Annotated in this window: 150 protein-coding genes, 4 tRNA genes and 2 pseudogenes (1 of these 156 cut by a window edge); 94 read left to right on the forward strand and 62 right to left on the reverse strand. The window is 63.1% G+C overall.

The window, feature by feature from the left end; genetic code table 11:
- The 7 genes from hutH to FJ951_RS15045 form a co-directional block, all read left to right on the forward strand.
- Window positions 1-1,180: the 3' portion of a histidine ammonia-lyase gene (hutH, locus tag FJ951_RS15015; RefSeq protein ID WP_140515619.1), read on the forward strand. The gene continues 356 nt to the left of window position 1, outside the view; the window shows 1,180 of its 1,536 coding nt (coding positions 357-1,536); its start codon lies beyond the left edge, outside the window; it ends in the stop codon at window positions 1,178-1,180.
- A 70-nt stretch (window positions 1,181-1,250) separates the two neighbouring features.
- Window positions 1,251-2,066, forward strand: coding sequence for an N-formylglutamate deformylase (hutG, locus tag FJ951_RS15020; protein ID WP_140515621.1), 816 nt, complete (start codon window positions 1,251-1,253; stop codon window positions 2,064-2,066).
- Between the two features lie 36 nt (window positions 2,067-2,102).
- A complete protein-coding gene (gene hutU / locus FJ951_RS15025) occupies window positions 2,103-3,773 on the forward strand; it encodes a urocanate hydratase (protein ID WP_140515623.1) in 1,671 nt (556 codons plus the stop codon).
- Between the two features lie 11 nt (window positions 3,774-3,784).
- Window positions 3,785-4,372, forward strand: a complete 588-nt coding sequence (locus tag FJ951_RS15030; protein WP_140515625.1) for a HutD family protein — start codon at window positions 3,785-3,787, stop codon at window positions 4,370-4,372.
- A 266-nt stretch (window positions 4,373-4,638) separates the two neighbouring features.
- Complete coding sequence (locus FJ951_RS15035) at window positions 4,639-13,215, forward strand: glucoamylase family protein (RefSeq protein WP_140515627.1); 8,577 nt, start codon at window positions 4,639-4,641, stop codon at window positions 13,213-13,215.
- A 354-nt stretch (window positions 13,216-13,569) separates the two neighbouring features.
- Window positions 13,570-15,342 (forward strand): glucan ABC transporter ATP-binding protein/ permease, encoded by a 1,773-nt coding sequence (locus tag FJ951_RS15040; RefSeq protein WP_140515629.1) that lies wholly within the window; start codon window positions 13,570-13,572, stop codon window positions 15,340-15,342.
- 166 nt (window positions 15,343-15,508) lie between these two features.
- Entirely contained in the window at window positions 15,509-16,273 is a 765-nt protein-coding gene (locus FJ951_RS15045) for a heme ABC transporter permease (protein ID WP_140494131.1), read from the forward strand.
- Window positions 16,274-16,297: 24 nt separating this feature from the next.
- On the opposite strand, the gene FJ951_RS15050 is transcribed toward FJ951_RS15045, so the two are convergent.
- Window positions 16,298-17,356, reverse strand: a complete 1,059-nt coding sequence (locus FJ951_RS15050) for a D-TA family PLP-dependent enzyme (protein ID WP_181171754.1) — start codon at window positions 17,354-17,356, stop codon at window positions 16,298-16,300.
- A 185-nt stretch (window positions 17,357-17,541) separates the two neighbouring features.
- Between FJ951_RS15050 and FJ951_RS15055 the strand changes: the two genes are divergently transcribed.
- Window positions 17,542-18,228 carry a D-lyxose/D-mannose family sugar isomerase gene (locus tag FJ951_RS15055; protein WP_140515633.1) on the forward strand — a complete coding sequence of 229 codons (687 nt, stop codon included), beginning with the start codon at window positions 17,542-17,544 and terminating at the stop codon, window positions 18,226-18,228.
- Window positions 18,229-18,322: 94 nt separating this feature from the next.
- Here the strand turns inward: FJ951_RS15055 and FJ951_RS15060 are convergent, their stop codons facing one another.
- Both FJ951_RS15060 and FJ951_RS15065 read right to left on the reverse strand, forming a co-directional pair.
- Window positions 18,323-19,327, reverse strand: a complete 1,005-nt coding sequence (locus tag FJ951_RS15060) for a L,D-transpeptidase (protein ID WP_140515814.1) — start codon at window positions 19,325-19,327, stop codon at window positions 18,323-18,325.
- A gap of 350 nt (window positions 19,328-19,677) precedes the next feature.
- Window positions 19,678-20,172, reverse strand: coding sequence for a hypothetical protein (locus FJ951_RS15065; RefSeq protein ID WP_246671728.1), 495 nt, complete (start codon window positions 20,170-20,172; stop codon window positions 19,678-19,680).
- Between the two features lie 245 nt (window positions 20,173-20,417).
- Between FJ951_RS15065 and FJ951_RS15070 the strand changes: the two genes are divergently transcribed.
- A complete protein-coding gene (locus FJ951_RS15070) occupies window positions 20,418-21,581 on the forward strand; it encodes a helix-turn-helix domain-containing protein (protein ID WP_140515635.1) in 1,164 nt (387 codons plus the stop codon).
- A gap of 38 nt (window positions 21,582-21,619) precedes the next feature.
- On the opposite strand, the gene FJ951_RS15075 is transcribed toward FJ951_RS15070, so the two are convergent.
- Window positions 21,620-21,693: transfer RNA gene (locus FJ951_RS15075), tRNA-Gln, on the reverse strand.
- 123 nt (window positions 21,694-21,816) lie between these two features.
- Window positions 21,817-22,749, reverse strand: a complete 933-nt coding sequence (locus tag FJ951_RS15080) for a lysylphosphatidylglycerol synthase domain-containing protein (RefSeq protein ID WP_140515637.1) — start codon at window positions 22,747-22,749, stop codon at window positions 21,817-21,819.
- 426 nt (window positions 22,750-23,175) lie between these two features.
- Here FJ951_RS15080 and FJ951_RS15085 point away from each other — a divergent pair, with 426 nt between their 5' ends.
- Both FJ951_RS15085 and FJ951_RS15095 read left to right on the forward strand, forming a co-directional pair.
- A complete protein-coding gene (locus FJ951_RS15085; RefSeq protein WP_140515639.1) occupies window positions 23,176-24,525 on the forward strand; it encodes a Ppx/GppA phosphatase family protein in 1,350 nt (449 codons plus the stop codon).
- A gap of 343 nt (window positions 24,526-24,868) precedes the next feature.
- Entirely contained in the window at window positions 24,869-25,666 is a 798-nt protein-coding gene (locus FJ951_RS15095; RefSeq protein WP_140494122.1) for an RlmE family RNA methyltransferase, read from the forward strand.
- A gap of 6 nt (window positions 25,667-25,672) precedes the next feature.
- On the opposite strand, the gene FJ951_RS15100 is transcribed toward FJ951_RS15095, so the two are convergent.
- The gene (locus FJ951_RS15100) at window positions 25,673-27,094 is read right to left on the reverse strand and encodes an MFS transporter (protein WP_140515641.1); all 1,422 of its coding nucleotides are present in this window, start codon (window positions 27,092-27,094) and stop codon (window positions 25,673-25,675) included.
- A 209-nt stretch (window positions 27,095-27,303) separates the two neighbouring features.
- Between FJ951_RS15100 and FJ951_RS15105 the strand changes: the two genes are divergently transcribed.
- From FJ951_RS15105 to FJ951_RS15125, 5 genes are all read left to right on the forward strand, one after another.
- Window positions 27,304-27,549, forward strand: coding sequence for a type II toxin-antitoxin system prevent-host-death family antitoxin (locus tag FJ951_RS15105; protein ID WP_140515643.1), 246 nt, complete (start codon window positions 27,304-27,306; stop codon window positions 27,547-27,549).
- Window positions 27,546-27,995, forward strand: coding sequence for a PIN domain-containing protein (locus FJ951_RS15110; RefSeq protein WP_140515645.1), 450 nt, complete (start codon window positions 27,546-27,548; stop codon window positions 27,993-27,995). Before FJ951_RS15105 ends, FJ951_RS15110 begins: the two co-directional genes overlap by 4 nt.
- Window positions 27,996-28,132: 137 nt before the next feature.
- On the forward strand, window positions 28,133-29,635 hold the full coding sequence (guaB, locus tag FJ951_RS15115) for an IMP dehydrogenase (RefSeq protein ID WP_140494114.1): 1,503 nt from the start codon (window positions 28,133-28,135) through the stop codon (window positions 29,633-29,635).
- A gap of 106 nt (window positions 29,636-29,741) precedes the next feature.
- Window positions 29,742-30,215 carry a hypothetical protein gene (locus FJ951_RS15120; protein ID WP_348642798.1) on the forward strand — a complete coding sequence of 158 codons (474 nt, stop codon included), beginning with the start codon at window positions 29,742-29,744 and terminating at the stop codon, window positions 30,213-30,215.
- Window positions 30,216-30,244: 29 nt separating this feature from the next.
- Complete coding sequence (locus FJ951_RS15125) at window positions 30,245-30,664, forward strand: MAPEG family protein (protein ID WP_140494110.1); 420 nt, start codon at window positions 30,245-30,247, stop codon at window positions 30,662-30,664.
- 30 nt (window positions 30,665-30,694) lie between these two features.
- On the opposite strand, the gene rnd is transcribed toward FJ951_RS15125, so the two are convergent.
- The 3 genes from rnd to FJ951_RS15140 form a co-directional block, all read right to left on the reverse strand.
- On the reverse strand, window positions 30,695-31,846 hold the full coding sequence (gene rnd, locus FJ951_RS15130) for a ribonuclease D (RefSeq protein WP_140494108.1): 1,152 nt from the start codon (window positions 31,844-31,846) through the stop codon (window positions 30,695-30,697).
- Window positions 31,847-31,921: 75 nt separating this feature from the next.
- Window positions 31,922-33,166, reverse strand: a complete 1,245-nt coding sequence (locus FJ951_RS15135; RefSeq protein WP_140494106.1) for an MFS transporter — start codon at window positions 33,164-33,166, stop codon at window positions 31,922-31,924.
- 99 nt (window positions 33,167-33,265) lie between these two features.
- Window positions 33,266-34,270, reverse strand: coding sequence for a DMT family transporter (locus tag FJ951_RS15140; RefSeq protein WP_318012625.1), 1,005 nt, complete (start codon window positions 34,268-34,270; stop codon window positions 33,266-33,268).
- Between FJ951_RS15140 and FJ951_RS15145 the strand changes: the two genes are divergently transcribed.
- Both FJ951_RS15145 and aspS read left to right on the forward strand, forming a co-directional pair.
- A complete protein-coding gene (locus FJ951_RS15145) occupies window positions 34,270-35,136 on the forward strand; it encodes a LysR substrate-binding domain-containing protein (protein ID WP_140515649.1) in 867 nt (288 codons plus the stop codon). The two genes, FJ951_RS15140 and FJ951_RS15145, sit on opposite strands and share 1 nt — an antisense overlap.
- A 179-nt stretch (window positions 35,137-35,315) precedes the next feature.
- Window positions 35,316-37,106, forward strand: coding sequence for an aspartate--tRNA ligase (aspS, locus tag FJ951_RS15150; protein WP_181172245.1), 1,791 nt, complete (start codon window positions 35,316-35,318; stop codon window positions 37,104-37,106).
- A gap of 123 nt (window positions 37,107-37,229) precedes the next feature.
- Here the strand turns inward: aspS and FJ951_RS15155 are convergent, their stop codons facing one another.
- Window positions 37,230-38,420 (reverse strand): hypothetical protein, encoded by a 1,191-nt coding sequence (locus FJ951_RS15155; RefSeq protein WP_140515653.1) that lies wholly within the window; start codon window positions 38,418-38,420, stop codon window positions 37,230-37,232.
- Window positions 38,421-38,732: 312 nt separating this feature from the next.
- On the opposite strand from FJ951_RS15155, the gene parC reads away from it, so the two are divergent.
- Both parC and FJ951_RS15165 read left to right on the forward strand, forming a co-directional pair.
- A complete protein-coding gene (parC, locus tag FJ951_RS15160) occupies window positions 38,733-40,985 on the forward strand; it encodes a DNA topoisomerase IV subunit A (RefSeq protein WP_140515655.1) in 2,253 nt (750 codons plus the stop codon).
- Window positions 40,986-41,229: 244 nt separating this feature from the next.
- Window positions 41,230-42,429: an AI-2E family transporter gene (locus tag FJ951_RS15165; RefSeq protein ID WP_140515657.1), complete on the forward strand. Its 1,200-nt coding sequence runs from the start codon at window positions 41,230-41,232 to the stop codon at window positions 42,427-42,429.
- Here FJ951_RS15165 and FJ951_RS15170 read toward each other — a convergent pair.
- The 3 genes from FJ951_RS15170 to FJ951_RS15180 all read right to left on the reverse strand — a co-directional run bounded on the left by FJ951_RS15170 (window position 42,417) and on the right by FJ951_RS15180 (window position 44,813).
- The gene (locus tag FJ951_RS15170) at window positions 42,417-43,313 is read right to left on the reverse strand and encodes a DMT family transporter (RefSeq protein WP_140515659.1); all 897 of its coding nucleotides are present in this window, start codon (window positions 43,311-43,313) and stop codon (window positions 42,417-42,419) included. The two genes, FJ951_RS15165 and FJ951_RS15170, sit on opposite strands and share 13 nt — an antisense overlap.
- A 126-nt stretch (window positions 43,314-43,439) precedes the next feature.
- On the reverse strand, window positions 43,440-44,204 hold the full coding sequence (locus FJ951_RS15175; protein WP_140494092.1) for an arginyltransferase: 765 nt from the start codon (window positions 44,202-44,204) through the stop codon (window positions 43,440-43,442).
- A gap of 138 nt (window positions 44,205-44,342) precedes the next feature.
- Window positions 44,343-44,813, reverse strand: a complete 471-nt coding sequence (locus FJ951_RS15180) for an RDD family protein (protein ID WP_140494090.1) — start codon at window positions 44,811-44,813, stop codon at window positions 44,343-44,345.
- Window positions 44,814-45,014: 201 nt separating this feature from the next.
- On the opposite strand from FJ951_RS15180, the gene sthA reads away from it, so the two are divergent.
- Window positions 45,015-46,403, forward strand: a complete 1,389-nt coding sequence (sthA, locus tag FJ951_RS15185; protein ID WP_140515661.1) for a Si-specific NAD(P)(+) transhydrogenase — start codon at window positions 45,015-45,017, stop codon at window positions 46,401-46,403.
- Between the two features lie 24 nt (window positions 46,404-46,427).
- Here sthA and FJ951_RS15190 read toward each other — a convergent pair whose 3' ends face one another.
- Window positions 46,428-47,618: a TCR/Tet family MFS transporter gene (locus tag FJ951_RS15190; protein ID WP_140515663.1), complete on the reverse strand. Its 1,191-nt coding sequence runs from the start codon at window positions 47,616-47,618 to the stop codon at window positions 46,428-46,430.
- 80 nt (window positions 47,619-47,698) lie between these two features.
- On the opposite strand from FJ951_RS15190, the gene FJ951_RS15195 reads away from it, so the two are divergent.
- Complete coding sequence (locus tag FJ951_RS15195) at window positions 47,699-48,319, forward strand: TetR/AcrR family transcriptional regulator C-terminal domain-containing protein (protein ID WP_140515665.1); 621 nt, start codon at window positions 47,699-47,701, stop codon at window positions 48,317-48,319.
- Between the two features lie 24 nt (window positions 48,320-48,343).
- Here the strand turns inward: FJ951_RS15195 and FJ951_RS15200 are convergent, their stop codons facing one another.
- The gene (locus tag FJ951_RS15200) at window positions 48,344-49,003 is read right to left on the reverse strand and encodes an alpha/beta hydrolase (RefSeq protein WP_140515667.1); all 660 of its coding nucleotides are present in this window, start codon (window positions 49,001-49,003) and stop codon (window positions 48,344-48,346) included.
- 201 nt (window positions 49,004-49,204) lie between these two features.
- On the opposite strand from FJ951_RS15200, the gene FJ951_RS15205 reads away from it, so the two are divergent.
- Complete coding sequence (locus tag FJ951_RS15205; protein ID WP_140515669.1) at window positions 49,205-50,383, forward strand: OpgC family protein; 1,179 nt, start codon at window positions 49,205-49,207, stop codon at window positions 50,381-50,383.
- Window positions 50,384-50,401: 18 nt separating this feature from the next.
- Here FJ951_RS15205 and FJ951_RS15210 read toward each other — a convergent pair whose 3' ends face one another.
- Window positions 50,402-51,478, reverse strand: a complete 1,077-nt coding sequence (locus FJ951_RS15210; protein WP_140515671.1) for a substrate-binding domain-containing protein — start codon at window positions 51,476-51,478, stop codon at window positions 50,402-50,404.
- A gap of 164 nt (window positions 51,479-51,642) precedes the next feature.
- On the opposite strand from FJ951_RS15210, the gene FJ951_RS15215 reads away from it, so the two are divergent.
- Window positions 51,643-51,786 carry a hypothetical protein gene (locus tag FJ951_RS15215; RefSeq protein WP_140494076.1) on the forward strand — a complete coding sequence of 48 codons (144 nt, stop codon included), beginning with the start codon at window positions 51,643-51,645 and terminating at the stop codon, window positions 51,784-51,786.
- Between the two features lie 73 nt (window positions 51,787-51,859).
- A complete protein-coding gene (locus FJ951_RS28460) occupies window positions 51,860-52,000 on the forward strand; it encodes a hypothetical protein (protein WP_181167406.1) in 141 nt (46 codons plus the stop codon).
- Between the two features lie 15 nt (window positions 52,001-52,015).
- On the opposite strand, the gene FJ951_RS15220 is transcribed toward FJ951_RS28460, so the two are convergent.
- Window positions 52,016-52,381, reverse strand: coding sequence for a DUF423 domain-containing protein (locus FJ951_RS15220; protein WP_140515673.1), 366 nt, complete (start codon window positions 52,379-52,381; stop codon window positions 52,016-52,018).
- 36 nt (window positions 52,382-52,417) lie between these two features.
- Window positions 52,418-53,671, reverse strand: a complete 1,254-nt coding sequence (locus FJ951_RS15225; protein ID WP_140515675.1) for a multidrug efflux MFS transporter — start codon at window positions 53,669-53,671, stop codon at window positions 52,418-52,420.
- A 118-nt stretch (window positions 53,672-53,789) separates the two neighbouring features.
- Between FJ951_RS15225 and FJ951_RS15230 the strand changes: the two genes are divergently transcribed.
- Both FJ951_RS15230 and FJ951_RS15235 read left to right on the forward strand, forming a co-directional pair.
- The gene (locus FJ951_RS15230) at window positions 53,790-54,455 is read left to right on the forward strand and encodes a GntR family transcriptional regulator (protein ID WP_140515677.1); all 666 of its coding nucleotides are present in this window, start codon (window positions 53,790-53,792) and stop codon (window positions 54,453-54,455) included.
- A 130-nt stretch (window positions 54,456-54,585) separates the two neighbouring features.
- Complete coding sequence (locus FJ951_RS15235) at window positions 54,586-54,819, forward strand: DUF982 domain-containing protein (RefSeq protein ID WP_246670991.1); 234 nt, start codon at window positions 54,586-54,588, stop codon at window positions 54,817-54,819.
- A 27-nt stretch (window positions 54,820-54,846) separates the two neighbouring features.
- On the opposite strand, the gene FJ951_RS15240 is transcribed toward FJ951_RS15235, so the two are convergent.
- The gene (locus FJ951_RS15240) at window positions 54,847-54,993 is read right to left on the reverse strand and encodes a hypothetical protein (protein WP_140494066.1); all 147 of its coding nucleotides are present in this window, start codon (window positions 54,991-54,993) and stop codon (window positions 54,847-54,849) included.
- 80 nt (window positions 54,994-55,073) lie between these two features.
- Complete coding sequence (locus tag FJ951_RS15245; protein WP_140515679.1) at window positions 55,074-56,117, reverse strand: aldo/keto reductase; 1,044 nt, start codon at window positions 56,115-56,117, stop codon at window positions 55,074-55,076.
- 240 nt (window positions 56,118-56,357) lie between these two features.
- Here FJ951_RS15245 and ppk2 point away from each other — a divergent pair, with 240 nt between their 5' ends.
- The gene (gene ppk2 / locus FJ951_RS15250; RefSeq protein ID WP_140515681.1) at window positions 56,358-57,278 is read left to right on the forward strand and encodes a polyphosphate kinase 2; all 921 of its coding nucleotides are present in this window, start codon (window positions 56,358-56,360) and stop codon (window positions 57,276-57,278) included.
- Window positions 57,279-57,368: 90 nt separating this feature from the next.
- Here the strand turns inward: ppk2 and FJ951_RS15255 are convergent, their stop codons facing one another.
- From FJ951_RS15255 to FJ951_RS15265, 3 genes are all read right to left on the reverse strand, one after another.
- Window positions 57,369-58,016 (reverse strand): dihydrofolate reductase family protein, encoded by a 648-nt coding sequence (locus FJ951_RS15255; RefSeq protein WP_140515683.1) that lies wholly within the window; start codon window positions 58,014-58,016, stop codon window positions 57,369-57,371.
- Between the two features lie 243 nt (window positions 58,017-58,259).
- Window positions 58,260-59,291, reverse strand: coding sequence for a porphobilinogen synthase (hemB, locus tag FJ951_RS15260; RefSeq protein ID WP_140515685.1), 1,032 nt, complete (start codon window positions 59,289-59,291; stop codon window positions 58,260-58,262).
- A gap of 88 nt (window positions 59,292-59,379) precedes the next feature.
- The gene (locus FJ951_RS15265) at window positions 59,380-60,210 is read right to left on the reverse strand and encodes a DUF2066 domain-containing protein (protein ID WP_140515687.1); all 831 of its coding nucleotides are present in this window, start codon (window positions 60,208-60,210) and stop codon (window positions 59,380-59,382) included.
- A 220-nt stretch (window positions 60,211-60,430) separates the two neighbouring features.
- Here FJ951_RS15265 and FJ951_RS15270 point away from each other — a divergent pair, with 220 nt between their 5' ends.
- The 13 genes from FJ951_RS15270 to FJ951_RS15330 all read left to right on the forward strand — a co-directional run bounded on the left by FJ951_RS15270 (window position 60,431) and on the right by FJ951_RS15330 (window position 73,029).
- Complete coding sequence (locus tag FJ951_RS15270; protein WP_140515689.1) at window positions 60,431-61,474, forward strand: enoyl-CoA hydratase/isomerase family protein; 1,044 nt, start codon at window positions 60,431-60,433, stop codon at window positions 61,472-61,474.
- Entirely contained in the window at window positions 61,471-61,893 is a 423-nt protein-coding gene (locus FJ951_RS15275) for a DUF6163 family protein (protein ID WP_140515691.1), read from the forward strand. Before FJ951_RS15270 ends, FJ951_RS15275 begins: the two co-directional genes overlap by 4 nt.
- Window positions 61,894-62,130: 237 nt before the next feature.
- Window positions 62,131-62,646, forward strand: a complete 516-nt coding sequence (locus FJ951_RS15280) for a winged helix DNA-binding protein (RefSeq protein WP_013896002.1) — start codon at window positions 62,131-62,133, stop codon at window positions 62,644-62,646.
- Window positions 62,647-62,995: 349 nt separating this feature from the next.
- Window positions 62,996-64,249 carry a murein L,D-transpeptidase gene (locus FJ951_RS15285; protein ID WP_140494050.1) on the forward strand — a complete coding sequence of 418 codons (1,254 nt, stop codon included), beginning with the start codon at window positions 62,996-62,998 and terminating at the stop codon, window positions 64,247-64,249.
- A gap of 163 nt (window positions 64,250-64,412) precedes the next feature.
- The gene (locus tag FJ951_RS15290) at window positions 64,413-66,053 is read left to right on the forward strand and encodes a Na+/H+ antiporter (protein ID WP_140515693.1); all 1,641 of its coding nucleotides are present in this window, start codon (window positions 64,413-64,415) and stop codon (window positions 66,051-66,053) included.
- A 181-nt stretch (window positions 66,054-66,234) separates the two neighbouring features.
- The gene (gene glyA, locus FJ951_RS15295; RefSeq protein WP_140494046.1) at window positions 66,235-67,548 is read left to right on the forward strand and encodes a serine hydroxymethyltransferase; all 1,314 of its coding nucleotides are present in this window, start codon (window positions 66,235-66,237) and stop codon (window positions 67,546-67,548) included.
- An 81-nt stretch (window positions 67,549-67,629) separates the two neighbouring features.
- Window positions 67,630-68,214: a hypothetical protein gene (locus FJ951_RS15300; RefSeq protein WP_140494043.1), complete on the forward strand. Its 585-nt coding sequence runs from the start codon at window positions 67,630-67,632 to the stop codon at window positions 68,212-68,214.
- A 139-nt stretch (window positions 68,215-68,353) separates the two neighbouring features.
- Window positions 68,354-68,833: a transcriptional regulator NrdR gene (gene nrdR, locus FJ951_RS15305; RefSeq protein WP_010915593.1), complete on the forward strand. Its 480-nt coding sequence runs from the start codon at window positions 68,354-68,356 to the stop codon at window positions 68,831-68,833.
- Window positions 68,830-69,960: a bifunctional diaminohydroxyphosphoribosylaminopyrimidine deaminase/5-amino-6-(5-phosphoribosylamino)uracil reductase RibD gene (ribD, locus tag FJ951_RS15310; protein WP_181165168.1), complete on the forward strand. Its 1,131-nt coding sequence runs from the start codon at window positions 68,830-68,832 to the stop codon at window positions 69,958-69,960. Before nrdR ends, ribD begins: the two co-directional genes overlap by 4 nt.
- Window positions 69,961-69,971: 11 nt before the next feature.
- Complete coding sequence (locus FJ951_RS15315) at window positions 69,972-70,589, forward strand: riboflavin synthase (RefSeq protein WP_140515697.1); 618 nt, start codon at window positions 69,972-69,974, stop codon at window positions 70,587-70,589.
- 237 nt (window positions 70,590-70,826) lie between these two features.
- Window positions 70,827-71,321 carry a 6,7-dimethyl-8-ribityllumazine synthase gene (ribH, locus tag FJ951_RS15320; RefSeq protein WP_140515699.1) on the forward strand — a complete coding sequence of 165 codons (495 nt, stop codon included), beginning with the start codon at window positions 70,827-70,829 and terminating at the stop codon, window positions 71,319-71,321.
- The gene (gene nusB / locus FJ951_RS15325) at window positions 71,318-71,818 is read left to right on the forward strand and encodes a transcription antitermination factor NusB (protein ID WP_140494035.1); all 501 of its coding nucleotides are present in this window, start codon (window positions 71,318-71,320) and stop codon (window positions 71,816-71,818) included. Before ribH ends, nusB begins: the two co-directional genes overlap by 4 nt.
- Window positions 71,815-73,029, forward strand: coding sequence for an MFS transporter (locus tag FJ951_RS15330; protein ID WP_140494033.1), 1,215 nt, complete (start codon window positions 71,815-71,817; stop codon window positions 73,027-73,029). Before nusB ends, FJ951_RS15330 begins: the two co-directional genes overlap by 4 nt.
- A gap of 14 nt (window positions 73,030-73,043) precedes the next feature.
- Here the strand turns inward: FJ951_RS15330 and FJ951_RS15335 are convergent, their stop codons facing one another.
- Entirely contained in the window at window positions 73,044-73,616 is a 573-nt protein-coding gene (locus tag FJ951_RS15335) for an NADPH-dependent FMN reductase (protein WP_140494031.1), read from the reverse strand.
- Window positions 73,617-73,821: 205 nt separating this feature from the next.
- Between FJ951_RS15335 and FJ951_RS15340 the strand changes: the two genes are divergently transcribed.
- The 4 genes from FJ951_RS15340 to FJ951_RS15360 all read left to right on the forward strand — a co-directional run bounded on the left by FJ951_RS15340 (window position 73,822) and on the right by FJ951_RS15360 (window position 77,894).
- On the forward strand, window positions 73,822-74,733 hold the full coding sequence (locus FJ951_RS15340; RefSeq protein WP_140515701.1) for an ABC transporter substrate-binding protein: 912 nt from the start codon (window positions 73,822-73,824) through the stop codon (window positions 74,731-74,733).
- A 316-nt stretch (window positions 74,734-75,049) separates the two neighbouring features.
- Window positions 75,050-76,213, forward strand: coding sequence for an ABC transporter permease (locus FJ951_RS15350; RefSeq protein WP_140515703.1), 1,164 nt, complete (start codon window positions 75,050-75,052; stop codon window positions 76,211-76,213).
- Window positions 76,210-77,148, forward strand: coding sequence for an ABC transporter ATP-binding protein (locus tag FJ951_RS15355; RefSeq protein WP_140515705.1), 939 nt, complete (start codon window positions 76,210-76,212; stop codon window positions 77,146-77,148). Before FJ951_RS15350 ends, FJ951_RS15355 begins: the two co-directional genes overlap by 4 nt.
- Complete coding sequence (locus FJ951_RS15360) at window positions 77,145-77,894, forward strand: ABC transporter permease (RefSeq protein ID WP_140494023.1); 750 nt, start codon at window positions 77,145-77,147, stop codon at window positions 77,892-77,894. The genes FJ951_RS15355 and FJ951_RS15360 overlap by 4 nt, the downstream gene beginning before the upstream one ends.
- Window positions 77,895-77,919: 25 nt before the next feature.
- Here the strand turns inward: FJ951_RS15360 and FJ951_RS15365 are convergent, their stop codons facing one another.
- Window positions 77,920-78,261, reverse strand: a complete 342-nt coding sequence (locus FJ951_RS15365; RefSeq protein ID WP_224519177.1) for a hypothetical protein — start codon at window positions 78,259-78,261, stop codon at window positions 77,920-77,922.
- On the opposite strand from FJ951_RS15365, the gene FJ951_RS15370 reads away from it, so the two are divergent.
- Together FJ951_RS15370 and FJ951_RS15375 are read left to right on the forward strand one after the other, a co-directional pair.
- Window positions 78,233-78,733 carry a DUF2165 domain-containing protein gene (locus tag FJ951_RS15370; RefSeq protein WP_140515707.1) on the forward strand — a complete coding sequence of 167 codons (501 nt, stop codon included), beginning with the start codon at window positions 78,233-78,235 and terminating at the stop codon, window positions 78,731-78,733. The two genes, FJ951_RS15365 and FJ951_RS15370, sit on opposite strands and share 29 nt — an antisense overlap.
- 230 nt (window positions 78,734-78,963) lie before the next feature.
- Window positions 78,964-81,105, forward strand: coding sequence for a sodium-translocating pyrophosphatase (locus tag FJ951_RS15375; RefSeq protein WP_140494017.1), 2,142 nt, complete (start codon window positions 78,964-78,966; stop codon window positions 81,103-81,105).
- 246 nt (window positions 81,106-81,351) lie between these two features.
- Here the strand turns inward: FJ951_RS15375 and FJ951_RS15380 are convergent, their stop codons facing one another.
- The gene (locus tag FJ951_RS15380) at window positions 81,352-81,867 is read right to left on the reverse strand and encodes an outer membrane protein assembly factor BamE (protein ID WP_140494015.1); all 516 of its coding nucleotides are present in this window, start codon (window positions 81,865-81,867) and stop codon (window positions 81,352-81,354) included.
- 114 nt (window positions 81,868-81,981) lie between these two features.
- Between FJ951_RS15380 and FJ951_RS15385 the strand changes: the two genes are divergently transcribed.
- From FJ951_RS15385 to FJ951_RS15415, 7 genes are all read left to right on the forward strand, one after another.
- Entirely contained in the window at window positions 81,982-82,530 is a 549-nt protein-coding gene (locus tag FJ951_RS15385; RefSeq protein WP_140494013.1) for a ubiquinol-cytochrome C chaperone family protein, read from the forward strand.
- Window positions 82,527-83,075 (forward strand): DUF177 domain-containing protein, encoded by a 549-nt coding sequence (locus FJ951_RS15390; protein WP_140515709.1) that lies wholly within the window; start codon window positions 82,527-82,529, stop codon window positions 83,073-83,075. Before FJ951_RS15385 ends, FJ951_RS15390 begins: the two co-directional genes overlap by 4 nt.
- A 119-nt stretch (window positions 83,076-83,194) precedes the next feature.
- Window positions 83,195-84,265 (forward strand): phosphate acyltransferase PlsX, encoded by a 1,071-nt coding sequence (gene plsX / locus FJ951_RS15395; RefSeq protein WP_140494009.1) that lies wholly within the window; start codon window positions 83,195-83,197, stop codon window positions 84,263-84,265.
- A gap of 9 nt (window positions 84,266-84,274) precedes the next feature.
- Window positions 84,275-85,246 carry a beta-ketoacyl-ACP synthase III gene (locus FJ951_RS15400; RefSeq protein WP_140494008.1) on the forward strand — a complete coding sequence of 324 codons (972 nt, stop codon included), beginning with the start codon at window positions 84,275-84,277 and terminating at the stop codon, window positions 85,244-85,246.
- A 100-nt stretch (window positions 85,247-85,346) separates the two neighbouring features.
- Complete coding sequence (locus FJ951_RS15405) at window positions 85,347-85,670, forward strand: integration host factor subunit alpha (RefSeq protein ID WP_140494007.1); 324 nt, start codon at window positions 85,347-85,349, stop codon at window positions 85,668-85,670.
- 223 nt (window positions 85,671-85,893) lie between these two features.
- On the forward strand, window positions 85,894-86,433 hold the full coding sequence (locus tag FJ951_RS15410; protein WP_140515711.1) for a MerR family transcriptional regulator: 540 nt from the start codon (window positions 85,894-85,896) through the stop codon (window positions 86,431-86,433).
- Window positions 86,434-86,533: 100 nt separating this feature from the next.
- On the forward strand, window positions 86,534-86,836 hold the full coding sequence (locus tag FJ951_RS15415) for a hypothetical protein (RefSeq protein WP_140515713.1): 303 nt from the start codon (window positions 86,534-86,536) through the stop codon (window positions 86,834-86,836).
- A 282-nt stretch (window positions 86,837-87,118) separates the two neighbouring features.
- Here the strand turns inward: FJ951_RS15415 and FJ951_RS15420 are convergent, their stop codons facing one another.
- Window positions 87,119-87,304: a hypothetical protein gene (locus tag FJ951_RS15420; RefSeq protein WP_140494001.1), complete on the reverse strand. Its 186-nt coding sequence runs from the start codon at window positions 87,302-87,304 to the stop codon at window positions 87,119-87,121.
- 220 nt (window positions 87,305-87,524) lie between these two features.
- Complete coding sequence (locus tag FJ951_RS15425) at window positions 87,525-88,136, reverse strand: hypothetical protein (protein ID WP_140515715.1); 612 nt, start codon at window positions 88,134-88,136, stop codon at window positions 87,525-87,527.
- Window positions 88,137-88,421: 285 nt separating this feature from the next.
- On the opposite strand from FJ951_RS15425, the gene FJ951_RS15430 reads away from it, so the two are divergent.
- Both FJ951_RS15430 and FJ951_RS15435 read left to right on the forward strand, forming a co-directional pair.
- The gene (locus FJ951_RS15430) at window positions 88,422-88,706 is read left to right on the forward strand and encodes a helix-turn-helix transcriptional regulator (RefSeq protein WP_140493999.1); all 285 of its coding nucleotides are present in this window, start codon (window positions 88,422-88,424) and stop codon (window positions 88,704-88,706) included.
- Window positions 88,707-88,844: 138 nt separating this feature from the next.
- Window positions 88,845-89,306: a YbaK/EbsC family protein gene (locus FJ951_RS15435; protein ID WP_140515717.1), complete on the forward strand. Its 462-nt coding sequence runs from the start codon at window positions 88,845-88,847 to the stop codon at window positions 89,304-89,306.
- 46 nt (window positions 89,307-89,352) lie between these two features.
- Here FJ951_RS15435 and FJ951_RS15440 read toward each other — a convergent pair.
- The 5 genes from FJ951_RS15440 to FJ951_RS15460 all read right to left on the reverse strand — a co-directional run bounded on the left by FJ951_RS15440 (window position 89,353) and on the right by FJ951_RS15460 (window position 94,084).
- Window positions 89,353-89,429: transfer RNA gene (locus FJ951_RS15440), tRNA-Pro, on the reverse strand.
- A gap of 36 nt (window positions 89,430-89,465) precedes the next feature.
- Window positions 89,466-90,755 (reverse strand): O-antigen ligase family protein, encoded by a 1,290-nt coding sequence (locus FJ951_RS15445; RefSeq protein WP_140515719.1) that lies wholly within the window; start codon window positions 90,753-90,755, stop codon window positions 89,466-89,468.
- Window positions 90,752-92,287 carry an undecaprenyl-phosphate glucose phosphotransferase gene (locus tag FJ951_RS15450; RefSeq protein ID WP_140493986.1) on the reverse strand — a complete coding sequence of 512 codons (1,536 nt, stop codon included), beginning with the start codon at window positions 92,285-92,287 and terminating at the stop codon, window positions 90,752-90,754. Before FJ951_RS15450 ends, FJ951_RS15445 begins: the two co-directional genes overlap by 4 nt.
- A gap of 93 nt (window positions 92,288-92,380) precedes the next feature.
- The gene (locus FJ951_RS15455; protein WP_140515721.1) at window positions 92,381-93,511 is read right to left on the reverse strand and encodes a glycosyltransferase family 4 protein; all 1,131 of its coding nucleotides are present in this window, start codon (window positions 93,509-93,511) and stop codon (window positions 92,381-92,383) included.
- A gap of 9 nt (window positions 93,512-93,520) precedes the next feature.
- Window positions 93,521-94,084: a polysaccharide biosynthesis/export family protein gene (locus FJ951_RS15460; protein WP_140493982.1), complete on the reverse strand. Its 564-nt coding sequence runs from the start codon at window positions 94,082-94,084 to the stop codon at window positions 93,521-93,523.
- A 253-nt stretch (window positions 94,085-94,337) separates the two neighbouring features.
- On the opposite strand from FJ951_RS15460, the gene FJ951_RS15465 reads away from it, so the two are divergent.
- A complete protein-coding gene (locus FJ951_RS15465) occupies window positions 94,338-96,587 on the forward strand; it encodes an exopolysaccharide transport family protein (protein WP_140515722.1) in 2,250 nt (749 codons plus the stop codon).
- A 46-nt stretch (window positions 96,588-96,633) separates the two neighbouring features.
- Here the strand turns inward: FJ951_RS15465 and FJ951_RS15470 are convergent, their stop codons facing one another.
- Window positions 96,634-97,860 carry a GNAT family N-acetyltransferase gene (locus tag FJ951_RS15470; protein ID WP_140515724.1) on the reverse strand — a complete coding sequence of 409 codons (1,227 nt, stop codon included), beginning with the start codon at window positions 97,858-97,860 and terminating at the stop codon, window positions 96,634-96,636.
- Window positions 97,861-97,948: 88 nt separating this feature from the next.
- Between FJ951_RS15470 and FJ951_RS15475 the strand changes: the two genes are divergently transcribed.
- Window positions 97,949-99,007: a polysaccharide deacetylase family protein gene (locus FJ951_RS15475; RefSeq protein WP_140515726.1), complete on the forward strand. Its 1,059-nt coding sequence runs from the start codon at window positions 97,949-97,951 to the stop codon at window positions 99,005-99,007.
- A gap of 17 nt (window positions 99,008-99,024) precedes the next feature.
- Here the strand turns inward: FJ951_RS15475 and FJ951_RS15480 are convergent, their stop codons facing one another.
- Window positions 99,025-99,240, reverse strand: a complete 216-nt coding sequence (locus tag FJ951_RS15480) for a DUF2842 domain-containing protein (protein ID WP_140515728.1) — start codon at window positions 99,238-99,240, stop codon at window positions 99,025-99,027.
- A gap of 184 nt (window positions 99,241-99,424) precedes the next feature.
- Here FJ951_RS15480 and FJ951_RS15485 point away from each other — a divergent pair, with 184 nt between their 5' ends.
- On the forward strand, window positions 99,425-100,513 hold the full coding sequence (locus FJ951_RS15485; RefSeq protein WP_140515730.1) for a COX15/CtaA family protein: 1,089 nt from the start codon (window positions 99,425-99,427) through the stop codon (window positions 100,511-100,513).
- Between the two features lie 82 nt (window positions 100,514-100,595).
- On the opposite strand, the gene FJ951_RS15490 is transcribed toward FJ951_RS15485, so the two are convergent.
- The 3 genes from FJ951_RS15490 to speB are packed head-to-tail and all read right to left on the reverse strand — an operon-like array spanning window position 100,596 to window position 103,399.
- The gene (locus tag FJ951_RS15490; RefSeq protein ID WP_210239458.1) at window positions 100,596-101,438 is read right to left on the reverse strand and encodes an aminoglycoside phosphotransferase family protein; all 843 of its coding nucleotides are present in this window, start codon (window positions 101,436-101,438) and stop codon (window positions 100,596-100,598) included.
- A complete protein-coding gene (argC, locus tag FJ951_RS15495) occupies window positions 101,435-102,361 on the reverse strand; it encodes an N-acetyl-gamma-glutamyl-phosphate reductase (protein ID WP_140515734.1) in 927 nt (308 codons plus the stop codon). The genes FJ951_RS15490 and argC overlap by 4 nt, the downstream gene beginning before the upstream one ends.
- A 30-nt stretch (window positions 102,362-102,391) precedes the next feature.
- Window positions 102,392-103,399, reverse strand: coding sequence for an agmatinase (gene speB, locus FJ951_RS15500; protein ID WP_140515736.1), 1,008 nt, complete (start codon window positions 103,397-103,399; stop codon window positions 102,392-102,394).
- A gap of 123 nt (window positions 103,400-103,522) precedes the next feature.
- Between speB and FJ951_RS15505 the strand changes: the two genes are divergently transcribed.
- From FJ951_RS15505 to FJ951_RS15515, 3 genes are all read left to right on the forward strand, one after another.
- On the forward strand, window positions 103,523-104,731 hold the full coding sequence (locus tag FJ951_RS15505) for an acyltransferase (RefSeq protein WP_140515738.1): 1,209 nt from the start codon (window positions 103,523-103,525) through the stop codon (window positions 104,729-104,731).
- 96 nt (window positions 104,732-104,827) lie between these two features.
- Entirely contained in the window at window positions 104,828-105,886 is a 1,059-nt protein-coding gene (locus tag FJ951_RS15510) for a glycerophosphodiester phosphodiesterase family protein (RefSeq protein WP_140515740.1), read from the forward strand.
- Window positions 105,887-105,967: 81 nt separating this feature from the next.
- Window positions 105,968-107,356: an MFS transporter gene (locus tag FJ951_RS15515; RefSeq protein WP_246671729.1), complete on the forward strand. Its 1,389-nt coding sequence runs from the start codon at window positions 105,968-105,970 to the stop codon at window positions 107,354-107,356.
- A 60-nt stretch (window positions 107,357-107,416) separates the two neighbouring features.
- On the opposite strand, the gene rpsI is transcribed toward FJ951_RS15515, so the two are convergent.
- The 4 genes from rpsI to FJ951_RS15535 form a co-directional block, all read right to left on the reverse strand.
- Entirely contained in the window at window positions 107,417-107,899 is a 483-nt protein-coding gene (gene rpsI, locus FJ951_RS15520) for a 30S ribosomal protein S9 (RefSeq protein WP_140493960.1), read from the reverse strand.
- A gap of 1 nt (window position 107,900) precedes the next feature.
- Window positions 107,901-108,365: a 50S ribosomal protein L13 gene (gene rplM / locus FJ951_RS15525; RefSeq protein ID WP_010915638.1), complete on the reverse strand. Its 465-nt coding sequence runs from the start codon at window positions 108,363-108,365 to the stop codon at window positions 107,901-107,903.
- Window positions 108,366-108,638: 273 nt separating this feature from the next.
- A complete protein-coding gene (locus FJ951_RS15530) occupies window positions 108,639-109,211 on the reverse strand; it encodes a LysE family translocator (RefSeq protein WP_246671730.1) in 573 nt (190 codons plus the stop codon).
- A 137-nt stretch (window positions 109,212-109,348) separates the two neighbouring features.
- Window positions 109,349-109,795, reverse strand: coding sequence for a PaaI family thioesterase (locus FJ951_RS15535; protein ID WP_140493956.1), 447 nt, complete (start codon window positions 109,793-109,795; stop codon window positions 109,349-109,351).
- Window positions 109,796-109,947: 152 nt separating this feature from the next.
- Between FJ951_RS15535 and FJ951_RS15540 the strand changes: the two genes are divergently transcribed.
- The 6 genes from FJ951_RS15540 to FJ951_RS15565 all read left to right on the forward strand — a co-directional run bounded on the left by FJ951_RS15540 (window position 109,948) and on the right by FJ951_RS15565 (window position 114,375).
- Window positions 109,948-110,769 (forward strand): enoyl-CoA hydratase, encoded by an 822-nt coding sequence (locus FJ951_RS15540; protein ID WP_140493954.1) that lies wholly within the window; start codon window positions 109,948-109,950, stop codon window positions 110,767-110,769.
- Window positions 110,770-110,780: 11 nt separating this feature from the next.
- The gene (locus FJ951_RS15545) at window positions 110,781-111,203 is read left to right on the forward strand and encodes a VOC family protein (RefSeq protein WP_140515744.1); all 423 of its coding nucleotides are present in this window, start codon (window positions 110,781-110,783) and stop codon (window positions 111,201-111,203) included.
- Window positions 111,203-111,985, forward strand: a complete 783-nt coding sequence (locus FJ951_RS15550; RefSeq protein WP_140515746.1) for an AAA family ATPase — start codon at window positions 111,203-111,205, stop codon at window positions 111,983-111,985. The genes FJ951_RS15545 and FJ951_RS15550 overlap by 1 nt, the downstream gene beginning before the upstream one ends.
- Window positions 111,982-112,503 carry a CoA-binding protein gene (locus FJ951_RS15555; RefSeq protein ID WP_140493949.1) on the forward strand — a complete coding sequence of 174 codons (522 nt, stop codon included), beginning with the start codon at window positions 111,982-111,984 and terminating at the stop codon, window positions 112,501-112,503. The genes FJ951_RS15550 and FJ951_RS15555 overlap by 4 nt, the downstream gene beginning before the upstream one ends.
- Before the next feature lie 158 nt (window positions 112,504-112,661).
- The gene (locus FJ951_RS15560; protein WP_140493947.1) at window positions 112,662-113,942 is read left to right on the forward strand and encodes an O-acetylhomoserine aminocarboxypropyltransferase; all 1,281 of its coding nucleotides are present in this window, start codon (window positions 112,662-112,664) and stop codon (window positions 113,940-113,942) included.
- Window positions 113,943-114,024: 82 nt separating this feature from the next.
- Window positions 114,025-114,375 (forward strand): cupin domain-containing protein, encoded by a 351-nt coding sequence (locus FJ951_RS15565; RefSeq protein WP_181165167.1) that lies wholly within the window; start codon window positions 114,025-114,027, stop codon window positions 114,373-114,375.
- A 35-nt stretch (window positions 114,376-114,410) separates the two neighbouring features.
- Here FJ951_RS15565 and FJ951_RS15570 read toward each other — a convergent pair whose 3' ends face one another.
- The gene (locus FJ951_RS15570; RefSeq protein ID WP_140515750.1) at window positions 114,411-115,661 is read right to left on the reverse strand and encodes a cytochrome P450; all 1,251 of its coding nucleotides are present in this window, start codon (window positions 115,659-115,661) and stop codon (window positions 114,411-114,413) included.
- A 104-nt stretch (window positions 115,662-115,765) separates the two neighbouring features.
- Here FJ951_RS15570 and FJ951_RS15575 point away from each other — a divergent pair, with 104 nt between their 5' ends.
- Window positions 115,766-116,869 carry an FAD-binding oxidoreductase gene (locus tag FJ951_RS15575; RefSeq protein WP_140515752.1) on the forward strand — a complete coding sequence of 368 codons (1,104 nt, stop codon included), beginning with the start codon at window positions 115,766-115,768 and terminating at the stop codon, window positions 116,867-116,869.
- Between the two features lie 2 nt (window positions 116,870-116,871).
- Here the strand turns inward: FJ951_RS15575 and FJ951_RS15580 are convergent, their stop codons facing one another.
- Window positions 116,872-117,462, reverse strand: coding sequence for a hypothetical protein (locus FJ951_RS15580; protein WP_140493941.1), 591 nt, complete (start codon window positions 117,460-117,462; stop codon window positions 116,872-116,874).
- 335 nt (window positions 117,463-117,797) lie between these two features.
- Between FJ951_RS15580 and clpP the strand changes: the two genes are divergently transcribed.
- The 4 genes from clpP (at window position 117,798) to FJ951_RS15600 (ending at window position 123,150) form a co-directional block, all read left to right on the forward strand.
- A complete protein-coding gene (gene clpP / locus FJ951_RS15585; RefSeq protein WP_027028064.1) occupies window positions 117,798-118,427 on the forward strand; it encodes an ATP-dependent Clp endopeptidase proteolytic subunit ClpP in 630 nt (209 codons plus the stop codon).
- Window positions 118,428-118,722: 295 nt separating this feature from the next.
- Complete coding sequence (gene clpX / locus FJ951_RS15590) at window positions 118,723-119,997, forward strand: ATP-dependent Clp protease ATP-binding subunit ClpX (protein ID WP_140493939.1); 1,275 nt, start codon at window positions 118,723-118,725, stop codon at window positions 119,995-119,997.
- Window positions 119,998-120,269: 272 nt separating this feature from the next.
- Window positions 120,270-122,681, forward strand: a complete 2,412-nt coding sequence (gene lon, locus FJ951_RS15595; RefSeq protein WP_140493937.1) for an endopeptidase La — start codon at window positions 120,270-120,272, stop codon at window positions 122,679-122,681.
- A 196-nt stretch (window positions 122,682-122,877) separates the two neighbouring features.
- Entirely contained in the window at window positions 122,878-123,150 is a 273-nt protein-coding gene (locus FJ951_RS15600; RefSeq protein ID WP_006201846.1) for an HU family DNA-binding protein, read from the forward strand.
- A gap of 93 nt (window positions 123,151-123,243) precedes the next feature.
- Here FJ951_RS15600 and FJ951_RS15605 read toward each other — a convergent pair whose 3' ends face one another.
- A complete protein-coding gene (locus FJ951_RS15605) occupies window positions 123,244-124,266 on the reverse strand; it encodes an aldo/keto reductase (RefSeq protein ID WP_140515754.1) in 1,023 nt (340 codons plus the stop codon).
- A gap of 208 nt (window positions 124,267-124,474) precedes the next feature.
- Here FJ951_RS15605 and FJ951_RS15610 point away from each other — a divergent pair, with 208 nt between their 5' ends.
- Both FJ951_RS15610 and FJ951_RS15615 read left to right on the forward strand, forming a co-directional pair.
- A complete protein-coding gene (locus FJ951_RS15610; protein ID WP_140515824.1) occupies window positions 124,475-125,020 on the forward strand; it encodes an SIS domain-containing protein in 546 nt (181 codons plus the stop codon).
- Between the two features lie 4 nt (window positions 125,021-125,024).
- Window positions 125,025-125,768, forward strand: a complete 744-nt coding sequence (locus FJ951_RS15615) for a creatininase family protein (RefSeq protein ID WP_140515756.1) — start codon at window positions 125,025-125,027, stop codon at window positions 125,766-125,768.
- A gap of 45 nt (window positions 125,769-125,813) precedes the next feature.
- On the opposite strand, the gene FJ951_RS15620 is transcribed toward FJ951_RS15615, so the two are convergent.
- The 3 genes from FJ951_RS15620 to FJ951_RS15630 form a co-directional block, all read right to left on the reverse strand.
- The gene (locus FJ951_RS15620; protein WP_140515758.1) at window positions 125,814-126,731 is read right to left on the reverse strand and encodes a carbohydrate ABC transporter permease; all 918 of its coding nucleotides are present in this window, start codon (window positions 126,729-126,731) and stop codon (window positions 125,814-125,816) included.
- A 13-nt stretch (window positions 126,732-126,744) separates the two neighbouring features.
- Window positions 126,745-127,866, reverse strand: coding sequence for a sugar ABC transporter permease (locus FJ951_RS15625; protein ID WP_140515760.1), 1,122 nt, complete (start codon window positions 127,864-127,866; stop codon window positions 126,745-126,747).
- A 94-nt stretch (window positions 127,867-127,960) separates the two neighbouring features.
- Window positions 127,961-129,625, reverse strand: coding sequence for a sugar ABC transporter substrate-binding protein (locus FJ951_RS15630; RefSeq protein ID WP_140493924.1), 1,665 nt, complete (start codon window positions 129,623-129,625; stop codon window positions 127,961-127,963).
- Between the two features lie 288 nt (window positions 129,626-129,913).
- On the opposite strand from FJ951_RS15630, the gene ugpC reads away from it, so the two are divergent.
- The 3 genes from ugpC to rbsK are packed head-to-tail and all read left to right on the forward strand — an operon-like array spanning window position 129,914 to window position 132,377.
- Entirely contained in the window at window positions 129,914-130,963 is a 1,050-nt protein-coding gene (gene ugpC / locus FJ951_RS15635) for a sn-glycerol-3-phosphate ABC transporter ATP-binding protein UgpC (protein WP_140515762.1), read from the forward strand.
- 27 nt (window positions 130,964-130,990) lie between these two features.
- The gene (locus FJ951_RS15640) at window positions 130,991-131,443 is read left to right on the forward strand and encodes an RbsD/FucU family protein (RefSeq protein ID WP_140515764.1); all 453 of its coding nucleotides are present in this window, start codon (window positions 130,991-130,993) and stop codon (window positions 131,441-131,443) included.
- Window positions 131,444-131,447: 4 nt separating this feature from the next.
- Window positions 131,448-132,377 carry a ribokinase gene (gene rbsK / locus FJ951_RS15645; protein WP_140515766.1) on the forward strand — a complete coding sequence of 310 codons (930 nt, stop codon included), beginning with the start codon at window positions 131,448-131,450 and terminating at the stop codon, window positions 132,375-132,377.
- A gap of 25 nt (window positions 132,378-132,402) precedes the next feature.
- Here the strand turns inward: rbsK and FJ951_RS15650 are convergent.
- A tRNA-Val gene (locus FJ951_RS15650) sits at window positions 132,403-132,478 on the reverse strand.
- Window positions 132,479-132,694: 216 nt separating this feature from the next.
- On the opposite strand from FJ951_RS15650, the gene FJ951_RS15655 reads away from it, so the two are divergent.
- Window positions 132,695-132,771: transfer RNA gene (locus FJ951_RS15655), tRNA-Asp, on the forward strand.
- A gap of 407 nt (window positions 132,772-133,178) precedes the next feature.
- A complete protein-coding gene (locus FJ951_RS15660) occupies window positions 133,179-134,513 on the forward strand; it encodes a hypothetical protein (RefSeq protein WP_140515768.1) in 1,335 nt (444 codons plus the stop codon).
- Between the two features lie 1,555 nt (window positions 134,514-136,068).
- Here FJ951_RS15660 and FJ951_RS15665 read toward each other — a convergent pair.
- The 6 genes from FJ951_RS15665 to FJ951_RS15690 all read right to left on the reverse strand — a co-directional run bounded on the left by FJ951_RS15665 (window position 136,069) and on the right by FJ951_RS15690 (window position 141,320).
- Window positions 136,069-136,272: a CsbD family protein gene (locus tag FJ951_RS15665; RefSeq protein WP_140493912.1), complete on the reverse strand. Its 204-nt coding sequence runs from the start codon at window positions 136,270-136,272 to the stop codon at window positions 136,069-136,071.
- A gap of 157 nt (window positions 136,273-136,429) precedes the next feature.
- Window positions 136,430-137,215 (reverse strand): SDR family oxidoreductase, encoded by a 786-nt coding sequence (locus FJ951_RS15670; protein ID WP_140515770.1) that lies wholly within the window; start codon window positions 137,213-137,215, stop codon window positions 136,430-136,432.
- Entirely contained in the window at window positions 137,212-138,207 is a 996-nt protein-coding gene (locus tag FJ951_RS15675) for an ABC transporter permease (RefSeq protein WP_140515772.1), read from the reverse strand. Before FJ951_RS15675 ends, FJ951_RS15670 begins: the two co-directional genes overlap by 4 nt.
- A 105-nt stretch (window positions 138,208-138,312) precedes the next feature.
- Window positions 138,313-139,353, reverse strand: coding sequence for a sugar ABC transporter substrate-binding protein (locus FJ951_RS15680; protein WP_140515774.1), 1,041 nt, complete (start codon window positions 139,351-139,353; stop codon window positions 138,313-138,315).
- 39 nt (window positions 139,354-139,392) lie between these two features.
- The gene (locus FJ951_RS15685; RefSeq protein ID WP_140493903.1) at window positions 139,393-140,157 is read right to left on the reverse strand and encodes an ATP-binding cassette domain-containing protein; all 765 of its coding nucleotides are present in this window, start codon (window positions 140,155-140,157) and stop codon (window positions 139,393-139,395) included.
- Complete coding sequence (locus FJ951_RS15690) at window positions 140,157-141,320, reverse strand: ROK family transcriptional regulator (RefSeq protein WP_140515776.1); 1,164 nt, start codon at window positions 141,318-141,320, stop codon at window positions 140,157-140,159. The genes FJ951_RS15685 and FJ951_RS15690 overlap by 1 nt, the downstream gene beginning before the upstream one ends.
- A 166-nt stretch (window positions 141,321-141,486) precedes the next feature.
- Between FJ951_RS15690 and FJ951_RS28465 the strand changes: the two genes are divergently transcribed.
- The gene (locus FJ951_RS28465; protein WP_181165117.1) at window positions 141,487-141,636 is read left to right on the forward strand and encodes a hypothetical protein; all 150 of its coding nucleotides are present in this window, start codon (window positions 141,487-141,489) and stop codon (window positions 141,634-141,636) included.
- Between the two features lie 36 nt (window positions 141,637-141,672).
- Here FJ951_RS28465 and FJ951_RS15695 read toward each other — a convergent pair whose 3' ends face one another.
- Together FJ951_RS15695 and FJ951_RS15700 are read right to left on the reverse strand one after the other, a co-directional pair.
- On the reverse strand, window positions 141,673-142,977 hold the full coding sequence (locus FJ951_RS15695) for a M23 family metallopeptidase (RefSeq protein WP_140515778.1): 1,305 nt from the start codon (window positions 142,975-142,977) through the stop codon (window positions 141,673-141,675).
- Window positions 142,978-143,136: 159 nt separating this feature from the next.
- Window positions 143,137-143,604: a peroxiredoxin gene (locus tag FJ951_RS15700; RefSeq protein ID WP_140515780.1), complete on the reverse strand. Its 468-nt coding sequence runs from the start codon at window positions 143,602-143,604 to the stop codon at window positions 143,137-143,139.
- 95 nt (window positions 143,605-143,699) lie between these two features.
- Here FJ951_RS15700 and FJ951_RS15705 point away from each other — a divergent pair, with 95 nt between their 5' ends.
- The gene (locus tag FJ951_RS15705) at window positions 143,700-147,089 is read left to right on the forward strand and encodes a DUF3971 domain-containing protein (protein WP_140515782.1); all 3,390 of its coding nucleotides are present in this window, start codon (window positions 143,700-143,702) and stop codon (window positions 147,087-147,089) included.
- Between the two features lie 7 nt (window positions 147,090-147,096).
- Here FJ951_RS15705 and tyrS read toward each other — a convergent pair whose 3' ends face one another.
- On the reverse strand, window positions 147,097-148,350 hold the full coding sequence (gene tyrS / locus FJ951_RS15710) for a tyrosine--tRNA ligase (protein WP_140515784.1): 1,254 nt from the start codon (window positions 148,348-148,350) through the stop codon (window positions 147,097-147,099).
- Window positions 148,351-148,649: 299 nt separating this feature from the next.
- Here tyrS and FJ951_RS15715 point away from each other — a divergent pair, with 299 nt between their 5' ends.
- The 4 genes from FJ951_RS15715 (at window position 148,650) to FJ951_RS15730 (ending at window position 152,261) form a co-directional block, all read left to right on the forward strand.
- Window positions 148,650-149,384, forward strand: a complete 735-nt coding sequence (locus FJ951_RS15715) for a glycosyltransferase family 2 protein (RefSeq protein ID WP_140515786.1) — start codon at window positions 148,650-148,652, stop codon at window positions 149,382-149,384.
- Window positions 149,377-149,709, forward strand: coding sequence for a lipid-A-disaccharide synthase N-terminal domain-containing protein (locus tag FJ951_RS15720; protein ID WP_140493889.1), 333 nt, complete (start codon window positions 149,377-149,379; stop codon window positions 149,707-149,709). Before FJ951_RS15715 ends, FJ951_RS15720 begins: the two co-directional genes overlap by 8 nt.
- 43 nt (window positions 149,710-149,752) lie before the next feature.
- Complete coding sequence (locus FJ951_RS15725; RefSeq protein WP_181167381.1) at window positions 149,753-151,402, forward strand: glycosyltransferase family 39 protein; 1,650 nt, start codon at window positions 149,753-149,755, stop codon at window positions 151,400-151,402.
- Between the two features lie 190 nt (window positions 151,403-151,592).
- A complete protein-coding gene (locus FJ951_RS15730) occupies window positions 151,593-152,261 on the forward strand; it encodes a phosphatase PAP2 family protein (protein ID WP_246671731.1) in 669 nt (222 codons plus the stop codon).
- 17 nt (window positions 152,262-152,278) lie between these two features.
- On the opposite strand, the gene FJ951_RS15735 is transcribed toward FJ951_RS15730, so the two are convergent.
- A complete protein-coding gene (locus tag FJ951_RS15735) occupies window positions 152,279-152,929 on the reverse strand; it encodes an FMN-binding negative transcriptional regulator (RefSeq protein WP_140515790.1) in 651 nt (216 codons plus the stop codon).
- Between the two features lie 16 nt (window positions 152,930-152,945).
- The gene (locus FJ951_RS15740; protein ID WP_140493883.1) at window positions 152,946-153,620 is read right to left on the reverse strand and encodes an alpha/beta hydrolase; all 675 of its coding nucleotides are present in this window, start codon (window positions 153,618-153,620) and stop codon (window positions 152,946-152,948) included.
- A gap of 241 nt (window positions 153,621-153,861) precedes the next feature.
- Here FJ951_RS15740 and FJ951_RS15745 point away from each other — a divergent pair, with 241 nt between their 5' ends.
- The 7 genes from FJ951_RS15745 (at window position 153,862) to sufA (ending at window position 161,103) form a co-directional block, all read left to right on the forward strand.
- Window positions 153,862-155,025: a cysteine desulfurase family protein gene (locus tag FJ951_RS15745; protein ID WP_140515792.1), complete on the forward strand. Its 1,164-nt coding sequence runs from the start codon at window positions 153,862-153,864 to the stop codon at window positions 155,023-155,025.
- A 185-nt stretch (window positions 155,026-155,210) separates the two neighbouring features.
- Window positions 155,211-156,728, forward strand: a complete 1,518-nt coding sequence (gene sufB, locus FJ951_RS15750; RefSeq protein WP_140493879.1) for a Fe-S cluster assembly protein SufB — start codon at window positions 155,211-155,213, stop codon at window positions 156,726-156,728.
- Between the two features lie 26 nt (window positions 156,729-156,754).
- Window positions 156,755-157,510 (forward strand): Fe-S cluster assembly ATPase SufC, encoded by a 756-nt coding sequence (gene sufC, locus FJ951_RS15755; protein WP_140515794.1) that lies wholly within the window; start codon window positions 156,755-156,757, stop codon window positions 157,508-157,510.
- A 25-nt stretch (window positions 157,511-157,535) separates the two neighbouring features.
- Window positions 157,536-158,804 (forward strand): Fe-S cluster assembly protein SufD, encoded by a 1,269-nt coding sequence (gene sufD / locus FJ951_RS15760; RefSeq protein ID WP_140515796.1) that lies wholly within the window; start codon window positions 157,536-157,538, stop codon window positions 158,802-158,804.
- Window positions 158,805-158,987: 183 nt separating this feature from the next.
- On the forward strand, window positions 158,988-160,223 hold the full coding sequence (locus FJ951_RS15765; protein ID WP_140494998.1) for a cysteine desulfurase: 1,236 nt from the start codon (window positions 158,988-158,990) through the stop codon (window positions 160,221-160,223).
- Window positions 160,224-160,228: 5 nt separating this feature from the next.
- A complete protein-coding gene (locus tag FJ951_RS15770; RefSeq protein ID WP_140493873.1) occupies window positions 160,229-160,621 on the forward strand; it encodes an SUF system Fe-S cluster assembly protein in 393 nt (130 codons plus the stop codon).
- 101 nt (window positions 160,622-160,722) lie between these two features.
- A complete protein-coding gene (gene sufA, locus FJ951_RS15775; RefSeq protein ID WP_006206001.1) occupies window positions 160,723-161,103 on the forward strand; it encodes a Fe-S cluster assembly scaffold SufA in 381 nt (126 codons plus the stop codon).
- A 161-nt stretch (window positions 161,104-161,264) separates the two neighbouring features.
- On the opposite strand, the gene FJ951_RS15780 is transcribed toward sufA, so the two are convergent.
- Window positions 161,265-161,762: a GFA family protein gene (locus FJ951_RS15780; RefSeq protein WP_140493869.1), complete on the reverse strand. Its 498-nt coding sequence runs from the start codon at window positions 161,760-161,762 to the stop codon at window positions 161,265-161,267.
- A 92-nt stretch (window positions 161,763-161,854) separates the two neighbouring features.
- Here FJ951_RS15780 and FJ951_RS15785 point away from each other — a divergent pair.
- Window positions 161,855-162,148 (forward strand): annotated as a pseudogene (locus FJ951_RS15785) (TfoX/Sxy family protein); the annotation flags it as partial.
- Here FJ951_RS15785 and FJ951_RS28800 read toward each other — a convergent pair.
- Window positions 162,139-162,217: pseudogene (locus FJ951_RS28800) on the reverse strand (30S ribosomal protein S4); the annotation flags it as partial. The pseudogenes FJ951_RS15785 and FJ951_RS28800 sit on opposite strands and share 10 nt — an antisense overlap.

The following is a 162,217-nucleotide window of genomic DNA, read 5'->3' on the forward strand; positions in this document are numbered from 1 at the left end:
CGAGCTGCTGGAAGCGATGCTGGCCAACGATGTCATCCCGGTGGTGCCGGCGCAAGGTTCGGTCGGCGCCTCCGGCGACCTCGCGCCGCTGTCACACATGACGGCCGTGATGATCGGCGTCGGCGAATGCTTCACGCCGCATGGCCGCTTCCCGGCCAAGGTCGCCTTCGTCTCGCATGGGCTGGAGCCTGTCATCCTTGGCGCCAAGGAAGGGCTGGCGCTGCTTAACGGCACGCAGTTCTCGACCGCCTACGCGCTGGCGGGCTTGTTCGAGGCCGAAGTTCTCTACCAGTCGGCACTGGTCGCGGGTGCACTGTCCACCGACGCCGCCAGGGGCTCGGACGCCCCCTTCGATCCGCGCATCCATCTCTTGAGGAAGCATCGCGGCCAGATCGAGACGGCGAATGCGCTGCGCAGTCTGATGGCCGGCAGCGCCATCCGCGAATCCCACCGCGTCGGCGACGAGCGCGTGCAGGATCCCTATTGCCTGCGCTGCCAGCCGCAGGTGATGGGGGCCGCTCTGGACGTGTTGCGCAAGGCGGCCGACACGCTCGGCACGGAAGCCAATGGCGTCACCGACAATCCCTTGATCTTCGCCGAGGACGACACCGCCTTGTCGGGCGGCAATTTCCATGCCGAGCCGGTGGCTTTCGCTGCCGACATGATCGCACTCGCCGTCTGCGAGATCGGCTCGCTGTCGGAGCGCCGCATCGCCATGCTGGTCGACCCTGCGCTGTCGGGCATGCCCGCCTTTTTGACGCCGAAGCCCGGCCTGAATTCCGGCTTCATGATCCCGCAGGTGACGGCGGCAGCGCTGGTTTCCGAAAACAAGCAGAAGGCCTATCCAGCAAGCGTCGATTCGATCCCGACCTCGGCCAACCAGGAGGATCACGTCTCGATGGCCGCACATGGTGCGCGCCGGCTGATCGGCATGGTCGAGAACGCCACGGCCGTCATCGGCATCGAGTTGCTGGCCGCGACCCAGGGCTGCGATTTCCACGCGCCGCTCGCTTCCAGCACCGCACTCGAAGCGGTGCGCAAATTGGTCAGGGCGGAGGTGCCGCATCTCGACAACGACCGGCATTTCCATCCCGACATGGAGAAAGCCATCGCCATGGTGCGCAGCGGTGCAGCGATGAAGGCGGCGAGCGCGGTGGCGCTGCCGGGAATTGCCTCATGAGAATGCTTGGCATGGTAGGTTACGTTCCTTCTCATCCCAGCCGTAGAGCTCCAACCTGCGGAGGCCTCGCATGACACCTCCTTGGCTGACGGTAAAACAAGGCACCGCGCCGCTGCTGGTTTCCATGCCGCACACCGGCATCGATCTCGCCGGTCTCGACAACCGGCTGGTCTCGAGCTGGCTTGGCCAGCGCGACTGCGACTGGTGGATCGACAAGCTCTATGATTTCGCCGCAGGTCTTGGCGCCACCGTCGTGCACACCGCCATCTCGCGCACCGTCATCGACGTCAATCGCGATCCGTCAGGCGCCTCGCTCTACCCTGGTCAGGCGACGACCGGGCTGTGCCCGACCGAAACCTTCGACGGCGATCCGCTCTACCGTACAGGCGAGGAACCGGGGCCGTCGGAAATCGACGAGCGCCGCCGAAAATTCTTCATGCCCTATCATGCCGCGCTCCAGGCCGAGGTCGACCGGCTGCGCGGATTGCATGGCAAAATCGTCCTCTATGACTGCCACTCGATCCGCTCTGTGCTGCCGCGCCTGTTCGATGGCACGCTGCCGGTCTTCAATCTCGGCACCAATGACGGCAAGAGCACGGATCCGGCGCTGCAGGAAAAGGTCGCCGGGATCCTGGCCGAGACCGGCGAGACCTTCGTGGTCAATGGCCGCTTCAAGGGCGGGTGGATCACGCGCCATTTCGGCCAGCCGCAAAACGGCGTCCATGCGCTGCAGATGGAACTGTCCAACCGCGGCTACATGCGAGAGCCCGAAGGCAAGGGCGCGCCCGACAACTGGCCGGTGCCTTACGACGCCGCCTTCGCCGCGCCGATCCGCGCCACGCTGACATCCATCCTCGAGACCGCGATTTCGTGGGTCGAGAGCTGACGCCTCGCCGCACTCATCTGAAAGGGAAGTGACGACATGACCGATCCTCGCCACAACATCCGCGAAGTGCGCAGCCCCCGCGGCGACAAGCTCAATGCCAGGTATTGGACGACCGAAGCGCCGCTGCGCATGCTGATGAACAATCTCGATCCCGATGTCGCCGAAAATCCCAACGAACTGGTCGTCTATGGCGGCATCGGCCGGGCGGCGCGCACCTGGAACGATTTCGACCGCATCGCCGCTTCGCTGAAGACGCTTGGCGAGGACGAGACGCTGCTGGTGCAGTCCGGCAAGCCGGTCGGCGTCTTCCGCACTCATCCCGACGCGCCGCGCGTTTTGATCGCCAACTCCAATCTGGTGCCGCATTGGGCGACCTGGGAGAAATTCAACGAGCTCGATAGGAAAGGCCTGATGATGTACGGCCAGATGACGGCCGGCTCGTGGATCTATATCGGCACGCAAGGCATCGTGCAGGGCACCTACGAGACCTTCGTCGAAGCCGGACGCCAGCACTATGGCGGCGATCTCAGGGGCAAATGGATCCTGACTGGCGGCCTCGGCGGCATGGGGGGCGCCCAGCCTCTCGCGGCCGTCATGGCCGGCGCCTGCTGCCTGGCCGTCGAATGCGATCCCGACCGCATCGATTTCCGGCTGCGCACCCGCTATGTCGACGAGCGGGCTGATACGCTTGATGAGGCGCTGGAGAAGATCGCGCGCTGGACCAGGGCAGGCGAGGCGAAATCGGTCGGCCTGGTCGGCAACACCGCCGATATCGTGCCGGAACTGGTGCGGCGCGGCGTGCGCCCCGACATGGTCACAGACCAGACTTCGGCGCACGATCCGTTGAACGGCTATCTGCCCAAGGGCTGGACGCTGGCCGAGTGGCGCGAGAAGCGCACGTCCGACCCGAAAGCAGTCGAGAAAGCCGCCCGCGCCTCGATGCGCGAGCATGTCGAGGCGATGGTGGCCTTCTGGAACGCCGGCGTGCCGACGCTCGACTACGGCAACAACATCCGCCAGGTCGCCAAGGAAGAAGGCTTCGAGAACGCCTTTGCCTTCCCAGGCTTCGTGCCGGCCTATATCCGGCCGCTGTTCTGCCGCGGCATCGGCCCCTTCCGCTGGGCGGCCCTTTCCGGCGATCCGGAGGACATCTACAAGACCGACGCCAAGGTGCGCGAACTGACGCTCGGCAACACGCATCTGCACAATTGGCTGGACATGGCGCGCGAGCGCATCGCTTTCCAGGGCTTGCCGGCGCGCATCTGCTGGGTCGGCCTCGGCGACCGCCACCGGCTGGGCCTGGCCTTCAACGAGATGGTCGCCAGAGGCGAACTCAAGGCGCCTGTCGTCATTGGCCGCGACCATCTCGATTCCGGCTCGGTCGCGTCGCCAAACCGCGAGACGGAGGCGATGAAGGACGGCTCGGACGCGGTGTCCGACTGGCCGCTGCTCAACGCCTTGCTCAACACGGCGTCGGGCGCCACCTGGGTGTCGCTGCACCATGGCGGCGGTGTCGGCATGGGCTTTTCCCAGCATGCCGGCATGGTCATCGTCGCCGACGGTACGGCTGAGGCCGCCAGGCGCCTGGAGCGGGTGCTGTGGAATGATCCGGCGACCGGCGTCATGAGGCACGCCGACGCCGGCTACGACATCGCCATCGATTGCGCCAGGGAGCATCAGCTCAATTTGCCCGGCATTCTGGGCTAACGGGCCGGCCGATGCGCGTCCTGCGGGCAGCCGGATACAAATCGATGCCGTGGAAGAACGGCGGCGGCGTGACGACGGAAATCGCCGTCTCGCCGGCCGATGCCGGGCTCGACACCTTCGATTGGCGTGTCTCGATGGCCCGCGTCGAAGGCAGCGGGCCGTTCTCCAGCTTTGCCGGCATTGACCGCACCCTGTCGGTATTGGAAGGCGAGGGGATCATTCTTGATGTCGCCGGCGAGCCGCCGGCGTGCCTGACCGCCGCTTCAGCGCCGTTTTCCTTTCCAGCCGACCGGCCGACCAGTGCCGAACTGATCGCCGGTCCGATCACCGATCTCAACGTGATGACCCGGCGTGGCCGCATGAGGCATTCCGTCGAACGCCTCGTAATGTCGAACCCTTTGGAAATCGGGATTGAAAGCAGAGCGACCCTCGTCCTGTGCCTGGGTGGGGAAGTCTTGGTTTCCGCCGCAGAGCCTATTCGCCTTAGCCACCTCGACGCACTCCTGACTGCCTCAGCCACAGCTGGCCTGCGCATCAAGCCCATCGACCACCCGACAGTATTCGTGGTCCGGATCGATGGCATTCGACCCAACGATTAACGCTTGTTTCCAAACATGATCGTGATGCCGGCGAAATATAGGGTAAGCTCCAGCCGGGATCACGAAAAAGCCTGAATCCTTTCCGTCGATCGGTCTCGGCGGGAGTGACGGGCGTTCGTCTTTGAAACTGTCGAAAGACGATGCCTTGTCGTGGTGCGGAAACAATTTTCGGCAAAAGCTGGGCATGCAACCAATTGCATTTGAATCGGTTTTAGGGCCATTGCCGTGGCGGTGACGCCGCTGAGTGCCCGCTTACGGAATTTTCAATGAATATTCAGACGAATCCAGCACAAATCGAAAAGACTAGCGCGAGCTTCCCGCCCATCACGGAAGAACCGATAAGATCCATTTTCCTGCCGGAGGAACGCCTTCGGCTGCTCGGTGAAAGCCTGGCCAAGGGCGATCTCGCGGATCTGTTCGGCCTGACACCGTTCGATTTCCAGGCCCGCATCCGCGACAGCGCCAAGAAGATCCTCGAGGTCTACCGTTCGACCAACGCCGCGCAGGCGAGGGGCGAGACCATCACGCCCGCGGCGCAATGGCTGCTCGACAACAACTATCTGGTCGAGGAAACCATTTTCCAGGTCAAGCGCGACCTGCCGCGCCGCTTCTATCGTCAACTGCCGACGCTGAAGCTGCCGGACGGCGGCGGCGTGCCGCGCGCGCTGGCGCTGGCCTGGACTTATGTGGCGCATTCCGACAGTTCCGTCTCCGCGACCATGTTCAAGGCCATCGTCCAGGGCTTCCAGTCGGTCGAGCCGCTGAAGATCGGCGAACTCTGGGCGCTGCCGTCGCTGTTGCGCTTCGTTCTGATCGAAAATCTTCGCCGCCTTGCGGTCAGGGTCAACCGCACCCGGCAGATGCGCCAGATCGCCAATGATGTCGCGGACAAGGTGCTGGCGACCGACGATACCCGCGACCGGCAAGCGATCCTGGCCAATTTCAGCGCGCACGCCCAGGACACCACCTTTGCCACGCAACTGCTCTACCGCTTGCGCGACGGCTCGCAGAATGCAGGCAAGGCGCTGGAGTGGCTGGAAGGCGAACTCGAGAAGACCGGCTCGGACGCCGAGGAAATCATCATTTCCGAGCATCATACGCTGTCCAGCGGCAATGTGACGACCGGCAACATCATACGCGGCCTGCGTCTCATCAACGATATCGACTGGACGGTGTGGTTCGAGGGCGTCAGCCGTATCGACACGGTGCTGCGCGAGCGCACCGACTTCGCCGCGCTCGATTTCTTCTCGCGTGACCAGTACCGGACCGCGATCGAAGAGCTGGCCCGCCGCTCGAATCTGTCGGAATATCGCGTCGCCGAAAAGGCGATCGAACTGGCCGGCCAGATCACCAACGAAATTGCATCCGCCGCCGACGGCGCAGATGGCCTTGCGGCTCCTTTAGCGCACACGGATGTCGGTTTTTTCCTTGTCGGGCCACGCCGGCTGGAGCTGGAAAAGGCGATCGGCTACCGACCGACCGTCAGTCAGACCGTCAAGCGCACCTTTGCCAAGACCGGATGGCTGGGCATCGTCCTGCCGGTCTTTGCGCTGACCGTGCTGCTGCTGGTGGTTTCCGGCAATGCCCTTGCCAATCTCGGCCTGTCTGTGCCTTCGATCGTCTTGATGCTAGCGCTGTTTGCCGTGCCGGCCAGCGAAGGCGCGCTCGCTTTCTTCAATACCGTTGTCTCGCTGTTCCTCAAGCCGACGCGCCTTATCGGCTATGACTACAGGCACGGCGTGCCGTCCGAGGCACGCACGCTGGTGGTGGTGCCGTCGCTGATCGGCTCGCGCGACGATGTCGAGGAAAACATCCGCAACATCGAGGTGCATTACCTCGCCAATCTGGCGGACGAGATCCACTTCGCCCTGCTGTCGGACTGGCCCGACAGCAAGACCGAGATCGACGCAGCCGACACCGAGATTCTCGAATTCGCCCGTGACGAGATCGCCCGCCTCAACGCCCGCTATCCCGCCGAAGGCGCGCCGCGCTTCTATCTCCTGCACCGGCGCCGGCTCTATAATGCCGCGCAGGGATGCTGGATGGGCTGGGAGCGCAAGCGCGGCAAGCTGCACGAGCTTGACCTGCTGCTGCGCGGCGACAGCGACACCACCTTCCTGCCGCTCGATGTGCCGCTGCCGGAAAAAGTCGTTCACGTAATGACGCTCGACGCCGACACGCGCACCACCCGCGACGCGGTCGCTACGCTTGTCGGCAAGCTTTGCCACCCGCTCAACCGACCGCATTTCGATGCCACCAGGCGCGTCGTCACCTCGGGCTACACGATCCTGCAGCCACGTATCACCGCTTCGCTGACCAGCGGCGACGAGGCATCGTTCTTCCAACGGGTCTTCTCGGCCAATCGCGGCCTCGATCCTTATGTCTTTGCGGTGTCCGACCTGTACCAGGACGTCTTCGGCGACGGCTCCTTCACCGGCAAGGGCCTCTACCACGTCGATGCCTTCGAGGCCGCGTTACAGGGCCGCATCGAGGAAAACACCATCCTCAGCCACGATCTGCTCGAAGGCGCGCTGGCGCGTTCGGCGCTCGTCACCGACGTCGAACTGGTCGAGGATTACCCGACCCGCTACTCGGTCGATGCCTCGCGCCACCACCGCTGGGCACGCGGCGACTGGCAGCTCCTGGGCTTCATCCTCGATCCGCGCTCCGGCGTGCCGGCGCTGTCGCGTTGGAAGATGGTCGACAATCTGCGCCGCTCGCTGACGCCGATCTTCTGGGTGATGGCGGCGATCGCCGGCTGGACGCTGCTGCCCTTCACGCAGGCAGCACAATGGCAGGCATTGCTGATCCTCAGCCTGTTCATGGCGCCCACTTTCGACGTCGTCAACGCCATACTGCCCAAGAGCGGTGACCAGACGCCGCGCGGCCATTTCTCCGCGCTGGCGCGCGACGTGGCCTTCGGCACCGCCATGGTGGCATTGAAGATCGTGCTGATGGCGCATAACGCCTGGATGATGGGCGACGCCATCGTGCGCACGCTCTACCGGCTGTTCGTCTCCCGGCAGAACCTGCTGGAATGGCGCACCGCCTCGCAGGCGCACAAGGCCGGCGACAACGATGTCGGCTCCTACTACGGCATGATGTACGGCGCCGTGATCGTCGGCTTCGTCGGCCTCGCCATTCCGGTGCTGGCCGATTCCACCGGCGCCTTCGTCGCCTTTTTCTTCGCTCTGTTCTGGATCGGCTCCCCGGCGATCGCAAGCTGGATCAGCCGCTCGGCCGAGACCGAGGACCGGCTGCGCATCTCGCAGGCCGACATCCATGCGCTGCGCACCGTGGCGCGCCGCACCTGGCACTATTTCGAAACCTTCGTCACGGCGGAGCATCATCACCTGCCGCCGGACAATTTCCAGGAGAGCCCGGCGCCGGTGGTCGCGCCGCGCACCTCCCCGACCAATATCGGCGTCTATCTCCTGTCGGTCGTCTCGGCTCGCGATTTCGGCTGGATCAGCCTGTCCGACGCCATCACCCGCATCGATGCCACCATGACGACCATCGAGAGCATGCCGCGCAACCGCGGCCATCTCTTCAACTGGTACGACACCACCACACTGAAGCCGCTCTATCCGCTCTACATCTCGGCTGTCGACAGCGGCAATCTCGCCGGCCATCTGGTGGCGGTGGCGGCGGCCTGCGCCGAATGGGCCGAGGCGCCGTCCGTTCATCTCCAGGGCGATTTCGAGGGCATCCTCGACACAGTGACCATCCTCGGCGAGAGCCTGGATGAGCTGCCCGACGACCGCCGTCAGCTGCGGCCGCTGCGCCAGCGCCTTGCCGACCGCCTCGACGGCATGCGGCGCGCCGTCGACACCATCAAGGCGCAGCCGGAAATGGCCTCGATCCGCACCATCAATTTGGCTGTGCTGGCCGGCGAGATCCGCAAGCTCGCCACCGCCATCCACACCGAGGCGGCATCGCCACAGAGCGATGTCATCGTCGACTGGGCGGCCAGGCTCGAAGCGACCTGCGAGGCGCATGTCCACGACGCCCACAGCGACGACAACGCGGTCGAGGCGCTGCGGGCCAAGCTGCTCACCCTGCGCGAGCGCACGCGCCGCTTCGCCTTCGAGATGGAGTTCTCGTTCCTGATGCGGCCGGAGCGCAAGCTGCTGTCGATCGGCTACCGGGTCGAGGAGCACCAGCTCGACGAGAGCTGCTACGATCTTCTGGCCTCCGAGGCGCGGCTGACCAGCCTGTTCGCCATCGCAAAGGGCGACCTGCCGACTGAGCACTGGTTCCGGCTTGGCCGGCCGATCGTCGAGATCGGCTTCCAGGGCGCGCTGATGTCCTGGTCCGGCTCGATGTTCGAGTATCTGATGCCGCCGCTGGTGATGAAGGAACCGCAAGGTTCGATTCTCAACCAGACCAGCAAGCTGATCATCAAGCGCCAGATCCAGTATGGCCGTCAGAAGAATGTGCCCTGGGGCATTTCGGAAGCGGCCTACAATGCCCGCGACCGCGAGCTGACCTACCAGTACACCAATTTCGGCGTGCCCGGTCTCGGGCTGAAGCGCGGTCTTGGCCAGAACACCGTGATCGCGCCTTACGCCACCGTGCTGGCCGCGCAGTTCAACCCGCGTGAAGCGGTGCAGAACCTCGCGCGCCTGCGGGAACTCGGCGCGCTTGGCCGCCATGGTTACTACGACGCCGTCGATTTCACGCCGCAGCGCGTGCCGGAAGGCACCGATCACGTCGTCGTACAGAACTACATGGCCCACCATTCCGGCATGTCGATCGCGGCGGTCGCCGACGCCATTTTCGAGGGTCGCCTGCGCGACCGTTTCCACAGCGATCCGGTCATCGAGTCGGCCGAACTTCTGCTCCAGGAGAGGGCGCCGCGCGACATCCCGACCGCGACCGTCAGGACCGAGGCGGACGAACGGGCGAAGGACGAGACCGAAACCGAGAGTCCCGACACCCGCATCGTGCTCGATCCTGTGCGGGCGCTGCGTTCGACCAACGTGATGTCGAACGGCCGCTATTCGGTGATGGTCACCGCGACAGGCTCCGGCTACAGCCGGTGGGGCGACCTGTCCGTCACGCGCTGGCAGCCGGATCCGACCGAGGACCGGCTTGGCTCCTACATCTTCTTGCGCGACGCAGGCAGCGGCGACTGGTGGTCGGCGACGGCGGAGCCGAAGCGCGCGGCCGAGGAGCGCACCCAGACGCTGTTCTCCGACGACAAGGCGAGCTTCGTCAAACTGGTCGGCACGCTGCGCTCCGAGGTCGAATGCATCGTCATCTCGGAAGGCAATGGCGAAGGCCGCCGCGTGACGCTGTTCAACGAGGGACCGACCGACCGTCACATCGAAGTGACCTCCTTCGCCGAGCTGGTGCTGGGCCTGGAGGTATCCGACAATGCCCATCCCGCCTTCTCGAAAATGTTCGTGGAGACCGAAATTGCCCCCAACAATGGGGCGATCTTCGCCACGCGGCGCAAGCGCGAGACCAGCGAGCCAGACGTGACGATGGTGCATTTCGTCACCGACCCGTCCGGTCCGGCGCGCGACGCCGAAGCCGAGACCGACAGGCGCGCCTTTATCGGCCGTGGCCGCACCATCGTCGACGCTGCGGCTTTCGATCCGGGCGCCCGGCTTGGCGGCCATTCCGGCTTTACCCTCGATCCGGTCGCTTCGCTGCGCCGCCAGGTGCGCGTGCCCGCCAACAAGAAGATATCGCTGACCTTCTGGACCGTCGTCGGTTCCAACCGCGCGGAGCTGGAGGAGGCCATTGCCCGGCTCGACCACCCGGAGAGCTTTGCCCGCCAGGCCATGCTCGCCTGGACGCGCAGCCAGGTGCAGACCCGGCATCTCGGCCTCAGCCTGGCCGACGCCGCCAACGTACAGAAGCTGGCGCGCTACCTGATCTATCCGGATCCATTCCTGCGCCTGCCGGCAGAATCCATCGCTTCGGGACTGGGCAAGCAGTCGAGCCTGTGGCCGACCAGCATCTCGGGCGATTTCCCGATCTTCCTGGTCAGGATCGGCGACGTCGCCGATCTCGAAATCGTCGCGCAGGCACTGCGTTTCCAGGAATACATGCGCACCCGTGGCATGATGATCGATTTCGTCGTCGTCAACGAACAGGCCTCCTCCTATGTGCAGGACCTGCAGCGGGCGGTCGAATCCCTATGCGAGAACAGCCGTTTGCGCGGCAAGGAGCTCGGACCGCGCCAGCACATATTCGCCGTGCGCCGCGACCTGATGGACGAGACCACCTACAAGACGCTGCTTGCGGTTGCCCGCGTGGTTCTGCACACGCGCAACGGCACCATCTTCGATCAGATCGAGCGGGCCGAAGTGGCGGCCTTGCAGGCGCGCGATGCCCAGCAGCCGGCGGCATTGCCTGAATTGGCGTCTATGACACATTCCTTTGGCTCGCAGGCCCTGGCGGCGGACGGGCACGGGCTCAGCCAATGGAACGGGTTCGGTGGTTTCGAGGGCGACGGGCGGCATTATGTCGTGCGCCTGGCCGGCCGCAGCACCACGCCCCAGCCCTGGATCAATGTTATTTCCAACGCCTCGTTCGGCTTCCACGTCTCCGCCGAAGGCGCTGCCTTCACCTGGAGCCGCAACAGCCGCGACTACCAGCTGACGCCGTGGTCGAACGATCCGGTTTCGAACCGGCCCGGTGAGGGCATCTATATCTATGATCACGCCAGTGGCCGGGCATTCTCGCCGCTCGCCGCCGTGGTGCGCGATCCGTCGATGACTTACGAGACGTGGCACGGCCAAGGGTTCTCCACCTTCCGGTCGAAGCGCGGCTCATTGTCGATGGACCTCACCCATGTCGTCGACCCGGTCGACCCGGTGAAGATTTCCCGCCTGCGCATCCAGAATGCCGGCCCGACGCCGGCCAGGCTGCGCGTCTATGCCTATGCCGAATGGGTGCTGGGCGGACATCGCTCGCGCACGGCGGCGACCATCGTTCCGTCGCGCGATGCCGCCACCGGCGCCTTGCTGGCACAGAACCCCTACGGGCTCGATTTCGGGGAGCGCGTCGCCTTCCTCGCCGCCGATGACGGCGTGCATTCGGTGACAGCAGACCGGACTGAATTCCTGGGCCGGCACGGCACCAGCGAGTTTCCGCAGGCGGTGCTGAGCGGCGCGGGACTGTCAGGCCGCGTGGAGGCCGGCGACGATCCCTGCGCTGCAATCGCCCGCGACATCGATGTTCCGGCCGGCGGCGACGTCACGCTGTTCTGGCTGCTCGGGGACGCTGGCTCGGCCGCGGAAGCGAGCGCCCTGGTGCGCAAGCATCGGGGTAGGGATTTCGACCAGCGTCTGGCCGACAACGAGCGCGAGTGGCGCGGCTTCCTCGACACCATCCAGGTCGAAACGCCGGACAAGGCGCTCGACGCCATGGTCAACCACTGGCTGCCCTACCAAAGCCTCGCCTGCCGCATCCGCGCCCGCTCTGCCTTCTATCAGGCCAGCGGCGCCTTCGGCTTCCGCGACCAGTTGCAGGACACGCTGGCTCTGCTGGCGCACGATCCCAAACTGGCGCGAGACCAGATCCTCAACGCGGCGCGTCGGCAGTTCCCTGAAGGCGACGTGCAGCATTGGTGGCTGCCGCGCACCGGGGCGGGCGTGCGTACGCTGATCTCCGACGACGTAGTCTGGCTCGCCCATGCCACCGCGCGCTACCTGCTGGTGACGGGTGACGCCACCATCCTGAAGGAGCAGCTGCCCTTCATCGATGGACAGCCGCTCGGCGAGGGCGAGCACGATGCTTTCTTCACGCCCGAAATTTCGAAAAAGACGGCGTCCCTCTACGAGCATTGCGCGCGTGCGCTCGATCTTGCCATTACGCGCAGCAGTCCCGCCGGGCTGCCGCTGATCCTCGGCGGCGACTGGAACGACGGCATGAACCGCGTCGGCGAGCAAGGCAAGGGCGAGAGCGTCTGGCTCGGATGGTTCCTGCTGCGGACGCTGGGCGACTTCGCCGCCGTGGCCAAGACCGAGGGTGATGCCAAGCACGCGCAGGCCTGGGCAAAGCATGCCGACGCGCTGAAACGCGCGCTGGAGAGCACGGCGTGGGACGGCGAATGGTATCGGCGCGGCAGTTTTGACGATGGCACGCCGCTCGGTTCGCGCTCATCCCAGGAGTGCAGGATCGACTCCATCGCCCAGTCCTGGAGCGTGCTCTCGGGCGAGGGCGATCCGGCGCGTTCGACGACGGCGATGCAGCAGGCGACCAAGCTGCTCGTCGACGACGAACTCAAGATCCTCAAGCTGTTCACGCCGCCCTTTTCGAAGACGAAGAAGGACCCGGGATACATCAAGAGCTACCCGCCGGGCGTTCGCGAGAATGGCGGCCAGTATACTCATGCCGCCACCTGGTTCGTCATCGCGCTGGCCGAAATGGGGCTGAACGACGAAGCCTATCGCTGCTTCTCGATGCTGAACCCGGTCAACCACGCATTGGACGAGGCCTCGGCAGAGCGCTACCGCGTCGAGCCCTACGTGGTTGCGGCCGATATCTACGCCGGCGACGGCAATGCCAGCGACAACAAGGGCGGCCGCGGTGGCTGGACGTGGTACACGGGCTCGGCGGGCTGGCTGTACCGGGCGGCGGTCGAAGGCATTCTCGGCATCGAGCGGCGTGGAAAGCAGATCACGTTTAGGCCGAAACTGCCCAGCCATTGGGATGGCTACGCCGCCACGCTCAAAATGCTGGGGGCCGAAGTCACGGTGCGTGTCGTCCGCGACAAAAAGACCAAGTCGATCTCGCTTGAAGTTGATGGTTCGAAGACGAAATCCGCGTCTTTCCAACCGAAGGCTGGTAGCAAGGTCGAAGTTGTCGTGAAGATACCGTCATAAAATCAACAGCTTCAACCCTGTCCCGCGCATCCTCCGGAATGCGCGGGATAGTCTTTTGTCTATTTGCAGATCTCCGCTTGGGCAGCCGGCGGATCCGGTCGGGCCATGCCGGGCAAGATCGCCGTGATTAAAAATGTGGCAGCGCTCAGCGGCTGCCATGATTTTGCCGCAAGGCTGACATTTCACCTTTTATCTCAACCCGTTAGGTGATCACGTGAGATTTCGCATCGTCGTCATCTTTTGTTCGCTAAACGGGAACGGAAGGGATAGACGGGCATTGTTTTGCGACGCGTTAACCGATACGTGTCAAGAAATGGTGCGGTGCACAATAAATGTTTTGGCGGAGTAGCTGAAGTGTCCCTTCTGCAAATCTACTGGCGAGCGCTCGGTTATTTGGCAGCTGACAGGAAACGCGTGGCGCTGATCTGCTCAGCCAATGTCGCGCTGGCCATCATCGCCATCCTGGAGCCGATCATGTTCGGTCGCGTGATCGACGCGATTTCCGCACACGGCTCCGTCTTTTCGACGCTCGCCCTCTGGGCCGGCCTCGGCGCCTTCAACATCATCGCGTTCGTTCTTGTGGCGCGCGGCGCCGACCGCTTCGCCCACGCCCGGCGCAGCGAAGTGCTCTGCGACTCCTTCGAGCGCGTCATCACCATGCCGCTCGCCTGGCATCATCAGCGCGGCACGTCCAATTCCCTGCACACGCTGCTGCGTGCCGTGGAGACCTTGTTTAGTCTCTGGCTCGAATTCATGCGCCAGCATCTGTCCACGGCCGTCGCGTTGTTCCTGCTGATCCCGACCGCGCTCAGCATGGACGTGCGCATGTCGATGGTGCTGCTGGCTCTCGGCGTGCTCTATGTCGGCATCGGCCGGCTGGTGATGAAGCGGACCAAGGCAGGCCAGGCCGCCGTGGAGCGCCACTATCACACCGTATTCGCCCATGTGACGGACTCGGTCAGCAACGTCGCCGTTTTGCAGAGCTACAACCGCCTCGGCCATGAGGCCGATACGCTGCGCCGCTACGTCAAGAACCTGCTCGATGCGCAGAACCCTGTGCTCGACTGGTGGGCCATGGCCAATGCGCTGCATCGCCTGTCGTCGACGATTTCGATGATGGTGGTGCTTTTGATCGGCGCCTATCTGGTCACCCACGGCCAGCTGCGCATCGGCGACGTCATCGCCTTCACCGGTTTTGCAACGCTGCTGATCGCACGTCTCGACCAGATGTCGGCATTCGCCAACCAGATTTCGGAGGCCCGCGCCAAGCTCGAGGATTTCTACCATCTCGAGGACTCGGCGGCCGACGCCGCCGAACCGGACGGGCTGCGCGATCTCACTAACGTCACCGGCCATGTCCGCTTCGAGAATGTCGGCTTCGAATTCGCCAATTCGGGGCAGGGCATCCACGACGTCTCCTTCGAGGTCCAGGCGGGCCAGACCGTAGCCATCGTTGGGCCGACCGGCGCCGGCAAGACCACGCTCATCAATCTGTTGCAGCGCGTCTTCTCGCCGTCCACCGGCCGTATCCTGATCGACGGCATCGACACCCGCACCGTGACTCGCAAGTCGCTGCGCCATTCGATCGCCACCGTGTTCCAGGATGCGGGCCTGCTCAACCGCTCGATCGAGGAAAACATCCGCGTCGGCCGCTCCGATGCGACCAACGACGAGATCCATGCCGCCGCCAACGCGGCTGCCGCACAGGACTTCATCCTGGCCAAGAGCAATGGCTACGACACGGTAGTCGGCGAACGCGGCGGCCAGTTGTCTGGCGGCGAGCGCCAGCGCATCGCCATTGCCCGCGCCGTGTTGAAGGATGCTCCGATCCTGGTGCTGGATGAGGCGACCAGCGCCCTCGACGTCGAGACAGAAGACCGCGTCAAGGAAGCGATCGACGAATTGCGCCGCGACCGCACCACCTTCATCATCGCCCACCGCCTGACTACCGTCCGCGACGCCGATCTGGTCGTGTTCATGGACAAGGGCAGGGTGGTCGAAATGGGTGGCTTCGCCGAGCTGTCGCTGCGCAACGGCCGTTTCGCCAGCCTGCTGCGCGCCGGCGGCCTGCTCAACGACGAAGAGGTCCGCCGCCTCAGCCGCTCGATACAGGGCGAGGCCGCCTGAGCGGGTTCTTTTACCTCCCCCCGTGGGAGGTCGGACCGAAGGTCCGGTCGGGGAGCGCCGCCGTCCTCACCCCGCTGCTTCGCAGCAACCCCCCCAAGGGGAGGTGACAAGGCCTGCGACACTCCCTCGATTGCCCCAGACGCATAGCCGGGCTATTTAAAGCGGCATGAGCGACAGCACTTCACGCCTGAGCGGCTGGACCGATCTTGCCAACCCGACACGGTTCGTGGCGCTTGCCGACCGGGTGGTGCCGTGGCTCGCGACGATTGCGGCGCTGACCCTTGCCGCCGGCCTCTATATGAGCTTCACCGCGCCCGAGGACTTCCAGCAAGGTATCACCGTCCGCATCATGTACATCCATGTGCCTTTCGCCTGGTTGGCCATGATGTGCTACATGCTGATGGCGCTCTCGGCGCTCGGCACATTGGTCTGGCGCCATCCGCTGGCCGATGTCGCACTGAAATCGGCGGCCCCCATAGGTGCCGTCTTCACCGCGCTGGCGCTGGTCACCGGTTCGATCTGGGGCAAGCCGATGTGGGGCACCTGGTGGGTGTGGGACGCGCGGCTGACTTCGGTTTTCGTGCTGTTCCTGATGTATCTCGGCATCATCGCGCTGACCCGCGCGCTCGATGATGCCGGCCGCGCCGCCTGGGCCGCCGCCATCATCACGCTGGTCGGCTTCATCAACATCCCGATCATAAAATTCTCGGTCGATTGGTGGAACACGCTGCATCAGCCGGCCTCGGTGTTCCGCATGGGCGGATCGACCATCGACCCCTCGATGCTATGGCCGCTGCTGGTGATGGCCATCGGCTTCACGGTGCTGTTCTTCGCGCTGCACCTGATGGCGATGCGTACCGAAATCCACCGGCGGCGGGTGATTGCGATGCGCAGGGTCGCGGCCCGGCAGGCTGAGCGTCAGCCGGCTTGAATCACCCGCGCCTGGCCAAAGAAGTCATCCCATCCGCCCACGTGCGGCCACCGGCAGGGTTTCCAGCACCGTCTCGCCGTCGATCAAATTGACCTCATTGAACAGGTTGGTGACGACGCAGCAATGGTCGGGCACCACGCGCACGCGCTCGCCGATGCGAAGCTTGCCATCGCCTGAGAGCGTGACCGTGCCGTGTTCCTCGCTCAGGCCCGTCACCCGCGCTCCCGCAACGCCGAGCAACTCGCCGAAATCGGCGAGCCCCAGCGTATCGCTCGACAGCGCCTTGCTGCCGGCGTCGAGGATGGCACGCGTCCGCGTCGGATGGCTGACCACGGTCGACAGCACGCTCAGCGCGCAATCGTCGAGGCTGCCGACGCCCTTGGCGACCTGGTAGCGGTCGAGATAGATGTAGGTGCCGGGGCGGTATTCCGTGACGACGCTGTCTTCGCCCGAGCGCCACATGTCGGGCGTGCCGCCGCTGGAGATGCGCGCGCAGGCGAGACCGCAGGCGGCCAGCGCCTGCCTGGCGCCGGCGAGCCAGGCCTCGGCCTCCGCCGCACGGCCCGCGGCCGGATAGGTCATCAGCCCGCCGAAGACGAGGCCCTTGGCCGTGTCGATCTGTCTTGCCAGCCCAACCGCTTCACCAGCCGTCTGCACGCCGCAACGCCCCATGCCGGTGTCGCATTCGACCAGGACCGGCAGGGGATTGCCGGCATCGGTGAAGGTGGCGGCCAGCCCGTCGATCGTCTCCACGCTGTCCGCCGTCACCGACAGGGTTACGCGCATGTGCAGCGCCTTCAGCCGCTCCAGCTTGGCGCGGCCAAGAATGTTGTAGGGGAGAAAAATGTCGGTCAGCCCGGCATCGGCCATCACCTCGGCCTCCCCGATCTTCTGGCAGGTGATGCCGACCGCGCCCGCCGCCACCTGCTTCTTCGCCCAATAGGGCAGCTTATGCGTCTTGATGTGCGGCCTGAGCTTCAACCCGTGGCGGTCGGCATGCGCTTGCGCGCGGGCAATATTGGCTTCGGCGCGCGCTGCGTCGATCAGGATCGATGGCGTATCGAGGTCGTGAATGGTCGGCATCATCTGTCACCCTGTGGAATCCGCAGCGGTTATGGCCTTGAAACCGCCTTATGTCACGCGGCCAGCCGAGCGGACCCGTGGTTCCATGCGGCCACGCCGCAAGCCGGGGCGGGCAATACGGATCGACACCGCATCGGCGTTGGGCTATGCGACTTATCGGAAAAGTCGACACGAGGACCACGATCATGAAACGCTCCGCCATCAACGACATCATCCGCGAAGCCGACGCTTTCATCCGATCGTTCGGCTACATCATGCCGCCCTTCGCCTACTGGTCGCCGGAAGAGATGAAGGCGCGCCAGATCGATTCTTCGGCCATCTTCACCTCGCGGCTCGGCTGGGACATCACCGATTACGGCCAGGAAAAATTCAAGGAGCTCGGCCTGTTCCTGTTCACAGTGCGCAACGGCCGCTACGAGGATATGAAGAAGGGCATGGGCATGCTCTATGCCGAGAAGATCATGATCTCGCGCAAGGACCAGTTGTCGCCGATGCACCGCCACAACATCAAAGCCGAGGACATCATCAACCGTGGCGGCGGCAAGCTGGTGCTGGAACTGTTCATGCACGATCGCGACGGCGGCATCGATCCCAAGGCCGAGGTGTCGGTGCCTGTCGACGGCACCATCCACCGGTTGCCGGCGGGCGGGCTGCTGAAGCTTGATCCGGGCCAGAGCGTCACGCTGCTGCCCGGCGTCTGGCATGCCTTCTGGGCCGAAGGCAAGGACGTACTGATCGGCGAGGTGTCGACCGTCAATGACGATCTCACCGACAATGTATTTCGCGAGCCGATCGGTCGCTTCTCCAACATCGACGAGGACGTCGCCCCGCTGCACCTGCTGGTGTCCGACTATGAGAAGTGGCTGGGGTAACTTCGCAGTAAACTGAGGCGCCGGCCGGCTAACGGCCAAGGCCGGCAGCGCCTCAATGGCAGCAGCCAAGTGAAAGTGAGTCCCCCGGTTGCCTCTACGGCGATCCCTGGTCGATCGATCCCACCGCTTCGCCGGTGAAGATGACCTTCGTGCCCTCGTGCACTTCGGAGGCGAGATCTTCGGCGTCCCAATTGGTCAGCCTGATGCAGCCATGCGAGAAGGTTTTCCCGATCTTGCTCGGGTCCGGAGTCCCGTGAATGCCGTAACTTTCGATGGACAAATCAATCCACACCGATCCCACCGGATTGTTTGGCCCGGCGGCGATCGTGAAGGGGCGCTTGGTCCTGACCCCCTTGAAGGCGAAGTCGGGATCGTAGTGATAGGTCGGGTTGTGCACCACGCGTTTGACCTCTGCCTGGCCGCTCGGCGCCGGCTTCTCCTGGCTGCCGATCGAGGCGGGGTACACCGCAAGCACTTTGCCGGACGGGTCGAGCAGGCGAAGCTGGCGCGCGCCCTTGTCGACCTCGACCTCAGCAACACCCGCGGGCGGATCGCCTCGGGTGACGGCAGGCACCAGCACCTTTTGCCCGGCCTTCCTGAAGCCGACGCCAGGGTTGAGCCGTTGAAGCAACTGTTGGCTGACGTGGAAGCGCTCCGCTATTTTTTCCGCCGCGTTGTGGTAGCCGAGCCTGCGCAAGCGGGCCATTTTCTCCATGCGCGCCGGAATTCGCCTGGTAAACGGTCCGCGCACATCCTTGCGCGTCAGCTCGTACGTCTCGAGCGCCGGGCTCGGGGAGGTCGCGACCAGCTTGTCCCAGGTCTGGCGGGTGAGCTTACCATCGGCGGGCAGCCCGTTGGCCGCCTGAAACGCCCGGACCGCCTTGGCGAAGTTCTCTGCTGCGCGGCCGTCGATCAGGCCCGGCGAGAAGCGCGCGCGATCCAGAAGGATCTGTGCCTTCAGCACGGTCGCACTGACGCCTTTTGCTTCGCTGTCGTCGAATTGCACGTTGTTGACGGCTGCGACGTCCAGCTTTGCCGCCGCCGATACGTCACATGCCATGGCGAGCACGACAGCCGCGACGAGAAGGAGCCTGGTCATCGACGTCACACTCCTGCATGAGCACCTGCTTCTATGACGTTGCAGGGCCGATCTGGTTCCATTCCCCCCTGCATTTGAGCCGCGATCACCGACCGCCAGTATGAGGAATACGGATCGGGACGTCCGGCGGTCGCGCGGATGCATGTGATGATAGACTTAACGGCAAGAACTCGGCGCCGGCTGCACGCTCGTCCTGCACAGGCATGACGAGCTGATTGGTACATCCGTCTTGGCCAACCTTGCTTGCAGCGCCGGCAACGCCTCGCTTCGCCGCGCCGTGTCAGGCATTCCACCAGCCCGTGCAGCGCCTATGGCAACGCCGGGCTCACACGCACCGGTGTCGAACGCCATTAACTGCCAGGCCTGGCCTTGCTTTGTTTGCGGGCATAGACGACGCATGCGTCGACGGCGCTGACACACAGCCCATCGCGGCGGTTTGGAAGGTTGTTATCGCCCGCATAGGCGACCTCAGCCACACGGCCATCGACGATGCGAACCTGTGTGTTGCAATAACCTCCCGGAGCGACATTCAACGACCCGCCGACGGAAGGGATGGGGCCTACCGCGAAGGTAGGAAGCACGACATTGACATTGCCCCGCTGCACCGCGCGCTCGTAGCTCCAGATTTGCCCCGATGCTCCTTCGTCGGCGGTGGCGGTGGGGAATCCCGCACACATTCGCAGATCCGCTTCGCTGAGGCCGACCATTTCCTTTTGGGCGGCAGCCGTTGTGGGATCCTCTTTCGCAAGCTTGGACGTATCGTCGGGAACGACGCAGGACCAGAGCGCGCCCGTGCCGGTGAGAAGAAACAGGATAGCCGGTAGTCGAATCCCGCGAGACGCCAAAACCGCTCTCCGATCTGCTGGATTGTTCGCCCGCCCTTCACCGAGGTAAGAGGCCGCCCCGATATTTCAACCCGTGATGATCGGGCTGCCTGTTCGATCGCGAGACGGCGGATCAGGCTGGTTGGTCTGGTGCGGACGGTGGGATGCCCTTCCCGAGAGATGGGTGACAGTTCATTCCGGATAGATGGGTTACACTTTCGGCCCTTTGCAAGGAGAGCAAGGTGCCTTGGAAGGAGTGTAACGTCATGGAAGAGCGGCTGAAGTTCGTCGCCCGGCTGCTGGACGGTGAGAAGATGGCCGTGCTTTGCCGAGAGTTCGATATCTCGCGCAAGACCGGCTACAAGATCCTCGCGCGCTACAACGGTAGCGGCCTGGAGGGGCTGACGGATCGATCGCGTCGGCCCTATCGCCACGCCAATCAGCTTCCGTTTCAAATCGAGAAGCTGATTGTGCGCCTCAAGCAAGACAAGCCGACATGGGGCACGCCGAAGATACGCGAGCGGCTGGCCCGGCTGTATCCGGATGTGCACCGGCCGGCGATCTCGACGGTGCACGCCGTGCTCGATCGCCACGGCCTGGTCGAGCACCGCAAGCGCAGGCGAAACCGGGCGACGGGGACATCGCTTTCAAACGGCTGTCGCCCCAACGATCTGTGGTGTGCCGACTACAAGGGCGAGTTCATGCTCGCCGATCGGCGCTATTGCTATCCGTTGACGATCACCGACTTTGCCAGCCGCTATCTCATCGCCTGCGAGGCGCTCTCGACCACCAAGGAAGCCTATGCCTTCACCGTGTTCGAAAGCGTTTTCAAAGAGTTCGGCCTCCCCAGCGCGATCAGGACCGACAATGGCGTTCCCTTCGCCAGCCCCAATGCGCTGTTCAACCTCAGCAAGCTGTCGGTCTGGTGGCTGCGCCTGGGCATCGACATCGAGCGCATCAAGCCGGGCTGCCCGCAGCAGAACGGGCGTCATGAGCGCATGCACCTCACCCTGAAGAAGGAAACCACCAAACCGGCTGGTGCCAATTTCCTTCAACAGCAGGCCAGGTTCGATGACTTCATCGATGAGTTCAACTCAGAACGCCCGCACCAGGCGCTCGACATGGACTACCCGGCGGAGCGCTACGCGCCCTCAACGCGTCCCTATGCCGGCCTACCAGACCTCGACTATCCGTTTCACGACAAGGCCGTCACCGTCACCACCTGCGGCCGCATCTGCTATAACAGAAAGAAGATCAACCTCAGCCTTGTCTTTGCCGGCCAGATCGTCGGCATCAAACAGGTCGAGGACCATATCTGGCTGGCTAGCTTCATGGACTACGATTTGGGATATTTCGATGATGAGACATGCAGGCTCGAACCACTCCAAAACCCCTTCGGGCCAAAAGTGTTACCCATGTCTCCGGTATAAACCGTAACCTATGTGTCCGGAACGGACCCGAGTGAAGCTGGCTGGGGAACCTGGATTCGAACCAGGACTAACGGAGTCAGAGTCCGTGGGTCTACCGTTAACCTATTCCCCAGCAGGCGAGGTCATGAACCGCGCGGGCCGAGCGGGCGAACCGCTGTGAGCGCTGCCTTGTAGCCGCCAGCAGAAAATAGTCAAGCCTGCCGGTGTTTCAATTGTGATGTTTCGGCGCGGCTTTTCAATTGCCTGTCCGCCCGAACTGCGAGCGCTCGAAATAGAGCACGATGCCCAGGCCCAGAAACAGCGGGACGATGAGATAAAACAGCCGGAATACCAGCAGGGCCGCCAGCACGCCCACGGGGTCCATGTCGGAGAGCCCGGCCAGGAACACCACCTCGAACACGCCCAGCCCACCCGGCGCGTGCGAGATCTGCGCGATCGAGAAGGAGACGAGGAACACGCCGAGCACCACGAAATAGCCGGGGTTATGGGTCCCGGGGAGGGCAAAGAAGATGATCGCGGCTGCCGCCAGGAGTTCGATCGGGCCGATCAGCAATTGTCGCGCCACGATCGGCAGGGCCGGATAGTGAATCTGAAAGCTGCCGATCTTCAGCGGCCGCAGATGCAGCCAGCTGCCGAAGATATAGGCGGCGACGACGGCAAGCATGACGATGCCCGCAGCCCGCGACAGGCCGTGATGGGCTATGCCGGAGAAGCGGTCGATGATCTGCGGTTCGAGCACCAGAACGAGGCCGGAGGCAAGTACCGTCGACAGCACGAAGGTAATCCAGCAGATCGCCACCAGCACGCCGACGTCCTGTCCGCTCAATCCCCTCGTGCCATAGGCGCGATAACGGATGACGGCGCCCGAAAACACCGAGCCGCCGATATTATGCGACAGCGCGTAGGTGGTGAAGGAGCACAGCGTCACGAACAGCCACGACACGCGTTTGCCGATATGCAGGAGCGCGATGTGGTCGTAGCCGGCGAGCGAGGCATAGGCGACAACCGAGCTCAGCCCCGCGAGGATCCAGCCGCGTGCCGGGATCGCCGCAATACCGTCCCAGACATCGTCCAGCGAAATGCCGCGCAATTCGTGCCAGAGCAGCAGGAGCGAGAAAATCACCGCCCCGATGCCGACGACCGGCCAGAAATAGCGTCTCCAGTTCATTGCCTGACTGCCATGCGTTGCGGGCCCGTTGCCTTCGCTGTCATTGCGGGAAAGCGGTCGGCGATTCCGATCGCTTTGCCCCCTCTATTTCAGAGATGCCTCATCGAAGCCGGCTATTCAACCGCCGGCCCTTGCCGCCATGGCAAGCCGCAATCGTTATCGTCGTCGAGAGGCGGAAAATCGACAGCCGAGCGGGAATATCGGCCCGGCCATGCGACCGTCTCCGCATGCATTTGTGCTGAAAGTCGCTGTTTACCCCCACTTTGCGTAAGACGCGGCAGCAGGCGGATTGCGGACAGCCGGCAAAATTCGTGCCATGCGGCACTTGGTGATCCGGGCCGGCGCTGCTAGTCTGGCGGCAACTTGAAACAAAGAAGCGCCTGCTGCGTCCGTTCGCCGGTTCGCGCGGCGCCGGAAGGAACGACAGTGGAAGACCGCGACACCGGCGCCGGCGCGCCGGAGGTGGGCGCGTCCAGCGCTTCCCCGGGGCCGGCAGGCCCGGGGACCGCCAAATGGCAGCAACGCCGCCCGACGGAGCCACGCTCCGCCGACGGGCAGGCGAGCGACGCGAACCACCATCAAAAGGGCAAGGCCAAGAAAAGGCGCAAACGCCGGCGCGGGCGCAAGGTTTTTGCGCGCGACGATATCCGTCCCGCGGCGAACGGGGCGCCGACGGCACGCGCCGCCGCGGCTGGCGCGGCGCTTGCAGGCATAGCCACACCGCCCATCGCGGTGGCTCGGCCCGAATCGGGGGCTCGTCGGCCGCCGATGCCAGAATTGCCGGTCTTCGCCGCGCTCGATCTCGGCACCAACAATTGCCGGCTGCTGGTCGCCGTGCCGGCGCGTCATGGCCAGTTTCGCGTCATCGACGCCTTTTCGCGCATCGTGCGACTGGGCGAGGGGCTCACGACCAGCGGCCGCCTCGGCCAACCGGCGATGGACCGCGCGGTCGAGGCCCTGAAGGTCTGCGGCGAGAAACTGCGCAACCGCAAGATCAGGAAGGCGCGGCTGATCGCCACCGAGGCCTGCCGCTCGGCGGCGAACGGCGTCGAGTTCCTGGAGCGCGTCGAGCGCGAGGCCGGCCTCAAGCTCGAAATTATCGACCGACAGACCGAAGCCCGGCTCGCGGTGTCCGGCTGCGGTTCGCTGGTCGAGCGCGACACGCAGGGCGTCGTGCTGTTCGACATCGGCGGCGGCTCCTCCGAAATCGCGCTGATCGATCTCACCGGCCGCCGCTCACCGCGACTCGCCAACCATATCGTGTCGTGGACGTCGCTGCCGGTCGGCGTCGTCTCGCTGGCCGAGCGTTTCGGCGGCCGCACGGTGACGCGCGAGATTTTTGGCGCCATGGTCGACGACGTCGCCGCCCGGCTCGCCGCCTTCGATGGCCGCGATCGGCTTAGCCACCTCAAGGCCAGCCCGAAATTTCATCTGCTGGGCACTTCCGGAACGGTGACGACGCTGGCCGGCGTCCATCTCGATCTCGAGCGCTACGACCGCCGCCGCGTCGACGGCCTGTGGATGGACAGGGACAGCGTCGACCGCATGGTGGAAAAACTTGTCGGCTGGGATTTCCAGCAGCGTGTCGCCAATCCCTGCATCGGCGCGGACCGCGCCGACCTGGTGCTGGCCGGCTGCGCCATCCTGGAAGCGATCCGCGCCGTGTGGCCGTCGGAGCGGCTGCGCGTTGCCGACCGCGGCCTGCGCGAGGGCATATTGAGCGAGCTGATGGCCGATGACGGCGTCTGGCGCAACGATGGGCGCGGCAGAACATGATCCCGAACCGCAGGACCGCATCAGCGAAAAGTGGCGACCGGTTTTCGCGAACAAACGGTTCCGTTTGTCCAGAAGTCACGCTCGGGCAACCAGGCGGAAGCGTTGCTCCGGTGAACAGTCGACCCCCACTCCGTCGAGCCTCGCTCGACACCTCTCCCCCGATCGACGGGGGAGAGGAATGGCGCGAGCTAGCCAATCTTGGCGCCCTTCCTCTCCCTCCGGAGGGGGGAGAGGTGGCGCTGCGGAGCAGCGACGGAGTGGGGGAAGCCGTTTGCCAAACGCGCTGCCGCCGAAAAACGGCCACAACCCGGCAAGCGAGAAAACTCAGACAAGAAGTCAACCAATGACCAAGAAACCGGAAAAGCCGGGCTCGGCCGGCATTCGCGTGCTGAAGACGCGGATCAAGAAGAAAAGCGGGCTGAAGGAATCGTCGCGCCGCTGGCTGCAGCGCCACATCAACGATCCCTACGTCCAGCGCTCCAAGGCTGACGGCTACCGCTCGCGCGCGGCCTACAAGCTGATCGAGATCGACGACAAGCACCATCTGCTGAAACCCGGCATGAAGGTGATCGACCTCGGTGCGGCCCCCGGCGGCTGGTGCCAGGTCGCGGCCGCGCGGACCAAATCGACCGCGGAAAATCCGCATGTCGTAGGCATCGACTATCTCGAGATGGATGCGGTGCCCGGCGCGCCGGTGCTGTTGATGGATTTCCTCGATCCCGAGGCGCCGCGGAAGCTGGCCGAGGCGCTTGGCGGCGATCCCGATGTCGTGCTGTCCGACATGGCGGCGCCCACCACCGGCCACAAGCGGACCGACCACATCCGCACCATGCATCTGTGCGAGGTGGCCGCCGATTTCGCGCTGTCGGTGCTGAAGCCGGGCGGCCACTTCCTGGCCAAGACGTTCCAGGGCGGCGCCGAAAACGAGCTGCTCTCGATGCTGAAGAAGAATTTCCGGTCCGTCCACCACGTCAAGCCGCCTGCGTCGCGCGATGAGTCGGTGGAGCTGTATCTACTGGCGAAGGATTTCAAAGGGCGAGAATCCGGTCCGCCATCAGGCGGATCGGAACGTCCAGTGGATGTCTCGAAGAACTTGAGCGCACGGAGCCATGGCGAAGGGCCGGCGGACGGCGACGGCTGAACCGTCTCACTCCCCCGGCGACCTCAGCGGTTCCAGCGGCTTGGGCATGGTCAGGCGGCCGTGGCCCGATACGGCGTTGCCGGCATCGGGCGCCAGCCGCATGAACGACAGCGATGCGGCGGCGGAAATTGCCGCGACGATGAAGAAGGCGGTATGGAAGTCCGGCAATGTCAACGGGCCGCCGTGGATACCCGTCGATACTTCCAGGATGCCGCCGGCAACCGCCACGCCCAGCGCGATCGACAGTTGCTGGAACACGGCGGCGATCGGTGTTGCCTTGCTCGTGTCCTCGGCTGAAACCTCGGCGTAGGCGAGGGCGTTGATGCCGGTAAAGAACATCGAGCGGATGAAGCCGCCCACCAGCAGCATGGCCAGCATCAAGAGATAGGGCGTATCGGGCGTGAACAGGCCGTTGACGGCGATCGACGCGGCGGCCACCAGCGAGCCGACGATCAGCACGCGACGAAAGCCGACGACGCGGAAGATCAGCGCTGTGACGAATTTCATGCCGATGGCGCCGATCGCGGAGACGAAGGTAATCATGCCGGACTGGAACGGCGTCAGCCCGAAACCGATCTGGAACATCAGCGGCAGCAGGAACGGCACGGCGCCGATGCCGATGCGGAAAAGTCCGCCGCCAAGCACGGAGGAGCGGAATACCTGGTTGCGGAACAAGTCGAGCGCCAGCAGGGGGTTCCTGGCACGGCGCGCATGCATGAGGTAGAGAGCGCCCGACACCAGCCCGACGCCCACGGTGATGAAGCCGGTCGCCGGCGGCAGATAGGGCAAGCTGATCACTGACAGGCCGAACACGACGCCGGACGCCGCCAGCCCGCTCAGCACGAAGCCGACGAAATCGAGCGGCGGCGTCTCCATCGATTCGGTTTCCGGCAGGAAGCGGGTGGCCAGCCAGATGCCGATCAGGCCGATCGGCACATTGATCAGGAAGATCCAGTGCCAGGTGAAGTAGGTGGTGATGAAGCCGCCGATCGGCGGTCCGACCAGCGGGCCCACCAATGCCGGCACGGTCAGCCAGGACATCGCCGCGACAAGTTCGCTCTTGGGCGTGGCGCGCACCAGCACCAGGCGCCCGACCGGCGTCATCATGGCGCCGCCTATGCCTTGCAGGAAACGCGACACCACGAAGGCCGGCAGCGAGCCCGAAACGGCGCAGGCGACCGAACCGACGATGAACACCGCGATCGCGGCGCGGAAAACGTTCTTGGCGCCGAAGCGATCCGCCATCCAGCCGCTGATGGGAATGAAGATCGCCAGCGACACAAGATAGGAGGTCAACGCCAGCTTGAGCGCGATCGGGCTGGTGTGGATGTCGAGGGCGATCGCCGGCAGCGATGTGGCGATGACGGTCGAATCCATGTTTTCCATGAAAAGAGCGACCGCCAATATGAGCGGAATGGTTCGGTTCAAAGGAACGCGTCCGGGCTTGATTCCAGATGTTGCCGACCGGGAGTTTGCCGGCAGGCAGGGCGGTTATCACGGCTGGACACCAATGTCGTGTTAAATTGCTGTCACTTTTATGCGACCGCAACCTCCGGTGGCGGCTGCGATACGCGATTGCTTGCAAAAAGCGGACACTATCCCTATTGTAGTGAAAATAACTACAGGACGTTATGATCATGGAAGAGGCCGTTTCGGCAGCCGATGCCAATCGCAGATTTTCTCGCATCCTGCGTGAGGTACGCGAGGGCCAGAGCTACGTCGTGACAAGCCATGGTCGGCCGGTGGCACGGATCGTGCCTGCGGAGAGGCACGAGGGTGTGGCCTCCCGCTCGCGCGCGGCATTGCTGTCGCGACTCGAACGGCAGCCGGTTGCCGATGCAGGACGCTGGACCCGCGATGAGCTCTACGGGGATGACCTGTGAGGGTCGCGCTCGACACCAACATTCTTGCCTACGCAGAGGGCGTTAACAACGTAGACAAACGCGACCACGTTCTCGAACTGCTGCGCAAGGTTCCACAAGACGCTGCCATTGTTCCGGTTCAGGTGCTGGGTGAACTGTTCAATGTCCTCGTCCGCAAAGCCGGAAGGTCGCGCCAGGAGGCTCGGGATGCGCTGCTTAGCTGGCGCGACGCGTTCCCGGTTGCTGGGACGACGCCGGAGGTGATGACGATGGCTGTCGATCTTGCGGCGGACCATCGCTTCGGCATCTGGGATGCCGTCATTCTTTCGGCTGCATCCCAAACGGGTTGCCGGCTGCTTCTGTCGGAAGACCTGCAGGACGGCTTCACCTGGGGCGGTGTAACCGTCGTCAACCCCTTTGCATCGCCGCGTCACGCTTTGCTGGATGCTTTCCTTGGTTCGCAATAGAAGCTGAAGCGTCCGCAACGATCGGCTTTTCTTCCGTGCCGGGACGTGGTACCAGCCACCGCCAATCCTGAAAGGGAAGAAGAGAGTCGCGCTGTCCATCCCGGTCCAGCGCTTTTCCCGCATTCAAAGGGCTGGCCATGGCAAAAATCATCGAAACGTCCACCGGCGCGCTGGCGCTGACCTTTGACGACGTGCTTTTGCAGCCCGGCCATTCCGAAGTCATGCCCGGCCAGACCGACATCCGCACGCGGATTGCCGGCGACATCGACCTCAACGTGCCGATCCTGTCGGCGGCCATGGATACCGTCACGGAGGCAAGGCTTGCCATCGCCATGGCGCAGGCCGGCGGCATCGGCGTCATCCACCGCAATTTCTCGCCGGCCGAGCAGGCCGAGCAGGTGCGGCAGGTGAAGAAATTCGAATCCGGCATGGTGGTCAACCCGGTCACCATCGGTCCCGACGCGACGCTGGCCGACGCGTTGTCGCTGATGCGCACCTACTCGATCTCGGGTATTCCGGTTGTCGAGAATGGCGGCTCCGGCGGGCACAAGAGCGGACGGCTGGTCGGCATCCTGACCAATCGCGACGTGCGCTTCGCCTCCGATCCGGCGCAGAAAGTCTATGAATTGATGACCCGTGAGAACCTGATCACGGTCAAGGAGAATGTCGACCAGGACGAGGCCAAGCGGCTTCTGCATCAGCACCGCATCGAAAAGCTCGTCGTCGTCGACAAGCAGGGCAATTGCGTCGGCCTGATCACCGTCAAGGACATCGAGAAATCGCAGCTCAACCCGCACGCCACCAAGGACGCGCAGGGGCGTCTGCGCGCCGCGGCCGCCACCAGCGTCGGCGACGACGGTTTCGAGCGCGCCGAGCGCCTGATCGAGGCGGGCGTCGACCTTCTGGTCATCGACACCGCGCACGGCCATTCGCAGCGTGTCCTCGATGCCGTCACGCGGGCGAAAAAACTCTCCAATTCGGTGCGCATCCTGGCCGGCAACGTCGCCACCGCCGAGGGCACCCAGGCGCTGATCGATGCCGGCGCCGATGCCGTCAAGGTCGGCATCGGCCCCGGCTCCATCTGCACCACCCGCATCGTCGCCGGCGTCGGCGTGCCGCAGCTGTCGGCCATCATGTCGGCGGTGGAAACTGCGCACAAATCGGGCGCCTCGGTGATCGCCGATGGCGGCATCAAATATTCCGGCGATCTGGCCAAGGCGCTTGCCGCCGGCGCCAGTGCCGCCATGATCGGCTCGCTGCTTGCCGGCACCGACGAAAGCCCGGGCGAGGTCTATCTGCACCAGGGCCGCTCCTTCAAGGCCTATCGCGGCATGGGTTCGGTCGGCGCCATGGCGCGCGGCTCGGCCGACCGATACTTCCAGGCGGAGGTTCGCGACACGCTGAAACTGGTGCCGGAAGGCATCGAGGGGCAGGTCCCCTACAAAGGACCTGTGTCTGGCGTGCTGCACCAGCTTGCAGGCGGCCTGAAAGCCGCTATGGGTTATGTTGGTGGCCGCGACCTTGCCGATTTCCGCGAACGCGCCACCTTTGTGCGCATATCCAACGCCGGACTTCGTGAAAGCCACGCCCATGACGTCACGATCACCCGCGAAAGCCCCAACTATCCCGGCGGAGCCTGATCGGCCCGACCAGTACACGTTCTGGCGCAATTTGGCCGCGACCATCTTGCGGCTATCGCGCCACGCTGCCGCCCTTTGCACCGCATCGGTGGCGGTTTTCATCGCCATGACGCTCATGGAGTTCTTCTATTTCCGCCAGTTAAGCGGCGGTTTGCCGTCGCTCGACATGCGCGTTTTTGGCTTCACGCCGGACGAAGGCATGGCCTGGCTGACGGCGCTCGGCCGGCGCGGCGGCGAGATCATCCTGGTCTGGCACTATCTGACCTTCGATCTCCTGTTCCCCACGCTGTTGTCGGTGACGCTGGTCAGCCTGATCCTGGCAACGGGAAGGCGGTTGAGGAATTTCCGCGTGCTTCCGGGCCAGATACAATCGATTTTCGCACTGATCCTGGTGCTGCCCTACACGATCGCCAACTACGCCCAGAACATCGCCGTGGCTCGCCTTCTGTCGGATTTCCTGTCGGCCAATCCCGATTCCCTGGCTCTCGCCTCGGCGCTGATCGTCACCAAATTCGCGCTGCTCGCAATTCCGGTGATCGTCATCGCCGTCTTCTGGCTGGCGGGTCAGAAACAGAATTGATCTGACCCGGCACCGGGCGGGGAGGGTTCATGAACCAGACATCGATTTTCTGGCCTGTTCTGGCGCACGTGTTGCTGGTCTACATCGTCTATGGCGCCATGGCCCGGCGCAGGTATGTCGCCATCCAATCGGGCGAAGCCAAAGTCAGCCAGTACAAGGCGCGCTCGACCGAGCCGGCCTCCTGCGTGACAGTTGCCAGCAATCTCAGCAACCAGTTCGAACTGCCGGTGCTTTTCTATGTGCTGTGCCTGATGTTGCACCTGACCAACGGCGTCAACTATCTGACCTTGGCCCTGATGTGGATCTTTGTCGCGACCCGCTATTTTCATGCCTGGGTTCACCTGACCAGCAACAATCTGCTCCTGCGCAGCCGGTCTTTCTCCCTGGGGGCAGTGATTCTTTTGCTGGGCTGGATCTGGCTCGCGCTGCACCTGCTCCGGGTGGTTTGAGCAGTACTCCCCTTCGTTGGGGCGCTCCGCCTACAAATCGAACACCGCTATTTTGCGCTTGTCGAACTTGATGCCGATCTCGCCGCGCACCAGCTTCAGCGCCGCCTCGCCGAAAACGGCGCGGCGCCAGCCCTGCAGCGCCGGCACGTCGGCGGCTTCGCCTTCGGCAGCGATGCGGTCGATGTCGTCGCTGGAAGCCAGGACCTTCGATGCGACGCCTTGCTTTTCGGCCACGATCCTGAGCAGCACCTTCAACAGCTCCGCGGCGGCGCTCGATCCCTCGGGCGGCTGAAAACTCTTTGGCAGCTTCGGCAATTGCTCCTTGGGCAGAGCTAGTGCGGTGTTGACCGCGCCAAGCAGCGCCGCCGCGGTCGAGGAGCGCTCCCAGCCCTTCGGTATCGTGCGCAGCTTGGCCAGCGCGGCCGCGTCGCGCGGCGCCTGCTGCGCCACCTCGTAGATGGCGTCGTCCTTGAGCACGCGGCCGCGGGGTACGTCGCGTTCGCGCGCCTCGCGCTCGCGCCATGCCGCCACGGCCTGCACGATCGCCAGCTCCTGCGGCTTGCGCAGCCGCATCTTCAGCCGCTTCCAGGCATCCTCGGGGTGCGGATCGTAGGTTTCGCGCGAGGTCAGGACGTCCATCTCCTCGTTCAGCCAGTGGGCGCGGTTCTCCCGCTCCAGTTCGGCGCTGAGATGCTGGTAGACCTCGATAAGGTGGGTGACGTCGGCAAGCGCATAGTCGAGCTGCTTTTCGGACAGCGGCCGGTGGCGCCAGTCGGTGAAGCGCGAGGACTTGTCGAGCCGCGCGCCGGTCACGCGCTGCACGAGCTGATCGTAGGAAACGCTGTCGCCGAACCCGCAGACCATCGCCGCAACCTGGGTATCGAACACCGGATGGGGAACGAGATCGCCCAGATGGACGATGATTTCGATGTCCTGCCGCGCGGCATGGAAGACTTTGACGACAGATTCATTGGCCATCAGCCTGAAAAACGGCTTCAGGTCGATGTCTGGCGACAGCGGATCGATCAGCGCCGTTATTCCGGGCGCCGCCATCTGGATCAGGCACAGGATCGGCCAGAAGGTCGTTTCCCGGATGAATTCGGTGTCGACGGTGACGAAATCCGATTTTTCGAAAGCGGCGAGAACGGTCTCGAGTTCTTTTTGGGTGGTGATGACGTGCATCAAATCGCTTTTGGCAGGAGTAGGGTCTTCCTAGATTTCAGCCGGGAAGGCTTTCGTCAAGCGTTGGCGCTCGCATCACGGCCCGTCCGGCCCGTCCGGATCGCCGTTTCTTCTCGCCAGCCGGGCGAAAACCGTCGAGGTGCGCAACAGCGCGGTGAAGCGGCTGCGCTTGCCAGCCGGCACGCCCGATCGTGCCCGCATCCGATAGAGGATGACGGCGATGAAGATTGCATAGACCAGCGCGCTGAACACGAACAGCGCGCTTGGGCCAAAATACTGCATCGCCGTCGATGCGGCGAAAGGGCCGCCAATGGCGCCGAAGGAATAAAACAGCATCAAGGCGGCGTTGATCAGAACGAACTCGCCCGCGCCGGCGCGGTCGTTGGAGTGCGCCGCCGACAGCGAGTAGAGCGGCATGGCGAAACAGCCGAAGATGAAGATGATGAGGAAGTTGAGAAACGGGTCGGCTCCCGCCACGAACGCAAGCGCCAGCGCTGCCAGCATGGCGCAGCATGTCGTCGCCAGCAGCACCGAGCGCCGGTCCCAGCGATCGGAAAGATAGCCCAGCGGGTATTGGATGAGTGCGCCGCCGAAGATACCGACGCTGACGAAGGTGACGACATCGGCGACAGACATGCCGATCTGCTCGGCATAGACCGGCGACAGCGTGCGGAACGCGCTGTTGGTGACGCCGACGGCGATGCAGCCGAAACAGCCGAGCGGCGAGATGCGCCAGACCCGCGCCAGGTCGAGCTTGACGTCTTCCGGCGGCGTCGGGTTGGAGCGATCGCCCAGCGATACCGGCACCAGCGACAGCGTGATCATCATCGACATGATGGCGAATATGGCGAAGCCGCCCGCTCCGAAGATCGGGATGAGGAACTGCGCGCCGGTGACCGAGCCGATGTCGACCATGCGGTAGATGGCAAGCACGCGGGCGCGGTCCTTGTTGCTGACCCCGGAGTTGAGCCAGGCCTCCATCACCGTGAACAGGCCGGCGAAGCAGAAACCGCCGGCAAAACGCACCGCGCACCACATCACCGGGTCGATGACCAGAACCAGGAGCAATGTGCCGGCCGAGGCGGCCGCGGCCAGCGCCGAGAAGGTCCTGACATGGCCGACCGCCTTCAGGATGCGGGTGACGGCCAGGCAGCCGAGCAGGAAGCCGGCGAAATAGAACGTGCCCATCAGGCCGATGTCGGAAGCCGAAAAACCTTCCTGCGCGCCGCGCAGCGCGATCAGCGTGCTTTGCAGCCCATTGCCGCCGAGCAGGATGCCTGCGGCGATGAGGAGCGGGATCAGCGGACGGATGGAGGACATTAAGAGGCGATCACATGTCTGTGATCCCTTCTTGAACCATCGCTTCCGTCAATACCAGCGGCAATTCCCCGCGCCAACAGGATGTGTCCGCCTTTCCGTTCAAGGAAGTCGGCGCCTGCCTCCTCGACGTCCCACGGCGAACCGCCCGGCTGCTCCCGACGCGATGGCTATTCCCGCGAGGACAGCGATGAGCCCGACAATTAGGTTTGCATTGATTTGCTCACCGAGAAAGACGGCGCCGAAGATCGATGCCGTCACGGGGTTCACGGCAACTGAAACGGCAACCAGCGTTGGCGGCGCACGTTCAAGCGCGAACGCCCAGAGGAAGAAGATCAGGGCGCCGCAAATTACGGCCAGGTATCCGCTGGCAACCCATTGCGACGCCTCAAGCGCGGCAAGTCGCGTCAGGCCTCCAGTCAAAGTCGACAGCGCCAACAGGCAGGCCGTGCCGACGGCCATGCCAAACGCGGCGAATGATGTCGGCGCGCAGCGGGTGAGAAAAGGTCGCGACCAGACATTGTAGAGCGCCATGCAGAATGCCGCCGCGATCATCAGGAGGTCTCCGCGCCAGGCGCCCTGGGGAGCTGTCGTCAGGCTGCTGCCAAGCGCGACAGCCACTCCGGCCATCGCGACCAGGACGCCGACGATCTTGCGCGTCGTCGGCGGTTCGATCCCTAGAACCGCGCCTGCGAGCATTGTGAGCACAGGCAGCGTCGAAAGCGCCAGAGCTCCTCGCGCCGCCGTCGTGTAGACAAGGGCTCCGTTGAAGAGCACCGGGAATAGGCCGAAGAACAGCAGGCCCAATGCGGCGGCGCCCGGCCAATCGCTTTTCGCAGGCCACTTGTCCCGCCGCAGAAGCGCTACGGCGGCGAGCACTAGAAAACCACCCCCGAACCGGATCGCGCCGATGGTGAGCGGATCCAGCGAACGCGCGAGATAGCGCGTTGCACCGACAGCGGTGCCGCCAAAGGCGCTGGAGAGAATCGCCGCGAGCACGCCTCCAGTTTCCATCGCTTCCCCTCTGCCAGTTCGGAGTCCAGCGGTATCGGGCAAACCGGGTAAAAGGAATCGAATAAATGCAATGAGCTTGATAAGCTTGCGCAATGAGCAGTCGGAGTCTCGATCCGGAATTGTTGCGGACTTTCGTCGTCGTTGCCGAGCGGCTCTCTTTCACGCGAGCCGCCGAGCAGCTCAATCGAACGCAAGCCACCGTCAGCTTGCAGGTGAAGCGCCTTGAAGAGCGCCTCGACATTTCGCTGTTCCGTCGATCGACGGCCCATGTCGAGCTTACGGCCGCCGGCGAGGGGTTTCTGATCGACGCACGCCGCATTCTTGCACTTAACGAGCAGGCGATTGCCCGTGTCTCCAACCAACGGGTAGCGGGACGCATCCGGATAGGCGTCATGGAGGACTACGGCACCAAGATCCTGCCACGCCTCCTCGCCGATATCGCCGTGCGATTTCCGCTCATGCAGGTCGAAATGGAGATCGGTCTCACGGCGCGGCTGCTGAAACGGCTCGGCTCATCATTTGACGCGGTCATCGTCATGCATCCGGAAGGTGTGGCCGAGGGCGATCTGATATGCCGCGAAAGAGCGATATGGGCGGCGGCGAGGACCCACTCTGTCGAAGAACTCGATCCGCTGCCCGTCGCGTTGTCGGACCCCGATTGCTTGTTTCGCGCATGGGCGATTGACGCGCTCGACAGAGCGGGCCGGCCGTGGCGACTGGCCTATGTCAGCCCGAGCCTTGCCGCGACGGAGGCGATCGTCGAGCAGGGCCTTGCGGTTACCGTGGTCAAGGGCAGCATGCTCGCGCCCGGCCTGCGCGATGTCCATCCTGGCCCTTATGTGCCGCCGCTGCCCGGGGCGGAGATCCGCCTTCATCGGGCCACAACGTCTTCCGCAAGCGCCGCATTGGTCGTCGATCACCTCGCGCATCGCCTGCGGCTGTCAAGCCTTGGTTCATAGGGCGACCTGCGCGCCGGCGAATGCTCCGAAAGAACCCGTCAACCCGGGTTCGTTGCCCTGGCCCTCCGCCCACTCGCCTTGACAAACCGGGCCTCCCATGCGCTTTTCGCGCAAATTTTTCAGGCCGGGCCGCGATGCTTCGGCCGGCAACCCAACATCCCGGACTTTTGCCCATGACAATGCACCGTTACCGCAGCCATACCTGTGCCCAGTTGAGAAAGAGCGACGTCGGCGCTTCCGTTCGCCTGTCGGGCTGGGTGCATCGCGTGCGCGACCATGGCGGCCTGCTGTTCATCGACCTGCGCGACCACTATGGCCTGACCCAAATCGTCGCCGATCCCGATTCGCCGGCCTTCAAGATCGCCGAAACAGTGCGCGGCGAATGGGTGATCCGCGTCGACGGCGAGGTCAAGGCGCGCCTGCCTGAAACCACCAATGCCAACCTGCCGACCGGCGAGATCGAGATTTTCGCGCGCGAGATCGAAGTGCTTTCGGCGGCCAAGGAATTGCCGCTGCCGGTCTTCGGCGAGCCGGACTATCCCGAGGACATCAGGCTGAAATACCGCTTCCTCGACCTGCGCCGCGAGACGCTGCACAGGAACATCGTGGCGCGCACGAAGATCATCGCCGAGATGCGCAAGCGCATGGGCGAGGTCGGCTTCACCGAATTCTCGACGCCGATCCTCACCGCATCGTCGCCCGAAGGCGCGCGCGACTTCCTGGTGCCGTCGCGCATTCACCCCGGCACTTTCTATGCGCTGCCGCAGGCGCCGCAGCAATACAAGCAGCTGATCATGGTCTCGGGTTTCGATCGTTATTTCCAGATCGCGCCCTGCTTCCGCGACGAGGATCCGCGCGCCGACCGCCTGCCCGGCGAATTCTACCAGCTCGACCTCGAAATGAGCTTTGTCGAGCAGGATGACGTGCTCTCCACCATGGCGCCGGTGATGACATCGGTCTTCGAGGCCTTTGCCAACGGCAAGCCCGTCACGAAGGACTGGCCGCGCATCCCCTATGATGTTGCGATGCGCAAATACGGTACCGACAAGCCGGATCTGCGCAACCCGATCGAGATGCAGGCGGTCTCCGACCATTTTCGTGATTCCGGCTTCAAGGTCTTCGCCAACATCCTGGCCAACGATCCCAAGGCCGAGGTCTGGGCCATTCCGGCCAGGACCGGCGGCAGCCGTGCCTTCTGCGACCGCATGAACAGCTGGGCGCAAGGCGAGGGGCAGCCCGGATTGGGCTACATCTTCTGGCGCAAGGAAGGCGAGAAAATCGAAGGCGCGGGTCCGCTTGCCAAGAACATCGGCGAGGAGCGCACCGAGGCGATCCGTCTTCAACTGGGCCTTGCCGATGGCGACGCCGCCTTCTTCGTCGCCGGCGATCCCAAGAAATTCGTCTCCTTCGCGGGCGCTGCGCGCACCCGCGCCGGCGAGGAACTGAACCTTGTCGACCGCGACCGTTTCGAGCTGTGCTGGATCGTCGACTTTCCGTTCTTCGAGTGGAACGAGGACGAGAAGAAGATCGATTTCGCCCACAATCCGTTTTCGATGCCGCAGGGCGGCATCGACGCCCTCAACAACCAGGAGCCGCTCGGCATCAAGGCGTTCCAGTACGACGCCGTGTGCAACGGCTTCGAGATCGCCTCGGGCGGCATCCGCAACCATTTGCCCGAAACCATGGTCAAGGCCTTCGAGATGGTCGGACTGGATCGCCAGACCGTCGAGGAGCGCTTTGGCGGCCTTTACCGTGCGTTTCAGTACGGCGCCCCGCCGCACGGCGGAGCGGCATTCGGCATCGACCGCGTCGTGATGTTGCTGGTGGGCGCCAAGAACCTGCGCGAGATCACCATGTTCCCGATGAACCAGCAGGCTTACGACCTGTTGATGAATGCGCCGTCGGAAGCCACGCCGCAGCAGCTTCGCGACTTGTCGCTGCGTGTCGCACCGATCAAGAAAGAGGCATGATGGCGCTTCGGACGGCGCTTTAAAGAAGCCTCCGAAGTGACTCGTTCGATTGAGAATCGCAGGCAAAAGCCCGGCATCGCTGCCGGGCTTTTCGTATCTTGAAGCAAGTCGAGGTCGCTTCGATCAGTCTTCGTTGGCTTTGACGGTGACGCCGAGCGTCTTCGGCAGGTCGGTCGGATTGGACATGGCGCCCGCCATGATCAGTGCGAACGGCACCGACGCCGGCGGCTTAGCCGAGATTTCGAGGCTCTTCGGATCGTCGAGATATTTGCCGACCGCCGCCGTTACCTGCGCCGTCAGCTCGGGATTGTTGAGCTGCGCCATGCCGAACGGCACGATCGCCTTGGCCTGATTGGCGATATCCTTGCCCGACATGCCTTGCTGCTTGCCGACATAGTCCAGCACCTTGCCCGTCAGCGAATCGTCGTCGAAACGGATCGAGGCGCTGTTGAAGGAAAGCTGCTGCAACAGGCCGAGCATGGCCATGCCTTGCGCCGAGTTGTCGGCCCCTTCGGGCTGCGCGGCCATCTTCTTCTGCATTTCCTGCAGCGACTTGATGAAGTCGAGCGTGTAGCCGCCGAGATCGAAGGTCATGCCGAGCGTGCCGGCATTCTCGACCGAAATGTTGTATTTCGACAGCTCCATCTTGCCGTCAGTGGGCTGCCAGGTGCCGGCCATCTCGAAATTGCCCGCAATGTTCTGGTAGCCGAGTGCGTTGATGACTTCCTTCGACTTGGGATCCTCGACCAGCGTCAGGTCGGCATTGAACTTCTCGGTGGTGCCGGTGAATTTCATCGCTTGGCCGTCGGCCGGCGGCGTGATTTCGATGGCAAGCCCGTCCATCGAGAAAGCGGTCTTGTCGGCGATCTTGACCCTCATGTTCGAGAGTTCGGCGGACTTGTACATCATCAGCGAGCCCAGCGGGCCGCTGGCGCCGCTGGCCGGAACCATCATGTCGTGGATGACGAGGGGGCTTAAATTGAGGGTGACGCCGTCTTTGCTATGTTCGAATGCCGAGGTCGACACGGTTGCGATATCATAGCCGCCATTGGCTTCGGTCACGCCTTCGAGTTTGACGTCGCCGATCGCAAGGGCCTCTTTTTCCGCGCCCGGTTTGATGGATACGCCCTGCAACACCATGCTGGCGTTGTCGCCGGTCACGCCGGTCCAGGAGATGTTGACACCCTGCGCGGCAAGTGCCGCCTTCAGCCGGTCGGCGACCGCGGTGTCCTGGGCGAGCGCCGCGTTCAGCGGCAGTGTGAGCAACAAGGTCGAAAAGGCGAATTTCCTGAGAGTCGAGCGTTTGATTGTCATCGCGAATGCCCCTGCGAGTGTCCTGAAAATTATTTTTCAATTTTTGGCGCCATCACCCTTCAGTGACGAACTGGACGGGAAAAAGGCGCATCCCGCCACAATGGTCAAAAATCGCGGCGAAAGGCAAACTCGATCCGAACATGCTGGAGACCGGGCCGCCGAGCGTCGTCGCGCTTCGCAATAGAGACGGCATGTAACAGATTGATGTTGGCTGGCGGGCTTGCCTGCGGCTTCGTGTTGCAGGGCAGGGCATGCACCCACTTCAAGGCTTGCCCTCTTGCCGCGAATCACCCGCTCGGCTAGTTCCAGCCCATGGGAAAAAGGCTTTTGCCGCCTGACAATGGTGGCGGCGATCATATCGAACCGGTCGACCTGAAGAAGGCGCTGGAAGAGCGCTATCTTGCCTATGCGCTGTCGACCATCATGCACCGGGCGCTGCCCGATGTCCGCGACGGGCTGAAGCCGGTCCATCGCCGCATCATGCATGCCATGCGCCTGCTGCGCCTCAACCCCGACCAGGGCTTCGCCAAATGCGCCCGTATCGTCGGCGAGGTGATGGGCAAGTTCCACCCGCATGGCGACCAGTCGATCTACGACGCGCTGGTGCGATTGGCGCAGGATTTTTCGATGCGCTACCCCTTGGTCGACGGCCAGGGCAATTTCGGCAACATCGACGGCGATAACGCCGCCGCCATGCGCTACACCGAAGCGCGCATGACCGATGTGGCGACCGAGCTGCTCGCGGGCATCACCGAGGATGCCGTCGACTACCGGCCGACCTACAATGAGGAGGACGAGGAGCCGGTGGTGCTCCCGGGCGCCTTCCCCAACCTGCTGGCCAACGGCTCGTCCGGCATCGCGGTCGGCATGGCGACATCGATCCCGCCGCACAACGCGGCCGAACTTTGTGACGCCGCCCTTCACCTGATCGAGCATCGGGACGCGCCGGTGGCCAAGCTGATGGATTTCGTCCAGGGCCCGGATTTCCCGACCGGCGGCATCATCGTCGACAGCCGAGCCTCCATCCTCGAAGCCTATGAAAGCGGCCGCGGCGGCTTTCGCGTGCGGGCAAAATGGAGCCAGGAAGACCAGGGCAGGGGCACCTGGAGCATCGTCGTCGCCGAAATCCCCTATGGCGTGCAGAAGGCGCGGCTGATCGAGAAGATCGCCGAGCTCCTGATGGCGCGCAAATTGCCGCTGCTCGAGGACATCAGGGACGAGAGCGCCGAGGACATCCGCGTCGTGCTGGTGCCCAAGAGCCGTTCCGTCGATCCCGGCATCCTGATGGAATCGCTGTTCAAGCTCACCGAGCTTGAAAGCCGTTTCCCGCTCAACATGAACGTGCTGTCGCGCGGCAAGGTGCCCAATGTCCTGTCGCTGAAGGGCGTGCTGCAGGAATGGCTCGAGCATCGCCGCGACGTGCTGATCCGCCGCTCGAAACATCGCCTCGGCGAGATCGAAAGACGGCTGGAGATCCTTGCCGGCTACCTGATCGCCTATCTCAATATCGACGAGGTGATCAAGATCATCCGCGAGGAGGATGAGCCCAAGCAGGTCATGATGGCCCGCTGGTCGCTCACCGACACCCAGGCCGAAGCCATTCTCAACATGCGCCTGCGCGCCCTGCGCAAGCTGGAAGAATTCGAGATCCGCAAGGAATTCGACGGCCTCACTGCCGAAAAGAAGCAGATCGAGGCGCTGCTTGCGTCCGAAGCCAAGCAATGGGGGACGATCAAGTGGGAGGTTGCGAGCCTGCGGGACAAATTCGGCCCCGAGACCGAGCTCGGTAAGCGCCGCACCCAGTTCGCCGATGCGCCCGAGCATGACCTGACCGACATCGCACATGCCATGATCGAGCGCGAGCCGGTCACCGTGGTGGTTTCGGAAAAGGGCTGGCTGCGTGCGATGAAGGGTCATCTGACCGATCATTCGCAGCTTGCGTTCAAGGAAGGCGACAGCCTGAAACTCGCCTTCCATGCGCAGACGACCGACAAGATCCTGGTGTTCACCACCGGCGGCAAATTTTACACCATCGGCGCCGATCGGCTGCCGGGCGGGCGCGGCCATGGCGAGCCGATCCGCATCATCGTTGACATGGACAATGACCAGGACATCGTCACCGCCTTCGTTCACGATCCGAAGCGCAAGCTGCTGCTGGTCTCGCATGACGCCAACGGTTTCATCGTGCCGGAGGAAGAGGTCGTCGCCAACACCCGCAAGGGCAAGCAGGTGATGAACGTCAAGGCGCCCGACGAAGCCAAGCGCTGCGTGCCGGTCGGCGGCGATCATCTGGCTATCGTCGGCGAGAACCGAAAGATGCTGGTGTTTCCGCTGTCCGACATTCCGGAAATGAGCCGCGGCAAGGGCGTGCGGCTGCAGAAATACAAGGATGGCGGGCTTCTTGATCTCAAGCCATTTACGCTGGAGACCGGTCTTTCCTGGCAGGATTCGGCCGACCGCACCTTTACAAGGTCGCGCGAGGAATTGGCCGAATGGATCGGCGCCCGCGCGTCGGCTGGCCGCATGGTGCCGAAGGGTTTCCCGAGGACCGGGAAATTTGGGTAATCTCCCCCCTCGAGGGGGAGATGCCGCCGAAGGCGACAGAGGGGGTCGGTTCGACTGGACGCAACCTCATTGCTTTGAACAAAGAATGCTAGCGCCTTACGCGCGGCTACCCCCTCTGGCCTGCCGGCCATCTCCCCCTCGAGGGGGGAGATCCGCAGCTTCACCATCACCTTTTGAACTATCATCACGATTGCTGCACTATATCAGAGCATAAGCCGCGGGATGGCCGGGGAGAGACGAGCGTTTGAAGGAAGCGAAAATCCAGAAACCGGGGCAGCGCCTGTTCGGTCTGTCGACGCCGCTCAGAGCCGCCGTCATCCCACCGCTCTCGGCGGCGCGCTGGCTGCTGGTGCTGATCGTTGCCGCCGGCGTCTATTTCTTCCACGGCTTCTTGTTCCCGGTGCTGGCCGCGCTGGTCATCGCCTTCGCAAGCTGGCCGCTTTACCGGCGGCTTTTGGCCGGTGTCGGCGGCAACCGCACCATCGCCGCCACCTTCGCCATATTGTTCATCCTTGCCTTCCTGGTCATACCGATCGCGCTCGCGGGCACCTACGCCATCAACGAGGTGCGCGAATGGGTCGGCTGGGCGATCGAGACCAACCGGCACGGCGCCCCGACACCGCACTGGATCGCCACGCTGCCTATCGTAGGAGAATGGCTGAACCAGCAATGGACGACCAATCTCGGCCATCCCGGCGGCATCGGCGAACTGATCCAACTGGTCAGCGGCGCCAATATCGGCAGCATCTATCGCGGCGTCCTTGCCGCTGGCGGCAGCGCCTTCGGCCTGCTTTTGACGCTTCTGTTCATGATGATCGCGCTGTTCTTCGCCTATCGCGACGGCGAGCATTTCGCCGGCCAGGTCGATCGCCTGGGCGAGCGCATCCTGCCGACGAGGTGGGAGCGCATCTCACGCGTCGTGCCGGCGACCATTTCCTCGACCGTGACCGGCATGACCGTCATCGCCATCGGCGAGGGATTGGTGCTCGGCATCGCCTACTGGCTGGCCGGCGTGCCGTCGCCCGTGACGCTTGGCGCGCTCACCGGGGTCATGGCGCTGATTCCCGGCGGGGCACCGCTGTCCTTCACGCTGGTTTCGATCTATCTCGCTGCCAGCGGCTCACCGGTGGCCGGCCTGGCTTTGTTCATCTGGGGGACGGTCGAACTGTTCATCGTCGACAAGACCTTGCGACCGAAGCTCGTCGGCGGGCCGATAAAACTGCCCTTCCTGCCGACCTTTTTCGGCCTGATCGGCGGCGTCAAGACGATGGGCTTTCTCGGCCTGTTCATCGGCCCGGTGCTGATGGCACTGCTGGTGGCGATCTGGCGCGAATGGCTGCGCGAGGTGGAAATGATGGACGAGATGCCTGCTTCCCCTGAACAGGAAGGCTCGCCGTCGCTGATCGAGATCGACGGCGAGGCGAAGAAGATTCAGGCCGGATGACGCACCGCAAGGGCGGCGCGGCGCCTGCGTCCGTCATGCAACTGCCACACCGAATGGACCACCAATGTGACGATCAGGATCGCGCCGCCGATCAGGCTGTTGCGTGACGGCGTTTCGGAGAAGATCAGCCATACCCACACCGGTGCCAGCACGGTCTCCAGAAGGTAGAACATCGCCACTTCCGGTCCGGAGATGTATTTGGGACCGGCCGCCAGGCAGAAGAACGAAATCGGCATGATCACGGCGCCGTTAAAGATGATCCACCAGGGCGCGCTCACATGGACGCCTTCACCTGACACCATGAAGGCCGCCAGCACGAGCGACGGAACCACCCCGACGAGCGCCGTGAAGCCCATGTCCTTGCCGCTGGCCCGCGAAATGGTGATGGCCACGGAAATGAAGAAGGCCGAACACAACGCCATGAAATTGCCGAACAGGTGTCCGGTGCCGACGGATCCGCCGACGATTACCAGCACGCCGAGGATCATGACCAGCATCGCCGCGAGCGTCACCGCCCGCGGCTTTTCGCGGAGAAACAACCAGGACAAGAGCGCGGCGAACACCGTGTTGAAGGCCAGGATGAACACCAGGTCGGCGGTCGAGGTGTAGAAGACGGCGGTGACGAAGGTGATCGAGGTCAGCCCGTAGCATATCGCGGCCGCCAGTCCCGACCAGCCTGGAATGAGCTGAGGCGCGTTTCGGCTGAGCGCCCGCCAGACAGCCCAGATGATCATTGCGGCGATGAAGGTGGCGGCCCCGCGCAAGAGCAGGATCGTCCATGCGCCGCCATCGGCGAGGCGGATCAGCGGAATGTCGAGGGTCAGCGTCAGGCCGCCAATGGCGGTTATCAGAAGGCCCTTCTGGTGGTCGCTGTGGGACGTCATTTGCAAACTTTCGTAATGAAATACAGATGGGACAGCCGATCGGCGCAATGACGCACTCTCCCGCCAAGCGGCTGAAAGACCAGCATCCCCTGCGTTGAAACAGTTAAACGTGGATCTTGGAAAAACTCAGCGTGAGACCGCTTCGTTGGTGTAGCGCTCCCAGCCCTTCGGGCCGAGATGCTCCTGCGGCATGAAGCGCATCTTATAATTCATCTTGCGCGAGCCGTTGACCCAGTATCCCAGGTAGACATGGGGCAGCCCCATCGCCCTGGCGCGAGCGATGTGATCGAGGATCATGAACGTGCCGAGAGACCGCTCCTCGAAGTCGGGATTGAAGTAGGAATACACCATCGACAGGCCGTCGGCCATCTTGTCGGTGAGCGCCACCGCGATCAGCTCGCCCTGTCCCTTGCCGGTGATGAAAGTATCGGGCCCGCGCCGGCGATATTCGATGACCTTGGTGTCGACATGGGTGTCCTCGACCATCATGGCGTAGTCCAGAACCGTCATGTCCGACATGCCGCCGCGGCGGTGGCGGGCATCGAGATAGCTGCGGAACAGCGAATATTGTTCGGTCGAGGGCTCGGCATTGTGCATGGCGCCGACGAGATCGGAATTGTGCTGCAGCACGCGCTTCATGTTGCGGCTGGCGACGAATTCCTGCGCCAGGATGCGCACGGAGACGCAGGCGCGGCAGGTTTCGCAGGCCGGCCTGTACGCGATGTTCTGGGAGCGGCGGAACCCGCCTTGGGTCAGGAGATCATTCATCTCTGACGCCTTGTCGCCGACCAGATGCGTGAACACCTTGCGCTCGAACTGGCCGTCGAGATAGGGGCACGGCGACGGCGCGGTCAGGAAGAACTGCGGCGACTGGGTCGGGTGCTGCGTCATCGAGTCTCGGAAACACTCCTTCGAATCGCTCTACCTTTGGCGCGGAAAGCGAAAAATTCAACAGGATTGTGAAGGCGTGGCCATGCGGACGCCTTCACATTTGTGCCGACGCCGCGGCGATGCTTGCGAAAATGCGCCTCAGCGGCCGGTGCGGCTGACCACCGTGCCGAGCAGCAGGTCGTGCAGCGTGCGCTTGCGATCGGAAAACAGCGTCACCAGCAGCACCAGCGGCGACAGGATGACGTTGCCGGCCCAGAACAGCACCGAATGGACCACTGCCGTGAGCCCGTCGATCGGCCTGCCGTCGAGCCGATCGAGCCGGATGCCCATCATCTTCATGCCCGTGGTCGCCTGGTCGGCGCTGCCAAGCGTGTTCCAGATGTAGAGAATCGCGACGGCCGGGACCAGGACGCCAAACAGCATCCAGCCAAGGCCGAGGGTCAAAAGTCCGAGGAAGAACACCAGGATGGCGACAGGGATGGTGAGCAGCGCGACAATGACATAGTCGATCATGACCGCCAGGACACGCCGCGTGCGTACCCCTTCATAGGCCCTCACGTCGTCGAGCCTGGTATTGATGATTTCACCGTCGAGAACGCGAGCGTTCATGTCATTTCCTCGTAACAGGGGCCTGCTTAGCCTGCGCCCCACCTGCTGGGAAAATGGTAAAGGCTGATGGCGGAATCAAGATCGAGCCTTTCCCGGTGCGCAAGGCGGGGGAAGCGGCCGGCGGGCCGGTTGAATTCGCGCCTGACATGGCGTTAGCTTGTTGCGGCGCACCAAAAGCGCCAAGGGGCAGGGACGGGCAGGATGGATTACGACATGCTGGTCATTGGCAGCGGCCCTTCCGGCCGTCGTGCCGCTGTACAATCGGCCAAACTCGGCAAATCGGTACTGGTCGTCGACAGGGGGCGGCGCCTGGGCGGCGTTTCCGTGCACACGGGCACCATTCCGTCGAAGACGCTGCGCGAAACCGTGCTCAATCTCTCGGGCTGGCGTGAGCGCGGCTTCTATGGGCGCGGCTATCGGGTTAAGCAGGACATCTCGGTCGGAGACTTGGTCGAGCGCCTGCACAAGACGCTCGACCACGAGGTCGAGGTGCTGCAGCACCAGTTCATGCGCAACACGGTCAAGAGCTCCCGCGCCGCGGTGAAATTTCTCGGGCCCAACAGGGTCAGCCTGACATCGGACAATGGCGACTACAGCGAGGTCGGCTTCGCCAATGCGCTGATCGCCGTCGGCACCAGGCCGCACCGGCCGGGCGACGTGCCGTTCGACAAGAGCCGCGTGTTCGACAGTGACGAAATGCTCGAGCTCGACCGCTTGCCGCGCACGCTGACGGTCATCGGCGCCGGGGTCATCGGCGTCGAATACGCGACGATCTTTTCGGCACTCGACGTGCCGGTGACGCTGGTCGAGCCGCGCAACACGATCCTCGATTTCGTCGACCGTGAGATCGTCGACGACTTCATCCACCAGATGCGCGACCGCGGCATGACCATCCGGCTGGGAAGCGCCGTGAAGGAGATTGCCTCCAGGCCCGACCATGCAGAGGTCACGCTGGCCGACGGGCGCACCATACGTTCCGAGATCGTGCTCTACGCCGCGGGCCGCACCGGCAATGTCGGTAGCCTCGGCCTCGATGCGGTCGGCATCGAGGCTGACTCCAGGGGACGCATCAAGGTCGATCCGCACACCTTCCAGACCAGCGTGCCCAACATTTACGCCGCCGGCGACGTGATCGGCTTTCCGAGCCTGGCCTCCACCTCGATGGAGCAGGGCCGGGTAGCCGCGTGCCATGCTTTCGGCGTGACCTTGCCGCCGCCGCCGGAAGCCTTTCCTTATGGCATTTACGCGGTGCCCGAGATCTCCACCGTCGGCCAATCCGAGGAACAGGTGCGCGAGAGCGGCGCCGCCTACGAGGTTGGCGTGGCCCGTTTCCGCGAGACCTCGCGGGGCCACATCATGGGCGTCAACACCGGCTTCCTGAAGCTTCTGTTCTCGATCGAGACACGCCGCTTGCTCGGCGCACATATCGTCGGCGAGGGCGCCACCGAACTGATTCACATCGGCCAGGCGGTGATCAATCTGGGTGGCACGGTCGACTTCTTTGTCAACAATACATTCAACTATCCCACGCTGGCCGAGGCCTATAAGATCGCCGGGCTGGACGCCTGGAACAGGATGGGGCAGGGATAACCCTGTCGCCGGCCACTATTATCCTCACTCCGCCGCCTCCCGTTTGGCCGTGGGCGATCCGGTTGCGAGCAGCAGGGGCAGGCAGAGGACATAGAGGGTCGCGCCCGCGACCCACACCATGCCTGGGAAGACCATTCGAGTGCGAAAATAGAGCATGGCGATGACGAGTGGTCCGAGCACCGAGACCAGGCTCGTCATGCTGGTGAGCACACCTTGCAATCGCCCCTGGTGATCTGCCGCGACACGTGACGTCAGCAACGATTGCAGCGCCGGGGCTCCGATGCCGCCGAGACAGAAAAGCGGCAACAGCGCGAACGCCATCCAGCCTTGCCAGGCCAGCGCGATCGACACATAGGCCGTGCTGTCGGCAAGGATGGCGACCATGAGCGCTCGCCTTTCGCCCCAGCGCTCGGCGATCGGTCCGGCGACGAAACCCTGGGCTCCGGCATGGAAGAGGCCGAACAATGCCAGCGAGATGCCCACAGTGAAAAGGCTCCAGCGGAATTTGTCCTGCACGTAGAGAACCCAGACGGTGCCGCCGACTTCGCCGACAAGGCCGAGCACGGCAAAGGCGCCGAGCAGCGGCAGGAGGGCCGGAAAAGTCAGGGCCCAACGCAGCGGCGCCAGCGGGTTGAACGACAGCGGCTCGCCTGTGCCGCCGACCCGCTCCGGCTCCGGCAGCAGAAGGAAGGCCAGCACCAGATTGATGCCGGTGAACCCTGTCGCCGCCAGGAACGGCGCGCGCAGCCAGACATCGCCGAGCAGGCCGCCGAGCGCCGGACCGGCGATGAACCCGACGCCAAAAGCGGCGCTCAGATGGCCGAAGGCGCGGGCGCGCCGCTCTTCGCTGCTGATGTCGACCATATAGGCGGAGGCCACCGCCATGCTGGCGCCCGTTAGGCCGGCGATCAGTCGGCCGACGAACAGCAGCGGCAGCGACGGCGCGAAGGTCATGAACAGATAATCCAGCATCGACCCGGCAAGCGACAGAAGCAGCACCGGCCGGCGGCCGTAGCGGTCGGACAACGCGCCGAGCAGGGGCGAAAACAGCACCTGCATGGCGGCATAGGCGGCGAGGAACGCGCCGAAAATCCAGCCAATGTCCTCGACATGGCTAACCTCGCGCAACAGCCCCGGCAGCACCGGCATGATCAGCCCGATGCCGGCCGCGTCCAGCGCCATTGCCGTCAGCACGACGAGATAGGCCCTTTTCATCGAGATGCTTCTTTCCTAAAGTTTATCGGTGATAAGGTAGCGTTTATCACCGATAAATTGGCTGGGCAAGCGAGGTGCATATGAAGCTGGACAAGGCGCTGATCGTGGCGCAGGCGCTCGAGCTGTTGAACGACGTCGGCATCGATGCGCTCTCGACCCGGCTGCTGGCGCAGCGGCTCAAGGTCCAGCAGCCGGCACTCTACTGGCATTTCAGGAACAAGCGCGCCCTGCTCGACGCAATGAACGAGGAGATCCTGCGGCGCGGCCATGGACATCAGGTACCGCTGCCGGGCGAGAGCTGGCAGGAATTCGTACGCAACAACGCCCGCAGCTTCCGCGGCGCCTTGATGGCCTATCGCGACGGTGCGCGCGTCCATGCCGGTACCGAGGCCGATCCGGGCGATCTCGAACATGTCGAACGGTTGCTCACTTTTCTGCGCGAGGCCGGCATGCCTTCCGTCATGGCCATGCGGTTGCTGATGATCGTCGGGCGCTACACGGTGGGCTGCGTCCTCGAGGAACAGGCAGAATATCCGGCCAGCCCGGGTCGAGGTGCAGCGCTCGATGCCAAGGCAAGCGGTTACCCGCTGCTCAGCCAGGCCCTGGCCGATTATCGTGCGGGCGGTCACGAGGCGCTGTTCGAAAGCGGCCTCGACTTGCTGATTGCCGGGGCGCAGGCCGGCATCGCTGAAGGAGGCTGAGCGCGGCGATCCGCGTCTTGCCCGTCAGGCGGCAGGAGCGGGCGGGGCAAGCCATTGCCGCACGATCGCGGCATCGGGGTCGCCGATTTCATGGCCCGAAGCGACGATACGCGCGTCGACCTCGGCGCCGCGCTGGCTGAGCAGCGTTACCAGGGCCGGCGCGAAGGGTCCGTAGGTCAGGTCGGCGGCGCCGGCGACAATCAGCGCCTTGATGCCGGTCAGATCGGTTGCCGGCGTCTCGTCCAGCACCGGCATCGGCCGCAGCAGTGCCGCCCGTCCGACAAGGCCGGGATGGAGCAGCATCAAGCTGGAAACCAGATTGGCGCCGTTGGAATAGCCGAGGAAAGCCGCGCGCTTCGGATCGATCCGGTGCCGCTTCATGGCCTCGGCCATGAAGCGTGCGAAAGCGGCCGTCTCGCGGCGGATGCTGGCCTGCTCGAAGCTGGTCGGCGTGATCCGCTCGAACCAGCGGAAGCCGTCGTCCTGGACGATGCGGCCACGCACGGCGACCAGGCAGGCATGCGGTGCGATCTGCCTCGCCAGCGGCACCAGGGTCGTCTCGTCGACACCTGATCCATGCAGCAGGAACAGGCATTCGTCGCTGGCCCCGCCGGATCCGAAGAAGCGATAGGGAAAGGCCAGATCCAGCCGCGGCAGGCTGTTTTCGACGCTTGTATCGCTCATGCCGTATCCTTTTGATTACATTTCGTTTCACTCAATTTGCCGGCTTCAAAACGCAATATTTTCATGCTCCGCGAAAGTTGATTGAACCGGGCGCATTTCAGTCCGTTTCTGCGCCGATATACTCCATCGCGGAGGAATCGAAGCGGTGCGCCGGGGGTCGCATTGCTGGGCATGAACAACCAGCTTTGAGGCCTTTTGTCGATGACCACCCCAGTTCCAACCGAGCGCGATACGCGCATCGATGTGCTGCGTGCGCTCGCGCTGCTGACGATCTTCGTCGACCATGTGCCGGGCACGGCTTTTGAGACCCTGACCTACAAGAATTTCGGCTTTTCGGATGCGGCCGAGGCTTTCGTGCTGATATCGGGCATTTCGGTCGCGCTTGCCTATGGCACGAAGTTCCGCCCGGGAGGCCGGCTGCTCGCGACGCTGAAAATGTGGCGGCGGGCAGGCGTGCTCTATATCGCCCATATCGTCACCACGATGGCGGTGATGGCATTGTTCTGTGCCGCGGCGGTGTTCGGCCGGCGGCCGGAACTGCTGAAGCTGATCAACATCGAACCGCTGATGAAGGACACGCCCGAGGTGCTGGTCGGCATCGTCACGCTCGGCCACCAACTCGGCTACAACAACATCCTGCCGGTCTACGCGGTGCTGCTTTTGCTGGCGCCGGCCTTCTTGCTGTTCATCAGCTACAGGCCGCTTGCAGCGCTGACAGTGTCCGGCTTGCTATGGCTTGTTGCCGGCATCTGGCAGATCGCCCCGCCGAACTATCCCGAGCCCGGCCTCTGGTTCCTCAACCCGCTGTCTTGGCAATTCCTGTTCAATATCGGCCTTGCCGCCATGCTGCATGTCAGGCGCGGCGGCGTCATTCCAGCCAACCGCTGGCTGATCGGTGCCGCCGCGGCCTATGTGCTGGCCGCGTTGGCATGGGTGCATAGTCCGCTTTGGGGCCAGGTGACCTGGTTCGACCTGCCGGTGGTGCTGACCGGCTTCGACAAGACATTCCTGTCGCTCCCGCGGCTGCTGCACATCCTGGCGGTCAGCTATCTGGTGGTGGCACTGCCTGCGGTCTCGAACCTGTTCCGCACCGGCCCCGACCATCCGCTGGCGATACTCGGCAAGCGTTCGCTTCCGGTGTTCATCGCCGGCACGCTGATCGCCATGGTTGCCCAGGTGATGAAACTGATCAATCCCGGCGGCCTCGCTTATGACAGCCTGTTGCTCGCCGCCGGCATTGCCATGCAGTTCGCGCTCGCTTTCTATCTCGAATGGTTGTCGACCATCGGCGGTTCGGGGAAAGCCAGGACGACGCAAAAGGACGCCAAGCCCGTCCAGCCGTCTTTCGGTATCTCGGCCGTAGCAAGAGCCAACCGCTGAGGGTCAGCGAGCCCGGTTTCAGCGGCGCGGTGGAGCCGAGGAGGCGCGCACGATCAGTTCGACCGGCAGCAACTGCCGGCTGACCTTGCCGTCGCTTTCCAGGATTGCCTTGACGGCAAGCCGGCCCATCTCGGCGATCGGCTGTGCGACCGTGGTCAACGGTGGCTCGGACAACTCTGCTTCGGGAACGCCGTCGAAACCGATGACCGAAACATCATCGGGGACATTCAGCCCGCGCGCGCTCAGCCATTCAAGCGTTGCCAAGGCCATCCTGTCCGACATCGCCAGGATGGCCGTGGGTGGTTCGCCGGAAGCAAAGATCGTTTCCAGCCCCGCCTTTGTGGTGGCGGCATCGTTGGCGGTTTCGTAGACGGGCACTTTGGATGTATCGATGCCAACCCGCGAAAGCTCCCGGAAGTAGCCGGTGAGGCGATCGCGTGTCCCCGCATAGGCCGCGGCGCGAAGCTCCTCGGGCGAAATGATGCCTGTCCTGCCGTCGGCGAAAGGCAGCGCCAGCACGGCAAAGCGGCGATGCCCGAGTTCCGTCAGATGGCGCGCCGCCAGGCTGGCGCCGGCGATGTTGTCGACGCCGATCGCCGCGACGGATCCATCCTCCGAATCCAGGTCCAGCGCCACGAAGGGCAGTTTGCGCTCGCGGGCCAATTCGACAAGGCGCGAGCCGCCTTCGATACAGAAGACGATGAAGCCGTCGACCAGGGCGCTCTGGATATTCCAGGCAAGCTGTTCGTTGTTGGCGGCCGAGACTAACGAGATACCGGCCCCGGTCGCATCGCAGGCCTGCGAGATACCGGCCATCATCACGCGCGCGAAGGGATCCTCGAAGAAATAGGAAAGGGGCTCTGCGGTGGCCACGCCGATGGCGTTGACCTTGCCGGCCCGCAGCAGGCGGCCCTTGGGATCGGGGCCGGCATAGCCCATCGCCTCGGCCGCCGCACGGACCCGTTCGCGGACTTCTTCGCGCACGATCTCAGGGCGGCTGAAGACATTGGAGGCGGTACCATGCGAAACACCGGCCGCCTTGGCGATGTCGGCCAGCCGGACGGGTCGTCGATTGCCTGCGGTGAGTGACGCCATTTGCGCGTGCCTCCTGATATGCATTTAGCACGTTCCCGACTTGCATCTAGCACTTTCGTTGGATCGATTCAAATTTTGCTTGACCGGCGGCTTCCATAGGCCTATCTTTGAATCGATCCAACTAAGATCTGCCTGCTGGATTAAACCTGGATGGGAGGTGCGCCATGCATCCTGTTAACTATCTGTTCGAAGACATCTACCGCAACGACTGGAGCATCGGGTCGGCCGCCAACAAGTCCAAGCGCCGCGGCGGAACAAGCCCGTGGATTCGCGATCTGCGCTTCCTGGTGGCGCGCAAGCGGAGCTGACTGGCGTGAATTTTTTGCGTCGGCCTATTGGATCGATTCAATTCAAATCAAGAGGAGAAGAGCCATGCATCCCATGAAGCATCTGTTCGACGACATTTATCGCAATTATTGGGGCATCGGCACGGCCGCGGAGCGGCCAGAGGCGCCGCGCCGCGCGACGCTCTCGGCGCGCAACCGCGATCTTTGGATCCGACTTGAACGTCGCCGGGATTGAAACCGGCCGCGCATCTCAGGGTCGCCGACGCACCACGGCGGAGACAGCTATGGTCAGCCAGCCTGCGATGAGCAGGGTGCCTCCGATCGGCGCCGACATCGGAAACAGCCTCGATCCGAGAAAATCGCGGGCGAGAAGATCGCCCGTGAAAAGCACGAGCCCGACGAGCAGCACCATGCTGGCTATCCGCAGCGGGCGATTCGCGTCGAGGAGACCGACGGCCAGAAACGCCGGTGCGTGCATCAGCAGGAACGATGCCGCCGTACCGGTGAAGGCGCCGCCGAGATGTGCGGCGGCCGCCGACAGCGCCACGCCCGCCGCGCCCACGATGCCGGCGGCGAGCACAAGCAGACGGCTGCCGGTCGTTTCGGCCAGGTTCATGTCGACGCTCCTTCGGTTGATTGGCTGGGCAGCTTGTCAGGGCTTGCTCGCTTCCATCAACATATGCCGCGTCCGCCGCGCCTGGACAATCCAGTTGTAGACCGCGCCGAGCGCCATCAGCACCGACGTGCCGAGAAACACCGCCCGCATGCCGAAATGGCCGCCGACGAAACCGCCGGCAAGCGGTCCGGCGACTTGGCCGACATATTGGGCCGAGATCGAAAGGCCGAGCACGTTGCCGCCGACGCCGTCGGGAATGTTGTGGCGGATGACGCTGGTGATGCAAGGCAGCAAACCGCCGAGCGCCAGGCCCATCAGGAAGCGCAGCCCGATCAGTTGCCAGCCGTCGGTGACGAAGGCCTGCGGAATGAGCAGCAGTGCCGACACGGCCAGCGCGCCGACGACGACGTTCCAATGACCGACGCGGTCGGCGAGCCTGCCAAGCCACGACGCCGACAGGATGGCGCCGAGGGCGGCCGCCGACATCACCACGCCGGCAACGAGCGTCACCCGGCTCTGGTCCTCGATCAGCTGCTGCACATAGACGGTGATGATCGGCTCGATCGACATGGTGGCGAAGGCCAGCAGCATGCCGGTCGTCAGCATGGCCACGACCGGACGCTTGTCGGCAATTTGCGACCAGCCGCTCTTCGGCTTTGCCGCCGTCGCGGCTTTGCTTGCTTGCGGGCGCTGGTTCTCCTTGATCAGGAATGTCGTCGCCAGAAAGGCAAGGAAGATGACGCCGCCGGACAACAGAAAGGTCGCGCGGATGCCGATTACCGGCGGCAGCGCGCCGCCGAGCAGGGGGCCGACCAGCGAACCTGCCGTGATGCCAGCGGACAAGACACCGAGCGCCCAGCCGGAGCGGTCCTTCGGCGTCTGCATGGCCACCAATATGGTCGAGCCGGAGGAATAGCCGCCGGCAAAGCCGATCAGCAGGCGCAGCAGCACCAATTGCCAGACCGTCTCGACCATTCCGGTCAGCGACATGCAGATCGCCATGCCGAAGGAGGCGCGCACCAGCATCAGCTTGCGGCCGTAGCGGTCGCCGAGCCGTCCCCATAACGGCGCAACGAGCGCCGCCGCGAAGAAGGTCGCCCCATAGGCGATGCCCGACCATTGCACGATCGCCGCATGGCCCTCGACGCCCAGTTGCTCGACATAGAGCGGCAGGAACGGCAAGAGCAGGGTCATGGCGATGAGCGTGCTGAACGAACCCGCGAAGCAGACGGCGAGATTGCGCCGCCAGTGGATATTGTAGCCGCCCTGTTCCGTATCGTTCTGCGTCATGCCGTGCCTGCGTGTGCCAGGGATTGTTGTGGATACCATTTTGGGATACCAAGTCGGTATCCGTCATGGACCCACAGCCCGACCGCTGTCAATGCGGGCACGTGAAAAGGCAACAACGATGTCGCAGATGCACAACGTCGAACGGCAGCTCCGCGAGATGATCCTTGGACTTGAGATCGGCCCGGGTGAGAAACTCACCGAGCGCTGGATCGAAAGCCGCTTCGGCGCCTCGCGCACGCCGGTCAGGGCTGCGCTGCTGCGGCTCGAAACCGAAGGGCTGGTCGGCAGGGACGGGCGCGGCTGGACGGTCTCGCCCATCAACCTGGCCGAACTCGAGCAGATCGCGGTCTACCGCGAAGCGGTCGAGGTCGCGGCCTTGCGGCTGACATGCGGGCTTGCCGACAGAAGTGCCGTCGATGTCATCGAGGCTATGCTCGTCTCCTGCGACGACGACACTCCGCGCGAGGAATGGCATCGCGTCGGCATGGATTTCCACATCGAGCTGGCGCGACTGTCCGGCAATGAATTCCTGTTTCGGGCCGTCCGCGACGCGATGACCAGGCTTTCGCGCGCCCGTTGGCTGGAGGTACGCGATGGAGCGGCCCTTGGCCGCGCGTGGGCCGAACATCACGCCGTCCTGGCCGCCGTGCGGAGCGGCGATGCACAGGAAGCCGCGCGCTTGCTCTCGCAGCATATCGTGGGCAGTCGCGACCGTCTGTTGACGTCGCTGGCCAATGATCGCCGCGGCCTTCGCGCCAGGGGATTTGCCGTCGTGGCGGCATAATGCGGCCTGCAGGGCAGGCCACTCGCCGCCGAAAAAAGGACCACCGGCCCCGAGCCCCACTTTCGGCCTCGCTTCGCGGACGCCGATGGCGTAGGACCGGGCGATGGAAAACAACCGATTTGAAGTACCCGTGACCGTCAAATCAGTCACGGCGGGAAGTACACAGCTCTTACGCTCGGCCCGCGAGGCTTCCGACTATCTCATGAACAGCTGGCCCGGCAAGCGCACCCCCAAGCATCGCGCGGCGCTGCAGGCCTGCCACGATGCGCTGGCCGGCGACAAGCCGGCCATGAACGCAAGGCGCGCCTTTATCGCGGCGGCGCGTGAAGTGGACGTCTTCGTCAGCGACAAGGCGCCGGCCTGATCCAGGCCGGATTGCCGCCGCGCGCCGTCATTCCTCTGTTTCAATCTCGGCGTCAGTCTCGGGTTTCTGACGCTCCCGCGCCGCAGCCTTGGCCGCCAGCTTTTCGGCCTTCTTGGCCGCCTTCTGGCGATCGCGTTCTTTGCGTTCCTGATCGTAATTTGGTGCTCGTGCCATAGCGGCTCCTTTTTTGCTGTTCTTGTGGGCTGACTACGCGTCGTTCGCCTTCCGACGTCTCGGAGCCGGCACCAGGGTTCCTATAAGCTGCTTCGGTCGATCACAAGGTCGGCGGCGCCGAAACGCTCCTTTGCCGTCAGCTGCTGATGCCAATAGGGATAGAGCAGGGGCGGGCGGCTGACCGCGTCGAGGCGATCACGTTCCTCGCCGGCCAGCGTCAGGCTGGCCGCCGCGATATTGTCCCTGAACTGGGCCTCGTTGCGCCCGCCGATCACAAGCGAGCTGATAGCCGGCCGGCCAAGCAGCCAGGCAAGCGCCACCTGTGCGGCGGACACACCGCGGGCCTTACCGATTTCGACCAGCACATCGACGATCCGCCACAGCCGGTCCTCGTCGCGGATTGGCGGTTCGGACCAGCCGGCGACCTGGCGCGCGGTCGGGCTGTCACGGTGATACTTGCCCGACAGCAGGCCTCCCGCCAGTGGGCTCCACACCAGCACGCCCAATCCCTGGTCGACCGAGATCGGCAGCAGCTCGTATTCGGCTTCGCGTGCTTCGAGCGTGTAGTGGATCTGCTGGGTGACGAAGCGCGGCTGATGGCGGGTGTCACTGATGGAGAGCGCCTTCATCACCTGCCAGCCGGAATAGTTGGAGCAGCCGATATAGCGGATCTTCCCCTGGCCGACCAGCGTGTCGAGCGCGGCGATGGTCTCTTCGAGTGGCGTCACGCCGTCCCATTCGTGCAGGAAATAGATATCGATGACGTCGGTCTTGAGCCGCTTAAGGCTTTTCTCGCATTCGCGGATCAAATGATGGCGCGACAGGCCTTCGTCATTGGGACCGTCGCCGATGCGCATGCGCGCCTTGGAGGCGATCAGCACGTCGTTCCTGCGCTTGCCGCCGAGTGCCTCGCCGATGATCTCCTCCGACAGGCCGTCCGAATAGACATTGGCCGTGTCGATGAGATTGATGCCGGCATCAATGCACAGATCGATCATGCGCTTCGCCTCGGCGAGATCGCTGTTGCCCACAGCCGCGAACGGGCCGGCGCCGCCAAAGGTCATGGTGCCCATCGTCAGCGCCGAAACCTTCAGGCCGGAACGGCCGAGAGTGCGGTATTCCATGTCAGTCCTCGCGATTGAGAAGAATGGCCCGATCAGGTTGCTGGATTTGTAGGACAATCCGTGCGGCTTGTCGCCCTCCGGCCCCAGCACACCGATGAGCGGCCGTGGCGTGCCCCTGCAATAAAACCGTCATTGCCGGCCTATACTCAGTCGATCAGGGCGTTGCGCGCCGCCGTCAGGACGCGACCAGTGCGCCCGGTCGTTGCCGGAGGCGGCAGCTTGCAGATGGAGGAACACCAGATGAATGAATCCATACCCAAGTCCGGCGCCCGGGACTGGCTGGAAGCCGAACTCGCCGACACGCTCGACGAGGACTATGAACTGGAGATGTCGGAACCAGCGCTGTCGCTGGAGATCGCCAGGATCTACAAGAACGCGCATCCGCCTTCTATCGACCGCATGCAGTATTTTCGCGACCTGATCGGGCTGCAATCCGAGCTGATCAAGCTGCAATCCTGGGTCGCCTACCACAAGAAGAAGCTTGTGGTGATCTTCGAAGGCCGCGATTCGGCTGGCAAGGGCGGCGTCATCAAGCGCATCACCCAGCGGCTCAACCCGCGCATCTGCCGCGTCGTGGCGCTTCCGGCACCGACCGAGCGAGAGACGTCGCAATGGTATTTCCAGCGTTATGTGCCGCACCTGCCGGCCGGCGGCGAGATCGTTCTGTTCGACCGCTCCTGGTACAACCGCTCCGGCGTCGAGCGGGTGATGGGTTTCGCCGGGGCCGATCAGGTGGAGGAATTCTTCCGTGACGTGCCGGAGTTCGAGCGCATGCTGGTCCGTTCGGGCATCACGCTGGTCAAATACTGGTTCTCGATCACCGACGAGGAACAACAGATGCGCTTCCTGATGCGCATCCACGATCCGATGAAGCAGTGGAAGCTGTCGCCGATGGACCTGCAGTCGCGGGTGCGCTGGGAACAGTACACCAAGGCCAAGGAAGAGACCTTCGCCCGTACCAACATTCCGGAGGCGCCCTGGTTCATCGTCGAGGGCAACGACAAGAAGCGCGCCCGGCTGAACTGCATCGACCACCTCTTGCAGCAGGTTCCCTACGAAGAGGTGCCGCACGAGGAGATCAAGCTGCCCGAGCGCGTCTTCAATCCCGAATACGAGCGCCAGGTGCTGCCGAGCGAGCTCTACGTGCCCGAGAAGTATTGAACGAGAGTTTGTCCTTCTCCCCGTATAGTGACGGGGAGAAAGGATCTGCACCAAGGGTTGCCAATTCCCACTGTCGCAGACAACTAATTCCTAAGTCCGCTTGATGACGACATGCGTGGCAAGCGGCGTCGCTACTTGTTCGCTGCACGCGTAGCCGAGCTTCGGCATATCAATCCCGGCGAAGAGGTGCTCGCCGGAGCCGAGCAGCACCGGCGAGATCGCCAGATGCATCTCGTCGATGAGCCTCTCCTGAATATATTGCCGGACGGTGGCGACGCCGCCGCCGACCCGCACATCGCTGCCATTAGCCGCTGCCCTTGCCTGCTCGAGCGCCAAATGGATGCCATCCGTAACAAAGTAAAAGGTCGTGCCGCCTTCCATGACGATGGGCTCGCGCGCATGGTGGGTCAGCACGAAGACCGGCACATGATAGGGCGGGTTGTCGCCCCACCAGCCCTTCCAGTTTTCGTCGGCCCATTCGCCGCGGATCGGCCCGAACATGTTGCGGCCGAGGATCCAGGCGCCGACATTCTCGAAGCTGCGCGCCGCGAACGCCTCGTTGATATCGGTTGTGCCGCCATCGTCTCCGAGCACCATTTTGCGGAAGGTGCGGGTACCGATCATCCATTTGTGCAGGGCTTCCCCACCGACGCCGAGCGGGTTTTTCAAATCCTGGTCGGGACCGGCGCCGTAACCGTCGAGCGACAAGGTGAATGCGTTGACGCGAAGTCTGGACATGGAAAGCCTCCTCAGACCAGTTGTATTTTGCAAGCAGTTACTTTCTAGCAAACCGATTGCAAATTGCAAGTAGTATTTTCCGCGATCGAAAAGATGCATATCCGTACTTCGCCTATGCGATGTCCAGAGTGTTGCCTGATGGTTGGTTCGGATGCCAAAATGGCGGCTGCCGAGACAGCCGCTATACCGGCTCATTTGCCGGTGGGTCCATGAAGAGCATATGGTTTGAAGGCGCTGGGGAAACTATGCTCTCAGCATCTCCGCCACCTCAGGGGCGAAATAGGTCAAAATGCCGTCGCAGCCGGCGCGTTTGAAGGCAAGAAGCGATTCCAGCATGACCTTTTCGCCGTCGATCCAGCCATTGGCGCCCGCCGCCTTGATCATCGAATATTCGCCCGACACCTGGTAGGCGAAGGTCGGCATCGCAAATTCGTCCTTCAGCCTGCGGATGATATCGAGATAGGGCAGGCCGGGCTTGACCATCAGCATGTCCGCGCCTTCGGCCAGGTCCTGCTCGGCTTCGCGCACCGCTTCGTCGGAATTGGCGTGGTCGATGTAATAGGTCTTCTTGTCGCCCTTGAGCAGGCCGGCCGTGCCGACCGCCTCGCGGTACGGCCCGTAGAAGGCGGAGGCGAATTTCGTCGCATAGGACATGATCGCCACGTCCTGAAAACCGTTTGCGTCGAGCGCGTCGCGGATCGCTCCGATGCGGCCGTCCATCATGTCGGACGGCGCGATGATGTCGGCGCCGGCCGCTGCTTGTATGACGGCCGCCGCGGTCACCTGTTCCACCGTCTCGTCATTGACGATGAGACCGTCGCGCAGAATGCCGTCATGACCATGGCTGGTGAACGGGTCGAGCGCGGCGTCGGTGATGACGCCGATCTCAGGCACCGCGTCCTTGATCGCGCGCGTGGCGCGGTTGATGACGTTGTCGGGATCGAGGATATGCGAGCCGGTCTCGTCGCGCAGCGAAATGTCCACATTGGGAAAGGTGGCAAGCGCGGGGATGCCGAGCTTCGCCGCGCGTTCGGCCTCCTTGACGGCAAGGTCGATCGACAGGCGGAAGACGCCCGGCATGGCGGCGATCGGCTCGCGCACTTGTCTGCCGTCGACGACGAAGATCGGCCAGATCAGGTCGTCGACGGAAAGCTTGTTCTCCTGCACCAGGCGCCGCGACCAGTCGGCCTTGCGCATGCGTCGCAAGCGGCGGCTGCCGGTGATGTCGTCGACGCTGCGCGCGCCGGCAGGTTTTGCGGGGGTGAATCTGTTCATCGCCAAAACTCTCGTTTGGCCGGCTTTTATCACGCACTCGTGGTGCTGACCAATGCGACACGTTTGTGCCAGCAATCCGGTCGGGTCCTTATTCGGGTTTCCCGTTGCCCGAAAGGATCTGCGCCGCACCGCGCATGCCGACACGGAACGCCTCGTCGAAGCCGACGCCGCGCACTTGCCAGGCGTAGGTCTTGCCGGCCTTCGCCAGCCGCCAGTCGGCGATCCAGCCCAACTCCTTGTCGCTCCAGACGATGCTGCCGGAAAGCGCCTGGTCGGCGCCGGCCGTTTTCGCAACCCTGTCCAGCTTCGCCATGTCGGCGTCGCGCATGATCCTGTCGTCCAGCCCCGCCTTCGACAGCAGCGCTGCCGTTGGGAAGGTTACCTGCATGGCGATCGGCGCGGCGGCATTGCCGAACGACTCGCGCATCAGCACGCCGCGCTCGTCATCGGCATCGAGCGCGAAATGCCTGACGCCGCGCTCGGTCGACAAGAACACCGCCAGCCGTGGCCTTTCGGTCAGCCATGGCCTGCTGCCGAGCGAAGCCAGCACCGGATCGATCATCGCCGGGCTGTACTGGCAGTAAAGATTGTGAGGCCGATCATACGTGCCCTGATCGTCATGGTTTGGAATGCCTTCCATGCGATCGCGGTAGCGAAAGCCCGCCACGAAGCTGCCGGCCTTGTCGCGCAGCGCCGCCATCTCCGGTTTCGCCGGCAGACGCTGGTCGCCGGAAACCCGGACCAGAACCGCGTCGAGGCAACGTTTGAAGCCGGCCTGACGGTTCTTCTCGTACCGACCGTTGACGATGGTCTGTGACTGATAAAGATCAGCGAGGCTTGCCGCCAGGGTCGGTTGCAAAGCCAGGCAAATGATGATCAGCCCGATCGTCATCGGCACGAGGCGCGCAAATCCAGCCATGAGCAACACCCCGTTGGAAACCCGCTACAGCTGCGCAGTCGCCGTGCGGTTCCCGGCGTTGCGGCCACAACGGCTCTTTTAGCACTAGGCTCCGGCACGAGCCAAGACGCGCTGCCGGCATGCCGGCCAAGACGCGCTGCCGGCATGCCGGCATTGACGCGGCCATGGGCCACGCTTTAGCACTTCAGTCCCGGCGGAGCGGGGGAGGGATTCTTTCACGATGGATTTTGGCGGAGGCGACGAGATCCGCTTCGAACATCTGGGCCGGGCCGGCATCGTCACGTTGACGCGGCCGCGGGCACTCAATGCGGTCACGCACGGGATGGTCAACGCGCTCGCCAAGGCATTGCACGCTTGGGAGCGGGACTGGAGCGTCGATGTCGTCGTCGTCAAGGCCGAGGGCAGGGCGTTTTCGGCCGGCGGCGACATTCTCCACATCTACGAGGCCGGCCGGGCCGGCAAGCCGCCCGTCGAGTTCTTCACCGACGAGTATCGGCTGAATGCCCAAATCGCGCGTTTCAAAAAACCTTATGTGGCGCTGATCGACGGCATCGTCATGGGTGGCGGCGTCGGCATCTCCTTTCATGGATCGCATCGGGTGATGACGGAAAATGCGCAGTTCGCCATGCCGGAGGTGGGAATCGGCTTTTTCCCGGATGTCGGCGCCAGCCATCTGCTGCCCGATCTTGGCGGTTCCTTCGGCATGTACCTGGCGCTGACCGGCAATCGTATCCGCTATGGCGACGCGTTGTGGTCCGGGCTGGCCACGCATACGATCAAGGCGCAGGACCAGGCTGGCTTTCTCGACCAGCTCGCCGCCACCGGCGATCCCGAATCGGTGCTGCGCGGCTTCTTCATCCCGGCGAAGCGCGAGACGGACAGGCAGGTGCTGGAGGCGATCGCCCACCACTTCGCGCAGGCGTCGCTTGCCGATATCATCGGCAGCCTGGAGCAGGCGGCAGGGAGCGATGAGTTTGCGGCAAGGACGCTGGCGACGATCCTGACGCGCTCGCCGACCAGCCTTCGTGTCGCCTGGCGCCAGATCACTGCCGGCCTGACGCTGCCGATGGATCAATGCATGAAGATGGAGTTCCGCATCCTCAACCGGATGCTCGCGGGCCACGATTTCTACGAAGGCATACGCGCCACCATCATCGAAAAGGGTTCCAAGCCGCAATGGCTGCCGGCAACCCTCGATGCGGTCGACGACGCGGATGTCGATGCCTATTTTGCCTCGCTCGGTGAACGGGAACTCGCGCTATGAGTGAGGTGACGTCCAGACGCGTCGTGCTTCAGCCTTCAGGGGTGGAGGTTATCTTCGCCTGGTTCCAGCGAATCATATCAGGATACTGCCTGCTGTTCGGTATCCTGTACTGGATCAGGCTTATCGGCTTCTATCCCGGCTCGCTGTGGCGCTTCGACCTGATGCCGGTCCACTGGCAGGTGACAGCGGTGATGCTCGCCGTGTTTTTTCCCTTTGCCGCAGCCGGCCTATGGATGCTGGCTTCCTGGGGGCCGGTGATCTGGTTCATCTGCGCCGCGACGGAGATCGTCATGTATGCCGGCTTTCCCGAACTCTTCGGCCGCCGCCCGCTCATCGTCGTCTCGCATGCGGGGGTGGCGCTGCTCTATGTCGTTTTCCGCCTCGTCATCTATCTGCAGAAGCGGACGCCCCGGACCTGAAGCCGGCACGCGCCGCCGGCGATCCGGCGGATCGGATTTCGCCCTGAAATCATTGGCTAAATCTTTAGGTTAATTATCCTTGCTCGAGTGACCGTTCGTTAAGCGTCTTGCGAAACCTATTACCGGTAAGCTCTTGTTAGCCTTGGCGTTTAAGTCGAATTTTATGAGTATTCGATAGTGTCGCGATCAAGGTGAAAAACAAAAAATCACCAGGGCGACAAACGAGAGGCAAAGACAATGATCAATTCGCGTCCGGCGGCAAAGACCGCCAACGTTTCCGACGATCGCCGCGAGGCAATCCGTTCCCTTTACATGGAATCGCTCCAACTGGTCGAGCGCCTGCACCGCCGTCTGCTCGACGTGATCAAGGACGAGTTCGACCGCAATGGCCGTTCCGACATCAACGCCATCCAGGCGCTGCTGCTCTTCAACATCGGCAATTCGGAGCTGACTGCCGGCGAGTTGCGCTCGCGGGGCTACTATCTCGGCTCGAACGTCTCCTACAATCTCAAGAAGCTTGTCGATCTCGGCTTCATCAACCACCAGCGCTCGCGCATCGACCGTCGTTCGGTCCGCGTCTCGCTGACGCCGAAGGGCAACGAGGTGGCGGACGTGGTCGCCGGTCTCTATGAGCGCCATGTCGGCTCGATCGAGCAGGTCGGCGGCATCAACACCGACGAATTCAAGCAGATGAACCGCGCCCTCCAGCGCCTCGACCGCTTCTGGAACGACACCATCGCTTACCGGATGTAAGCCACATCCCCAATCAGAAGCCGCGCCACAGAAGCGCGGCCGCAACAGCGACCTCCAGTCAGGGCCGGTGCCGAAAAGCATCGGTCTTTTCTTTTCGTTGCGCTGGCCGAAGCAAATTGCGGGCCAAGGCCACGTTGCCGCCATATTCCAATGGAACCGAAGATGGCAGTGATGCTGTGGTGAAGACCATGAGTTCACCAGCAGCCGCGTAGCCTTGCGCGTTTTCACACCGAGGTGATGCGGACCATGGTTGGCTAATTGTTAAGATTGCCAATTTTAGAGTGCGGGCGAGATCGCCCGATGATCAACGCAGCAAGTGTTCGAACTGCTACAAATGTCTGGAACGTCCATGAGAACCAGCCGCCGTTTCTTCCTTTCCGGAGCCTCCGCGCTCGCAGCCGCCGTTGTTGCCGGCCGCGCCAGCGCGCAGGATGTGATCGGGGACATCCTGAAGTCCTCGGCGCGCGGCAACTGGGACGATCAGTTCGACGCCCGCGCCAGCGCAGGCGGCAAGGTGGCCTCGACGCTGCCGATCTTCAGCCCGCAGACCGTCGCCTTCACCGAGCAGGCTGTGGCGCAGTACCAGAACATTGTCGGGCAGGGCGGCTGGGTCGAGGTTCCCGCGACCAAGAAACTGCAGCTCGGCGTCGACGATCCCGATGTCGTGCCGCTGCGCAAGCGCCTGATGGTCGCCGGCGACCTGTCGCAGAGCGCCGGCATCTCGACGGCCTTCGATTCCTATGTCGACTCGGCGGTCAAGCGCTTCCAATTGCGCCACGGCCTGCCGGCCGACGGAGCGCTGGGCAAATATACCTACGCGGCGATGAACGTTTCGGCGCAGATCCGGCTCGGCCAGTTGCAAACCAATCTCCAGCGATTGAAGGAGAAGGCGGGCACGCTTGGCAGCCGTTATGTGCTGGTCGATATTCCGGCAGCGCAGGTCGAGGCGGTCGAGAACGATCGCGTCGTGCTTCGCCATACCGCGATCGTCGGCAAGATCGATCGCCAGACACCGATCGTCAATTCCAAGATCAACGAGATCATCGTCAATCCATATTGGAACGCGCCGGTGTCGATCGTGCGTAAGGACATCATCCCATTGATGCGCAAGGACCCCGATTATCTCAAGAACAGCCATATTCGCCTGTTTGCGCCAGATGGCAGCGAAGTCGATCCGATGAATGTGGACTGGTCGACCGACGACGCGGCCAAGTACCGTTTCCGCCAGGATCCCGGTTCGGACAACGCCATGGCGTCGGTGAAGATCAATTTCCCGAGCCCGGACGGCGTCTACATGCACGATACGCCGCAGCAGAGCCTGTTCGGCAAGATGATGCGCTTCGATTCCTCGGGTTGCGTACGCGTGCAGAACGTGCGCGACCTCGTCACTTGGATCCTGCGCGACACGCCCGGCTGGGACCGTCAGCATTTCGAGGCTGCGATCAAGACCGGCGAAAACACGCCGGTCCAGGTCACCAACCCGGTGCCGGTGCATTTCCTCTATCTCTCGGCCTGGTCGACGGGCCCCGGCGTCGTCCAGTTCCGCGACGACATATATGGCCTCGACGGAAACAACGAGCTGCAGATCACTTCGTCGCTCTAAGCAATTGATTATTCAGGGAAAAGGCCGCTCTTGAGCGGCCTTTTCTGTCGTCGCCGCCAGGCCGTTCACACCGCCGCTGACCTCCAACTCTGCGTAGGCGCGCTCCGGCTGGACGAAGCGCGGGCGATTGCGCATGGTCGGCAAAACTGCCGGAAATCGGACCATGCAAGTTGCCGTCTTCATCCTCGTAGTGCTCGTCCTGGTGGCGCTTTCCGGTGCATTGGTGCGGCTGGTGCGGCTGCCGCTGCCGGTGCTGCAGATCGCCATGGGTGCTGCGCTGGCCTGGCCGGCGCGCGGGCTGCATGTCGAGATCGATCCGGAACTGTTCCTGCTCGTATTCATTCCGCCGCTTCTGTTCGCCGATGCCTTTGCTGCGCCCAAGCGCGAGCTTGTCGCCTTGCGTGGCCCCATCCTCGACCTTGCCATCGGACTGGTCTTCTTCACCATCGTCGGATTTGGCTACGCCTTGCATTGGCTGGTGCCCAGCATCCCGCTCGTCGTCGCTTTCGCGCTCGCCGCGGTGCTGTCGCCGACTGACGCGGTGGCGGTGTCTTCCATAGTCGACAGGAACATCGTTCCGGCGCGGCTGATGCATATATTGGAAGGCGAGTCGCTGCTCAACGACGCCTCGGGCCTAGTCATGTTCCGCTTTGCCGTGGCGGCGGCATTGACCGGCAGCTTTTCCTTCGCCGCGGCCTCGCTGAGCTTTCTCTATGCCGTGGCTGCCGGCATCCTCGCCGGCATGGCGGCGCTGTTCGTTGCCGCCAAGGCGCTGCAACTGCTCAACCGCATCGGCGGCGTGCCGGCGGAGGCGCAGGTTCTGGTCATGATCCTGGTGCCTTTCGTCTCCTATCTCGGCGCCGAGCATATCGGCGCCTCGGGCATCCTGGCGGCGGTCACCGCCGGCCTGTTGACCGGAGTTTCCGGCATGTTCCGCTTTCTCGGTGTCTCGGCGCGCATGCAGACGATGTCGCTGTGGTCGACGCTGTCCTTCGTCTTCAACGGCGCGCTCTTCATCCTGCTTGGCCTGCAATTTCCCGATATCATCCGTAAGGTGCCGCCGGAGTTGTCCAGCCGGCACTGGATCATCGAGCCGGTGCTGACAGTCCTGCTGCTGACCCTTTGCCTGATCGGCCTGCGTTTCCTGTGGATATGGATCGGCGACATGGCGGGCGCCATGGCGGCGCGGCTCGGCAAGCGAAAGGCCGAGCCGTTCGGCCTGCGCGTGCGGCTCGCCGGATCGGTCGCCGGCGTGCGCGGAGCGATCACGTTGGCCGGTATCCTGTCGCTGCCGCTCACCTTGCAGGACGGCTCGCCGTTCCCGGCCCGCGACGTGGTGATCTTCCTCGCCGCCGGGGTCATCATCTGCTCGCTGGCCATCGCCAGCCTCGCGCTGCCGAAGATCGCTCGCGGGCTGGTCGAACCGGGCGAGGACCCGGCAGCGGCCGAGGAGCGCCGGGCGCGGGTCGGCGCAGCCAATGCGGCGATCGCCAGGATCGAGAGCATCGCCAATGAGGCAGGCGAGGGCGGGGCCGTCGAGGCACGGCTCGCCGTTGCCGACAGCATCGTCGCCGGCTACCGGCGCCGCATCGCCGCCTCCGACGAGGCCGACGAAGCGCGTGCCGAGGCGCGTGAGGCGAGCCGTCTGGAGCTTGAACTCAGGGCGGCCGGCATAGAAGCCGAGCGCGCCGCGCTACGCGCCATGTTTCTCAGCCGCGAGATCAATGACCATACGATGCGGGCGCTGTTTTCCGAGATCACCTTGACCGAGGCTCTTCTGAAGCAGCGGCGCGACAGGAAATAACGGTTCGCCGCTCTGCTTGCCGCAATCGGGCCAGCAAATTTCGCGCCGCAAACGTGGCGAGGCGAAAACAACTGTGTTAATGGCGCGGCGAACCCAATCCTGTCACACAAAAATGTGCAGGGGTTTGGGACAACGGCATGCGCAAGACAAAACCGACCTCCGGACCTAAGGAATTCAGGCCATGGCAACAGCAGCGGCAGCGTCGAACAAATTCGAATCCTTCTTCGAAACCACGCTGGAAGATGCCGATCCGGAAATTTTCGGCGCGATCCGCAACGAACTCGGACGCCAGCGCCACGAGATCGAACTGATCGCGTCTGAGAACATCGTCTCGCGCGCCGTGCTCGAAGCGCAGGGTTCGATCATGACCAACAAATACGCCGAGGGTTATCCGGGCAAGCGCTACTATGGCGGCTGCCAGTTCGTGGATGTCGCCGAGGAGCTGGCGATCGAGCGCGCGAAAAAACTATTCGGCTGCAACTTCGCCAATGTGCAGCCCAATTCCGGCAGCCAGATGAACCAGGCGGTGTTCCTGGCTCTCTTGCAGCCGGGGGACACCTTCATGGGCCTCGACCTCAATTCCGGCGGGCATTTGACGCACGGCTCGCCAGTCAACATGAGCGGCAAATGGTTCAAGGTCGTGTCCTACGGCGTGCGTAAGGACGACCACCTGCTCGACATGGACGCCATCGAGAAGACGGCGCATGAGACGAAGCCGAAGCTGATCCTGGCCGGCGGCACCGCCTATTCGCGCATCTGGGACTGGAAGCGCTTTCGCGAGATCGCCGATGCGGTCGGCGCCTACCTCATGGTTGATATGGCCCACATCGCCGGCCTCGTCGCCGGCGGCGTGCATCCCTCGCCGCTGCCGCATGCCCATGTGGTGACGACCACCACGCACAAGTCGCTGCGCGGCCCGCGCGGCGGCATGATCCTGTGCAACGACGAGGAGATCGCCAAGAAGATGAACTCGGCGGTGTTCCCCGGCCTGCAGGGCGGACCGCTGATGCATGTCATCGCCGCCAAGGCGGTTGCCTTCGGCGAGGCGCTGAAGCCGAGCTTCAAGCTCTATGCCGAGAGCGTCGCCGCCAACGCCAAGGCGCTGGCGTCCAGCCTACAGGAGACTGGCCTCGACATCGTGTCGGGCGGCACCGACAACCACCTGATGCTGGTCGACCTGCGCCCCAAGAATGCCACCGGCAAGCGCGCCGAGGCAGCGCTTGGGCGCGCCAACATCACTTGCAACAAGAACGGCATCCCCTTCGACCCGGAAAAGCCCTTCGTCACCTCCGGCGTGCGGCTCGGCACGCCCGCCGGCACAACGCGCGGCTTCGGCCAGGCCGAGTTCCGCGAAATAGGCAAGCTGATCGCCGAGGTGCTGGATGGCCTCAAGGCCGCCAATTCCGATGAGGGCAATGCCTCGGTCGAGGCCGCGGTCAAGGCCAAGGTCGTGGCGCTGACCGATCGATTCCCGCTCTACCCTTATCTCGGTTGACCTCGCGCCACGCGTCATCTCTTATCCGCCAGCGGCGCGCCGACCCCCGATCGGTCGACGCGCCGAACTGGAGACCAGACGATGCGTAATTTCCGTCCCGCCATCCTTGGCGCCCATGGCTTGCTGGCCGTTTCCCTGACATTGCCCGGGACTGCCCTTGCGCAGACCGCCCCTGAAGTGCCCGCCACCGCTACCTTCGGCAGATGGACAACCATCGTCGATACGCTCGACACCGGGCAGGATGCGCGCAAGACCTGCGCCGCTTCGACTGCCTTTTTCGATGCCAGCGGCAATTCGGGCACGCTGACGCTGTCGATCTCGAACGGCGACGCCATGCCGCCGGACGCCTACCCGGCCATCATGCTTATTGTCGACAACCGGAACCTGCCCACTGGCAAGAAGATCGCCGCGACTTTTGGTGATCCTGGCGTCAAGGTTTCCGCCACCGTCTATTCGAACGATGCCGTGAACGGCCGTCCCAGCTGGACGGTCGACAACCAGCCCAAGACCAGTCTCGCGCTCTTGCGAGCCATGCGCAAAGTCACCTCGCTCGATGTCGCTTTCGGCAAAGAGGCTTTCGCCAGCATTCCGATGGACGGCTTCACCAAGGCCTACCGCAACCTCGGCACATCATGCGGCTTTCCGACCAAGGACGTTGCACCCTAGCCAAGCGCGCGAAGGCGGGTGCTGGCAATCTGCCTCGCGGCTCGCTATCTCTGACGCGAAAGGATCTGCGTGCCTTGCCATCGTGGCAAAAGGCTCTAAGCCTTTTCGCCTCACCAGATTCGTGAACCCAAGGCTCTCAATGCGCTGTCCCTATTGCCAGTCCGAAGATACGCAGGTGAAGGATTCGCGCCCCGCCGAGGATGGCGCGGCGATCCGCAGGCGTCGCGTCTGCCCCGATTGCGGCGGCCGTTTCACCACCTTCGAGCGCGTGCAGTTGCGCGACCTCGTCGTGGTCAAGAAGTCGGGGCGAAAAGTGCCTTTCGACCGCGACAAGCTCTTGCGCTCCGTCGAGATCGCGGTGCGCAAGCGCAATGTCGATCCCGAGCGCATCGATCGTGCCGTGACCGGCATCGTGCGCCAGCTGGAAAGCTCCGGCGAGACCGAAGTGGCCTCGGGCGAGGTTGGGCGGCTGGTCATGGAAGCGCTGAAGTCGCTCGACGACGTCGCCTACGTCCGCTTCGCCTCGGTCTACCGCAATTTCCGCGAGGCCAAGGATTTCCATGAGCTGCTGGGGGAATTGAAAGGCGACGAGGACAAGAGCGAAGAGGACGCTGGCTGAGCATGGCGGAACACAGCGAGGCCGGACAGGCAGCCCTTGACCGCCGTTTCATGGCAGCCGCACTCAGACTGTCGCGCAGGAATGCGGGCCGGACCTCAACCAATCCTTCCGTTGGTACACTCATCGTGCGCGACGATGGCTTGGGCCCGATGATTGTCGGCACCGGCGTCACCGCTGTCGGCGGCCGCCCGCATGCCGAGACCGAGGCGCTCGCCGAAGCGGGCGAACTGGCGCGCGGCGCCACCGCCTACGTCACGCTGGAGCCTTGCGCGCATCACGGACGCACGCCGCCTTGCGCCAACGCTCTGGTCAATGCCGGCATCGCGCGCGTCGTTGGCGCCGCCAGCGACCCCGATCCGCGCGTGTCAGGCCAAGGCTACGCGATCCTGCGCACCGCGGGCGTCGATGTTGTGGAGAATGTCCTGGCGGCGGAGGCCGCCGAGCAGATGGCCGGCTATCTCATTCGATCGCTTAGGAAACGGCCGGAAGTGACTCTCAAGCTAGCGCTTTCCAGCGACGGCAAGATCGGCATGGAAGGTGTTGGGCAGGTGTCGATCACAGGCGACATTGCGCGCCGTGAAGTCTATCTAATGCGCGCCGAAGCCGATGCCATCCTGATCGGCATTGGCACGGCGCTGGAGGACGACCCGGCGCTGACGGTGCGCTTGCCGGGATTGGAGAACCGGTCGCCGGCGCGCATTGTGCTCGACAGGCAGATCAGGCTGCCTGAGACTTCGAAACTGGTGTCCGGTGTCGACAGGGTGCCGCTCTACGTCGCGGCTTGCCTGGAAGCCGATCCTCTGCGGCGGGCAACGCTCGAACGCGCCGGCGTGCGTTTCATCGGCACCGAGACGCATGAAGGCGGCGTGGCGCTGCCGGAACTGCTCGAGGATCTTGCTGCGCTCGGTATGGCCAGCGTGCTGGTCGAAGGTGGAGCCAAGGTGGCCAGCGCCTTCCTGTCGGAAGGCCTGGTTGACCGCATCGTGCTGTTCCGAGGACCGGAGGCGATTGGCAAGGGGGGCATTGCATCGCCCATCGATGCCAACCATGTCCCGGCGGGATTTCGCAAACTGCGCGAGATGCGGTTCGGCGAGGACAGCTACGCCGAGTGGATAAGAGACTTTTAGGATCAACACCGATGTTTACCGGCATTGTTACCGACATAGGCACCGTCGCGGCCGTCAAGCCGCTGCGGGAAGGCGTGGGATTGCGTATCGACACCGCCTATGATCCCGAAACCATCGCCATCGGCGCCTCGATATCATGCGGCGGCGTTTGCCTTACCGTGACGGCCTTGCCCGACAGCGGCTCGAACGCGCGCTGGTTCGAAGTCGAGGCCTGGGAGGAGGCGCTCCGGCTGACGACGGCGATGGGCTGGAAATCGGGCACGCGGATCAATCTGGAGCGGGCGTTGAAGATCGGCGACGAGCTTGGCGGCCACATCGTGTCGGGCCATGTCGACGGTACGGCCGAGATCGTCGAGCGCAAGGATGAAGGCGACGCCGTTCGCTTCACGCTGGAAGCGCCGCGCGGGCTGGCGAAGTTCATCGCGCCGAAAGGCTCCGTCGCGCTCGACGGTACCTCGCTCACCGTCAACAAGGTGGAAGGCACCCGCTTCGACGTGCTTCTGATCCACCATTCGCTGACCGTCACCACCTGGGGTGAGCGCCAGGTCGGCGACCGCGTCAATCTCGAGATAGACACCATGGCCCGCTATGCGGCCCGCCTGGCGGAAGCGGCGAAAGAGGGGCTTTGAGCATCGCCGAGCTGTTCATGAGGAACTAGCGGTGATGGAAAACAGGAATTCCAAAGTGCAAGCGCGGCTGGGGTGGCCGATGTAGATGCTGGCCGAGTAGTGGCCCACGCCATTGTTGCCTGGGCTCAAAGCCTCGCTACAGACTGTCCGATCTCGGTACCCCGTCCCAATGAGGCAATCTTGTGCTTGCGATCAATCCGGCTTCGGCCTAAGTCACCGGCGATCCCGGAGACATTTATGGCTGGCACATCCCAACACGGCAAAGCGTTCATTCGCCCGAAGAAGAAGGCCCACCTTCTCGTTATCGAGGCACGCTTCCACGACGATCTTGCCGACGCGCTGCTCGAAGGCGCGACGAGCGCGCTTGACGAAGCGGGTGCGACCTACGACGTCGTCACCGTTCCAGGTTCGCTCGAAATTCCCGCCGTCATTACCTTCGCGCTGGACGGCGCGGCGGAAGGCGGCATGAACTATGACGGCTTCGTCGCGCTTGGCACCGTCGTCCGCGGGGACACCTATCACTTCGATATCGTCGCCAATGAATCCAGCCGCGCACTGATGGACCTGTCCGTGCAGGACTCGGTCTGTATCGGCAACGGCATCCTGACCACGGAAAACGACACGCAGGCCTGGACGCGAGCCAAGCGTTCGGAGGGCGACAAGGGTGGCTTTGCCGCGCGCGCGGCGCTGACCATGATCGCGCTCAAGGAACGACTGGGAGCGCGATCGTGAGCGACCCCGCTTCGCCCGGACAGCCCACGGTGCGCCACGCCAACAAGCGCGGCGCGGCGCGGCTTGCCGCCGTGCAGGCCCTCTATCAGATGGATGTCGCCGGCAGCGGCGTCTTCGAGATCACTGCCGAATACGAAGCGTTTCGCCTTGGCAAGGAAGTCGATGGCGCGCTTTACCGCGAGGCGGATGCCCAATGGTTCCGCGCCATCCTCACCGGTGTCGTCGAGGACCAGAAAACCATCGATCCGGTTATCCGCCAGGCGCTGACCGATGACTGGCCGCTGTCGCGCCTCGATTCGACACTGCGCGCAATCCTGCGCGCCGGTGTCTACGAACTGATGAAGCGCGAAGACGTGCCGGTGGCGGTGATCGTTTCCGAATACGTCGATATCGCCAAGGCTTTCTACGAGGAAGACGAGCCGAAGCTGGTCAACGCCGTGCTCGATCGCGTCTCCCGTCGGGTGCGTGGCGAGGGACGCGGCAAGGACGCTTCATGACGGCGGTCGCCATCGAGGCGGCCAGGGAGGCGCGGCGCACCGCGTTGATCCTCGCCGCCTCGCAGGCGATCATTGGTTCGGCAGCGCCCATCGCCATCTCCATGGGCGCGCTTGCCGGTCAATATCTGCTCGGCCCGGACAAGTCGCTGGCGACGGCGCCGATCACCGGCTTCAATCTCGGCGTGGCACTCGGTGCGCTGCCGGCGGCGGCCATCATCCGCGCCATGGGCCAGCGCGGCGGCTTCATGACCGGTACGATCGTCACCGCGCTTGGCGGTCTGGTCGCGACGCTGGCACTCTTCCATGGCAGTTTTTGGCTGTTTGCCTTCGGCCTGACGGTGATCGGTGTCGGTGGCGCCTTCGTCCAGCAGTTCCGCTTTGCCGCCGCCGACAATGCGCCGCCGCAGTTCAAGGCGCGCGCCATCTCCTTCGTGCTGGCGGGCGGCATCATCACCGCCATTCTCGGACCGCAGATCGTCATCTTCACCCGCGAGTTGTTCGCACCGGTGATGTTTGCCGGTTCGTTCGCATCCATCCTGGTGCTAGCCGCCGTCGGCGCGGCGATCCTGTCATTGCTGCGCCTGCCGGCGAGGGCCGCCGCCGGCGGAACGGAAATTGCCGGCAGCGATGCCCGGCCCTTGGCCGAGATCGTCACGCAGCCGCGTTTCGTCGCGGCACTCTTCTGCGCGGTCGGCAGCTATGCCCTGATGAGCTTCGTCATGACCGGCGCGCCGCTCGCCATGGTCGGCTGCGGCCTGTCGGAGGACGATGCGACGCTCGGCATTTCGTGGCATGTCATGGCAATGTTCGGGCCGAGCTTCTTCACCGGATCGCTGATCCATCGCTTCGGTGCTGAACGCATTGTCGCGGTCGGCCTCCTGCTGCTGATCGGCTGTGCGGTCGTCGCGCTGTCCGGCTTGGCGCTATGGCAATTCTGGACGGCGCTGATCCTGCTCGGCCTCGGCTGGAATTTCGGCTTCATCGGCGCCACGGCCATGGTCGCGGCAAGCTACCGGCCTTCCGAAAAGGGCAAGGTGCAGGGGTTCCACGACTTCGTCCTGTTCGGCTCCGTGGCCTGCGCCTCGCTGATGTCGGGCATGGTCTACAATGCCTGGGGCTGGACCATGCTGAACTGGATGATCTTTCCCGTCACCGTGCTATGCTTCGTCGCGCTCGGCGCGCTGAGGATTGCGAGCTTGCGTCTGGCTTGACGCCCAATTTGAATTTATGCGTCCGGCGGCAGAACCTGAAGCACTCGCGCTATGAACATGTGAAACTCAGCCATGTAGTTGCGCAGGAAGTCCTCAGTGGATTCGACCGTCACCTCGCCGTCGTCGGTGATCAGCCCCGGCGTGAACTGTATGTAGGCTTCAGGCGCGTTCATCTGGGGCGAATTGCAGAAACTCAGAACGCTTCGAAGGCTTTGTTGGGCAACGGCGGTCGCGATGGCGCCCGGCGATGTTCCGATGACAGCCGACGGTTTGCGCGCGAACGAATTCTTGCCGTAGGGCCGACTGGCCCAGTCGATTGCGTTCTTCAATCCACCAGGGATCGAGCGGTTGTACTCCGGGGTGACGAACAATACAGCCTGGACGGAGGCGATCGCCTTTTTGAAATCCCGGGCTGCCGGTGGGAAGTCGGCGTCATAGTCGTAGCTGTACAGTGGCAGATCCTTGAAGGCGATTTCGGTCATGTCGAGTTCGGGAGGGGCAAGTTGAACGAGCGCCTTCGCGAGCTTGCGGTTGATGGATTCCCGGGCAAGACTGCCGATGAGGTAACCGACTTTGTGTATGGCCATGACACGCTCTCCGTGTTTGCCACCCGCACCCTCACCGCATTATCCGCCAGATGGCAGCAGATCGCCAGCGTCGCGTCGCAATTGGCCTTCCGAACAAAAATATTGCGTCTGTACCACTTGTTATGAAACCGTGTGCCCCGACGAGACGTTGGAGCCGTGCTCATATGCGGCACCGAATTCCGGTTCACAGCAAGGGATTTTCACAATGTTTTCAATCAAGCTTCTGGCTGGCGCGGCGCTCGCGCTCGGCATCACGGCGGCATCGGCGAATGCTCAGGTGGTTGTTTCCTCAAAGATCGACACCGAGGGCGGCGTGCTAGGCAATATCATCCAGCTCGTCCTCAACGCCAACAACATCAAGACCACTGACCGCATCCAGCTCGGCGGCACGCCGGTGGTGCGCAAGGCGATCACCGCCGGCGAGATCGACATCTATCCCGAATACACCGGCAATGCCGCCTTCTTCTTCGAGAAGACCGACGACCCGGTTTGGAAGGACGCCGCCAAGGCCTATGAGACGGCCAAGAAGCTCGATTACGACGCCAACAAGATCGTCTGGCTGTCGCCGTCGCCGGCCAACAACACCTGGGCGATCGCACTGCGCAAGGAGGTGGCCGAAACCAATAAGCTCGCCACCCTGTCCGACTTCGGCAAATATGTCGCCGGCGGCGGCAAGGTGGTGCTCGCGGCCTCGGCCGAGTTCGTCAATTCAGCCGCGGCCCTGCCGGCGTTCCAGACCACCTACGGCTTCACGTTGAAGCCTGACCAGTTGATCACGCTCTCCGGCGGCGACACGGCCGCGACCATCGCGGCGGCAGCCAACCAGACCAATGGCGCCAACGCCGCCATGGTCTACGGCACTGACGGCGGCATCGCGCCCTCCGGGCTGGTCGTGCTCGATGACGACAAGGGCGTGCAGCCGGTCTACCAGCCGGCGCCGATCATCCGCGAGGCGGTGCTGAAGGAGCATCCCGAGATCGAGACGTTGTTGAAGCCGGTCTTCGCCAAGCTCGACCTCATCACGCTGCAGGAACTCAACGGCCGCGTCCAGGTCGGCGGAGAGCCGGTCAAGGGTGTGGCGGAAGACTTTTTGAAGAAGAATGGGTTCTTGAAGTAGTCAGCGCTTAGCTGACCGTGATGCTGGTGCGAGGCGCCCCCCTCTGGAAGCTGCCGATCTCCCCCCTTGCGGGGGAGATGTCCGGCAGGACAGAGGGGGGTGCTGTCCCGCCGACCTCTCAACTCGTCACAGCTGCGCGCTCGGACAGGACCGTTTTCGAACAAGCCGACGCTCGAAAGTTGGCGATCCTTCACACCCCCCTCTGGCCTGCCGGCCATCTCCCCCGCAAGGGGGGAGATCGGAAATCGCGTCGGCTTTCGCCAGTCGCCAGCCAACTGTGTACCTCGTGGCAGATTTCCCCCTTTGAGGGGCAGCCATGACCCTCCGCTTCGACAAGCTCGGCGTGGTCATCGCTGCGATCGCTGCCTATGCGGCTTTCGTAGCACCCTTCGCCACGTTCCGCGCCAATCGCATCGTGCCCGGCCAGGCGCGCTCGATCGTAGAGGCACTTCCGGCAATGGCCGGCCCGCTGCTTTTGGCCATCGTTGTCGCAGCCGCGCTTGTCGCGCTGCTGAAAACGCCGCTCGTCCTGCGCCTTGCCGCCAGCGTGATCACGCTGGCGGCTCTCGCGCTGTTGATCGGCGTCACCGGGACATTCCTGACCCCGGCAGGCAATACCTTCGCGCGCGTTTCGCCGGCCTCCGGGTTTTGGCTGCTGATCTTTGCCTTTACCCTCCTGCTGGCCGACGTGCTGACGAGAATGAACCTGTCTCCCTGGTCACGTGTCGGCGTGCTTGTCGTTGCCGCGCTCGCCATCGGGCTGCTGCTGATAACGGGATCCTGGGACAGCCTTTCGATCCTCAAGGAATATTTCAACCGTGCCGACAGTTTCTGGGCCGAGGGCGCCAAACATGTCACGCTGGCGCTTGGTTCGCTGGCGGCGGCGGTGATACTGGGCCTGCCGCTTGGCATCCTGTGCCATCGCGTCGAGCGCCTGCGCGCCGGCGTGCTCAACGTGCTCAACATCGTCCAGACCATTCCCTCGATTGCGCTGTTCGGCCTGCTGATCGCACCGCTCGGCTGGGTGGCGGCGCATGTGCCGGGAGCGGCCGCGCTCGGTATCCGCGGCATCGGAACGGCACCTGCGTTCGTGGCGCTGTTCCTCTATTCGCTGCTGCCGGTCGTCGCCAATACCGTGGTCGGCCTTGCCGGTGTGCCGCGTGCCGCCAATGACGCGGCGCGCGGCATGGGCATGACGGATCGCCAATGCCTGTTCGGCGTCGAGTTTCCGCTGGCCTTCCCAGTGATCCTCACCGGTATCCGCATCGTGCTTGTGCAGAACATCGGCCTCGCCACCATCGCCGCCCTGATCGGCGGCGGCGGCTTCGGCGTGTTCGTGTTCCAGGGCGTCGGCCAGACCGCGATGGACCTGGTGCTGCTTGGCGCCGTGCCGACGGTTGCGCTCGCCTTCGCTGCTGCCATCATTCTCGACGCGGTGATCGAAATGACCTCAACCAAGCGCAGGGCGGACCCCGCATGATCGAGATCGAAGGCATTACCAAGCGCTACGATGCGACCACGGTGGTCGATGAAGTCTCGATGATCATAGAGCCCCGCACCCTTTGCGTCATCGTCGGCACCTCGGGCTCCGGCAAGACGACGCTGCTTCGCATGATCAACCGGCTGGTCGAGCCGACTTCCGGCGTCATCAAGCTCGACGGCGCCGACAACCGCTCGGTGCCCGGCTACGAGCTGCGGCGCAGCATCGGCTACGCCATCCAGGGCCACGGCCTGTTCCCGCACCGAACGGTGGCGCAGAACATAGCCACCGTGCCGGTGCTGCTTGGCTGGGACAAGGATCGCATCAAGGCGCGCGTCGACGAACTGATGACGCTCTATCAGCTCGACCCGCAGGCCTACGGCCCGCGCTACCCGCACGAGCTCTCCGGCGGCCAGCAGCAGCGCGTCGGCGTCGCCCGCGCGCTCGCGGCCGAACCCAACGTGCTGTTGATGGACGAGCCGTTCGGCGCGCTTGACCCCATAATCCGCACCAAGGCGCAGGAAGACCTTCTTGCGATCCAGAGGCGCTTCGGCACCACCATCATCCTCGTCACCCACGACATGGAAGAGGCCGTGCATATGGGCGACAAGATCGCCGTCATGGATGCCGGCAAGCTGGTACAATATGCCAGGCCGGCGGAGATCCTGGCGAGGCCGGCCAGCGGCTTCGTCGAGACCCTGGTGGGCGCCAGCGAAAAACCGTTCCGGCTGCTGTCGCTCGGCCGCGTGCGCGACGCAGTCGAAAAGGGCGCGGCGGAAGGTGAGGCGATTCCTGGCGACGCCAGCCAGCGCGACGCGCTGGCCGAACTTCTCTGGTCCGGCCGCCCGGCGCTGCCGGTCAAGGATGCCGACGGCAAGCCGCTCGGTCGCGTTACCGTCGACGGCTTGGTGAAGCGTGCGGCGAGGCCGGCATGAAAGCCTGGCTGCCGTTGCTGCTCAGGCTTGCGCTGGTGGTGCTGCTGGTCGCTTTCGTCACCAGTCCCGGCTGGTTCGAGCCGCTGCTCAAGCCGCTGACCGAGAACGGCGCGCCGGTGATCTACAATCAGGGCAGCTTGCTGACGCTGATGCTGCTGCACCTGCGCACCGTGCTGATCGCCACGCTCGCCGCCACCATCGTGGCGGTCGCGCTCGCCATCCTGGTCACCAGGCCTGCCGGCGCCGAATTCCTGCCGCTGTCACGCAGCCTGGTCAATATCGGTCAGACTTTCCCGCCGGTGGCGGTGCTGGCGCTTGCCGTGCCGGCGGTCGGGTTCGGCGAGAAGCCGACGCTGATCGCATTGTTCCTCTATGGTCTGCTGCCGATCTTCGAGAACGCGCTGACCGGCCTGACGACGTTGCCCGGCAATGTCATGGAAGCGGCGCGCGGTGCCGGCATGACCGGTTGGCAAAGGCTGCTGAAGGTCGAATTGCCGCTCAGCGCGCCGGTCATCCTCGGCGGCATAAGGCTGTCGGTGGTTATCAGCCTGGCCACCGCCACCATCGGCTCGACGGTTGCAGCGAAGACATTGGGCGAGGTGATCATTGCCGGGCTCTTGTCCAACAATCTCGCTTTCATCTTGCAGGGCGGCCTGATCGTCGCCGCCTTGGCCGTGCTGATCTATGATGGGTTGTCGGCGGTCGAACGCTATGCCGCGCGGCGCATGGGGCGCCAGGCCGAGTAGGCTTCTGTCCCGGTGCTCCGATCTTTCAACGTCCACTTGAACGGGCAGGGTGGTCGAGCGTCAGTTCGAGTTCGATGCCTTGCTCTTTGCAGATCCAGCGGCGGCAGATGACGGCAAAGTCGTGTTGTGTGCCGGCTTTCACGAGCGAGACAAGATCACCCACGGCGCAATCGCTGCCGAGCTGGAGCGCCTCGATGGGTTCGGCGATGACTTGCTTGCCGGCATAATGTCTTGCGCTGGCCGTGAGCGTAATCAACACCCGCCTGCCAGTTGCGCGATCTTCGGGACTCGGCGATTGATTGGGCCGATGCCCCGATCCTTCAGCAGGAGTTCTTGCCATGACCTTGCGCTTCTCCAAGATCGTCATGTGTCTCTGTCTGGCGGCTTTCGCCTTTCTTGTCGCTTTCGGCAACGTCACCGATTACGGCTCAAACTTCGCCTTTGTCCAGCACGTGCTGAGCATGGACACGACCTTTCCCGGGAACGCGCTGATGTATCGCTCGATCACCGACCCCTCGCTATGGACGACGGGCTACTGGCTCATCATCGCCGGCGAGGCGCTGACCTGTCTGCTCTACCTGATCGCGGCCTGGAACCTGTGGCAAGCGCGCAATGCCAGCGGAGAGGTTTTCAACGATGCCAAGAAATTCGCCGTTATCGCCGCGACGATGGGATTCCTGATCTGGTATCTTGGATTTATGGTGGTGGGCGGCGAGTGGTTCGCCATGTGGCAATCGAGCATCTGGAACGGCCAGCAGAAGGCATTCATGTTCTACATGACCATGCTGGCGGTGCTGATCTTCGTCATCCAGCCAGACGGTGATCTGCGCCAAACCTGAGTGCTGATCCGTGATTTCAATCGATATAAAGCAGCAGCGGCATGGCGACACCTGCCGCCGTCTGGCTCTTTTGGGCGAAAGCCGGGCAAAAACCGAACAATATCTTGACGTTCGCGGCCCTGTTTCGCATACACCGCTGCGAAGAGGGGGATTCCGCGCACGGGATTCCGTCTTTGTCTCAACGGCCCAGGGAGGGGTTCTTTTGGGCCAGCAATCGAGGAAAACCCGGCATGACCATAATTTCCGCCGTCATCGCCTGCGGCCTGCTTTCTGTCCTTTACGCCATCTGGGCGACACGTTCGGTCCTCGCGTCGGACCAGGGCAATGCACGCATGCAGGAAATCTCCGCCGCCATCCGTGAGGGCGCGCAAGCCTATCTGGCGCGCCAGTACACCACCATCGCCGTCGTCGGCGTGGTCGTGCTGCTGCTCGCCTGGTGGCTGCTGTCCATCACCGCCGCGATCGGCTTCCTGATCGGGGCCGTGCTTTCGGGCGCGGCCGGCTTCATCGGCATGCATGTTTCGGTGCGGGCCAATGTTCGCACGGCACAGGCCGCTTCCAACAGCCTTGCCGCCGGCCTCGACATCGCATTCAAGTCGGGCGCCATCACCGGCATGCTTGTTGCCGGCCTTGCCCTGCTTGGCGTGTCGATCTACTACCTGATCCTCACCCATTTCATGGGGCTTCAGCCCAATGACCGTATCGTCATCGACTCGCTGGTTTCGCTCGGCTTCGGCGCCTCGCTGATCTCGATCTTCGCCCGTCTCGGCGGCGGCATCTTCACCAAGGGTGCCGATGTCGGCGGCGATCTGGTCGGCAAGGTCGAAGCTGGTATTCCCGAGGATGATCCGCGCAACCCCGCCACCATTGCCGACAATGTCGGTGACAATGTCGGCGACTGCGCCGGTATGGCGGCCGACCTGTTCGAGACCTATGCGGTGACAGTCGTCGCCACCATGGTGCTGGGCGCCATCTTCTTTGGCGGCACCGCGGTTCTGAGTGCCGCGATGCTCTATCCGCTCGCTATCTGCGGCGCCTGCATCCTGACCTCGATCGTCGGTACTTTCTTCGTCAAGCTCGGCTCCAACGGTTCGATCATGGGCGCGCTCTACAAGGGGCTGATCGTCACCGGCCTGTTGTCCATCGTGGGCTTGGGCGTCGCCACCTCGGCCACGCTTGGCTGGGGCGAGGTCGGCACTGTCGCCGGCATGGTCATCACCGGCAAGAACCTGTTCATCTGCGGCCTGATCGGCCTCGTGGTGACCGGTCTCATCGTCGTGATCACCGAGTACTACACCGGCACCAACAAGCGTCCGGTCAACTCGATCGCCCAGGCGTCGGTGACCGGGCACGGCACCAACGTCATCCAGGGCCTTGCGGTCTCTCTGGAATCGACGGCACTGCCGGCCATCGTCATCGTCGGCGGCATCATCTCGACCTATCAGCTCGCCGGCCTTTACGGCACGGCGATCGCCGTCACCACCATGCTCGGCCTTGCCGGCATGATCGTCGCGCTCGATGCCTTTGGCCCGGTCACCGACAATGCCGGCGGCATCGCCGAAATGGCCGGCCTGCCCAAGGAAGTGCGCCACTCCACCGACGCGCTCGACGCGGTCGGCAACACCACCAAGGCGGTGACCAAGGGCTATGCCATCGGTTCGGCGGGCCTCGGCGCACTGGTGCTGTTCGCGGCCTATTCGAACGACCTGAAATTCTTTGCCGCCAATGGCGACAAATATCCCTACTTCCAGGGCATGGGCGAGGTCTCCTTCGATCTTTCCAACCCCTACGTCGTCGCCGGCCTGATCTTCGGCGGCTTGATCCCGTATCTGTTCGGTGGCATCGCCATGACGGCCGTCGGCCGCGCGGCGGGCGCCATCGTCGAGGAGGTGCGCAAGCAGTTCCGTGACGACCCGGGCATCATGGCCGGCACGTCCAAGCCGAACTATGCGCGCGCGGTAGATCTTCTGACCAAGGCGGCGATCCGGGAAATGATCATCCCGTCGCTGCTGCCGGTGTTGGCGCCGCTCGTCGTCTATTTCGGCGTGCTGCTGATCTCGGGCTCGAAAGCGTCGGCCTTTGCGGCTCTCGGCGCCTCTCTGCTCGGCGTCATCGTCAACGGCTTGTTCGTCGCCATCTCGATGACTTCGGGCGGCGGCGCCTGGGACAACGCCAAGAAGTCGTTCGAGGACGGATTCACCGACAAGGACGGCATCAAGCACCTGAAGGGTTCCGAGGCGCACAAGGCCTCGGTGACCGGCGATACGGTCGGCGATCCCTACAAGGACACGGCCGGCCCGGCGGTCAACCCGGCGATCAAGATCACCAATATCGTGGCGCTCCTGCTGCTGGCGGTGCTGGCGCACGGCTGAGCGGCAAAGCTCGACATTGAAAACACCCGCGGGGAGCAATCCCCGCGGGTTTTTATTTGACGGCGGTTTTGGAAGGCGGAAAACGAATTTCAACGGCTGCGTCCGCGTCCTGCCGTCGCTGTCTGCCCATCGCCGACGAGCCGGCCTCTCCCGCCCCATGATAACAAAAACCCGTGGGATCGCTCCCACGGGTTTTTGGTCGCCTGAGATGGTGCTGCCATCCCCAAGGGGAAGGCGGGTCTGAGATCAGGGAGTGCCGCCGCCGGGAATGCCGGGCGCCAGCTTGCTGGCGCCGTTGATGATCTGGCTGAGGAAGTTCTGGTCCTTGCCGCCAGTCGGCGTGGTGCGCGAGATGAAGTCGAAGATCTTGCCGTCCTTCAGGCCGTAATTGGCGATCTGGGTGACCCGCCCATCGGCCCCGAAATAAACCGCCAGCACATGCTGATCGATCAGCCGGGGCTTGTCGAAGGCGACATAGCGCTTGCGAGTCTGCGAGATGTAGTAAAAGGCTTCATTGTCGAAGGTCGCCGTCGTCGAGGGCGTGCCGAGCGCGAGCAGCACCTGCTCGCGGCTTGAGCCGACCGGCACCGAATCGATCGCCTGCTGATCGATGACATACCCCTGCGTCAGCGTTTCGCTGGGGTTCAGATCACCGATCATCTTGGAACTGTTGCAGGCCGAAAGCGCCGCAATGATGGCCAGCAGCGAGATCGCGCCAGCGGGCCTGGAAGAGAAGGTCGACTTGAAATTCAGCGCGCGCAACAACAATTCTCCACTATATCGCCGCAACTTGCGCTGGGCCGCAAAACCGGTAAACCAGCTTGCTTGCCGATGCAACAAGGCCAATTCAACAAACGGTCCCCGGAGACCATCCCCATGTTCCAGCGCCTTTTTGGTCGCGAACGCCACGCCAACCGCGCCATCACCGACGCGCTTTACGCACAAATCGTGGCGGCCGCGCGGCAGACCGTATTTTATTCCCACTGGAATGTGCCGGACACGCCGCTTGGGCGTTTCGAAATGCTGTCGCTGCACATGTTCCTGGTCCAGCACCGGCTGCGTGGGGAAGACGGCGTGGCGCAGGAGATCGCGCAGGTGCTGATCGACGAGTTTTTCCTCGACGTCGACCATTCGCTGCGGGAACTCGGCATTGGCGATGTCGGAGTGCCCAAGCGCATGAAAAAGCTGGCGAAGATGTTTTATGGCCGCACCGCCGCCTATGACGACGCATTGGAGCGCAATGATCATGATGGGCTCACCGCCGCCCTTGCACGCAATGTCCGGCCCGACGCCGCGGCCTGGGCGGAAGCGTCACGACTGTCCGACTATGTCGCCGATGCCCGCAATCGGCTGGCCACGCAGCCGTGCCGGGCGATCGTCTCCGGCACGGTGACCTTTCCGCTCGCCCAGGAGGCAGATCGATGAAGCACGCCGATCCGCAAAGTCCGGTATCGTTTTTTGCCAACGTCGCCCGCCTGCCGCAGAAGGGCTTGCCGGTGGTCATCGAGGCCGACGCCACCCAGCGCGCGACACTCGCCGAAGAGCACAGCTTGCTCTCGGTCGAAGCCTACCGTGCCGAATTCCTGGTGACGCCGTGGAAACGCAATGGCGTGAAGGTCAGCGGCCGGGTCGAGGCCGACATCACCCAGGCCTGTATCGTCACGCTCGATCCGGTCGGGGCGCATATCGACGAATCATTCGAGGCTCTGTTCCTGCCCGAGGATTCCAAGCTTGGACGACAGGGATTCGAAGGCGGCGGCGAGATCCTGCTCGACGCGGATGGACCTGACAGTCCCGAAACATTTTCAGGCGACACGATCGATGTCGGGGCACTCGCCGAGCAGTTCTTCGGACTGGCCATCGATCCTTATCCGCGCAAGCCGGGTGCGTCGCTTGATGCCGGCCGCGAGGCCGAACCGGTGGAGAATGAATTTCAGCAGAAACTGCGGTCGCTGTTGGGAAAATCCTGAAAACCTCACCCGCGACGGAAAAGTCGGTTGTGCGAATGTCCAAAACCGCTATTTTCGCCGAACCTTCGCGATCACTAAAACGATCCGCCGCCTAAGCAAAACCGTGAGATGAATACCGCGTGATCAGGATTTCCATCGATGCCATGGGCGGCGATCACGGACCAGCCGTGGTCATTCCGGCGCTCATGACGGTCGCGACCCGCCGTCCCGACGTCCGCTTCGTCATCTACGGGCGGGAGGAGGCCGTACGACCCGAACTGGCCAAATTTCCCAAGCTGGCCGGTGTGAGCGAATTCTTCCACTGCGAGGTGGCCGTCAGGATGGACGACAAGCCGAGCCAGGCACTGCGCCATGGCCGCTGGAAGTCATCGATGTGGAAGGCTGTCGAGGCGGTCAAGTCGGGTACGGCGGACGCCTGCGTCTCGGCCGGCAACACCGGCGCGCTGATGGCGATGTCGAAATTCTGCCTGCGCACCATGGCCACCATCGACCGCCCGGCGATCGCGGCACTTTGGCCGACGCTGCGCGGCGAAAGCGTGGTCCTCGACGTCGGCGCCACCATTGGCGCGGATGCGCACCAGCTCATTGATTTTGCCATCCTTGGAACCGGCATGGCCCGATCGGTCTTCGGCGTCTCGCGGCCCAGTGTCGGCCTGCTCAATGTCGGCGTCGAGGAGATCAAGGGCCAGGAAGAGGTCAAGGAGGCTGGGCGCATGCTGCGTGAAGCCAATATGGCCTCGATGAACTATCACGGTTTCGTCGAGGGCGACGATATCGGCAAGGGCGTGGTCGACGTCGTCGTCACCGAAGGCTTCGCCGGCAACATCGCCCTGAAGACGGCGGAAGGCACGGTGCGCCAGATTGGCGGCTACCTGCGGGCGGCGATGAGCCGTACGCTGATGGCCAGGATCGGCTATATCTTCGCCAAGGGCGCGTTCGATCGCCTGCGCGAAAAGATGGATGTCGGCCGCTCCAATGGCGGCGTTTTCCTGGGGCTGAACGGCATTGTGGTGAAAAGCCACGGCGGCGCCGATTCGGATGGTTTCGCCGCCGCCATCGAACTCGGCTACGATATGGTGCGCAACAATCTGCTCGACCGCATCGAGGCCGACCTGGACTTGTTCCATGCGCGCAATCCGCATGCCCAGACATCTAGGAAATCCGACGTCGTCAGCGACGCAAAGGAATAGGAAAGAACTTTGATCAGATCAGTCGTGCGCGGCATGGGCGCCGCGCTGCCCCGCCGCATCATGAAGAATGCCGACTTTGAAGGCATGGTCGAAACCTCGGACGAGTGGATCGCCCAGCGCACCGGCATCCGCCAGCGCCATATCGCGGCCGACGACGAGACCACCGCTTCGCTGGGTGAGGCGGCGGCGCGCGCAGCGCTCGCCGATGCCGGCCTGACGCCCGGAGACATCGACCTGATCGTGCTGGCGACCTCGACGCCCAACAATACTTTTCCGGCCACGGCCGTCGAGATCCAGAACCGGCTCGGCATGCATCACGGCTTTGCCTTCGACCTGCAGGCGGTATGCTCGGGCTTCGTCTATGCGGTAACCACGGCCGACCTCTATATTCGCGGCGGCTTGGCCAAGCGCGTGCTGGTGATCGGCTCGGAAACCTTTTCGCGCATCCTTGACTGGACCGATCGCTCGACCTGCGTACTGTTCGGCGACGGCGCCGGCGCCCTGGTTCTTGAAGCCGGTGAAGGGGGCGGCAGTATTGCCGACCGCGGCGTGCTAGCGATGAGCCTGCGCTCCGACGGCGCGCACAAGGACAAGCTCTTTGTCGACGGCGGGCCTTCGACGACGGGAACGGTGGGCTACCTCAGGATGGAAGGCCGCGAGGTCTTCAAACATGCGGTAGGCATGATCACCGACGTCATCGAGGCGACGTTTTCGCAGGCCGGCATCACCGCCGACGACCTCGACTGGTTCGTGCCGCATCAGGCCAATAAACGGATCATTGACGCTTCCGCCAGGAAGCTCGGGATAGCTGAGGAAAAGGTGGTGGTGACGGTCAATCTGCACGGTAACACCTCGGCTGCTTCCGTGCCGCTGGCGCTTTCCGTGGCTGTTGCCGATGGCCGCATCAAAAAGGGCGACCTTGTGCTTCTGGAAGCGATGGGCGGCGGCTTCACCTGGGGCGCGGTTCTGCTTCGCTGGTAAGTGCCGAACGGTCCGGTTCGGTCCTTGACCTTGCCGGATCAATTACTTAGGCTCTGCCGCTGTTGTGTCGATTTTATGTTTGAGCTGATGGGACGGTCGCATGGGGGGAAAGACACTTACGCGCGCCGACCTTGCCGAAGCCGTTTACCGCAAGGTAGGTTTGTCGCGCACTGAATCGGCGGAACTTGTCGAGGCGGTGCTGGACGAGATCTGCGAGGCGATCGTCCGTGGCGAGACGGTGAAACTGTCGTCTTTCGCGACGTTCCACGTCCGCTCCAAGAACGAGCGCATCGGGCGCAATCCCAAGACCGGCGAAGAGGTGCCGATCCTGCCGCGCCGGGTGATGACCTTCAAGTCGTCGAACGTGCTGAAGAACCGCATCTTGCGCTCCCACCAGAGCGGCAAGGCAAAGGGCGGCAAGTAGGCTCGCTGCAAATGCACGGTTGAAAACAGGCCTTGCGATGATGCCGGGCTTGAATATTGCCTCACAAACCGCTGAAATGAGACCCGATTCGGCAACATGGCCGGATTGGTGTTCCGCGTGATCGTTACGCGCGGCCGGAATGAGCTCCCTCCTGTCGAGGGAATTTCATTCGAACGCCGGTTCCCATGTCCCGGGATCATGCTCCAGTGTGAGGATTTCGCCCATGGACAAGAGCCCTGACGCCTTTCGCACCATCAGCGAGGTCGCCGAAGACCTCGATCTGCCGCAGCACGTGCTGCGCTTCTGGGAAACGCGTTTCAACCAGATCAAGCCGATGAAACGCGGCGGCGGCCGCCGCTACTACCGGCCGCAGGATGTCGAACTGATCAAGGGCATTCGCCATATGCTCTACGACCAGGGCTACACCATCAAGGGCGTGCAGAAGCTGTTGCGCGAAAACGGCAACCATTTCCTGGTTGCCATCGGCAATGGCGATATGGCCGCCGTCGAGGCGATCTCGCAACGAAAGCAGGCCGACCAGGTGCCGTTGACGGCGGCAGCGCAGCCGCGCGGCGGAGATGACGAACTGGTTGGCCAGCCGAGGGTCAAGCCCAGCCGCCGTTTCTTCGGTCTTGGCAAGAGCGAGGAGGAAGGCCCGGTCCAGCCGGACGCTTCGAAACTGTCGCGGGACAATCGCGCGCTGTTGCAGGAAGCGTTGTTCGACCTCCTCGAATGCAAGCGCCTCCTCGACCAAGTGCGCTGACGGGCAACCGGCCGGCGCCTGAAGAACGGGAACCCGCCTTTGGGTGATGCGTTACGTTTTCTTGAGCAAGACAAGGCTTGAGCAGACAAGGAAACGCATCATGGCATTATTCTCGACCCTCTCGGACGTCGATCTCGACAGGCGGGTCGCTGCACTCTCCAGGGAATTGGCGGCCCTGAAGAAGGCTGCGTCCAGGCGGGGCGGCGCCTATTACGAAGACGGTCGCGACGCGGCGCTTGACACGTATTCCGACCTTGCGGAACGTCTGCACGATGCGTTGCCGGCGATCCGCGAGCGGGGCAGGGCGATCGAGAAATCCGCCCGCGAGCATCCGGCGACGGCCGCGGCGATCGGCTTTGTGGTGCTTGGTCTGGTCGCCAGTCTGCTGTTCAGCCGGCGCTGACCTTATTTTATTCCTCGGTTCCGCTGGATCGGTGCGCGGGCGATTCATGTTGCCCGAAAGTGCACCCGGTTTAGGACAGCGGCGCCTGTGGGTGCCACGAAAAAAGGGCCATAGCCCCAGCTTGTCGGTCTGCAGCACGAACAGGGTTTTTTTCGTCAGAGCAGGCGCTCGTTGTAGCGCTGCGAGATCGCGCTGATACGGCGCGTATCCGGAGGAAACCAGGAGAAGACCGGCTTCGAACAAGAAGCCAAAGCCGGTCTTCTCATTGGCAGTCGGTTAAGCTCAGGCCTTCTTGCCCATAACCTTGTGGTGGTGGTGATGATGGTAGTGGTGGCTGCGATGGTGCTTGCGATGATGACGATGATGCTTGTGCATCGGCGCCGCATCAGCGCTGGTCGCGCCGAGGATTGGCATGGTGAATGCAAGTGCAACTGCAAGCCCGAGGGCCGAGAGGAGGGACTTCTTCATGGATATCTTCCTTTTTTCGCAGGCAATCTGAATCAGGCCAACAGCCTGTTCGCCGCGAGCGGGATTACGCTCCCGATTTTTTTCGTCAGTATTTCCCGAATATAGAATTTTGTTTCTGGAATGTGTCTGGCGGCGCAGGCTGTGGGCTCCGCCGACAGGCTGAGCCCACAGCGCCGATGAGCGGGAGAAATTTCGGTACGGGGCCGCAGACGCAACCGGCTTACATGGGCGGGACCACGCCATTGTTGCCGACCACGACGCGGTTGGCACTCAGCGTGCCGTCGGCGCCGCGCGTCGCGGTGACCACGACGGGCGCGCCGGGCTTGAGATCGCCCGGCGTGGCCGGCGCGAAGGTGACGACCGGCGTCTTGTCGGGGATTGAGATCTTCTTTGTCTGGCCGTTGTCATAGGTCAGCGTCGCCGCGCGGCCATTCACGTCGGTCACGTCGGCGACGGTGCCGTTGGTCATGCGGCTGTTGGGCTTGAGGTCCCAGGCGCGGTCGCCTTCGCCCGTGCCTTTCAAGGCTGCGGGAAACACCACGACCTCGAGCGCGCCGCTGCCGCCATCGGCTTTCGACACGGATGCTATGCCGAGGAAATCGCCGAGCTTGATGTCCTTTACCGACGCGCCCGCGACACCCGATATCTTCCATCCGGCAGCGAGCTTGATCTTATCCAAGCCACCCTGGCGGTTTTTCACCGTCAGCTGGGATTGGTCGGAACTGGCCACGACGCCGCGCACCCGCACCGTGTCTGCCGCCGGCGCGCTGGTTGCAGCAAGGCCAAGGCTGGAAAGCGTGCCGAGCACGATCATGATTGTCCGCAATTTCATCGCATTGATCCTTTCAGGAAAATGACAGCCGCGCCGGCAACGTCTTGGGTTTCGCGCCGGCGCAATTGAACCAACGAACGGGGTCGTAAAAATCATCGAGGGACGAGGTGATCAGGTGTTCAAAAGAACTTGATCGAGAGCGGTTGCGAGCGGCGTCCGCCAGGCATGGTTCACGATGCTGTGACGGCCAGTTTGTGACTTGGCAAATCACCCGCAAGCGGGCATGTTCTCGCCGTCTCAGGCAACACCATTTTCATCAAACTCTTTCAGCCAACGGAGTTGCCAATGCCATACAGTGCAAAGCGCGAACCCCTCCCGGAACTGGTTGCCAGCGAAGCCGGGCAAGGCCATAGCGCCCTCAGAACGATTCGGGAAACCAGGGGATACAGTGTCGAGGAGCTTTCCCTGACAACCGGTCTGTCGGTCGACGAAATCGAGGATATCGAGAACGGCAGGACGGCCGATCCGTCGCAACTGCGCCGTATTGCGTCGGCGCTTCGGCTTCCTCAGGAGGCGCTGCTCGGCACGGCCGTGCAGGCGCGGGCCGCGCAAGACCGCCCCGCGCTGTAGCGCCAGTGCCATGCATGTTCGAAAACCCGCCGGGGACCTTGGCGGGTTTTCTGTTTGCCGTGACTGAAGGCTTCGGCACGTGTTTATGGACGCGCCGGCCTAGCTTGCTGCTTCGTCATTTCGATCCGCGGGGTTTCGATGAGCTTGGAATCCGTTCGTGCCTTCTTTGCCAGCAAGGCGCCTGACATCGACGTGATCGTGACTGACGCGAGTTCGGCAACCGTAGCATTGGCTGCGCAGGCGCACGGCGTGTTGCCGGCGCAGATCGCAAAGACGATCTGCCTTCGCGTCGGCGAACGCACCATGCTGATCGTGACCAGCGGCACCGCCAGGCTGGACAATCGCAAGTTCAAGGATCGGTTCGGCAGTAAGCCGCGCATGCTGGAGGCCGCTGAGGTTATCGAGGCAACCAGCCATCCGGTCGGCGGTGTCTGCCCGTTCGGCCTGCCGGCGCCGCTGCCGGTCTATTGCGACGTGTCGCTGCGCGGTTTCGAAGAGGTGGTGCCCGCCGCCGGCGCCACCAACGCGGCGGTGCGCATCGCACCGCAACGCATGGCTGATCTCACCGGCGCCGAATGGGTCGATGTGTGCCAGGGGTAGATGGCGATCGATGAGACGGACTTTGGGGGTAAGTCCTTGTTTAAAATGGTCGGAGTGGCCGGATTCGAACCGACGACCCCTTGACCCCCAGTCAAGTGCGCTACCGGGCTGCGCTACACTCCGGACCGGTCGCGATGTATCGTGATAACCCCGCTCGGGTCAACCGAAATTCGGCGCTTGTCGCGCTGGTGTGAATGCGATGGCTGTTGAGCCCGGCATCGCCAGCCGTAATTGCCGCTGATGACGGTGTTCCAGCGCGATCGCGCCCCAGACCAATCCGAGCAGCAGGTAGACGTGGCGCCAATGGTCGATATCGATGAAGGTGCCGAGCCCGACATTGCCGATGAAGGCGACATAGGCGCACAGGAGATAGGGCTGCCATGGCCGGTCGCGCAGCAGGATGCGGAATCCGGCACATGTCGTCCAGATGACGAGCGTCAGGAACGATACGAAGCCGAGCCAGCCATAGTCCATCAGCATCTTCAGCCAGATGTCGTGGGTGTCCTCGCCGAAGATGGTGCCGAACACCAGAGGCCCGATGCCGAACGGGTGCTCCATCGCCATCTGGAAGCCGATCGCATAACGGGCGAAGCGGCCGAGGCGGGCGGTGTCGTAGCTCTGTTCGAGATGGGCACGGTTGGAGAACATCTCCGCCACGCCGGGCAGCTGCAGGATGACGATCATGGCGATCGTCAGCAGCGACAGTGCCGCGATGGTCATCACCACCACGCGCAGCCGGAACATGCCGCTGTTGCTCTGCAGGAACAGGCAGCCGGTGAGCAGAACGGCAGAGACGGCAAACATGCCCCAGGCGCCGCGCGAGAAGGAGAAGAAGATGCCTGATGTGATGATGAGCAGCGGCACCGCCAGCAGCGGCATGCGCGAGACCGGCCCGGTCAGCAGCAGATAGAGCAGATAGATGCCGGGCAGAACCAGGAACGGCCCGAACACGTTCGGGTCCTGGAAGGCGCCTGCGGCGCGGTCGTATTTGGTGAACATCTCCGCGCCCGGGAAGGCATGGAAATACCCTGCTATGCCGAGTAGCGAAGTCATCACCGCGGATATCACATAGGCAATGAAGATCAGCCGGTAGAGGCTCGGCTGCGTGGCGGTGACCGATGCGAAGAAGACCGCGCTGAAGGCGAGAAACAGCGACACTGCAAGGTAGAGCGGCGTGTTGGCGAGGTCCGACATCTGCGTCATGGCGATCATGCCGCCGATATTCATCGTCACCAGAAGCACCAGCAGCGGCGCGGCCGCGTGCGAAATCCTCAAACCGAAAAGCGCCCAGATGGCGATCAGGCCGGCCATGTAGATTTCGTAAGGAGCCGGCTCGCTGATGACGAAGCCGGAAAGCAGGATGCCGAGCCCGACCGCGCCCGAGGAAATCAGCGCGATCAGCTTCGCATTGACCGCCGCGCGCGGCAGGTCATGGGTGACCGCGCTCAATAGGCGTTTTCCGTGTTGAGCAGCCGGATCGGCGTCAGGAACAGGATCCGCAGGTCGAACAGCATCGACCAGTTCTCGATATAATAGAGGTCGTATTCCGTCCGCATCCGGATCTTCTCATTGGTGTCCATCTCGCCGCGCCAGCCATTGATCTGCGCCCAGCCGGTGACGCCGGGCTTGACCTTGTGGCGCGCGAAATAGCCGTCGACCACTTCGTTGTAGAGCAGGTTGTGCGACTGCGCGGCAATCGCGTGCGGCCGCGGGCCGACCAGCGACAGCGAACCCAAGAGCGAATTGAAGAACTGCGGCAGCTCGTCGATCGAGGTCTTGCGGATGAAGCGGCCGACGCGGGTAACGCGCGGGTCGTTCTTGGTGACCGTCTGTCTGGCGGTCGGGTCCGACCGGTCGGCATACATCGAGCGGAATTTGTAGACTTCGATCACCTCATTGTTGAAACCATGCCGCTTCTGGCGAAACAGCACCGGTCCCTTGCTGTCGAGCTTGATGGCGATAGCGGTCGCCAGCATCACCGGTGAGAACACGACGATGCCGATCAGGCTGAAAACGATGTCGAAGGCGCGCTTGGCCACCGAATCCCAGTCGTTGATCGGCTTGTCGAAGATGTCGAGCATCGGCACCGAGCCGATGTAGGAATAGGCGCGTGGACGAAACTGCAGCGCGTTCGAATGCGCCGACAGCCGGATGTCGACCGGCAGCACCCACAGTTTCTTCAGCAATTGCAGCACGCGCGACTCGGCGGTCAGCGGCAGCGACACGATCAGCATGTCGATGCGGGCGATGCGGGCGAATTCGATCAGCTCCGAGATTGTGCCGAGCTTGGGATAGCCGGCGACGATAGGCGGCGAGCGTTTGTCGCTGCGATCGTCGAAAATGCCGCAAATGCGGATGTCGTTGTAGGGCTGCCTCTCGACCGAGCGGATCAGGACCTCCGCTGCCTTGCCGCCGCCGACGATGACGGCGCGCCGCTCCATGTGGCCGTCGCGCGCCCAGCGCCGGATCAGCTTCGACATCACCAGCCGCAGGCCGAAGATGAGAATGAAACCGACGGCGAACCAGGTGCCGAACAGCAATCGTGAATAGTTTTCAGATATCTTCATCACGAATGCCGTCAGCGCCATGAGGGCGAACGTGCCGGCCCAGACCAGCAGCAAACGTCCAAAATTGGCGATCGGCCGCATGAGCGAGACGATCTGGTAGCAATCGGTGACGTCGAGCAGCACCACTGCAAGGAACGACGCGGCGGCGATCGTCAGCGGATATTGCCAGGCGAAATAGTTGAAGAAGCCGACAAAGTAGAAATAGACGCCGAGGCCGGAAAGGAACAGCACTGCGAACTCGACCATCCGCAGGACGCCGCTGACCATGATCGGCGACATCGTATCGCGCCGGTATTGCGAGGCGACCTGACGGGCGACATCATTCATGCCGCCCGGCATGCCGCCATCGGTCGGGGTGTCGAGTTTGCGCACAGCCTCTGCCGAAAAGCGGTGCACGGGATCGATCTCGTTCATGGGATTTCCGCAAGCTTCCCCCAGGCAATAGCAAAAGAGAGCTAAGAAACCCTTGAAACAACGCGTGGCTTTGGAAGGGCTTGGGCCGGTGGTTTATTTGGCCAGCGCCGCGAAATACGCTTTCTCGATCTCGGCAGCCATGACATCGGCTCCGAAGCGTGCCTCCAGATCGGCGCGATCGGGCATCAGTTTTCGATAGGCGGCGGGATCGGCCAGCGCTTCGGCGATCTTGTCGGCAAGCTGCAACGGATCAGGTCTGATCAGGGCAGGGGAATCGGCGCCGAAGATCTCCGGTATGCCGCCAACGGCCGTGGCGATCATCGGTTTTCCCGCCGCCAGCGTCTCGAGCACGACATACGGCAATGCTTCGGCGCGCGAAGGAACGACGACCAGCGCGCCCAGCGCAAAGGCATCCCTGGCCGGCATCGGCGGCAGGAAACGCACATTGCCGTCAAGCCCGAGCCGCCTCACTTGCGCGCGGTACCGAGGCAGGTTGTCGCCGTCGCCCACCATGACCGCGCCCAGCGGGCGTCCGAGCCGTGTCCCCGCAAGGGCCAGCGCGTCGATGAAGATGTCGGGTCCCTTGAGGTCACGCATCATGCCGATGTAGAGCAGGTCCACCATTCCGGGCTTCTCCGGAACGGGGTCGAACTCAGCCGCGCGCAGGCCATTGTAGATCAGCGCGTTCGGAATGGGCGCCTCGCCGACCTTCCTGCGATAGGTGCGTCGCTCATAGTCCGAGACGAACAGCAGACAGTCGGTGAAGTGAGCCATGGATCGCTCGAGCGCGAAGAACAGCTTTCCCGTGAACGTGCTCTCGTCATAGTGGAGAGAACCGCCATGCGGCGAATAAAGGCGGGCTACGCGAGACCTTGATACCCGCAACAGTGAGCCGAACAGACGGGCATAGGCGCCACCCTTGGCGCCGTGCCCGTGCAGCACGTCCGGCCGCAATTCCTTGATGATTCCGTAGGTGCGCCAGGCCGAGGCGAGATCCCCCAGTCCGACATGGCGCTGCATCGGCGTGCGATGGATGCCGAGCGCCAGCATGGCCTTCATCCGCTCGAACAGGCGCTCCTCGTATTCCCCGCCTGTGGTCGAATCGCACACGATGCCGACCGAATGGCCGGCGGCGACCTGAGCTTCCGCGAGGTCCCGCACATGCCGAAAGATCCCGCCGACAGGTGAACGAAAGCAATGGACGATCCTGAGTTTGTCCGCCACGTGTGTTCGTCAGAACAGACGTTCGCGCACATAGACAGTATCTCCGGGCAGCAGCGGGTCCGACGTAACAACCCGGCCGGTCATCACCTTGCCATTGATATCTCGGGTGATGTCGACGCTTTCCTGGTTGGCGCGCGGCGTGAAGCCGCCGGCAATGGCGACGGCTTTCTGAACGGTGAGGCCGGGCACATAGGAATACTGGCCGGCGGCGCCCACTTCGCCCATGACGAAGATAGGCCTGTAGCGGTCGATCTCGACGGAAACGTCAGGATCGCGCAGATAGCCTTGGCGCAATTTGTCGGCGATTTCCTTTTCCATCTGCTGGGCGGTGTGGCCGCGGGCCGGCACGGCACCGACCAGCGGGAAGGAGAGATATCCGGACTGGTCGACACTATAGGTGTTGGTCAGCCCGTCCTGCTCGAACACCGTGACGCGGACGCGGTCGCCGGCGCCCAGGCGATAGGGTTGATCGAGCACCTCGTGGAAGGCGGCCGGCGTCGGCCGGTAGCTGGAGCAGCCGGCAAGCATCGACACGGCAAGCAGCGCGCGAAAGAGGGAAGCAGTGCTTTTCATGACAGGACACATACCTTCGACTGGCCGCTGCGGCGTCGCAGCAAACATCTGAGAGCGCGTCCGTTATCGTCCTGTTAGGGTTAATGGCCGGTAAAGGGTACGACCGATACGGCATCGATCGACAGGAGTTTTACAACTTTGGCGATTTTGCTTGGCGCCTCCCAGTAAGTCCTAGCGGAAGCTTGCTGTGATCTTAACGGCTGAGTTACCATAGTTGTTTACGGTGCACGCGATCCGTATCGGAGTAGGATGCATGTCCGTTCAGTCCACGGCCGCAGACGTTGACGTCGATCTTGGGCAGCTCTTCGCCAGCCTGGCGAGGAACTGGCTGCGAATATTGGTCGTCTCCCTGGTGGTCACCGGGTTGGCGTTTGCGCTCGCTTCGCTGGCAACCAAGCACTACAAGGCCCAGACGCAGGTTCAGATCGATACGCGTGAATCCGTCTACACGCGCCCCGCCGGCAGTAATGACAGCGACAAGCCGATCCTCGATGAGCAAGGCGTCGCCACCCAGGTCCAGATCATTTCGTCCAACGAAATCCTGAAGCGGGTGGCGCAGAAGCTTGATCTGTCGCGATTGCACGAATTCGATGAAACTGTCGATATGTCGCCTCTCAGCCGCCTGCTGATCCTGGTGGGGTTGAAGAACGATCCCCTGGATATCCCGGTCGATGAGCGCGTCCTGAAGAAGATGCGCGAGAAGCTCAACGTCTATGGCGTCGAAAAGACGCGTATCATCGCCATCGAGTTCTCCTCGGAAGATCCCAAGCTCGCGGCTGCTATCCCCGATGCCATTGCCGCCGCCTACATTGCCGGGCAGGGCGCGGCCAAGCTCGAATCCAACACCGCCGCGGCGGACTTCCTGGCTCCCGAGATCGCCGATTTGCAGAAGCAGGTCAGGGATGCCGAGGCCAAGGTCGCCGCCTATCGCGCCCAGTCGGACCTTCTGGTGGGCGGCAACAATTCTGTGCTCGCCACCCAACAACTGGCCGAACTGTCCACCGAATTGTCGCGGGTGCGGGCCAACCGCGCCGCCGCCGAAGGCACCGCCGACAGCGTGCGCAAGGCGCTGCAGAATGGCGGCTCGCTGGATTCGCTGCCCGAGGTACTGTCATCCGATCTGATCCAGCGCTTGCGCGAACGGCAGGTCGAACTGCGCGCCAACATCGCCGACCTGTCGACGACGCTGCTCGACAATCATCCGCGCATCCGCGCGGCAAAATCGCAGCTAGCCGATCTCGACGCGCAGATCCGCAGTGAAGCTCAAAAGGTGATGAAGGGCCTGGCGATGCAGGCCGATGCCGCCAAGTCACGTGAGAGCCAGCTCGTCGCCGACGTCAACACGCTGAAGGCGGCTTCCGCGGAGGCAGGCGAACAGCAGGTCGGTCTCGATGCGCTGCAGCGTGACGCTGCCGCCAAGCGCCAGCAGCTCGAACTTTACCTGACCAACTACCGCGAGGCGGCTTCGCGCCAGGATCGCAATTACGTGCCGGTCGACGCGCGTGTCATCTCGAAGGCCGTAGTGCCTTCCGAGGCCTACTTCCCCAAGATCGGGCCGATCGTCGGTGCTGCTTTTGCCGCCTCGCTTTTGCTCATGTCGGTGTTCACGCTGCTGCGCGAACTCTTTTCCGGCCGCGCCATGCGCCCGGCCAGCGGCGCTCGCTTCGAGCCGATCGACGAGGTGGCGATGCCGGTCGCGGCCAGGGAAACGACGATCATTCCAGAGTCCGGGCCTGAGCACCACGCTGAGAAAGCGGTGGAACCGGAGATGATGGTGGAACCGGATCTGCCCTCGCCGGCGGAATCTGCCATAGAGGTCGAACCCGCCGCCGGCGCACCGGTCGCCGAAACCGTCCCTGTTGCCGAGGCCGTCCCGGTCGCCAAAACCAGGCCGCGTTCGGTGCTGGGCGAGATCGACGTTGAAAAAGCGGCGGAAAAGCTGATCGCAAGCGGCGCCGCGCGCGCCATCTTCGTGTCGCCCGAAGGTGACGAGGCGGCCGCGTCCGCGATCCTGGTGGCGCGTGAGGTCTCCGACGCCGGCCTGCGCGTGCTGCTGCTCGACCTCACGGCTTCCGGCGCCGCCTCGCGACCGATGCTCGACAGCGGACTGTTCCCGGGCATCACCAATCTGCTCGCGTCGCAGGCGCAGTTCAGCGAAGTCATCCACCCCGACCTCTATTCCGACTGCCATGTCATTCCTGTCGGCACCGCCGATCCGGTTCGCGCCATGCGCGCCGCCGACCGGCTGCCGATCATCATGCAATCGCTGACCACCGCCTATGACCTGGTGGTAGTCGAATGCGGTCCCGCCGACGCCCAAGGCATCAGCCGTCTGGGTGGCGATGCGACCGAAGTGTTCCTCTCCATGCTGGAGCCGGATGATGAGGTGACGCAGGCCGCCGTCAAGCTTATCGAGAATGGCTATCCGGAGTTGACGCTGGTGACCCCGCTCGGCCACGAACCGCCGGGCACTCCGGTGCCGGGAAGGCGCTCGGCGGCTTGAGTCCGATGAACGGCGCTTGTGGTCATCACGTTGGAAGGTGGGCGGGTTAGCTACCGTCCTCGGCGGGCGCCGGCGCCTGGCCAGCGGCCTTGCGACGCAGCAGCTTGGTCAGCTTCCAGATCGTCGGACTGTTCTTGACGACGGCTTTCAGTCTGGCACTTTGCCGCAGCCCCAGCGCCAGTGCGCGGCCTTTCGACGTCAGCGGAACCAGCACCTCGAAGTGCTGCGTTTCGATATCGCACCATAAACGCTTGTACGGCTCGTCGCCGACCGAGAAATCATAGACGTCGAAACCCGCCTCGCAGGCTTCCTGGATATTGTCGAAGAACAGGAAGTCGCCGGGGCTGGTGTGGGCGAGGTCATCCTCGGCGATCGCGCCGAACTCGCAGATCAGCCGTTTGCCCGAGCGGCTCGATCCGGTCACGGCGCGAAGCTTGCCGGCGACCTCGAGCCCGTGCAGCACGAAGGAGGGCTTATCCTCGGCAAGCGCCTCGGTGAACAGAGCACGGAAGAACGCCCGCACTTGATTGTCGCCGAAGACGTTGGCGATGCCCATCCTGCGGAAGCGGGATTCCTTCATCTCGAAAAAGCCGTCGAGCAGCCGGCCGACCTCGTCCACGGTCCGCGCCTCGATGCGCCGATGGCTGCCGACGGCCTCGAACTTGCGCGTCTGCGAGCGGTGCTTCTTGCGTTTGCGCTTTCCGTTTGCGCGAGAGAGCAGTGCATCGAAACCGCCGACCAGGTCGACGGCGAGCGACAGGTTCGGGCTGTCGAAATAATCGAACGAGGCGAGTGGGTTGGCTACGCCATCGAGGTCGGGCAGCAGGCGTTCGAAGGCGACGAGATCGATGTCGGGGCGAGCCTCGGCTATGGCCGCCAGGGTCGAACGAATAGCCGCACTGTCCGCCCTGGCAAGCCATTGCGGGTCGGCGGCGACGAAATTGCCATTGGCGTGGCGGCCGCCCATGAAGCGCGCAACACGGAATGGCCCATGGCCGACGACCTCCAGCGCCAGTGCGAAAACCGGTCTGCCTTCGCAATTCAGCATCGCCACGACCGGGTCCGGCTCGACCTGCGCGGCCCAGTTGCGGATCCAAACCGCGCTCTGCGCCGGCGCGAACACGGCGGAGCGGCAGAACGCGGCATAGGCCGCGAGCCCATCGGCGGAAGCGGTGGAAACCGACAGCCCAGCCGGCTCTATTGGCGGCACACTGGGCGGGGCTTCGATTGCCGCCAGGCGATTGCCGTCAAATGACGCGGCCGCGTCAACCATACCTCAATCCTTAGGGCGTATTGCTGCCGATTTGGGGGCGCTCAGGCGTATCCGTGCTTGGTTCAGCCTAGGCGCAAAAGGTGAAGGAATGATCGACGGCGGGGAGGCAATCCGAAAGCTGGCGCTCAACGTCGCCCGCTATACCGGCCTCGCACCGCTGGCCAAACCGCTGGTCGGCGGTATTGGCGCCATCCTCATGCTGCACCGCGTTACGGCAAAGCCCGAAAAGCCCGACAGCGTCAACCGTCATCTCAACATTGCGCCCGGCTTCCTCGACGCCATGATTGCCGGCCTGAAGGCGGATGGCTACGCCTTCGTCTCGATGGACGAGGCGGTGGAGCGTATCGCGGCGCGCCGCAAGGGCGGCCAGTTCGCCGCCATCACCGCCGACGACGCCTATCGCGACAACATGACCGAAGCCTTGCCGGTGCTGGAAAAGCACGGCGCGCCGATCACCATCTATGTGGCTCCGGGGCTGATCAACGGCACTGCGGATCTGTGGTGGGACGTGGTCGAGGATCTCGTCAACGCGGGCGATCGCCTGACCCTGACGACGTCCGACGGGCAAACGACGATCGACTGCACCAGCCCGGCCAAAAAGCTCCAGGCCATCGCACGGCTGCACACCTATCTCACCACCGAGGTTCGCGAGGAGGACCTGCGCGCCGTGCTGCGCGAACTGGCGCATGCGAAAGGCGTCGACGCCGGCCGGCCGCGCGTCGACACGCTGATGACCTGGTCGGAGATCCGCGCGATCGCAGCGCATCCGCTCGTAACGATCGGTGCTCATACGATCAACCACAGCAATCTGAAGCGGCTTTCAGAAGCCGACGCGCGGCACGAAATCGTCGGGGTGAAGTCCATCCTGCGAGCCGAGCTGGGCGAGGAGCCGCGCCATTTCGCCTATCCCTACGGCTATGCCAGCGCCGTCGGCTGCCGCGAAGTGGGCCTTGTCCGCGATGCCGGCTACACCTCGGCCGTGACCACCCGTCATGGCGTGCTGCGCGCCGAACACGCCGGCTTCCTGCACGCATTGCCGCGCATCTCGGTCAACGGCCGTTATCAGAACCTCGCCCACATCCGCACCATGCTGTCTGGCGTGACGACGCCGCTCGCCAACGCCGGAAAGATGGTGGTCACCATCTGAGGCCGGCCGGCAACGGTTCAGCGCTTGGGCCGATGCTCCAGCATCAGCCATTTGATGATGCCCATGGCCGGCAGCACCCAGAGCAGGCCGCTTAGCAGGAAGAACAGGAAATGCGTCCACGGGCCCGCCTCGGACAGCCGGGCGACCGCGAAGATCGATGCGACCAGCGCATAGATGATGACAAGCGCCACCAGCAGGAACATTCCGATCAGCTTTTTCAGGCGCACGGGCATGGTTGGCCTCCTGGAGCCGGGGTAAAGTGCGGCCCAGCTCAATGTGTCGGCTTCGCCATAGGCCTTGACGCGAAGCTGTGCAACCCGACAGACGCGGCGCGACGGCGTGCCGCGCCGCCCGGTCTTGCATGCGGGAATGCGATGGTCCACCAATCCGCGACTTCAACCTGCCGGGATAAAATCCATGGCCGCCATTACTGCCGCGCCTTACGAGGCGCGTGACCGCGATCTGCACAACCGCGCGCTGGTGCGCGGCTGGCTCTACGTCGTGCTTCTGGTGCTGTTCGCGCTGGTGCTGGTCGGCGGCGCCACAAGGCTCACCGAGTCCGGCCTGTCGATCACCGAGTGGCAGCCGATCCACGGCGTCATCCCGCCGCTCAACGACGCCGAATGGCAAGAGGAATTCCAGCGCTATCAGCAGATCCCGCAATATGCCGAGCTCAACAAGGGCATGAGCATCGAGGCATTCAAGTCGATCTTCTGGTGGGAGTGGGCGCATCGTCTCCTGGCGCGCAGCGTCGGTCTGGTTTTTGCCTTGCCGCTGCTGTTCTTCTGGGCGGCGCGCCGCATCGAGCGCGGACTGGGGCCGAAGCTGGTCGGCATCCTGCTTCTCGGCGGTCTGCAGGGCGCCATCGGCTGGTGGATGGTTGCCTCCGGTCTGGTCGACCGCGTCTCGGTCAGCCAGTACCGGCTCGCCACCCATTTGACGCTTGCCGCGCTGATCTTCACGGCGACCATGGTCGTCGCGCGCGGCTTGGCGCCGCATTCGGAACCTGCGGCCGATCGTTCGACCCAGAAACTGGCTGGTTTCATAGTGCTTCTGGCGCTGATCCAGATCTATCTCGGCGGTCTGGTCGCCGGGCTCCACGCTGGCCTGAGCTACAACACCTGGCCGCTGATGGACGGCAAGATCATTCCCGGCGATCTGCTGATCCTGGAGCCGGCATGGCGCAATTTCTTCGAAAGCCCCAAGACGGTGCAGTTCGTGCACCGGATCGGCGCCTACACGGTGTTCGTCGTCGCCCTGTGGCACATGATCGCCACGCGTCGCCGTCTGCCCGGTTCAACGCATGCTCGTCGCGCGACGCTGTTGTTTGCCCTGGTGCTGGTGCAGGCCTCCGTCGGCATCGGCACGCTGTTGATGCATGTGCCGCTGCACATGGCGCTGACCCACCAGGGATTCGCGTTGATCGTGCTGGGGTTCGCCGCCGCGCATTGGCGCGGCACCAAGGGCGCATATCCCTTGCCCCACGAGATCGCCCTCGGACGCTGAGTCTCTCCGGTCACATCCAGAACGTTCGACTGCGCCATCGTCTTGTCGCCGTCGAATTCCGCCTGACGCAAGGCGGCACGGATCAGAAGCCGAGCCGTACCGTTCGGATCGCTGCTGCGACCGACAGTTCGCGGTTCTCCTCGATCGCGTTGTCGTCCTCATGGTGCCAGGAAGCCGACAGGCAGCCATAGGCGATGGCGTGATCCAGTATTGCCGCCGGCGTCTGGCTCAGCGTTCGCGCAAAAACTTCAGCCATCCCGGCAATCCGTGGGGGATCGAGACAAAGGTCGTCGCGATCAAGAGGATTGTAGAACATGTTCGCGGCATCGAATCCCGGGTCGCCGAGAACGCCCTTCGGATCTATCGCCAGCCAGCCGCGTGCTCCGTGCATGATGTTGTCGTGATGGAGGTCGCCATGCAGCGGCCTGATATCATGCGGACCACCCAGCAGCCGGTCGGCGATTTCCGCCGCTTCGACATAAAGGCTGTTCCGGCCAACGACACGGTCGGCCTCCGCTTTCTTGAACAGGCTGGAAAATCGTTCCCGAAGCGGCTGCAGGTCGGGCGGAGCGGGGTGATCCGATGGCGAAAACAGCTTTGCCATCACCTCCGCCGCGATTTCCGTGGCGGCCAAATCTCCCTGCTCGGCAAGAACATGCGACAGCATGGTCTCCCCGGCATATTCGAGCAACATGGAATGCCCGTCGCGGCCCAGCAGCCGCACGGCGCCTTCGCCGCGCCGCCAGGCAAGGAAATGCTCGCCGCGCAACTCGTCTGCGACGTCATCGAATGGCTTCAGCGCCTTGACGATCGCCGGCGAGCCGTCCTCGCGCCGCACCTTCCAGATGCGGCTCGAAAAGGTCTCGGCGATGAGCTCGGGCGCGCTGATCTTCCAACGGTCCGGAAATGCCGGTGCCGCCATCAGAGGCCGAGCATCAGGTCCATGTTCTGTACGGCAGCCCCCGATGCCCCTTTGCCGAGATTGTCGTAAACGGCGAGCAGCAGGGCCTGCGCGCGCTTGTCATTGGCAAAGACGTAGAGCTTCATGCGGTTGGTGCCATTGTAGATTTCCGGATCGATCTCCGGAATGCGCTCCAGATGCGCATAGGGCGCCACTTCGACCACGCCGCCCTTGATGGCGGCGAAATGGTCGGCGATGGCTGCATGGAGTTCCGCACCGGTCGGCACATGGTCGAGGCCACCGAGCTGCAGCGGCACCACCGTGATCATGCCTTGCGCGAAATTGCCCACCGCTGGCTGCATGATCGGATCGTGCGACAGTTTCGCATAGGCCCTGAGCTCCGGCACGTGCTTGTGCTGGAGGGTGAGCCCGTAGGGTAGAAATTCAGAGGCGTCCTCGCCCTTGGCGACATAGTCCTCGATCATCGGGCGGCCGCCGCCCGAATAACCGGAGATGCCGTTGACGGTGACCGGGAAATCCGCGGGCAGAAGGCCGGCGGCGACCAGCGGCCGCAGCATCGCGATCGGTCCTTGCGGCCAGCAGCCGGGATTGGCGACGCGTTTTGCCGCCCCGATCTTCTTCGCCTGCTCCTTGTCCATCTCGGCAAAGCCATATTCCCAGCCTTGCGCGACGCGATGCGCGGTCGAAGCATCGATGACTCTGGTGGTCTCGTTGGAGATCAGCGACACGCTTTCCTTCGCCGCATCGTCCGGGAGACACAGGATCGCAACGTCGGCGGCATTGAGGAATTCGGCTCGCGCCGCCGTTTCCTTGCGGCGCTCGGCGGGAATTGAAATGATCTCCAGGTCGCCGCGCTCGGCAAGCAGCGCCCGGATCTGGAGGCCGGTGGTGCCGTGCTCGCCGTCGATGAAGATTCTCGGTTTCATTGGCTGATCAAATTCCCTGATATCGAAAAACTATATGCCGTTGCCTTGATTCACCGCGGCGCCGTTGTGGCTGCCGTTGTTCAGCTCTTCGAGCCGTGCTTTCCGCTCGGCCAGCAGGCCAAGATACTGCATGGCGATCATCGAGCCGGCAATCGCCGTTATATCGGCGTGATCGTAGGCCGGCGCAACCTCCACGACATCGGCCCCGACAATATCGATCTGATTGAGCTGGCGCAGCGTCGACAGGATCTTTGCAGAGGACGGCCCGCCGGCGACCGGCGTGCCAGTGCCGGGTGCATAGGCAGGATCAAGGCAGTCGATATCAAAGGTGAGATAGGTCTTCTTGCCGCCCGTCCTGTCGACGATGGCGTAGGCGATGTCGGATGCACGCATCTCCTCGATCTCATGACCGTAGAGGATCTTGATGCCGAACGTGTCGGGCGCGTGGGTGCGGATGCCGATCTGGATCGAGCGGTCGGGATCGATAATGCCTTCCTTGACCGCGCGGCCGACGAAGGATCCGTGGTCGATGCGTTTGCCGTCATCCTCCCAGGTATCCTGGTGCGCATCGAACTGCACCAGAGCGAGCGGGCCATGGATTGCGGCATGTGCCTTGAGCAGGGGCCAGGTGACGAAATGGTCGCCGCCCAGCGACAGCAGGAAAGCACCTGTCTTCAGGATCTTGGTCGCCTCGCGTTCGATCGTCCCCGGCGTCTTCTGGTGGTTGCCGGTATCAAGCAGACAATCGCCATAGTCGACCACCGCGAGGTGCTCGAACAGATCGCGCGAAAAGGGATATTGCGGATCGTTGTCGAGGATTGCCGAGGCGCGGCGGATCGCCTGCGGCCCGAAACGCGCGCCGGGCCGATTGGTGACGGCGGCATCGAAAGGGATGCCCCAAACCACAGCGTCCGCGCCCTTCACATCCTTCGTGTATTTGCGTCGCATGAACGACAGCGCGCCGGCATAGGTCGGCTCCAGCGAAGCGCCCGTCTTTGAGCGGGCTGTGAAGGCATGGTCGATGTTCTTGTTCGCCATTACGGATCCTTGGTTTTTATCGGGGTGCAACAACTACAGAACCGGCACGCAACATGCCAGTCACAGCTTGGGGAAACGAAACGGCGCGGCCGCGGTGCCGCCGCGAGACAGGATTGTATCATCATGACACAGACCGCGTTTCTTGATTCTCCCCATGGCGCGGCGTCGATCCAGTCCGGCACGGTGGCGGGTGAGCGGTTCCTGGTTCTCGATTCGTGGCGCGGCATCTGCGCCCTGCTGGTTGCGCTGTTCCACTTCCCGACCGCTTCGACGATCTCGCAAAGCGCCTTTGTCGGTTCGTCCTATCTGTTTGTCGATTTCTTCTTCGTTCTCTCCGGTTTCGTCATCGCCAGCTCCTATGGCTGGCGGCTGAACCAGCCGCGGGAGGTCGCACGCTTTGCGCTGGTGCGCTTCGGCCGCATCTATCCGCTGCACCTTCTCATGCTCGCCGCCTTTGCCGGCTTCGAGCTGCTGCGGCTGATGCTGCCGCAGGTGCATGGCGCCGGTGCCGCTCCCTTCACCGGCGGCTTCAGCCTCCAGAGCCTGCTTGCCAACCTGCTGCTGCTCCAGGGGGTCGGCTTCGAGGACCAATTGACTTGGAATGCGCCAAGCTGGAGCATTTCGGCGGAGTTCTTCGCCTACCTGTTGTTCGCGGGAGTGGTCTTCACCGCCGGGGCACGCGCCTGGGTGTGGTTCGTCGCCGCCGCCATCACCGCGCCGCTGTTTCTGCTTGGCTTCTCGACCCACCATATGGATGTGTCCTTCGATTTCGGCTTCATACGCTGCCTGTACGGCTTCTCGCTCGGCGCCTTGCTTGCCTGGTTCCAGCATGATTCCATTGCAGGCGCGCGACAGGCGCTTGCCCGGACCGGCCCGTTGCTGAGCTGGACCCTTGCCGAAATCGTCATGGCGGCTGTCATTGTGCTTTTCGTCGCACTGGCGGGCGACAATGATGCCGGGATCGCAGCACCGCTGGTGTTTGCACTGGCATTGTTTCTCTTTGCTCATGAGGGGGGCTGGATCAGTGTCTTTCTGAGAACCCCACTCATTCTGACGCTCGGCGCGCTGTCCTACTCGATCTACATGGTCCACATCTTCGTCCAGGCGCGCATGATCAATGTCGCCGGCCTGGTCGAGCGCAAGCTCGGCCCCGGTCTTGTCGGCGACATCGTCTTGCGCGGAGAGCCGGCGACCGGCTTCGGCGCCGGCTGGGCGGGGGACGTTGCGATCCTCGTCATGCTCCTTGCCACGATAGGTGTCTCCTGGATTACCTGGCGTTTCGTCGAGATGCCTGCGATGGCCTGGTTCCGCCGACTGTCGAAACGCATCTGAGGCGACATATCGCTGGCAACCGCTAGCCGGCTTCGTTCACCTAGACGTCACGGGCATCGCCTATTCCCGGTTCGATCCGGAATGGAGCGATTCTCGATGCGGACCTTCTGGCCGAGCCTTCTGTTTTCCGTCACGCTGGCGGCTTCCGCCAGCCAGTCAATGGCGGGCGAAACCCGTGCGAGGCAGATCCTCGACCGCTTCGAACATGCCAATCAGTGGCGCGACCACGTCATGGTGGTCGCGCATCGCGCCGGCAGCATGCAGGCCGGCAAGACGCTCTATGCGGAAAATTCGCTCGCCGCCGTCGAAGGCTCGATCGCGATCGGCGCCGAGATCGTCGAGGTCGACATCCGGCGCTCGAAGGACGGCGAGTTTGTAGTCATGCATGACAGCTGGCTTGATCGCACCACAACCTGCAAGGGTGAGGTGGTTAAGTACACGCTGGCCGAACTGAAGAGTTGCCGGCTGGTGATCGAAGGCACGGGCGCCGTAACCGACGAGACAGTCTCGACGCTGCGCGAGATGCTGCTGGCGACCCGGGACCAGATCCTCATCAATCTCGACAACAAGCTCGAGGTTGGGGACCTGTCGGGTATGGTCGCGGTGGCGCGAGATCTCGGCATGGCCGACCAGGTCATCGTCAAGGAAAACCTGTGGAACCAGACCAGGATCGCTACGGTGAAGGCTGCCATGGAAGCGGTCGGCGGCGGCTTCCAGTTCATGCCGATCATCGCCGACGACGCAGTGCATGACGCCGGTTTCGCCGCGACGGTCGACCATGCTTTTGCGCCGCGCGCGATCGAGCTGATCAACTGGCGCGCCGGCGCGGAGACGTTGACCGAGACTGGCGGGCCGCTGTTCAGCACGCGCATGCGCGCGGCCGCGGTGAGGGGCGACTGGCACATCTGGGCCGACACCTACGCCATCGTCAACAAGCCGGGCGGCTTCCTTGCCGGCGGCCGGGGCGATGAACTGGCGGTTCAGGCCAGCCTGCCGCGTGAAGCCTGGGGCTTCTGGGCCGATCGCGGCGCCACCATCATCCAGACCGATGAGCCAAAGGCGGCGATAGGCTGGCTGGCGGCAAATGGGTTTCGCGTGCCCTATGCGGAGACGGGCGAACGCGTCGAACCTGCCGCGACCGCCAGCATCAATTGATTTGCCGCGGCTGAAGTTCCGGCCTTGTTGTCGCAGGCCGGCGCCTGCTGACGCAACGGTGTCAGGGGAAACCCGTTATCCATGGGCATGCCCGATACCATCGTTCTCAAGCGCCCTGCCGCCTATGCCGCCACCGTTGCTGCGACCAGCCTCGGCTTCGTCGTCGTGCAGCTTGATGTCTCCATCGTCAACATCGCGCTGAACAGGATCGGTACTGGGCTGTCGATGGGGGTCGGCGGCCTGCAATGGGTCGTCGACGCCTACACACTTGCCTTCGCCTCGCTGCTGCTCGCCGGCGGCGCCCTCGGCGACAGGGTCGGCGCTCGCCGCGTTTTCGTTGGCGGCATGGCGCTGTTCAGCATTGCTTCGCTGGCTTGCGGCCTGGCTCAGAGTGCCTGGTTGCTGATTGCGGCGCGCGCTGCACAAGGCGCGGGTGCCGCCTTGCTGATGCCGTGTTCGCTGGCACTCCTCAATCGCGCCTACGCGTCCGACAAGGCGCGCCGGGCACGCGCCGTTGGGCTGTGGACGGCGGCGGGCGGCATCGCGCTGTCGGCAGGGCCGGTGCTCGGCGGCTTCATGGTCGCGTCGCTTGGCTGGGCCAGCATCTTTCTGGTCAACCTGCCCATTGGCGCTCTCGCCATCTGGATGGCTTATCGGTTTCTGCAGGAAACGCCGCTCAAGGCCGAGCGGCCGCCGATCGACTGGGTGGGGCAGGGACTTGTCGTGGTGGCGCTGTTTTCGCTGACCGGCGCCTTTATCGAAACCGGTTCATCGGGCTGGACCTCGATGCCGGTCATCGGCGGACTGGTATTGGCGGCGGTGGCCGCAAGCCTGTTCCTGCTGGTCGAGAGCCGGACGAGGGCGCCGATGTTTCCGCTCGGTCTCTTTGCCAGCCGCGTGCCGGCTGTGACGAGCCTTGTCGGACTGGCCGTCAACCTGACGCTCTATGGCACGATCTTCATGCTCAGCCTGTATTTCCAGCAGGAAAGGCATTTTTCTCCCGAGATGACAGGGCTCGCCTTCCTGCCGTTCATGGCGGCGGTCACCCTGTCGAACATTGCCGCCGGGCGCATTGCCGCAAACCATGGCCCACGATTGCCCATGGCGGTTGGCCTGTTCGTCGGAGCAGCCGGTTTCGGACTGATGGCGCTGATCCAGGCCGAAACATCCTACCTGTCGCTGCTGTGGCGCCTGCTGTTCCTGCCGGTCGGCATCGGCCTTGCCGTACCGGCCATGACCACCGCGCTCTTGTCTTCCGTTCCGGCGGAGATGTCGGGAACGGCATCGGGCGTACTCAACACCGTGCGCCAGTCGGGTGGCGCGATCGGGGTGGCGCTGTTCGGGTCCGCCTTGGCGCTGGGCACGATCGATGGCATGCAACTGGCATTCCTGGCCTCGGCGCTCGCGGTGGCCGGCTCGGCACTTTGCGCGTTCCTGTTCATCCGCGACGCCGACCATTCCGCTCAATAGTGATGCGCAACGCAAAAAGGCCGCCCGGAGGCGGCCTTTCGATTGTGAAGCTGCCTGCGCCTAGCGCTTCGAGAACTGGAACGAACGACGGGCCTTCGCCTTGCCGTACTTCTTGCGCTCGACGACGCGGCTGTCGCGGGTCAGGAAGCCGCCCTTTTTGAGCACGGCACGCAGCGCCGGCTCATAATAGGTCAGCGCCTTGGAGATGCCGTGACGCACAGCGCCGGCCTGGCCCGAAAGGCCGCCGCCGATGACGGTTGCGACGATGTCGTACTGGCCCGAGCGGTTGGCGGCGATGATCGGCTGGTTGAGGATCATCTGCAGGACCGGACGCGCGAAATAGGTCGCGAATTCCTTGTCGTTGACGACGATCTTGCCCGAACCTGGCTTCACCCAAACACGCGCGATGGCGTTCTTGCGCTTGCCGGTGGCATACGCGCGGCCCGACTTGTCGAGCTTCTGGACATGGACGGGTGCCGCGGCCTGCGTATTGGTGTTGCCGGTGGCGGCGCCCAGTTCTGCGAGCGAGGAAAGCTCAGCCATCTTATGCGACCTTCTTGTTCTTGGAATTCAGCTTGGCCACGTCGAGGACTTCTGGCTGCTGGGCGACATGCGGATGCTCGGCGCCTGCATAGACGCGCAGGTTCTTCATCTGGCGACGGCCGAGCGGGCCACGCGGAACCATGCGCTCAACGGCCTTCTCGACGACACGCTCGGGGAAACGGCCTTCGAGCAGTTGGCGCGCGGTGCGCTCCTTGATGCCGCCGGGGTGCCCGGTGTGCCAGTAATAGACCTTGTCGGTGAACTTCTTGCCGGTGAACACCACCTTGTCGGCATTGATGACGATGACATTGTCGCCGTCGTCGACATGCGGGGTGAAGGTCGGCTTGTGCTTGCCGCGAAGATGATTGGCGATAACGGTGGCGAGCCGGCCGACGACGAGACCTTCGGCGTCGATCAGGATCCACTTTTTCACCACATCCGCAGGCTTCTGCGAAAAGGTTGTCATGTTTTCTGCTTTCGGTTCGGACCTTCCCCAATCCACAAACGATAAGGAAGGCGTTTCTTGTTGCTTGGATTGGCGAAAAGCGCTTGCCCGCCGCCAATAACAAAACGGCGGCCTTTGCGGGCCGCTGCTTCGTGAGGGCTTATAGGGGAGAGAGTAGCCCTCGTCAAGCATCATTGGGAGTCAACGAAATCGAAAAACCGTTAAATTTCAAGTGCTAAACTATGTGGTATTATTTTACAACACGGCCTACCGCCAAAACGGCTGGTATTTCGCTCACCGCCGGCCACTCGTCACTGCAAGCAGGAGTCTGATGCCAACGCCGACCATAATGGCTCCGGCCAGCCTTCCCTGCCACACGACGAAGCTGCTTCGGCGCGACAGCCAGCCGCCGACCGCGCCGGAGGTCAGCGCGACAGCGCCGAGGACAAACATTCCCATCATCTTCATAGTCGTGCCGAGAATGACGAACTGCAACGCCGCTGGACCGGCCCAAGGGTGAACGAATTGCGGCAGCACCGCTAACATGAAGGCAAGCGTCGTCGGATTGGTGAGATTGCAGATCATGCCCTGCCGGAAAGCGGCTGTAGTGCCACCGGTGTTGGCAAAGGCAAAGGTACGACTTTCATCCTGCCGGCGCGCCAGCAGGAATTTGACCCCGATGGCGATCAGATAGATGGCGCCGACGATTTGGAGAAAGCTGTAAAGAGGCGGCGAGGATGTGATCAGCGTGGCAAGTCCCATCGCAAGTAATGGAATTTGCACGACGCCGGCCGATACGCAGCCCGTCGCGGCCGCCAGCGCGTGGCGCCAGCCCTGTCCGACGCCGCGACTGATCACAAGCATCATATCGGGCCCGACGCCGGAAAGCTGGTAGGCAAGCACGGCGCCGAGAAAGGCAAGGTATGTGGTCAGATCGGGCATGCCGCAAAACGGACGTGTCGATCGGGAGTTCCGGCCAGGATGCCGGATCGGCCTTCTCCGTGTCAGCGTTTCGGCGGGATCGAATAGGTTCCGGTGGCGTGCGCCACTGTCTGCCCCTCCGGGCCGGCGACGATGTCGATGTCGAAGACCATCAGGTTCTTTCCGAGCTTCAGAATGCGGCAATGGCCATCGATCGGTCCTGCCTCGGCCTTGCGGACGAAATTGATGTTCAGATTGGTGGTGACCGAGAGCGCATCGGGCCCGGCATGGCTGAGCACGCAGACATAGCCGCCAATGTCGGCCAGCGTGAACAAGGCAGGGCCGGACACCGTACCGCCGGGACGCAAATGCCGTTCGCCGGCATTGAGCCGCACGGTGCAGCCGCCGGGAAACACGTCGGTTGCCTCAAAGGCCGCGCCCTTTTCGTTGAGCTGCGGAAACACGGTCTCCATCAGCGCATTGACCTGGGCTGCTGTCAGCACCGGCTCGAGCTTGGTCTGGGCGGGCATCTCGGTCCTCATTCTGCGCCAAGCCTGTATGGGCGAAGCGGCGCGTTTCTGGCAACACCTTCATCCTACTGGCGCAAGCGATACGGTGTTGATGAAACCCCAGCCGATATTAGATACCTTGCCAGCGGAACGGAATCGCGGAGACCTTAGCCATGGCCGAAATCCTTGCCATCAAGCCTGTCGCAGTTGAAGGGCCGGTTGTGGCTAGGCGCGACGAGGGCCTGCTGCGCCTGACGCTTGCCAATCCCCCCGCGAACGCGCTTTCCCTGGCGGCGATGACGGCGCTGACGGAGGAACTGGACCGTGCCAGGGCCGACAAGGCCGTTCGCGTCATAGTGCTGTCGGCGGCCGGAAAGGTATTCTGCGCCGGCCACGATCTCAAGGAGATGACAGCGCGCCGCGCCGACGCCGATCGCGGCAAGGCCTTCTTCGAAGAGACGTTTGCCGCCTGCGCTACGCTGATGCAGGCGATCGTGCGCCACCCCAAGCCGGTGATCGCCGAAGTGGATGGCCTTGCCACCGCCGCCGGCCTGCAGCTTGTCGCCAGTTGCGACCTCGCCATCGCCTCGCATGAGGCGACGTTCTGCACGCCGGGCGTCAATATCGGCCTGTTCTGCTCGACGCCGATGGTGGCGCTGTCTCGCAACGTCTCGCGCAAGCACGCCATGGAAATGCTCCTGACTGGCGAAACCATCGATGCCGCGACCGCCAAGGAGTTCGGCCTGGTCAACCGCGTCGTGCCGCGCGAGTACCTGAATCAGATTGTCAACAAATACGCCCAAACCATTGCTTCAAAATCATCTTCGGTGCTGAAGACCGGCAAGGAAGCGTTTTATGCGCAGGCCGAGATGGGGCTGGCGGATGCCTATGGCTATACTGGCCGGGTCATGGTCGAGAACATGCTGGCGCGTGACGCCCAGGAGGGCATCGGCGCCTTCATCGGCAAACGCAAGCCGGAATGGACCGACGAATAAGGACGAAAGTCATGGAGCCGCGCATCTCCATCATCACCATCGCCACCGATGATCTCGATCGTGCGGTGCGCTTCTACGAGACGATGGGCCTGAAGCGCCATGCGGGCATCACCGATGGCGTCGCCTTCTTCCAGATGGGTGGTGTTATACTCGGCCTGTTCCCGCGCGCCAGCGCCGAGGAGGATTCCGGCATCACCTTCGCCAAGGCGCCTGCCGCCGTCTATCTCGCCTACAACACCCGCTCCGATGCCGAAGTGGACGCGGTGCTTGCGATGGCTGAAGAGGCCGGCGGCCGCATCGTCAAGCCGGCAGGCCGTGCCTTCTGGGGCGGCTGGTACGGCTATTTCGCCGATGCCGACGGACATGTCTGGGAAGTGGCGCACAACCCGGCCTTTCCGATCACGGAAGACGGTACGATCTCGCTGCCCGATTGATGGCTTACCGCAGGCAGTTGACGCGGCTCAAGGCGCCCTATCTCAAGCGCATTCTGCTCGATTCCGAGCGGGTGACCGATTGGGAAAAATACCCGTGGAACCTGCCGCTGTTTCGTGGTCACGCCTTCGAACTCGAATTCACCACACCAATTACCATCATCGTCGGTGAGAACGGCACCGGCAAATCGACATTGCTCGAGGCGATCGGCGCGCTCGCCGGTTACGACGAAGCCGGAGGCGGCAAGGGCTACCGGCCTGTCGACCATTCCGGCGCCATCGACAGGAGTGGTGCCGCGCTGGCAGATACCTTCCGTGGCCATTGGTTGCCAAAAGTCACCGCCGGCTGGTTCTTTCGCGCCGAATCCTTCTACTCGGTGGCTCGCTATCTTGACCAGGTGGCCCTGGAAGATCCGTTCAAGCCACCTCCGCCCGACTTTCTGTCCTGGTCGCATGGCGAAGGGTTCATCCGCTTCTTCGAGGAACGTTGCCGCAGGCAAGGCATCTACATCCTCGACGAGCCCGAAAGTGCGCTGTCTCCATCGCGCCAGATCGAACTTCTCAAGATGCTGCGGCGCATGGATCGGTCGGGCACTGCGCAAGTGATCATGGCGACGCATTCGCCGCTGCTGATGGCCTGTCCAGGCGCGCGGCTGTTCCGCATCAGCCGGTTCGGGCTAGATTCGACCGATTTTCGTGATACGGACCACTTCCGCATGATGCGCGATTTCAGCAGTGATCCTGATGGCTTTCTCGCCGAGGCGTTGTATGAGGACGAGCCATGAATCACGATAGCTATGACAACGCCTACATCGCCGGCATCCTCAATTCGGTGAAGACCATCGCCATGGTCGGCGCGTCCGCCAACGACGTTCGTCCAAGCTATTTCGTGTTGAAATACCTGCTGGCCAAGGGGTTTGAGGTGTTCCCCATCAATCCGGGCCATGCTGGCAAGGAGATACTCGGCCGTACGGTCTATGGCAGCCTTGCCGAGATTGCCCAGCCCATCGACATGGTCGACATCTTTCGCGCCTCGGCGGCGGTGGCCGGCGTTGTCGACCAGGTGCTGAAGCTCGATCCCCTGCCGAAAGTGATCTGGATGCAACTCGGCGTGCGCCACGACGAAGCCGCCGCGCGCGCCGAAGCCGCCGGCATCAAGGTGGTGATGAACCGCTGCCCCAAGATCGAATACGGCAAGCTGTCCGGCGAGATCGGCTGGACCGGGGTCAATTCCGGTGTGCTGTCGTCGAAGAAGCCGCTGATGCGGTCGGGGTTCCAGAGTTTCGGCGTGCGGCAAAAATAGACAAGGGGAAGGCGCAAAATTATTCCGGCAGGAGCCGTATTTTCCTGCTATCTGGTCGAAGATGACACGCCGAAGGGTATTTTCTTCTTTGCATTCGTGGTCGAGCTTGGCCAAGAATGGCCGGCGAATTTCAGAAGTTTTGTTCGAGGGAGGTTTCAGTGACCCGCACGCCCGGTTTCAACACGCTCGCCGTCCATGCCGGCGCCAAACCCGATCCGGCCACCGGCGCACGCGCCACGCCGATCTACCAGACGACCTCCTTTGTTTTCGACGACGCCGATCATGCCGCCTCGCTGTTCGGGCTGAAGGCCTTCGGCAACATCTACACCCGCATCATGAACCCGACGCAGGCGGTGCTCGAAGAACGCATAGCGGCGCTCGAGGGCGGCACGGCCGCCCTGGCGGTCGCGTCCGGCCACGCCGCCCAGGTAATCGTGTTCCACAATCTGTTGCAGCCGGGCGACAATTTCGTCGCCGCCAACAAGCTCTATGGCGGTTCGATCAACCAGTTCGGCCATGCCTTCAAGAACTTTGGCTGGGAGGTGCGCTGGGCCGAAGCGAACGATCCGTCAACCTTCGAGAGCCAGATCGATGACAAGACCAAGGCGATCTTCATCGAGAGTCTGGCCAATCCCGGCGGCACCTTCGTCGACATAGAGAAGATCGGCGACATCGCGCGCAAGCATGGCCTGCCGCTGATCGTCGACAACACCCTGGCCTCGCCCTACCTGATCCGGCCGATCGAGCACGGCGCCGACATTGTAGTCCATTCGCTGACCAAGTTCATTGGCGGTCACGGCAACTCGATCGGCGGCGCCATCGTTGATGGCGGCACGTTCGACTGGTCGAAATCAGGGAAGTACCCGATGCTGTCGGAACCGCGCCCCGAATATGGCGGCCTGGTACTGCACGAAACCTTCGGCAATTTCGCCTTCGCCATCGCCGCGCGCGTGCTTGGCCTGCGCGATCTCGGCCCGGCGATTTCGCCGTTCAACGCCTTTCTCATTTTGACAGGCCTCGAAACCTTGCCGCTGCGCATGCAGCGCCATTGCGACAATGCGATCACCGTCGCGGGCTGGCTGTCCAACCATCCCAAGGTGGCCTGGGTCAACTATCCCGGCCTTCCCAGCGACAAGAACAACGCCCTGCAAAAGAAATACTCGCCGCAAGGCGCCGGCGCGGTCTTCACCTTCGGCCTCAAGGGCGGTTACGAGGCCGGCGTCAAATTCGTCGAAGCGTTGGAGTTGTTCTCGCACTTGGCCAATGTCGGCGACACCAAGTCCTTGGTCATCCATCCGGCGTCGACCACGCACCGACAGCTGTCCGACGAGCAGAAGGTCAAGGCGGGTGCGGGACCGGACACGGTGCGGCTGTCCATCGGCATCGAGGACGTCACCGACATCGTCGCCGATCTCGAACAGGCACTCGCCAAAGTTTGATCTAGCCTCCCCCTCGTAGGAGGGTCGGCGCAAAACGCCGGGGTAAGGCGAGCCGGCCCGAGGCCGGTTCTCATGGAGGCAAATCCTGTCCGAGCATTACCTGACGATATCGACGGATTCTGTCGACGCCGAAGAAGGCGCGCCGGCGCCCGATCGCCTGATCTCAGGCGATCCGAAATTCCGCACCTGGAACGTCGAGGAGCGCGAAGGCGGTCTTTATGCCGGTATCTGGGAATCGACTCCGGGCAAGTGGCGCATCGTCTACGACGAATGGGAATTCTGTCACATCCTTTCCGGCGTTTCGGTGATCGAAGAGGAGGGTGGCGAAGCGCGCACCGTCAGGGCCGGCGACAGCTTCGTGCTGCGACCTGGCTTCAAGGGAAGCTGGGAAGTGCTTGAAACCACCCGCAAGGAGTATGTGATCAGGCTGTGAGCTGCGCGCAGCTCACAGCTCAGGCCTGCGCTCCTTCAGAAGCCGACGGTGAGCGCTTCCAGCCCATGGAAATGATACGTGTCACGGAAGCTTGGGCTTTGGGCAAGACGGAGCTTTGGGTGCCGCTCGAACAAGGTTTTCAGCGACACCTGCAATTCGAGCCTGGCCAGGGGCGCGCCGATGCAGAAATGGATGCCGGCGCCGAACGACACGTTCTTCTGGTCGGCACGATCCGGCCGGAAGGCCCGCGGCTCGGCAAAGGCATGAGGGTCATGGTTGGCCATGCCAAGCAGCAGACCGATCGTCTGGCCGGGCTGCACGACGATCCCGGGAGCGATTTCGATCTCCTGGTAGGCGTAGCGGGTGAACATGTGCAACGGCGCGTCGAAGCGCAGGCATTCCTCGACAGCGGCCGCCGTTGCCTCGGCTGAGGTGAAGAAACGGCGCGGGTCGCCGCCTTGCGCCAAGATCGAGCGCACCGCATTGCCGGTCTGGTGCACGGTCGCTTCGTGGCCGGCATTGAGCAGCAGGATCGCCGAGGACACCATTTCGTCTTCCGACAATTTTTGGCCGCCCTCCTGCGCCGAGATCAGCAGCGACAGCAGGTCGTCGCCGGGATTTTTGCGCCGTTCGGCGATGGTGCCGCGCAGGAAATCGGCAAAATCCTGCGCCGCGCGATTGGCCGTCTCCTCGATCTCGCGAGTGCGGCCATGCACGTACATGGCGACCATTCGATGTGACCAGTCGAGCAGTTGCGGTCCCATTTCGACCGGCACGCCGAGCATCTCGGCGATGATGGTGATGGGCAGGGGAGAAGCGAAGGCGGGCAGCAGGTCGACTTGCTTGCCCGGCTCGAAACGATCGATCAGTTCGTTGGCGAGTGCCTCCACGCGCGGCCGCAGCCGCTCGACCTGGCGCGACACGAAGGCGCGGTTGACCAGTGTTCGAAGCCGCGTGTGTACCGGCGGCTCCAGTTCCAGCATGGAATTGGCTTCGATGCCGTCGAATGCCTTGAGATGTGTTCTATCCCGGCCGATGCCACAACTGTCGGGAATGCCCGCCGGGTTATGGCGGCCGAAGCGGCGGTCGCGCAACAGCTTGTTGACGTCGTCGAAGCCGCCAAAGCACCAGAACCCGAATTCTTCCCAGAAAAAGACGTTCGATGCATCGTGCAGGAACGCATAGGCCACGTACGGATCCTGGAAGAAAGCCCACTCGTGCGGGTCAAGTCTCAGGTGACGGGTCGCTGGGTCAAAGGCGAGGTAGGATGGCGTCAATTTGGTCATGCCAGACCAATAGCGCGGCTTGCCAGCCTGGTTCCAGACCGTATGTTGGCGCCCGCAATCCAATGCGTTGAGCCAGCCGCAACGGCTGCGGAAAGTCTGATTTGATGAATGTGATCGTTGTCGGCGCGGGCATCGCCGGTCTCTCCACCGCATGGTCGCTGGTCAAGGCTGGCCATAGCGTTTCCATCGTCGAGCAGGGGCCGATCCCCAATCCGTTGGCGGCATCCGGCGACCATCACCGCATCATTTGCCGTGCCTACCGGGCCGGGACCGGCTACGGCCGGCTGATCAGCGAGGCCTATGAAGCCTGGGACGAAATGTGGGCCGACCTCGGCGAGAACCATCTCGATTCCAGGGGCTTCCTCTGCGTCTCGCGCGAGCCGGGCGACGAAGCCGAGGAATACCGGGAAGGGCTGGAGGAGGGAAACTATCCGTTCGACCTGCTGGAACCTGATGCCGCGGTCGAACGCTGGCCTTTCCTGGAGCCGGGCTCGTTCCGCTACGCCTACTTTTCGCCGGAAGGCGGCGCGCTGCATTGCCGCAAGATCGCGTCCGGCCTGGCCAAGTGGCTGCGCGCCAACGGCGCCAACGTCTACGAGAACAGCAAGGTGACGGCGGTCGACTCCGAGGCAGGGCATATCGTGCTCGCGTCCGGCGAGACGATGCAGGCCGACCGCATCGTCGTCGCTGCGGGCGCCTGGGTGCTGAAACTGTTCCCCGAACTCGGCGGCGAACTGAAGACGTACCGAACCGCGCTCGCCTATGTCGAACCGCCGGCGGACCTCAAGGCCGTCTGGGAAGTTGCGCCCGTGGTCCTCGATGTAGGTGGCAAGACCGACGGCTACATGATTCCGCTGACCCGAGGTGCCGGCATGAAATTCGGTTCAGGCCTGCACAGGGTGCCGACCAGCGACGCCGACTGGAACCGGCAGCCGGTGCCGGGCGAGGGCGAGGCGATCCGCAACCTGTTTTCACCGCCGATCGCCCGCATCGAGGAGTATGAGGTGACCGAAGTGGTCACCTGCGCCTACACATTCACGGACGATGAGAAATTCCTGGCGCATGAGACGGGCAAGTGCCTGATCGTCTCGGCCTGCTCGGGCCATGGCTATAAATTCGGGGCGGCGATCGGCCGGCGTGTGGCGGCGGCTGTCGATGATGGCGATATTGCCGGCCTGAAACGTTGGTTGCGAGCCGAAATCGCCTGAATTCAGTCCTGGCAATGCCTGGGAATATGCACGCGCCGCCAGCCGGATGAGCCTTCGCGCACCAGCACGCGCCGCGCGACGGTCTGGTAGGCGCCGGGAATGTCGATGACGCGCCTTTGCTCCGGTCGCACCAGCACCTCCTCGGCGATCCTGTCATATTGCGCCGGAATGACGACGCGCCTTGTGCGCTCCGGCCGGATCACCACCGTTTCGGCGACGCGTTCATAGCGCGCCTTGTGCCGGACCTTGCACAGCACCTTGCGGCCGTGGATGACGCGCCATTCCCAGGAATAGCCGCCATCATCGACCTTGACTGTGTGGTAGACCGTACGGGTGATTGCGGGCACCACCTCATAGGTCACCTGTGCCGGAACCGTCATCACCACCCGCTCGCGCGTGCCGTAGATCGGCGCTTCATAGTCGACCTGCTGGCTGGGCGGACTGATCATCACGTCCTCGTAGACCGTGTCATAGACATCAGGCGTTTGGACCGGCTCATAGCATTCGACGGCGCGGCCGCCGGCCGCCGTCTGCGAAATCGAGCCGAGCATGGTCAGCCCGGCCATGGCGAAGCATGCGGTTTTCCTGGACATGACGTTCCCCCTGTTGAACCGCGGACACAAGTTCAACGTTGAATTGTAGGGGAAGCGGTCCGCGAGAAAAGCGGGTTCGGCGCATTCGTTAAGTGACGCGGTTAAGAAACTGCTACCTGTCAGGCCGCAGGTGCCGTCGCGAGCCGGCGGAAGCGCCCGCCGTTGCGAATCTCGCCTGGAAAGCTTGATTCGACTTACCCAGATGGCTAGGAGGGGTCGGCCTTGCACAAGGATGAGCCGGCATCCTATTTACACAATAACGATCCAGAACCGATTCTGCCCGAGTTGCCAGCATGTCCGGCGCCGGAATCCCACCGCGAGACAAGAGATAACGAATGAAGAACCCCGTCGAAACCTACATGAACCTCGTTCCGATGGTGGTCGAACAGACCAATCGCGGCGAGCGGGCCTACGACATTTTCTCGCGCCTCCTCAAAGAGCGCATCATTTTCATCACCGGTCCGGTCGAGGACGGCATGGCGACGCTGGTCTGCGCGCAGCTTCTGTTCCTGGAAGCCGAGAATCCGAAGAAGGAAATCAACCTCTACATCAATTCGCCCGGTGGCGTCGTCACCTCGGGCATGGCCATCTACGACACCATGCAATTCATCAAGCCGGCCGTGTCGACGCTGTGCATCGGCCAGGCGGCCTCCATGGGCTCGCTGCTCCTGACCGCCGGCCACAAGGACATGCGCTTCGCCACGCCCAACGCCCGCATCATGGTTCACCAGCCGTCCGGCGGCTTCCAGGGCCAGGCGTCCGACATCGAGCGTCATGCCCAGGACATCATTAAACTGAAGCGCCGCCTCAACGAGGTGTACGTCAAGCACACCGGCAAGAGCTACGACGAGATTGAAAAGACGCTCGACCGTGACCATTTCATGACCGCGGACGAGGCCAAGGACTTCGGCCTGATCGACAAGGTCATTTCGTCGCGCGAAGCGGCCGAAGGGGCGCTGGCATAACGGCATATTGGCAGTTGGATGGCGGCATCACGCGCTTTTGGCGCGTCTTGCGGCATTTCGGCCACAATTGGCTGTTCCCTCGACGATCGGGATTGCCTACGTTAAGGCTATGTTGATTTTCGACGGCTTAGCTTTGTGTGGGGTTGCTGCGAATCATTGCCACGTTTTCTGATTTGTGTTTCGTACGGAATACGTTGCGGGAGCCGGGATACTGGCGGCGGCGGATTCCCGCGATAAATAGAGTATGCGCCCTTTCAGCCAGACCATCGGCGGGCGGCCATGAAAGGACATGAAAATGAGCAAAGTCGGCAACAACAGCGGCGATTCCAAGAACACGCTTTATTGCTCGTTTTGCGGCAAAAGCCAGCATGAGGTGCGCAAGCTGATCGCCGGCCCGACGGTCTTCATCTGCGACGAATGCGTCGAGCTGTGCATGGACATCATCCGCGAGGAGAACAAGACCTCGATGGTGAAGTCGCGCGAGGGTGTGCCGACCCCGCAGGAGATCCTCAAGGTTCTCGACGACTACGTTATCGGCCAGCCCTACGCCAAGCGCGTGCTCTCGGTGGCCGTCCACAATCACTACAAGCGCCTCGCCCATGCCGGCAAGAACAACGATGTCGAACTGGCCAAGTCCAACATCCTGTTGATCGGCCCGACCGGTTGCGGCAAGACGCTGCTGGCGCAGACGCTCGCCCGCATCATCGACGTGCCCTTCACCATGGCCGATGCCACGACGCTGACCGAGGCCGGCTATGTCGGCGAGGACGTCGAGAACATCATCCTGAAGCTGTTGCAGTCGGCCGACTACAATGTCGAACGCGCCCAGCGCGGCATCGTCTACATCGACGAGATCGACAAGATCTCGCGCAAGTCCGATAACCCCTCCATCACCCGCGACGTGTCGGGCGAGGGCGTGCAGCAGGCGCTGTTGAAGATCATGGAAGGCACTGTCGCCTCGGTACCGCCACAGGGCGGCAGGAAACATCCACAACAGGAGTTCCTGCAGGTCGACACCGCCAACATCCTGTTTATCTGCGGCGGCGCCTTCGCCGGGTTGGACAAAATCATATCGGATCGTGGCCGCAAGACCTCGATCGGCTTCGGCGCCACCGTGGCATCGCCCGAGGATCGCCGCACCGGCGATGTCTTCCGCCTTGTGGAGCCAGAGGATCTCTTGAAGTTCGGCCTCATTCCCGAGTTTGTCGGCCGTCTGCCGGTCCTGGCGACGCTGGAAGACCTCGACGAGCCGGCGCTGATCCAGATCCTGACCGAACCGAAGAACGCACTGGTCAAGCAATACCAGCGGCTGTTCGAGATGGAGAATGTCGACCTGACCTTCCACGAGAACGCATTGTCTGCGATCGCCAAGCGCGCCATCGAGCGCAAGACCGGCGCGCGTGGCCTGCGCTCCATCATGGAAGCGATCCTGCTCGACACCATGTTCGAACTGCCGGCGCTCGAAGGCGTGCGCGAAGTGGTGATTTCGGAAGAAGTGGTGACCGGCAGTGCCCGGCCGCTCTACATCTATTCCGAACAGAAGGAAAAGAAGGGCAATGTCAGCGCCTGACATGCCACTTGAACCCATATTTTTGTGGAACGGCGCCCTCGGGGCGCCGTTTTGCCATGAGAGGCATGCGACCTTCGCGAGGGAATGGAACGCCGGCGATGTTAACTCTTGATCTTTGGCCCTCCTGCATCCACCTAACACGAGAAGGCCGAGGTGCCCGATTTCTGTGCTGTAAAACTCCCGTCACAACGGTGGTAGGCGGAACGATCCCCGGTCGTTAATATAAGATTCGCGGTTGGCCGATTGGCGGCCGCGACATGAAAGGTTGGACAATGGCCAAAATAACCAAGGCTCCCAGCGACGGCGTCTTCGCAGTCCTCCCACTGCGCGACATCGTGGTGTTCCCGCACATGATCGTTCCGCTCTTTGTCGGGCGTGAAAAGTCGATCAAGGCGCTGGAAGAGGTGATGGGTCAGGAAAAGCAGATCCTGCTCGCCACCCAGATGAATGCCGCCGATGACGATCCGGAGCCCGATGCCATCTTTGATATCGGCACGCTCGCCAACGTGCTGCAATTGCTGAAGCTGCCCGACGGCACCGTCAAGGTGCTGGTCGAAGGCGCCTCGCGCGCGAAAATCACCGCCTTCACCGACCGTCCCGACTTCCATGAGGCCCGCGCCACCGCGCTGGTCGAGCCGGAAGAGGAAGAGGTTGAGGTCGAGGCGCTGGCTCGTTCGGTCGTCACCGACTTCGAGAACTACGTCAAGCTCAACAAGAAGATCTCGCCCGAGGTGGTTGGTGCCGCCAGCCAGATCGACGACTATTCCAAGCTCGCCGACACGGTCGCTTCGCACCTCGCCATCAAGATCCCCGAAAAGCAGGAGATGCTGGCCACGCTCTCGGTCAAGGAGCGGCTGGAAAAGGCGATGGGCTTCATGGAGGCCGAAATCTCCGTCCTGCAGGTGGAGAAGCGCATCCGCTCGCGCGTCAAGCGCCAGATGGAGAAGACGCAGCGCGAATACTACCTCAACGAGCAGATGAAGGCGATCCAGAAGGAGCTCGGCGAAGGCGAGGATGGCCGCGACGAGGCCGCCGAGATCGAGGCCCGCATCAAGAAGACCAAGCTCTCCAAGGAGGCTCGCGAAAAGGCGGAAGCCGAATTGAAGAAGCTGAGGACGATGTCGCCTATGTCGGCGGAATCCACCGTGGTGCGTAATTATCTCGACTGGATCCTGTCGATTCCGTGGGGCAAGAACTCCAAGGTCAAGCAGGACCTGGCGTTCGCGCAGAACGTGCTCGACACCGACCATTTCGGTCTCGACAAGGTCAAGGACCGTATCGTCGAGTATCTCGCCGTGCAAAGCCGCCAGAAGAAGCTCAAGGGGCCCATCCTGTGCCTCGTCGGCCCTCCCGGCGTCGGCAAGACCTCGCTCGGCAAGTCGATCGCCAAGGCGACCGGCCGCGAGTTCATCCGCATGGCGCTGGGCGGCGTGCGTGACGAGGCCGAGATCCGCGGCCACCGGCGCACCTATATCGGCTCGATGCCCGGCAAGGTCATCCAGTCGATGAAGAAGGCGAAGAAATCCAATCCGCTCTTCCTGCTCGACGAGATCGACAAGATGGGCCAGGATTTCCGCGGCGATCCGTCGTCGGCTTTGCTGGAGGTGCTCGACCCCGAGCAGAACTCGACGTTCATGGACCACTATCTGGAGGTCGAGTACGACCTGTCGAGTGTGATGTTCGTGACGACGGCGAACACGCTGAACATCCCTGCGCCCTTGATGGACCGCATGGAAATCATCCGTATCGCCGGCTACACCGAGGACGAGAAGATCGAGATCGCCAAGCGGCATTTGCTGCCGAAGGTGGTGCGCGATCACGCGCTGCAGCCGAAGGAGTTCTCCGTCAGTGAGGACGCGATCCGCGCCATCATCCAGACCTACACCCGTGAAGCGGGCGTCAGGAGCCTGGAGCGCGAGCTGATGAAGCTCGGGCGCAAGGCGGTGACCGAGATCCTGAAGACGAAGAAGAAGACTGTGAACATCACGGCGGACAATCTCGCCGATTATCTCGGTGTTCCGCGCTTCCGCTTCGGTCAGGTCGAGGCAGACGACCAGGTCGGCGTCATCACCGGACTTGCCTGGACGGAAGTCGGCGGCGAGCTGCTGACGGTCGAAGGCGTCATGATGCCCGGCAAGGGCCGCATGACGGTGACCGGCAATCTGCGCGACGTGATGAAGGAATCGATTTCGGCGGCGGCCTCCTATGTCCGCTCGCGCGCTCTCGATTTCGGCATCGAGCCGCCGCTGTTCGACAAGCGCGACATCCACGTCCACGTGCCGGAGGGTGCCACGCCCAAGGATGGGCCGTCGGCCGGTGTGGCGATGGCGACCGCGATCGTCTCCGTGCTGACCGGCATTCCGGTCAGGGCCGATGTCGCCATGACCGGCGAGATCACGCTGCGCGGCAGGGTGCTGCCGATCGGCGGTCTGAAGGAGAAGTTGCTTGCCGCACTGCGCGGCGGCATCAAGAAAGTGCTGATCCCGGAAGACAACGCCAAGGATCTGGCGGATATTCCTGACAACGTGAAGAACGGTATGGAAATCATCCCGGTCTCGCGGGTCGGCGAGGCGTTGCGCCACGCGTTGGTGCGTATGCCGGAGCCAATCGAATGGGTCGAACCGGTCAATCCTCCTGCCGCGACGGACACTGCGGATGACGCCGGAAAGTCGCTTGCGCATTAGTTCTTGCTAAAGTTGCAGCGCACAAACAGAAAGCCGGGCCTCGCGCCCGGCTTTTTCATGTGAAAAACCCCGGAATTCCGGGCTTTTTTCCATTCTTTCCCGGCTTTTCGACTTGGTTGCGCGAGCGCTTCTTTCTAAAGTCCGTTTCCTGCCGGATGAGTCGTGAGTTCCGGTGTTCTCATGGAAGGGAATTTTTATGAACAAGAACGAACTGGTGTCCGCTGTTGCCGACGCCGCGAGCATTTCGAAGGGTGACGCGCAGTCGGCTGTCGATGCGGTATTCTCCGTCATCACCGGCGAACTGAAGAAGGGCGGCGATGTCCGGCTTGTCGGCTTTGGCAATTTCACCGTGTCAAAGCGCGCAGCCTCGACCGGCCGCAACCCTCAGACCGGCGCCGAAGTAAAGATCCCGGCGCGCACCGTGCCGAAGTTCTCGGCCGGCAAGGGTCTCAAGGACGCCGTCAATTAAGCGCCTTTTTTAAATTTCAAAATATCAGAAAAGCCGGGCAAGCCCCGGCTTTTCTTTTGCGCTCCTACTGGTCGATAGGTTCGTGATTGCGAGCTACCCGGTCGGCGCGTCCGCCCGCATCAGGCCGTCCTTCTTCAGGTCGGCCCAGAGTGCCGCCGGCAGTCTCGCATCGAGCAGTGACCGATTGCTTTCGACCTCGCTTGGCCGCTGGCCACCGGGGATCACCGACACGACGGACGGATGCAGCAACGGGAACTGCAGCGCTGCTTCGATCAAGCGCACGTCATGCCGTCGGCAGACCGCCTCGATGCGCGCCACCCGGTCGAGCACGTCCCGCGGCGCTTCGGTGTAGTTGTAGAAGGCACCCGGCTTCGGCCCCGTGGCCAGGATTCCGGAATTGTAGGGGCCGCCCAAAACGATGCCGATGCCGCGCTTCTGGCAGAGCGGCAGGAAGGATGTCAGCGCCTCCTGCTCGAGCAGCGTATAGCGGCCGGCGAGCAGGAACAGATCGAAATCACCGCGCTCGGCCAATGTCTGGGCAACCTGCCATTCGTTGATGCCGCCACCGAAGGCCTTGATGACGCCCTGGTCGCGCAAGGCAAGCAGCCCGTAATAGCCGGAGCGCATAAACTCCTCTATGCGCTGGTCGGACGCTTCCTTGCTGCCATGGGTGAAGATGTCGACGTCGTGCACGAACAGAATGTCGATGCGGTCGACGCCGAGCCGTTCCAGGGACGCTTCGAAGGAGCGCATCACGCCGTCATAGCTGTAGTCGTAGACCTCCTTGCGCGACGGCGTGTCGAAGAACTTGCCGATGCCGGTGCGCTCTTGCGGCGGACAGGCGCGCATGATGCGGCCGACCTTGCTCGACAGCACGTAGTCGTCGCGCTTCTTGCCGCGCAGGAAGGGGTTGAGCCGCGTCTCCGACAAGCCAAGCCCATAGAGCGGCGCGGTGTCGTAATAGCGGCAGCCGGTCGCCCATGCAGCCTCCAGCGTCGCATTGGCGTCCTCGTCGGAGACCGCGCGGTAGAGGTTGCCGAGCGGCGCCGTGCCGAAGCCGAGTTCGGTGAAGCTGATGCCGCCATTGCCGATGCGGTCGAAATGCCGTGTCTTCATATCCTGCCGTTTGCCTCATTGATTTGTCTGACATGACACTATCACGCTCGTGGCACAGCAAAAGCGCGCAGGGGCGTTGGACACGGATTTTGGCGGTGATAGCATGAATAAAAACAAGCTGTTCGGGGAGAGACGTGACCGGGAATTTCCACTCTTCTTCGACCTCGGATCGTTGGACGGCACCGTCGTGAGCGATGGGGGCTCGCAGATGTTCAGGACCGCTCTGGACGAGCTCGGCACTGTGCTGGCGCGCGTCGACGACGGCCGGATCGATGCCGCCTGCGAGATGCTTGCAGGAGCACGGCAGATCGTCGTCTACGGCTGCGGCCGCGAGGCCTTGCAGGTCAAGGGCTTCGCCATGCGGCTCCATCATCTGGGCCTGCCGGTGTCGGTGGTCGGTGACATGACCACGCCGCCCGTGGCGCAGGGCGATGTCTTCCTGGTCAGTTCCGGGCCTGGAGAAACCGCGACCGTGCTAACCCTGATGCAGGTGGCGCGCCAGGCCGGCGCGACGGTTCTGCTTCTGACCGCTCAGCCCGGCGGCAGTGCAGCGCGCTTGGCCGACTTCACGCTGCTCGTGCCGGCGCAGACCATGGCCGACGACCAGGGTCCGCAAAAAACATCGGTCCTGCCGATGGGATCGGTGTTCGAAGGCGCGCTGTTCCTGCTGTTCGAGGTCATGGTGCTGAAACTCAGGGGTCTGACCGCGGCCTCGCCGGAGGCGATGCGGGCCCGTCACACCAATATGGAGTAGTGCGATGCGCTACGAGTTGATGCTGCCGCACCAGATCCGCAAGGCGATCGCCCAGAACTGGCCGATCGCCCTGCCGCTCGGCGTGCTCGAATACCATGGCGAGCACATGGCGGTCGGCATGGACACGCTGGCGGTCGTCAAGACGCTGGAGCTGTTTGAGAAGGAGCGGGAGATCGTCATCCTGCCGCCCTTCTACTACGGCGCGGCGAGCTACGCCGTGGCGCCGCCGGAGGGCACAGGCTCGGTGCAGGTTGGCGGCAATCAACTGGCGCCCTTCGCGGAGGAACTGTTCTACAGCCTGCTGCGCATCGGTTTTCGCAACATCCACGCCATAATCCACCACCAGACCGAGAATTTCGCCGCCGGCATGCCGACCGATCTCGCCTTCAAGGCCGCCGGACGTCAGGCGATCTTCCGCTTCCTTGAGAAGGAACGAGGTGAAGGCTGGTGGGGCTCCGAGGCGATGGCCGCCTACTATGCCGAGCATGCCGAGGGCAGCAATTTTTTCAACTGGGTGCAGGTGCATCCGCTGATGCCGGCCGAGATGAACGGCAAGTACCCGTTCGATCATGCCGGCATCGGCGAGACCTCGCTGATGCTGGCGCTATGCCCTGAGGCTGTCGATGCCGGCCATTTCGCCGACAATACGAGCTGGTATACGGCCAGCGCTCCGGATGCCTCGGCTGCGCTCGGAGCAGAGGGCGTTGCCATGATCATGGATCACCTGCGCACGATCCTGAGGGGCTAGCGCGGTTCTCCTTCTCCCTTGTGGAGAAGGTAAGGACGGCGCCGCCTATTTCACCGCTCCCGCGGTCATACCCATGATCAGGTAGCGCTCCAGCGCGATGCCGATGACGGCCAAGGGCGCGATTGCCGCCGTGGCAAGCGCTGCCATCGACCACCAGTTGATGCCTTGCGAACCGGTCTGGCTCGCCACCATGACCGGAATTGTCTTGGCGTCGGTCGAGGTCAAAAGGGCGGCGAAGAAATACTCGTTCCAGCACAGCACCATCGCCAGGATGAAAGCCGCGACCATGCCGGGCAGGGCGATCGGCATGACGATGCGAAAGAACGCGCCCCAGATCGACAACCCGTCGACGAGGGCCGCTTCCTCGAGCTCGACCGGGATGGAATTGAACTGGTCGCGCATGATCCAGATGACGATCGGCAGCACCATCAGCGTGTAGAGCAGGATCAGCCCGATGCGCGTGTCGAGCAGTCCGACTTCGCGGTAAAGCACCAGGAACGGCAGTGCGAGCACGACCGGCGGCAGGATGAGCTGCGACAGGAAGAAGAAGGAAATGTCCTCGTTCTTGAACCAGGCGAAGTGATAGCGGTAGCGCGTGAGGCCGTAGGCGGCGAGGCTGCCGATGACGATGGCGAGGCTCGACGCGCCGACCGAAGTGATGACCGAATTCATGAAGCGCTTGAAGAATTCGTCGCGGACGGTCGACGTCTGGAAGATCGAATCCGGCGACAGGCCAAGCGATCGCCAGCCCTTCCAGTCCGGCTGGAAGTCGACGAAGGGGATCAGATGCCCCTGGGTCACGTCTACCGCCGACTTGAACGAGGTCGTGATCGTCCAGTAGATCGGAAAGAGGCAGATGAAGGCCCAGAACACAAGCGCGCCATAGATGAAGACGCGGCTGGTGATGAAGCTCGCCGGTGAGCGGATTTCGGAGACGGTATAGTCGGTGGTCTGAACGCTCATGATCCCTGCCGCACTAGTTCACATTGCGCACGAAGCGGTTGGCGACCTTCAGCAGCCAGGTCACGAACACCACGATGATGACGAGATAGGCCATCGCCAGCATCGTGCCGTAGCCGACATTGGAACGGTCCCGGTACTCGCGATAAATAAAGCTCGACACGGAATCGGTGGCGCCGCCGGGACCACCCGAGGTGACCGTGATGATGATGTCTGCCAGTTTCAGCTTGAAGATGATGCGCAACACGACGGCGGTCACCGACACCGGCAGCATCAGCGGGAAGGTGACCTGCCAGAAGGTTTGCCAGGCCGTGGCGCCGTCGACGCGCGCGGCCTCCAGCACCTCGCGCGACATCGCCTGCAGGCCGGCAAGCAGCATGATCATCATGAAGGGGATGAAGGTCCAGGCGTCGAGCATCATGATCGAGATACGGGCGGTGATCGGGTTGGAGAAGAAAGCGGGGTTGTCCCAGCCGAGGTGGCGGGCCAGCGTCGCCGCCGGCCCGAACCGGTACTCCATCAGCGATTTGCCAATCATCCACGAGACCGCGACCGGCGACAGCATCAGCGGCATCAGGAAGACGACGCGGAAGAATTTGCGCGCCCGGATCTGCGCGTTGAGCAGCAGCGCCAGGCCGAAGGCGATGACATATTCGACCAGCACCGCCAGCACATAGAGCACCATGTTGAACAGCGCGTTGCGATAATAGGGATCGCCGAGCATCTGCCAGAAATTGTCGAGCCCGTTGAACTTGCGGCCCGAGAATGAACTCAGGTTCCAGTCGGTCAGCGCGATGTAGAAGCCGAACAGGGTCGGGAAGATCACCATGGCGATGGTGAACAGCAGCGCCGGCAGCAGGAACAGCGCCCGCTGGCCGTCTTCGCCGCGCGTCAGCACCTGGCCGACGCCGAGCGCCACGCCCCACAGCACATAGGCGTAGACCACGGGCCGCCATGTCTCGAAGCCGATCGTGTCGACCTCGCTCTTGTAGAGGACTTGCACCAGGATCGTTGCCAGAAGGCCGAGCGTCGCGACGGCCATCAGGGCCCAACCAAGCCGTTTGCGGCCGGGCGGGATCAGATCGGTCGGTACGGAATTTGCCGGCCACGCATTCGTGGTCGAAGTCTGGTCAGCCACGCCTCTTGCCTCTTTTGCGCAAATGACCGGCCGAAGCCGGCCGAGATACGGCCCGGCGACGTTCCGCCGGGCCGTGATCCATCATAACGCCTGCCTACAGGCCGAGCGAGGCCTTGTAGAGCTTGATCTGGTTGTCACGGCCGATCTGGTCGGTCAGCTTCTCCCAGGCCGCGGCAATGGCGTCTGCGCCCTCCTGGGCCTTCATCTTGCCGGCGAAGGTGTTAGCCAGAATGTCCTCGGCGGCTGAATAGTATTGGAAGATGCCGGGAATGCGTGGCTCGATCGCCGCGTTCGGGTGGTTGTAGCTGTCCGATTCCGACTTGAGATAGGAGGTGATGAAGGCTTCGTCATAGCCCGCCGCCACCCACTCCGGAATGTCGAAATGTGAGTTGCGGTAGGGCTGGAAGCCAGACGGGTACATCGCCGTCCAGATCGACAGGTCCTTGCCGCCGAGATGGGCGGCGGCGGACCATGCCGCCTTCTTCTTCTTCTCGTCGCTATCGACGCGGGCCATGACGTATACGCCCCAGCCGAGATAGGCGCAGTTCGGCGCATAGTTCGGTCCGCTGGCGAGTTTGTCCCACTGCCCGGTCTTGGAGTTGTAGACATCGTCGGAGCCGGGCAGGATCGAGAAGCCGGTGACGTCGCCCACGACGGAGGAGTCGTTGGTCTTGACGTTCGAGCCGACATCGCCCCACCAGGTGACCATCGAGCCGGTGCCGGCCAGGAACTGCTGGAAGGCGGTGGTGTTTGGATCGGCGTTGATTTGGTCGGCAGGCTCCGAAGGCAGCGCGTCGATCACGTCCTGTATGGCGCGCACCCAGGCCGGATTGTTGATGCGCGGCTTCATCGTGTCGGCGTCGAACAGCCAGGCCTTGTCGTCGGGGTGCTTGGCGTAGGCGGTGGCGCGGCTGCCGAGGAAATAGAAGCCGAATCCGCCCCAGGGTTTCGGCGCGTCGAGATAGCCGTAGACGTCCTGACCCTTGACCTGCTTGCCCTTGAGGAACTTGGTGACCGCCTGGACCTGCTGCCAGGTCTTCGGCACGCCCCATTCACCGCCGCCGCCGCCGTCCTTCCAGGCCTTGGCGAGGTCGGCATCGGAAAACACATCGGTGCGGTAATTGAAATTATGAGCGTCGCCGTCGACGGTCACGCGGTACTGCTTGCCGTTCCAGGTGCCGACAGGCGGCTTCAGATAGTTGACGAGGTCGTCGAAATCGATCTGGGTCTTGACCCAGTCGGGCATCTCGGACGTGAGGCCCTTGCCGCAGACGTCGCCCTCGAACGGCGCGCCCATCTCGATGATGTCGAAGTCGACCGTGCCGGTGGCGATCGACTGCTGCAGACGGGCATTGTAGTCGGCCTGCGCCAGATCGATCCAGTTGATCTTGGCGCCGGTATAGGTTTCCCAAGGCTTCAGGAAGCCGCGGAACAGCACATTGTGCAGGTTCTGGTTGTTGAGACCCATGAAGGTAAGCTCGACGCCGGCGAATTCGCCTTCCTTGACATTGGCCTTGGTCGCCTCGAGGCAGAGCTCGCCGACCTTCTGGAAGTCGGCGTCGGTCGGCTGACCCTTGCCCACGCCGGGGATCTGCAGGATTTTCGAGCGCAGCTCACTGGCGGCGGAGGCCGGGCGCGTGAGGGCGCCGAGCCCGGCGCCGGATGCGGCAGCGATCGCGGCCATCGAGGCCGCGCCCTTCAATATGTCGCGTCGGGTTGCCCCCGCGCGGACCAGCGTTTCGTAGAGACCTGTTTTCATCGATGTTCCTCCCAGAATATCTGTTGTGAATGCGGCCAAATTTCTCAGGCGCTGGAGCGCCAAACGATTCTCCCGGTTCGGAAACGAACGATGCAGGACCCCACCTGCTCGATTGAAGTTCCGTTTTTTTGGTTCGGGCAACCGGTATTCGGACCAGCGCCCGTCACTATTCTCGCAACCAAACGCCGTGTCAACGAGACCGGGTTTTGTCGGGAAGAGACCGGCTTGCCCTGGCAGGTCGCGTTGGTTAGCTTCTGCGCATACGGCAATGGAGCCGATGGGGGAGATATGGCTCAAGTCGCGATCAGCAAAGTGGCCAAGGCGTTTGGAACCGTCAAGGTTCTGCACGAAGTCAGCGTCGATATATCTGACGGCCAATTCGTGGTGCTGGTCGGTCCTTCGGGTTGCGGCAAGTCCACGCTGCTGAGAATGGTGGCGGGGCTGGAGACCGTCTCCGGCGGCACGATCGCCATCGGCGACCGTGTGGTCAACCACTTGCCGCCGGCCAAGCGCGACATCGCCATGGTGTTCCAGAACTATGCGCTCTATCCGCACAAGACAGTCGAGCAGAACATGGCCTTTGCGCTCAAGCTGCGCAAAACCGATCCGGCCGTGGTTGCCGAGCGGGTCAAGCGCGCCGCCGACATCCTCGACCTCAACCCTTATCTGAAACGCTATCCCCGGCAGCTTTCCGGCGGCCAGCGCCAGCGCGTCGCCATGGGCCGCGCCATCGTGCGCAACCCGCAGGTGTTCCTGTTTGACGAGCCGCTCTCAAATCTCGACGCCAAGCTGCGCGTGCAGATGCGCACCGAGATCAAGGAACTGCACCAGCGGCTGAAGACCACCACCATCTATGTCACGCATGACCAGATCGAAGCCATGACCATGGCCGACAAGATCGTGGTGATGCGCGACGGCCGCATTGAACAGGTCGGCGCACCGCTGGAACTGTTCGACCGGCCTGCCAACTTGTTTGTCGCCGGCTTCATTGGCTCTCCGTCGATGAACCTGCTCAAGGGCGTCGCGCGCAAGGGCGGTGTGGACATCGCCGGCGCTCTGTTCCCGGTCGCGCCCGGCAGCGCTGCGGAGGAAGGGCGCGCCGTCGTCTATGGCGTGCGGCCGGAGCATCTCGAGATTCATGCCGATGGCGTGCCTGCCAAGATTTCGGTGGTCGAGCCGACTGGCTCGGAAACCCTGGTCTTCCTGCGTTTCGGGGACGGCGAGATGGTGGCGCTGTTCCGCGAACGCCACGACTTCAAGCCCGGCGATACGCTCAAGCTCAGGCCGCGGCTCGACCACATCCATCTGTTCGATGCCGAGACCGGCAAGCGTCTCTGATCTCAAACTCATTTCACGAGGAATATCATGCTCAAAGGGATCAATCCGCTCCTCAATGCCGACGTGCTCCAGGCATTGCGGGCGATGGGACACGGCGACGACCTGATTATCGCCGACACCAACTTCCCCTCCGATTCGGTGGCGCGCCAGACGGCGCTCGGGCGGCTGCTGCGCATCGACGCGCCGGCGGCGCAAGTCGTGAAGGCGGTGCTGTCGCTCTACCCGCTGGATACGTTCGTCGACGATTCGGCCGCGCGCATGGAGATCGTCGGCAAGCCGGACGAGATCCCGCCCGTTCAGCAGGAAGTGCAAAAGGAGATCGACGCCGCCGAGGGCAAGCCATGGCCGATGCTGCCGGTCGAGCGCTACGCTTTCTACGAGCGCGCCAAGCAGGCTTACTGCGTCATCCAGACCGGCGAGCGCCGGTTCTACGGCTGTTTTGCCTTCCGCAAGGGCGTGGTCCCGCCGGATGCGGAGTAGCGGCATGCTGGCCGGCAAGCCGATCGTCATCCTCGGAGTCTTCGTCGCCGACACGGCCTATCGCGCCGCGCGGCAGCCGCGCATGGGCGAGACGATCCTCGGAACGTCCTTCACCCTCGGTCCCGGCGGCAAGGGTTCGAACCAGGCGGTTGCGGCCGGTAAGCTCGGCGCCGATGCAACCCTCCTCACACGCCTCGGCGTCGATGCCTTCGCCGACATGGCCAAGCGCACTTGGAAGGACGCCGGCGTGAAGAATGCCGTGATCGACACGCCCGACAGCTATACGGGCGCTGCCTATATCTTCGTCGAGGAGGGCACCGGCAATAACGCCATCATCGTCAGCCCCGGCGCGGCGATGCTGATCTCGCCCGACGACATCGAGGCCAATGCCGCCTTGATTCGTGGCGCCGGCGTCTTCGTGACGCAACTCGAACAGCCCATCGAGGCGGCGCTGCGGGCGCTGGAGATCGCGCGCGGGGCAGGGGTGACGACCATCCTCAACCCGGCTCCGGCGGCCAGGCTCCCCGACCGCATCTATTCGCTCTGCGACTACCTCACGCCCAACGAGACCGAGACGGAGGAGTTGACCGGCATGAAGGTCGCCTCTGTCGATGACGCCCGCGCAGCCGCCGGCAAGCTGCTCGAAAGAGGCGCCGGCGCCGTCATCGTCACGTTGGGAGAGAAAGGCGCATTGCTGCACACGAGGGATCGGTCCGAACATGTCGCCGCCGTCAGCGCCGGCCCGGTGGTCGAGACCACGGGAGCCGGCGATGCCTTCAATGGCGGCCTGGCCGCCGCGCTGTCGCGTGGGATGGAGCCCCTGCAAGCCGTGCGCTTTGCTTGCGCCGTTGCGGGCATTTCGGTGACGAGGCCAGGCACCGCGCCGTCCATGCCGGACTTGCACGAGGTCGAGGCGCTGCTGGCGAGGGGCTGAGGCGTTTGAATGAAAGGCGCCTGAATGGTGGGCGATGACGGGCTCGAACCGCCGACATCTTCGGTGTAAACGAAGCGCTCTACCAACTGAGCTAATCGCCCGCTCCGGGCCGGACCTTTAAGCGGTCGGGACCAGCTTCGCAAGGCCAAATGAGTGTGGGACGCCGTGGTTGCGGGCCGTATTTGCGAACAAAACGCCGGCTGTCAAAAAACCTTCTCCAGTTTGATGTTATGATGGTTTCGTGCGCTTGACACCCGGTGGCGAACCCCTTATCCAGCGCCCAACGACGAACACGGCTGACACGTGCTCGTCAATGCGCGGGTGTAGCTCAGTTGGTTAGAGTGCCGGCCTGTCACGCCGGAGGTCGCGGGTTCGAGCCCCGTCACTCGCGCCACTCTCAACCCCTTGCTCTGCAAGGGTTTTAATGAGAGTGGCGCTGCAGGATGGTTGGACCGGGTTTCAACTTTTTTCTCCGCCGAATTTCAACTTTTTGTATCCACTACGTTCCAGCCGAGCAATTTAAGCCCTTGCGTCGCCTGCGCGAACAGCCTCAAGCTTGACGGGCACATAGGTCTTCTGAGGCGTCTTATTCTGGTCAATGCTGTTCCCCATTTTGGCCGCGTAGCCTCGACAGACGTACCATCAGCGCTGGCCTCGACCGCGCCGGCTACCCGCATGTCCGTTAAGGCATGTGGCTGCGATCCCGCCGCGACTGGTTGGGTCATATTAGTCATTTCGCAATTCTCAAAGAGTTGTGGGCTTGCAGTTGCACTATGGCGCGAGCCATTGCGGTTTCAGGTCTTGGCAACTACCGTCCCTTGCGACAAGGGCGGGCAAATATTGCTATGGCAACTTCAACACAGCGTAGTTCGGCTAAACGACAAAGGCCTTATGGGCTTTTTGCGTGCCGCAGCTGATATAATCGGCACTAACAAAGTAAACATAAACCTGCTTGGCGCCGCTCGGGCGGTTGCCTTCAATCTCGATTCGAAGCCCGAGGCGACTCTCGCATTCCTTGAGAAATCCGAGGATTTCACAATTTACAGCGCATCTCTGAACATTGCCAACTTCTCTCTTGCGGTAGCCAGAGCCGCGGACGCTGAGGGTGAGTTCGGTTTTGACCAATTGTCTATCAACAACACCCCAGACCAAAACCAACCGCAAGGCGGGCTTGACCAAGCACCGCTGCAGAAGCTGAACCATCTAATCAGCGCGACCATGCTGGCAAAAGTTGAAACTGCTGCGCCGCTTTTTCTAAATTCTGCAAACTACAAGACCTTGATGCGCTCACACCAAAGGATGGTAGAACGATTGCAGCAGGCCACTACTGATGTGGGTGAGCAGGTTGTTAACGCTCGTATTCGAATCGAAAGTGAGTTTGAAGATCGAAAACAAAAGCTTCGGCGAGAATACGAAGCCAAACAGAAGAAGAACGCAGATGCGTTGGAAGTGGGAGAGAAAGCGCTAAAGCAACGGCAAGAGGAGCTTAATGCTTGGAAGAAAGATTTAGACGATCGCAGCAATACGTTCGCACAAAGGGACTTGCATAAGGAGCTTAAGAGCAAGATTGCTGAACGATCGGGTAAGTTCCACATCACCCCAGAGACAAAAAAGAACCGCGTTCCCATCCATTTAGCCGTTATTTGGTCGGCGGCGGTGATGCTGGGCTTCCTATATGTCTACGTCGGCCAACTCACCAGTATGGTGGCGGGAAGCAGTACGCCAGTTTTAATGCTGCTTGCAATCAAGCCAATCGGCCTCACAATAGCTTTGTTGGGATTGATGGCTTGGTACCTGCGATGGATGAACCGCTGGTTTGAGCGCTACGCCGATACTGAGTTTCAGTTGAAGCAATTTGATCTCGACATCGATCGTGCGAGTTGGGTGGTGGAAGCCGCGCTAGAATGGCGCCTCCACCAAGATAAACCGATGCCAGAGAACCTTTTGGAGACGATCTCTCGCAACCTCTTCTCGAAAGGTGAGAAGGATGACTCGTCTGACATGCATCCTGCCGATTACTTGGCGTCAGCAATCCTTGGTCGTGCATCAGCAGTCAATCTCAAAGTGCCTGGCGGTGAAATCTCGCTCACCGGCCGAGATATCAAGAAACTGCAAAAAGACGAAGTTGAGGCCTAGCAGACTACGCCTGCCGCCCACGCAATCCCCACGGCCGCCAAGCCGCCTCGGCACACGACAGCTGGCCGCGAGCGCGTTGGCGGCCTTATTCGAGCGTATGATATCGACTTCGGACTTCTGACCTGCAACTGAATTGTCGTTTCTTGGTGCGGGTTGTCTTGGGCGCAACAACAGTTACCAGAATCGTACGAGCACCAAGTAGAATGAACATAGACGACCTTCGCTTGAGAGTGCAATTGATCGCGCGCCAACAAACGGAGGTTCTCAATGTCGTCGGTGTTTCAATCTGAACTCAAATTGCAGTTAGCTCTGGCCGCCGCTCGAGGTGCCCCATCGGTGGTGATCAATTCCGGTGAACTGCACCGCGCCGTAGGTGGCTACCCTGGACGCAACCACCGTATGCCGATGTGCTGCGAGACAATGTATGCCGAGAAGAGGAAGGGCGACCGCGTAATATCCAGCCCGCCGAAGGGGAAGGGTGCGAGCTTGAGCATCGAATACACCCTGCCGCGTTAAAGATGCAGTCGCCATTGCTCGACTGGATTGCTGACAAGACCTGGGCGGCCTTTGGATAACTGCGGCGCCAGCCTGAAGTCGCTCCCCGACGCCAGCAATATGGGCCGTCTCGGCGCACGCCGGTGGGCGGTTTCTTGCGTTTCAGGGGAGATCATCGGCTCTTCTCTCTGACGCGGAACAAACCTGCTGTTTCCGAAGTTTGAACGCCGGAAGCTTCGCAGCGACAAACTCCCAGCTTCCGCAGCCGTCTCGCACCACGGTAATGGCTTCGAGGCGGGCTGCTCTTGTGTTCGGCCATGCCTTTTCGGCGTTGCACTGTGTCCATTCAGCGCGTTGTGTTCAGACTCGGCCGCTGCCGAAATGTGACGGGCTTTTTAGCTCGTGGAACATACCTCCGCCCTCGCAGTTATTTGTATTCCGATTGCGGAGTGTGGGGAAATCATTAAGCGAGACTTTACATATCTGTGCGCTTGGGCGAGCGCACGGGGCATCAAAATCTATCAGCGTTCGAAAACGGTATGGATCTCGGCTGGCGGCTATCGAGGTCGCGATTTGGAAGTTAAAGGACGGTTGCCAGCTATCGTGCTCGCACTATGGATGGAGGCTGCCCAGTACAGAGGCTCGATATAGGCCTACTTGAATAACGATGTACTTGGCGCCGTGCCGAGCGGAGGTGGCCGGCGCCCTTTTTTGGGGGCGGGTGGGGTAAACCCGACTTGCAGGACGCCGGCCAGGCGGGTTGGGGTCCGCCAGGAAGTATAATGACGGAAAACCTTATGGTTCGATATTCCGCGATAGCGGAACATCTGCGCGACATGGGCGAGTTCCAGCCGATCTCAAGGGCCTATGATCCGGCTGCTCATCCACCGGCGTAGGTAGCGCATATCGGCTTTCTGGCCGCAGATCTTGTAGGTGTAGACGTTGTGCCTTTTTGCGCGCCGGAGCGCCATTATGCCGATGACCGGGAAGGCGGAGAGAGCCCGCCGACCGCTGGCATAACGGCTCTCGGCAAAGACGCCTCCCCTGGCAGCTCTGCTATCTACCAGCCCTGCCGACTATACCAGTCGTCGACGTCTCGGCGTACGCGATCCTTCTCGATGCCGTAGCGTTCCTGGATAATGCCCTCAAGCTGATCGCGTTTGCCAGCGATGCGGTCGAGATCATCATCAGTGAGCTTGCCCCACTGCTCCTTGACTTTACCCTTGACCTGCTTCCAATTTCCTTCGACGCGGTTCCAATCCATTGTGGCTATCTCCTGAATCACACATGGAAGAACGGGTGTATCGCCATGAGGTTCCGGTGGGCCAAATCCCCGCCGATCACCGCCAGCGGGGACGCTGCGGCTGCGCTTGGCATCAGTGATGATGTGCGCTGGCTTTCTTGTTCCCCTCACGCGTTGTTCACGGCGGCGCCAGCCTGAAGTCGCTCCCCTCCGGCAGCAATTGCCCGCCATCGACGACAATCGTGGTGCCGGTGATGTAGCTGGCATCGTCGGAGGCCAGGAACAGGAAGGCATTGGCGACGTCGCGCGGGCTGCCCAGCCGGCCGAGCGGAATGGCGTCTTCCATGTTCTTGATGAAGGCAGCACCCCGGTGAAGCTCCATTCCCTCGGTGAGAATGTTGCCGGGTTCGACGCCGTTGACGGTTATGCCGTAGCCGGCGAATTCGAGCGCCGCCGAACGGATCAGCCCGTTTATGCCTGCCTTGGTCGCGGAATAGTGGCCGTGGCCGGGACTGGTGACGTGCGGTCCGGTGATCGAGGAGGTGAACAGCATGCGCCCGCGGCGCTGCGCCTTCATCGGCACCAGTGCGGCGCGAGCGGCATTGAAACTGCCGCGCAGATTGACCGCCATGACGCGATCCCAGTCGTCCGGGTTGGTGTTCTCCAGCAATTGCCAGGGATAAATGCCGGCGTTCTGGACGATGATGTCGAGGCGGCCATGGTGCGCGAGCGCCAGCGCGACGGCGGCCTCGACATCGGCCAAAAGCGAGATGTCCGTGCCGATGAAGGCGGCGTCAAGTTCACTGGCGGTCGCTCGCCCCACCTCGATCTCGGTGTCGGCAAGCACAAGCCTGGCGCCTTCTTCGGCGAAACGTTGGGCGATGCCCTTGCCGATGCCGCGCGCGGCGCCGACGATCAGCGCTACTTTGCCCGACAGTCTTCCGGTCTCTGGCCGTATGGTCATGCGAGCCTCTGGCGAATGGTTTGCTTGAAGGCGTCGAGCAGGACCGCCGCCAGCACCAGCAGGCCGTGAATGACCTGGGTGAAGTTGGCGGGCAGGCCCATCAGATTGATCGCCGTGTTGATGGCCGACAAAAGCAGCACGCCGGCATAGACGCCGGGTAAGGTGCCGACGCCGCCTTTCAGGCTGACGCCGCCGATGACGACGGCGGCAAAGGCGTTGAACAGCAGGCCGACGCCGAGATTGGCGGTGGCGCCCGATGTGCGGATGGCGAGCAGCCAGCCGGCAAGGCCGGCTATGGCGCCGGCAAGTACGAACGCGATGATCAGGTTGCGGTTGACGCGAATGCCGGCGCGGAAGGTCGCTGTCTCGTTGCCGCCGATCATCACCAGATGCCTGCCGAAAGGCGTCTTGGCCATGATCAGCGAGAAGACGACGAAGCAGGCGATGGCGATCCAGGCGGTGAGCGGCAAGCCGATCAGCCGCTGGATGCCGAACCAGCGGATGGCGGGCGCCAGATCCTGCGCCGAGCGGCCGCCCGAAATGACCAGCACCAGGCCGCGCACCCAGATGTAGGAGGCCAGCGTGATGATGAAGGCGCTCATCCTGACCTTGACGACCAGGAATCCGTTGAAGGCGCCGATGATGCCGCCGACGGCAAGCGCCAGCAGCAGCGAGACCGGCACCATCAGCCAGTCCGGGTGCAACTGCACGCCAAGGCCGATGCCCGAAGAGCAGAACAGGATGCCGACCACCATGGCGCTGAGCGCGGCCACCGATTCGACCGACAGGTCCATGTGCCCGGCGATGATGACCAGCGCCAGGCCGATCGACATCACGCCCAGCACGCTGGAGGCTTCGATGATGTTGGCGAAAATGCCGAGCTGGAAATAATTGGGAATGAAAAGGGAGAACACCACCAGCACGAAGACCAGCATGAACCAGACGAGATTATCGAGGACGAACTCGAGGATTTGACGGGTGCGGGGGCTCATGGGCTGATCCGGTTTGGGTTCGAATGCCGCGGCGGCTCTATGCCGGGCAATTCTGCCGGGCAGGGCGGCTCCGGGCGTGTGGCCCGGAGCCGTTCTGGGGAAGGTTTATTCGACGGGCTTAACGGTGTCCGTCGGCGGCTTCTGGTTGCCCCAGAAGGCTGGATTGTCGACGTTCTCCTTGGTGATCGCCGCACCCGGGATCTTGATGTTGGGGCCCCAGGCCTCCTTGGTCACCACTGATTTCAGCCCAAGCACGTCATAGTCGCCGGGCTTGATTTCCTGCTTGTTGACGACCTTGTCCATGAACATGGCGACGGCCGCGGCCTGCGCGTAGAGCGGCTGTTCGACTTCGACGTTGAGCCAGCCCTTGCGGATCAGGTCGAGGCCGACCGGCGCGCCGTTCGAACTCATCAGCATGACGTCGCCCGGCTTCTTGCCGGCGGCCTCGAGCGAGGCGACGGCGGCGACCGAAAGATGCGCGGCGTGGCTGAAGATCAGGTCGATGTCGGGGTTGGCAAGCATCTGGTCGGCGACGATGGTGCCGGCGTTGCTGGCCTCCCATTGCATGGCCGGCAGCGAGATGATCTTGACGTCCGGGAACGCCTTCATCTTCTCTTCAAAGCCTTTCTGGATGTCGAGCGTGTAGGGATCGCCGGGGTCGCCGAGCACCTGCAGGATCTTGCCCTTCACAGCGCCGTTCTTGGCCTTCAGCAGCGCTTCGGCCTGTTCGGCGGCGACGTGGCCGATCTCGACAGTGCCGGCTACCGAGGTGAAGTCGGACGGAGTGGAGGTGATCTGGCGATCGAATTCCACGACAGGTATGCCGGCCGCGCGCGCGGCCTCGATCGACGGCTTCAGCGCGTTGAAGTCGACGGCGGCCAGGATGATCGCCTTCGGTTTCAGCGCGATGACGTCGTTCATCTGCGATTGCTGGGCGTCGGTCTTGTTGTCGGCGTTCAGCGTCTTCATCTCGTAGCCGACCTGCTTCAGGAACAGTTCCAGCGCGCTCACCGAGCCGGTCTGGAACTCATCGAGCAAGGTCGGCACCATGTAGTAGACGGTACCCTTGGACTGGGCGAATGCCGGCGTGAGCGTGGCAACTGCCAGTGCCAGGATACCGAGGACAGAAAGAAGTATTCGTTTCATGTCGTTGGCTCCTCTAGTGCCGGACCCCTCTTTTGTCCCTCAGCCCGCCGGTCCGGCACCGGCAAGCGTCTCCCCGGTGATCATGTTGATCACCGCATCGGGACTTGTTTTGTTGCGTGCGACATCGCCGGCCACGACGCCTTGCCGGATCACCACGATCCGGTCTGCGACCTGGAAGGCCTGCTGCATGATGTGGGTGATGATGACGACGCCGATGCCCTGGTTCGCCACCTGGCGGATCATGTCGAGGCCGCGCCGCGTCTGTTCGACGCCAAGCGCTGCGAACGGCTCGTCGAGCAGCACAAGCTTGCCGCCCCAGTGCACGAAGCGGTTGAGCTCGATGGCTTGCCGCTGCCCGCCCGAGAGATGCTCGACATTGGTGCGCAATGACGGAATGCGGGTGCCGGCGCTGGCAAGCGCCTTGCCGACCACGGCCTCCATCGCCCGCTCGTCGAGCACTGGAATGCCGAGCACCTTGCGCGTGATCTCACGGCCCATGAAGAAATTGGCCACCACGTCGACATTCGTGCACAGCGACAGGTCCTGGTAGACGGTCTCGATGCCCGCCGCCTTGGCCTCCGCGGGGGATTTGGCAAGGAACTCCTTGCCTTCGAACAGCATGCGGCCGGAGGTGGGCTCCAGGCCGCCGGCGATGATCTTGACCAGCGTCGACTTCCCGGCGCCGTTATCGCCCAGCAACGCGACCACCTCGCCCTTGCCGATCGAGAAGCTGATACCCTTCAGCGCCTGGATCGCGCCGTAGTTCTTGGTGACGTTGTCGAGCACCAGCAAGGGTTCGCTCATCAGGCAACCTCCCTGGCTGTCAGAATATCGCGGCCGCGTTCGCGCTCGGCGGTGAACATCTGGCCGAAGCGTGGCGACAACACGCCAGAGACGGCCAATGCGGCCGCGCCGCGCAGCACGGCTTGCTGGCCGCCGCCGGCGACGACGATGCGTGGCGTCTTGCGGTCCTTGCGGGCCGAAACCGAATTGTGCAGAGGCGCAGCCGATCTCGCCAGGCGTTCGAGCAGGTCCGGCGCCGCCAGCCCGCCGAGCACGACCGTCTCGGGGTCGAAAAGGTTCTCGATGATGGCAATGGCGTTGCGGAAGATCGGGCCGACCTCGGCGACCCAATCGGCATCGCTGCCCTTCCAGCGCCCTCGCGCTTCGAGCGAGACATAACGTTCGAGGCAACCGCGATTGCCGCACGGGCAAAGCTCGCCATTGGGAACGACGGGAATATGGCCGATCTCGCCGGCATTGCCCCAGGCGCCGCGCAGCACGCTGCCGTCATGCATCATGGCGCTGCCAAGTCCGACGCCGAAATAGAGATAGTAATATTCGGAATGCTGGGCGCCGATGCCGTAGAGGCGCTCGCCCATGGCGGCCGCAGCCATGTCGCCGTCGAAAAAGGCCGGCAATCCCGTCGCCGCCGTCAGCCGCTCGCGCAGCGCCACGTCCTTCCAGCCGGCCATTGTGGTCGGCCCGATGAAGCTCATCGTGTCCACGCCGAACGGGCCGGGAAGCGCCATGCCGATGCCGATGACGCGGCCCGCGGCGCGCGTTCCGGTCAGGTCGCGGACCATGGCGCGGACCTGGTCGAACGCATGATCGGGCGTCGCGTTGGGGGCCTCGCGGTGCAAGCTGTCGATCACGTCACCGCTGAGATTGATCAGCGCCGCGTCGATCCCCAGCGGCGTCAGGTGGATGCCGACGGCATAGCCGCCCTCGGGATTGATGCGCAGCGTCGCCGGTGGCAGGCCACGGCCCTTCGGCTCCTCGCGTACGGACAGGACGTAACCCTGCTCCTCCAGTTCGCGAACGATGGTCGATACGGTTTGAACGGTGAGGCCGACGTGCCTGGCGATATCGCCTCTGGCGATGGGGCCGTACCGGCGGATCGATTCGAGCACGATGCGCCGGTTGTACGGCCGCCCGAACTCCTGATTGGTCCCTCGCAATGCCATGCCTTGCGTCCCCGGTTGAGGCAAGGTTGGCACCAAACATTTATTCAGTCAAATGGAATTCAAAAATGCGCCGCATTTGAGGGCGCGCCCGCTACGGCGGAAAAGCCGGCCGGTGTCCGGCTGATCACCGCGCCCTAGATAGCGGGACATGGATAAGATTTATGTCTTGCTGATCTTCGCCGCGGCCATTGCCATCATCTGCCTGGGCGGCAGATGGAATACATCTGATACCGACCACTATATGGGCTTCGACAATTTGCGGTCGCCCCGAAAGGGAAAAGCCCTGAACGGCGACAAGGATGCGAAAAAGCAATGAGGACGGCACGGGATGGCGGCGGCCTGGGCCCGTTCGTTAGAGATACTGCGCGACCTTCTTGCCGACCGTGAGGAAACGCAAAGGATCGATCGCTTCGCCATTGTGGCGGACTTCGTAATGCAGATGCGGGCCGGTCGAGCGACCGCTGCTGCCGGTCTTGCCGATGACAGCGCCGGCATCCACTTTTTCGCCCACGGTCACGTCGATTTCGCTGAGATGTCCATAGCGCGTGGCAAACCCATTGCCGTGATCGACTTCGACCATGCGGCCATAGCCGCCATTCCAGCCGGCCTTGGTGACCACGCCTGGCGCGGTGACCTTGGCCGCCATGCCGATCGGCGCCCTGAAGTCCATTCCCGAATGCAGGGCGGCCGTGCCGAGGATCGGGTCGGTGCGCACCCCGAACGGGCTGGTGACGGAATGACCGGGTGCGGGATTGGCGAGCGGCAGCCGGCGTGCTTCCTTCTTAAGTTGATCGAGCGTGTCCAGCGCCTCGTCCAGTTCCTTGACCTTGCTGTCGAAAAACATCGAGCTGTCGAGCGGGATCAGCGGTCCGCCGACATCGCTTTCGTTCTTGCCGAAATCACTGTCGACCGGCAGTCCGGCCGCCTCGAGCGCCTGGGTTATGGCGTCGGCATTCTTGTAGGCGTTATCAGCAAGTATGCTGATGCGCGTGAGCTGGTCGTTCTCGATGGATTTCAACGACTTGTTGATCGAAATGAACAGTTTGTCGGCACGATCGGCGGCTGAATCGTTCGGCAGCGGATCGGAGCGGGTCGCCCACAGGGAGAACGGCCTGGCGTCGGCGGTGCCAGTGGCGGCGCCGAGGCTGGCCAGCGCGTAGCTTTGAGCAGGCTGGGCGATGCTGCCGGTCACTTCGGCGTGTTTGTCAGGCTTTGCCGGCACTGCCGGATCTTCGGCCGTCGCTGCGCCGACTTCATTTTCGGCGCGATCGAGCAGCGGGCCGAGGCGGCCGTGGCGCTGGCTGAGCTGCGTCTGGCGCTCCAAAAGCTCGCTCACCTTGGTTTCCATCAATTGCTGGTCAAGCAACTGCCGGCTGGTGATGCGGTCGACCTGGGCGCGAAGCGCCGAGATGCGGTCTTCGTAAGCCTGCTGCATGCGCGCCTGACGCGCGGTCGTGGCGCCGATCAGGTCGTCGCGCAGCACGAGATAGGAGGTGGCCAGCAGGTAACCGATGGCGATCGCCGCCAGCGCCGAACCGAGAAATACAACCAGCCAGGGCCGGATCGTGAAGTGCCTGATCTCGCTGCCGCGGGCGATGATGACTGTATGCGGTTCCTTGCGCCTGCCAAAGATCGCGGACTGACCGGTTGCGTTCACGGGACCAAGCTTTCGTTTACGACACCACGACAGCCCGACTACACATGATTAAGGTTAACAAAGCTTTGCCGAAGCAAGACGCCGGCAAGAATTGCCCGCAAAGCGAGCATGGGGTTGCTTCGCGTCGCTTTGTGAAAACAAGGGCGCGGAGGCGCCCCCTCAAATCGCCCGCACAGCTTCCAGCACCTCCTCGGCATGGCCCTTGACGCGGACCTTGCGCCAGATCCTGGCGATGCGCCCGTCGCGGCCGATCAGGAACGTCGCGCGCTCGACACCCATGTATTTGCGGCCATACATCGATTTTTCGACCCAAAGGTGGTAGGCCTCGATCACCTTGCGCTCCTCGTCGGAGGCAAGGTCGACGGTAAGATCGTATTTCGACTTGAACTTGTCGTGCTTCCTGGCGCTGTCGGGCGACAGGCCGATGACGACGGCGCCGGCCTTCTCGAATTCCGGCTTCAGCTGCGAAAAGCTGATCGCTTCGGCGGTGCAGCCGGTGGTGTCGTCCTGTGGGTAGAAGTAGAGGACGACAGGTCTGCCGGCAAAGCCGGCCAGGCTGAGCGAACCACCGCCGTCCCGCGGCAACTCGAATTGCGGCGCGGGATCGCCCACATTGAGGTCAGCCATATCCATGCCCTTGTTTGAGGTTACGCGCGAAGCCACACCGATATAGTGTCGAGCGGGGATTCGTCCACGAGCGAGTTCGTAGAACGGAAAATTGCGTGGATCAGGAGCAACCGCAGCACGAGAAGATCAGGTTCAGGCGGGATGAAATCACCGACCTGGGCGCCTTGCCATCGGCTTGCCGCGTTCCGCCGCTCGGCCAGGCGGCGATCGGCCGCGGCTTTCGTATCCTATCGCGGCTGTTTGCCGGCGCCGTTGCGCTGGTGCTGCTGGCGGGGGTGGCTGTCTATCTCATCGGTGTCTCCGGAATAGGGGCCGACCGGCTGCGCGTCGAGGCGGAGGCCGCCATCGAGAAGCTTGCGGGCGTCGATGTCGATGTTGCGGTCGGGCCCGCCCGCATCACCCTCGACAGTTCGAGCTTCGTCGCGCTCCAGGTGAGCGACGTCAGCCTGAAGGCCAGCGACGGTAAACTTATGGCCGATGCGGGCAGGGTGCGTTTCGGCATCCGCCTGCTGCCGCTGCTTCGAGGCGAGGTGCGGCTGACCAGCGCCAGGATTTCCGATGCGCGCATCGTTACCGCGGCGATGCCGTCGGGCGGCGACTGGACGGCCGAACTGCGCAATCGGGACGGGCTGATCGATCCCGAAAAACTGTCCGATGCGCTCTTTGCCAACATCAATCACGCTCTCGATGCGGTGCGCGAGGAATCGCTGCACCGTATCGATCTTCACAATGTGGCATTCGTTTTGCCCGACACCGAGGCGGTCAGGTTGATCACAGTCGCCGACGCGGTCGTCCTGCAGTCGGGGACAGGCGGCATGGAGTTCTCCTCGCAGGCAAATGTCGACGGCAAGGCGGTGACCGTCGCCGCATCCGCCAGCCGCGATGCCGTGACCCGGCGCGTGATGTCGCTGGATGCCACCGTCGGCATCGCCGAAGACGGCGGCGAAAGCGGCGCAATGGCGTCCGGCGGCAAGTTGGGGGCGCTCAGCGTGACGCTCAAAGGGTCGCAGGGGGCCGACGACACCGCGTCGCGGCTGACGGCTGCCCTGTCGTCCAGGGGATCGGTGCTTGATCTCGGCACGCGTGGCCTGCTGTCGGCCGATGTCGATCTCGGCGCCACGCTCGTCCGCGGCAGCAACAAGATCCAGGTGGACAGGCTGTTGCTGAAGACCGGCCGCTCGACCTTCGATTTCGCCGGCTCGATCGGGCCCAGGCCCGCGACCGGCGCCGCCGGAGAGGAGCCGGCCTACCGATACGATCTGACCAGTGACGGCTCGACGCTGGCGCCTTCGGAATCGCCGGAGCCAGCGCTCACCTTCCTTGCCCGCATCGCCGGCGTCTACCAGACCAAAAGCCATAAATTGGTAGCCGATCAGATCGCAGTCCGGTCGGCCGCTTCCAGCGAGGTCCTTGGAACCGCGGCCGTGCAGTTCGTTGATGGCAAGGCTCCAGGCATCAATCTGGCGCTCAACGTGCATGACATGCCGGTCTCGCACGTCAAGCAGCTTTGGCCATGGTTTTCGGCGCGCAATGCACGGCTCTGGGTATTGGACAATCTGTTCGGCGGCCGCGTCGTCGATGCCAATCTTCAATTCCAGGTGGTGCCTGATCGCCTCGGCAATGGCGTGCCGCTTTCCGCCGACGAGGTGTTCGGCCGCTTCCAGATCGAAGGATCGCGTTTCGACACGGCTGGCCGCATTCCGCCGATACGCGATGCCGTCGGCGTCGTCGCCTTCCACGGCAATGACGTCGATATCTCCCTGTCCTCTGGCACCGTCTTCATGCCCAGCGGCCGCACCGTGGCGGCCAGCAACGGCACGCTGACCGTCAAGGCGGCCAACCGCCCGCCGGTCGTCGGCGCGCTCGACATCGACGTTGCCGGCGAAGCGTCCGCGGTCGCTGAACTTGCCTCCTACGAGCCGATCAATGCCATGCGCCATGTCGGCTTCCTGCCCGAAGACCTGTCCGGCAGCGTCACCGGCCATGTCAGGGCCGATATTCCGCTGCAATCCGGCGTCGACAGCTCGAAGCTCGATTGGCTGGTATCGCTCGACTACAGCGGGCTTTCACTGGCCAAGCCGTTCGAAGGCCAGAGCGTCACGGATGCCGACGGTTCCGTCACGGTCGACCCTGAAAAGGCTGTGATTTCCGCCAAGGCATCCCTGAACGGCATTCCGGCCGAACTCGACCTGATCGAGCCGCTGGAGAATGGCGGACCGGCACGCAGCCGCAAGGTGGCCCTGGTGCTCGACGACAAGATCCGCGCCGCCGCCATGCCGGGGCTGGCCCCGTTGCTGGGCGGAACCGTGAAAGTCGCGATCGACAAAAGCGGCGACGGCAACCAGAACGTCTCGGCCGACCTGACCAATGCCAGGCTCGACATCCCCTGGGCCGGATGGAGCAAGGGGGCAGGGATTCCCGCAAGTGCTACATTCGTCATGACCACGTCCGGCGATACCACGACGCTGTCCGACTTCGACCTCGGCGGCAAGACATTTTCCGTCGACGGCAACATCGTGCTGGTCAACGGGGCCCTGTCGTCGGCAAAGTTCAGCAAAGTCGCGCTGAACCGGGGCGACGACGTGGCGGTATCCGTCAAGCGATCGGGCAGGGGCTATGCAGTCAACATCAGCGGCAACGCCCTGGATGCCCGCTCGCTGATCAAGCAGTTCACCTCCGACGTCGACACCGCGACCAAGACGACGGGCGCCGACGCGATTTCCGTCAGCGCCGACGTCGATCGGCTGACCGGTTTCCACGACGAGCAACTGTCCAACCTCAAGCTCGACTACAGCGCGGCCGGTTCGAAGGTGAACGGGCTGAAGGTCAGCGCCACTGCAAGTTCGGGAGCCGCCATAGCCATCAGCAACACGAGCAGCGCCGGCCGACGCTCGCTCAACGTACAGTCGGCGGACGCCGGTGCGATACTCAGATTCCTCAACATCTACGAGCACATGGAAGGTGGGGCGATTGCCCTGGCCTTGTCGGGAGCGGGCGACGGGCCGATGAAGGGCAAGGTGGACACGACGAACTTCTTCGTCGTCAACGAACCGAAGCTCGCGTCCATCGTCTCGACCACCCCGGCAGGCGATAGCCGCAGCCTCAATCAGGCGGTCAAGGGCAAGCTCGATACCTCGCGGGTACAGTTCGAACGCGGCTACGCCGAGATAGAGAAGGGCAGCGGCTATCTCAGGCTGGCCAATGGCGTGCTGCGCGGTCCCCGCATCGGCACGACGTTCCAGGGCACGCTCTATGACCAGAACAACAACATGGACATGACCGGCACCTTCATGCCGGTCTACGGCCTCAACCGCATCTTCGGCGAACTGCCCATCGTCGGCGCGCTTTTGGGCAATGGCCGCGACCGCGGCCTGATCGGCGTGACCTACCGGCTCAAGGGCAACGCCAACAAGCCGCTGCTCGACATCAACCCGCTCTCGGTGATCGCGCCGGGGATATTCAGGTCGATCTTCGAGTACCGGTGAAGGGGCCTCAAACCGGCCGCACCAGAATGTGTTTTTTCCTGCCGAGTGAAAGCTTTACGACGTTTTCCGGACTCAAATCCTGAAGCGTCACCGTGCGGCGGTCATCGCTGACCGGCTGGTCGTTGAGCCGCACCGCACCGCCTTGCACATGCCGCCGCGCTTCGCCGTTGGACGCCGCCAGCCCGGCGGTCACCAGCAGCGCCAGGATGCCGACGCCGGCTTCGAGCTTGGCGTTTTCAACCTCGACGCTCGGCAGCGTCTCGGCGAGGGCACCTTCCTCGAAGGTCTTGCGTGCGGTTTCGCTGGCCTGTTCGGCGGCGCCGCGACCATGGAGCAACGCGGTGATCTCCGTGGCGAGGATCTTTTTCGCCTCGTTGATCTCGGACCCACCGAGCTTCTCCAGGCGCGCCACCTCGTCCAACGGCAGCGTCGTGTAGAGCTTCAGGAAACGGCCGACATCGGCGTCCTCGGTGTTGCGCCAATACTGCCAGAATTCGTAGGGCGAGAGCATCTCGGCATCGAGCCAGACCGCGCCCGTGGCGGACTTGCCCATCTTGGCGCCCGACGAGGTGGTGAGCAGCGGCGTCGTCAGCGCATAAAGCTGCGCGTCCTCCATGCGGCGACCGAGATCGATGCCGTTGATGATGTTGCCCCACTGGTCGGAGCCGCCCATCTGCAGACGGCAGCCGAGGCGCTTGTAGAGCTCGACGAAGTCGTAGGCCTGCAGGATCATGTAGTTGAATTCGAGGAAGGACAACGACTGCTCGCGGTCGAGCCGCAGCTTGACGGAATCGAACGCCAGCATGCGGTTGACCGAAAAGTGACGGCCGACGTCGCGCAGGAAATTGACGTAGTTGATCTCCATCAGCCAGTCGGCGTTGTTGACCATGATCGCGTCATTCGGGCCGCTGCCGAATTTGAGATACGGCATGAAATTGCGGCGGATGCCGGCGAGATTGTCGTCGATGTCGCGCGGGGTCAGAAGCTTGCGCGCCTCGTCCTTGAAGGAAGGGTCGCCGATCATCGAGGTGCCGCCGCCCATCAAGGCGATCGGCCGATGGCCGGTCTGCTGCAGCCAGTGCAACATCATGATCTGGATCAGCGAGCCGGCGTGCAGGCTCTTGGCGGTCGCGTCGAAGCCGATATAGGCCGTCACCGTCTCCTTGGCGAAGAGATCGTCCAGCCCGGCATCATCCGAAGTCTGGTGGATGAAGCCGCGCTCGCTCATCGTGCGCAGGAAATCGGATTTGAAGGCAGGCATTTTTTCTTTCCCGAAGCGTCCGCCCGTCCGGCGCGGGCGTATGTGAAAGCGCGCGTTTAGCACCCAAGCGCGATCAGCAAAAGTGGATTCCGGTTTTGCGCCCGATCGCACTTCGACCAGGGGCTTGGCAATCACTTGTTGTTGAAACGCCGCAAGCCGCCTCTCGGCGCGGATGCTTGCTTCATTGTTTGTGCTGGCGTAATGAGGCGCGCGCCAAAAGGTCCTTGCAGCCCACGACCTCAAGCGGCACCGCACGGCATCCACCCAATGCCATATCCGACGACAGAGCCCCACGCGACATGCCGGACGCATTGATATCCATCGTCATTCCTTGCAGGAACGAGGCGGCAAACCTGCCGCTGCTGATCGATGAGATCGAGGCGGCGATGACCGGGCGCGACTTCGAACTGATCATCGTCAACGACGGCTCGACCGACGAAACCGCAGCCGTTCTCGCCAGGCAGGCCGCACTTCGCCCGTTTCCAGTCAGGGAATTGCGGCACGAGAAATCCGCCGGCCAGAGCCTCTCGGTACGCTCCGGCGCCTGGGCGGCGCGCGGAAGCATCGTCGCCACGATCGACGGCGATGGCCAGAACGATCCTCAGTACATTCCCATGCTGGTCGACGCCTTGCGGCGGGCCGGGCCCGGCTACGGCGCCGCGCAAGGGCAGCGCCTGAAGCGCCGCGACAGCAAGGTCAAGCAACTGGCATCGCGGTTCGCCAACTGGCTGAGAAACGCCATCCTGCATGACGAGACGCGCGACACAGGCTGCGGCCTGAAGGCGGTCCACACCGAGATCCTGCGCAAGCTGCCGTTCTTCGACGGCACCCATCGTTTCGTTCCGGCGCTGGTCATCCAGGAAGGATACCATGTCGTGCATTGCGACGTCGTCGACCGCTCCCGCCGCCACGGCAAGTCGAACTACGGAATTTTCGACCGCGGTCTGCAGGGCGTGCTCGATCTCTGCGGCGTCTGGTGGCTGCGCCGCAGGCGTCGCCGGATGCCAAAAGTAGAGGAAATCACGCATGGTTAACGTGCTTCAGGAACTGGTGACCTGGATCCACCGGGTCTTCATCGAACAGTTCAACGCGTGGATCCTGCTCGGCTTCGTCGCCCAGTTCTTTTTCACCATGCGCTTCGTCGTGCAGTGGCTCGCATCGGAAAAGGCCAAGCGAAGCGTCGTGCCGATCGCCTTCTGGTTCTTCTCGCTGTTCGGCGGAGGTCTGTTGCTGATTTATGCGATCAAGCGGCAGGACCCGGTGTTCATCGCCGGCCAGGGCATGGGCTTGTTCATCTACATCAGAAATCTCTGGCTGATCGCCAATGAACGCAAGGCGGCGATGACGAAGGTCGATTGAGCGGCTTTGCGCATCAGGGAAGAATGGTCGGAGAGGCTGGAATATGGCGCTGAACAGGAACTACATCCTTCTTTTCCTGTTCAGCCTGGTGATGACGGTGTCGGGACTTGCGTCCATGCCGCCGCTGGACCGTGACGAGCCGCGCTTCGTCCAGGCCACCAAGCAGATGGTCGAGAGCGGCGATTATGTCGACATCCGCTTTCAGGACGCTTCGCGCTACCAGAAGCCGATCGGCATCTATTGGCTGCAATCCGCGGCCGTGGCTCTGAGCGGCAAGGGCGCCGCCGCACCAATATGGGTCTACCGCCTGGTGTCGACGCTGGGCATCGCCTTGGCCGTTCTCGGCATCGCCTGGACGGGCACCAGGCTTTTCGGAGCCAGTGCCGGCATCGCCGCCGGCCTGGTGATGGCGGCGATCTTCGCCACCGCCTTCGAGGGCCGCGACGCCAAGACCGATGCGATGCTGCTGGCCTGCTGCGTGGCGGCGCAGGGCGCGCTGGCGCAGATTTACCTGGCATCGCGCCGCAACGAGCCCGTCGCCGGCCATCTGTGGTGGATATTCTGGCTGGCGCAAGGGGCCGCGATCCTCATCAAGGGGCCGATCGCCCCACTGCTGTCGGCGCTCACCATCGCTGTCTTGTTTGCATTCGAACGCGACGGGCGCTGGCTGTCGAAGCTCAAGGTGGGGCGCGGCCTGCTGCTCGTCGTGCTGATCGTGTTGCCCTGGCTCGCCCTGATCACCTGGAAAAGCCACGGCGCCTTCCTCCAGCAGGCCGTCGGCAAGGATATGCTCGGCAAGGTCGCCCAGGGCGAGGAATCGCACGGCCTGCCGCCCGGCTTCTACATGTTGACCTATTCGCTGTTCATGTGGCCGTTCGGCCTGATCGCCGTCGGCGCCGGCCTGCAAGCCCTCAACCGGCTGCGCGACGATGTCAGGCTGCGCTTCTGCCTCGCCTGGTACATCCCCTTCTGGCTGGTATTCGAACTGATTCCGACCAAGCTGCCGCACTACGTGCTGCCGGCCTATCCCGGCATGGCGCTGCTGATCGGCTGGCTTTTGACATTGCAGCCGCAGGAAGCCAATGCGCCGCTCCGGCGCTGGCAGCAATGGTTGTGGTGGTCGACTGCCTTCGGCCTGGTCGTGGTCAGCCTCGGCCTGGCCGCGGTCTGTGTAGGCGCCCCGATCTATCTCACCCACACTTTCTCGTGGTGGAGCATTCCGGCGGCCGCATCAGCGCTCGGCGCCGGCTACCTGGCCTTCTCGCGACAGCTGCAAGTGCCGCTTGCCCGTATCGGCGCCGTCGCCGCCTGTGCGGGCATCGCCTACGGGTTGCTGTTTGGTGTCATCGCCCCGTCCTTGAAGCCGATATGGCTGAGCCCGGCGATCGACCAGGCTGTGCGCGTCTACAAGCCTTGCGACACCTCGGTGCTGGCGTCGGCGCGGTATCACGAGCCGAGCCTTGTGTTCCTGGTGGGCACGAAAACGATACTGACCGACATCGATGGCGTGGCAAAGCATCTGCTTGCCGACCCCGCCTGCGCGCTGGGGCTGGCGCCGGTCGAGGATGAGCAGAAACTCGATGGATTGCTGGCGGGGCAAGGCAAGGCGGCGAGCCATCTTACGACGATCGACGGGCTCAACTTTTCATCGGGAGACAAAATGTCGCTCGGCCTCTACCGTATCGCCCAATGAGTTCGACAATGGGATCGGGTTTTCAATGCTGGTGAAACCGCGCCCTTCCGTTTCCATTGCGCCCGCTGCGGTGGTGCGTCGGTCCGTTGGAAATTTCCGCGACACGCTGCGGATCGTCAGAGGGCGCTTCGCCGCTCGTTCCGCTTCGTATCCCAGAATCCTATGGCCGCTCTGGATCTCAACCTGGATTTTGCTCACGGCAGCGGCATTCGTCGGCCTCGACACCCCGGCGGGACTGCTGCACGGCCGGTGGTCGGCGGGCTTCGGCCGGCTTGCCGAGTTCCTGACGCAGTTCGGCCTAGGCGGCTGGTATCTCATCCCTCCGGCACTCTTCCTCATAGGGGCCAATCTGACGGACTGGCGAAGCCTGTCGCGGCGGTCATTGATGCTCGTCTACAACTGGACCTGCCTGGCGTTCCTTGCGTTGAGCGCCATCGGCCTGTCCGGCCTGCTGGTCAATGTCCTGAAATATGCGGTCGGCCGGGCGCGTCCGCTCTATTTTCAGGATCTCGGCGTGCTCTCGCTGCGTCCCTTCGCCTTCGATGCGCGCTTTGCCGGTTTCCCGTCCGGTCACGCCACGACCATGGGGGCCGTGTTCGGCATCCTGCTGCTTTTGTTCCCGCGGCGCTGGTACATCGCCTTGCCGATCACGGCCTGCATCGCCTCGACGCGGGTCTTCGTCGGCGCGCATTATCCGAGTGATACCGTCGCCGGCTTTGGTCTTGGCTTTGCCTTCGCGCTGGTTTGCGGACTGGTCTTTGCCCGGCTCGGCTTCATCTTCAGCCCGACACGATCGGGATTGCCGGTGCGCAAGCAGACGTTTCGGCTGATCGGTCGAACAAGCCGAACGGCCGTCTGATCCATCGAGCCTGGGATTTAGTCGCCGTTCAGTCCGCCATAGGACCTTACCAGGTTCACCATGTCGGACGAATTTGCTGTCTCGCTTTCAAGCCCGTGCGCAACGCCTGCGCGATCCGCGACGGGACGGTTCTGGCTGACCTTCCATTTGCCATGGATTTCGGCGATATCGATCTCCAGCCCGATGATGCCCTTGATCTGCGACTGGATGAACGGGGCAGGCGCATCCGTTACCGCCCATGGCGCCTCACGCGTGCCTTCCTGCGAAGCCGTCAGGTCGGCGATCTGCCGCGCCAGCCAGTCCTGATCGTCGATCACCTTCGCGATGCCGCGCACCTGCACGATGGCATAGTTCCAGGTCGGCACCACCTTGCCGGTCTCGCGCTTGGTCTCGTACCAGGACGGCGTCACATAGGCGTCGCTGCCCTGGAAGACGATCAGCACCGTCGAGGCCGGATTGTCGGCGATAAGCCGCCATTGCGGATTGGCTTTGGCCAGATGTGCGCGCAACCTGCCATTTGGCCCGACATCGGCGTCGATCAGGAACGGAATGGCGTCGGCGACCGGCCCTTCGGGTCCGCTGGAAACCAAGAGGCCGAGCGGATGTGCCCGGATCAGCCCGTGCAGCACCTCCGGCCGTGTTTCCTGGAAATGAGGAGGCTGGTACATCGCGATCATCCGTCCTTTAGCGCAGCCGCTTCGGGCGCGGATCCGACAATTCGCCGGCCAGCCGGCGATCGAGATAATCCGCGCATTCCTCGATCAGCAGTTCGGCATCGTTGGCGAAGAAATGATTGGCGCCGGGCAAGGTCTTCTGCGTGATGGTGATGCCCTTTTGCGTGTGCAGCTTGTCGACCAGGCCTTGCACGTCCTTCGGCGGCGCCACCTTGTCAGCGTCGCCATGGATGATGAGCCCCGAGGAGGGGCAGGGCGCCAGGAAGGAAAAGTCGTAGGTGTTGGGTTGCGGCGCGACCGAGATGAAGCCTTCGATCTCGGGCCGGCGCATCAAAAGCTGCATGCCGATCCACGAGCCGAACGAATAGCCGGCAACCCAGCAACTCTTGGAATCCGGATGCAGCGACTGCACCCAGTCGAGTGCGGCGGCCGCATCCGACAATTCGCCGGTGCCGTGATCGAATTCGCCCTGGCTGCGCCCGATGCCGCGGAAATTGAAGCGCAGCGTGGTGAAGTCGCGCTTCTGGAACATGTAGAAGAGGTCGTAGACGATTTTGTTGTTCATCGTCCCGCCGAATTGCGGGTGCGGATGCAAGACAATGGCAATCGGCGCGCTCTTTTCCTTCGAGGGCTGGTAGCGACCCTCCAGACGGCCGGCCGGACCGGTGAAAATGACCTCAGGCATGAAATACTCCAACTTGGGTAATAAGAATGCGCGGCGCCCGGAGAACCTTCCTCTGGCCTTGACGCAGGGCGAGCGTCTTCATAGAAGCTAGTTTAGAATTGTTCAAAACTGGGTGGCCGGAACGCAATCGTCCGGCTGCCCGCGCCGCAAGCCGCGTAAATAGGACGGCTTGCCTTGGAATTTCAAGGAAATAACGCGATATCTCGGTGGAATGGCTTCTGACGGGACCAACTGGAAGAAAATGGCCGGAATGCGCGCCTATCTCGACTACAATGCCAGTGCGCCCCTGCTTGCAGCGGCACGCGAGGCTATGGTCGCGGCGCTCGATGTGGCCGCCAACCCATCATCGGTCCATGCCGAAGGGCGTGCGGCGCGTCGCCTGATCGAAACTGCAAGGCGTGATGTGGCGGAATTGGTGAAGGCCAAGGCTGGGCATGTCGTGTTCACGTCAGGCGCCACGGAAGCCGCCTCGACGCTGCTGACGCCCGATTGGCGGATGGGGCGCGGGACCATCCGCATGAGCCATCTCTATGTCTGCGAAGCCGACCACCCCTGCCTGTTGAACGGCGGGTCCTTCCCGGCCTCGCAGGTGACGCGGATCGGCGTCGACGCCAATGGAATTGTCGACCTCGAAGCAATGGCAAACGCGCTTGCCGCGCACGATAAGGCCGCCGGCCTGCCGCTGGTGGCAATCCATGCCGCCAACAATGAGACTGGTGTCATCCAGCCGGTCGATCGTATCGCCGAAATCGTAAAGGCGGTCGACGGTGTCCTCGTCGTAGACGCGGTTCAGGCGGCAGGGCGCATTTCGATCGACATTTCGGCGGGTTACGCCGACTATCTGATACTGTCGTCGCACAAGATTGGCGGCCCCAAGGGCGTCGGCGCCATCGTCGCCGCTGCCGATCTGATGATGCCGAAGCCGCTCATCAACGGCGGTGGCCAGGAAAAGGGCCATCGCGGCGGCACCGAGAACCTGCCCGGCATTGCGGGATTTGGCGCGGCGGCGCGGGAGGCTCTCATCGGATTGGAGGCCATCGATGCCCTGCGTCGGCGTCGCGACGAGATCGAGGCCATCGTTAAAATGTTGATACCGGACGTGGAAATCTTCGGAACTGGCGCGCCGAGGCTTGCCAACACGACATTCTTCGCTATTCCCGGCGTCAAGGCCGAGACTGTACAGATCGCCTTCGACCTGGCCGGTGTGGCGCTGTCGGCGGGTTCCGCCTGCTCGTCGGGTAAAGTCGGTCCGAGCCATGTGCTGAAGGCCATGGGTCAAGGTGACAGTCCGGGTGCGTTGCGCTTGTCGATCGGCGCGGCGACCGGCGCGCAGGACATCGAGGCGTTCCGCCTGGCGTTGGCAGAAATCGCCGCACGTCGGGTGGGCAAGGAGAAGGCCGCGTAGCGGTTGGACGAATTTGGGCCTTTCGGCCTGGTAGAGCCGTGCGTTTCATGCTGGCCGGGTGAATTTCCGGCCGAGGCGCACTATATGAAACTTACGCCGCCGCGGGTGCTCCTTGGGTGCTTATCCGGCGGTGCCATAGTTTGAAAACTGTCGGGCCTTGACCCCGGCGTGGATGGAGAACGCATATGCCTGCTGTGCAGGACACGATCGATCGGGTCCGAAAGATCGACGTCGACCAATACAAATACGGGTTCCAGACCGAAATCGCTGTCGACAAGGCCCCCAAGGGCCTGAGCGAAGACATCATCCGTTTCATTTCGGCGAAGAAGGACGAACCGTCCTGGATGCTGGAATGGCGTCTGGAAGCCTATCGGCGCTGGCTGACGCTGGAAGAGCCGACCTGGGCGCGCGTCAACTATCCCAAGATCGATTTCCAGGACATCTATTACTACGCGGCGCCGAAGAGCACGCCCGGACCGAGCTCGCTCAGCGACGTCGATCCGGAGATCTTGAAGGTCTACGAGAAACTCGGCATTCCGCTGAAGGAGCAGGAGATCCTGGCCGGCGTGCAGAAGACCGATGCGTCCGAGCTCGAGGAAGCCAGCGACAACGTCTACAAGTCCGGCCGCGTCGCCGTCGACGCCGTGTTCGATTCGGTATCCGTCGTCACCACGTTCAAGAAGGAACTGGCGCAGGCGGGCGTCATCTTCTGCTCGATCTCGGAAGCCATCCGCGAGCATCCGGAACTGGTGAAGAAATATCTCGGCTCGGTCGTGCCGACGTCGGATAATTTTTATGCGACGCTGAATTCGGCCGTCTTCACCGACGGCTCGTTTGTCTTCGTGCCCAAGGGCGTTCGCTGCCCGATGGAACTGTCGACCTATTTCCGCATGAACGAGAAGAACACCGGCCAGTTCGAGCGCACGCTGATCATCGCCGAGGAGGGGGCCTACGTCTCCTATCTCGAAGGCTGCACGGCGCCGCAGCGCGACGAGAACCAGCTCCATGCGGCGGTCGTCGAACTGGTGGCGCTAGACGATGCCGAGATCAAATATTCGACGGTGCAGAACTGGTACCCCGGCGACGCCGAGGGCAAGGGCGGCATCTATAACTTCGTTACCAAGCGCGGCGATTGCCGTGGCCACCGCTCGAAGATCTCGTGGACGCAGGTCGAGACCGGCTCGGCGATCACGTGGAAATACCCGAGCTGCATCCTGCGCGGCGACGATTCCAGCGGCGAGTTCTATTCGATCGCCGTGTCGAACGGCTACCAACAGGTCGACAGCGGCACCAAGATGATCCATCTCGGCAAGAACACGTCGAGCCGCATCATCTCCAAGGGCATCGCCGCCGGTTTTTCGCAGAACACTTATCGCGGCCAGGTTTCGGCGCATCGCAAGGCGACCAATGCGCGCAACTTCACCAATTGCGACTCGCTGCTGATCGGCGACCAGTGCGGCGCCCACACGGTGCCTTACATGGAAGCCAAGAACGCGACCGCGCAGTTCGAGCACGAAGCGACGACATCGAAGATTTCCGAGGACCAGAAATTCTATGTCATGCAGCGCGGCATTCCGGAGGAGGAAGCGATCGCGCTGATCGTCAACGGGTTCGTCAAGGACGTCATCCAGCAGCTGCCGATGGAATTCGCCGTCGAGGCACAGAAGCTGATCGGGATTTCGCTCGAGGGCTCGGTCGGCTGACCGGACAGATATTCAGGAAGAAAAGAATGCTTGAGATCAAGAACCTGCATGCCCGCATCGTCGATGACGGCACCGAAATCATCCGCGGCCTGAATCTCTCGGTAAAAGCCGGCGAGGTCGCCGCGATCATGGGGCCGAATGGCTCGGGCAAGTCGACGCTGTCCTACATCCTCGCCGGCCGCGAGGACTACGAGGTCACCGACGGCGATATCCTCTACAACGGCCAGTCGATCCTCGAAATGGATCCGGCCGAGCGCGCGACTTCGGGCATTTTCCTGGCCTTCCAGTATCCGATGGAGATACCGGGCGTGGCGACCATGGAATTCCTGAAGGTTGCCATGAACGAGCAGCGCAAGGCGCGCGGCGAGGAGCCGCTGAAGATCCCCGAATTCCTGAAGCGGGTGAAGGATGCCGCAGCCTCGCTCAACATGGACATGAACATGCTCAAGCGGCCGCTCAATGTCGGCTTCTCCGGCGGCGAGAAGAAGCGCGCCGAGATTCTGCAGATGAAGCTTTTGGAGCCAAAGCTCTGCGTGCTTGACGAGACCGATTCCGGGCTCGACATCGATGCGCTCAAGATCGTCTCCGATGGCGTCAACGCGTTGCGCTCGCCCGAGCGCGCCATCGTCGTCATCACGCACTATCAGCGGCTGCTCGAACACATCGTGCCCGACACCGTGCACGTGCTCTACAAGGGCCAGGTCATCAAGTCCGGCGACAAGTCGCTGGCGCTCGACCTCGAGGCCAATGGCTATGCCGGCGTGATCGGTGAAGCCGCGTGAGATGCCAGAAGGCAAGGCAAGACTGATGAACATGCACACACAACCCCAGCGGACACCGGCCGAAACAGCGTTGATCGACGCTTTCGGCGAACGGTTGTCGCTGCTGCCGGGCGACGGCGCGGTGATGTTGAAGCGCGACGACGCCATCGAGGCGGTGAAGCACGGACTGCCGACCCGGCGTATCGAATCCTGGCACTACACCGACCTGCGCCGGCTGCTGAATGCGGTGCCGGACTTCGACCCGACGGCCGTGGCCAAAGCCATCGCGCCAGTCGTTGAAGGTTCCACCGTGTTGCCGCTTCTCAACGGCGTGTCGAGCGCCAAAACGCCCGCAATCGAAGGCGTCAGCGTCCAGTGCCTGTCGGAGAAACTGACCGACGGCAGCATCGCGCCTGGGCTCGATCCTTACGGCAGCGACGATGCCATCGGGGCGTTGAACACGGCTTTCGTCGCCGACGGTTATTTCGTCGACATCGCCGATGGCACCCAAGTGGAAAAGCCGATCGAATTGCAAAACCTGCAGGCCGGCGGCCAGACGCATGTACGCCTGGCCGTGCGCGCCGGCGCCGACGCCAAGGCTGTGATCGTCGAACGCCAGGCCGGCGAGGGCGCGGCCCTTGTCAGCTCGGTCAGCCAGCTCGTGCTCGGCGAAGGCGCCGAGGTGACGTGGCTGATCATCCAGGAGCAGCCGGACACGGCAACGCATCTGGCGCAGTTCAAGGCTCATATCGGCAAGAATGCGAAGCTGACGCTGTTCGTCATGAACGCCGGCGGCAAGCTCGTGCGCCAGGAGGTCGTGGTGAAGACGACGGGCGAGGGCGCTGACTTCCAATTGCGCGGCATCAACCTGCTGGCCGGCGACGCCCACACGGACACCACCATGGTGCTCGATCATGCGGTGCCGCACACCACGTCGACGGAAGTGATCCGCAATGTCGTGACCGGCAAGGCGCGTGGCGTCTTCCAGGGCCGCATCAACGTCCATCAATACGCGCAGAAGACCAACGCCAAAATGGCTTGCAACACGCTGCTTCTGTCGGACGACGGCGAGTTCTCGACCAAGCCGGAACTCGAAATCTTCGCCGACGACGTGGTCTGCGGTCATGGCGCCACCGTCACCGAGATCGACCACAACCATCTATTTTACCTGATGGCGCGCGGCATCGACGAGAAGAGCGCCCGTGGTCTGCTGGTGAAGGCCTTCATCGCCGAGGTGATCGAGGAACTGGACGACGAGGTGATCGTCGAGGCCCTGGAGACCAGGCTCGACGGCTGGTTTGCGGCGCATGGATGAGTGGATAGGGCTCGCTCCGGCGAACACCCCTGATCCGGCCGCTTCGCGGCCACCTTCTCCCACAAGGGGAGAAGGAAGAGCGCCTGACCTTCTCCCCTTGTGGGAGAAGGTGGATCGGCGCGAAGCGCCGAGACGGATGAGGGGCGTTGCACGGAATGAGGCGGTGCCTCAAGAGAGCTTATGATGGACCAGAAAGTCGAAACCTACGACGTCGAGGCGATCCGCCGCGATTTCCCGATTCTGTCACGCGAAGTCTACGGCAAACCTCTCGTCTATCTCGACAATGGCGCCTCGGCGCAGAAGCCGCAGGCGGTGCTCGACGCGGTCCAGCACGCCTATGCCCAGGAATACGCCAACGTCCATCGCGGCCTGCACTTCCTGTCCAATGCAGCGACCGACGCCTATGAGAAGGCGCGGGAGACGGTTCGCCGCTTCCTCAATGCGCCGAGCACCGACAATATCGTCTTCACCTCGAACACGACATCGGCGATCAACACGGTCGCCTATGGCTATGGCATGCCCAATATCGGCGAGGGCGACGAGATCGTGCTGTCGATCATGGAGCACCACTCCAACATCGTGCCATGGCATTTCATCCGCGAGCGGCAGGGCGCCAAACTGGTCTGGGTGCCGGTCGACGATCTCGGCGTCTTCCACATCGAGGAATTCGAGAAGCGACTGACCGACCGCACAAAGCTGGTCGCCATCACGCAGATGTCGAACGCGCTGGGCACGGTGACGCCGATCAAGGAGATCGTGCGCATCGCGCATTCGCGCGGCATTCCCGTGCTCGTCGACGGCAGCCAGAGCGCTGTCCATATGCCCATCGACGTGCAGGACCTCGACTGCGATTTCTTCGTCTTCACCGGCCACAAGGTCTACGGTCCCTCCGGCATCGGTGTGCTCTATGGCAAGAAGGACATCTTGCAGCGCATGCGTCCGTTCATGGGCGGCGGCGAGATGATCGAGGAGGTGACCGAAGACATCGTCACCTACAACGACCCGCCGCACCGCTTCGAGGCCGGTACGCCGCCGATCGTCCAGGCGATCGGGCTCGGCGCCGCGCTCGATTACATGGAAAAGATCGGCCGCGAGCGCATCGCCGCGCACGAGGCCGATTTGAAGGACTATGCGCACGAACGATTGCGCGCCATCAATTCGCTGCGCATCTTCGGCGACGCGCCGGGCAAGGGCGCCATCATCTCGTTCGAGCTGCAAGGCATTCATGCCCATGACGTATCGATGGTGATCGACCGGCAAGGCGTGGCTGTCCGCGCGGGCACCCATTGCGCCCAGCCGCTGTTGAAACGCTTCGGCGTAACCTCCACATGCAGGGCGTCGTTCGGCATGTATAATACGCGAGCCGAAGTCGATGCTTTGGCTGATGCGCTGGAAAAAGCGCGCAAGTTTTTCGGGTGACGATAATGGAAGATGCCAGCACAGCCACCGATGCTGTTCCCGACGCGGCCGCCAATGCGGTGGTTTCCGCGTCCGCCATTCCCGCCGACGAACTGGCGCGGCTGACCGACGACATCGTTTCGGCGCTGAAGACGGTCTACGACCCGGAAATCCCGGCCGATATCTACGAGCTTGGCCTCGTCTACAAGATCGACATCGAGGACGACCGCTCAGTCAAGATCGACATGACGCTGACCGCGCCCGGCTGCCCGGTGGCCGGCGAGATGCCGGGCTGGGTTGAGAACGCCGTCGGCGCCGTCGAAGGCGTGTCGGGCGTCGAGGTCAACATGACATTCGACCCGCCCTGGTCGCCCGATCGCATGTCGGAAGAGGCGCAGGTGGCGGTGGGCTGGTACTGACGTCGAGTCCGGCACACTTGCGCCAGTGGTAAAACTTCACCATTTTAGGTGAGGAATCATTCGGCAGGCCTTGAACCTGCATGGAATGGAGAAGGAAAAAGATGGGACGCTTTGCCGTCATCACGATGACCGAAAAGGCCGCCGACCGGGTGCGCGAGATCGTTGCCACGCGTGAGAATGCGCATGGCATTCGCCTCGGTATCAAGAAGGGCGGTTGCGCCGGCATGGAATACACGGTTGACCTGGTGACCGAACCCAATACCAAGGACGACCACATCGAGCGCGACGGCGCCCATGTCTATGTCGCGCCGGAAGCAGCACTTTTCCTGTTCGGCACCGAGATGGATTTCGAGCAGACGACGCTGCGCACCGGCTTCACCTTCCGCAACCCGAACCAGAGCTCGGCCTGCGGCTGCGGCGAATCCGTCGAACTGAAGCCGGCCGACCTCAAGGCGCTGGCAGAAGCACGCGCCTCCGCCTGACCTTCCTTCGTCCCGTTTACGGGGAGAAGGTGTCCCCCAGGGCCGGATGAGGGGCAGCGATAGCCCCGCTGCCGGCGTTCGTCATTCGAAAAGCCGCGCAATTGGCTTCCCGCCTGCTGCGCAGACCACTCCTCACCTCCCTTAGAACGCAGCGAAGACACTCACTCCACCCACGTCCCGGTCCGCTTATGCCAGTCGGCGATCGATTCCTCGGGATAGACGTCGAACACCTTGTCGCTCGGCCCGACATCGGGCTCGACCCAGTTGGCCTTGTATTTCAGCATCAGATGCACCTTGCTCGGCGGTTTCGGCAGGTCGCTGTCGATCGCCGAGGCGAAGGGATGGACGAGTTCCGGCCAGGTCGGGTCGTAGAGCCACAGCGCCGATCCGCATTTGCGGCAGAAATTGCGCTCTCCGGTCGAGATCTCGCAATGCGGATGTTCGTCGTCCTCGATCTCGGCCCGATAGACGCCGAGGCTCCTCTTGCCGCGGATGGTCATCGTCTCGTAGTTGGCGCCGAGATTGATGGCAAAACCGCCGCCGCCCTGCTGCTTGCGGCAGATCGAGCAGTAGCACAGCATGAACGGCACGGGCGTGTGGCTTTCCACCTCGAAACGAACGGCATTGCAGCGGCAGGAGCCTTTGAGCAGGACAGGCATGGCGGGAAACTCCGATCGGCCATCCTTCAACCTGTCAGCATGGTTTTGGTTGCGCCGATGACAAGGCCGAATCGCGGTGACATGATCCGCGCATGGACAATGAACGCATAGAAGAACTCTTCCAGAGCCTGGGCCCGGTCAGCATCCGCAAACTGTTCGGCGGCAAGGGCATCTATGCCGACGGCGTCATCGTCGCCATCGTGTTGCGCGGCGAATTGATGCTGAAAGCGGACGAGCAAAGCGCGCCCGACTTCGAGGCCGCCGGCTGCACGCAGTGGACCTACACCGGGTCCCTGCACGGCAAGCTGGTGGCGATGCCCTATTGGAGCATTCCCGATAGTGCCTTCGACGACCCCGACGAGATGGCGGTATGGGCGCGGCGGGCGGCGAAAATGGTCGGAACGAACTTGGCGCGATAGACGACCGCGTCCAGACGCGACTCGAGCAGGCCGATC

The organism is Mesorhizobium sp. B2-2-3, from assembly GCF_006442405.1.
Taxonomy (GTDB): Bacteria; Pseudomonadota; Alphaproteobacteria; order Rhizobiales; family Rhizobiaceae; genus Mesorhizobium.

Excerpts from the sequence above, each read along its gene's own strand:
- FJ951_RS15430 (WP_140493999.1), top strand. The coding sequence starts at position 88,422 with ATGCCATACAGTGCAAAGCGCGAACCCCTCCCGGAACTGGTTGCCAGC.
- FJ951_RS15390 (WP_140515709.1), top strand. The coding sequence starts at position 82,527 with ATGAAGCACGCCGATCCGCAAAGTCCGGTATCGTTTTTTGCCAACGTC.
- FJ951_RS15245 (WP_140515679.1), bottom strand. The coding sequence starts at position 56,117 with ATGGAATACCGCACTCTCGGCCGTTCCGGCCTGAAGGTTTCGGCGCTG.
- FJ951_RS15765 (WP_140494998.1), top strand. The coding sequence starts at position 158,988 with ATGGACCAGAAAGTCGAAACCTACGACGTCGAGGCGATCCGCCGCGAT.
- FJ951_RS15670 (WP_140515770.1), bottom strand. The coding sequence starts at position 137,215 with ATGACCATACGGCCAGAGACCGGAAGACTGTCGGGCAAAGTAGCGCTG.
- FJ951_RS15475 (WP_140515726.1), top strand. The coding sequence starts at position 97,949 with ATGATCGACGGCGGGGAGGCAATCCGAAAGCTGGCGCTCAACGTCGCC.
- FJ951_RS15545 (WP_140515744.1), top strand. The coding sequence starts at position 110,781 with ATGGAGCCGCGCATCTCCATCATCACCATCGCCACCGATGATCTCGAT.
- FJ951_RS15510 (WP_140515740.1), top strand. The coding sequence starts at position 104,828 with ATGCGGACCTTCTGGCCGAGCCTTCTGTTTTCCGTCACGCTGGCGGCT.
- FJ951_RS15700 (WP_140515780.1), bottom strand. The coding sequence starts at position 143,604 with ATGGCTGACCTCAATGTGGGCGATCCCGCGCCGCAATTCGAGTTGCCG.
- FJ951_RS15600 (WP_006201846.1), top strand. The coding sequence starts at position 122,878 with ATGAACAAGAACGAACTGGTGTCCGCTGTTGCCGACGCCGCGAGCATT.
- FJ951_RS15640 (WP_140515764.1), top strand. The coding sequence starts at position 130,991 with ATGCTCAAAGGGATCAATCCGCTCCTCAATGCCGACGTGCTCCAGGCA.
- FJ951_RS15740 (WP_140493883.1), bottom strand. The coding sequence starts at position 153,620 with ATGCCTGAGGTCATTTTCACCGGTCCGGCCGGCCGTCTGGAGGGTCGC.
- FJ951_RS15385 (WP_140494013.1), top strand. The coding sequence starts at position 81,982 with ATGTTCCAGCGCCTTTTTGGTCGCGAACGCCACGCCAACCGCGCCATC.
- FJ951_RS15120 (WP_348642798.1), top strand. The coding sequence starts at position 29,742 with ATGACGCTCATGGAGTTCTTCTATTTCCGCCAGTTAAGCGGCGGTTTG.
- FJ951_RS15630 (WP_140493924.1), bottom strand. The coding sequence starts at position 129,625 with ATGAAAACAGGTCTCTACGAAACGCTGGTCCGCGCGGGGGCAACCCGA.
- FJ951_RS15225 (WP_140515675.1), bottom strand. The coding sequence starts at position 53,671 with ATGACGCAGAACGATACGGAACAGGGCGGCTACAATATCCACTGGCGG.
- FJ951_RS15280 (WP_013896002.1), top strand. The coding sequence starts at position 62,131 with ATGATCAATTCGCGTCCGGCGGCAAAGACCGCCAACGTTTCCGACGAT.
- FJ951_RS15240 (WP_140494066.1), bottom strand. The coding sequence starts at position 54,993 with ATGGCACGAGCACCAAATTACGATCAGGAACGCAAAGAACGCGATCGC.
- FJ951_RS28460 (WP_181167406.1), top strand. The coding sequence starts at position 51,860 with ATGAAGCATCTGTTCGACGACATTTATCGCAATTATTGGGGCATCGGC.
- sufC (WP_140515794.1), top strand. The coding sequence starts at position 156,755 with ATGCTTGAGATCAAGAACCTGCATGCCCGCATCGTCGATGACGGCACC.
- FJ951_RS15405 (WP_140494007.1), top strand. The coding sequence starts at position 85,347 with ATGGGGGGAAAGACACTTACGCGCGCCGACCTTGCCGAAGCCGTTTAC.
- FJ951_RS15610 (WP_140515824.1), top strand. The coding sequence starts at position 124,475 with ATGTTCAGGACCGCTCTGGACGAGCTCGGCACTGTGCTGGCGCGCGTC.
- FJ951_RS15200 (WP_140515667.1), bottom strand. The coding sequence starts at position 49,003 with ATGAGCGATACAAGCGTCGAAAACAGCCTGCCGCGGCTGGATCTGGCC.
- FJ951_RS15685 (WP_140493903.1), bottom strand. The coding sequence starts at position 140,157 with ATGAGCGAACCCTTGCTGGTGCTCGACAACGTCACCAAGAACTACGGC.
- FJ951_RS15620 (WP_140515758.1), bottom strand. The coding sequence starts at position 126,731 with ATGAGCGTTCAGACCACCGACTATACCGTCTCCGAAATCCGCTCACCG.
- sufA (WP_006206001.1), top strand. The coding sequence starts at position 160,723 with ATGGGACGCTTTGCCGTCATCACGATGACCGAAAAGGCCGCCGACCGG.
- FJ951_RS15570 (WP_140515750.1), bottom strand. The coding sequence starts at position 115,661 with ATGACCAAATTGACGCCATCCTACCTCGCCTTTGACCCAGCGACCCGT.
- FJ951_RS15745 (WP_140515792.1), top strand. The coding sequence starts at position 153,862 with ATGGCCGGAATGCGCGCCTATCTCGACTACAATGCCAGTGCGCCCCTG.
- rbsK (WP_140515766.1), top strand. The coding sequence starts at position 131,448 with ATGCTGGCCGGCAAGCCGATCGTCATCCTCGGAGTCTTCGTCGCCGAC.
- FJ951_RS15420 (WP_140494001.1), bottom strand. The coding sequence starts at position 87,304 with ATGAAGAAGTCCCTCCTCTCGGCCCTCGGGCTTGCAGTTGCACTTGCA.
- ugpC (WP_140515762.1), top strand. The coding sequence starts at position 129,914 with ATGGCTCAAGTCGCGATCAGCAAAGTGGCCAAGGCGTTTGGAACCGTC.
- FJ951_RS15435 (WP_140515717.1), top strand. The coding sequence starts at position 88,845 with ATGAGCTTGGAATCCGTTCGTGCCTTCTTTGCCAGCAAGGCGCCTGAC.
- FJ951_RS15515 (WP_246671729.1), top strand. The coding sequence starts at position 105,968 with ATGGGCATGCCCGATACCATCGTTCTCAAGCGCCCTGCCGCCTATGCC.
- clpP (WP_027028064.1), top strand. The coding sequence starts at position 117,798 with ATGAAGAACCCCGTCGAAACCTACATGAACCTCGTTCCGATGGTGGTC.
- rplM (WP_010915638.1), bottom strand. The coding sequence starts at position 108,365 with ATGACAACCTTTTCGCAGAAGCCTGCGGATGTGGTGAAAAAGTGGATC.
- FJ951_RS15195 (WP_140515665.1), top strand. The coding sequence starts at position 47,699 with ATGAAGCTGGACAAGGCGCTGATCGTGGCGCAGGCGCTCGAGCTGTTG.
- FJ951_RS15535 (WP_140493956.1), bottom strand. The coding sequence starts at position 109,795 with ATGCCCGCCCAGACCAAGCTCGAGCCGGTGCTGACAGCAGCCCAGGTC.
- FJ951_RS15555 (WP_140493949.1), top strand. The coding sequence starts at position 111,982 with ATGAATCACGATAGCTATGACAACGCCTACATCGCCGGCATCCTCAAT.
- FJ951_RS15170 (WP_140515659.1), bottom strand. The coding sequence starts at position 43,313 with ATGACGTCCCACAGCGACCACCAGAAGGGCCTTCTGATAACCGCCATT.
- FJ951_RS15155 (WP_140515653.1), bottom strand. The coding sequence starts at position 38,420 with ATGACAATCAAACGCTCGACTCTCAGGAAATTCGCCTTTTCGACCTTG.
- FJ951_RS15050 (WP_181171754.1), bottom strand. The coding sequence starts at position 17,356 with ATGCCGACCATTCACGACCTCGATACGCCATCGATCCTGATCGACGCA.
- FJ951_RS15335 (WP_140494031.1), bottom strand. The coding sequence starts at position 73,616 with ATGGCCATACACAAAGTCGGTTACCTCATCGGCAGTCTTGCCCGGGAA.
- parC (WP_140515655.1), top strand. The coding sequence starts at position 38,733 with ATGGGAAAAAGGCTTTTGCCGCCTGACAATGGTGGCGGCGATCATATC.
- FJ951_RS15505 (WP_140515738.1), top strand. The coding sequence starts at position 103,523 with ATGACACAGACCGCGTTTCTTGATTCTCCCCATGGCGCGGCGTCGATC.
- FJ951_RS15725 (WP_181167381.1), top strand. The coding sequence starts at position 149,753 with ATGGCGCTGAACAGGAACTACATCCTTCTTTTCCTGTTCAGCCTGGTG.
- FJ951_RS15360 (WP_140494023.1), top strand. The coding sequence starts at position 77,145 with ATGAAAGCCTGGCTGCCGTTGCTGCTCAGGCTTGCGCTGGTGGTGCTG.
- FJ951_RS15340 (WP_140515701.1), top strand. The coding sequence starts at position 73,822 with ATGTTTTCAATCAAGCTTCTGGCTGGCGCGGCGCTCGCGCTCGGCATC.
- FJ951_RS15190 (WP_140515663.1), bottom strand. The coding sequence starts at position 47,618 with ATGAAAAGGGCCTATCTCGTCGTGCTGACGGCAATGGCGCTGGACGCG.
- ribH (WP_140515699.1), top strand. The coding sequence starts at position 70,827 with ATGGCTGGCACATCCCAACACGGCAAAGCGTTCATTCGCCCGAAGAAG.
- aspS (WP_181172245.1), top strand. The coding sequence starts at position 35,316 with ATGCACCGTTACCGCAGCCATACCTGTGCCCAGTTGAGAAAGAGCGAC.
- FJ951_RS15210 (WP_140515671.1), bottom strand. The coding sequence starts at position 51,478 with ATGGCGTCACTCACCGCAGGCAATCGACGACCCGTCCGGCTGGCCGAC.
- FJ951_RS15580 (WP_140493941.1), bottom strand. The coding sequence starts at position 117,462 with ATGTCCAGGAAAACCGCATGCTTCGCCATGGCCGGGCTGACCATGCTC.
- FJ951_RS15410 (WP_140515711.1), top strand. The coding sequence starts at position 85,894 with ATGGACAAGAGCCCTGACGCCTTTCGCACCATCAGCGAGGTCGCCGAA.
- FJ951_RS15375 (WP_140494017.1), top strand. The coding sequence starts at position 78,964 with ATGACCATAATTTCCGCCGTCATCGCCTGCGGCCTGCTTTCTGTCCTT.
- FJ951_RS15370 (WP_140515707.1), top strand. The coding sequence starts at position 78,233 with ATGACCTTGCGCTTCTCCAAGATCGTCATGTGTCTCTGTCTGGCGGCT.
- speB (WP_140515736.1), bottom strand. The coding sequence starts at position 103,399 with ATGGCGAACAAGAACATCGACCATGCCTTCACAGCCCGCTCAAAGACG.
- FJ951_RS15465 (WP_140515722.1), top strand. The coding sequence starts at position 94,338 with ATGTCCGTTCAGTCCACGGCCGCAGACGTTGACGTCGATCTTGGGCAG.
- sufD (WP_140515796.1), top strand. The coding sequence starts at position 157,536 with ATGAACATGCACACACAACCCCAGCGGACACCGGCCGAAACAGCGTTG.
- sufB (WP_140493879.1), top strand. The coding sequence starts at position 155,211 with ATGCCTGCTGTGCAGGACACGATCGATCGGGTCCGAAAGATCGACGTC.
- nrdR (WP_010915593.1), top strand. The coding sequence starts at position 68,354 with ATGCGCTGTCCCTATTGCCAGTCCGAAGATACGCAGGTGAAGGATTCG.
- FJ951_RS15125 (WP_140494110.1), top strand. The coding sequence starts at position 30,245 with ATGAACCAGACATCGATTTTCTGGCCTGTTCTGGCGCACGTGTTGCTG.
- FJ951_RS15485 (WP_140515730.1), top strand. The coding sequence starts at position 99,425 with ATGGCCGCCATTACTGCCGCGCCTTACGAGGCGCGTGACCGCGATCTG.
- FJ951_RS15350 (WP_140515703.1), top strand. The coding sequence starts at position 75,050 with ATGACCCTCCGCTTCGACAAGCTCGGCGTGGTCATCGCTGCGATCGCT.
- FJ951_RS15080 (WP_140515637.1), bottom strand. The coding sequence starts at position 22,749 with ATGAACTGGAGACGCTATTTCTGGCCGGTCGTCGGCATCGGGGCGGTG.
- hemB (WP_140515685.1), bottom strand. The coding sequence starts at position 59,291 with ATGAACAGATTCACCCCCGCAAAACCTGCCGGCGCGCGCAGCGTCGAC.
- sthA (WP_140515661.1), top strand. The coding sequence starts at position 45,015 with ATGGATTACGACATGCTGGTCATTGGCAGCGGCCCTTCCGGCCGTCGT.
- FJ951_RS15530 (WP_246671730.1), bottom strand. The coding sequence starts at position 109,211 with ATGATGCTTGTGATCAGTCGCGGCGTCGGACAGGGCTGGCGCCACGCG.
- FJ951_RS15665 (WP_140493912.1), bottom strand. The coding sequence starts at position 136,272 with ATGGATTGGAACCGCGTCGAAGGAAATTGGAAGCAGGTCAAGGGTAAA.
- FJ951_RS15470 (WP_140515724.1), bottom strand. The coding sequence starts at position 97,860 with ATGGTTGACGCGGCCGCGTCATTTGACGGCAATCGCCTGGCGGCAATC.
- FJ951_RS15315 (WP_140515697.1), top strand. The coding sequence starts at position 69,972 with ATGTTTACCGGCATTGTTACCGACATAGGCACCGTCGCGGCCGTCAAG.
- FJ951_RS15415 (WP_140515713.1), top strand. The coding sequence starts at position 86,534 with ATGGCATTATTCTCGACCCTCTCGGACGTCGATCTCGACAGGCGGGTC.
- FJ951_RS15615 (WP_140515756.1), top strand. The coding sequence starts at position 125,025 with ATGCGCTACGAGTTGATGCTGCCGCACCAGATCCGCAAGGCGATCGCC.
- guaB (WP_140494114.1), top strand. The coding sequence starts at position 28,133 with ATGGCAAAAATCATCGAAACGTCCACCGGCGCGCTGGCGCTGACCTTT.
- ppk2 (WP_140515681.1), top strand. The coding sequence starts at position 56,358 with ATGAATGAATCCATACCCAAGTCCGGCGCCCGGGACTGGCTGGAAGCC.
- FJ951_RS15300 (WP_140494043.1), top strand. The coding sequence starts at position 67,630 with ATGCGTAATTTCCGTCCCGCCATCCTTGGCGCCCATGGCTTGCTGGCC.
- FJ951_RS15715 (WP_140515786.1), top strand. The coding sequence starts at position 148,650 with ATGCCGGACGCATTGATATCCATCGTCATTCCTTGCAGGAACGAGGCG.
- rpsI (WP_140493960.1), bottom strand. The coding sequence starts at position 107,899 with ATGGCTGAGCTTTCCTCGCTCGCAGAACTGGGCGCCGCCACCGGCAAC.
- FJ951_RS15285 (WP_140494050.1), top strand. The coding sequence starts at position 62,996 with ATGAGAACCAGCCGCCGTTTCTTCCTTTCCGGAGCCTCCGCGCTCGCA.
- FJ951_RS15480 (WP_140515728.1), bottom strand. The coding sequence starts at position 99,240 with ATGCCCGTGCGCCTGAAAAAGCTGATCGGAATGTTCCTGCTGGTGGCG.
- FJ951_RS15255 (WP_140515683.1), bottom strand. The coding sequence starts at position 58,016 with ATGTCCAGACTTCGCGTCAACGCATTCACCTTGTCGCTCGACGGTTAC.
- FJ951_RS15145 (WP_140515649.1), top strand. The coding sequence starts at position 34,270 with ATGAGCAGTCGGAGTCTCGATCCGGAATTGTTGCGGACTTTCGTCGTC.
- FJ951_RS15275 (WP_140515691.1), top strand. The coding sequence starts at position 61,471 with ATGAGTGAGGTGACGTCCAGACGCGTCGTGCTTCAGCCTTCAGGGGTG.
- FJ951_RS15720 (WP_140493889.1), top strand. The coding sequence starts at position 149,377 with ATGGTTAACGTGCTTCAGGAACTGGTGACCTGGATCCACCGGGTCTTC.
- tyrS (WP_140515784.1), bottom strand. The coding sequence starts at position 148,350 with ATGCCTGCCTTCAAATCCGATTTCCTGCGCACGATGAGCGAGCGCGGC.
- FJ951_RS15770 (WP_140493873.1), top strand. The coding sequence starts at position 160,229 with ATGGAAGATGCCAGCACAGCCACCGATGCTGTTCCCGACGCGGCCGCC.
- FJ951_RS15030 (WP_140515625.1), top strand. The coding sequence starts at position 3,785 with ATGCGCGTCCTGCGGGCAGCCGGATACAAATCGATGCCGTGGAAGAAC.
- FJ951_RS15220 (WP_140515673.1), bottom strand. The coding sequence starts at position 52,381 with ATGAACCTGGCCGAAACGACCGGCAGCCGTCTGCTTGTGCTCGCCGCC.
- FJ951_RS15550 (WP_140515746.1), top strand. The coding sequence starts at position 111,203 with ATGGCTTACCGCAGGCAGTTGACGCGGCTCAAGGCGCCCTATCTCAAG.
- FJ951_RS15055 (WP_140515633.1), top strand. The coding sequence starts at position 17,542 with ATGAAACGCTCCGCCATCAACGACATCATCCGCGAAGCCGACGCTTTC.
- FJ951_RS15540 (WP_140493954.1), top strand. The coding sequence starts at position 109,948 with ATGGCCGAAATCCTTGCCATCAAGCCTGTCGCAGTTGAAGGGCCGGTT.
- FJ951_RS15365 (WP_224519177.1), bottom strand. The coding sequence starts at position 78,261 with ATGACGATCTTGGAGAAGCGCAAGGTCATGGCAAGAACTCCTGCTGAA.
- FJ951_RS15045 (WP_140494131.1), top strand. The coding sequence starts at position 15,509 with ATGAGCGACAGCACTTCACGCCTGAGCGGCTGGACCGATCTTGCCAAC.
- FJ951_RS15355 (WP_140515705.1), top strand. The coding sequence starts at position 76,210 with ATGATCGAGATCGAAGGCATTACCAAGCGCTACGATGCGACCACGGTG.
- FJ951_RS15265 (WP_140515687.1), bottom strand. The coding sequence starts at position 60,210 with ATGGCTGGATTTGCGCGCCTCGTGCCGATGACGATCGGGCTGATCATC.
- FJ951_RS15270 (WP_140515689.1), top strand. The coding sequence starts at position 60,431 with ATGGATTTTGGCGGAGGCGACGAGATCCGCTTCGAACATCTGGGCCGG.
- FJ951_RS15450 (WP_140493986.1), bottom strand. The coding sequence starts at position 92,287 with ATGAACGAGATCGATCCCGTGCACCGCTTTTCGGCAGAGGCTGTGCGC.
- clpX (WP_140493939.1), top strand. The coding sequence starts at position 118,723 with ATGAGCAAAGTCGGCAACAACAGCGGCGATTCCAAGAACACGCTTTAT.
- FJ951_RS15330 (WP_140494033.1), top strand. The coding sequence starts at position 71,815 with ATGACGGCGGTCGCCATCGAGGCGGCCAGGGAGGCGCGGCGCACCGCG.
- FJ951_RS15070 (WP_140515635.1), top strand. The coding sequence starts at position 20,418 with ATGGAAGAGCGGCTGAAGTTCGTCGCCCGGCTGCTGGACGGTGAGAAG.
- FJ951_RS15135 (WP_140494106.1), bottom strand. The coding sequence starts at position 33,166 with ATGTCCTCCATCCGTCCGCTGATCCCGCTCCTCATCGCCGCAGGCATC.
- FJ951_RS15215 (WP_140494076.1), top strand. The coding sequence starts at position 51,643 with ATGCATCCTGTTAACTATCTGTTCGAAGACATCTACCGCAACGACTGG.
- FJ951_RS15035 (WP_140515627.1), top strand. The coding sequence starts at position 4,639 with ATGAATATTCAGACGAATCCAGCACAAATCGAAAAGACTAGCGCGAGC.
- FJ951_RS15460 (WP_140493982.1), bottom strand. The coding sequence starts at position 94,084 with ATGAAAAGCACTGCTTCCCTCTTTCGCGCGCTGCTTGCCGTGTCGATG.
- FJ951_RS15230 (WP_140515677.1), top strand. The coding sequence starts at position 53,790 with ATGTCGCAGATGCACAACGTCGAACGGCAGCTCCGCGAGATGATCCTT.
- FJ951_RS15735 (WP_140515790.1), bottom strand. The coding sequence starts at position 152,929 with ATGTACCAGCCTCCTCATTTCCAGGAAACACGGCCGGAGGTGCTGCAC.
- rnd (WP_140494108.1), bottom strand. The coding sequence starts at position 31,846 with ATGCACGTCATCACCACCCAAAAAGAACTCGAGACCGTTCTCGCCGCT.
- FJ951_RS15290 (WP_140515693.1), top strand. The coding sequence starts at position 64,413 with ATGCAAGTTGCCGTCTTCATCCTCGTAGTGCTCGTCCTGGTGGCGCTT.
- FJ951_RS15675 (WP_140515772.1), bottom strand. The coding sequence starts at position 138,207 with ATGAGCCCCCGCACCCGTCAAATCCTCGAGTTCGTCCTCGATAATCTC.
- hutG (WP_140515621.1), top strand. The coding sequence starts at position 1,251 with ATGACACCTCCTTGGCTGACGGTAAAACAAGGCACCGCGCCGCTGCTG.
- FJ951_RS15690 (WP_140515776.1), bottom strand. The coding sequence starts at position 141,320 with ATGGCATTGCGAGGGACCAATCAGGAGTTCGGGCGGCCGTACAACCGG.
- FJ951_RS15780 (WP_140493869.1), bottom strand. The coding sequence starts at position 161,762 with ATGCCTGTCCTGCTCAAAGGCTCCTGCCGCTGCAATGCCGTTCGTTTC.
- glyA (WP_140494046.1), top strand. The coding sequence starts at position 66,235 with ATGGCAACAGCAGCGGCAGCGTCGAACAAATTCGAATCCTTCTTCGAA.
- FJ951_RS15680 (WP_140515774.1), bottom strand. The coding sequence starts at position 139,353 with ATGAAACGAATACTTCTTTCTGTCCTCGGTATCCTGGCACTGGCAGTT.
- FJ951_RS15105 (WP_140515643.1), top strand. The coding sequence starts at position 27,304 with ATGGAAGAGGCCGTTTCGGCAGCCGATGCCAATCGCAGATTTTCTCGC.
- FJ951_RS15605 (WP_140515754.1), bottom strand. The coding sequence starts at position 124,266 with ATGAAGACACGGCATTTCGACCGCATCGGCAATGGCGGCATCAGCTTC.
- lon (WP_140493937.1), top strand. The coding sequence starts at position 120,270 with ATGGCCAAAATAACCAAGGCTCCCAGCGACGGCGTCTTCGCAGTCCTC.
- FJ951_RS15205 (WP_140515669.1), top strand. The coding sequence starts at position 49,205 with ATGACCACCCCAGTTCCAACCGAGCGCGATACGCGCATCGATGTGCTG.
- argC (WP_140515734.1), bottom strand. The coding sequence starts at position 102,361 with ATGAAACCGAGAATCTTCATCGACGGCGAGCACGGCACCACCGGCCTC.
- hutU (WP_140515623.1), top strand. The coding sequence starts at position 2,103 with ATGACCGATCCTCGCCACAACATCCGCGAAGTGCGCAGCCCCCGCGGC.
- FJ951_RS15575 (WP_140515752.1), top strand. The coding sequence starts at position 115,766 with ATGAATGTGATCGTTGTCGGCGCGGGCATCGCCGGTCTCTCCACCGCA.
- FJ951_RS15095 (WP_140494122.1), top strand. The coding sequence starts at position 24,869 with ATGACCAAGAAACCGGAAAAGCCGGGCTCGGCCGGCATTCGCGTGCTG.
- FJ951_RS15175 (WP_140494092.1), bottom strand. The coding sequence starts at position 44,204 with ATGACGCAGCACCCGACCCAGTCGCCGCAGTTCTTCCTGACCGCGCCG.
- FJ951_RS15060 (WP_140515814.1), bottom strand. The coding sequence starts at position 19,327 with ATGACCAGGCTCCTTCTCGTCGCGGCTGTCGTGCTCGCCATGGCATGT.
- FJ951_RS15425 (WP_140515715.1), bottom strand. The coding sequence starts at position 88,136 with ATGAAATTGCGGACAATCATGATCGTGCTCGGCACGCTTTCCAGCCTT.
- FJ951_RS15180 (WP_140494090.1), bottom strand. The coding sequence starts at position 44,813 with ATGAACGCTCGCGTTCTCGACGGTGAAATCATCAATACCAGGCTCGAC.